This is a genomic window from Streptomyces sp. NPDC025793, assembly GCF_055558375.1.
The window spans coordinates 170,078-394,050 of the sequence record NZ_JBVHMR010000003.1; the positions used below are offsets into that span (position 1 = coordinate 170,078).

Genomic DNA, 223,973 nt, shown 5'->3' on the forward strand with positions numbered 1-223,973 from the left:
ACGATCGTCTTGGACGAGCCGCCGGCGACCTTGATGGTCTCCTCGCGGGTCTGGAAGGGCCGGACCTTGCCGTCGTACAGGTAGCCGTTCGCGGTGACCTTCTCGAGGTAGAGGTCGGTCACGTCGACCCCGGAATTGGTCATGCCCCAGGCGATGTCGGCGTTGTGACCGATTATCACGCCTGGCATGCCGGCGAAGGTGTACCCGCTGACGTCGTACTGGCACTGGGCGGAGACGGTCCGGCAGTGCAGGCCCGTCTGGTACCAGACGGACGGCAGGGACGCCGACAGGTGCGGGTCGTTGGCGAGCAGCGGCTTGCCGGTGATGGTGTACTTCCCGGAGACGACCCAGGAGTTGGAGCCGATGCCCTGGCCGTTCACGCCGACGGCGGTCGGGACGTTGTCCAGGACCTTGTAGAGGCCCCCCAGCTGGCTCGTGAGCGACGATCCCGTCGCGCCCGAGGTGGCGGAGCCGGTCGTACCCGTCGCGCCCGCAGAGGCGCGCGTGGAGCCCGTGCCGGCGCGGGTCGTGCCGGTCGCACCCGTCACGCCTGCGCCCTGGGAGCCGCCCGCGGCGCCGCTCTGCTGGAAGGTCCTGGTCAGCTCGTTGTACTGACCCTCCTGCACGATCGGCTTGTTACGGCTGTAGGGGTACTCGGGGTACAGGTCCTTGATCTGCTGCGGGCCGAGCCGGCTCGCCATCAGCGCGCGGTCGATCTCGTCCTTCATGTTGCCGCGCAGGTCCCAGGCCATCGCCTTGAGCCAGGAGACGGAGTCGACCGGGGTCCACGGCTGCGGCGTGTAGTCGTTGGTGAGGCCCAGCGCCGCGTACTCCAGGGAGATGTCCTTGCCGTCCTTGCCCTGGAGGTAGGCGTTGACACCTTTGGCATACGCGTCGAGGTACTTCTTCGTGGAGGCCGACAGCTTGGTGTCGTACTCCTGCTTGGCGATCCGGTCCCAGCCGAGGGTGCGCAGGAACTCGTCGTTCTTGACCTGGCTCTTGCCGAACATCTCCGACAGGCGCCCGGAGGTCATGTGCCGGCGCACGTCCATCTCGTAGAACCGGTCCTGCGCCTGCACGTAGCCCTGCGCCATGAACAGGTCCGTGTCGGAGGACGCGTAGATCTGCGGGATGCCGTTGCCGTCCCGCTTCACGTCCACCGGCCCGGACAGGCCCTGGAGCGTGAGCGAACCCGTGGTCTGCGGGAAGGAGGCGCGCACGGTGCTGATCGACCAGTACGCCCCGTAGGCGATGCCGCCGATGACGGCCAGGACCAGCACCAGCACGATCAGTCGGGCTCTGCGCCCCTTCTTCCTGCCGGACTTGGCGGGCTTGTCACCCGTTGTGGCGGTGGTATTCGGGGGCATCGCTGTCCTTGCTGTCCTAACGCGAGCGGCAGGTCGGGCTGTGACTTTGAATGAGCGCTGGAGCAACCATAGGCGCAGGGCCCTGTCCCGCTTGACGCGGAGTGGGGAACCAGCGTGTACGAACGTTCGATCTTGCCTCGGTGAGCGTCAAGAAAGCGTCAAGAGTTAGGTAAGGTAACGAAGTACCTGGGTGCGGCGTGCCGCAGCCTCGGATCTTGTGTACGTGTGTCCGCGCGCTTCGCGCGCGGGCCAAGGAAGGGAACCGCCGCTGACTGTCCACCACCTCGACCAGCTCCTGCTCGTCTGCTCCCTGGTCCTGCTCGTCGCCGTCGCGGCCGTCCGGATCTCCTCGCGCAGCGGGCTCCCCAGCCTGCTCGTGTACCTGGGGATCGGCATCCTCATGGGCCAGGACGGCATCGGGCACATCCACTTCAACAGCGCCGCGACGACCCAGGTCATCGGGTACGCGGCCCTGGTCGTGATCCTCGCCGAGGGCGGCCTCGGCACGAAGTGGAAAGAGGTCCGCCCGGTCCTGGCCTCCGCCTCCGTCCTGGCGACCGTCGGCGTGGCCGTCAGCGTGGGCGTCACGGCGGCGGGCGCGCACTATCTGGTCGGGCTGGAGTGGCGCCAGGCGCTCATCATCGGTGCGGTGGTGTCGTCGACGGACGCGGCGGCGGTCTTCTCCGTGCTACGCAGGATTCCTCTCCCCGCGCGCGTGACGGGCACGCTGGAGGCGGAGTCCGGCTTCAACGACGCCCCGGTGGTCATCCTGGTCGTCGCCTTCTCCACGGCGGGACCCGTCGAGCACTGGTACGTCCTGCTGGGCCGGATACTTCTGGAGCTGGCGGTCGGCGCCGCCATAGGGCTCGCGGTGGGCTGGATCGGCTCCTGGGGGCTCAAGCGCGTGGCCCTGCCCGCCTCGGGCCTCTACCCCATCGCCGTGCTGGCCATCGCCGTCACCGCGTACGCCGCCGGCGCCCTGGGGCACGGCAGCGGCTTCCTGGCCGTCTACCTGGCCTCGATGGTGCTCGGCAACGCCAAGCTCCCGCACTGGCCCGCCACGCGCGGCTTCGCCGAGGGGCTCGGCTGGATCGCCCAGATCGGCATGTTCGTCCTGCTCGGCCTGCTGGTCACCCCGCACGAGCTGGGCGACGACGTCTGGCCCGCCCTGGTCATAGGCCTGGCCCTGACCATGGTGGCCCGCCCGCTGAGCGTGATCCTCAGCCTCGCGCCGTTCCGCGTGGCGTGGCAGGAGCAGACGCTCATGTCGTGGGCGGGACTGCGCGGCGCCGTGCCCATCATCCTGGCGACCATCCCGATGGTGAACGGCGTCGCCGGCAGCCGCCGCATCTTCAACATCGTCTTCGTCCTGGTCGTGGTCTACACCCTGGTCCAGGGGCCGACCCTGCCCTGGCTGGCACGCACGCTGCGGCTGGGCGAGAAGGGCGAGGCCGCGGACCTCGGCATCGAGTCCGCGCCTCTGGAGCGGCTGCGCGGACACCTGCTCTCCGTCTCGATCCCCGAGGGCTCCCGGATGCACGGCGTCGAGGTCAACGAACTGCGGCTGCCGGCCGGAGCCGCCGTCACGCTCGTCGTCCGCGATGCAAAATCGTTCGTTCCGCTGCCGACGACCGTGCTGCGCCAGGGCGACGAACTGCTGGTCGTCGCCACCGACCCGGTGCGCGACGCGACGGAACGGCGGCTGCGCGCGGTCGCCCACGGCGGCAAGCTGGCGGGGTGGCTGGGCGTGAGCGGGGCGACCGCCTGGCGGTGAGCGCGGGGTGCACGGGAGCGGGGAAGGCGTGCGTTACGGGTGCGTTTCGTATGATTCACGCCCGCGCCAATCACAGGTGAACAGGCCCGACCGTGCTCGTTTTCACAGGTGCACAAGCCCTTGCTCCCTGTAGTATCAAGGCACCCAGATCGAACCAACTCTGTCTGATGCAGAGCTGGCGCGACCGTATGGCGGCCGGAACGCCCTCCGCAGTGGCACCGGTATCTACCGCAGTTCCGCGCAAGAGGACAGCTCTCGGCGCCCCCGCACGGGCGCGCTACCAGGCGGAAGAAAGGCACGGGCCGTGGAATCCACGGTCACCACCGAGTCGGCGGAGAACCCGCCGGCGTCGTCCCGCCCGGGCTACGGACAGCTGCTGCGCACCCGCGGCGCCTGGACGTTCCTGCTCCCCGGTTTCGCCGCGCGCCAGCCGTTCGCGATGCTCACCCTCTCGATCGTGCTGCTCGTGCAGCACACCACCGGCTCGTACGGTGCGGCGGGCGCCGCAGCGGCCGCGACCGGGGTGTCCATGGCGCTGTTCGCGCCGTACAGCGGCCGTCTCGCCGACCGCTACGGCCAGCGTGCCGTGCTGGTCCCCGGCGTTCTGGTGCACACGCTGTCGGGCCTGACTCTGACGGCGCTCGCGCTGGCGCACGCGCCGCTGTGGGCGCTCTTCCTGGCGGCCGTCCCGACCGGCGCCTCGGTGCCGCAGGTCGGCCCGATGGTGCGGGCGCGCTGGGGCGTGAAGCTCCAGGGTTCGCCCCTGATGACCACCGCGGCGGCGTTCGAGTCGGTCACGGACGAGCTGACCTTCGTCTTCGGTCCGCTGCTGGCGACCGCGCTGTGCACCGCCGTGACGCCCGCGGCGGGCCTGGTCACCGAGGGCGCGCTGACGCTCGTCGGCGGTCTGCTGTTCGCCGCGCAGAGGAGCACGCAGCCGCAGGTCACCGCGGAGACCGGGCACGCGCGCGTGCAGCACGCCTCCGCGCTGCGCGTGCCCGGCGTGCGCGTGCTGGTCGTGACGTTCCTCGGGATCGGTTCCGTCTTCGGCGGCATGCAGGTGTCGCTGGCGGCGTTCACCGAGTCGATCGGCGAGCCCGGCCTGAACGGCGTCCTGTACGGCGTCTTCGCCGCCGGAAACATGCTGTCCGGCATCGTCTGCGGCGCGGTCGCGTGGAAGGTCGCGCCCCGGCACCGCATGGTCGCCGGCTACACGGCGCTCGCGATCACCGCGTGCGCCCTGTGGACGGCACACTCGGTCCTGCTGCTCGCCGGGCTCGGCCTGCTCGTCGGCATGTCCATCGCACCGGCGCTGATCACCGGTTACACGCTGGTCGAGGGCCTGGTGCCGGCCGCTGCCCGCACAGAGGCCTTCACCTGGCTGACCGGCGCGGTCGCGCTCGGGCAGGCGGCCGCCGTCACCGTCGCCGGCCAGCTCGAGGACCGGCTGTGGAACGGTGCCGGATTCCTGGTGCCGGCGGCGGGCACCGTGCTCGCGCTGGTGACCCTGGTGACGCTGCGATCGCGGCTGGTCGCACCCCGGCGGAACGTCACCGTCGCACGTGGCGTCGGTCACCGCGTGCCGGTGACGGTGGACTGATCCCCGGGAATACGTCACTATGGACCGTCGTTAGCACTCATCGAGTGAGAGTGCCAGGAGGAAGACAGTGCCGACCTACCAGTACCAGTGCACCGAGTGCGGCGAGGGCCTCGAGGCGGTGCAGAAGTTCACCGACGACGCCCTGACCGAGTGCCCCAACTGCGGTGGCCGCCTGAAGAAGGTGTTCTCCGCGGTAGGCATCGTCTTCAAGGGCTCCGGCTTCTACCGCAACGACTCCCGCGGCTCCACGTCGAGCAGCAGCCCGGCGTCCAAGCCGTCCGGCTCGTCGTCGAGCACCACGTCGTCGGGCACCACGTCCTCGTCGTCCGACGCGAAGCCGTCCTCCTCCTCGTCGAGCTCCGCCAAGAGCTCCGCCGCCTGACCCGCTCACACCGCACCCTGCCGTCGCGCGACGGCAGGGTTTCCGGCGTTTCCGGGCACCGCCTCCCCCGCTCTTTCACCGACAGCTAGTGTGCTGACCATGGCGAACGCAGAGATCGGTGTAATCGGCGGCTCAGGCTTCTACTCGTTCCTCGAGGACGTGACCGAGGTCCAGGTGGACACCCCCTACGGGCCGCCCAGCGACTCCCTCTTCCTCGGCGAGATCGCCGGCCGGCGGGTCGCCTTCCTGCCCCGGCACGGCCGCGGCCACCACCTTCCGCCGCACCGCATCAACTACCGCGCCAACCTGTGGGCGCTGCGCTCCGTCGGCGCCCGTCAGGTGCTCGGCCCGTGCGCGGTGGGCGGGCTGCGCCCCGAGTACGGCCCCGGCACCCTGCTCGTGCCGGACCAGATGGTGGACCGTACGAAGTCCAGGGCGCAGACGTACTTCGACGGGCTGCCGCTGCCCGACGGCACGGTGCCGAACGTCGTGCACGTCTCCATGGCCGACCCCTACTGCCCCGCCGGACGCGCCGCCGCGCTGAAGGCGGCCCGCGGCCGGAACTGGGAACCGGTGGACGGCGGCACGCTGGTCGTGGTCGAGGGGCCGCGCTTCTCGACGCGTGCCGAATCGTTGTGGCACCAGGCGCAGGGCTGGTCGGTCGTGGGCATGACGGGCCACCCGGAAGCGGCGCTCGCCCGGGAACTGGAGCTGTGCTACACGTCGCTGACCTTGGTCACCGACCTCGACGCGGGCGCCGAGACCGGCGAAGGCGTCTCGCACGAGGAGGTGCTGGAGGTGTTCGCCGCCAACGTGGACCGGTTGCGCGGTGTGCTGTTCGACGCGGTGGCGGCGCTGCCCGGGGCCGGGGAGCGGGACTGCCCGTGCGGGAACGCGCTGGGCGGGATGGACCCGGGCTTCGAACTGCCGTAGGACACCGGCCGATTGCGGGCCGGTTCACGGCCGGACCTGTGGACAAGGCGGCGGAATTCCCCGTTCGGATGGCCGAGTTGTCCACAACCCGTCGGTCTTCCACCGGCTCCGACGGGATTCGGCGTGATGTCCCATCGTGGCATCGCAAGCCGAATTCCTCGTCGCAGGCGGTGGTGTCCCATGCCTTGGTCCTCGTCGTCCCCCTCGTCGCCCCCCGCTCCGTCCTCGCCCCCTCCCGCTCCTCTCCCCTGTCCGCCTCCCATCCGGCTCCCGCGTCCGCTCGGCACGGACGCCCCCGCGACGTGTGAGGTCCCGCAGTTCCCTCCGGTGTGGGTGCGCGGCGGGCGGTATCAGCTGCAACGGCTCGTACGACACCGCAGGCGGGCCATCACGGCCGGCCTCGCGGTGACCGCGGCCGCCCTCGTCGCGGCCGGGCCGCGCACGGCGACCGCACCGCACGGCGCGGAACAGCCCCGCGGTCATCCGGTCACCGCCCCTGTACGGCGGCATGCGCCGGTGGAGGTGGTGACGGCACCCGTGCGGATCGCCGACGCCGCCACGGTCCGGCTGCTACGGCCCGGCGACCGCGTCGACGTGATCGCCGCGGAGGACCCGTCGGCCGGGGGCGTCGCCCGAGTGCTCGCGCGCGGTGTGCGCGTGACCAGGGTTCCGGAGCCTTTGGACGGCGGGGCCGAGAGCGGGGCGCTGGTGGTGCTGTCGGTACCGCGCGCCACGGCGGCCCGGCTCGTCGGCGCGAGCGCCACGGCCCGCCTGGCGGTGACGCTGTGCTGAACCGACTGGGACGATTCTTCGGCGGCTTGCTGTCAAGTCGCTTGATCGAGCGACGGGACTGGACACAATGGCCGCACCGTGCCGTAGGTTGCGGAGCGTTTCGTTCCACAACCTGTGCACGCGAGGAGTGTCCCCGAGGTGAGCGCGAAGAAGGAACCGAGCGTCTGGCAGGGCTTCAAGGCCTTCCTGATGCGCGGCAACGTCGTCGATCTGGCAGTCGCGGTGGTCATCGGCGCGGCCTTCACGAGCATCGTGAACTCGGTCGTGAAGGGAGTCATCAACCCGCTGGTCGGCGCCTTCGGCACCAAGAGCCTGGACAACTACAGCTCCTGCCTGAGCTCCACGTGCGGTGCCGACCACGGCATCCACATCATGTGGGGTTCCGTCCTCGGTGCCACGCTCAACTTCCTGATCACCGCGGCAGTCGTGTACTTCCTGATGGTCCTGCCGATGTCGAAGTACCTGGCCCGGCAGTCGGCGCAGAAGGCCGCGCGGGAGGGCACGAAGGAGGTCATCGAGGTGACCGAGCTGGAGGTGCTCAAGGAGATCCGCGACGCGCTGGTCGCCCAGCGCGGGTCGGGGCACGACGAACGCTAGCGGCGCCGCCGCGCGGGGCTGGGAGGTGGCGGCGGGCTCAGAGGTGGTGGGGCGGCTTCTCGTCGAGGAAGCGCAACAGGTCGGCGGCGCTGTCACCGTCCGTGCGCTCGCCCCATCCGCGGTCGGTGTCGTCCGAGGACTGCTGGTCCAGCGGGTCGTCGAAGACCAGCGCGGGCTTCGGGTCGCGGGGCTCGGATTCGGGGGCGGTGCTCATGCCCCAAGGGTACGGCCCCGCCCCCGGCGGCCAGGGCATTTGTGAATCCGTTCACAAGATTTCGGGGCGGATTTCTGCTGTCCTGGGAGGCATGACGTCGAGTTCCGCTCCGGCGCCCGCCTCCTCGGGCGCACCCCGGCCCCCCGGGCTCCTGCGAAGGCTCACCTCGCGCGGGCGCGACGAAGCGCACCGGGTCGCCTCCCCGCTAGAGCTGTTCTTCGACCTGTGCTTCGTCGTGGCGATCGCGCAGGCGGGCGTACAACTGGTCCACGCCGTCGCCGAAGGGCACGCCGGCGGCGGAATCCTCAACTACGCCATGCAGTTCTTCGCCATCTGGTGGGCCTGGATGAACTTCACCTGGTTCGCCTCGGCGTACGACAACGACGACGCCCTCTACCGGGTCGTCACCCTGGTGCAGATCGCCGGTGTCCTGGTGCTGGCCGCCGGTGTGTCCCAGGCCTTCCAGCGTCACGACTACCTGATGGTCTGGCTCGGCTACCTGATCATGCGGCTGGCGATGGCCGCACAGTGGCTGAGAGCCGCGAGAGCGGCCACCGGCGCGGAGAGAACGATGGCGCTCCGTTACGCGTGCGGTGTGCTGCTGTGCCAGGTCGGCTGGACCGGGCTGGTGGTCCTGCCCGGGCCCGCCCGGCCCTGGGTGTTCCTCGTGATGGCGATCGCGGAGATGTGCGTGCCGCTGTACGCCGAGAAGAGCAGCACGACCTCCTGGCACCCGCATCACATCGCCGAGCGGTACGGCCTGTTCACCATCATCGTGCTCGGCGAGACGATCTCCGCGGCGACGATCGCCGTGAAGTCGGCGGTGAACGAGCACAGCGCGCTGGGCGAGCTGCTGCCGATCGCGGCGGGCGGCCTGCTCATCGTCTTCTCCGCGTGGTGGATCTACTTCGTGGTGCCCATCCACGGTCACCTGCGCTCCAACGGGCAGGCGTTCCTGTGGGGTTACGGCCACTACCTGATCTTCGCGTCGGCCGCGGCGATCGGCGCCGGCCTGGAGGTCGCGGTGGAGCAGGCGGTCGGCAAGACCCACATCTCCACGCTGTCCGCCTCGGCAGCGGTGACCCTGCCCACGGCGCTGTATCTGCTGACCGTCTGGGCGCTGCATTCGCGGCACTTCAAGGTCGGTATCGCCCAGCAGCTGGTGCTGCCGGGCACGGCGCTGCTGGTGATCTGCTGCACCTTCCTGGGCCACTGGGCGGTGCTCGCGGCCGGGCTCGTCTGCGCCGGCGCGGTGGCGACCGGAGTGACGCTGACGGCGCGCATGGCCGGCCGGGAGCGTGCGGCGAGCGCCGGCGCATCGGCCCACTGAGCCCTCGCCGGTGCCCGGGCGGCCACACTTGCCCCCATGACAGTTGACGCATTGACGGACGTCGCCGGGGTGCGGGTGGGACACGCCACCCGCACCGGGGACGGCTGGCTCACCGGCACCACCGTCGTCCTCGCTCCCGAGGGCGGCGCCGTCACCGCCGTGGACGTGCGCGGCGGCGGCCCGGGCACGAAGGAGACCGATGCGCTCGACCCGCGCAACGTGGTGCAGCGGGTCGACGCGATCGTGCTGACCGGGGGCAGTGCCTACGGGCTCGACGCGGCGTCCGGGGTGATGGCCTGGCTGGAGGAGCGCTCGCGCGGAGTGCGGGTGGGGCCGGACCCGGCGCACGTCGTGCCGGTCGTGCCCGCCGCGTGCCTCTTCGACCTGGGGCGCGGGGGAGACTTCCGCGCGCGGCCCGACGCGGCGACGGGCCGCGCGGCGGTGGAGGCCGCGGCGGTGACCGCCCCGGGCTCCCAGGTGCCCGAGGGGTGTGTCGGGGCCGGCGCGGGCGCCGTGGCGGGGCGGCTGAAGGGCGGGGTGGGAACCGCGAGCACGGTGCTCGACTCGGGCGTCACCGTGGCCGCGCTGGCGGTCGTGAACGCCGCGGGTGCCGTGGTGGACACCGGTACGGGGGCGCTGTACGGAGAGTTGTTGCTGCGGGGGCGGGTGGAGTATCCGCAGGAGCACGTGGTGGCGGCCGCGCGCCGACGGCTCGACGAAGCCGCCGCCAGGAACGCGCCGCCCCCGCTCAACACGACGCTGGCGGTGGTCGCGACCGACGCGGACCTCTCCAAGGCGCAGGCGCAGAAGCTGGCGGGGACGGCGCACGACGGCATCGCGCGCGCCGTGCGTCCGGTGCACCTCCTGCACGACGGGGACACGGTGTTCGCGCTGGCGACCGGCGCGCGCCCGCTCGACGGACATCCCCTGGCGCTCAACGACATCCTGGCCGCCGGCGCGGATCTCGTGACGCGCGCGATCGTCCGGGGTGTGCGGGCCGCCGAGTCGGTCGACGGGCCGGGCGGAGTGTGGCCGTCGTACGGGGAGTTGTACGAGGAGCGGTAGGGGCGGTGCGGGGGTCCGGCGGGGCCGGATTGTCGCGGTTCTGTCACGTGATGGCGTTCAGGGGAGCCGGCGGGAACCTACCCGTGTGCCGGAGCACTCTTTCTTCACGCACTGGAACGGATCACGCACATCACATGAACCTGGAGCAGCCCGTGACAACGCCGGACATTGCAGCGCGGCGCGTACTGGGGGCCTGTGCCGCCCTGATGGTCGGCACCCTCACCCTGACCGCCTGTGGTGGCAGCGCCAACGCCACCGACGACAAGGGCGGCAAGGACTCCCCCAAGACGTCCACCGCGAAGATCATGATCTCGGCGAAGGACGGTTCGACCAGCGCGTCCGTCAACGCGACCGGCGTGAAGGTCAGCGACGGCAAGCTGACGGACGTGAAGATGACCGTGTCGGGGACCGGGCAGACCGTGGCCGGGGCGATATCGGCGGACGGCAGCACCTGGAAGCCGAAGGAGCAGCTGGACCGCGGGACGAAGTACCAGATCGCCGCGACCGCGAAGGACGCGAACGGGCGTACCGCGGCGGCCAATTCCATCTTCACCACCGTCACCTCGGCGAACAGCTTCATCGGCACCTACACGCCGGACGACGGCAGCACGGTCGGAGTGGGCATGCCGGTGTCGTTCACCTTCGACAAGGCGATCACCGACAAGAAGGCCGTGCAGTCGCACATCACGGTCAACTCCAGCAGTGGTCAGCAGGTGGTCGGGCACTGGTTCGGGAACCAGCGCCTGGACTTCCGGCCGCAGGAGTACTGGAAGGCCGGCTCCAAGGTCACGATGAAGATCGACCTGGACGGGGTCCAGGGCGCGAACGGTGTCTACGGGGTACAGAAGAAGACCGTCACCTTCACGGTCGGGCGCGCGCAGGTGTCCACGGTCGACGCCGGCTCGCAGACGATGACGGTCGTGCGGGACGGCCGGACGATCAAGTCGGTGCCGATCTCCGCGGGCAGCGCGGAGCACACGACGTACAACGGGCAGATGGTGATCGCCGAGAAGTTCGTGCAGACCCGCATGAACGGCTCGACGGTCGGCTTCGGCGGGGAGTACGACATCCCGGACGTGCCGCACGCGATGCGGCTGACCTCGTCGGGGACGTTCATCCACGGCAACTACTGGTACAACAAGGGCAACCCGCCCTTCGGGCGCTCGGGCACCAGCCACGGCTGTGTCGGGCTCGCGGACGTGCAGGGGGCGCAGGGTGACACTCAGGCCAAGTGGTTCTTCGACAACTCGCTCGTCGGGGACGTCGTGATCGTGAAGAACTCCCCGGACACGACGGTCGCCCCGGACAACGGGCTGAACGGCTGGAACATGTCGTGGAGCGCCTGGACCGCCGGAAGTGCCGTCTGAGCGGCGACTTTTGACGTGATGTGGGGCCGCGCGGGAACTTCTCGCGCGGCCCGCGCGTTTTCCCGGCGTACGTTTTCTCGGTTCCCGGACATGATGTCCGATCGAGGGGCTACGGTATGCACCCACAAGGTGACATGCAGCAACGCCGGGAGATGTCTTGAGCGTTCCGTACGAGACGGCAGCGTACGAACCAGCCGAGTCGCCCGAGTCTCCGGAGGAGCATCTCGCGCGACTCCTCGGCCGTGCCCTGAACTCCTTCGAGCTGCCCGACGACGTGATACGGCAGCTCGACTGTGCGCTGGCGCACGACAGTTCGCTGCACTCCGCGTACCACAGCGCGGGGCTGCACCGGGAGACGTACCGGCACACCTGGCTGCTCGCCGACGGCTCGACGGTCACGCTGTGGGAGCTCGTCCACAACCCCGCGCCGGGCAGCGCACCGGAACACGAGGTGTACGTCGACGACGAGGAGCTGCAGACGGCCACGGCCCGGCTCGGGCTGCCGCCGGACGCGCCGGAGTTCGAGCTGCCCGCGCCGATGCGGCTGTGGGCGATTCCCGAGCCCCGGCATGTGTTCGCCTCCGACGACTCGGCGGACCACGCGCGCCGGCTGCTGCGCCGCGCGGAGAATCCGGACCGGCCCGGCGCGCAGACGGCGGCGCTGCTGGCGACGGCGACGGCTCACGAGATCACGCAGGCGTTCGGGCGCCCGGGGCGGGCCGGACGCGTGGGGTTGAGCTACGCGCTGTACGAGCACGCGTTCCTGCTGCCGGACGAGAGCGAGATCTCCCTGTGGGAGGTCGAGCACACGGCGACGCCCGACGGACGGCACATGTGCGAGGTCTACATGTCGGAGGACGAGGCGCGGGACGCCATGGAGCGGCGGGCGGCGCGGCACGGGTAGCGCACCAGGGGTCGTACGCCGGGGGTAGCGCACGCGGTGCGCGCGCACGGTCGGCGTGGGCGCCTTGTGCCGTCAGCCGTCGGCGAGTTGCCGTGCCAAGCCCGCGAACGCGTCCTGTTCGGCGGGGGTCAGCTCGACGGACTCCAGCTCGGGGCCGACCCGGGTCTGGCGCGGCAGGGCCGGCAGCGGGCTCGTGGTGCGCCGGACGGGGGACCGCAGGTCGGCGCGATCCAGCAGGCGCAGCAGGGTGACGGCCCAGACGACGGCCGCCACGGCGAGGACGGCCACGCCGATCAGCTGGAGAGTCGGGACGTGCTCAGGCATGCGCCCAGTACACACCACGGTCCGGGACTTTGATCCCGGACCGTGACGTATCTCGCAGGTGCCGTGAACAACTCACAGCGAACTAAAGGGACAAGGTGCGGGGCGGGTGGCGCGGCCGGCGGTCAGGCCGCCACCGGCTGCTTGGTGCCCTTCGCGGTCGTGGTGTTCGCGGCGGGGCCGCCTGGCGTGGACTCGGGGGTCTGCTTGCGCATGCCCTTGAGGAGGACGACCAGGGCCGTGGTGGCGCAGACGCCGGCCGCGATGGCGACCAGGTACAGGAACGGGTTGCCGATCAGCGGGACCACGAAGATGCCGCCGTGGGGGGCGCGCAGGGTGGCACCGAAGGCCATCGACAGGGCGCCGGTGAGCGCGCCGCCCACCATCGAGGACGGGATGACCCGCAGCGGGTCGGCCGCGGCGAACGGGATCGCGCCCTCGGAGATGAAGGAGGCGCCCAGGACCCAGGCGGCCTTGCCGTTCTCGCGCTCGGTCTGGGTGAAGAGCCTGCCGCGCACGGTGGTGGCGAGGGCCATCGCGAGCGGCGGGACCATGCCGGCCGCCATCACCGCTGCCATGATCTTCATCGCGGAGTCGCTGGGGTTGGCGACCGCGATGCCGGCGGTGGCGAAGGTGTAGGCGACCTTGTTGACCGGGCCGCCCAGGTCGAAGCACATCATCAGGCCGAGCAGGGCGCCGAGCAGGACGGCGTTGGTGCCGGTGAGGCCGTTCAGCCAGTCGGTGAGGCCCTTCTGGGCGGATGCGATGGGCTTGCCGATCACGACGAACATCAGGAATCCGACGAGCGCCGAGGAGATCAGCGGAATCACCACCACCGGCATGATGCCGCGCAACGCCGCCGGGATCCGCACCTTCTGGATCGCCAGCACCACGCCACCGGCGATCAGACCGGCCGCCAGGCCGCCGAGGAAGCCCGCGTTGATGGTCAGTGAGATCGCGCCGCCGACGAAGCCGGGCACCAGGCCGGGCCGGTCGGCCATGCCGTAGGCGATGTAGCCGGCCAGGACCGGGACCAGGAAGCCGAAGGCCACGGCGCCGATCTGGAAGAGCAGCGCGCCCCAGCTGTCGGCCTGGGTCCACACGAAGTGGTCCATCACCGACGGCGCCTTGTTGATCTTGTAGCCGCCGATCGCGAAGCCCAGGGCGATGAGGAGGCCGCCCGCGGCGACGAACGGGACCATGTAGCTGACGCCGGACATCAGCCACTTGCGGAGCTTGGTGCCGTAGCCCTCGGTGAAGTCGCCCGCGCGCTCGACCGGCGTGCCGCCGGACGCGGACGCCGGGGCGCTCGTCTCGCCGCGCGCCGCCTTCTCGCGCACCTCGCCGATGAGTTCGGCGGGGCGGTTGATGCCGGCCTTCACACCGACGTCGACGGTCGGCTTGCCGGCGAAGCGGTCCTTGTCGCGTACCGGGACGTCGTGCGCGAAGATCACGCCGTCCGCCGCCGCGATCGCCTCGGGGTCGAGCCGGGTGAAGCCGGCCGAGCCCTGCGTCTCGACGACCAGTTCGACGCCCGCCTCGCGACCGGCGTTCTCCAGGGACTCGGCCGCCATGTAGGTGTGGGCGATACCGGTCGGGCAGGAGGTGACGGCGACGATACGGAAGGGCCGCTCGCCCGAGTCCGGGGCGGACGCGCTCTGCGCCCGCGCCGTCGTGGTGACCGCTGCGGCGCCGGCGGAGGCCGCCACCGGCGTCGCAGCGGTGTCCTTGGGGGCGCTCACGGCGCCCTCAGTAGCGCCCGGGGCCACCTTCGCGCCCCCACCAGCGCCTTCGTCGACTCCGGTGCCACCGGCGCCCTCGCCGGCCTCCGCGCCCTCGGCCGCACCCGCGCTCCCGGCGCTCACCGCGCGCTCCGCGCCTGCCGCACCGTCCGCGCCCTGCCCCGAAGTCTCCGCCGTCTGCGCAGCCGACGGCTTCTCGTCCCCGCGGATCAGTGCCGCCGCCGTCTCCGCGTCCGACGCCGCCCGCAGCGCCGAGGTGAACTCGGCGTTCATCAGCTGGCGGGCCAGGGAGGAGAGGATCGTGAGGTGGGCGTCGTCCGCGCCGGCGGGGGCCGCGATCAGGAAGATCAGGTCGGCCGGACCGTCCGGGGCGCCGAAGTCGATACCGGCGGCGCTGCGGCCGAAGGCGAGGGTCGGCTCGGTGACATGGGCGCTGCGACAGTGCGGGATGCCGATGCCGCCGTCGAGGCCGGTCGGCATCTGGGCCTCGCGGGCGGCCACGTCGGCGAGGAAGCCCTCCAGGTCGGTCACCCGGCCCTGGGCCACCATGCGCTCAGCGAGGGCACGGGCCGCCGCTTCCTTGGTGTCGGCGGACAGGTCGAGGTCGACCAGGTCCGCGGTGATCATGTCGCTCATCGCGGGCTCCTATGCACGCGTATCGCCCGGGGGGAGGGGTGGGCGGAAAGGGGGACGGGGGTGCGGTGGGGGCATGGGATCGGGCGGGAGGCGGGGCCGGGGAAACCCCGCCTCCCGGGGGTGGCACCGTGGCTCGGCCGGTGGTGCCGCCCGGTGACCGCGGCGAGTAACGGGGAGTCCCGCCGCTTCGGGGCCGGTGGGATGCGTGCGCCCGGGGGTGTCGGTCGGGGGCGCGCGCCAAGGTGCCGAGTGCCGGGGCGTCCGCCACAGAGCGCGAGCCGGGTCATGACACCGGCTCCGTCAGTTCGCGGTCGAGCGGGATCTCGGCCGTGACGGTCACCGCCGCCGGGTCCAGGTCGGCGGGCGTCGGCATCACGCTGCCGGGGAGCTGGACGGCGGCGGCGCCGTGGGCGACGGCGGAGGCGAGGGCCTCGGGGCCGCTGCCGCCTGCGATCAGGAAGCCGGCGAGGGAGGAGTCGCCGGCGCCGACATTGCTGCGGACCGCGTCCACGCGCGCGTGGGCGAACCACGCGCCCGTGTCCTCCACGAGGAGCTGCCCGTCGGCACCCAGGCTCGCGAGCACGGCGCGCGCGCCCATGCCGCGCAGCTCCTCGGCCGCCTTCAGCGCGTCGCCCACGGTGGCCAGGGGGCGCTCGACGGCTTGCGCGAGCTCCTCGGCGTTCGGCTTCACCACGTCGGGCCGCGCGCGCAGCGCCTCCAGCAGCGCACGCCCCGAGGTGTCCAGGGCGATGCGCGCGCCCCCAGCGTGAGCCCGCGTGACGACATCGGCGTACCACGAGGGCGCCAGCCCCCGGGGCAGGCTGCCGCAGCACGCGATCCAGTCGGCGTCGCGCGACTGGTCCCGCACGGTGTCCAGGAGCAGTTCCTGCTCCGAGGGCGACAGCTCGGGCCCCGGCGCGTTGATCTTGGTGAGCACCCCGTCGGTCTCCGCGAGCGCGATGTTGGAGCGGGTGGCTCCGGCGACCGGGACCGGCGCGACCTCGATGCCCTGCGCGTCGAGCAGATCGGCGACGAGCGCCCCCGGCGCACCACCCAGGGGCAGGACGGCGACCGTGCGCTGTCCGGCGGCCGCCACGGCGCGCGAGACGTTCACGCCCTTGCCGCCCGGGTCCATGCGCTCGCCGGTGGCGCGGATGACCTCGCCGCGCTCCAGGGTGGGGACCTCGTAGGTGCGGTCGAGGGAGGGGTTGGGGGTGACGGTGAGGATCATGCGCGCACTACTTCCGTGCCGCCGCGCTCGATGGCGGCGGTGTCCTCGGGGCTCAGCCCGCTGTCGGTGATCAGCAGGTCCACGTCGCTCAGGTCGGCGAAGCGCGCGAAGTGCTCCTGGCCGTGCTTGGCGGAGTCGGCCAGGAGCACCACGCGGCGGGCGGCGGCGACCGCGGCCCGCTTCACCGCGGCCTCCGCGAGGTCGGGGGTGGTCAGGCCGTGCTCGGCGGAGAAGCCGTTGGCCGCCACGAAGAGCACGTCCGCCCGGATCTCGCCGTACGCGCGCAGCGCCCAGGCGTCCACGGCGGCGCGCGTACGGTGCCGTACGCGCCCCCCGACGAGGTGGAGCTGGATGCCGGGGTGGTCCGCGAGGCGGGCCGCGATCGGCAGGCTGTGCGTGACGACGGTGAGCGAGGACTCCAGCGGGATGGCGGCAGCCAGCCGCGCCACCGTCGTACCGGCGTCGAGGATCATCGTGCCCTCGGTCGGCAGTTCCGTGAGGGCCGCCTTGGCGATGCGGTCCTTCTCGTCGGCGGAGGTACCCTCGCGTTCGGCGAGGTCCGGTTCGAAGTCGAGGCGGCCGGCGGGGATGGCGCCGCCGTGGACGCGGCGGACCAGTCCGGCGCGGTCGAGGGCCTTCAGATCGCGGCGGATCGTCTCCGCCGTGACCTGGAACTCCTCGGCGAGCGACAGCACGTCCACCCGGCCGCCGTCACGGGCGAGCCGGAGGATCTCCTGCTGCCGTTCCGGTGCGTACATCCCGCTCGCCTCCGCCTCGATGTCCGTTCACTTCCGAGTAATGCCCGAACGTGTGGTTTCACTGCGAGGCTACGCGCGGCTTTCCGGAATGTAAACAGGTTCGGACTTCACTCGGGCACGAACGGGCTTCCGGCCCACACGGTGGGGCTCACGCAGGGGCTCGCACAACCGGGCCCGGCGGACACCGCGAGGGCCCGGCACCTGGTCGGTGCCGGGCCCTTCGTCGTACGGGTCAGGACATCTCCCCGCCCGGTCACGACACCAGCTCGGGTTCCTTCTCCGGCGCGGACAGTTCGTCGCCCTCCGCGTCCTGCGCGCCCTCCACGTGCTGCGCCGGCCGTTTCGGCAGGGCGGACATCAGCAGGAAGATCGCGCCCATGATCCCGGCGACCCACCACAGCGCGTACTGGAAGGCGTGTACGAAGGCCGGGCCGACCTGGGCGGGGGCCAGCCGGTCGCCGATCCGTCCGAAGAAGACGACCGACACGAGCCCCAGCCCGAGCGCGTTGCCCATCTGCTGCACGGTGTTGATCAGCCCCGACGCGGAACCGGCGTGCTCACGCGGCACCTCCGAGAGCACCGCGTCCGTCAGCGGGGCGACGATCAGCCCCATGCCGGCGCCCATCACGACCAGCGGCAGGGCCATCTGCCAGGAGTCGATGGCGAGGCCGTACCGGTGGGCCTCCCACAGGTAGAGCAGCACGCCCGCGCCCATCACGAGCGCGCCCGCCTGGAGCACCTTGCGGCCGAAGCGCGGGACCAGCTTCTGCACCGACATCCCGGCGGCCACGGACACCGCGATCGAGAAGGGCACCCCCGTCAGCCCGGCCCGCAGCGGGCTCCAGCCCAGGCCGATCTGCATGTACAGCGTCCAGACCAGGAAGAAGATGCCGAGCGCGACACCGAAGACGGTCTGTACGGCGATGCCCGCGGCGAAGCTCTTCACCCGAAAGAGGGACAGTTCGATGAGCGGGGAACCGTCCCGAACAGCCTTCCGTTTTTCGTACGACAGCAGGGCGGCGAAGACGACGAGGGCGCCGGCCATGCAGAGGTACCCCCACAGCGGCCAGCCCAGCTCCCGGCCGCGGGTGAGCGGGTAGAGCAGCATCAGCAGGCCCAGCGAGACCAGGGTGACACCGACGAGGTCCAGCTTCAGCGCCTTCGGTGCCCTGGACTCGGTGATGAAGCGGCGGCCGAGGAGGAAGGCCGCGATACCGACGGGGAGGTTGATGAGGAAGATGGGCCGCCATGCGAGGCCGAAGAGGTTCCATTCCGTCAGCAGCGCGCCGAGCAGCGGTCCGGAGACCGCGCCCAGGCCGACGACGGCGCCGAACAGACCGAAGACCTTGCCGCGTTCATGGGCCGGGAAGGTGGCGTGCACGATCGACAGCACCTGAGGCACCATCATCGCCGCCATGCTGCCCTGAAGGATGCGGGAGGCGACCAGCATCTCGGGGTTCACGGCGAAACCACACAGCGCGGAGGCGAGCGTGAAGCCTCCGATGCCGATGAGGAACAGCCGCCTGCGGCCGTGGATGTCGCCGAGCCGGCCGCCGGTGATCAGGGCCGCGGCGAAGGCGAGGGCGTAGCCCGCGGTTATCCACTGGATCTGGCTGACGGACGCGTCGGCGTCCCGCTGGATGGACGGGATGGCGATGTTGACGATCGTCACGTCCACCAGGTCCATGAAGGCCGCCGTCATGACGATGGCCAGGGCGAACCAGCGGCGCCGGTCGCCCGGGGCCGGCGCGTCGTCCGGGGACGGCCGAGAGGTGAGGGTCTGTTCCGAGGAGGTCATGTCCGCAAAGTTAGGAGCCCATTAGGTCAGATCGTGTCCTAGTCGTACGGCATTCTCGTCCGTATGACTACCGACACACCGGCTCGGCTGCTGCAGTTGCTCTCACTCCTCCAGACCCCGCGCGAGTGGCCCGGCGGGGAACTGGCCGATCGGCTCCGGGTGTCGCGCCGTACCGTGCGGCGGGACATCGACCGGCTGCGGGAGCTGGGCTATCCGGTGCAGGCGACGAAGGGCGCGGACGGCGGGTACCGGCTGGTCGCGGGCAAGGCGATGCCGCCGCTGGTGCTGGACGACGAGGAGGCGGTGGCGATCGCGGTGGGGCTGCGGGCCGGCGCCGGGCACGCGGTGGCGGGCGTGGACGAGGCGTCGGTGCGGGCCCTGGCCAAGCTGGAGCAGGTGCTGCCCTCCCGGCTGCGTCACCGGGTGTCCACGTTGCAGGCCGCGACCACACCGCTGACCAGCGGGGACGGCGCGAGCATCGCGCCGGAGACGCTGACCGTGATGGCGTCGACGGTCGCGGGACACGAGCGACTGCGGTTCGCCTACCGCGACAAGGAGGGCGGCGAGACACGGCGGCTGACCGAGCCGCACCGGCTGGTGTCGACAGGAAGGAGGTGGTACCTGGTCGCCTATGACCTCGACCGGGCGGACTGGCGCACGTTCCGGGTGGACCGGGTGAGCGAGCCGTTCGCGACCGGAGTGCGGTTCGCACCACGGGAGTTGCCGGCGGGGGACGCGGCCGAGTATCTGCGGCAGTCCATCAACCGACGGCAGGAGACGTACGAGTTCGCGGTGCGCTTCGCCGCGCCCGCCGGGCAGGTCGCCGCGCGGGTGCCGGCCTGGCTCGGGGAGCCGGAGGACGACGGGAACGACGGCTGTGTCCTGCGGGGCACCTCCGGTGATCCCGTGGAGTGGCTGGCGGTACGGCTCGCGATGGCCGGATTCGAGTTCACCGTACGGGGGCCCGGGGAACTGGCCGAGTGCGTACGGGAGTTGGGCGGGCGACTGAGCCGGGCGGGACGGGCAGAGGGTGGGCGGGGGGAGGGGGAGGGCGGGGCCTGAGGAACCTGATCCCGGGTCCCCGCGATCCTGACCGCGCCCACCTCCTGCACTGGCACCCGGGCGCGTCCGGCATCGGTTCTCGGCACCGGTCCCCGGCACCGGCGCCTGATCCCCCTCCCCCGGTTCCCCCCCGGTGCCGGTCACCAGCCCGTTCCCCGTCGGGCGGACTAGGGGGTGTCGTTCGGCTCATCCCTCGGGCGCGGGCCCTGGTCCTGCCCGCCCCAGTCGAATCCCCTCAGTGCTCGGAGGTTGTGCAGTGCCAGGGCCGCCGGGCCCTCGGGGCCGGTCGCCGGGGCGGAGGTGGCGGCCCAGGACTCCACGGCCACGCGGACGGCCGCGCCGGCGACTGCGGCGGTGAAACGGAGGGGAGGGGTGACGGTGGCGGGTCCGCCGGGTGCCGGGCGCGTCGCGAGGATCTCGCCCAGGGTCGTCTCCGAGGCCTGGCACACCTCGGCCCAGACCTTGCGCAGGGCGGGGCTGCTGTCGGCCAGCCGGATCAGGGTGCGGACCCACTCCCAGGAGGCCGCCGAGACCCCGGCACCGGGGGTGAGGGTGTGGCGGACGGCGTGTTCCAGCGCCTGCGGGACGCCGAGGTGGGCCGGAGCCGCGCGGACCGCTTCCGCCCAGCGCTGGGCGCCGGCGGCGTAGAGCGGGGCGACCGCTTCCTCCTTGGTGGCGAAGTAGCGGTAGAAGGTGCGGGGTGCGATGCCCGCGGCCTGCGCGATGTCCTCGGCGCGGGTCGCCCGCAGGCCCTGCCGGACGAACAGCGCGCCCGCCGCCCGGGCGATCTCCATCCGGGTCTCGGCCTTCCGGCGCTCGGTCAACGAGACCGGTGCGGAGGCGGAAAACTGCTGGTGGGAGGGGCTGGGGGTGGTGCTCATTCCGGCAGGCTATGCCCATGTGGCAGAATCTGCCATCCGCGCGGTCCACCCCGGGGTTCAGGTACGGGGTGGGCCGCCGTTCCAACGTGTCGCACCGCCGTCGAGCCCGACTGCGTCTCAGCCACTGCACATCTGCCACCGGCCGTTCCACGGCCCCCGAGTTGCCCGCCGGACCGTCGGAGGAACAGCACGCGGCCTGGCTGGAGTTGGCCGAGTCGGCGCTCTCCTCGCCCTGTGCGAGCCGACCGCCCGGTGCGCACCGACCGCCCGTTGTGAGCCGGCCGCGCAGACCAGGACAGGAATGGCCATGGGGCCGGCCGTCGCGCACACAAGAGAGCCGGGCTCCGGCACCCAGGGGGGATGGGTGCCGGAGCCCGGCTTCGGAAGGTCCCGGCGCCGGGGGGGGATGGTGCGTCGGGACGTGGTTCGCGTGGGGACGGCCGACGGCGCTGGATCGGCTGCCGTGCGGTGCGGCTGTCGGGTGTGTCGGGCGGGCGGTGTGTCAGACGCTCTGGGGAGTGCGGTCCGGGTTTCGGGGGGCTTGCGCTGGGCCCGCTTGGGTTGTTCCCGCGGGCCCGGGCGTTGAAGCGACAGGACTACGCCATGTTTGCGCCGTCTTTCGCCACCGGCGTGCGCGGCCCCGGGCAGCGCACGCCCACAACCACCCACACCCTCCGCAGCGCGCACACCTCGCACTCCGCGCGCAGCGCGCACACGACTCCGCAGTCGCCCCCTCCTGTTCTGTGAACGCCCCCTCCTGTATGCCGCCCCCAGTTCCGTACGCCGCTCCTCACGGGAGCGGCGTAGGGCCGTTACGCGGCCGCGTCGAATCCGGTGTCCCGCGCGAGCTTCTTCAGTTCGAGCAGCGCGTGCTTCTCGATCTGGCGGATGCGCTCGCGGGTCAGGCCGTGCTCCTTGCCGACCTCGGTCAGGGTGCGCTCGCGGCCGTCCTCGATTCCGTAGCGCATCTTGATGATGGAGGCCGTGCGCTGGTCCAGGCGGCCGATCAGGTCGTCCAGTTCCTCGCTGCGCAGCAGGGTCAGGACGGACTGCTCGGGGGAGACCGCGGAGGTGTCCTCCAGCAGGTCGCCGAACTGGGTCTCGCCCTGGTCGTCCACCGCCATGTTCAGCGACACGGGGTCGCGGGCCCAGTCGAGGACGTCCGTGACACGCTCCGGGGTGGACCCCAGCTCGGCGGCGATCTCCGCGGGCTCCGGCTCGCGGCCGTGCTCGCGGTTGAACTCGCGCTGGATGCGGCGGATACGGCCCAGTTCCTCCACCAGGTGGACGGGGAGCCGGATCGTGCGGGACTGGTCGGCGATGGAGCGGGTGATGGCCTGACGGATCCACCAGGTGGCGTACGTCGAGAACTTGAAGCCCTTGCGGTAGTCGAACTTCTCGACCGCGCGCACCAGGCCGGCGTTGCCCTCCTGGATCAGGTCCAGCAGGGGCAGGCCGCTGCGCGGATAGCGCCGGGCCACGGCGACGACCAGGCGGAGGTTGGAGCGGATGAAGACGTCCTTGGCCCGCTCGCCGGCGGCGACCAGCGCCTCCAGTTCCTCACGGGTGGCGTCCGACGCGGACTCCTCCTCGCCGTCGAGGACCTGCCGCGCGAACACACCCGCCTCTATGGTCTGGGACAGCTCGACCTCCTTGGCGGCGTCGAGCAGCGGCGTACGCGCGATCTCGTCGAGGTACATGCCGACCAGGTCACGGTCGGCGATCTCGCCGCCGTGTACGCGAAGCCTGCTTGCCGAGTCGGCCGTCTCGCCGGAGGCGGACTGACGACGGGCGACGGCACGGGTTGCCATGCGTGCTCCCTTGCGATGGTGGGCTGGCAGGTGGTCCTGTGGGCGCTCAGCACTCGGGGGACTATGAAGGGACTCTCCTCGGCTGCCCTGCGTCCGATGGAAACAACGACTGGAATCCGGACAGAATTCCCAACCCGCCCTCCGATTTTTCTGATCATGCAGTACCCTGTCTCGCCGCATGGGGCGAGAGGGGCCGTCGAACCTGCAGAGACGCAGGTCAGGACGGGGGTCGAGGAGGATCTCCGTCGTCCTCGACCGCCCTCCCGACCCGGAAGACGGCGCGCGCCGCCCGATGGTTGCCACGCGAGCGGAATCACAGCAAATCCTGAGCTAGGCCATATCCGGCCCTTACCGGGCGAAGACCGCGCAGGCCACACACCGCGCCGCGGCAGCCGACACGCGGCCCCCGCCATCGCAGGCCCTCGACCCGGACTCCCCCCCGACCCGGCCCCCGACTCGGACTCCGCCCCCGAGCCCCGGCCCCCGCCCCCGCCCCTGCCCCTGCCCCTGCCCCTGCCCCTGCCCCTGCCCCTGCCCAGACTCCGCCTCCCGACCTGGCCCCCGGCCCAGCCCCGCCCCCGCCCCGGCCCCCGACCCGGACTCCGGCCCCGGCCCCGACTCGGACTCCGCCGTCGGCATCCGCCCCGGGCGCAGCCTCAGCCGAATTGCACCGACCGCTTCGCCATGCCCATCCAGAACCCGTCGATCACGGAGGTCACGGACTTCTGCGTGGCCGGCTCGCCGCCCGCCTCGGCGGCGCCCATCGTGACGAAGAGCGGGGCGAAGTGCTCGGTGCGCGGGTGGGCGTAGCGGCCGGCCGGGGCCTTGTCGAGGAAGTCGAGCAGGGCGTCCCAGTCGCGGGCCTCCAGGGCGCGCCGGCCCCAGTCGTCGAACTCGGAGGACCAGCTCGGCACGCCGCCGCCGGTGTACCGCAGGGCGGCGAGGTTGTGGGTGAAGAAGCCGGAGCCGACGATCAGCACGCCCTCGTCGCGCAGGGGGGCGAGCTTGCGGCCGATGTCCATCAGGCGGACCGGGTCGAGGGTCGGCAGGGAGACCTGGAGGACGGGGATGTCGGCGTCCGGGTACATCTCGACGAGCGGGACGTAGGCGCCGTGGTCGAGGCCGCGGTCGGGCATGTCCTGGACCGGGACGCCGGGGGCGCGCAGCAGCTTGCGGACGGACGCGGCCAGTTCGGGTGCGCCGGGGGCGGCGTACCGGACGCGGTAGTAGTGCTCGGGGAAGCCCCAGAAGTCGTAGACGAGCGGGACGGTCTGCACCGCGCCGAGCGCGAGCGGGGCCTCCTCCCAGTGGGCGGAGACCATGAGGATCGCCTTCGGGCGGGGCAGGCCGGCGGACCAGGCGGCGAGCTGGCCGGGCCAGACGGGGTCGTCGGCGAGGGGCGGCGCGCCGTGGCTGAGGTACAGGGCGGGCATGCGCTCCTGCGATGCGGCGGACGTCTGCGACGGCGACGGCGCCGTGGACGTCTCCGGCGACGCCGCAGCGGGCGTCTCCTGCGGCACGGCGGGCATGGCGGACATGGCGGCGGCTCCCAACGGCAGGTCCAACGACAGTTCTCCGCGAGGTCCCCGACGGGCCCCCGCCAGGCTCCCGACAGAATTGCGGGAAGCACCGCGGAAAGGCTCTGGAAGGACTCCGGACGAGGACTCCAGAGTTGCTTTAACTCTAAAGTTCCACCGGAAGCATACGACCGATTTGTTCAAGTTTCAAGGAGATGCCTCGTACAGTGGGACACATGAACACGGCACCCGACCCCGACGCCGCGCGGCACCGCTGGCTCACCGACGAGGAACAGCGCGTCTGGCGTGCGTACATGCACGCCACCACCCTGCTGGAGGACCACCTCGACCGGCAGCTCCAGCGCGACGCCGGGATGCCGCACATCTACTACGGCCTGCTCGTCGGCCTCGCCGAGGCGCCCCGCCGGCGGCTGCGGATGACCGAGCTGGCGATGAAGTCGAAGATCACCCGCTCCCGCCTCTCGCACGCCATCGCGCGGCTGGAGAGGAACGGCTGGGTGCGCCGCGAGGACTGCCCCTCCGACAAGCGCGGCCAGCTCGCGGTGCTCACCGACGAGGGCGCCGAGGTACTCGCGCGGACCGCACCCGGCCATGTGGCCACCGTGCGGCAGACGATGTTCGACCGGCTCAGCCCGGAACAGCAGAAGGCCCTCGGCGAGATCATGGGGATCATCGCCGAGGGCCTCCAGCCCGACGAAGCGGGTGCGGACCTGCCCTGGCTCCGCTAGGGGGTGTGCCGTCCCGTGGACGGGGTCAGTGGGCCACCACCGGCACCGGCAGCTCGTCCTCGACGCCCTCGCCCGAGCCGGAGGTCACCGGGGTGGAGCCCGGGCGGCCGGCGTTGACGAAGGTGAAGGCGATCAGGGAGGCCACGGCCAGGATGCCGACGGCGAACCAGATCGCGCTGCTGTAGCCGTGCACCATGCCCTGGAGCTTGACCAGCTCCTGCTGCGGCTTGGCGGCGGCACCGGCCATGTGGTCCTTGATGTAGGACGTGGTCGCCGAGGCGGCGATGGTGTTCAGCAGGGCGGTGCCGATCGCGCCGCCCACCTGCTGCGAGGTGTTGACCATCGCGGAGGCGACACCGGCGTCCCGGGGCTGCACGCCCTGGGTGGCCAGGGACATCGCCGGCATGAACGCCGTACCCATGCCGAGGCCGAGCAGCAGCATCGCGGGCAGCAGCTGGGTGCCGTACGAGGAGTCGATCTTCAGCTGGGTCAGGATCAGCATGCCGAGCGCGGCGACCAGGAAGCCGGGCCCCATGAGGAAGCGGGCCGGGATCCGGGTCATCAGGCGGGCGCCGATCTGAGTGGAGCCGGTGATCATGCCGGCCACCATCGGCAGGAACGCGAAGCCGGTCTTGACCGGCGTGTAGCCCTTCACGACCTGGAGGTAGTAGGTCAGGAAGAGGAACAGGCCGAACATGCCGATGATCGCGAGGCCGAGGGAGAGGTAGATGCCGCCGCGGTTGCGGTCGGTCACCACGCGCAGCGGCAGCAGCGGGGCCTTGACCCGCGACTCGACGACCGCGAAGGCGAGCAGCAGCACCGCGGACGCGACGAACATCGAGACGGTCACGGTGTCGCCCCAGCCGTCGGACTCGGCGCGGGTGAAGCCGTAGACGAGCGCGATCAGACCGAGCGAGGACAGGACCACGCCGGGGATGTCGAGCGGGGAGCGGTTGCGGCCGCCCTCGGGCTCACGGATGACGAAGACGGCGCCGAGGGCCGCGACGACGGCGAACGGGATGTTCACGAAGAACGTCCAGCGCCAGTTCAGGTACTCGGTGAGGAAACCGCCGACGATCAGGCCGACGGCGCCGCCGCCGCCCGCGATGGCGCCGTAGATGCCGAACGCCTTGGCGCGCTCCTTGGCGTCGGTGAACATCACCGCGAGCAGGGAGAGCGCGGCCGGGGCGAGCAGCGCGCCGAAGACACCCTGGAGGGCGCGGGCGCCGAACATCATCGGGCCGGTGGTGGCGGCGCCGCCGAGCGCGGAGGCGAGGGCGAAGCCGGCCAGGCCGGTGACGAAGGCGCGCTTGCGGCCCCACTTGTCGGCGATACGGCCGCCGAAGAGGAGCAGGCCGCCGAAGGCGAGGGCGTAGGCCGTGACGACCCACTGCCGGTTGCCGTCGGATATGCCGAGGTCCGTCTGGGCGGAGGGGAGCGCGATGTTCACGATGGTGGCGTCGAGGACGACCATCAGCTGGGCGAGCGCGATGAAGACGAGCGCCTTCCAGCGGTTGGGGTCGACGCCGGGGGCGGTGACGCCGAAGGCGCCCTTGCGGTCTGTTTCGGACATGGGGTTACCCACTTCGGGACTTTCGTGACGGAAAAAGCTGAAGTAAAGCGAAAAAACGGAAAGACTGAGGCGTGACTCGTCGGCGGCAGTGGCGACGGACGGGCCGGACGGCCGCGGCGGACGGCCGGGATGTGAGGGTGGACTGCGGTGCGGGACCGAACTCATCGGTCAGGACTGGTCGGTCAGGGCTTGCGCAGCTCCTGGAGGGTCACGGCCTCGCCCGGCAGGGCGGAGCGGACGGGGGCCCGCAGGCCGTCGAGGAGGAGTTGCAGGTGGCGGTGGACGAACCGGTCGCTGTGCAGACAGTCCGTGCCGGCCGGGGGACGGCTCAGCTGCGCCACGGCGATCATCACATCGCCGACACCGACGTCCGGCCGGAGCTGCCCGGCCGCCCTGGCCCGGCCCATGACCTCCTCGATGAGCTGCTCCAGGCGCTCGCGGGAGGCTTCGAGGTCGGGGTGGTGCTGGTCGAAGGTGCTGGAGATCATCGGGCACAGCGCGCTGATCCGCTCGTCGGCACAGGCGTGCACGAAGCGCTCCAGCGCGGCGAAGGCGTCGCCGGTCTCGGCGAGGGCCTGCTCGGCCACCTCGGCCGTACGGTCCACGACGAAGCAGACGACCTCGCGGACGAGGGCCTCGCGGTCGGGGAAGTTGCGGTACAGCGTGGCGTTGCCGACGCCCGCCCGGCGGGCGATCTCGTCCAACGGCACGTGCGGGCCGTCCTCGACGAACATCTCCCGGGCGGCGGTGACGATCCGCTCCCGGTTGCGCACGGCGTCGGCCCGGGGCCGGGGCACCTTGCGCACGGCCGGGGTGGTCGCGGTCGACACGGCGTACTCCTCACGGTCGAAGTGACGGGGCCCGGCGGAGGCTTCGGGAGCTTCGGCGGGCGATGATCGCGATCCGGGGAAGCAGTCCCCGTTTCGCTCGGACGCAGGGTTAAACGGGGAACGGGTCCCCGGATATTTCCCGCCCGCGCCACGAAACCCTGTGACCTGAGCCACACTCATCTCGGGCCGGGATTCACCCTGTTGCGGCCCCGTTTTCCCACGATCGGTCTCCTCCAACGCGCGCCCCGCACCCCCTCGACACAGGGTGAGCGCAAGGGTGCAGCCGGCTACCGGCGGCTGCCGTGGAGCGAGAGGCCCGTGCATGCAGCCGCAGCCGCCCCGCCGCATACGTCTCCCCCACGGACACGTCCCCCACGACCACCCGACCACGGGCCGCATCCCGCACGAGAGCCGGTACGAGCGCCGGTACGGGAGCCGACACGAGTGTCCGCCCGACGGCCTGTACGACGAGGGCGAGGACGACGGCGGCGCCCCCTCCCTGCCCCCGTGCCGCAGGAGATCCCGGGCCGCCGGGGCGCGCAGCCGGCGCCGGATACGCACGCGCCGGGTGGCCGCCCTCGCCGCGGTGACCGCACTGACCCTCGCGGTCAGCACCTCGGCCGGGACCGGACATCTGACGGCGCCCACCACCGCCGGGCCCATCGCCCTGGCCCGCTCCTCCGCCTTCGCGCCCTGCATGATCCACGGCAACCCCGACGTCCAGATGGCCGAGGGCGTCCCCACCCCGCACGGCTACTCCCGCTCCACGGGCACGGTCCACGCCCTGACCCTGATGATCGACTTCTCCGACGCGCCCGGCCAGGGCAGCGCCATGGACCGCTTCCACGAGTTCTTCCCGCAGACCCAGGAGTGGTTCCGCACCGCGTCGTACGGCCGGCTCGACTACGAGCCCGAGACCCCGATCACCGGCTGGCTGCGGATGCCCAAGCCCTTCAAGGCGTACGGCATAGACCGCGGCGCGCCCTTCGACCCCGGCTACCGCCAGCTGGTGCAGGACATGGTGGCCGCGGCCGACCCCGCGGTGGACTTCCGCTCGTACGACCTCCTCAATGTCCTGGTCACCCCGAACGCCGGCCCGTCCGCCCTCGACACCGTGCTGTCCGTGACCTTCGCCGGGAACGGGGACGCTCCGGTCGCCGACGGCGTGCCCGTCGCCAACGCGTCCTTCATCTACTCCCGCCAGGACGACGGCTCCGGCTCCTACGCCCACACCGGCTTCCGCGTCCTGCCCCACGAGAACGGCCACACCTTCGGCCTGCCCGACCTGTACACGCAGGAGGGCGGGGGCGCGGTCGGGCACTGGGACATCATGAGCGAGGACTGGGGGGCCGACAACGATCTGCTCGGCTGGCACAAGTGGAAGCTGGGCTGGCTGGACGCCTCGCAGGTCCGCTGCGCGGTACGGCCGGGCAGCACCGAGTACACGCTGACCCCGCTGTCGCTGGCGGGCGGCGAGAAGCTGGTGTTCGTACCGACGGACTCGCACGGCGGATACGCGCTGGAGCTGCGCACCCAGAGCGGCAACGACGAGTCGGTGTGCCACCCGGGCATCCTGATCTACCGGGTCGACGCGACGGTCGACACCGGCCGCGGCCCGATCACGGTCCGCGACAGCCACCCGAAGAGCGGCGGCTGCACCCGCACCCCCAACGTCCAGGCAGAACTCTCCGACGCCCCCTACTCCCCCGGCGAGACCTTCAAGGACCCCGGCCACGGCATCACGGTCCAGGTACGGGAGAAGGACGAGGACGGGGACTATCGGGTACGGGTGACACGGAGCTGAGGGAACGGCCCGGACGGACGGGGCCGGGCGGGGTTTACCGTAGGCGTGCCCGAACGCCGTACCGGAGAGCCGATGCCCGCTGCTGACCCCGTCCTGGACACCGACGTGCCCGCCGCGGCCGGTCCGCCGGCCGAGGCGGTCGGGCCGCTGGTCCGCGGGGTCGGTGTGCTGCGGCGGCTGACCGAGGCCGGCGGCACGCTCAGCCCGAGCGCGCTGGAGCGGGCCACCGGGCTCGCGCGCTCCACGGTCGACCGGATCACCGCGACCCTGGCCCGCATGGACTACGTCCGCCTCGACGGCCGGGACGTCGTCCTCGCCCCGCGCGTGATGGAGCTGGGCAACTCCTATCTGGCCGCCCTGCGCCTGCCCGCACTGCTCGGCGCCCGCGCCGACGCCCTCGCCGACGAACTGGACGAGTCGGTGTCCCTCGCGGTCGCCGACCTCGACGGCATCCGCTTCATCCACCAGGCCACCCGGCGCCGCGCGCTGTCGGTGAGCTTCCGCATCGGCGACCTGCTCCCGGCCGAACGCACCGGCCCCGGCCCGCTGTTCGCGACCGAGTGGACCGAACCGGACTGGGCACGCTGGCGGGACCGGCGCTCCGCCGTCCCCCACGACACGGCCTTCCCCGCCCTCCCGCCCCGGCAGACGCCCGCCGCCGCCGACACCTCCCTCCCCTCCTTTCCCTCCTTCCCGGCACGGGTGGAGCGGGCGCGCGAGGACGGCTGGGCCCTGGACGACCAGCTGATCGAACCGGGCCTGGTCGCGGTCTCCGTACCGGTGCGGGACCCGGACACCGGCCGCCCGGTGTGCGTGGCGAGCGTGGTCAGCCACACCAGCCGGCACTCGGCGGCCGGCCTGCGCACCAGCCTCCTGCCCCGGCTGCGTACGGCGGTGGCGGCGATGGAGTGCGACCTGCGCACGGCACCCGTGCCCGAGCCCGGCCCGCCGCCCTCGGGCCTGGCGGCCTGGACGACGGCGTCGAAGCACGAACTGGGCCGGGATTTCGTGGAGTCGCTGGCCCGGGGCCTCACCGTCCTGACCGCGTTCGGCGCGGGCCGCTCGGCGCTGCCGCTGACCGAGGTCGCCCGGGCGACGGGCCTGTCGCGGGCCACGGCCAGGCGCGCGCTGCTCACGCACGAACACCTGGGCCTGGTGGCCGCGGGCCCCGACCGCACCTTCGCCCTCACCCCGCGCGTCCTGGACCTCGGCTTCCCCTCGTTCTCCCGCACGACGCTGCCCCGGCTGGCCGAGCCCCGTCTGCGGGCCCTGGCCGACGCCCTGCACGAGCCGACGGCGCTCGCGGTCCTCACCCCCGACGGCACGGAGATCCAGTACACGGCGGGGGCGGGCACGAGCCGTGTCCTCACGGTCCACATCACGGTCGGCGCCCGCCTCCCTGCCGCCGCGACCTCACTCGGCCGCGTCCTGCTGGCGGACGCCTCCCCCGCCTTCCCGGAGGTCCGCGCGCAGGGCTACGCCCTCGCCGACGAGGAACTGGAGTCGGGCCTGCGCTCGGTCGCCGTACCGGTACGGGACCGCACCGGCCGGGCGGTCGCCGCCGTGTGCGTGGCCACGCACACGGCCCGCCGCACCCTGGAGTCCTGCGTCCACGACGTCCTGCCCGCCCTGCGCACCACCGCCGACCGCCTCCAGGCCGACCTGCACACCGCCTCCCGCTTCACCCCCGTCCCCCCGGCGTGACCACGCGCGGGGCGTCGAGGTCTCAGACGGTGACCTGGGGCTGTGCCGGGCCGAGGTGGTGCACGGCGGTCTGCCCGGCGTGGGGGGGGCGAGGAGGCCCTGGAGTTCGTCGGCCGCGGCCTTGAGGAGGCCGCCGTCCCGAGCGGCGTGGACGGTTTCGAGGATGAAGGCGACGTGGGTGGAGTCCTCGGTGACGCGGGTGCGGTGGGCGTCGCGGTGGTTCCAGTGGCGCGTCAGGACGCCCGCGGTGTCGGCGTAGACGATCTCGCCCGGCTTCGGGGTCTCGACGGTGCCGGGTTCGCCGAGCGGGGTGAAGGACTCGGTGCCGTCCGCGTGGCGGATGTCGACGTCGCCTTCGACCCGGTCGAGGTCGAAGGCGCCGGCGGGCAGGCCGTGCCGGACGGAGACGGCGTTGTAGGAGTCGACGGCCGGGTTGATGCGCGGCAGGGTGCCCCGTTTGGCGAGGCGGCGGCCGAGCGCGTCGACGCTGGGGCGGATGCGGCGCGGGTTGGTGCCGAAGGAGCGGTAGGCGGTGTGCCAGGCCTCGATGCGGGGGTCGGTCTCGTCGGCGGGGGCCCAACTGCCGTCCGCGAGCTGCCGCTCCAGTTCCGTCGGTCGCGCCCCCGCGCATCAGGGAGGCGGCGGCCGTGGACACGGCCGAGCACCTGCTCATGACGGTCGACGACGAGGCCGCGCAGATGAAGTACGCCCAGGCTCTCGCCGACTGGGCCGAGGCCCGCGGCTACGAGGCCGAGACGGTATGGGACATGTGCACGATGGCGGCACTCGGCGTGCCGTACGAGAAGGCGCAGTGGCGGCAGGTGCGCACGCTGTCCGGCGGCGAGCAGAAGCGGCTCGTGCTGGAGGCGCTGCTGCGCGGCCCCGACGAGGTGCTGCTGCTGGACGAGCCCGACAACTACCTGGACGTACCCGGCAAGCAGTGGCTGGAGAACCGGCTCGCCGAGACCGACAAGACCGTCCTGTTCGTCTCGCACGACCGGGAGCTGCTGGGGCGGGCCGCCGAACGGATCATCGCCGTGGAACCCAGCCCGGCCGGGTCCGACGTATGGGTGCACGGCGGCGGGTTCGGCACCTTCCACGAAGCCCGGCAGGAACGGTTCGCGCGCTTCGAGGAACTGCGCCGCCGCTGGGACGAGAAGCACGCACAGCTGAAGAAGCTGGTGCAGGACCTGCAGCAGTACGCCGCGCGCAGCGACGACATGGCCTCCCGCTACCAGGCGGCCAGGACCCGGCTGCGCAAGTTCGAGGAGGTCGGCCCGCCGCCGGAGCCGCCGCGCAAGCAGGAGATCCGGATGCGGCTGACCGGCGGGCGCACCGGCGTGCGGGCCGTCACCTGCGAGCAACTGGAGCTGACCGGGCTGATGAAACCGTTCTCGCTGGAGATCTTCTACGGCGAGCGGGTCGCGGTGCTCGGCTCCAACGGCTCGGGCAAGTCGCACTTCCTGCGGCTGCTGGCCGGCGAGGACGTGGCCCACACGGGCACCGCCAGACTGGGCGCACGCGTCGTACCGGGCCATTTCGCCCGGACGCACGCCCACCCCGAGCTGCTCGGGCGGACCCTGGCGGACATCCTGTGGACCGAGCGCGCCCGGAGCGGCGGTGAGGCCATGTCGGCCCTGCGGCGCTACGAACTCGATCGGCAGGCGGACCAGGCCTTCGACCGTTTGTCGGGCGGCCAGCAGGCCCGCTTCCAGATCCTGCTGCTGGAACTGCGGGGCACCACGGCACTGCTGCTCGACGAACCGACCGACAACCTCGACCTGGAGTCGGCGGAGGCTCTGCAGGAGGGGCTGGAGTCGTACGAGGGGACGGTTCTCGCGGTCACCCACGACCGCTGGTTCGCCCGCTCCTTCGACCGGTTCCTGGTCTTCGGCAGCGACGGCCGGGTACGAGAGACACCGGAACCGGTGTGGCACGAACACCGGGTCGAACCCGCTGACCCACCCCGAGGCCTCCCGGCCTCCCGAACACGATGCTCACCCCACCAACCCCACCCCGATCCGCTACCCTGTCAGGGACCGCCACCCAGGTGACGGTCCCACCCTTGCCACAACCGAGCCGAATAGTCACTCAGAGTATTCAGCCATGTTCCACGCAAGGCCCCGCCTTCGTAGCTCAGGGGATAGAGCACCGCTCTCCTAAAGCGGGTGTCGCAGGTTCGAATCCTGCCGGGGGCACAGAGAAACACCAGGTCAGGAGCCCTTCCGTCCAGCGGACGGGAGGGCTCCTGCGCTTGCAGCACACATATGGCACACATGCCGTGCGCGCGGATGGTGGGGAGCTGTGCAGGATGCCCGTCAAGGATGAGCTGGCCCGGCGCCGGTACGAGAAGCTGGTCGAGCGGCTTGAGTCGCTGATGCGGGCCGCGCTCAAGCCCGAGTATCAGGGCTACTACGGGCAGCTGATCCTGAGCGGCGACGATCTTGTGGAGCTCGGCGAACTCAAGGACGTCCGGCATGCCGCTAGGGAGGCGGGGCGTCGTGTCGGCTGGAAGACAGTTACCCGTCTCGTCGGTGACCGGCTCTTCGTGCTGGACGAGCGAGAGGTCCCCGAGGAGATCGAGCGGCTGGCCGGGGATGCGGCGGCTGCTGCGATCGACAGAGCCCGGCAGGAAAGCCACCGACCACGCGGCTGACCTGATCCGAGGGAGACACAAGGGGCCACCCCACCGCATCAGCACGGTGGGGCGGCCCCTTCGGTTGCGGCTCCCCGGCACGCATCTGGCACACATCACGCGGCATCGTCCTCCAGGGCGGCCACCTCCTCGGCGGCCTTGCGAGCCTTCTTCTCCGCCTTCTCCAGCTTGGCCTTCGCCTTGGCCAGTTGCTTGGAACGGCGCTTGTGCATCTTCTTCGAGACCTCGTCCAGACGGTCCGGGAAGAGGTGGCCATACGTGTCCAACGTCAGGGTCGCGGACTTGTGACCCAGCATCGTCTGTACGACGTTGACGTCCGCGCCGCTGGCGATGGCGAGCGAGGCCGCCGTATGCCGCAGCTTGTGCGGAGTGACCTTGAGATGCCCCAGTCCGGCCTTCACGACCGCCGGCGCGAAGAACCGCTGACGGAAGTTCCTTGCCCGGAGAGGCCCGCCCTGGGGGGCGGTGAAGAGCAACTCCTCATCTCCCCGCCCCTGGACGTGAGGCTTCAGCTCCTCGGCCAAAAACCGCGGGATCGGCACGGACCGGCGCTCGTGGTTCTTGGGGGTGTCGAGGTAGAGCTTCCCGTTGTCCTCGGCGTACGCCTCGACGATGTGGGCACGGCAGGCGTCGAGGTCGACGCGGCCCACCTTCAGCGCGGACGCCTCGCCCCAGCGCAGGCCGGTGTAGGCCAGCAGCAGGATGAACACCCGGTAGGCACCAGACGCGTTGGCCAGCGCCTCGACCTGCATGTCGTCGAGGTACACGTGGTCAGCCGGCGCCGCCTTCGGCAGGGGCACTCCGACAGCCGGGTTGACCGCCAGACGACGGGCCTTGACCGCGTAGCCGAGTACGCGGCTGAGGACGACGTACGCCTTGCGGACCGAACGGGGACTGAGCTTTCTGCCGCCGGTCGCCTCGCCGGACAGCAGGTCCGCGAGCCACTCGGCGATGTCCTCGAAGTTGATGCGGTCCAGCGGTGTGGTGCCCCACCGGGGGATCACGTGGACGTCGAGAACGCCGCGATAGCGGCCCCGGGTCGAACGCTTGAGATGGATCTGCGCGGCCAGCCAGGACTCCGCCACCTCTGCGAACTTCACGCGCGCGGCTGCGGGATCACGGTAGGAGCCCTCATTGAGGCGCGACTCCATCCTCGTCCGCTCCGCCTCGGCGTCGACCTTGCGGGCGAAGGTCTTCATCTTCGGCTTCCCGTCAGGGTCGTACCAGCGGACTCGATAGCGCCCGGGTGGCGTACGGCCCGCCCGCTTGGCATCAGCTGCGGCACGCGCGTACGCCGCGTGCCCTATGCGGTCCTCGATCCAGACCCGCGCCAACTAGCACCCCTCCCAGTCACCGCTGGGCACCGACGGGAGCGGCAGGAGTAGCGTCGCGGCGGGGATGCCCAGCGCAGTGGCGATCACGACGAGGTCGTCGATGTCGCAGCGACGGCGGGCGCGTTCGGTTCGGCTGAGAGCGGTGTTGGTCATCGGGCGGCCCAGTGCGGTGCAGCGAGCGGCAAGCTGCTGCTGGGTCAGGCCGCGCACGAGGCGTAGGTGCTCGATGGTGCGGGCGGTATGGAGGCCGGCGGGGCCTATTTCGACAGCTCGGGTTGCCATAACAGTTAGCTGTAACTTGCGGCCGGCCGCTATGGCAAGAGTTGGTTCTTAAACTCTACAGAAGTCACCCCAGGACTGAGTGGCGTTCCTCTCATCGAATTCCGGCACATCACGAGCCGTCCCTTCGGGAATGCCGTGCTACCTTCCCATCGCGCTCTGAGTATGGGCGATTCGAGCAGGTATCAGCCGAACAGTGCACCGGGTTCATCGGATGACACCCGCGCACTCCGCAACACCACCGACCTGCGGAGGTATCGGATTCCGACACCTCTACCGATAACTTCGCCGTAAAAAATTTCGGGTTCCGTGGAAGCGATTTTTGCAACCGCTCATCCACCCTTACTGTTTTCGCCTCCCCAGCCACGCTGAGAGAAGTAGTACAGAGTTTCAGAACCAACTCTGGACTTCTCTCCGTGAGGTGTGGCTGTGTTGTCCAGGCCGTTGTCCAAGACCGAAAAGGAGCCTCGTGCCGACCTCTTCTCCCCGTAGCACCAATGCCCCTGCAACCGCTGCGGCTGCCCGTGGCCCGCTTGCCACCCCTGCGGAGGTCGCCGCCTTTCTCGGGGTGCCGGTGAAGACCCTCTACCAGTGGAAGTACCGGGGCATCGGCCCCAACGTGCACAAGGTCGGTCGCCACCTGCGCTACCGCTGGCCCGAGGTGGACGCCTGGGTGAACGCCCAGTCCGCGTACGTCCTCACGGCCTGAAGCCACCGGGGCAGCGAAACGGCTCTCGGCGAGCCACCGCCGAGAGCCGCAGAGTCCCTGCCTCCATCGCCCTTGAACGATCGAATCGGTGGGCCGGGCCTTGCCCCGTCCGGCCCACCGGGAAGGAACGCCTGTGGACGAATCTACGTCCCCCGCCACCGCATCCTCGATACCCACCTGGCCGCCCGTCGCCGTCCCCGGCCAGGACCCCGCCTTGGGTGCCTCCGCCGCCGAGGACGACGAGCCCAAGCAGGTCCGCGAAGGCGCGCAACTGCTGGACGAGCTGCGGGAAGCCATCGCGCGGTACGTGGTCCTGCCCAGCAGTGAGGCGCTGACTGCCGTCACACTGTGGGTGGCGGCCACACACATCCAGCCCGCCCTGCAGCATGCGCCTCGTCTGGCGGTCGTCGGCCCGGCGAAGCGGTGCGGCAAGTCACGCCTGCTGGATGTGATCACGGAAACCGTGCGCGAGCCGCTGATCACCGTGAACACGAGCCCGGCGGTCGTCTTCCGCGCCATCGGTGACGACCCGCCCACCCTGCTCGTGGACGAGGCCGACACCATCTTCGGCAGCATCAAGGCCGCCGAGAGGAACGAGGAGCTGCGCGGCCTGCTCAACGCCGGCCACCAGCGCAACCGGCCCGCCCTGCGCATCTCCGGCCCCGAGCACAAGCCGCAGGCGTTCCCCACCTTCGCCATGGCCGCGCTCGCCGGTATCGGGGACCTGCCGGACACGGTCATGGACCGGGCCGTGGTAGTCCGCATGCAGCGGCGCAAGCCGGGTGAGCGAGTGGAGCAGTTCCGCTCCCGCCGCGACATCCCCTCCCTGCACGCCCTGCGTGACAAACTGACCGCCTGGTTGCGCCCGCTGATGGACACCGCAGCCGACCTGGTGCCGCCGATGCCGGTGCAGGACCGGGCGGCGGACACCTGGGAACCGCTGGTGGTCGTCGCTGAACTGGCAGGCGGCACCTGGCCGGAGAGAGCACGGGCAGCGTGCGCAGCGATGTGCGCGGCCGAGGTCGGCCAGGACGACGAGTCCAACGTGAAGACGCGCCTGCTGAAGGACATCCGCCGCGTCTTCGCGTGCTACGGCGATCCCGACACCGTGCGCACGCGGGACCTGCTGGAGGAACTGCTCAAGGACCAGGAGGCTCCGTGGGCGGAGTACCGCAACACCGGCCTGACCCCGCGCTACCTGGGGATCCTCCTGAAGGACTTCGGCATCCAGGCGGCCGTCCTCCGCTTCGAGGGCGGACGGCAGGCCCGGGGATTCACCCGCACGCAGTTCACCGACGCCTGGGTCCGCTACTGCCCTGAGGAGCAGCCTCCCGACGGCAGCGGTGAGACCACCCGTCACGAGTCGGCTGTACTCCCGTAAACACCCGTCGCACACGTCGCACCGCAGGTCAGCCCCGTGACGGGTCCGGTGCCTGTGACGGGTCCTCCCGTATCACGCGAGGCTCCCGTACCTGCCCTGACCAGGCATGCGACGGGTGTGATGAGTCCGCCCCCTCCCCACCGGCAGCCCTGCCCTGTGGCTATGGCAGCCGTCTCTTCCTGGAGTACCACGCTTGCCTTCACGCACCACCCAAACTCCCGTGGCGGCTCTGACTGCCGCGATCCGCCTCGGGGTCGCCCTGGTCGGCGCGATCGGCTTCGCCCTGTCCTACGACGCCCTGCGGCAGATGGCCGTCGCCATCCACGTCCGCGGAGTCCTCACATACGCCTTCCCGCTGGTGATCGACGGGTTCATCGCCATCGGTGTCGCAGCCCTGCTCATCCTGCGCACCGCACCCTGGCGCTCACGCCTGTACGTCTGGGCACTCGTCGGGCTCGCCACGGTCACGAGCATCTGGGCCAACGCCCTGCACGCAATCCGCCTCAACCAGCAGGCGCGCACCGCCGGACTGCACCTGGACGACATCACCGTCGGCGCCCTGTCCGCCATCGCCCCTCTCGCGCTCGCCGGCGCGGTCCACCTCGACCTAGTCATCCGCCGCCACCCCACACCCCGCGCGCATGAGGCTGCCGCCACAACGAGCCAAACGGTCGGCCACAGCCACAACGGCAGACACAGTGCCGAGCCGCCTACCCGTTCGGCCGATGAGCCGCCCCTTACGGCTGGGCCAGCCCAACCTCTCGCCCGAAGTCCTGAGCGTGCTCGACGCCCTGAGTTCGGCGGGCTGGGAGACGCGCGCCGGCGAGCATGTACTCACGCTCTCACCGCCCTCCTCGCCGCCGACTGCCCCCGCTGCCTGGACAGTGCCCGGAGACAAGATCGAGGCAGCCACGCTGGCCTGCGCGATCGCCGCGACGCGCGGTACTGCCCGTATCGACGGCGTGCAGGGCAAGGACGTAGGCCCGTTCGCGGCTGCCCTTCATCAGCTCGGCATCCCCGCAGACGCGGAGCCGAATGGCCTTACCGTCCGCGCCCAGGAGACAGCCCCCACTGGTCGTCCCCTGCGGGCCATCGCCTCCCTGAGCCCGGCCGGCCTGGACGCCGACTTCGAACCACCGCTCATGGCACTCGCCCTCGGACTGCCCGGCACGCATCTGTTCGCCGACGCCATCAATCCCGGCCGCCACGGCAACCTGCTGCCGCAGCTGACCCGCCTGGGCGCCGAGATCGAAGAGATCTCCCCCACCGAATGCCGCCTGACGGGGCCACAACTACTCACGGGCGCGGGCGTTGAAGCCACCGACATCCGCACCGGGTCCGCCCTCATGGTCGTGGGCCTCACGGCCCGAGGCGTCACCACCATCGGCGGCCTCGACCAGTTGCGCCGCGGCCACGCCGACCTGTCCGGCAAGCTGCGCGCCCTGGGTGCCGACATCTGCGAGGTCACCCCATGACCACCGACGGCCGGAACTTGCGCCAGATCGTTGCCACGACGGACGTCCACTCCGCCTTCGACAACGCCGCACCGTTTCTGACCCACCTCCACGCGCTGCGCCCGACCTCGCTCATCGTGGACTGCGGCGACTTCTGAAGGCAGCGGGTATTACCGCCTCGCTCGCGGCACGATCGAGCGGGAGATCCTGCTCGGGCTGTACGACGTGCTGGCCCCTGGCAACCACGGCTGGCCTCACCACTTCGAACCCGACCTTCGCCGGCGCACTGTCTGCGCCAACGCCGTCGATGCCAACACCGGCGACGCTCTGTTCCGCCGTCTGTACATCGCCGACATCGGTGGACGGCGCGTCGGCGTAACCGCTGTGATCGGTCGGCAAGCCTTCCACTCGATCCCGGCCGCCCAGCGAGCTGGCCACTGCGTCACCGATCCCCTCCAGGCCCTGCGCGAGGTGATTCTCGCCCACCACCCCGAGGTGGACAGCTGGGTCCTGCTCAGCCACTCCGGCTTCAAAGAGGACCGGGAACTCGCGGCGGCCTGTCCCTTCCTCGACGTGGTCTTCGCAGGGCACTGCCACAGCCATCAGTACGGGCCGGTCCGAATCGACGGCACCCTGCTCGTCAAGGGCCGGGAGCTCGCCGGCGGTTATGCGATCGCCATGCCCGTGGGTACGGGATGGGGCGCGGGCACCACATCCTTCCCCGATCGGGCCCCGAGCGTCGTTCCGACGGAGCTTGCGGATCTGCACTCCCGCATCGAAGACATCAAACAGCAACTGGCCGACGTCCTCGGCCCGATCAGTCCGGCCTACCGCCACCAGGCCCTCGATCGGCGCAGCCTGCTCCTGGACCTCACCGCCCGCCTGCGTACGGGGCTCGGCGCAGACGCGGTCATCCTCAACGAGACGGCACTTCGCGCCGTACCCCTCGGCGGCAACCTCACCCAGGGCGACCTGCTCTCCATCGAGCCGTTCGGGAACCAGCTGGTGCACGCCCACGTGCCGGATCCGGCACGTGGGGACCTCCCCGGCCTGATTTCAGCTCTGACCCCCCAGACCGGTCCGCTCGTCACCGCACCCGATCCCTTGCCGGACGCCGTCACCACCGTGCTGACCACCGACTACCTCGCCGACACCTACCTCGGCGAGCGCACCCACGAGGCCGGCCTGCGTCTGGACCAGGCCGTCCAACACGTCCTCACCGCTCCCGACACCGCGGAAGGAGGCAGGTGATGATCCTCACCGGCCCGGAGATCAGCGCTGCCGCTCACGACGGCCGCCTCCGCATCACCCCGTTCGCTGCAGACCAGGTCAATCCCAACAGCTACAACGTGCGTCTGGGGCCCACCTTGATCACCTACACAGGCCCCGTCTTGGACGCCCACCGGCCCAACCCCACCCGCGAAACCAACATCGGCCCGGACGGGCACATCCTCCAGCCGGGCGAGCTCTACCTCGGCCACACCCTCGAAGAGGTCGGCTCCGACACCTTCGTGCCGCTGCTGTTCGGCCGCTCCTCCGTCGGACGTCTCGGCCTGTTCGTCGAGATCACCGCCCCCATCGGCGACCTCGGCTTCCACGGCCAGTGGACGCTCATGCTCACCCCGATCCGGCCGCTGCGCGTGTACGCCGGCATGAAGGTCGGGCAGATCATGTTCTTCGCCTCCACCGGTGCCGTGGACCTCTACCGCGGCAAGTACCAGGCCGCCGCAGGACCGCAGCCCTCCGCCTACTGGCGAGACCTCGCCCGGCTCCAGGTGGTGGCATCGTGATCCTCACCGGCCCCGCCATCGCCGCCGCCGTCCAAGCCGGCGAGATCACCATCGACCCGTACGAGCCCAGCCGCGTCTCCCCCAACGCCTACGACTGGCGGCTGGGCGCCACCATCCGCGTCTGCGACGGCGACCTCGACGCCGCGACCCCTACCGCCTTCACCGAGCAGTCCATCCCCGACGCCGGCCTCGTTCTGCACCCTGACCTGCTCTACCTCGGCATCACACTGGAGCGGACCGGTTCGGAGACTTACGCGCAGTTGCTGAACGGCGACCGCACCACCGGTTCCCTGGGCATCTGGGTCCACGTGTCGGCTCCGCTCGGACACCAGGGCCATGCGATCCGGTGGACGCTGGAGATCCGTGCCGCCCGACCGGTGCGCGTGTATCCGGGCATGACCTTCGGCAAGCTCGTCTTCCTCACCACCTTCGGCACCCCGGCCAGCTACCAGCAACAGCCAGCCAAGTACGCCTCCACGGAAGGCATCGACATCTCACGCCTCTACGAGGAGATCGACGGAGGAGCGCGGTGAAAGCTCGCTCGGCCGCCGGCCCGATGGCCGCCACCTTCCTGGACCTCCCCGTTGGAAGCCCCGGCGGCAGCGTCGAGCTCTTCCTCGACCTCTACACCGGCCAGCACCCCCTCATCCCGGCCCGCGCCTTCATGCTCGCACCACCTGGTCACGGTCCCCGACCGCCCGTCGGACTCAACCTCCTGCCCGTGGCAGGCAAATGCCTGGAAGGAACGGCCTTCAACCGCTACGTCGCCACCCTTCGCAGAGCGCTCACAGCCGCGCTCGATGCCACACAGATCGACGTCCTCCACTTGCAGCACCTCGCGTTCGGCGCCACTCCTGCTCTCATCCGCGCTCTGCCCGCGCATCCCCGGATCGCCCTCGTCCACGGCACGGACCTGCTCTTCGCCGAGACACACCGAGACCAACTCCGAATGCTGCGCGAAACAGCCAGGGCCGCCGACGCCATCGTGGTCCCGACCAACGCAATGGCCGACCGCCTCCTCAAGCTCGCCCCGCAGATCGAACGCCGAAAGATCACCCACATCCCCTGGGGCATCCCCGACCGCCTACTCACCGCCCCGCCGGCCCGGCCTGCGCGGACCTCCACCAGCCACCTGCGGCTCCTGTACGCAGGACGCCTGACCGCAGAAAAGGGCGCCGAGACCCTGATCAAGAGCCTGGCTCCGGTAACCGGCGCCGAGCTGAGCGTCGCGGCGCCCAGAGCCCAGTTCCACGCACTCGCCCCGCTGCTGCAACGAGCAGGCGTACGAGCGCGCTACCTCGGCTGGCTCCGTCGCCCACAGCTGTGGAAAGCCTTCACCGAACACGATGTGCTGGTCGTGCCGTCCACCACCCTGGAGGCCATGGGACTGGTCGCGCTGGAAGCCCAAGCGTGTGGTCTCCCCGTCCTCTACCAGCCCGTACCCGGCCTCAGCGAAGCGCTCGCCGCTTCCGGCATGGCCACCGACTTCAACCACTCCGCCGCACTCGCGCGCGACCTCGACCGGCTGAGAAAGACACCCGGACTGCTGACCGCCCTGCGACAGGCGGGCTACGCCAATGCGGCACGCTATCCCCTCTCGGCGACCGCACGATCCCTGACCGACCTCGGCCGACAACTCACATGAACCGACCGCCAGACGACCCGACACGTCACTACCCGAACCGCTCCGCGAACGTCACTACGCTGACCGACGGGATACCCCCGGCGAAGAGGGAGACCATGACGTACGACCGCGACCGCATCGAAGCCCTGCTCGACGAGGGAGTCCGCGACAAGGTGTACCCGGGAGCCGTGTGGGCCGTCGGCGACGCCACCGGCATCCTCGCCCAGGGAGCCACCGGCGTCCTCGACCCCGACGAGCCGGACGTGCCGATGCGCGCCGACACCGTCTTCGACGCCGCCAGCCTCACCAAAATCCTGGCCGTCTGGTCCTCGATCGGAGCCCTGTGGGAGGACGGAACCCTCGACCTCGACCAGCCGCTCGGCACGTTCTGGCCCGAGGCCGCCGGCCACCCACTCCGCAACGTCACCACCCAACAATTGCTGACCCACACCGCCGGCGTCCCGCTACGAGCCCAACTGAAGAACCTCTACGGCACCGACCCCGAGGAGATCCGCCGAGGCGTCCTCCGCGAACAGCTCCACCGACCTCCGGGTGAGGCAGTCGAGTACACCGACCGGGCTGCCCTCATCCTCGGCTACCTCGCCGAACACCTCTCCGGCCAGCCTTTGGACCACCTGGCTGCCACCCGTACCTGGCACCCACTGGGCATGAGTTACACCCGCTTCGGCCCCCTGCCCGCCGACCTCGCCGCCCGCTGCGCGCCCACCGAACTCGACCAGGACACCGACACCCACCTCAAGGGAGTCGCCCACGACTTCTCGGCCCGCCTCCTGGGCGGCGTCTGCGGCATCGCCGGCGTCTTCACTGTCCTCGATGACCTCGCCGCCTTCCTCCAGTACATGCTCGCCCCTGCCGCGTCCCAGTTCCGGGCTGGTTTCGGCAGCGAGTGGATCACCAGATCCCTGGCCATCCAGACGGAGCAGCTCCAGCCCGCTCGCGGCCTTTTCTGGCACCCCGCTCCCGGCACCACCGCCGAGGAGGACGCCTGGGTCCACTACGGCTTCACCGGCACAGGCATGTGGATCTCCACCACCAAGAACCGCTGGGCGGCGCTCCTGACCAACAAGCTCTACTACACACGAGACCGCGCGCCGCTGACCGACATCCGCAACACCTTCCGAAAGCTCGTCTTCACGTAGAGAGCCGGATGGCTGTACCGGTGTGTCCAGCACCTCCTGCAACCCCCAATGCCTCGGTTCAAGACCGGCTGCCAGCGTGCCAGCCCGTTCAGCGCAGGCGCGGGATACGCCGTGCACTCTGCAACCCAAGGCCGCACCGTAACGGCGGCCGTTCCGCAGCCCCTGGGGAGGGCGGCGGTGATCTCGGTCAGGCCCAAGACGAAGCCGCGGTCTAGCGCGGTGACGCCCGCGCCGAAGGAGACGTCGTTGTGCCGGCATGAAGAAGGCAGGGAGTTCCGGTGATTGATGTGCGGCCCAGCCAGCGCATGCGAGACCTCGGTCTCGTCCAGCGGGGCGCCTGCATCCTCGCCGAACAAAGCGGCGTCTTCGACCTGCCCGCCGAACGCGACGAGGCGGAACGCATCGTGGACGAACTCTTCGCCACCGTCGAACGCATCAGCCAGGTCCACCCCTTCGCCAGGGGCGTGGGCATCGCCGCCCCCGCAGATCGGGATCTCCCGCGCGCGACTGCAGTCGTCCTGCCTCCCGACAACGCCTCCGCCGTCGTCTTGCTCAGCCCCGCATCACCGGCCGATCCGAGGAGAAGGACGAGCGGTACGAGGGATGCCTCAGCTTCTTCGCCGTCCGCGGCCCCGTACCCCGTCCGCCGAAGATCACGGTGGGGCGACCGCCCTGACCAGCGAGTCCACAACCACCGTCTATGAACGCGGCCTCGTCCGCCTCGTCCGCCCCGTCCTCGCCCACCTCGACGGTCTGCTCTGCACCGCCCGGATGCGAACCGGGGTCGACCACGTCCCGGTGGAGGAATACCGGCAGACCGGCCGGCCTGGGCGTGCGAGTGATCTCGCACCGGAAGGCGCTATGCGATCCACGAGCAGGCAATTCGCATACGCCTCCCGTTGCCAGCGCTGTGCGGTGTGCCGGTACCGCCGCCGAGTTCCCCGGTGACACTCGGCGGGTGCAGCATGTGGCGGGCGTCGAGGCGCGATGAGCGTGCGATGCTGGAACCCTGGAGCCCGCCGGGTCTGTGGAGCCCTCGTTCTCACCGGCCGGGATGGCATGACAGCCCCAGGACGGCGATGCGCATGACCAAGCAGCAGTGCCGGGATCGTGAGACCAGCCGGCACCCCGCACCGAGGAACGGGCCACCCGCCTCCAAATGCTGGGCAGGGTGAGCGTCTCCGCTCCGGCGCAGCCGTCCGTGCTCGCGGCCGGGGTGGTGTCGGCGGCGGCCGTGTCGGGGGACGAAGTCCTTCGTGCGCTCGGTGTCGTCACCGGGGAGGGCCTGGGTAGCGAGGAGGCCGCGCGACGGCATGCGCGGTTCGGCCCCAATGCGGTCGCCACGCATCGTGCCCGGGTGCTCCCCGTGCTGTGGCATCAGCTCCGTTCACCCTTGCTCGGGCTGCTGGTGGCGGCCGCTGTGGCGTCCTTCCTGGTGGGCGAGCGAGGCGATGCGGTGATCATCGGTCTGATCGTGAGCGCGTCCGTGGGACTGGGCTTCGTCAACGAGTATCGCGCCGAGAAAGCCGCCGAGGCGCTGCACTCCCAGATCCACCATCAGACCGTGGCGCTGCGCGACGGCCGGGCGACCCTGGTGGATGTCACGGCGCTGGTCCCCGGTGACGTGGTGGAACTGCGTCTGGGTGACATCGTCCCGGCGGACCTGCGGCTGCTGGAGGTCACCGGTCTGGAGTGCGACGAGTCGGTCCTGACCGGCGAGTCGCTCCCGGTGGACAAGACCGCTGCCGCGGTCCCGGCCGGGACCCCGCTGGCCGAATTGTCCGGGTGCGCTCTCATGGGCACGGTCGTTCGGACAGGCGCTGCCCGCGGCGTAGTGGTGGCCATCGGAGCACACACCGAGTTCGGCAAGATCGCCGCCGGGCTCGACACCCACCCTCTCGACACCGAGTTCCAGGTCGGCCTGCGGCGCTTCTCCCTGCTGCTGGTCTACGTGGCGGGCGCGTTGACCAGCTCGATCTTCGTGATCAACGTAGTGCTTCACAAGCCGATCATCGACGCCTTGCTGTTCTCGCTGGCCATCGCGGTCGGTATCACCCCGCAGCTGCTGCCCGCCGTCGTCTCGACCAGTCTGGCCGCCGGGTCGCGCCGGATGAGCCGGCGCAAGGTGCTGGTCAAGCGGCTGGTCTGCATCGAGGACCTGGGCGATGTCGATGTCCTGTTCACCGACAAGACGGGCACGCTCACCCTGGGCCGTATCGAGTACATGCGTGCCGTTCCCGCCAGTGGCCACGATTCCGAGGCGGTGGTGAAGTGGGGGCTGCTCAGTACCGAGAACGCGGCGCGGGATGCGCGGGATGTCGGCGGGAACCCGTTGGACCAGGCCCTGTGGCGGTCTCCGGCCGCCGCGGGCGAGCGGGCCGCGCTGGACGGGTACACCCAGGTCGCGGTGCTGCCCTTCGATCACGAACGGCGCATGATCTCGGTCCTCGTACGGGACAGGGACGGCCGTTCGAGCCTGGTCACCAAAGGCGCTCCGGAAACTGTCCTGGACCGCTGCGTCGACGTCCCGCCCGGAGCCCGCGACGCGCTGGCGGCCGAGTTCGCGGCAGGAAACCGCGTGATCGCAGTCGCCACCCGGCCCGTCGCCCCCGGAACGCAGGCCGTCGAGCCCGGGGACGAGAGGGAGCTGAGCCTGGCCGGGCTGCTGGTGTTCCTCGACCCGCCCAAACCGGGCGCCGCCACAGCGCTGCGCAGACTCGCCGACCTGGGCATCGCGGTGAAGGTCGTCACCGGCGACAACGCCGCGGTCGCCGCCAAGGTCTGCCATGACCTCGGCCTCACCGACGCGGGCGCGATGACCGGCAGCGAGGTCGATGCCCTGGACGACGCACAACTGGCCGAAGCGATCACCGGGACCACCGTCTTCGCACGCGTGAGTCCCGAGGCCAAGGCCCGTATCGTGCGCGCGCAACGGCGCAGCCGCGGCGGCGTGGCGTTCCTGGGCGACGGAGTCAACGACGCACTGGCTCTGCACGCGGCCGACGTGGGCATCTCCGTCGACTCGGCCACCGACGTCGCCAAGGACGCGGCCGACGTCATCCTGCTGGAGAAGGATCTCGACGTCCTCGCGGACGGTGTGGTCGAGGGCCGCCGGATCTTCGCCAACACCATCAAGTACGTGTTGATGGGCACTTCCAGCAACTTCGGCAACATGGCCTCCGCCGCGGGCGCCTCGCTGTTCCTGTCCTTCCTGCCGATGCTCCCCTCACAGATCCTGCTGAACAACCTTCTCTACGACAGCAGTCAGTTGGCCATCCCGACCGACAACGTGGACGCGGACCAGCTGCGCAAGCCCTCGCACTGGGACATCGCCTTCATCCGCCGGTTCATGATCTCCTTCGGGCCGCTCAGCTCGGTGTTCGACTTCGTCACCTTCGGCGTCATGCTCTGGGTCTTCCACTCCGGCCCGGCCCAGTTCCGCTCCGGCTGGTTCGTCGAGTCGCTGGCCACCCAGACCCTGGTGGTCTTCGCCATCCGCACCCGGCGTATCCCGTTCTTCCGCAGCCACCCCAGCCTGCCGCTGACTCTCGCCGCGCTCGGCGTCGTCACCATCGGCGCGGTGCTGCCGGCCACCCCACTCGCCCACACCCTGGGCTTCCAACCGCTTCCGGGAGGGTTTTTCGCCACGCTGGTCGGCATGATCCTCGCCTACCTGGCCCTCGTCGAAATCGGCAAACGGCTCTTCTACGGGGCTGCAGTCGCGCCACCTCCGGTTCCCAGGCACTACGCGCGCCATCGCCACCTGCGGCGCCGTGCCGGCCGCTTCAGCACTGCCGCGCCCCATCCCACGCCGGTCGACGGCCCGCCGTGATACGGACCGTCAGCCGTGCGGCGAGCGGCGCAGAGGGACACCGGATCACCCCGCAGCAGCCCGGCAGGCGCACGTCCGCCTGCCGGGCTGCTGCGGGGTGGCCACCTACAGGAGCGCTCACGTGGTTTCAGTCCCCCCGTTCGGTGCCGGCACGCGAGCAGAACTGGCCAGGTCGAGGGGCGGTGCGAGCGTGGGGGACGGCGGCGCCGTCGCGCCGGCCGCGTTCGCTTCGCGGGCGAGGAAGGAGCCGAGTTCGCCGATGGTGCTCATCAGCGGTGCCGGGAAGACGACGGTGGTGTTCTTGTCCACACCGATCTCGACCAGACTCTGCAGGTTGCGCAGTTGCAGGGCGAGCGGATGGGCCATCATCGTGTCGGAAGCGTCCCCCAGGGCGGCAGCGGCCAGGGACTCACCCTCGGCGTTGATGATCTTGGACCTCTTCTCCCGCTCGGCCTCGGCCTGCCTGGCCATCGCGCGCTTCATGGACTCGGGCAGCTGGATGTCCTTGAGCTCGACCAGGGTGACCTCCACGCCCCATTCGGCGGTGGTGATGTCGAGGATCTGACGGATGTCCAGGTTGATGCGGTCGGTCTCGGACAGGGTCTCGTCCAGGGTGTGCTGACCGACGACCTTGCGCAGGGTGGTCTGGGCGATCTGGTCGATCGCGGAGTTCACGTTCTCGATCGCGATGACCGACTTGACCGCGTCGACCACGCGGAAGTAGGCCACGGCGGAGACGTCGACGCTGACGTTGTCCTTGGTGATGATGCCCTGGGACTGGATCGGCATGGTGACGACCCGCAGCGACACCCGGTGCAGGGCGTCGACGAACGGGATGATGAACCGCAGCCCGGGGGAGCGTGTTCCGACGAGTCGGCCGAAGCGGAACAGCACTCCGTTCTCGTACTGCTTGACGACCTTCACGGCCATGGCGAGCACCAAGAGGGCCACGAGGCCGACCACGACGATGAGAACGATCAGGAGTTGCATGCTGGGCTCCTCGGGACGAGGACCAGGGCGTTCGCGCGAGGTCCTGGGAATGGGTCGGCGGAGCACGTGACGCCAAGGGGGGGGCGAGCACACCGTGATGTGCTCGTGGCCCGTCGCGAGGGGCGCGATTCACCGGGACCGGCACCTGAGGCCGTGAGAACCTGATGAGGACCGGCCGTATGTCCAGCATCGCTCGTCGGGGACCACACCGCATGGGCCGAACGGTCCCCCACCGTGCGGGCGCAGGGGTCAGCCCTGGTCCGTGGGGAGGGGGGCGGCCCAGTCAAGGGTGGTGCCGGTGGGCCGGTGCGGGGCGATGGTGAGGGTTCCGCCGAGTTCCGTGGCACGGGTGCGGAGGTTGGCCAGTCCGCTGCGACGCGTGCGAGCCGGGTCGATGCCGCGGCCGTTGTCGGAGACCCGCAGCATCAGATGCGTGGCGGTGGCCTCGACCGTGACGTCCACGGCGGTGGCGTGGGCGTGCCGGGCGGCGTTGGCGAGGGCTTCGCGGAGCACGGCGAGCAACTGGTCGGCGATGTCGTCGGCTACGCGGGTGTCCAGCAGGCCGGTCATGCGCAGGGCGGGAGGGAAACCCAGGGTCGCGGCGGCCTCGCCCGTCTCGGCGACCAGGCGCGACCTCAGGCGCGTGTGCCCGGTGCTGTCGCGCTGTCCCAGAGCGTAGATCGTCGACCGGATGATCTTGATGGTGTCGTCGAGGTTGTCCACGACCTGTTGGATTCGCTCCGCGGCCTGCGGGTGGTCGGAGACCTGCGCGAGGACCGATTGCAGGGTCATTCCTCCGGCGAACAGGCGCTGGATGGCCAGGTCGTGCAGGTCGCGGGCGATGCGGTCACGGTCGCCGAGGAGCAGGAGCCGTTCGGCGGCGCGGCGGTGCTCGGCGATCTCCAGGGCGAGTGCGGCGTGGTTCGCGAATCCGGCGATCATGGCGACGGTCGCGGCGGTGAAGGCGGGACGGCCGGGGAGACCGGCGACCAGCAGGACGCCCCGCACGTGCTCGGGGGTGCCGAGCGGGACCAGGAAGACCGGTCCCAGGGGCATGGGGACGGTGTCGTGTTCGGTTCGAGGGTCGGAGTTCCAGTTGTCGGTCGTGATCGTTTCACCGGAGGTATAGACCTTCGCGGCCAGCGTGGTGGCCGGCAGAACCAGCCCGCGTACGCGGTCGGCGTCCGGACCGGAGGTGGCTTCGACGACCAGGCCGCCAGTGCGGGGGGTGGGCACGGCGAGGGCGACCAGATGGGCGTCGGCCATCTCGCGGATGGTGGCGGTGAACGTGGCCAGGACCTCGGCCGGGGCGGTGCCGGACAGCAGGCTGCGGGTCAGTTCGCTGCTGGCCGTCAGCCAGCGTTCGCGGCGCTGTACCGCCTCGTACAGCCGGGCGTTGTCGACCGCCACCCCGGCCGCCGCGGCCAGCGTCGCCAGCACCGCCTCGTCATCGGTGTCGAACTCGGCGCCACCGCGTTTGTCGGTCAGGTACAGATTGCCGAACACCGCCTCACGCACCCGGACAGGAACGCCCAGGAAGGTTCGCATCGACGGATGCCCGGCCAGGAAACCAGCGGCGTCCGGGTGCTCGTCGAGATCGGCCAACCGCAGCGAGTGCGGCTGGCGGATCAACAGCCCGAGGATTCCCCGGCCCTCCGGACGGTGCACGATCGCGGCGAGGGTCTCCTCGTCCATCCCGTCCGTGATGAACTCTTCGAGACCGCCTTCATCGCCCAGTACGCCCAGCGCCCCGCACTCGGCGTCGACCAGGGTGACCGCGGACCGCACGATCTGCCGCAGCACCGCACCCAGGTCCAGCTCGGTCCCGACAGCCAGAACCGCCTCCAGCAGTCCGACCAGCCGCTCCCGGGCGGAACGCACTCGCGTGATCTGGTCCTGTACCTCCTCCAGTTGCTCGTCCAACCGGATGCGGGGCGCCACCCGATCTCCGGTACGCCGTGTAGCGCCCGTGTCCTCGTCCACGCCGACTCCCCTCGGGAGGCCCCCCGATCCCTCCAGCATGCACCCGAGAAGCCTCCATCGACCCGCCACGGAGGAGCACGACGCTTGAACGTTCGAATCGAGCAGGTAGCCGACAACCGACTCGGCCGACGCCCCACGGCCGGCCGCGACAGCGAGCCGCGGGCCTTCCTGTGACCGAACGTGTGCGCCTTCTGCGGCGGGGACAGGCGATGCGCGGAGGGCAGGTCATCAGGGCGCTCTCCGGCTCCGGCTCCGGCTCCGGCTCCGGCTCCGGCTCCGGCTCCGGCAGGGAGTGGCGCTCGCGGAGGTGACGCATGCTTGCTGCACGAACCGGGCTACGGCCTGGGTAATCGCCCGTTCCTCTCTAAGGAAAGCAGCAGATGCGCCGCCCGCCACGGCCGGGAGTAGCCTGACAGCTACCGAGAACTTTCGGGCGCACGACCATGGCGGCGCCGTTCCCGGCGAGTGACAGACACGGGCAGCCGGAAACCGCCCGGAACGGATCGCACGATGAACGCCATCACACAGCCCGCAGAAGGTGCGGCGCCAGGTGACGGGCATTCCTACAGGACGCCCCTGCCCCGGCTGCGCCTCACGCCGGACGTCAGCCATGGCCCGCTGGACGGCGCGTGGTGGCCGCGCTGCGACGCCCTGGAACTGGAGCTGCCCGCGCTGGTCGGCTCCTTGGATCCGAGCATCGGCACCGTCACCCGCGTGACCGTGGGGACCGCCGCCTGGCCCGATGCCCCGCAGGAGGTGATGGCGCCCGGCCATGTGATCGAAGTGGCCCTGAGCGACGACGACGCCGAGATGCACGCCATCACCGTGGACTGCGGCACCGTGGGGCGCTGGGAGCTCCTGGTGGTCCCACCGGACGAACCGGCCGACACGGCGGCCCGGCTGCTGACCGCCGCCTCCGACCCCGCGAACCCACTGTCGGCTCCGCGCCTGCTGGCACTCGCCGAGGACGGCCTCGACGGGCAGGACACATGGGTGTCAGAAGGAGGAGCCGGAGCCTGACCTAGGTAAGCAGCCCGACCCGGCCGGCTCCGCCTGACCGGCGGATCGGGCGTCCACAACCCCGTGATGGAGCCATGGCACCGACAGATCCTTTGCCATCCCGGCCCGCCCCCCGCGCAAAGCGGACCACGGCGGGTGAGGGGATGACGGCAGGACGGCGCGCGGACCGCTCCGAGAGCTTCGGGGAAGCTCTCCTCGGAAAGATCCTCGACAGCGCGCACGAACTCCCGCCCCATCTCATCGGGCCCCTGGTCGCCGACGTGGTGGAGCGGCTCGGTGGCCGCCGACCGCAGGTGCTGTTGCAGGACTACGGCCAGCTGCTGCTCGTACCGCTGCCCGGTGAGGGCCTCACGGGCGGGGAACCGCACGTGATCGACGACTCCGAGGCGGGCCGCTGCTTTCTCGACGCCCAGCCCGTCGAACTGGCCGAGGCCGACGGCGTACGGCTCCATCTGCCGCTGCTGGACGGGGGAGACCAGGTGGGGGTCATGGCGGTGACGCTGGACAGAGTCGACGACCACGACCGCCGCCTGCTGCACAGGATCTCCGGCCTGGTGGCCGACCTTCTGGTGACCAAGCACGGCTACTCCGACCTGTTCTTCGGTGTCCGACGGGGTGAGGCGATGAGCGTCGCCGCGGAGATCCAGTGGTCCCTGCTGCCACCGCTGGCCATGATCATGCCCCGGGTCGCCGTGGCCGGGATCCTGGAACCCGCCTACGACGTGGCCGGCGACAGCTTCGACTACGCGCTGAACGGCGACGTTCTCCACGTGGCGATGATCGACGCGATGGGGCACGGACTGGACGCGGCCACGATGGCCACCGTGGCCATCGGCGCCTACCGCCACGCCCGCCGCGCCGGCATCGGACTGTCGGAGATCTACGAGTTCATGGACCGCGCCGTGGCCGAGCAGTTCGGTCCCGAGCACTTCGTCACCGCGCAGATGATGCAGCTGGACACGACGACGGGACGGGTGCAGTGGGTCAACGCCGGGCACCCGCCGCCGGTCCTCGTCCGCGACCACCGCGTCGCACAGCGTCTGGCCAGCCCGACCACGCTTCCCGTCGGCCTGGGTGGTTCGGTGCCCCGGATCAGCGAACTGGGGCTGGTGCCCGGGGACCGAGTCCTCTGCTTCACCGACGGAGTGGTCGAGGAGCACAAGAGCGGTGGGGAGGAGTTCGGGGAGGACCAGCTGATCGACTGCGTGAACCAGCTGGAGCGGACCGGCCGCGGCATCCGGGCGGTGACGCGGTCCCTGTCCCACACGCTCAAGCAGGCGCGAGGCGGACAGACCAGCGATGACGCGACCCTGCTCATGGTGGAGTGGCGCGGATGACCTCTCGCCCCCGCCGTCCGACAGTGCGGTCACTGCTCCTCGCCGCCGGGAAAACCCGCCGCCGGGAAACGCGGAGTAGTGTGGACAGTACCGAGGGCATCTCGCACACCGGCTTCCACGCCGGGTCGTCCCCGGCGAAGCATGAAACCCGGGCCGCCGCAGAGGTGGCCCGGAGACGGGTCCGCACCATGTCGGCGACCTTGTACCCCACGCTGCCGCACCCCGAGCCCGTCGCAGCCCCGGCCGCACGTCTCGCGTTGAAAACCGACGGCACTCCCCGCGGACTCCTGGACGGAGCCTGGTGGCCCCGCTCCCGGGACCTGCTGAGCGAACTGCCGGCGCTCACCGACGTGTTGGACACCCTGTGGGGCCGCATCACCCGCATCGCCGTCAACCCGGAGCACTGGCCGGTCATCCCCCGCAAGGTTCCCGTGAGCGGGCACATCGTCAAGGTCGGCTGGTTCACTCCGGAGATCGATCCGCACAAGCTGCTGCTGCTCTCCTACGGCACCGGCCGCTGGGATCTGCTGGTCATCCCGCCCGGGACCGGGGCGGAGCCGGCGGCCCGGCTGATGGCTGCCGCGTCCGACCACGACGGCCCGCCACTGACCGCGAGCGCGCTGATCGCCGCGGAGGAGGCCCGGCACGGCGTCCTGGCGGGCGACCAGCCACTGGACCCGGACGAGGCTTGGGAGTATGAGGGCGGCGCCTCCGCGGTGTCCGCTGCCGTTCCCCAACAGACCGGTCCGCCCGGCCGGGCCAGCCGGCTGATCATCGGTATGTGAGGTGGCCACCATGAGCGCCTTCCTGACGGCCACCGCCTTCCTGGTCCTCGTCGCAGTGGCGGCGTACGTGATCCACCGGCTCGGGCTCCAGCACGCCGACAGGATCGCCGCGTACCGGTACAGCACCCCCCGGCCCGGCCGCCGCGGCGGCTGCGCGCCACCGTCGGCTCGGTCCGCGGCGACGCGTGCCCGGGGCGTACACGCGGGCCCCGGACCACGCGAGGAGCGGCCGGGGCCCGTGGACCGAGGCATCTGAGGACCTTGAGCACCTGAGCACCTGAACCGAGGCGTCATGACTCTTCCGCGGCTGAACCTCTACCGGCACGACCGGGGCACGCGGGCCCTGGTCACCCTGGCCGGTGTCATCGATTCCGCCACCGCGCCCCACGTGCGCGCCGCCCTGGAGCGGTGCCTGCGGGACGGCATCACCCTCATCGACGTCGATCTGACCACCGTCGACCGCTGTGACGACAGCGGCCTGAGCGTCTTCCTCGACGTGTCACGGCACGCCGCCGAGAATCACGCGTTCCTGCTGCTGCACCACCCCTCCCCGCAGACCGAACGACTGCTCACGGACACGGGCTACGATCGTCTGCTCTATGCGATGAGGCCGGGAGGGGCCCGGCGTCAGCGGGAGTGGCGCCCATAGGAGCGTCCCCAGCCAGCGGGTCGCCGGGCAGCACAGGCGGGCACTGGTCACCCTGGCCGTTGAGGGAGTCCGGGAGTCCGGCCCCGTGGGTCTCAATCGGCGCGTCGTGCCCGGTGGCGGACTCCGTTGAGCTTGACTCGCGGAGAGGCTGTTCCAGACCGGCCGAGTCGCGTGCGTGCGCGAGCGTCTCCCGCGTCAGTCGCTCCGGGGTCCGTGCCGGAGCGGCGTAAGGCTCCAGCAGCAGCCGTACTCGCGCCACCGGAGCGGTACGCGGCTTGACCGGCCTGGGGTCGAGCACTCGTCAGTGTTCAGCCGGACCGCTCCCAAGGCCCGTCCGTCAGGGCGTGAGGCACCCCCGGTGGGGTACCCGCACGGAGACAGGAGGGCCTGCGCAGCCGCTGACCGACGAAGCAGACGGCCTCCCGACACCATCGACTCCCCGACTCCAGAATCGCGTGATGCGTCCGCACCAGGGACGTCGTAAAGCCCTTCCAGCGGCCCGGTCCCAGCGGGGCAGAGCCGATCGGCCTTGTCCGGAGAGTTCCACCGTCATGAGCAGAAACACCGCGGTCCGCCCCCCGCCCCCGGAGGCGTCCGGAAGTGACTTCGCCCGTCTGTCGAGAAAGATCGCCGCTGCCGGGCTGATGGGGCGCCGTCCCGGCTACTACGCGCTGCGGACCACCGTGGTGGCCGGGCTCTACGTCGGTGGGTGGGCAGCCGTCGCGGTCCTGGGCGACAGTTGGTGGACTCTGGCGGTCGCCGCCTTCCTCGCTGTCGTCTTCGGCCAGGTCGCCCTGCTCGCCCATGACGCAGCGCACCGCCAGGTGTTCCGCCGACGCCGGGCCAGCGAGGTGTCCGGACGGATCGCCGGTGCCGGTATCGGGATGGGATACGGCTGGTGGCAGGACAAGCACACCCGCCACCACGCCAACCCCAACCACGAGGAACTCGACCCCGACCTCGACCCCGACCTGCTGGTCTGGTCCCAGGACCAGGCGCGGGCCGCCAAGGGGCTCCCCCGGCTGATCGGCCGCCGACAGGCGTTCCTGTTCTTCCCGCTCCTCACCCTGGAGGGCTTCAACCTGCACGTGTCGAGCGTGAAGGCATTGGCCAACCGCTCGCTCAAGCACCGCGCGCTGGACGGCGTCCTGCTCTTCGCGCACTTCGTGCTCTACCTGACCGTACTGCTCTGGCTGCTGCCGCCCGGCATGGCGATCGCCTTCCTCGCCTTCCACCAGTGCCTGTTCGGCGTCTACCTCGGTTCCGTCTTCGCGCCCAACCACAAGGGCATGCCCATCCTGAAGGGCACGGACCGCCCGGACTTCCTCCGTCGCCAGGTGCTCACCTCACGCAACGTGCGCGGCGGCTGGTTCACCGACATCGCACTGGGCGGACTGAACCACCAGATCGAGCACCACCTGTTCCCCAGCATGCCCAGCCCCAACCTGCGCAGGGCCCGGACCATCGTGCTGCGCCACTGCCAGGAACTGGGTCTGGACTACGTGGAGACCGGGTTGATCGCCTCCTACCGGCTGGCCCTCGCCAGTCTCCACCGGGCCGGAGCACCACTGCGGCAGGCCCGCGTGCCCACCTGAGACACCTGCCGGAGCCATCGTCGGAGACCGTGCTGCGGTCACCACCGGCACGCCCCCGAGTGGCGGGCCGCCCTCGCCCCCGCCGTCCGAGACCGTCGAGCCGGTGCGCCGGTCGAGCCGTGCGCCGGTCGCGCCCCGCGCCGCCCCGTCAGCCCGACGTTCCGCGCCCGCTCCCGGTGTCGATGAGGATCTGTTCCGCCTGGCTGATGTTGTCCGCCCGGACCGCCTGGGCCATCGCGGCGCGGGCGGCGTCCGGTGCCGCGTCGGGCGGGACCACCAGCAGCGAGAAGATGTCCCGGTCGCCCCGGGTGATCAGTACCGTGTCGTCACCGACCGGGAAGGAATCGATGTGCACCACGCGGTCGTCCACGACGATGCGCGTCGGGAGATCTTCCCAAGCTGCGGTGTCCAGCCCCACGCGGGTCACGGGGCCGAGGTGGGCGACGAGGGCACTCAGCAGCGCGGGCAGCTCGGCACCCATGTCCCGCGAGCGCGGCCACCACGCACCATCGAGGACACCTTCACGTGATGGGATCGTCTCCAGCCGGAGAAGCGCGCAACCCGGCCGCACAGCCTCGTGGACACCGCTGGGAAGACGCCGGGGAACAGGAGATGTATCCGAGCTGGTCATGAGGACCACCCGTCTGTAGGGCAGGTGCGACAACGGGACCGCCTCGCACCTGCCACGCTACTCCAGGTGCCACGCGAGCCGGCGTCTCCGAAATCGCCCTCTATCGACCGGCCCCATCCGGAACGGATCCAGCACACATGAGGCCGGGAAACCCCGTGAACAAACGAGAACTACGGAGGAGTGTTTTCCCAGGCCAGGCGACCTGCAGCGAGCATTTCACCAGGTCGCAGGCCCATTCGGGGAAAACTCCTAAAGCGGGTGTCGCAGGTTCGAATCCTGCCGGGGGCACAGAGAAACACCAGGTCAGGAGCCCTTCCGTCCAGCGGGCGGGAGGGCTCCTGCGCTTGCAGCACACGAAACCGGGCCAGCCCCCTCCCGCTCCCATTCGCTGCACAAGTAACTTCAGTCATCGGTTGCGCGAGGGCGGGGCATCAGGAGACACCCGTGCCGCTGGTAAGGACCTTCGTTCCGTGTCGGGATCTCGTGCCGCCATCAGCGCCGGTTCGGGCGGGCAGCCGCCGATTCCCTCACTCACCGAGTGGCGTCCAGCTCGGCGTACATGCCGGCCGCGTAGTGGCCCGGGACGTTGCACAGCAGCTCATAGCGGCCCGGCCGCAGCGTCACCGTGGTCCAGGCCGCCGCGCCGGAGGCGATCCCATCTCCGGCACCGCTGCCGCAGGTGCGCGACGCCTCGCCGAGACTGCCCGCCTCCGACACCCGGCCGTCGGAGCCGATGGCACGTTCTCCGGCAGCCCGGCCCGCCGACAGCGGCAACACGATCACCTCGTGCGTGAGGGCTCCCGCATTGACCACCCGTACCGTCACCACCCCTGCCGGAACGGTCATGGGTTGGGTCACCAAGCGCATCATGCCCATGCCGTACCAGCCGGGATGGCCGTTGTTCGGCGCGGGCCCGTTCGGGCCCCGCATCATGCGTCCCTTGTCCCACACCGTCACATCGACCGCACTGCCTTTCGCGGCCGGTGCGCTGCATCGTGAGCTCTGCGCTCTCCAGGAGGACGGTGCCGCTCTGTGAAAGGCGCCGGACGCGGCCATCAGACCCGTCGTGGCGACGCCCAGAATCAAGGCCGCGGCGGCGATGGCGAGCGCCGTCCATACCTCTCGGCGGCGATGCGGAGTCATCGGCGCTCCCGAAGCACCGCGAGCCGGCGTTTGTACTCGTCCTCGTCGATCTCCCCGCGTGCGAACCGCTCGGCGAGCAGGTTCTCGGCTCCTCGGTCCTGCCCTCCTCCCCATCCGGAAGGTGGAGGCGAGCCGGGCTGCTGATGGTGACGCGTACCGGCGAGGTAGCGCACGAGTGCGACGAACCCGACGATCAGGACCGCCCAGAACAGGACCATGAACACCGTCATGACGATCCAGCCGCCCCAGCCCCATCCGCCGTCGTACCACATCGTGCCGATCACTTCCCTCGGCTGACTTCAGCGTCGATGCGTCAATGCCAGGATGAATCCGTGAGACCTCACTCGGTCTGGGCCACAGTTCCCGAGCGTAGGGCCGGAGGGCTCAACGCCCCATCCGGCTCCGCCGTCCACAGCTGTGTGGAAAATCTTCGCAGAGCACGAGGCGCCGACCATGCCGGTTACCGCCCTGGCAGGCTGTGCGAGTAAGGCTCGCTGTCGGCTCTTGGCAAGCGCACGACTCTGACCGCCCTCGGCTGTCGGTTCACCTGACCGCCGACATCAAAGCCAACGGAGAAGTGGCGGTGGTCACTCCTTGCCGCGGACCACGGCGACGGAGCAGTGCGCGTGATGCAGCAGGGCCTGGCTGACCGAGCCGAGCAGCAGGCCGGTGAAGCCACCGCGTCCGCGCGCACCGGCCACGACCAGCTGTGCGTCGTGACTCGCTTCGATCAGCGCCGGGCGGGTCCGGGAGCGCACCAGGCGCCGCTCCACCGTGACCTGGGGGTAGCGCGTCTGCCACGGAGACAGGGTGTCGTCCAGGAGCCGTTGCTCCTCCTCGCGGAGTCGGTCGATGTCGACCACCATGTTCAGCGGGTCGCCCGGTCCCTCGTAGGCCCGTTCGCTCCAGGTGTTCCACACGTGCAGGGCCAGCAGGTCCGCACCGCGCATCGACGCTTCGGCAAAGGCGAACTCGACAGCTCGCTCGCCTGCCGGGGAGCCGTCCACCGCCAGCAGTACGGGTCCGGTCGGGTTCGGCCTGCCCCGTACCACCAGCACCGGGCAGCGACCGTGGGCGGCCAGATGTACGGCGGTGGAACCGAGGAGCAGGCTGCCGAACGCGCCCAGCCCGCGGCTGCCCACCACGACGAGCGAGGCGGTGCGCGACTCGATCTCCAGCACCATCAGGGGCTCGCCGACGGTGACCTCCCGTGTGATGTCCACACGCGGCGCGATCGCGCGTGCCCGTTGTTCTGCCTCAGCCAGCGTGCTGTCCAGCAGCTCGCGCACGCCCGCCCTGGCAGGATCCCAGGGCGGCCCACCAGGCGGTGGATGGATCGAGGGCCACCCGAAGGCGTGCACCAGCCGCAGGCCGACCCCGCTCAGCGCCGCCTCGCTTGCCGCCGTCTCGACCGCGTCCAGGCTGGACTGTGAGCCGTCGACTCCAACGACGACTGGTTTGGCCATGCCGCGCCTCCTCGCCAGGCCGGCTCTGGGACCGCCCGCCCGGCTCTCGTCCATCCTCCGCCACTGTGCCGCGCAGCGCATGGGACCCGATGGCCCTCCCGGCAACCCTTCGAGGCAGCGATGCCGCACGTGCCCGTGGGCGTGCTCCCAGGTGCCGCCGTACCACCGCCGTCGCGGTAACTCACCCCGATCCTGATCACGCTCGGTCATCACCCGGAAGGCTCAGCAGACACGGCATGGGTGCACCCGAACGGGTCCTATGAGGAAGGGGCGCTGTCACCCAAGAGGCCCCCGGAGGAGGAAGTCGTGTTCCGCCACTCGATACGTACGCTCCTGGTCGGTCTGTGCGCGCTGACCGCGGCATCGCAGGCGGCCCCCGCCCTGGCCCTCGCCGCCCCGGCCGGCCCCCACCCGCAGCTTCAAGCCGCCCGGGCGCTTCGGGCGCAGATGCTCACGGACCTCGCCACCGCCATGAAGGGCGAGGCGTTCGCCTATGCCTCCTACAGCCTCTTCGGCGCTCAAGCCGACGGCGCGGCCCAGGCTGCCGTCGGACGGCTCTTCCGGACCACGGCGCAGACCGAGCTGAACGAGCACCTGCACGAGGCAGCCACGCTGACCGGAGTGGTCGGCACGAACGCGGCCAACCTGCGCCAGGCCATCAAGGGTGAGACGTACGAGCACCAGGTCATGTACCGCGGCTTCGCGGCGCAGGCCCGGCAGGACGGGGACACAAAGGCCGCCGAACTGTTCACGGAGATCGCCGCCGACGAGGGCCGCCACCGCGACGCCTTCCGCACGGCACTCACAGCCGTTACCTCCGGCCACGGCACCGTCCCGGCCCCGAGCGCCGCCAAGACGGTCGCGGTACCCGCCGGGCTGCCACAGGTGCGGGCCGCCCGTACGAAGACCAACCTGGACACCGCGATGCACGGCGAAGCCCTGGCCTACGCCAAGTACATGCTGTTCGCGGCGCACGCGAAGCAGACCGGGAACCCCGCACTGGCCCGTCTGTGGGAAGGGACGGCCGCCGTCGAGCTGCACGAGCACTTCGCCGGCGAGGCGGTCCTGGCCGGACGGGTGGGCACCACGAAGGCGAACCTGAACAAGGCCATCACCGGGGAGCGCTCGGAGGCGACCACCATCTACCCGGGGTTCGCCAAGCAGGCGACCGCCGTCGGTGACACCGCCGCCGCCTCCTACTTCCGTAACACCGCCGCGGACGAGGCCCGGCACGCCGCCGCCTTCCAGGCAGCGCTGAACCGGCTGCGCTGAGCGCCACGCCCTGGCTGAACCCCATGGCGGCCAGGTGGCCCCAGGAGCCACCTGGCCGCCATGCGTTTGAGCGGCCTGGTGGCCTCGTGACCGGCTTGCGTGCCGGTACGACGGGGTGGTCCTGGCAGCGCGATACAGGGACGAACGGCCCTGCCGTCGCATCCGGCGCGAGGGGCAGGCTGGATGTCGGGTACGGATATCTGATCTCACGGCCGGGGAGGACGGGCAACGGGCATGGGCGCCAGGGGCACGGGCGTGGCCGAGGAGACGCGGGTGCTGGTCGTCGAGGACGACCGGGGCATCGCGGAGTCCCTCGTGCGCGGTCTGCGGCAGGTCGGCTACGCGGTCGAGGGCGTCCGGACCGGGCGTGCGGCGCTGTCGGCGCCCAGCCCCGATGTCGTGCTGCTCGATCTGGGGCTGCCCGACATCGACGGCGTCGAGGTGTGCCGCAGGCTGCGGGCGCGGTCGGACGCCGCGATCATCGCGGTGACCGCGCGAGGCGAGGAGGCGGACCGGGTGGTGGCCCTGGACGAAGGCGCCGACGACTACCTGGTCAAGCCGTTCGGGCTGTCCGAGCTGCTCGCGCGCATCCGGGCCGTGTTGCGCCGCCGGCGCCCGGCGGAGCCGGAGATTCTCGGTCACGGCCCGCTGGCGCTCGATCTGCGCACCCGGCAGGTCTCGGTCGACGGCCGTCCGGTCTCCCTGACGCCGAAGGAGTTCGGCGTCCTGGAGTGCCTGGCGACGGACCCCGGCCGGGTGCTGAGCCGGCAGCAGATCCTTGAGCGGGCCTGGGACGCCGACTGGTACGGCCCCACCAAGGTGGTGGACGTGCATGTCGCAGCGCTGCGCCGCAAGCTCGGCGTGCCGGGGCTGATCGAGACCGTCTACGGGCACGGGTTCCGGCTCGCGGCGGTCCAGTAGTACGGGAAGCGGTCGTGACCCGCCGGATCACCACGTGCTCTGCCCGCCGCGGAAGCGATCCTGCGCGCCGAGCTGGCCGCCATGGACCGCACCTGCAGCCGCTTCCGCACCGACTCCGAACTGACCCGGGTCAACCTCACCGCGGGCACCGCGACGACGGTCAGCGAAGGCTTCGCCGAGGCCCTCTACGTCGCGCTGCGGGCCGCACAGCTCACCGACGGCGCGGTGGACCCGACGGTCGGCCACGCGATCGTCGCGCTCGGCTACGACCGCACCTTCGCCTCCCTACGCCCCGACGACGTCCGCCCCGTGCCACCGCCCAGGCCCGTGCCCGGATGGCGCCGGATCGATTTCGACCCGCACACCCGACGGCTGCTCCTGCCCCCGCACACCCACCTCGACCTGGGCGCGACCGCCAAGGCCCTCGCCGCCGACCGCGCCGCCCGCAACGCCGCCGCGGCCACCGACTGCGGCGTCCTCGTCAGTCTCGGCGGCGACCTGGCGACGGCCGGACCGGCACCCGAAGACGGCTGGCGGATCGCTCTGGCCGATGACCACGCCCGGCCCGCCGCGGACCACGGTCCCGCCGTCGCGATCACCGGCTGCGCACTGGCGACCTCCGGCATCCGCGTGCGCACCTGGCGGCGCGCGGGGCGCACCCTGCACCACATCGTCGACCCGGCCACCGGCCAACCGGCCACCCCCGTCTGGCGCACGGTCACCGTCGCCGCGGCCACGTGCGTGGACGCCAACACCGCCAGTACGGCGGCGATCGTGCTGGGCGAACGGGCCGTCGACTGGCTGTGCGGCACCGGGCTGCCCGCCCGACTGGTCGACCTCGACGGCTACGTCGTACGGCTCTGCGGCTGGCCCCCCGACTCCGACGCTCCCGCTCCAGGAGGTCCGCGATGACGACCCTGGCCCTCACGGGCAGCCCCCTGTGGTACGCCAGCCGCGCGAGCGGCACCCTCGCCCTGGTCCTGCTCACCGCCACCGTGGCACTCGGCATCGCCGCCGGCGGGCGCGCCGCACCCCGCCGCGTCGGCCGGTTCGAGATCGGCCTGCTGCACCGCAACCTGTCCCTGCTCACGCTGGCGTTCCTCACCACGCACGTGGTGACGGCCGTACTCGACCCGTTCGTCCACCTGGGGTGGGCGGTGGCCGTGGTGCCGTTCGGCGCGTCGTACCGACCGCTCTGGCTCGGCCTGGGCACGGCCGCACTCGACCTGCTGCTCGCGGTGCTCGTCACCAGCGCCCTGCGACAGCGCCTGGGCGTGCGTCGCTGGAAGGCCGTGCACTGGCTGGCGTACGCGGCGTGGCCGCTCGCCCTCTTCCACGGCGTCGGCACCGGTACCGACACCCGGCTGTCCCTCCAGCTGTGGCTTCACGCCGGATGCCTCGGCGTGGTGCTGGCAGCTGTGTGGTGGCGGCTGGCCAAGGCCGGCCCGGGCCGTATCACCGGGCGCCTGCTGGCCGCCACGGCTGCGATCGCCGTACCGGTCGTGCTCGGCGCGTTCCTCGCGACCGGCCCGTTGCAGCCGGGCTGGGCCCAGCGCGCGGCCGGCACGACGATCACCCTGGGAGGTGGACGGTGAGCTCCCCGGCCACGGCGCCTTTCACGCGCCTCCACCTGTCAGCGGCTCCCGGCGAGGCCCGGCTGCTGGCGGACTGGTACGCCACCGGGCGACCGGCCACCCTGAACGACCACCTGACGCGCTACGGGCCACCCCCTACTGCCGCGCTCGGCGGCCGTGGGTCGATGCCGCTGGTGGAGGCCGTCGAGGCGGCCCGGCTCACCGGGCGGGGCGGTGCGGGCTTCCCCACCGCCCGCAAGCTGCGCGCCGTGGCAGAACGCCGTGGTCGCGCCGTGGTCGTCGTCAACGCCATGGAGAGCGAACCGGCCAGCCGCAAGGACCAGTTCCTCATCGCCGTCGCACCCCACCTCGTGCTCGACGGTGCCGTACTGGCCGCGGCCGCGGTCGGTGCGGACACCGTTCACGTGTGCCTGCCCCGCGACCGCGCCAGCCAGTACCGGCAATTGAGCGCGGCCCTGGACGAGCGCCGACGCACCCGCCTCGACCGGGTCCGGCTGCGTCTGCACGCCCTTCCGCACACCTACGTCTCCAGCGAGTCGACCTCCTTGGTGCGCTGGCTCAACGGGGGCCCGGCCCGGCCACAGGGCAGCCCGCCGCGCACCCACGAGCGCGGCGTCGACCGGCGCCCCACGCTCGTGAACAACGCCGAGACCCTCGCTCACCTGGCCCTCATCGCCCGCTACGGACCCGGCTGGTACCGGCAGGCGGGCACTCCGGACGAGCCCGGCACCACACTCGTCACCGTCTCCGGTGCCGTCGCCGCCCAGGGTGTCCTGGAGGCGGCGCTCGGCACACCGATCACCACGCTCCTCAAGCGAGCCGGAGGACCCACCGAACCCCTTCGGGCGGTCCTGCTCGGCGGTTTCGCCGGCACCTGGCTCCCGACAGCGCACCTGGACACCCCCCTCGCCCGGCGCGACCTCGCCCCGCTGGGTGCCGCACCCGGCGCCGGGGTCCTCGTCGCGCTGCCCCGAGCGGACTGCGGGCTGAGCGAGACGGCCCGGATGCTCGCCTACCTGGCCGCCCACAGCGCCCGCCAGTGCGGCCCCTGCCGGCTCGGGCTGCCCGCCGTGGCCGAGGACTTCACCGCCCTGGCCGCCGGACGAGCCGACCCCGGACTGCTGGCCCGGCTGCGCCACCGCACCGGTCTGCTCCCCGATCGTGGAGCCTGCCGCCACCCGGACGGGGCCGCCCGTCTCGCGGCCTCGGCCCTGCGCGCCTTCGCCGACGACGTTGACCACCACCTCGTCCACGGCCCCTGCCTCGCCACCGACCAGCCACCCCGCATCCCCATACCACCCGCAACACCCCCGGAGACCTGGCGATGACCAGCAACCGAAGCCTGCGCGTCAACCGCATCGCCTGCACCGGCCAGGGCCTGTGCGCCGAACTCCTGCCCGAGCTGATCGACCTCGACGAATGGGGCTACCCCATTCTGAGAGGACGGGCTGTGCCCGACGAGTTGCGCAGCCACGCCCGTCGAGCCGTCGCCGCCTGCCCCCGCCTGGCCCTCCATACCGACCGGCGCAGGCCATGACCAGCACACGCAAGCACCATCTGCATGGCCCTGAAACAGGGCCGGACGTCCTCTCCCGCCAACACCCGGTGGCGCGATGTGCTGGAGGGGGGACCGGCCCATGATCGCCGCGCAGGACGGACCGAGGTATGTCATGACCCACCGCACGTTCACCGCCCAGCTGCGCCGCCTGACCGCAGCGGTCGTGTCGTCACGGCTCGAACCCGCTCTCCTGGCCGTCACCGCGGCGGCCCTGACGGCCGGCGGCATCGCCTGGCTCACGGGGGCCGCCAACCTCGCCGACCTCCTCTGGGCCCTGGGCACCCTGGCCGCCGTGCTCCCCGCGGTGGGATGGGTGCTTGCCTCATTGCGGCACGGACATGCGGGTGTCGACCTGATCGCCGTCCTCGCGCTGGGCGGCACCCTGGCCGTCCACGAATACCTGGCCGGTGCGCTGATCGCGCTGATGCTCGCCACCGGCCGCACCCTCGAAGCCGCGGCCCAGCGCCGCGCCTCCCACGACCTGCACGCCCTGCTCGAACACGCACCGCGCTCCGCGCGCCGCCGCACCGACGCCGGGGTGACCACGGTGCCGCTGGCCGAGGTCGCCATCGGTGACCTGCTCGTCGTCGGCCCCGGTGAGGTCGTTCCCGTCGACGGCCGGGTGGAGAACGCCGCCGCCGTCCTCGACGAGTCGGTACTCACCGGGGAGTCCCTCCAGGTCGAGCGGGCCCGCGACGAGCTGGTGCGCAGCGGAGTGGTCAACGCCGGAGGCGCCTTCGAACTACGTGCCACCGCCACCGAGCAGAACAGCACCTATGCCGGGATCGTACGGCTGGCCCGACAGGCCGGCGCCGAGTCCGCGCCAGTGGTACGGCTGGCCGACCGGTACGCGGCGTGGTTCCTGCCGCTGTCGCTCGCGGTGGCCGGACTGGCCTGGCTGACCAGCGGTTCCGCCGTGCGCGCGGTCGCCGTGCTGGTGGTCGCCACCCCCTGTCCGCTGCTGCTGGCCGCCCCGGTCGCGATCGTCTCCGGCCTCTCCCGCGCCTCCCGCATCGGCGTGGTCATCCGCGACGGCGGCGCGCTGGAGAACCTCGGCCGCGCCCGAACCCTGCTGCTGGACAAGACCGGCACCCTCACCCGCGGCCGTCCCCGCGTCCTCGACGTGATCGCCGCGCCCGACGTCAAGCCCACCGAAGTCCTCCGCCTGGCGGCCTCGCTCGACCAGTACTCGCCGCACGTCCTCGCCCAGGCCATCGTCGACACCGCCCGGGAACGCGGACTGACGCTCTCGGTCCCGACGGACGTAACCGAGGAGCCGGGCCGGGGCGCCACCGGCGTCGTGGACGGGCACCAGATCTCAATCGGCCGCATGGGGGCCGTGACCGCCCGGCCGGACTGGGCGAAGGCGGTCGACACCCGCGCCCTTCTCGACGGCGCGGCCGTCGCCTGGCTCACCGTCGACGGACATCTGACCGGCGCCGTACTCCTGCGCGACCCCCTGCGCCACGACGCCCCGCGCACCCTGCGCCACCTGCGTGCGGCAGGCATCGAACGGCTGCTGATGCTCACCGGCGACCGCGCCGCACCCGCCCACGAGGTCGCCGCCGTCCTCGGCCTGGACGACGTCCGCGCCGAACTCTCCCCGGCCGACAAGGTCGCCGCCGTACGCGCCGAACGCGAGCACGCCGTCACCGTGATGGTCGGCGACGGCGTCAACGACGCCCCCGCCCTCGCCGCCGCCGACATCGGCGTCGCCATGGGCGCCCGCGGCTCCACCGCCTCCTCCGAAGCCGCCGACATCGTCCTGACCACCGACCGCGTCGACCGCCTCGCCGACGCCGTCACCATCGCCCAACGCGCCCGGCACATCGCCGTACAAAGCGCCCTCGGCGGCATGCTCATGTCCCTGGCCGCCATGGCCGCCGCCGCGGCCGGTCTCCTCCCGCCTGCCGCCGGCGCCCTGCTCCAGGAGGGGATCGACGTCGTCGTCATCCTCAACGCCCTGCGCGCGCTGCGCGTCGACCAAGCCGCGCGACCGGTCCTCACCCCCGCCGCCGAGGCCCTCATCCACCGCTTCGCCGCCGAACACGACGACCTCCAGGACGTCCTCGACTCCGTACGCGACGCAGCCGACCGCCTCTCCGACAGCTCCGGCCCAACGGCACTGGCGGCCGTGGAGGAGACACACCGGCTGCTGAGCGAGCGGCTGCTGCCCCACGAGTACGCCGAGGAACACGAGCTCTACCCAGCCCTCGCGCCGACGCTCGGCGGTCCCGAGGCCACCGCCACCATGAGCCGCGCCCACACCGAGATCGAACGCCTCTCCCGCCGCATCGCCACCCACCTGCAACTGGCCCGCGCCGACGGTGGCCTGGCCCCCGAACAACTCGACGACCTGCGCTCCTGCCTCTACGGCCTCAACACCGTCCTGCGCCTGCACTTCACCCAGGAAGAGGAGAACTACTTCTCCCTCGCTCCGTGAAGAACAGCACCAGAGGGACTACCGACAAGCGAGCGGCCGTCCGGCTCACCACCGCCTGGAATCGCGGCGTACATGACAGATTTTCGGCCTTGCCGCATCAGCCCCCGCCCGGGACGATGTGCCCGCACGCGGCACCGCCTGGACCACAGCGTTCGGTAACCAATCCCCCACGAAGGAAGGACGTCGGCCATGGCGATTCGCACCGAAGTCGACGCGTCCCGGGCCATCGAGCCCAGCCGCCAGGACGAACCCGCGAGACGCGCGGTAACGGCACTCGGCCTCCTGGGCATCGCCCTGATCCACTTGCTCGACCTGCCCGGCAAGCTCAAGGAGACCCCTTACCTTGGAGCCGCGTACATCCTGCTCATCGTCGCGAGCGTGGCGGTGGCGGAGTATCTGATGCGGCGCCATGACCGCCGGGCCTGGCTGGCCGCGACCGTGCTCGCCGCAGCCGTACTCCTCGGTTACGTGGTCAACCGCAGCGTCGGTCTCCCAGGGGCCATGGACGACATCGGCAACTGGCTGGAACCGCTGGGGCTGGCCTCTATGTTCGTCGAGGCAGTCGTGGTGGTCCTGGGGCTGTCGGGTCTCGTGGACTCGATGGCGCGCGGGTCCACCGACGTCTGAACACCTACCTGACGCACTGTCGGTTCGCCGGCGCGGCCGCGCTATCTGCTCCAGCCGGAGACCAGGTGGACTCCGGCGAGCGCGACGACCAGACCCCCGCCCAGCGCCACCACCAACAGCGACCAGCGTCCGGCACGCCACGGGGCGGCGATCCCGTGGCGTGCCGGACGGCGGCGCAGGTCGGCGCCGACCAGGCTCGGCAGGCGCCATACGTAGGCGAGGACGTGCACGGTCATGACGGCGACCCAGCAGACGAAGCTGGCTTTGTGCAGCAGGAGCACCGGAACCGGGCCGGTGCCCGGGCCGAGCAGGGCCAGCGCCACTCCCGTGCCGAGGACGGCGATGCTCGTGGCGACGACCAGCGGGCCGAGCACGCGCAACAGCGGTGCCGGCGGCCCCTTACGGCGGTACGCGGGCGATCCCGTGTAGTAGCGGTAGAACCGGTAGCCGGTCGATCCGATCTTGAGGCAGACCGGGCCGGTCAGCAACAGTCCGACGAAGAAGTGCAGCGTGAGGAGTTGCCCGAGGAAGAGGATGGTGACGCCCTCGACGGCGAACAGGACCAGCAGCACCGCGCCGGTCGCGGCGGTCAGCCGCTCGTTCCCCTCCGGCCCGCCGGGCGTCGTGCTGGTCCGCTCGAACGTGCCGTCCACCGGTGTCCTGCCGCCGATCACAGTCACTCGTCCGTCCTCCTGGTGATCAGGCCCCGCCCGGCCCGGATGGCAGTGCTCTCGCTACTCCCGCGCCGTGCGCTGGAGCGGGCAGAAGTATGACTGACGTGCGGTTAAGAACTGGATCACGCCCCCGGGGGGCGGCTGCCGGTCCGTTGCCCGATCCAGGCACAGCGCCAGCGCCAGCGCCGGGCATGCGCTCACCGCGCGTCGCGCTTGCCCGAGAGCTTCACCTGTAACAGTGGTCGATCGAATGACCGGGTAGCTCCGCTCGTCGAGGTCGATGAGTTCGAGCAGCAGTCCGGCGCACAGGCCCGGCCGGCCTCCGGCCAGAACGCATCCAGCACACATGAGGCCGGGAAACCCCGTGAACTCGCGAGAACCACGGAGGGGTGTTTTAGCAGGCCAGACACGCTGCAGTCGACGTTTCCGCAGGCCACAGCCCCGCCCAGAGAAAACTCCTCAAGCGGGTGTCGCAGGTTCGAATCCTGCCGGGGGCACAAGGGAAAAGGCCACCTACGGATCTCCGCAGGTGGCCTTTGACATCCACTTCCGACATCCACGCGGGCGGGCGCCCACGATCGGGGCGCCTCTTCCTGAGCAGCCGGTCCATGCGGCATGAAGCGGTCGTTCCCGTCCGGATCTGTGCCGAAGGCCACAGCGAACGGGATGGACGTGGGCGCATACTGAGTCATGACAAAGCCTGCTGCGCCGAAGCGTCATCTGCCCACCAGCCCCTTCAAAGCCCCGGTGACACCGGTTCCCAAGCACTTCGCCTTGGGCGACCAGGTCACGCACGACATGTACGGCCTCGGTCGAGTGATCGGCATCGAGGACGGGGTCGCGGCGCTCGTGGATTTCGGCTCGGCGCAAATGCGGATTCTGAGCCCGTACGCCAAGATGACCAAGCTGTAGGACCGCTGTGCCCGGTCACGGCACACCAGGACCCTTCAGGGGCCTGTAACGAAAGAGAGTCCTCTCATCGAACTGACATCGCTGTTCTCCGCCCTGGAAGGGCAACCCCGCTGCTCCACTGCAGCATCGCCGCCTCCGGCGACCAACCCCTTCCAGGCCCCTGATTTCGGGGAAGACGAGACCTTGCCGCTTGAGAACGCGCAGGAGCCCGCCCCGGGCATGCGGGCAGGGCGGCCCAAGGCAGCCTAGCTCCGCCAACGATGGTGGCTCCGGCAACTGGCCGGGGACATCTCCTGTGCCGCGGTGAGAAGTGAGGCGGTCTCAGTTTCCGTCTTGTTCAGCACCCTTCACCGCCGGACAGCGCGCCACATCGCGACAGGGCAAACGTTCCGGACGTCAGACGTCCACCCGCTCCTCCAGGCGGACGGTCACGGTGTCCCCTGCCTCCTTGCCGATCGCCTTGCGCACGTCCGCCTTCACAGGCAGCTTGTGCGTGCCGTCCCCCAGGGCCATGAACGAACTTTGGAACGGATGACCGTCGATCGTGCCCCGGACCTTCACCAGGCCGCGGGTGCCGAAGAACTCTGCCGACCCCGGCCATACGACGTAGGTCCAGCCGCCCTTGTTCGGGCTCTTCTGCAGGGTCGCGGTGAACTGCTTGTCCATCACGGATACCGCCTGTTCAGGAGCTTTCGATGAGGATGAGGCTGTTGCCGTCCGGGTCACGCACGGCGAACATCGGCGGCACCGCGGGCCCCATCCGCAAGACCTGCGCGTCCGCATCGACGCCGCGTGCGCGCAGGTCCGCGTGATCGGCGTCGGCATCCCGGGTCGTAAGACGGATGCCGGTCGGGACCCCTTCGGGAACGAGCGCGACAGTCGTCGTCGCCCCGGGCGGCGCGACCTCGATCCAGCGCCCGTCACCGAAGGGCACGTCCCGGCGTACTTCGAAGCCGAGCTCACCGACGTAGAACTCGGTCGCCTTGCGCTGATCGGTGACGCGGATCCCGACCGTGGCCACCTGTGTGATGTGAGTGGACCTGCTCATCCCATGCCTCCGCTTCCTTGGTCTTCACCAGGTAAGACGGAGGCAGGCGGGGTAACTCATCGCCGGCCGTGAAGAGGGGATGCGGCGACCCTCGGGAGCGGCGTCCGCGGCTGTCACGCGAGGTGTTGAGCGCAGCCACGGGAAGTGGTGGCCGGCTTGCGTCCGAGGCTCACTCGGCGGTGTCGAGACCGGGCAGACCTCACCGCCGCTCGCCGTGGGCTCGAAGCTCGACTTCGTCGCCCGACGCTGTCCGTACCCGGATGACGCCACGCAACCGCGGCGAGCCATCCGGCCTTGCGAAAGTGAGCGCTCCGACGATGGCTGCAGCTGTGCGGCGGGCAAACGTCAAGGACCTGGCCGCGTTGAAAGAACTGCTGGAAGGCTCCGACGCCTCACCACTCCAGCCGACACTCACCGGGCGACTTCTGACCTCCACGGCTGACATCAACGAGCCCGGACGGCAGCACACAGCGGCGCCTCTGGGCGACCGCCGAACCGGCCGACGACGGCGCCTCCCGGGGGTTTCTCCCCGGGGAGGCGTGCTGCCCGGCCTCGGACTCCGCGTCCGGGGCCGTGCTGCGTTCTCCGGCCGGCCTGCTCCGCAACCGGCAGGCCGACGTGTGGCCGAGCCGGCGGTGGCGCCGGCTCCGACCCGGTGGTGCGGGGCCGGGAGGGCCGCGGCACAGTGGCTACGGCCCTCCGTGGTGGCTGCCCGTCCCCCGGGGATGTTCAGCCGGTGAAGGCGGCGGTGCCGTTCGGTGTGCCGAGTCCGGACGGGCCGTCGTAGCCGGTGGTGCCGGTGCAGAGGTAGGAGCCGCCGCAGCTGCCGTTGGAGCCGCTGGTGACGTCGTTCAGGGCGGTGGTGTGGGCGTAGGGGAAGGACGACGGGGAGGAGCCGGAGGACGGGGTGCCGGCCAGCGCGTAGACCGCGGCGATCAGCGGGGAGGCGGCGCTGGTGCCGCCGAAGACCATCCAGCCGCTGCCCTGGCCGTAGGTGTCGTACACCGCGACGCCGGTGTTGGGGTCGGCGACCGCCGAGACGTCCGCGACGGTGCGGTTCGCGCAGCCGGAGTCCTTCTGCCAGCTGGGCTTGGCGTCGTAGGCGGAGCAGCCGGAGCCCGCCCCGCTCCACACCGTGTCGGTCCAGCCGCGGGTGTTGGAGGCCGTCTTGAGGGACGTACCGCCCACTGCCGTCACGTACGTGGAGGCCGCCGGGTACTCGACGCCGTAGCCGCCGTCTCCCGAGGAGACGGTGATGGCGACGCCCGGGTGGTTGAAGTAGGTGGAGTCGTACGACGCGTCGCTGGAGGACTCGGAGCCGCCGTAGCTGTTGGAGACGAACTTGGCGCCCAGCCTGACGGCGGTGTTCACGGCCGTGCCCAGGTTGGTCATGCTCGCCGAACCGGCCTCCACCAGGAGGATCTTGCAGTTGGGGCAGGCCGCGCTGACCATGTCGAGGTCGAGGGAGATCTCCTCGGCCCAGCCGGAGTTGCCGCGCGGGTACTTGGTGCCGCCGCTCTGGTCCACCTTCTTGAAGCAGCCGTTCGCCGTGGTGCAGGCGGACAGGCCGTACTGGGAGCGGTAGACGGCGAGGTCGGACTCGGCGCTGGGGTCGTCGTAGGCGTCGACGATGGCCACTGTCTGGCCCGAACCGCCCGTGGCGGAGGGCAGGTTGTAGGCCGACTGGAGCGAGGCGGGGCCGTAGCCGGAGGGAGCGGCGGCGGCCGTCAGGGCGCTCTCGGCGTGCGCCGAGGCGGGGGTGCCCGCGGTGACCTGAAGGGCGTTGCAGGCCATCTGGTCCTTCGTCGTCGGAGTCGCGCAGGCGCGGGCGACGGAGACGCCGTGGGACGGGGAGGCGGTGGCCTGGGCCGCCTGGCCGACAGGGGCGGCCAGGGCGAGGGCGGCCGTGGCGAGCGTGGCCACGGCGGTGAGGGAAACGGTTCTGCGCAACGTACGTCCTCCACATGGTGGGTGTACCGAGAAGGGCTGTGGGGGGTGCGCGGTGCCACCACGGCGCGGGGTGTCGCGCCGTGGTGGCGCAGAACGTACGGATGGCGGGGCCGCGTCAACAAGACGGATGTTGAACCTGGGACGTTCCTTTGCCTTTTCCGTGACGTGCATGTGCCGTTCATGAATAAGTCATGGGCTGGAGCCGACCTCACCATGGCTTGACCGGCCTGGGGTGGATGGCGACGACCACCGTGCTCAGCACGCCCTCGCGGGGCACAACGCTCAGTACCAGTGGGTGGTGTCGTGGGGCGCGGGCTGCGGAGGGGCGGCGTACGACCAGGGCTGCGGGTGAGCCTCGTACGGTTGCGGCTGCTGGGCGGCCTCGTACGGTTCCGGCCGCGCGGCGCCCGCGGTGGCGACGTCCGGGGAGGGTTCCGCTCCCGCGGGAGCCCGGAGGCTGCCGTAGCGCTCCATGCGCTGCCAGCGCAGGCGTGAGCCGGACACGGCGGTGAAGACGGACTGGATCACCACCAGGTACATGAGCTGCCGGTAGACGAACTGCTGCAACGGCAGGCTCCACAGCGGGCCGGGGCGTTCTCCGTCGAGGCGGAACGCGTACAGGCCCATGCCGAGTTGCAGGAGGAGGAAGCCGAGCCACAGGGCGGTGATCCGGACCGGGTCGAGGAAGACCAGGCCGTACAGGGCGAAGAGGTCGACGACCGGGGCGAGCAGGGGCAGCAGGACCTGGAAGAGGAGGAGGTAGACCAGGCCGCGGCGGCCCAGTTTGCCGGCGGCGCCGCGCTGGAACAGGGCGCCGCGGTGCTTCCACATCGCCTGCAGGGTGCCGTAGCACCAGCGGTACCGCTGCCGCCACAGGGCGTTCAGGGACGCCGGTGCCTCGGTCCAGGCCACCGCGCCCTCCTCGTAGACCACGCGCCAGCCGGCCCGGCACAGCGCCATGGTGAGGTCGGTGTCCTCGGCGAGGGTGACGTCGCTGACGCCGCCGAGATCCAGCAGCGCACCGCGGCGGAACGCGCCCACCGCACCCGGAACGGTCGGCATGCATTCGGCGAGGTCGAACAGCCGGCGGTCGAGGTTGAAGCCGACCACGTACTCGATGTGCTGCCAGCGGCCCAGCAGACCGCCGCGGTTGACGACCTTGGCGTTGCCGGAGACGGCGCCCACGCGGGGGTCGGCGAAGGGCTGCACGAGGGTGCGGACGGTGTCCGGTTCGAAGACGGTGTCGCCGTCGACCATCACCACCAGGTCGCAGGAGGCCGCGGCGAGGCCGGTGTTGAGGGCTGCCGGTTTGCCCGCGTTCTCCTGCCGGATCACCCGCACCCACGGCAGCCGGAGCGACTCCACCAGGTCGGCGGTGCCGTCGGTGGAACCGTCGTCCACCACGATGATCTCCACCGGATGGTCCGAGGCGAGCAGGGAGCGCACGGCCGCCTCGATCCCGGCGCTCTCGTTGTACGCGGGGACGACGACGCTGACGGGTTCGGTCACCGGCGGCCCCCAGGATCCGCCCCGGCGCCCTGCCGCACGCAGCCGCCGGTGCCGGCGGGCCGTGATCACCACGACCGCCGCACGCAGCACGCTGATCGCTCCGGCCGCGTACATCAGCACGCCCAGCAGCCATACGATCCAGTCGCCGGCCTGCAACGCGTTCACCAGGGCCATCCCCTGGAGGTGTTCGCCGAGGCCGGCGGGCTGGACGGGCCCGGCCATGCCGACGGCGGCGCCGACCGTCGCGAACCGGAAACCCTGTGCCTTGAGCCGCGGTATCAGGGTGTTCAGCGCGGTGACGGTCTGGGAGCGGTCACCGCCGGCGTCGTGCATCAGCAGGATCTGTCCGGCGTGGCCGTGCGGGGTCGCGTTGGCGAGGATGCGGTCCACGCCGGGACGCTGCCAGTCCTCGGCGTCCTGGGTGGAGAGCACCGTGACGTAGCCCGCCGTGTCGGCCTGTTTGAGGACGGACCAGTCGGCGTCGGTCAGCGCGTCGTTCTTCGAGGAGTACGGCGGCCTGAGCAGCGCGCTGGTGACCCCGGCCGCGCCGGCCACCGCCAGCTGGGTCTCGTGCAGTTCCAGGGAGCGCTGCCACGGGGCGAGGCGGGACAGGTCGGGGTGGGTGAAGGTGTGGATGCCGATCTGGTGGCCGTCGGCGACGATCCGGCGGACCAGTTCCGGGTGGGCCACGACCTCGGTTCCGACGACGAAGAAGGTCGCGCGCACGTGATGGCGGCGCAGCACGTCGAGGATGCGCGGGGTCCAGACGGGGTCGGGCCCGTCGTCGAAGGTGAGGGCGATGGTGCGGTCCCGGGGCCGGGCGGTGTGCACGGCGCCCGCGGCGTTCGCGATCACCGGACCGCCGTCGGCCACCTGGGCGGGCACCGCCTCGCTGCGACCACGGGCACCGGTCACGTCGTCCGAGGTGATCCCGAACATGTGATGGGTGTACCCCTGGAGCAGCAGGGCCGTCGACAGGGTCACCGCGAGCACGCTCAGCAGCAGCCAGTGGGCGCGGGGGGTGATCCGGCGGGTCCGGCCGCGGCGGCGGACGGGGGCGGTACGGGCGGTACGGCGGCGTCGATCGGTCACGTCGGGGCCTTGGCTCACTTCACGGGCTTGTGGCGCGTCCCGAGGGCACGCCCCCGGGAGGAGGATGTCGGGGTCGGACGGGCGGTGGCCGTCGGGGAAGCGGCCACGGTGGACGTGGTGGCCGCGGGGCCCGTCGAGGCTGTCGGCCGGACGGGCGGGGCGGTCCGCTGCCCCGTGGAACGGGACTCGGGGTGCCCCGCACTTCCCGCGGAGTGGCCGGGCCCGGACGGGGAGTCGGAGGCGGTCACGCGGGGCGTCGCCCGGTGCGCGGCGTCCGGCTGCGGGACGAAGGGGGCGCTGCCGCCAGGGCCGCCCAGCACGGTGCTGATCAGCAGGGCGACATAGCCGCCGGCGGGGATCACCAGCAGCCGTGCGGCGCGCATCACGCGGCGCTGGCGTCGGCCCGAGACATCCACGAAGACCGGCCGCGCCGACTCGCCCTCCGGCGTGTCCGGGACCGGCTCGGATTCCGGTGCCGGCACCGGAACGAAGGGGATGGGCTGTGTGTCGGTCTCCGGGGCGGGCACGGTGAGGACGTCGCCGTGGCCGGCCTCCCATGCCGGACCGCCTGCGCCGTCCCACACCGTCGGGTGCGGCCGCGCCCACTGCGTCGGCCGCGCCGGGTCCCAGGTCAGCGTGGCCGTGTCGCCGCCGTACGCCTCGTAGCCGTACCCCTCGTAGCCGTACGCCTCGTAGCCGTATCCGCTGTGGCCGTACCCCTCGTGGCCGTAGGCATACGCGTACCCGGCGCCGGCGTACGGATCCTCGCCGTACGCTCCGCCGTTTCCGTTCGTCCACTGCACGAGTCGTGTCCCCTGTCCTGGACGACCGGCGCGGTCGTCCGCTTGGACAGAGCGCGGCGGGCCGAAACTGTTACACCTCGCCCACAACTCACGCCTCGAACGTCCACTTCACCACCGCATCCCCGCACCCGGCCGTGCCGACGGGGAGTGCGAGGGGCCGGGGCCCCGGTCAGTGGTCGGGGCCCCGGCCGTCCCGCCCCTCTCCGTGCCGCCCACGGGGGGAGTCACGGACGGTCCGGAGAGAGGTCCGGGGTGGGCTGCGGCACCGGCGGGCGGTCGCCGGGGCCTGCCCGGTACCGAGCCCGGTATCCCCCCAGCGCACGGGCCTCGCGGAACGTCACCCGGTCCGGACGGCACCGGCGACGGCGACACCTTCGGGAACGTGCAGGACACCTGATGCGGGGTGACACTTCCGAGGCGGCGGGCGCTGGACATGAGGGGCCGCCGATGCGACCGGAGCGCGGCGGACGACAGGCACTCGCCATGAACCGGCGTGAACGAGGACGATCTTGGGCCAGGTACGGCAGTCCCCGCGCACACAGGCGCGCGACGGGGAGCTGGGTGCGGCGGTCGCACGGGCCCAGGACGGCGACGAGACCGCCTTCGCGGTCGCCTACCGGATCGTCCAGCCGGGCCTGCTCGGCTACGTGCGCGGCATCGTCGGCGACGACGCGGAGGACGTGGCGTCCGACGCCTGGCTGGAGATAGCCCGCAACTTCGGGCGCTTCAAGGGGGACGGCGCCGGCTTTCGCGGCTGGACCGCGACCATCGCCCGACACCGGGCCCTGGACCATCTGCGCCGCCAGCGCGTACGGCCCCGGGCGGGCGGGACCGAACAGGACGTACTGGACCTGCCCGGTCCGCACAGCACCCACGACCAGGCGCTGGAGTCCCTCTCCACCGAGCGGGCGCTGGAGCTGGTCCGCGGGCTGCCGCGGGACCAGGCCGAGGCCGTGCTGCTGCGGGTCGTCGTCGGCCTGGACGGACCCGCCGCCGCACGGGTCCTCGGCAAGCGGCCGGGAGCGGTGCGCACCGCCGCCCACCGCGGCCTGAAACGCCTCGCCCGCCAGCTCGGGACCGACGGCGAGACGGACGGAACGGTGCCGGAAGTGACAGATGCGGATCCCCGCGCGCTGGGGAAATCGAGATGAACGACGACAGCGGTCCGGCGGACGGTGCATCAGCGCAAGCCACGCCGGACGAATCGAACCTGTCGGACACGAACGGAAGCGGACATGGCTGAACGGCTGGGCGACGGCGGAGTACCGCGCCGTCACCATGCGCAGCCCGGCGGCGCCGCATCCGGCCCTCGGGACGCGCGCGACGCCGGCGCTCTGGAAACGGTCCTGGCCGCCGCCCTGCGCCAAGGCGATCCCGACCCCCGGGCCGAACAGCGGGCGGTGGCCGTCTTCCGCGCCGCCCACGCCGCGGGTCCGCACCGCGCACGCACCCGGCGCCGGGACGACTGGCGCCCTCCCGGGGAGCGACGTGCCCGGCGCCCGCTGAGGATGACGTTCGGCGTGGCGCTCGCCAGCCTCACCCTGGGCGGTGTCGCGGTCGCGGCCGTCGGTTACGTCGGCTCGTCATCACACGGCTCCGGTGGCGGCGGGGAGACGGCGCACCCGTCGGCCCTCGCTCCGGGTCGGCCGGGCGGTACGGCCTCGTCGGCCTCCTCCGGCGGGCCGCAGTCGACGGACCGGCCGGCCCCCGCCCAGGACACCGAAGCCCGCTGCCGCGCCTATGAGCAGGTCCAGGGCCGGGGCAAGGCGCTCGACGCGAAGGTCTGGCAGCAGCTCGTCGCGGCGGCCGGCGGCAAGGCCGAGGTGGCCGACTACTGCTCCGCGCAGCTGAGGCGGGCGACGGCGACGCCGGGCAGGTCGGCCGGCACGGGCAAGTCCGGCAAGGACTCCGCGGGCTCCGGCAACGGCGCGACGGGCAGGACCGGCACCTCCTCCGACAAGGGCACGTCCGGCGGCGGCACGTCCGGCAACAACACCGGCGGCACGGGCAGGACGGGCGGGGACGGCCGGACGAGCGGCCAGGGCGGCGGGAAGCACAAGTAGCCGCGGACCGCCCGGCACGGCTCAGCGCGAGCCGGACCGGGCCCGCTCGGGGTCAGAACGGCTTGGTCGGCAGGTACTTGCCGTCCAGGGTGATGACGGCGCGCTCGCCGCCCTCGGGGTCGGCGACCTTGCGCACGTCCAGCCTGAAGTTGATCGCGGAGATGATGCCGTCCCCGAACTCCTCGTGGACCAGGGCCTTGAGCGTGGTGCCGTAGACCTGGAGCATCTCGTAGAAGCGGTAGACGGTCGGGTCGGTGGGGATGCCGCCGGGGATCGAGCCGCGGGTCGGGATGGTCTGGAGCAGCATCGCCGCGTCCTCGTCCAGGCCGAGCAGTTCGGCGACGGCGCGGGCGGACTCCTCCGGCAGGGCGTGCTGGCCGAGCACCGCGGCGGTGGTGAAGGCGACGGACAGGCCGGCCGCGTCGGCGATCCGCTGCCAGGAGAGGTTCTTGCGGGTCTTGGCGTCCACGGCGGTGTTGGCCAGGGCTTGACGGGCGGTGGGGTCGAACTGGGCGTGCATCATGATCGGTACTTCCTTCTCTTTCGATGGGGGTCGGTCAAAAGGGGTCAGGCGGCCGGGGCCGGGGCGGGGGCCTCGGTGGGCAGGCGCGTCACGCGGCCGGTGCCGATGTCGTACACCCAGCCGTGCAGGGTGGCCTTCCGCTCCGCGAGGGCGCGGGCGACCGACGGGTGGGTGGCCAGGTTCGCCAGCTGCGCGAGCACGTTCTGCCGCACCAGGGACGGCACGTCGCCGGGGGTGGCGGTGCGGGCCCGGGAGGCGTCGGCGTGCCGCAGCCAGGTGGCGACCGCCGGGGCGTCGCTGAGGTCGTGCCCCTCGGCCAGGGCGGTCATCGCCCCGCACGCGGAGTGGCCGCACACGACGATGTCGGTGACACCGAGCGCGCCGACGGCGTACTCGATGCTCGCCGCCACTCCGTCGGCACCGGGGGTGTGCGGAGGGACCAGGTTGCCGGCGGTGCGGATGACGAACAGCTCACCGGGCTCGCACCCGGTGATCAGCTCGGGGACGACGCGGGCGTCGGAGCAGCCGATGAACAGCGTGTGGGGCGTGTGCCGCGTGGCCAGACGGGCGAAGAGCTCCGCCTTGGCCGGGAAGACGTCCCGCTGAAAACGGGCGACACCCTCGGCGAGGTCCTGCATGGGGCACTCCCTTCGGTGGTGACCGGCCCCTGCGGGCTGGCGAAATCCACCATGCACGACCTGTGCCTATAGAGTCCAAGAGCTATTAGGCATGAGAGTTAGTGGTCGTATCTATAGTTGCGGCTACAGTGGTGTTCATGGCCGTCCTGGAGCTGCGTCACCTGCGTTATCTGCTCGCCGTCGCCGAACACGGCAACTTCACCCGTGCCGCGGAGGACCTGCACATCTCCCAGCCCACGCTCTCCCAGCAGGTCAGGCAGCTGGAGCGCTCCCTGGGCGTGCAGCTGCTGGACCGCACCGGCCGCACGGTACGGCTCACCGACGCCGGCGCCGTCTACACCGAGCACGCCCGCCGCGCGCTGCGCGACCTGGCCGCCGCCGAACGGGCCGTCCACGACGTCCAGGACCTCTCCCGCGGCCATCTGCGCCTGGGCGTCACCCCCACCTTCACCGCCTACCTCGTCGGCCCGCTCACCGCCGCGCTCCACGCCCGCCACCCCGGCGTCAGCCTGGCCCTGACCGAGACGACCCAGGACCGCATCGAGGCCGCCCTGCTCGCCGACGACCTCGACCTCGGCATCGCGTTCAGCGGCGCCCACCTGCCCGGCGTCGCCCCGACGCCGCTGTTCACCGAGACCCTCAGCCTCGTCACCGGCACCCACCACCCCCGGGCGCTGCCGGAGCCCCTGCCGGTGCGGGCTCTCAGCGACGTGCAACTCGCACTGCTCAGCGGCGACTTCGCCACCCGCGCCCACATCGACGCCTACTTCGCCCGGCAGCGGGCCGCCCCGCGCATCGCGGTCGAGGCCAACTCCGTGCAGGCCCTCACCGAGATCGTGCGGCGCACCCCGGTGGCGACCGTGCTGCCCGACGCCGTCACCCACGACCACCCCCACCTCACGCCCGTCGCCCTCGACCCGCCGCTGCCCCCGCGCACCGTCACCCTCCTGCACCGCGAAGGCGCCTACCGCAGCGCCGCCGCCCGCGCCTTCGCCGAGCTCACCCACGACCTCGTCCGCACCCGCGGCTACGCCCCGCCCCGGTGACGCGGGGTCACGGCCCGGTCCAGCGGCGCATTTTGACGGAGTCCTGACGCGGGGGTCGCATCCGGCCGGGCGCGGGTGGTGTCCTTGCCGGTGTCCGTACCGGCGTTCGTGCCGGTCGCGAGGAAGGGAGTGCCATGGAGGGCACCGTGGTGGCGGTCGTCGTGGTGGCATTGCTGCTGTTGCTCGTGCTGAAGAGCGGGATGCGGGTCGTCAACCAGGTGGAGCGCGGGGTGGTGTTCCGGTGGGGGAAGGCCCTGCCGAGCCACCGGCAGCCCGGCATCACCTTCCTGATCCCGTTCGCCGACCGGATGCGCAAGGTGAACGTGCAGATCGTGACCATGCCCGTGCCCACCCAGGAGGGCATCACCAAGGACAACGTGTCGGTGAAGGTCGACGCCGTCGTCTACTTCCGGGTGACCGACCCGGTGCGCGCGGCCATCGAGGTGCAGGACTACGTCTTCGCCGTCGGGCAGGTCGCCCAGTCCTCCCTGCGGTCCATCATCGGCAAGAGCGATCTGGACGACCTGCTCAGCGACCGGGAGCGGTTGCACGAGGGGCTGGCGCTGATGATCGACAGCCCGGCCGCGGGCTGGGGGATCCACATCGACCGCGTCGAGATCAAGGACGTCCAGCTGCCGGAGTCGCTGAAGCGGTCCATGTCGCGGCAGGCCGAGGCCGAGCGGGAGCGGCGGGCCCGGGTCATCACCGCCGACGGTGAGTTCCAGGCCGCGCAGCAGCTCGCCAACGCGTCCCGGATCATGTCGGACACGCCCGAGGCCATGCAGCTGCGTCTCCTCCAGACCGTCGTCGAGGTGGCCGCCGAGAAGAACTCCACCCTCGTCATGCCGTTCCCCGTCGAGCTGCTGCGCTACTTCGACCGGACCGTGCAGAAGATCGACGCCGACCTCAACCCCGGCGCGCCCCAGCCGTCCCGGTCGCCCCAGCCGTCCCAGCCGCCGCAGCAGGCCCCGGCTCCTGCTTCAGCCCCGGCCCCGGCCCCGGCCCCGGCCCCGGCCCCGGCCCCGGCTCAGGCTCAGGAGAGCGACGGCCGGCCGTAGCCAGCGCCAGTGTCACCAGGACCGAGCCCGCCGCCATCGTCGTCATCCCCGCGGCGGGCGAGGTGACCTGGGCCACCGTGCCGGCCAGCGCGGCGCTCACGCCCTGCATGGTCAGCATGCCCGCGGAGTGCAACCCCAGGGCCTGGCCGTCGAGTTCGTCCGGTGTCAGCTCCATCAGCCGCTCCTGCTGGACGAGGCTCGCGCCGAAGCCGGCCGACGCGAGCGTCACGCACACCATCGCCACGGGCAGCGGCGGGTGCGCGGCGAACAGCAGGTACGGCGTCGCCAGCAGGAGCAGCAGCGGGGCGGCCAGGCGGCGGCGCACCGCGGGCGGCAGCAGGCGGCCCACCGTCACGTCCCCGGCGAACATGCCGAGCGCCCCGCAGGCGAACAGGGTGCCGGCCGCGTGCGGGGCGTACGACACGTAGAGCGACTCGCAGCCGACCACGAGGCCGTTGGGCAGCCACAGGCCCAGATAGGTCAGGCGGCGCGAACGGGACGACCACAGCGCGGAGTTGGCGCGCCAGGTCGCCCGGGCGGAGGGACGGCCCGTGGCGCGGGGCGGGCGGGCGGTCAGGGCGAGGCGCAGCACCAGCGCGGCCGTCAGGTACAGGGCGGCCGACAGCAGGAGACAGACCCTCGGGGAGAGCGCGGTCAGCAGGGCGCCGCCGGTGGCGAACCCGGCGATCTGCATGAGCCCGCTCATCATGTTGAACAGCGAACGCCCGGGCAGATAGCCCTCCTTGGCCAGGATCTCGTTCAGCAGGCCCCAGCGGACCCCGCCGCCGAGCGAGGCCACGAGGCCGAGGGCGAGGACGACGGCGAGGACCACGCCGACGGGCAGGCCGGGCAGTGCCTGGAACGCCGTACCGGCCGCGAAGGTCAGTGCGATCGCCGACAGGGCCGTACGCGGGGGAAGGCGGTCGGCGCCGGACAGCAGGACCGTCGCGCCCAGCACCTGGGCGAGCGAGGGGCCGAACATGCTCACCGCGGACAGCAGCGGGGAGCCGGTCGCCCGGTACACGAGCGTGGCGAGGGCGAGCCCGCCGACGGTCTGCGCGGCGGTCTGCGCGGCCGTGCCGAGGAAGAGCGGGATGAATTCCGGGGCGCGGAACAAGGAGCGGTAGGTGGGCATGCTCCGGAGTGTCGGGGACACCGCGGGCGGGTCGTTATGGTTTCGCCACCACGCGAAAGGTCGTAGGGGCTGTGAACGTCGTTCCAGGGGGTGGCTGGTGTGGGGTGGTGGCAGCTCAACGCGGACACGCTGGCCGGGAGCCGGTTCGTGATCTCAGAGCTCTCCGAGACCTTCGCGTCGCTGCGGCTGCTGCACGTCGGTGACGTGGCGCATCCCGGCGAGCGGACGTGGCTGGGCCGTCATCTGCCCGGCTACCGCGCGCTGTTGGCGGCGGACCCGGTGGCGGAGCCGCTGGTGCGGGCCGGGCTCGGGAGGGAGTGGATCGCCGACTTCCTGACGCCGGCCCCGCGCGGCGGGGAGGCGTTCGCGGAGGAGGTCGCCCGGGTCCGCTCGACGCCGCCCGCCATGGCCCGCGCGCATCTGCGCACCGCCGTCGCCGGTCCGCTCCCGGCCGGGCTGGAGCGGGACGATCTGCCCGAGCGGGCGGCGGCGCTGCTGGAGTGGGTGTGGGAGGAGACCGTACGGCCGTCCTGGGAGCGGCGCCGGCGGGTGCTGGAGGCGGACGTGGTCGCGCGGACGGCGCAGGTGAGCCGGGGCGGCTGGGTGAGCGTCCTGGACGCCCTGCGGCCCGGGCGGACGCGCTGGCTGGGCGAGAACCGGCTCCAGATCAATCTGCACGAGTACCCGCCACGCGAGATCTCCGGCGCCGAGCTCCTCTTCGTACCGGTGACCGTGCAGCGGGCGGGGTGGGTGGCCTGGGACGACGGGGTACGGTACGCGGCCGTCTACCCGTGCGCCGGTGTCCTCGCCGACACCGGCGCCCGGACCGTCCCGGCGGGCCTCGGCGCGCTGCTCGGCCCGGCCCGGGCCGCCGTCCTGGTCCTCCTCGGCTCCCCTCTGACCACCACCCAGCTGACCGCGCTGACCGGCCAGGGCCTGGGCTCGGTGGGCCGCCATCTGAAGGTCCTCCGGGAGGCCGGCCTGGCGGAGCGGTGGCGGACGGGCCGGTCGGTCCTGTACGGGCGGACACCGGCGGGCGACGTCCTGGTGGAGGCCGCGGGCACGGGCCCCGACGAAGACCCCGGGGGGCAGGGCTAGCCTTCGGGCATGACGACTGCTGACCACAGCCCCCTGAATGTCGAGATCGGCGCGCTCGCCGGTGGCCCCGCCGAGCTGGACCGGTACGCCGGCCAGGCCGTGCTCATCGTGAACGTGGCCTCCAAGTGCGGCCTGACGCCGCAGTACACGGGCCTGGAGAAGCTCCAGGAACGGTACGGCGCACAGGGCTTCACCGTCCTCGGTGTGCCCTGCAACCAGTTCCTCGGGCAGGAGCCCGGCAGCGCCGAGGAGATCGCGGAGTTCTGCTCGGCGACGTACGGCGTGACCTTCCCGCTCACCGAGAAGGTGGAGGTGAACGGCGAGGGCCGGCACCCGCTGTACCAGCGGCTGGTCGACTTCGCGGACGCCGAGGGGCACAGCGGGGACATCCGCTGGAACTTCGAGAAGTTCCTGATCGGCCGGGACGGGCGGGTCGCCGCGCGCTTCTCGCCGCAGACCGAGCCGGAGTCCGCCGAGGTCGTGACGGCCATCGAGGCCCAGCTGGGCTGACCGGTTGACCTTGCCCCTGGGGCAAGGCCGAGCGTCCCTGTCACCGGGCGGACCGCGCCCGGTGACGGAGGATGCTCTCGTGGACGAGGAACTGCTCACGATCGGCGCGTTCGCCGCACGGGCCCGGCTGTCGGCCAAGGCCCTGCGGCTGTACGACCGGCTCGGCCTGCTGACCCCGGCGCATGTCGACGAGGTCAGCGGCTACCGCCGCTACCGCGCCGACCAGGTCGAACGCGCCCGTCTGGTGGCCCTGCTGCGGCAGCTGGACATGCCGCTCGCCCGGATCGCCGAGGTGGTCGGGGCGGAGAGCGGCGCCCAGGCCGCCGAGCGGCTGGCCGGCTGGTGGGCGGGCGTGGAGACCCGGGTGGCCGGGCAGCGGACCCTCGCCGAGTACCTCCGTGGACGACTGTCGGGGAGGAACTCCGAGATGTACGGGAAGTTCGTGGTCGAGACCGTCGACGTACCGGCGCAGCTGGTGATCACCGAGTCGCGGCACACGCTCGCGGACGAGCTGCCGACGTGGATCGGCGGGTCGCTGGAGCGGCTGGTGGGCGCCGCGCGGGAGTGCGGGGGCGTGACCGGGGCGCCGTTCGTGGTCTACCACGCCGAGGTGTCGATGGAGAGCGACGGGCCGGCCGAGTCCTGCGTGCCGGTGGCCGACGAGGCGGCGGCGCGGGTGTGGGCCGAGCGCGCCGGGTGGGCCCGGCGGACGCGGGTGCGGGTGGAGCCGGCCGCGCGGCTGGCCTTCACGCGGATCACCAAGGCGCAGGTCGCGCATCCGCAGATCCTGGCCGCCTTCGAGGCGGTGGAGCAGTGGATCGCGGGGCAGGGGCTGGAGATGGCCGGGCCGTGCCGGGAGGTCTACTTCGCCGACTGGGACACGGCCGGGCCAAAGGACCCGGTGTGTGACGTGGCCTTTCCAGTGACCCGATAGGAGTCGCTGGACAGCACCGAGCCCTCTCGGCAAGGACGGCGACCGGTCGAGAGGGCTCTGTGGGAGGTGCTGCTGTGCAGTTGTGTCGTCTGTGGGCTCTACGTTGCGATCCTCGTCAGCGACGCCGTTGCGATCCTCGCCAGTGACGCCAGGAGTCAGGGAGAGCCCCCTAGGCCTTGACCGTGGCCACGAAGGCGTTCCAGGCGTCGGCGGGGAAGGCCAGGACCGGGCCCGCGACGTCCTTGGAGTCACGGACGGACAGCTCGGCGGCGGTGGCCGACCTGACCTCCACGCAGGCGCCGTTGCCCGCCGAGTAGGAGGACTTCATCCACGTCTCCGAAGCGCCCTGAATCAGTGCCATGTCCACTCCTGTTGTGCGAGTTGCGATGGTGCGGTTCACGCCAACCTTCTTGGCTGATTGGCGTGATCGACGCTACCGGGCAACTGCCCGCGCTGGAGTAGTCGTTCACTCGACCGGATGGCATATTCCAGACGGGCCTTCCAATGGAGTGGACCGGCGGTGTACGATCCGGCGCCTTTCGTGACAGCGGCTCAGTCCGCGTACTCCTTGGCCACCTTCGCGATGAACTGCCGGGATTGCTCCACATTGAGGGACTGCGCCCGCAAGTGCTCGTACATCACGGCGTACTTCTGGACGTCCTGCGCCTTCTCCAGGTACAGGTCGCTGGTGACGCCCTCCAGGTAGACCACGCTGGAGTCGGCCGCGTCGGTGAACTCCAGGATCGCGTACTGGCCGTTGAGCCCCGGATGCGCGCCCACCTCGAACGGCAGGACCTGCACGGTGACATGCGGCAGCTGCGACATCTCGATGAGGTGGTCGAGCTGTTCGCGCATCACCAGCCTGCTGCCGACGACCCGGCGCAGCGCCGCCTCGTCGAGCACCACCCACAGCCGGAGCGGGTTGCCCTCGGCGGTGATACGTTCCTGTCGGCGCAGGCGCACCTGCACCCGCTTCTCGATGTCGGCCGGCGACGTCTCCGGCAGGGCACCCTGGACGAGGGCCTCGGCGTAGGCGTGGGTCTGCAACAGACCGGTCACCAGCTGGGGTTCGTACACCCGCAGTGACTCGGCGTCGGTCTCCAGTCCGATGTACACGCTGTACGGGATGTCTCCGAACGTGTGCCACCAGCCCTGCTGGCGCGAGTCGCGGGCCATCTCCATCAGCGAGTCGACGATCCGCTGGTCCTCGACCTCGTACACCCCGCACAGGTCGCGCACGTCGCGCTGGCTGATGCTTCTGCGGCCGTTCTCCAGCCGGCTGATCTTCGACTGCGAAACGAGCAGCCGCTCCGCAACCTCCTCGGCCGTCATGCCCTTGAGCTCACGGAGCCTGCGCAGCTCCTGGCCGAGCCGGCGCCGCCTGACGGTGGGATTGACATTGGACGCCACGGGACGTGCACCTCCGGCTGCCTGCCTGTTGCTTAACACTTTCCGTATCTGCTGTTGAGCAGACTGCCACCAAGGTGCTTTCTACCGCTGGGAAACGAGGGATATGCGGCGCGTGCACGTCAGTTCGCCACCACCCGCCACACACGCAGTCGAGCGGGACGGTGCGACCCCTCTCGAATCGAGGGTCTCACCGTCCCGCTCTGACCAGCGGCTCCCGAACCGGGTCCGGGGGGACCGGGGTTGCGGCCTAGTGGGCCACGACGCGTGCCATGGACCCGCGGTGCGGCTGCATCGGAACCCCGCGTGCGGGTTCCGGCGCGATCCGGGCGCCGGCCGCGCCCTGCCGCCCGGCGGCGGCGGGAGCGCGGCGCGGCTGTGCGGCCGCACCGTTCTGGACGTCCATCACGGCGTGCGCGACGAGCCCGCCCATCGGGTCGTGCCGGATCAGGTCCCGCAGCCGGGAACGGGACGAGCGGCCCTCGTTCCCCGGATACAGGTGCTTTCCGAGCCCGACGGCGTGCGCCAGGGCGGCGAGCGCCGCGGTCCGCGGGTCCGGCGGTACGCCGGTGCGGATCGCGGAGTCCAGCCGGGCCCTGATCTCCCGGCTGATGGCGGTGTCCGTCGCCTGGTAGCGCGTCGTCGGCAGCACCCCGCACATCTGACCCGGCACGGCGGCGACCATGCCGCACCGCTCCAGATGCGAGAGGTACGTCTGACGGAGCCCCAGCCGGGGCCCGCCGATCCAGTGGACGGCACGCACGGGAGCGCCGCGCCTGCGCAGCAACTCCAACGCGGAGTCCAGTGTTGGATCTCCAGTCGGCCGTGGGGCCACCACGGCGATACGATCCCCGTCTGGGGCTATCCGTCCGGCCAGCGCCAGCTCCACTAGCTGTGCACCGGCCAGACCGAGGTCGAGCGACTGCGGCTGCGCAGTGGTACCCGTGGTCGGGTCCAATGCCAGCAGCAGAAGCTCCTCCGGAATTGTTCTGCGGCTCCTGCCCATCCATGCCTCCCCGCGTGGATGAATGACAGGGTGACCCCTCTCACATTGGTCTGTCGAGGGTGCGTGACCGGTTCGTGAGGGAACCGGTAGGTATGTCGTTCTCGTCTAGCCCAGGGGCCAAGCCCCCACACAGGACACTGGTACATGGTTCGGACAGGGCGCGCGGACAGAGCCGTGCGCCGCACGGAGGAGGCATCGGTGGCGGGCGAGTCCCCCGACAGGTCGAAGCAGCGCGAGTCGTCGGCGGAACCGACGCCGGGGAGCGGGGGTTCGGTTCCCGAGGCCCCCGATCCGCGCCTCGCGGTCTCCCGGGAAAAGGATTCCTCGGGCGGCGGCGTGGACACGGCGACGAAGATCCTGACGGTGCGGGACACCGAGTCCGATGACGACGCGGCCGGCACGACCGACACGGCCGACTCCGGGGAACCCGCCGAGACCGGGACGACGACCGCCTCCGAGGCGGACGCCGCCCTGCGCGACGCGGTGTCCGCCTGGGTGCGCGGGGCCGACGGGGAGACGAAGGACGCGAAGGCCGGGAAGACCGGGGAGACCGTGGAGACCGCGAAGACGGAGGCCGGGGGCGACACGGCCGCCGACACCGACGCGGAAGCGCTTGCAGATGCGAACGAGAGCGCCGACGAGGACGAAGCCGAGGACGCCGGGAAGGCGGACACCGAGGCGGAGCCGAAGGCCGCGAACGCCGTGACGGCCGACGACGAGGCCGCCGCGGAGGACGAGGCGGAGGACGAGGCCGAGAACGAGGACGCCGAGGCCGATGCCGAGGCGGCTGAGAAGGCTGAGACGGACGCGAAGGCCGAGACGGACGCGAAGGCCGAGAAGCCTGAGGCCGATGAGGCCACTGAGGACGGTGACGAACCGGAAGCCGCGGATGCCGCCGACGACGCCGACGGCGAGGACGGCGAGGACGGCGAGGACGGCGAGGACGAGGCGGCGGACGATCCTGCCGAAGCGCCGGAGGCGAAGGCCGTCGACCAGCCGACCGCCGTCTTCAAGACCGTACGCAAGCCGCAGGTCGATCAGCCGACGACCATGCTCAAGCTGGGCGGCGCCGCCAAGTCCGCCAAGGCCCCCGAGGCTCCGCAGGACCCCGCGTCCGACCCCGAGCGCACCAGCAAGTTCGTCGCGCTCAAGCCGGATCTGAAGGAGCCGAAGCCGGAGGCCAAGGCCGACGTCACCACCCCGGTCCCGCAGGTCGGCCCGGAGCGGACCACGCAGCAGCCCCTGCCGCCCAAGCCCCCGCTGGACCTGCTGGCGGAGCTGACGAACACGCCGCCGCCCCCGGAAACCCCGGTCCGCACGTTCGTGCGCCGGGTCAAGATCTGGACCCCGCTCGTCGTGCTGCTGGCGATCGTCTTCGTCGTCGTACAGGCGCTGCGCCCGCTGCCGTCCCCCACCCTCGTGCTGACCGCGAAGGACAGCTACACCTTCGACGGCGGCGCGGTGAGCCTGCCCTGGCCGAGCGAGGGCCAGGGCTGGATGGACGGCGACGGCATCGGCACGATGGGCCGCTTCGGCGAGCAGACGCCCGTGGCCATCGGCTCGGTCGCCAAGACCATGACCTCGTACATCATCCTCCGCGACCACCCGCTGAAGCCCGGCGAGGAGGGCCCGAGGATAAAGGTCGACTCGACGGCCGAGAAGGAGGGCGGCTACGACAAGAGCGGCGAGTCCACCCTCAACACGATCAAGGCCGGTGACTACCTCACCGAGAAGCAGGCCCTGTCGGCCGTCATGATCCCCTCCGCGAACAACATCGCCCGGCTGCTGGCCCGCTGGGACGCGGGCTCGGAGGCGGCGTTCGTCAAGAAGATGAACGCGACCGCCAAGGAGCTGGGGATGACGAACACGACGTACACCGATCCCTCGGGTCTGAAGGAGACCACGGTCTCCACGGCCGAGGACCAGGTGAAGATCGGCCGCGCGGTCGTGAAGATCCCCGCCCTGGTGGCCATCACCAGCGCGGCCAGCTGGACGGACCCCACCGGTCACAACTGGCCCAACTGGAACGCGCTGCCGTACAAGATCGGCGCGATCGGCATCAAGACGGGCAGCACCACCGCGGCCGGCGGCAATCTGCTCTTCGCCTCCCGCAAGACGGTCGGCGGACAGACGGTCACGATCGTCGGCGCGATCCTCGGCCAGCACAAGCCGTCGATCCTCGACACGGTCAACGACGTCAGCAAGACCGCGCTGCTCGGCGCCCAGCAGGCGCTGACCGGCGCGAAGATCCTGCAGAAGGGTGACGTGGTCGGCTACGTGGACGACCAGCTCGGCGGGCAGACCCCGATCGTGGTCACCAAGGACGTCACGGCGGTCGGCTGGTCCGGGCTGAAGGTGAAGCTGTCCTTCGCCTCCGACTCCGTTCCGCACACCGCGAAGGCCGGCACCACGGTGGGCACGCTGACCGTGGGTGACGGTTCGGCCGGAGCCGTGAAGGTGCCGGTGGCTCTCCAGAAGGATCTCGCCGAGCCCGGCTTCGGCGCGAAGCTCACCCGCGTGAGCTGACCCGCCGGGCAGACGCAGCACCCCCGCACCACCCCCGCACCCCGTCGTCGGAGCCCCACCCCGGGAGCCCCGCGGCGGGGTGCGTGCTAGCGTCACGAATCGGGGCAGGTCGTCGGTCACGGGACGGGACGGCCAACAGGACGAGAAGCGGCCGCGAACACCTCGGAACCCACGGCGGACCTCCGAGGGGCGCGGCCGAGAACAGAAGACGGGACACGGGGAGTGCCTTCAGGTGGCCACAGCGGAGCCGACACGCGCCGACGACGCCGATCCGGGCCCGGGAAACCCCCCGGGGTCCGGCCCGCGAATACGCCCGTCCACGGCTGACACGGATCTGTCCGCGGCTGACACGGACGGTCGTACCGACGGCGTACGGCCCGGCAGGCGTGCGCGGCTCCTCGTCGCCGCCGAGCCCCTGCGGCAGCGGATGCTCCGGCATCCCGTGCTGTCGATCACCGCGCTCGCGGGTGTCCTGCACATCATCTGGTTCTTCACGTTCGCGAACAGCGGTGGCGATCTCGCGGCGCAGGACGCCTGGGCGGAGTTCGTCGGCCGGCACCCGGACTCGGCGTACAACCTCGCCTGGTACGGCGGCATGCACCCGGTGTCGTACAGCGTCGTCTCGCCGTATCTGATGGCCGTCCTCGGCGTCCGTACGACGATGATGATCGCCGGGACGGCCTCGGCGGGCCTGCTGACCCTGGTCCTGATCCGCAGCCGAGCGGTGCGCAACCCGCTGTGGGTCTCGCTCGCCGGGGTGTTCGCGCTGCTGGCCAACGCGGTGTCGGGCCGGGTGACCTTCGGGCTCGGCACGATGTTCGGGCTCGGCGCGGTCGCGGCGGTGTTCTGCTGGCCGCACCGGTGGCGGCACAGACGCCGGTCGAAGGCGGCGGCGGCCGCGACGCTGGCCGGGCTGTCGACCATGGCCTCGCCGGTCTCGGGGCTGTTCGTGGGCTTCGTCGCGGTCGCGCTGTTCCTGCAGAAGCGGCGGCCCGGCACCTGGACGCTGGGGCTCGCCCCGGCCGCGGTGGTCGCCGCCTCCTACTTCCTCTTCCCGTTCTCCGGCACCCAGCCGATGACGTTCGGCTCGGTGGTCATGCCGCTGCTGTACGGCCTGCTGTGCCTGTTCCTGGTGCCGAAGAAGTGGGTGACCGTCCGGCTGACGGCCGCCGTCTACAGCCTCAGCGTGGTGCTGGTGTGGCTGATCAGCTCGCAGATCGGGTCGAACATCTCGCGGCTGCCGATGCTGTTCGCGGGCGCGACGCTGGTCGCGGCGCTGCCGTTCACGGTGCCGAGGTCGCGCCAGTGGTACCTGACCGTGCTGGCGTTCCTGGGCTTCGTCGGCTGGGTCGGCTACAAGTCGGTCGACGACATCATCCACACCACCCCGGCCGCGTCGTGGGCGCGCGAGCTGGCGCCGCTGGTGAACCAGCTCCAGAAGGTCGGCGCCGAGAAGGGCCGGGTCGAGGTGGTCCCGGCGCGCTCGCACCGGGAGGCGTCCGCGCTCGCGCCGTACGTCAACCTGGCGCGCGGCTGGAACCGGCAGGCCGACATGGAGCGCAACCCGCTCTTCTACGACGACACGCTCAACTCGGCGAACTACCACGAGTGGCTCCAGCGGTGGGCCGTGCACTTCGTGGTGCTGCCGAAGGACAACCCGGACGGGGACGGCGGCGTGCGCGAGCGGGCGCTGCTGCAGCGCGGGATGCCGTATCTGAAGCAGATCTGGGGCGATGCCAACTGGCAGCTGTTCCAGGTGACCGATCCGGCGTCGCTCGCCGAGCCGAACGCGGTGGTGGACCGGGCCGACCAGGGCGAGATGACGCTGCGGGTGCGCAAGGCCGGGCGGATCCTGATCCGCATCCCGTACTCGCCGTGGCTGAGCATCGTCGACGCGCACGGCAAGAGCGTGAAGCCGCCGCAGGAGACGGAGGCCTCCAGGCACCGGGCGGACGGCACGCCGAAGTCGTACGACAACCTCAACGGATGTCTGACGGAGACGCCGCAGGACGTGAACGGCGACAAGTGGACGATGCTGATCGCTCCGCGGGCCGGAACGTATCGGCTGGCGGCGCCGTACCAGTTGCCTCGTGGCACTCCCTGTCCGGACGAGTTGAAATAGCCTTCCCACCCGCCCGTCCGAAACCGTCAACTGCGTAGCTCGGTGACATATCGGTCCGTACCCGGGATCGTGGGAATGAACGGCGCCACCAGCTCCACCCTGCCCAGCCCCGACTCGCCCACCTGCTCGTCCAGGCCTGTGAAGTGGTCCTGCCAGCACTCGCGCGGGTCCTGCTCCAGGAACCACAACAGGGTCAGGCGGGTGCCCGTGCCCTCGACCTGTTTGACGTAGGTCATGCGGTCGCCGGGCAGCGGGGTGGGCCGGAAGACCGTGACCATGGCGGCCGGGGAGCCGGCGAGGCGACGGGGGAGGTCGCGGGTGCGGAGCCGGTCGAGGAGCTGCGGGCGCTGCTCGGGCCCGTGCGCGTCGATCACCTCCAGGACCAGGCCGGCGTACGGGTGGTCGAGGGCGTGGACGTCGCGGGGGCCGGCGGCGCCGTCGCGGTAGACCGTGGTCTCGTGGTCCTGGAAGGCCGTGAAGACGTGGGTGCGGGCGTGGTGGACGCGGGCGTCGCGGTTCAGGCGTTTGTTGATGGCGACGGTCCACCTCATGTGGTCGTCGTAGCGGCCTGCGGTGATCCAGTACGTGGAGAGGTAGCAGCCGGCGGTGACGGGCTGGGCGACGGCCGACTTCTCCGGATAGCGGAGCAGTTGCAGGTCCCGGGTCGCCACCCAGCGCCGGCCCGCGTACATCCAGGGCATGGCCATGGCGCCGGCGTAGTAGTGGTCGTCCTCGTACCAGCGGTTGTAGGCGTACTCGTGCCCGGGGTGCGGCTCGACCATGGTGATCAGGGCGTGGCCGGGACGCACGCCGTAGGGGCCCAGGGCGGCCAGTTCCCCGTACACCTCGCTGCGGGTGTCCGTCTCCTCGCTCATGCGATTCCCCTCCCGTGCCCTCCCGTGCCCTTCCGTCTTTCCGCGCTCGCCCATAGCCTGACGGCCCGTCAGGTAAAGCGCCATAGCCCGGGAGGTACGGATGTCCCTGCTCACCGGAAAGACCGTCGTCGTCTCGGGGGTCGGCGCCGGGCTCGGCCACCAGGTGGCCGCGGCCGTCGTACGGGACGGCGGGAACGCGGTGCTCGGGGCGCGCACCGGGGCGAACCTCGCCAAGAGCGCGGCGGAGATCGATCCGGCGGGCGGGCGTACGGCGTACCGGGCCACCGACATCACGGACGAGGGGCAGTGCGCGGCGCTGGCGGCACTCGCGCGGGAGCGGTTCGGCGGGATCGACGCGGTGGTGCACGTGGCGGCCTGGGACTCGCACTTCGGCGGGGTGGAGGACGCGGACTTCGCGACCTGGCGGTCGGTCATCGACGTGAACCTGCTGGGCACACTGCGGATGACCCGGGCCTGTCTGCCCGCGCTGCGGGAGGGCGGGGGCGGCTCGGTCGTCTTCATCGGGACGCAGTCGGCCGTCGCCGCGCCCTCACAGGTGAAGCAGGCGGCGTACGCGGCGTCGAAGGGGGCGCTGACGAGCGCGATGTACTCCCTGGCGCACGAGCTGGGCCCGGACCGGATCCGGGTCAACACCGTGCTGCCGGGCTGGATGTGGGGCCCGCCGGTGCGGGCCTACGTCCAGTTCACCGCACTGACGGAGGGGGTGCCGGAGTCCGAGGTGATGGGACGGCTCACGGGGCGGATGGCGCTGCCCGAGCTGGCGACCGACGGGGACGTGGCCGACGCCGTCACCTTCCTCGCCTCCGACCGGGCGCGGGCCATCACCGGGCAGTCGCTGCTGGTCAACGCGGGTGAGGTGATGCGGTGAGTTCAAGGACATGAACAGAGGTCATCAAGTAGAACGATTTTACGGTGACTTGACCTTACAGTTGCTTGTCGTGTTCATGTGACCGCACCCACGATCGAGTCCATGAACAGTCTCGACTGGGCCGTGCTCATCGGCTACTTCGGCGTGATGGTCGCGATCGGCGTCTGGTCGCACAAGCGCGTGGACAACGTCTCCGACTTCTTCACGGCCGGCGGCAAGATGCCCTGGTGGCTGTCCGGCATCTCCCACCACATGTCGGGCTACAGCGCGGTCATGTTCACCGGGTACGCGGGGATCGCCTACACCTACGGCGTCACCTCCTTCGTCACCTGGTCCTTCCCCATCGCGCTGGGCATCGCCATCGGGTCGAAGCTGTTCGCGCCCCGCATCAACCGGCTGCGCTCGCGGCTCCATGTGGCCTCCCCGCTGGAGTACCTGAAGAACCGCTACAACCTCTCCACGCAGCAGGCGCTCGTCTGGTCCGGCATGCTGCTGAAGATCGTGGACGTGGCCGCCAAGTGGGCCGCCATCTCCACGCTGTTGTCGGTGTTCACGGGCATCACGCTGAACCAGGGCATCCTCATCACCGGCGCGATCACGGCCGTGTACTGCACGATCGGCGGCCTGTGGGCGGACGCGCTGACCGAACTCGGCCAGTTCGTCATCCAGTTGCTGGCCGGCGCCTCGATGTTCGTGACGGTCGTGCTGAAGCTGCACGACAAGCACATCGGCTTCTTCGACGCGTGGAACCAGCCCGCCCTGCACGGCCACGGCAAGCCGCTCGTCGGCCCCTACGGCGCCGTCTTCCTGCTGGCCTTCCTCTTCATCAAGCTCTTCGAGTACAACGGCGGCATGCTCAACCAGGCCCAGCGCTACATGGCGACGGGCAGCCCGCGCGAGGCCGAGCGCGGGGCCCGGCTGTCGGCGGTCCTGTGGCTGGTCTGGCCGGTCGTCCTGTTCTTCCCCATGTGGATGTCCCCGCTCCTGGTGCACGCGCAGAAGCCGGACGGCTCCGACTCCTACGGCCTGATGACCGAACAGCTGCTTCCGCACGGCCTGTTGGGCCTGGTCGTCGTCGGCTTCTTCTCCCACACGATGGCGATGTGCTCCTCCGACGCCAACGCGATCGCCGCCGTCTTCACCCGGGACGTCGCGCCGGTGCTGTCACGGCAGGCCCGGTCCTGGAGCGAGCGCTCGGGACTGGTCGCGGCCCGGGTGACGACGGTGGTCTTCCTCGGCCTGTCGATGGCGGTGGCGACCCAGGTCAACTCCCCCACGTTCAAGGACATCATCACCGTCGTCATCAAGTGGGTGGCCGGGCTGATGGGTCCGATCGCGATCCCGATGATGCTGGGCCTGCTCCGGCCGCTGCGCCGCTCCGGCCCCACGGCGGCCCTCGTCAGCTGGGCGGCCGGCCTGCTGGCCTTCTGGCTGGTCAACTACCCCGTCAACTGGGAGATCTCGGGCGGGGTCCCGCTCCAGTACCAGGTGTCCGTCCCGCTGGTCGTCTCGCTCGTCCTCTACGTCCTCATCGGCTACCTGAAGCCGGAGGACACCCCGGAGCGGCTGGAGATCATCGAACGGGTCAACACGGACGGGGACGCGGCGGTGTCCGTGCCCGTGGTGGCGCCGTAGCAGACCGTCCGTCGTCGGCGCGCCGCCCCTCAGCCCCGCGGGGAGCGCGCCGGCCTGCCCGGCGACGATCCCCGGACCCGTGCAGCACCCGGCCCCCGACCAGCACCCGCAACCCCGAACACCCGCCCCCGGCCCCCGAACACCCGGCCCAGAGCCCCACGCCCCGGACGCGGGCGCGCGTCGCCTCCTACCGCGGATAGCGCGCCAGCCAACCGGGCGAGGAGCCCGCGGGCCCGTGCAGCGCGGGGCCCTGGGTCATCTCCATCGCGAAGTCGTCGGCGAGCTCCAGGATCGTGGGGCGGCCCTCCAGCTCCGCCAGCCAGCCCGGTGGCAGCGCCGTCTCGCCGTGCAGGGCGCCCAACAGGCCGCCGGTGAGGGCGCCCGCGGCGGCCGACGGGCCGCTCTGGTTCACCGCCAGGCACAGCCCGTGCCGTACGTCCTCGCCCACCAGCGCGCAGTACACGGACGCGGCCAGCAGCCCGTCCGCCGTCCCGTCCCCGGCCAGCTCCTCCACCCGCGTCGGGCTCGGGATGCCCTGGCGCACCGCGCCCAGCGCATGCTGGAGGGCGTCGGCGACGGGCTGGTGGCCGGGGCGCGCGGAGAGCAGGCCGAGGGCGCGCTGGACGGCCCCGTCGAGGCTCTCGCCGCGGGCCAGCGCGTGCACGATCACGGCGTACGCGCCCGCCGACAGGTAGGCGATCGGATGTCCGTGGCTCTGTGCCGCGCACTCCACGGCGAGCTGGGCGACGAGCTGCGGCTCCCAGCCGACCAGCAGCCCGAACGGCGCCGAGCGGGCGACCGCCTCCGGCCCCGACTCCCCCGGGTTCTTGGGCTTCTCCAGCGTCCCCATGGCCTCGTCACCGAACCCGGTGAGCAGGCCCCGGCTCGGCTCGCGGCGGGCGTACAGCCATTCCTCGCGGGCCAGCCAGCCGTCGTCCTTGCGGCGCTCGTCGGGCCCCCAGTCCCGCTGGGTCGCCGCCCAGCGCAGATACGCCCGGTGCAGGTCGGTCGGCGGATGCCAGGCGCCGGTGTCCCGGCGCACCTGGGCACGTATCAGCCCGTCGACCGTGAAGAGGGTGAGCTGGGTGTGGTGCGTGACCGTCCCGCGCCGGCCCTGCCCGAAGGCGAGGTCGAGCAGCCCCTCCGGGCCGTAGGCGGCCCGGATCTCCTCCAGGGACAGCGGATCGGCGGGCCCGCCCAGCGCGTCGCCCACGGCGGCCCCGAGCAGTGTGCCGCGCACCCTGCTCCGGAAGTCCTGCTGCTCGGCGCGTCCCCAGACGGCGCCGGACGTCGCACCCACTGAGACCTCCTCACGGCACCGTCCGTCCGTACGACGCTCAGCACTGTAATCGACCTGGAACGGTCCGTTCAGTGGGGCAAACCGTCACCAAAGGTTCATTCCCGCCCAGTCGCGAACGCTTCGCCCTGCCACGTGCCGCCCCATTGACGCCGCCAACAACTGTATATAGCGTAAGCACATCCAAACGGATGACGGCATAAACAGTTTAGGGAAAACACCATGCTGCTGACCTACCGCGCCCTCAAGCGCCGCGCGCACGCCAAGAAGCTGGAGATCCGGACACCGAACGGCATCGACGAGGCGTCGTACGTCCGCATCGGCGGCATCGACCAGTGGATCTCGATCCGGGGCGAGGACCTGGCGAACCCGGTGATCCTGGAGGTGCACGGCGGCCCGGGCGCCTCCAACCTCGTCTTCGCCCCGCGCACCCGCGCCTGGGAGCGGCACTTCACGATCGTGCGCTGGGACATGCGCGGCGCCGGTCTGACCTTCGCGGCGGGCGGCCCCGAGGCGCAGGGCGAGATGACCCTCGACCGCGTGTACGCCGACGCCCTGGAGGTGACCCACCACCTCCGCGCCCGCCTCGGCGTCGACAAGGTCCTGCTGGTCGCCAACAGCTTCGGCACGGTCACCGGCCTGCGCCTCGCCCGCGACCACCCCGAGCTGTACTCGGCCTACGTCGGCACCGACCAGAACATCATCGGGGGCGGCCGCGACACCTCCTCCTACGAGGCGCTGCTGGCCCGGCTGGCGAAGGCCGGCAAGAAGAAGGAGCGGGCGAAGGTGGCGGCGATGGGTCCGGACCGCACCGCCTGGAGCCCCGAGCAGTGGTCGGAGTACGCCAAGACCGTGGTCACGACCGACCCCCTCACCTACGACACGATGAAGACGGTCGTGATCCGCTCGCTCTGGTTCTCCCCCTCCCACAACCTGCGTGGCCTGCGCGCCTACCTCAAGGGCATGACCTTCTCCGAACAGCTCGGCCCCCAGGCGATGACGATCGACGAGTACGCCGAGGGCACCGCCTTCCGCCTCCCCTTCTTCCTCTTCCAGGGCGACCACGACGTCCTCACCCCACCGGAACCGGCCCGCCGCCTCTACGACGCGGTCACGGCCCCCGTGAAGGACTTCGCCCTGATCCGCGAGGCGAGCCACTTCGCGTCGTTCCGGCACCCGGAGCAGTTCCTGGACCTGATGCTGACGAAGGTGCGGCCGGTGGTGACGGGGGAGGGGGTCAGCCGTACCACGTGACGGACGCACTCGTGGCGGGGTACGGGGAGAAAGCTGATGAAGCCGCGTCCGCCGAGAATGTCGAACTCGCGGAGTCCGCCTTCGCGATCAAAAGGCCGGCCGACCTTGACGGAGGTGGCCGAGCGCCGCCAGTTCGGCCGCGAGGCGCTCCACCTCCACCACCACTCCCGGCGGCAGCCCTCCCGTGACGTACTCCGCGCTCGGGTTGTAGTCCCAAGCCCAGTCCGTCACAGCCCGGCCTCCGACTCGGCCGCCTGTCGGATCGTTCCGATCTCCGCGATGGCGGCCGTCGGATCCTGCTCCCCCGCATCCACGATCCGCTCCAGCTCCCTCAGCCGGGCAGCGCGCTCAGGGTGTCGTTCAATGGCGACGAACACGGCCCAGGAGTGGACGAACGCACGCAACGGCGCGAGGCTCTGAGTCTGCTGAGCGTTGGTCGTGGCTTCGAAGAGGTGCTGGGTGGGGGCGGGTTTGGTTCTTTCCCCGGTTCTTTGGTCTTTGGCGTCGGGCGCCACCGGGTCACGGCCCACCGCGACCCGGTACGAGTTCCGCCCAGACGATCTTGGCCCCGGCCGGCGCCTCCGCCACGCCCCAGCGTTCCGCGTACGCCGCCACGATCCGTAGACCCCGGCCGCGTTCCGACTCCTCGGCCACCGGGTCGCGAAGCACCGGGACCCGGTCGCCCCGGGCGTCGGTCACCTCGATCCGCAGGGTGCCGTCGTCGTGGAGTGTCAGCCCCAGGCGGAAGTCCCTCCCGCGCACCCGCCCGTGCAGTACGGCGTTGGACGCCAGCTCCGCCACCACCTGCGTCGCCTCCTCGAACCACACTCCCCACTCGGCCAGTTGGCGCTCGGTGAGGAGCCGGGCCAGGCGGGCGCCTCTTCGGGTCGCCGACAGCTGGATCCTGAGGTGGTTTTTCTGATTCATGTCACCCAGCGTGGTCGCGCTTCCCTACTCTGAACAGCGACGACCACGGTACGCAGCATGACTGTCCGGAGGCTGGGTGTGGTCGTACGGCTCGTACGTCGCAAGGGGGCGGCATGGAGGACGAAGAGGCCGAGGCCGTGCTCAGGATGGTCGGACGGCAGATCAAGTTCTGGCGGGAGGCCGCCGGGCTGAAGCAGGGAGAACTGGGGGCGCGGATCAAGTACAGCGAGGAGATGGTCTCGTCCGTGGAGCGCGGGCGACGGTCTCCCAAGCCGGACTTTCTCGACGCGGCCGATGAAGTACTGGGTGCGGACGGGAAGTTGTCCGCGATGAAGGAGGACGTGGAGAAGGCCCGGTATCCCAAGAACGTTCGGGATCTGGCCAAGCTGGAGGGTGAGGCGGCGGAGTTGGGGGCCTACGCCGCCCTCCATGTTCACGGCTTCTTGCAGACAACGGAATACGCACGTGCTTTGTATGCCATGCGGCGGCCCGCGTACACCGAGGAGGAGATCGACCGCCTCGTCGCCGCGCGCATGGCAAGGAAGTCGGTGTTCGAGCGGGTACCCCGGGCGCTCATCACGTTCGTCCAGGAAGAGGCAACGCTGAGGCGGCCCATCGGCGGCAGAGCGGTGCTGCGGCAGCAGTTGGAATACCTGCTGGAGATGAGCAAGTTGCGGCATGTGGAGATCCAGGTGATGCCCACGGACTGTGAGGATCACGCAGGCATGATGGGCTCGATCCAGGTGTTGAAGCTCCCGAACGGCAAGACCCTCGGACACACTGAAGGCCAGCTGTACAGCCGGGTCATCAGCGACCCTCGGGAGGCCCACCTCATGGAGATGCGCTATGGGATGATCCGGGCGCAGGCACTCACGCCCCGAGAGTCACTCGCCTTCATCGAGAAAGTACTGGAGTCGGAGACATGACCGCCCTGGAGTGGTTCAAGAGCAGCTACAGCGGCAACGACGGCCCCGAATGCGTCGAGGTCGCCATATCCCCCGCCACCATCCACATCCGCGACTCCAAGGACAGGCACCGCGCCCAACTCGCCGTCACCGGCGTCGCCTGGACGGAGTTCCTGGCCTTCGCCGCGGACCGCTGAGCGACGCCCAAAGGACACGGAGTAGCTTCTCCGGGCGCCGGCCGATTCTGGCTCAATGCGCATACCCGGAAGTGGTGTTCGTCGGAGAGAATCCAGCCATGACCACCACCCCCACGCGCAACTCCAGCCTCAGGCTTGCCGCCGGTGTCCTCACCGGCATACTCGCCCTCTACATCGCCCTCGTCGCCCTCGGGAACATCACCGACTTCGGTACGAACCAGCAGTTCGTGCGGCATGTGCTGGCGATGGACACGACGTTCAAGGACCACGATCTGATGTGGCGGGCCGTCACCAGTACCGGCCTTCAGGACACGGCCTATGTCCTCATCATCGTGTGGGAGACCGTGGCGGCGCTCGTGCTGATCGGGGGCACCTGGTTCTGGGCGTGGCGCAAAGACGACCTCGCCCGGCGCATCTCCACCTACGGCCTGCTGATGCTGCTGCTGCTCTTCGGGGCCGGGTTCATCGCGATCGGCGGCGAGTGGTTCTCGATGTGGCAGTCGAAGACGTGGAACGGCGAGGACGCCGCCATCCGCGTCTTCACGCTCGCCGGTGTCGCCCTCATCGTCAATCTGCTGACCGGCGGCCGGCAGGAGGACGCTAGCTGACGACCGTCACCGTCGTGCCCTGGTCGCCGAAGGACCACAGGGCGGTTCCGTCGCCCTTGTCCATCCGGATGCCGCCCAGCTTCTTGCCGTCCGCGGGCGGCGGCGAGGCGCCGTCCAGGGCGTTGGAGAAGGCGACGTTCACGCCGTCGGCCTTGGTGAAGTACATGACGTGCTCGATCTCCACGCCGTCCGAGCCCTTGAGGGACTGGATGCGCAGGGTGACCGAGTAGCGGCCGGGCTGCGGGCTCACCGTGCCCGGCCACACCGGGAAGGTGCGGGTGGCCCGGCCGGTCGCGTCGACCAGCCACACCCGCTTCGCACCCACGGAGTAGACGATCCGCCGGCCCTCGCCGGACGAACCCGGCAGGGCGGGCGGGGCGGAGGAGTGCGGCGTGGCGGACGCGTGCACGCCCGCCGAGGCCGACGGGCCCGGCTTCGCCACGGCGGCCGTGGGATGCGGCCCGTGGTTCGCCTGTACGGCGAGGGCGACGACGGCCACGGTCGCCCCAGCCGTCAGACCGGTGACCCAGGCCCAGGAGGGCAGTCGGGCAGCCACGGGTACGCATCTCCTCCGCTACGGGTCCCCGTCCCTACCCGGTCCGGGGTCGGATCATCGTACTCAGTCCAGGACGGGCAGCAGTTCCGGCAGGTGCCCGTCGGAGGCCTCGGCCGCGCGCCGCCGTTCCGCCGGGACGTCGCCGTAGAGCGTGGTGCGCGGCCTCGCCGGACGGCCTGCCGCCTCGGCCACCGCCACCAGGTCGCGGACCGACTTGTACGAGCCGTACGACGAGCCCGCCATCCGGGAGATCGTCTCCTCCATCAGCGTGCCGCCCAGGTCGTTCGCGCCCGAGCGCAGCATCTCCGCCGCACCTTCCGCGCCCAGTTTCACCCAGCTTGTCTGGATGTTGGGGATCCAGGGGTGGAGGAGGAGCCGGGCCATCGCGGTCACCGCCCGGTTGTCCCGCGTCGTCGGGCCGGGCCGGGAGATGCCCGCCAGGTACACCGGCGCGTTCGTGTGGATGAAGGGCAGCGTGACGAACTCCGTGAAACCGCCCGTCCGCTGCTGGATCCCGGCCAGCGTGCGCAGATGGCCGAGCCAGTGGCGGGGCTGGTCGACATGGCCGTACATCATCGTCGAGGACGAGCGGATGCCCAGCTCGTGGGCCGTGGTGATCACCTCGATCCAGGTGGCGGCCGGCAGCTTGCCCTTGGTCAGCACCCAGCGGACCTCGTCGTCCAGGATCTCGGCGGCGGTCCCGGGGATCGAGTCCAGGCCCGCCTCCTTCGCCGCGCTCAGCCACTCCCGGATGCTCATGCCGGTGCGGGTGGCGCCGTTCACGACCTCCATCGGGGAGAAGGCGTGCACGTGCATGCCGGGGACCCGCTCCTTGACCGCCTTCGCGATGTCGAAGTACGCCGTGCCCGGCAGGTCGGGGTGGATGCCGCCCTGCATGCACACCTCGACCGCGCCGACCTCCCAGGCCTGCTGGGCGCGGTCCGCCACCTGATCGAGCGACAGCGTGTACGCGTCCGCGTCCGTCCTGCGCTGGGCGAAGGCGCAGAAGCGGCAGCCGGTGTAGCAGACGTTGGTGAAGTTGATGTTCCGGGTGACGATGTACGTCACGTCGTCCCCCACCGCCGACCTGCGGACGTCGTCGGCCACCTGGCACAGCGCGTCCAGCGCCGGGCCGTCCGCGTGCAGGAGGGCGAGCGCCTCGGCGTCGGTCAGCCTGGTCGGGTCGTCGGCCGCGGTGCGCAGCGCCTGGCGTACGTCCGTGTCGATCCGCTCCGGGGCCATCCCCGGCGCGGCCGCCTCCCGCAGCGCCTCCCAGTCGCCGTAGACCTCGTCGAAGTCGTCGCGCCGGTCGGCGCTGCGGCCCTCGGTGTCGATCGACGCGTGCAGGTCCGTGCGGCCCGACGCGACGAACGCCTCCTCCGGCTCCTGCCACGGGTGGCCCTCGACCACCGCGTCCTCGCGCGCGAGCCCCGTCTCCGGGTCGGCGAGCGCGGCCACGTGCGGGCGCAGGCGCGGATCCAGCCAGGGCTCGCCGCGGCGCACGAACTCCGGGTAGACGCAGAGGCGTTCGCGCAGCTCGAAGCCCGCCGCCGCGGACCTCTCGGCCAGCTCCTCGATCTGCGGCCAGGGCCGCTCGGGGTTGACGTGGTCGATGGTGAGCGGCGAGACGCCGCCCCAGTCGTCGATGCCGGCGCCGATCAGCCGCTCGTACGCGCTGTCCACCAGGTTCGGCGGCGCCTGGAGGCAGGCGCTCGGGCCCATGATGAGCCGGGCGACGGCCACCGTGGCGACCAGGTCGTCCAGTTCGGCGTCCGGCATGCCGCGCATCGCCGTGTCCGGCTTGGCGCGGAAGTTCTGGATGATCAGCTCCTGGACGCCGTGATAGGCCCGGGAGACCTTGCGCAGCGCGAAGACCGACTCGGCGCGCTCCTCGTACGTCTCGCCGATGCCGATCAGCAGACCGGAGGTGAAGGGCACCGACGAGCGGCCCGCGTCCTCCAGCACCCGCAGCCGTACGGCCGGTTCCTTGTCCGGGGAGCCGTAGTGGGGGCCGCCCGGCTCGGACCAGAGACGCCGCGCGGTCGTCTCCAGCATCATGCCCATCGACGCGGCGACCGGCTTGAGGCGCTGGAAGTCCGTCCAGGTCATGACGCCCGGGTTGAGGTGGGGCAGCAGGCCCGTCTCCTCCAGGATGCGGATGGAGACGGCGCGGACGTAGGCGATGGTGTCGTCGTAACCGTGCGCGTCGAGCCACTCGCGCGCCTCGGGCCACCGGTCCTCCGGCTTGTCGCCGAGGGTGATCAGGGCTTCCTTGCAGCCGAGGGCGGCGCCCTTGCGGGCGATGTCCAGCACCTCGTCCGGGGACATGAACATCCCGTGCCCGGCCCGGCGCAGCTTGCCGGGCACGGTGACGAAGGTGCAGTAGTGGCACTTGTCCCGGCACAGCCGGGTGAGGGGGATGAAGACGCTCTTCGAATACGTGATGACACCGGGCCGGCCCGCCTGTTCGAGACCCGCGTCGCGCACCCGGGCGGCGGACGCGGCGAGGTCGGTCAGGGCCTCGCCGCGCGCCTGCAGGAGCACCGCCGCCTCGGCGGCGTCGAGGGCGACGCCGTCCCGGGCGCGTTTGAGGGCGCGACGCATGGAGTTCTCGGTCGGGCCGGTTCCGGAGGTCGCGGAAGTCGTCATCCTTCAACCATACGTTCGGTGTGATCAGCTCCTGCGGCTCCGCCCGGCCTACAGAAAGCTCGCGTACGCGTCCAGCACCCCCAGCACCTCCTTCTCCCCCGCCGGCGGCAGCTGGAGCACGGCCTCCTCGATGCCCAACTCGGCGTAGTGGGCGAGTTTGCCGGGGGTCGGCAGGACCGCGTACGGGACGACCTGGAGGGCGGCCGGGTCGCGGCCCGCGTCCGCCCAGGCCGTGCGCAGCACCGGCAGGGACCCGGCGAGGCCGCGCCCGCCGATCGGGAGCCAGCCGTCGGCGTACTCGGCGATGTGCGCGAACAGCTTCGGCCCGGCCGCCCCGCCGACGAGCGTGCGCGGGCCGGTGACCGGACCGCGCGCCTTCTGCGCCGGCTTGGGGTGGGCGTCGCTGGCCCGGACCGCGCCGAACTCGCCCTCGTAGGCCGTCGGTTCCTCCGCCCACAGCGCCTGCATCAGCCGCGTCCGGTCCCGGACCAGCTCCCGGCGGGTGCGCCAGTCGACGCCGTGGTCGGCGGCCTCCTCGACGTTCCAGCCGAAGCCGAGGCCCAGCGTGCAGCGGCCGCCGGAGAGGTGGTCCAGGGTGGCGATCTGCTTGGCGAGGGCGATCGGGTCGTGCTGGGCGACCAGGGTGATGCCGGTGCCGAGGCCGAGGCGTTCGGTCACGGCGGCGGCCTGCCCGAGGGCGACGAAGGGGTCGAGGGTGCGGCCGTACTCGCGCGGCAGATCGCCGCCGGCCGGGTACGGGGTGGTCCGCTCGACGGGGATGTGGGTGTGTTCGGGCAGGTACAGCCCGGCGTAGCCGCGGGCCTCCAGCTCGCGGGCGAGCCGGACGGGAGCGATGGTCTCGTCGGTGAGGAAGATCGTGACGGCGATGCGCATGACCCATCTGTACCGGGGATGGCGCGAAGTGTCCATACCGACTGGTCGGCATCCCATGACATCCCGTGTCCCGCCTTCCATGCCGCCGCGCACAGGGATACGGATGCCTGTGGATTCCCTTTTCTTCCGGGGACGTTCACGTCGAGAGGGGACAGTGAGCACCATGTGTGACGACACGCACGATCACGCCCATGGCATCGGCAGACGCGCGCTGTTCGTGACGGGCGCCGCGGCTGCCCTTACGTTGGGAAGCGTGAGCTTCGCAGCGGCGGACGGGCAGGACCACGAGACGCGGACGGTACGCGGAACGCTGCCGCCCGGCTCCCCCGATTTCGTGTACGTCCCGGTCGAAGTCCCGGCCGGCGTACGGGAGATCGAGGTCTCCTACACCTACGACAGGCCCTCGGTCCCGGCCGGCACCCAGGGCAACGCGCTCGACATCGGCCTCTTCGACGAGCGCGGCACCGAGCTGGGCGGCCGGGGCTTTCGCGGCTGGTCCGGCGGGGCGCGCACGGAGTTCTTCGTCCGGGCCGACGACGCGACCCCGGGCTACATCCCCGGCCCGGTGCGGGAGGGCACCTGGTACGTCGCGCTGGGCCCCTACACGGTGGCGCCGCAGGGCCTCGCGTACGAGCTGACGATCACGCTCACGTACGGCACGGCGGGCGAGACCCCGAGGCCGGTCTATCCGCCGTCCCGGGCGAAGGGGCGCGGCCGGGCCTGGTACCGGGGCGACTGCCATCTGCACTCCTGGTACTCCGACGGCCGCCGCACCCCGGCCGAGATCGCGGCCCTCGCACGGGCGGCGGGCCTGGACTTCATCAACTCCTCGGACCACAACACCCACTCCGCCCACCCGCACTGGGCGGACCAGGCCGGCGACGACCTGCTGATCATGCTCGGCGAGGAGATCACCACCCGCAACGGCCACGTGGTCGCGCTCGGCACCGAGCCCGGCACCTTCGTGGACTGGCGCTACCGCGCCCGGGACAACCGCTGGGCCCGCTTCGCCCGGGACATCCGCCGCGCCGGCGGCCTGGTCGTCCCCGCCCACCCGCACGCCACCTGCGTCGGCTGCGGCTGGAAGTTCGGCTTCGCCGAGGCGGACGCCGTGGAGGTGTGGAACGGCCCGTACACCCCGGACGACGAGATCACCCTGGCCGACTGGGACAACCAGCTGGTCGCCTCCGTACGGCAGGGGCGGGCCTGGCTCCCGGCGATGGGCAACAGCGACGCCCACCGCGACCCGGACGCCGTCGGCTCGCCCCAGACGGTCGTCCTCGCCGACGACCTGACCCGGGAGGCCGTCCAGGAGGGCATCCGCGCGGGCCGCTCCTACGTGGCCGAGTCGAAGAACGTGACCCTCGGCTTCACGGTGTCGGGCGGGCGCGGGCAGCAGGCGGGCATCGGGGAGCGGCTGGACGTGGCCGCCGACACCCCGGTGACCGTACGGCTGGAGGTCTCCGGCGCTCCGCGCTGCTCGGTACGGTTCGTCACCGACCAGGGCGTGCTGTTCACCAGCGATCCGCTGCCGGTGGCGGGCACGGGCACGGTCGAGTGGCGCACGACGCCCTCGTACGCGGCCTACGTGCGCGCCGAGGTACGGCACGAGACGGCGGCGGGACCGGTGCCGGGGGCACTGGCCGCGTTCACGAACCCGGTGTTCCTCGGGACGCGCGGCGGGTCATGACGGTCAGCTGCGTGCGGTCCTCGTCAGCTGCCGCAGTTCGATGAGCGTCGCGACGGCGCGCAGCCAGCGGGCGGCGGTGTCGTCGGCGGTGACACCGGCCGCGAGTTCGGTGCCGACGGCCAGCCAGTCGCGGACGACGGCGCTCGCCTCCGGGCTCGGCAGCGGCTCGGGGAGCCCCGCGGCGTAGGCGAGGCCGCCGGCGCGGACGGTGTCGGCGAGGAAGGCCACCGAACGCGGCTGGGTGCCGAGGCGGTCGAGCAGCACGGCCGCGCCCGCGACGCCGTCGCCGAACAGGGCGGTGCGCCGGGGGCCGGGCGGCGCGGTCAGGCCGTAGCGGAGCAGCACGCCCAGGTCGAGCCGGGCCAGTTCGTCGTCCGTGCGGTCGGGGTTCATGGTGGTCTCGGAATCGCTCTCGACGGGGCCGGCTCAGCGGACGGTGACGGTGTAGACGACGCTCTCGGGCGCGGTCTGCCGGTACGGACCGGTCGATGCCGGAGCCGGCGTGCCGTCGCCGTCGCCGCAGGTGGTGGCGAACGTGCAGTGGGTCAGCACGATCCGGGTGCTGCCCCTGCCGGTCGCCTCGAAGGTGAACGTGAGGCTGCCGCCGCCGCCCACCAGGTGCTTGTCGCCGGAGTCCGACACGCTGTGCTGCCCGCGGTCGCGGACCACCGCGGTGTCGGGCCGGGGGTCGGACAGGTACCAGTGCTCACGGGTGGACGCGTTCTCGTGGACGGTGAGTGTGAAGCGCTCCCCGACCTTCGCGGTGATGCGGGATTCGCCGGTGGGGTGCGCGACGGGGGCGGGTTCGTCGGTGCCCGACCCGCAGCCCGCGACGAGCGTGAGCAGCGCGACCGCCGCGACGGCGCCGCCCGCCGTCCTGCCCCGACGCCGAAGGCTCCGCCTACTTCGCCGTCGGGAGGTACACGCTGTACGCGTCGTTGAGTCCACTGTCCGCTGCCTTGCTCATGTGTCCGTTGATGAAGTCGTTCTCGCTGACCCAGGTCGTCGTGCCCCAGGGGTTGTAGATCTGCAGCTTGTCGCCCTCCTGCGCGATGACGGTCATCGCGTGGGCGCCGTCCTTGCCCTTGACGTCGACGGGGACCGGGCGGCCGTCCGCGACCGCCTTCTCGACATCGCTCAGCACCGCCCTGCGGTCGGCGGCGCCCGCCAGGTCGTGGCGCTGGTAGTCGTCACCGGTGGCGGCACCGATGGTGGAGTCGTCGATGTGCTCCTGCCCGTCGGGGCCCATGCCCTCCCATTGGTCACCGCCGTGGCCCTCCGTGTGCAGCCGGTGCTGCTCGGCCACCAGGCGCTGCTTGAAGGCCCCGGGGTCGTCCTCCTGCCCGCTGGTGCCGCCGGTGAGTCCGAGGGCGTAGAGGGGGTCGACCATGGCGCGGGCGGTGACGGTGGACGAGGCCACGCAGGTGCCCTCCGAGCCGTCGCCGCCCTGGATCCACCGCTGCCCGTCGAAGGTGACGTAGTCCTTGTTGTTGTTGGAGCCGTCGGAAGCCAGACCCTCGTCGTCCATGCTGTCCACCTGGGTGACGACGGGCGTGAGATGCCTGCGCAGCCACTCCGGGTCGTGGCCCTGGATCTTGCCCTGGAACTGCTCGATCTCCGCCACGCTGTGCCCGGCGGCCAGGGCCTTCATCAGATAGGCCCGCTCCTGCGGGCTCTGCGACCCGGCCAGCATCTGGTCCACGGCGGCCCGGTCGGCGGCGCTCAGCTGGTCCATGCGCCGCCCGGCGCGCTCCAGGTCGTGCGCGGTGAGGATCTCGTTCAGCACGGGGTCGCCGTCGACGGCGCTGGTCTCGGCCAGCATCAGCTTGTCGACGGCGGTCAGGTTGCCCGTGCCCAGCTTGCGCACGCGTGCCTCGGAGGCCCACTTGTTCAGGTCCCTGGCGGCGGCGTGGGCGGCGTCGTCGGCGGCGATCGCGGCCTTGTGCATGTCCTCGGCGCCCAGGGAGGCGAGGGAACGGGCGTTCAGCCGGACGGCCTCTTCGTCGTCGGACTCGAAGAGGTCGTCGAACCAGTCGTCCTTGCCGCCGAGCATCCCGAGCGCCTCGCGCAGCGAGTCCCGCCCGTCGCCGTCCTGGCTCTTGGCGTCCTTGAGGGCGTCGGCGAACGTGAGCAGCGCCAGTCCGCCGCCGTAGAAGGCCCGGCCCACCGCCCCGGCGGCCCGCCCGGCAGCGGCCACCGCGTCCGAGGCGAGGACACTCGTGTTCCCGGCCCAGACGTCCGGCAGGCCCTTCTTGGCCACCCTGTCGATGCGCTTGTAGAGGTCGTCGAGGTCCTGCTTCTGGTACAGCTTGCCGAGGGACTCCAGCGTCGCCGTGTCGCCGACCGGGGCGCAGACGGCGAGCGCGTCGTTGATGGCGTCGATCAGGTCGTTCTTGCTGTCGGCGGAGGCGATGGTCCTGCACAGCTCGCCCAGCCGCGTGCGGCGGTCGCCCGTGGACTCCGTCATCGCCCGCCCCGTCAGTAGTCGGCCAGCGCCGAGGGGCGCCTGGCGTGGGCGGGCATGGTGGTGAGGTAGCCGTCACCGGCGGGAGCGGGCATGGTGCTGAAGGAGCTGTCGCCGACCCGCACACTGCGGACACTCGTGTCGACGAGGCTGTCGCTGCCGTGGTACGCCCCCTTCGACAGCCGTACCTTGTCGGCCAGTTCGTGCAGCGCCGATTCCAGGGCCTTGACTTCCGCCTCCCAGGCGGCGGCGTACGCGTTGAACGCCGCGGCGGCGTCGGGACCGCCGAGCGCGTCGTCCATGTAGCACATGGCGGGCTGGATCGCCTCGCCGATCTTGCCCGCGTCGCCGCCCGCGGCGTCCAGGTCCTTCGCCTGTCCGGACATCCCGGACTTGACGGTGTAACCGTCCGAAGACGCGCCCATCAGGCTCCCCCGTTGAAATGATCACGACCGCGGGGGACGCTAACACGCGACACCCGGCGGAAAGTCCGGGTGTCACGCGCCCCGCACCGAGTCGACACACCATCCCCGCCGCGACGCCGTGCCGTCAGACCAGGAGAGCAACCGGCATGCCATCCCCCGCAGACCGCAAGCACCGCATGGTGACCGCCTTCCAGCGGCGCATCGCCAACCCCCTCAACCGGCGCCTGCCGTTCCAGACCCTCCTGGAGACCACCGGCCGCACCTCCGGCCTGCCCCGGCGGACCCCGGTGGGCGGGCGCCGGGTCGGTGGCTCCTTCTGGCTGGTCTCCGAGTTCGGCCACAAGTCGCAGTACGTCCGCAACATCCAGGCCGACCCGAGGGTCCGCGTCCGCCTGGCCGGCCGCTGGCACCAGGGCACCGCCCACCTCCTCCCCGACGACGACCCCGTCGCCCGCCTGCGCGCCCTCCCCTTCTTCAACAGCGCGGCGGTACGGGCCTTCGGCACGGATCTGCTGACGGTGCGGGTGGATCTGGAGGACTGAGCGGGAGCGGAGCGGCGCTCACCCCGGCCACACGATCGCCTGCACCTCGCTGTACGCATGCAGCGCGTACGAGCCCACGTCCCGCCCCACCCCGCTCCTCTTGAACCCGCCGAACGGGGCCTCCATGTTGCGGCCGACGGTGTTGACGCCGACCCCGCCGGCCCGCAGGCGCCGGGCCACCCGGAAGGCGCGGGCGACGTCGCCCGACCAGACGTAGTCGATGAGGCCGTAGTCGGAGTCGTTCGCGAGGGCGACCGCCTCGTCCTCGTCGTCGAAGGGGATGACGCAGACCACCGGCCCGAAGATCTCCTCGCGGGCCACCCGCATGTCGTTGGCGCAGTCGGCGAGCAGCGTCGGCGCGACGTAGAACCCGCGTTCCAGCGGCGGCCGTTCGCCGCCCGCGGCCACGGTCGCGCCCTCCTTGCGGCCGAGTTCGACGTACGACTCGACGCGCGCCCGGTGCTCCGCCGAGATCACCGGCCCGACGACCGTGTCCGGCTCCGACGGATCCCCCACCTTCAACCGGCGTGCGTATCCGGCGAGTTGCTCCACGAGCCGCTCGTACACACCCCGCTGCGCCAGCACCCGCGTCGGCGCGGTGCAGATCTGCCCGCTGTAGAAGGAGAAGGTGGTGCCGATGCCGGCCACGGCCGAGCCGAGGTCGGCGTCGTCGAACACGAGGGCCGCACCCTTGCCGCCCAGCTCCATCAGCTGGCGTTTCATGTCCCGCCCGCACACCTCGGCGATGCGCCGGCCGACGGCCGTGGAGCCGGTGAAACTGACCATGTCGACGTCCTCGGACGCCACCACCGCCTCGCCCACGGCCACGTCCCGCCCGGAGACCACGTTCACCACGCCCGGCGGTGCGCCGGCCGCCTGAAGCGCCTCGGCCATCCGGTAGACGGACAGCGGGTCCTGCGGGGCGGGCTTCACCACCACCGTGTTGCCCATGGCGAGCGCCGGGGCGACCTTCCCGGCCGGGTTGGCCCAGGGGTTGTTGTACGAGGTGACGCAGGTGACGACGCCGACGGGCTGCCGCAGCGCCAGCGCGCCCATCACCCCGGCCCTCCCCATCGGCCCGGCCTCGTTGATCTGCGGGGCGACCGGCCACTCGGCGCTCTCCACGCTCGCGTACCGGCGGAACCGGGCGGCGGCCACCCCGACCTGCATGGCCCGGGCGGTCGCGGTGGTCGCCCCGGTCTCGGCGCGGGCGAGTTCGGCGTACGGCAGCAACTGGCCGCGGATGATCTCCGCCGCCCGCGCCAGCACCGCCGCCCGTTCCTCCGGCCGGGTCCGCGACCACGGCCCGAACGCCTCCCGGGCCGCCGCGCAGGCCGCCCGGGCCTGCTCCGGCGAGGCCTCCGGCGCCCGGCCGACGGTCTCCTCGGTGGCCGGGTCGGTCACCGGGTAGTACCCGCCGTCCGGCTCGGCCCACCGGCCGCCGACGAACAGCCGCTGCCCGTCGCTCACCGCGTCCCCACCGTCCGTGTGTCGGTCCCCGAGCGCAGCACCCTGCCCGGTACGGCGCCGCTCACCACGTCGTCGCGGATCGCCTCGACCCCGTTGACCCACACGGCCCGCACCCCGATCGCCGCCGAGTCCAGCCGGGGGCTGTCGCCCGGCAGGTCGTGCACGAGCCGCGCCTGCCCGGCGTCGATCCGCTCCGGGTCGAACAGGACCAGGTCGGCGTGGAAGCCCTCGCGGATCCGGCCCCGCTCCCGCAGCCCGAACAGCCGCGCCGGGTCATCGGTCAGCATCCGCACCGCCCGCTCCAGACCGACCAGCTTCCGCCCGCGCAGACAGTCCCCGAGGAACCGGGTCGTGTACGGCGCCCCGCACATCCGGTCCAGGTGCGCCCCGGCGTCGGAGCCGCCCAGCAGGACGTCCTCGTGCTGCCAGGTCTCGGCGCGCAGCGCCCAGGAGGCGGGGTCGTTGTCGGTCGGCATCGGCCACAGCACCGTGCGCAGTTCGTCGGCCGCGCAGATCTCCACCAGGCAGGCGAAGGGGTCAAGGCCGCGCTCCTCGGCGATGTCCCGCACCACCCGGCCGCTCAGGCCCCGGTTGGCCTCGCTGTAGGTGTCCCCGATGACGTACCGGCCGAAGTTCGCGAGCCGCCGGAACACCCCCGCCTCCTTGGAGCGGGCCCGGCGCAGCATCTCCGCCCGCACCTGCGGGTCCTTCAGCCTGGCGATCCGCTCGGGTACCGGCAGTCCGAGGATCGGCCCCCACCCGGGGATCAGGTTGAGGGCGCAGAAGGTGCCCAGGGACATGTTCATCGGGGTCAGGATGGGCATGGTGAGCGCCACGATCCGCCCGCCGGCCTTCCGCGCCCGCTCGCTCGCGCTCAGCTGCCGGGGCACCCGCTCCGGTACGGCCGCGTCGACGGTGAGCACGTTCCAGTTGAGCGGCCGCCCGGCGACCGCGCTCATCTCCACGAGCAGATCGATCTCGTCGTCGTCGAACTGGTCCAGGCACCCGGCGACGATCGCCTCGATCTGCGTGCCCTCGTGCTCCCCGACCGCCCGGGCCAGGGCGAGCAGTTCGGCGGGCCTCGCGTGCCGGGAGGCGACCGGCCTGCCGTCGCCGTCGGAGTGGGTGCTGGACTGGGTGGTGGAGAATCCCCAGGCGCCCGCGTCCATCGCCTCGTGCAAGAGCCTTACGATCTCGGCCAGTTGCTCCTCGCTCGGCTGTCCGCCGACCGCGTCCGGCCCCATCACGTGCCGGCGCAGCGCGCAGTGCCCGACCATGAAGCCCGCGTTGACGGCGATCCGGCCGTCGAGCGCGTCCAAGTACTCCCCGAAGGAGTTCCAGTTCCAGGGCGCCCCCTCCTCCAGCGCCACCAGGGACATCCCCTCCACCTTGGACATCATCCGGCGCGTGTAGTCGGCGTCCTCGGGGCGGGCGGGGTTCAGCGGGGCGAGGGTGAACCCGCAGTTCCCGGCCGCGACCGTGGTCACCCCGTGGTTCAGCGAGGGTGTGGCGTACGGGTCCCAGAAGAGCTGGGCGTCGTAGTGGGTGTGGGGGTCCACGAAACCGGGGGCGAGGACGAGCCCCGCGGCGTCCTCGGCGGTGCGGGCCTCCTCGGTGACCTCGCCGACGGCGGCGATACGGCCGTCCCGGATGCCGACGTCGGCGGTGAAGGCGGGGGCGCCGGTGCCGTCGACGACGGTGGCGCCCTTGATCACATGGTCCAGCATTCCCGCGAACCCCCTCAGACCGCTTGCCGGAACCGGCTCGTCCGGTGCACGGGATCCGTGTCGATCTTCGGGATCACATGCTCCCCGATCAGCCGTATCGTCTGGAGCGTCTCCTCCTTCGGCACCCCCACCGGCAGCCCGAAGCTCAGCTGGTCCGCGCCCGCCTGCTCCCAGCGCTTGCACTGGCGCAGCACCTCGTCCGGGTCGCCGCAGATCAGCAGCTCCTCCTCGATGAGCAGTTCCACGAACTCCGGTGTGTACGGGGGCAGCGTCTCCGGCCAGACGGGGAAGCCCTCCGGCCGGGGGAAGGTGTCGTGGTACCGGAAGACCAGCGACGGCAGGTAGTGCAGCCCGCCGCCGACCGCGATCCGGATCGCCTCGTCGTGCGTCGGCGCGCAGATCGCGGTCGTCGTCACCATCACGTTGTCGTTGACGAAGTCCCCGACCGGCTCGGCGTTCACGACCGCCGTCTTGTACTGCTCCAGCACCCACTCCATGTCGGAGACCTTCTGGATGCTGAAGCCGAGCACGCCGAGCCCCTTCCTCGCGGCCATGGCGTACGACGCCGGTGACCCGGCCGCGTACCACATCGCCGGGTGGGACTTCCCGTACGGCTTCGGCAGGACCTTCCTCGGCGGCAGCTGCCAGTGCTTGCCCTGGAAGCCGGCGTACTCGTCCTGGAGCCACATCTTCGGGAACTCGGCGATGGTCTCCTCCCAGATCTCCTTCGTGTGATTCATGTCGGTCACACCCGGTATGAACCCGAGGATCTCGTGGGACCCGGCGCCCCGCCCGCTGCCGAACTCGAAGCGGCCCTCGCTGAGGTGGTCGAGCATGGCGACCTTCTCGGCGACCTTCACGGGGTGGTTGACCTGGGCGAGGGGGTTGAAGATCCCGGAGCCCAGGTGGATCCGGTCGGTCGCGTGCGCCAGGTAGCCCAGGAACACGTCGTTGGCGGACAGGTGCGAGTACTCCTCCAGGAAGTGGTGCTCGGAGGCCCAGGCGTACTTGAAGCCGGATCGGTCCGCCTGGATGACGTACTCGGTCTCCTCCATCAGCGCCTTGTGCTCGGCGAGCGGGTCGGTCTCGGCACGCTTGCCCACGTATCCCTGTACAAAGAGCCCGAATTCCACGGCGGTTCACCATCCCGGTCCAGGTGGTCCTGCGAGTCCTGTGCGTCCTACGAACTTTCTGACGTACCGTCAGATTCGTCAATAGCTGACACCTCGTCAGCCCACTGAGCGGATGTCCGTCAGATGACGCTGACCCCGGCCAGCCACCCGCCGTCGATCACGAACGGCTGCCCGGTGATGTACGAGGAGTCCGCCGACGTGAGGAAGAGCGCCAGCCGGGCCACCTCCTCCGGCTGCCCGACCCGCCCGAGCGGCACGAGCCCCCGGTACAGCTCGTCCAGCGCCCGGCTCATCTCCTCCGGGTCGGCGTCCGGGTCCAGGCGGGCCGGGTTGGACATGGGGGTGTCGATGGCGCCCGGGCAGATCGCGTTGACCCGGATCCCCCGGCCGGCCAGCTCCAGCGCCGCGACCCGGGTCAGCCCCAGCACGGCGTGCTTGGTGGCGGCGTACGTGCCGACGGCCGCCATGCCGGTGAGCGCCGTGTAGGAGGCGGTGTTGACGATCGTGCCGCCTTCCGGCAGCTCCGGCGCGACCGCCTTCATACCCAGGAAACAGCCGACCTGATTGACCCTGACGACCTGCATGAACTCGTCCAGCGGGGTGTCCGCGAGGGCGTTGAAGCGCAGGATGCCCGCGTTGTTGACGAGCCCGTCGATGCGCCCGTAGGCCTCCTTCACCGCCCCGACGGCCGAGCGCCAGCCGTCCTCCTCGCCCACGTCGAGGTGGACGTACAGCGCCCCGATCTCCTTCGCCAGGGCCTCGCCCCGCTCGTCCAGCACATCGGCGACGGCCACCCGCGCGCCCTCCGCCCGAAAGAGCCGCGCCTCCTGCTCGCCCTGCCCGCGGGCCGCCCCGGTGATGACGACGACCCGCCCGTCCAGCTTGCCCATGGAATCCTCCTCGACCGGACCGGGGTCCGAACCCGGCTCCGAAGCCACATCTGAATCCGTCCGCACTCCCAGGCCCTGTCGCCGAGCTCCCGCCCGTCCAGCCGGGCCTCCTTCTCAGCCCAGCCGGGGTGCGACCTCGGCGCCGAACACGGCTATCTGTTCGGTGAGTTCGGCCCGGCTCCGGCTGCGGAACCGCACCTGGATCTGGTCCACGCCCATCGCCCGGTACGCCCGCAGCGACGCGGCGACCTCCTCCGGCGCCCCGCTGAGGGTCCGCCGCCCGACCTCCCAGCCGGCCCGCCCGACGTACAGCGGCTCGGTGATGGCCCCGACGGTGAACGCCCCCTCGACGCCCGCCTCTTCGCGCAGCCGCCGGATACGGGCGATCTGCGCGGGCAGCCGGTCCCGGGGATCCCCCTGCGGCAGCCAGCCGTCGCCCTTCAGGGCGGCCCGGCGCACGGCGGGGGGCGAGGAGCCCCCGACCCACAGGGGAACGACCGGCTGGGCCGGCCGAGGAAGCTGGCCGAGCCCGGCGAAGTCGTAGAACTTGCCGTGGTGTTCCGGGAACTCCGCCGGCCCGAGAGCCGCCCGCAACGCGTCGATCGTCTCGTCCAGCACAGCCCCCCGCCGCTCGAAGTCGGCCCCGACCGCCTCGAACTCCTCCCGCACGTGCCCGGCGCCCACCCCGAGGACCAGCCGGCCACCGGAGAGGTGGTCGAGGGTGGCGTACTGCTTGGCGGTCAGGAGCGGGTGCCGCAGCCCGACGACGGCGACATGGCTGAGCAGGCGCACCCGCTCGGTGACGGCGGCGAGGTGGGCGAGGGTGGCGACGGGGTCGTACCAGACCGTGCTCATGGCCCCGGCGAGGCGGCGCGGGATCGCCACGTGGTCGCAGACGGCGAGATAGCCGAACCCGGCCCGGTCCGCCGCCCGCGCGATCTCCACCAGATCCGCGGGCCCGGCCCCGGCCTCCCACTCCTCGGCGTAGATCGTGCTCTGCGACTGGACGGGCAACTGCATGCCGTACGTCAGGGATGCCGGGGCGCTCACCTGGGCCCCCGCCACAGCCCGTCCCGCGTCAGCCCCAGCAGCTCGATGGCGTTGCCGCGCACGATCCGCTCGACCACGTCGTCCGCCAGGTGCCCCATCTGCGTCTCGGCGACCTCGCGGGACTTGGGCCAGGTGGAGTCGGAGTGCGGGTAGTCGGTCTCGTACAGGACGTTGCCGACGCCGATGGAGTCGAGGCTCCGGAGCCCGAAGGCGTCGTCGAAGAAGCAGCCGTAGACGTGCTCGGCGAAGGTCTCCGACGGCGGCCGGGTGACCTTGTCGGCGACCCCGCCCCACCCCCGGTTCTCCTCCCACACCACGTCGGCGCGCTCAAGGATGTACGGAATCCACCCGATCTGCCCCTCCGCGTACATCACCTTGAGATTCGGGAAGCGCTCGAACTTCCCGCTCATCAGCCAGTCCACCATCGAGAAGCAGCAGTTGGCGAAGGTGATGGTGGAGCCCACGGCGGGCGGGGCGTCGGCGGAGGTGGAGGGCATGCGGCTGCTGGAGCCGATGTGCATGGCGACGACCGTGCCGGTCTCGTCGCACGCCGCGAGGAACGGATCCCAGTCGTCGGTGTGCACGGACGGCAGGCCCAGGTGCGGCGGTATCTCGGAGAACGCGACGGCCCGCACCCCCCGCGCCGCGTTGCGCCGCACTTCCTCGGCGGCCAGCTCGGCGTCCCACAGGGGTATGAGGGTGAGCGGTATCAGCCGGCCGCGCGCCTTCGGCCCGCACCACTCCTCCACCATCCAGTCGTTGTAGGCGCGCACGCACAGCAGGCCGAGCTCCTTGTCGGCGACCTCCGTGAAGGTCTGTCCGCAAAAGCGCGGGAAGGTCGGGAAACAGACGGCCGACTGGACGTGGTTGACGTCCATGTCGGCGAGCCGGGCGGGGACGTCGTACGACCCGGCCCGCATCTGCTCGTAGGTGATGACTTCGAGCCTGACCTGGTCGCGGTCGACGCCGACGGCGGTGTCGAGCCGGGTGAGCGGCCGCCGTAGGTCTTCGTAGACCCACCAGTCGCCGACGGGTCCGTCCGTGCTGCCGGGATCACCCATGACCGGCTTGAACCGTCCGCCGAGGAAGGTCATCTCCTTCAGCGGCGCGCGCACGATCCGGGGTCCGACGTCCAGGTACTTCTTCGGCAGCCGGTCCTGCCAGACGGTGGCGGGCTCCACGGTGTGGTCGTCGACGGAGATGATCAGCGGGAACTGTGGTGTCTCCATGGGCCTCACGGTAGCGCCGATCTGACGACCCGTCAGCTAGTGAGTCGCGGTCCGCCGTGTGCGAAGACCGTGTGAGGGCTTTGTGCACCCCGCCGCGCCGACCTGTGATCGCCGTCTCCCACGGCTGACGCAACCGCCCGGAACAAGGCAAACTGACGGGGTTGTTCGTGGACCCGAGGGGGACCAACGCATGGACGATGGGCCACGAGTGCCTGAGCAGCGGCGTCCCGGCTCCGTGACCGTCACGGAACCGGAGGCGTTGCGGTTCGGCGTGCTCGGTCCGGTACGGGCCTGGCGCGGCACCGAGCCGCTCAACACGGGCTCCCCGCAGCAGCGCGCCCTGCTGGCCGCCCTGCTGCTGCGCGAGGGCCGTACGGCGACCGCGGCGGAGCTCATCGACGCCCTGTGGGGAGCCGAGCCCCCGTCGCAGGCGCTGGCGGCCCTGCGCACCTACGCCTCCCGGCTGCGCAAGGTGCTGGACCCCGGCGTGCTGGTCAGCGAGTCCGGCGGCTATGCCGTCCGGGGCCTGCGCGAGGGCGCCCTGGACCTGGCGCAGGCGCAGGAGCTGGCGGCGCAGGCGGAGAAGGCGCGGACGGCCGGCGATCTGTGCCGCGCCCGCGAGCTCCTGAACGAGGCCCTGGGCAGGTGGGACGGCGAACCGCTGGCCGGCGTCCCCGGCCCCTACGCCGAGACCCAGCGCGTCCGCCTGGAGGAATGGCGCCTGGGCCTCATCGAATCCCGCCTGGACATGGACCTGGAGCAGGGCTGCCACGCGGAGGCCGTCTCGGAACTGACCGCGCTGACCGCCGCCCACCCCCTGCGGGAGCGCCTGCGCGAGCTGCTGATGCTGGCGCTGTACCGCAGCGGGAGACAGGCCGAGGCCCTCGCCGTCTACGCCGACACCCGGCGCCTCCTCTCGGAGGAGCTCGGCGTGGACCCGCGCGCGGGCCTCAGCGAGCTGCAGCAGCGCATCCTCCAGGCCGATCCGGCCCTGGCGGAGCCCTCGTCGCCGTCGGCGGAACCGGCCGTCGGCGCGGTCCGCCCGGCCCAACTGCCCGCCTCGGTACCCGACTTCACCGGCCGGGCGTCCTTCGTCGCGGAACTGAGCGACGTACTCGCCTCGGCGTCGGAGTCGGCGGACGCCGGCAACCGGGTGATGGCGGTCTCGGCGCTGGCAGGCATCGGGGGCGTGGGCAAGACGACACTGGCGGTGCACGTGGCCCACCGGGCCCGCACGGCCTTCCCGGACGGCCAGCTGTACGTGGACCTCCAGGGCGCGGGCCCGCTTCCGGCGGAACCCGAGACGGTGCTCGGCTCGTTCCTGCGCGCACTGGGCACGGCGGACTCGGCGATCCCGGACAGCATGGAGGAACGGGCGGCCCTGTACCGCTCGGTCCTGGACGGCCGGCGGGTACTGGTCCTGCTGGACAACGCCAAGGACGCGGCCCAGGTACGCCCGCTCCTGCCGGGCACGGAGGGCTGCGCGGCCCTGGTGACGTCCCGCGTCCGCATGGTCGACCTGGCGGGCGCCCACCTGGTCGACCTGGACGTGATGTCCCCGGAGGAGGCGCTGGCCCTCTTCACGAAGATCGTGGGCGAGGAACGGGTGGCGGCGGAGCGGGAGGCCGCCCTGGACGTGGTCGCGGCCTGCGGCTTCCTGCCACTCGCGATCCGCATCGCGGCGTCCCGCCTGGCGGCCCGCCGCACCTGGACGGTCTCCGTCCTGGCGGCCAAGCTGGCGGACGAACGCCGCCGCCTGGACGAGCTCCAGGCGGGCGACCTGGCGGTGAAGGCGACGTTCGAGTTGGGGTACGGGCAGTTGGAGCCCGCCCAGGCACGGGCGTTCAGGTTGCTGGGGCTCGCGGACGGCCCGGATATTTCGCTCGCGGCTGCTGCGGCGGTCCTCGACCTTCCGGCGGAGGAGACGGAGGACCTGCTGGAGTCCCTCGTGGACACATCGCTGCTGGAGTCGGCGGCGCCTGGGCGGTATCGCTTCCACGACCTGGTCCGGCTCTACGCGCGTGCGTGCGCGGAGAGGGACGAGCAGCCGCCGAGCGAACGCGAGGCGGCGATGTCCCGCCTGCTGGACTTCTACCTGGCCACGGCAGCACAGGTGTATGCGATGGAGCGGCCGGGGGACCGGTTGGTGGATCATCTGGAGCGCACGGAGTATCCGGGGCTGCGGTTCGAGGACCGGAAGCGAGCGCAGGACTGGCTGTACGCGGAGGCCACCTGCCTGCTCGCCTGCGTGCGGCAGTCCGCCGACGGAAGCGCGCTGCGGCGCGCCATCGATCTCCTGTGGGCGTCCGTCGACCTTGCGGAGTCAGGCGCCAACTCCAAGGAGTACGAGACCGCCGCCATCGCCCTGAGAGCGGCTGCGCAGGCAGTCGGCGACGTGCGCGCCGAAGGCAGGGCCTCTGTCGTTCTGGGCAACGCGCGACTGTTCTCCGGAGTGTTCGACCAGGCGCACCGCGAGGCACGGGAGGCGTTCCAGCTCGCTGAGGCGGCCGACGACGCACTGCCCTCGTGCTGGGCAGCGAACGTGCTGGGCAGCACGGCGTTCTACCAGAACCGGCACGAGGACGCCGAAGGCTACTTCAGCCAGGCCATCGAGAAGTTCCGCAGCTGCGGCGACTTGGCGGGCACGGCGGCCGCCCTGTGCAACCTGTCGCGCCTGCACCTGGCGACGAACCGCGCCGACACCGCCGTCGTCCTGGCACGCCAGGGCACGGACATCTACCAGGAACTCGGCCACACGCTCAGAGGAGCGAACGGGCGCTACGCGTACGGCATGGCCCTGGCCAAGACCGGCCAGCACGGCAGCGCCGCTGACCAGTTGAAAGAGGCCCTGGGCGTCTTCCGTGACAGTCGTCAGCGTCTGTGGGAGGGGATGACGCTCTGTCGGCTCGCGGAGGTCGACCTGGATGCCCGCAAGCCGGGGCAGGCCGCGAGCAACGCCGAGATGGCGCTCACCGTCCTGCGGGGCATCGGAGGCGAATGGCGTCGCGGCCATGTCCTGACCGTGCTGGGCAGAGCCCTGAACGGCATCGGCCACTCGGGGCGGGCCCAGGTCTGCTGGCAGGAGGCCCTGGAGATCTACGAGAGCCTGAATTCCGCCGAGGCCACCGAGGTCCGCAAACTCCTCACTCCGGTGGCGGCCGCCTGAGGGCCGCCGGGACGTTCATCGTTCGTTTATCGCGGCCCGGCACTCTCGTGGTTGTCGATCCGTCGCGTCGGGGGGCAGACGGGTCGCGGGGAGGTCCCCACACCCGCGGATTAGGGTTGGGCGACCTGAGTGAGCCCGCTCGGCCATCCACGGGGGAATGACCGGGCGGGCCCTCACGTTCCACACCGATCCACCCAGGGGAGGCACCATGAGCAACACCGAGAACAACACGATCGTCCAGCCGGACAACACCCACGTCACCGACGCTCCGGCGGGCGGGGGAGTCAAACCGCTCAACACGCACGTCACCGACGCGCCCGCGAACGGAGAAGTCAAGCCGCTCAACACGCACGTCACGGACGTCGAGGCGGTGGCCGCCGACGGCACGGTGAGCCCGGACAACACGCACGTAACGTCCGACCCCAGCTGAGCCACCTCCCGCACGGGGGAACCGGCCGCGACGGCACCGAGGGGGAGCCGTCGCGGCCGACGTGTGTCCGGAATCAGCACCCTCACCATCGACTCTCCGATCTCCGAGGAAACCGCCATGACCCGTATCGCGAAGATCGTCGCCACCACCGCCCTGATACTCGGCACGACCGCGACCGCCGTAAGCCCGGCCCTGGCCGACAACCACCAGCCGGTGAGCCCGGACAACGCCCACGCCACGCTGGTGGCCCCCCACAACACCCACATCACGGACAGCGACAGCTGAGTCAACCGGCACCACCCAGCTCGCACCACACCGTCTTGCCCTCCACCCCCCGCTCCACGCCCCAGCGCAGAGCCACCGCCTCCAGCAGGGCGAGACCGCGTCCCTCCTCGTCGTCGAGCGCGGCGGACCGGGACAGGGGGAGGGCCTGCCCGGCCGGGTCCGTCACCTCGACGCGGATGCGATCACCGTCCGTCCGGACCACCCGTACACGGACCGAAGTCCCCTCCCCCACATGCCGGATCACGTTGGTGACGAGTTCGGTGACGCAGAGTTCGGCGTCCGGGCAGGGTGCGCTCAGGTAGCGGCGAACGGTACGCCGAAGCCCTCGCAGCGCCTCTGGTACGGCGGGAAGCTCGACGTCCAGCGGCGGCCGGCCCGGTGTCGCATCGGCCCCCCTCAGCGCCGCCGCCAGCCTGCGCGCCACGGCGGCGTTGCAGTTGCCGAGCGCGACCAGGCCTGCCGGCGGCCGGTATGCGCCCGCGAAACTCGGCAGGTCCACCCGGAGGGACGGCAGGGTGATGCCGTGGCTGGACAGGGCGGCGCGCAGGTCATCCACGCAGAGGGTGATGTCGTAGACGGAGTTGCCGGGGCTGGCGGGGGCTGGAGTGGGGGACGACATGGTTGCGGGACGCCTTCCTGTGCTCTCTGTGAGGAAACAGTCACACCTTGGCGTCCGCATCGGTACCGTTTGAAGAGCTTTCGGTTACGCAGAGCAACAGGCAAACGGCGGTGATGAGTTGTGCCCCCACGCAAGGACCCCGACGCAGCGGCCAACGTCCCCTCCTTCTACGGCGCCGAGTTGCGCTACCGACGGGAACTGGCGGGCCTCACGCTGGAACAACTGGCCGAGGGAAGCTTCCGCGGCGTTCCCTTCCTGAGCCAGATCGAGCGCGCCGAGCGGCGCATGCCGGTGGATCTGGCCCGGCATGTCGACAAGGTCCTGAAGACGGACGGGTTTTTCGAGCGGCGTTGTGAAGATGCGCGCAGGGCACGGCAGTCGGGGCATGCGGAGTACTTCGCGGATGTGGCGGAGATGGAGCAGCATGCGGAGACGATCGAGGAGTGGGCGCCGATGCTGGTGCCGGGGCTGCTGCAAACGCAGGCCTATGCCGAGGCCGTCGTACACACGTCGCTGCCGTGGCTGCCGTCCGAGCGGGTCGACAAGCAGGTTCAGGCCCGGTTGAAGCGTGCGGAGATCTGGAAACGCGAGGAGCGGCCGTCGTTCTGGGCTGTCCTGCACGAGTCCCTCATTCGCAAGCCCCTCCTTCCAGCGGCGGAGATGGCGGTGCAACTGGAGCACATCGCTGACGTGATCCGCTCCACGCAGGGCGTTCTGCAGATCCTCCCGGAAACGGCGCACGCCCACCCGTTCATGATGGGCATGGTGAAGGTCATGACCTTCCCCGACGCCCCGCCGGTCGCCTACACCGAGGGTCTCCACAATGGCCAACTCATCGATTTTCCAGCGCTCGTGAAGGACTACCGTAGGTCGTACGATCTGCTCAGGGCCGCGGCACTACCGCCAGAGGCGTCCCTGGCCATGGTCGAACGAGCGGCGGAGGACTACCGAGATGGCAAGCACCGGGTTTGACCTGAGCACGGCTGTTTGGCGGAAGAGCAGCTACAGCAACGGCAGTGGCGGGGATTGCCTCGAAGTAGCCCACCTCCCGTGGCGCAAGAGCAGCTACAGCAACGGGAGCGGCGGCGAGTGCGTCGAAGTCAGTGACGCTTACCCCAGTGTGATCCCTGTCCGCGACTCGAAGAAGGCACAGGACGGCCCCGTACTCCTCTTCCGGCCCCTTGCATGGGATGCCTTCGTCGGCTCGCTCAAGGGCTGACCAGGGTTATCCACAGGGCAAGCGGCACGGCGTGGTTTCTGCGATCTTGCTCTGGTGGAGTGCAGGGACTTGAGGGCGCTGGCGGACGGGGGCGTCCTGCTCACCTCACGTGCCGTCGAGGCCGGCTGGCCCCGGCGCGATCTCACACGCGCGCTGAGAGCAGAGGGCTGGACCCAACTTCGGCGCGGCGCCTGGGCGGAGCCGGGCCGGGACCCCGACCTCCTCACCCGGCTCCGGGCGGTGCTGTTCCGTGAACCCCGGCTGATCGTGAGCCATGGTTCAGCGGCCGCCCTCTGGCGCATCGAGTTGCTCGGCGGCAGTCGTGGCAGCCGTAAGGCACCGTTGGAGTTCATCGATCCCCAGCTCAGCCTCCGCCGCCTGAGCGGTGACGTACACGTACACCGCCTGCCGCTCGACCCGGCCGACGTAGTGGAACGGCAGGGGTTTCGCCTCACCAACCCCACCCGCACGGTCATGGATCTGCTCCGGCGGGGTCCGAGGGACGAGGCGGTCGTCGCGGTGGACTCGGCGCTGACCTACCGGAGGGTCGGGCACGTCCGCCGGGCACCGCTCACCCGGTGGGACGACGTCGTGGCCGCGCTGGAGTCGGCGGGGCAGGCTCAGGGCTCGGTACGGGCCCGGCGCTGGCTGCGTCTGTGCGACCCGCTCGCCGGTTCCCCGGCGGAGACGGTTGCCCGACTCCGTATGTACGACGCCGCTCTTCACCCCGAGAGCCAGGCCGAGCTGCGCACACCGGACGGACGCCGCCGCACCCTCGACTTCCTCTTCCGGGCGACGGGGTTGGGCGTGGAGATCGAGGGCTACGCCTACCACGGCACCCGTGACGCCCACCGTCAGGACATCACCCGCTTCAACCAGCTCTTACGGTGCCCGGAGATCCGCAGCCTCCTGCGCTTCAGCGCCGAGGACGTTTTCCACCGCCCTGCGTACATGGTCGAGGAGATCAGGGCCACCTTGGCTGACCTGACCGGTGCTTCCAAGTGACCGTGGGGCCGCCCGCTTCTCTCTCAGTGTCGTGCTTCCGCGAGGTGTGTAAAGGGCGCTCCCGTTCCGCTGCGCTCCACTCCCGCGTCGGCTGCGCCGATGGCCCTGCGGGCCACCCTTGACACACCTCGCTCCAGCACGCGGAAGAAGCGAGCGGGCAGCCCGGGGAAAGTGGGCGCCTCACCGGGGTTGGCCCTACCGCCAGTTACCTCGCGGGCCGGGGCAGGGGGGCTCACCCGCGCCTCGCCTGCACGCCGGGCAGGCGAGGCGCGGGTGCGGCTGGGTGGGTGGGGGCGCATCAGCAGGCGGGGAACCGGATGAGTTCGGCGACTGCGGCTGGGTGGGTGGGGGCGCATCAGCAGGCGGGGAACCGGATGAGTTCGGCGACTGCGGCTGGGTGGAGGGGAGACGCATCAGCAGACGGGAATCGCCAGGCAGGCTCAGCGACTGCGGCCGAGTGGGGGGAGACGCATCAGCGGACGGGAGTCGCCGGGCAGGCTCAGCGACTGCGGCCGAGTGGAGGGGGAGACGCATCAGCAGACGGGAGTTGCCGGGCAGGTTCGGCGGCTGCGGCCGAGTGGGGGTGGGGGGAGTCGGGGGCTCGGGCGGGTTGGGAAGCGGAGGGGGTGGGGGGATGTGGGGAGGAGAGGCAGCGGGGGCTGAGGTGGCGGTGATCGGGGAGTAATTGGACGGTTTGGGCCATCCTCATGGCCAGGGCCCCGCCACTCCCTGCACCAACCGCCCCTATCCATCCCCCCTCCCATTCCCGGCGCGCCCAAATCATCCAATTGCCCTCTCTCTCGTGGCTGGTGGGAGTGGTGTGGCAGAGGAGGCTGAGGGGATGGCCCCCACCCCCGGCGCTCCCCACCCACCACCCGCAAGCCGCCGCACCCACCCGGCGTGCATGCGAGGCGCGGCCGCGCCCCCGCGGCCAAGGCCGCCGACGCAGCCGGCCCAAGGGACCGGTACCGGTAAGGCGCCCACTCTCCCCGGGCTGCCCGCTCGCTTCTCCCCCGTGCTGGAGCGAGGTGTGTCAAGGGTGGCCCGCAGGGCCATCGGCGCAGCCGACGCGGGAGTGGAGCGCAGCGGAACGGGAGCGCCCTTTACACACCTCGCGGAAGCACGACACTGAGAGAGAAGCGGGCGGCCCCAGGGCAACCTTCCGACCCCGGATCAGTACAACCCCCTGCCTTCACCCCCTCACTCCCTCCCCTTCCCCCCTCACCCCCTCCCCCGCAGTTCCCCCTTCAGCACCTTGCCGCTCGCGTTCCTCGGCAGTTCGGGGACGAATTCGACTGCCCTCGGCACCTTGTAGTTCGCCATCTCGCGGCGGGACCAGGCGATCAGGTCGTCGGCGGTGAGGGGGGAGCCCGGGTGGCGGACGACGTAGGCCTTGCCGACCTCTCCCAGCCGTGCGTCCGGTACGCCGATCACGGCCGCCTCCCGCACCTCGGGGTGGAGGGCGAGGAGTTGCTCTATCTCCGCCGGGTACGCGTTGAAGCCGCCGACGATGAACATGTCCTTGATCCGGTCGGTGATGCGGAGGTTGCCCGAGGCGTCCAGGACGCCCACGTCGCCCGTGCGCAGCCAGCCGTCCGGTGAGATCGTCTCCGCCGTCGCCTCGGTGTCGCCGTAGTAGCCCTGCATGACGTTGAAGCCCCGGATCTGGACCTCGCCCGTCTCGCCGGTCGGCGCCGGTGCGCCCGATGCGTCCACCACCCTCACCTCCGTTCCCGGGATAGCCCGGCCGGACGTCGAGGCGATCAGCAGCGGGTCGTCGCCCCGGCGGCACATCGTGACGACGCCGCTCGCCTCGGACAGGCCGTACGCCGTGAGGACCGTCTCCACGCCCAGTTCTCCGCGCAGGCGCTCCACCAGGAGCAGCGGGACGACCGCCGCGCCGGTCACCACCAGGCGCAGGGCGGAGAGGTCGTGGGCGTCCCGGGAAGGGTGGTCCAGCAACGACTGATGGAGGGTCGGCGGGCCGGGCAGTACCGACACCCGTTCCGCCGCGATGTTCGCCAGCGCCGTCTCCACGTTGAAGACCGGCTGCGGGATCATCGTCGCCCCGCGCGTCAGGCAGGCGATCACCCCGGCCTTGTAGCCGAAGGTGTGGAAGAAGGGGTTGACGATGAGGTAGCGGTCCGTGGCGCGCAGGCCGGCCAGGTCGGCCCAGATGCCGTACGCCCGCAGTGTCTGCCCGTGCGTGATCATCGCGCCCTTGGGGCGGCCCGTCGTACCCGACGTGTAGATGATGTCCGATAGGGAGTCGGCGGACAACTCTGCTTCCCTCGCCCGCACTTCGGACTCCGACACCCCCTCCCCGGCCGCCAGGAAGTCCTTCCACGTCCGGAACTCCGGTGGTGCGTCCTCGGACAGGACCACCGCGTCCGTCAGATCGGGCAGGCCCGGCAGTGGGCCCCGAGTGGCGGTACCGGTGCCGGTGTCGGGTGCCGCCGTGACCTCTCCGGCCGCCCGGCGCAGGGAGGCCACGTACGACGTGCCCAGGAAGGTGCCCGTCACGAAGAGCAGCCGGGCTCCGCTGCGGCGCAGTACGTCCGCCGCCTCCGCGCCCTTGAAGCGGGTGTTGAGGGGGACGAGGACCGCGCCCGCGCTCACCGCGCCCAGCGCGGCGACGATCCAGTCGAGGGAGTTGGGGGCCCAGACGGCGACACGGTCGCCGGTCCGTACGCCGCTCGCGATGCAGGCGGCCGCCGAGCGGTCCACGCGCGCGCCGAGTTCAGCGTACGTGATCCTCGTCCGGCCGTCCACCACGGCCTCGCCGTCCGCGTACCGCTCGGCCGACCACCGCACCAGTTCCGGGACAGTCCCCCAGTCGCCCATGACAGGCTCCCTTCACCACCTCGCACCTGACTGACCGTCAGATTAGCTGTAATCTGACATGCAGTCAGGTGTGACGACGCGATGAGGGGGACACCATGGCAGCCGCCGGACTGAAGGACGCCACCGCCGTCGTCGGGATCGGGCAGACCTCGTTCGCCAAGCACCTGCCGGACGACGAGAAGACGCTCGCCTGCCGGGCCGTGCTCGCCGCGCTCGACGACGCCGGGATCGCGCCCGGCGAGGTCGACGCGCTCGCCTCCTACACCATGGAGGAGACCGACGAGGTCGAGCTGGCCAAGGCGGTCGGGTTCGGGGATCTGACCTTCTTCAGCAAGGTCGGGTACGGCGGGGGCGGTTCCTGTGCGACCGTCGCGCACCTCGCCGCCGCCATCGCCTCCGGGCAGGCTTCCGTGGGCGTGGCATGGCGGTCCCGGAAGCGGGGCAGCGGGCCCCGGCCGTGGACGAACACCACCGTCCAACTCCCCACCCCCGCGCAGTGGACCCGGCCCTTCGGGCTGCTGCGGCCCGCCGACGAGATCGCGATGCTCACCCGCCGCTACATGCACGAGTACGGCGCCACCCGCGACCATCTCTTCAATGTCGCCCTCGCCTGCCGCAACCGTGCCAACCAGAACCCGGCCGCCGTGATGTACGAACGGCCGCTGACCCGCGAGATGTACATGACCGCCCGTTGGATCAGCGAGCCGCTCTGCCTCTTCGACAACTGCCTGGAGACGGACGGGGCGCTCGCCTGTGTCGTCGTCGGCAGGGAGCGGGCGCGGGACTGCCGGCAGCGGCCCGTCTACGTCCATTCCGTCGCCCAGGGGCTGCCCGCCCAGCACCACGGGATGGTCAACTACTGGAACGACGACCCGCTCACCGGACCCGCCTGGAGCACCGCCCGGCAGCTGTGGAAGCACGCCGACCTCACCCCGGACGACGTCGACGTGGCGCAGATCTACGACGCCTTCACCGCCCTCGTCCCGCTCTCGTTGGAGGGGTACGGCTTCTGCGGGCGGGGGGAAGGGGGCGCGTTCACGGAGGGGGGCGCGATCGAGACCGGGGGCCGGCTGCCGCTCAACACCTCCGGGGGCGGGCTCTCCGAGGCCTATGTGCACGGCTTCAACCTCATCACCGAAGGGGTGAAGCAGCTGCGCGGCACCAGCACCGCCCAGGTGCCCGGCGCCGCCACCTGTCTGGTCACCGCCGGCGAGGGCGTGCCCACCTCCGCCCTCCTCCTCAGGAACTGAAGGAGCCGACCATGCTGACCCCGGTCACCGACGCCGACGGCGCCCCTTTCTGGGAGTACGCCGCCCGGGGCGAACTGCGCGTCCAGGCCTGCGCCGACTGCGACGAGCTCCGCTTCCCGCCCCGCCCCTGCTGCCCGCACTGCCAGTCGTTCGCGAGCGAGTGGCGGGCGGTGTCCGGGAGGGGGCGGATCTGGTCGTACGTGGTGCCGCATCCGCCGCTGCTGCCCGCGTACGCGGAGCAGGCGCCGTACAACGTCGTCGTGGTGGAGCTGGAGGACGCCCCGCGCATCCGGCTCGTGGGCAATGTGGTCAGCCGGGCCGGGGCGCCTCTCGGTTCCCTCGATCCGGGGCGGCTGCGGATCGGGGCGCGGGTGCATGCCGTGTTCGCGGGCGGCCTTCCGCAGTGGGTCCTGTCGTGAACACCGTCCGGGTCGACGTCGACAAGGACACCGGCGTCGCCGTCGTCACGCTGGACCGGCCCGTGCGTCTCAACGCCGTCGACCTGGAGATGATGCGCGAACTGACCGCCGTGTGGCGGGAGTTCAGGGTCGACGACGCGGTGCGGGCGGTCGTGCTCACCGGGGGCGGGGAGCGGGCCTTCTGCACCGGGATCGACCGGGACGTCGTCGTGCCGCAGCCGTCGTCGCCGTACATGCAGGACGATCCGCTGCTGCGGCTCGGGCCCAAGGCGAACGACCTGTGGAAGCCGGTCGTGGCCGCCGTGCGCGGGATGGCCTGCGGGGGTGCCTTCTATCTGCTCGGCGAGTGCGACTTCGTCATCGCCGACCCCAGCGCCGTCTTCTTCGATCCGCACACCTCGTACGGCATGGTCAGCGCGTACGAGTCCATGCTGCTGGCCGCGCGGATGCCGTACGGAGAGGTGGCCCGGATGATGCTCATGGGCACCGCCGAACGGGTCTGCGCCCGGCGGGCCCATGAGATCGGGCTCGTGTCGGAAGTCACCGAGGAGGGCGGGGCGTTGGCCGCCGCGGTGCGCTGTGCGGGGGTGATCGCCGGGTATCCGGCTCAGGGCGTGCAGGGAACCGTGCGGGCGCTGTGGGCGGCGCGGGAGGCGGCGCTGGCGCAGGCGTTCGCGCAGGCGCCGCACCTCATCGCCCTCGGCAACGTGCCGGCCGAGCGGCAGGCGGAGCTGTTCGCGGGGCGGCGGACGGGCGGGTTCCGGGTGCGGTGACCGTCCGCCGTCACCGGCGGCACCGCATGGCGGGTGTCCGGGGCCGGGGGTAGCGTCAGCCCTGGGACGGCCGCCGTCCGGAGCCCTTTCCGTGACAACCGGTACGACGGCCGTCACGCACGCCACCGGGCGAGGCCGCGCTACGCCGTCCGCGCCGTGCCCGTGCCCTTCTCCGCGTCCAGCGCGTACACGCACCGGTCCTTGCTGCACGCGTACACCACGCCGTCCCTGACCACCGGGGAGCCGGTGATCTCGCCGCCCGTCGCCAGCTTCCAGCGCAGCCGGCCGTCGTCGGCCTTGAGGGTGTAGAGGAGGTGATCGGTGGAGCCGAAGTGGATGCGGCCCTCGGCCACCGCGGGCGCGCCCACGACGTCGCCGCCCGCCTGGAAGCGCCACTTGGGCGTGCCGGTGACCGCGTCCAGGGTGTAGAGGGCCTTGCCGCTGCCCACGTGGACGTGGCCGGCGGCGACGAGGACCGGCTCGATCGAGGAGCGGGCCTCGGTCGCGATGCGCCAGCGGTCGCGGCCGTCGGTGGCGTCGAGGGCGTAGACCGTGCCGAGGTAGTCGGCGAGGTAGACGCCGCCGCCCGTGACCGCCGGGCCGGGCGCGAAGGTCGGCGGGCTCAGGAAGACCGCCGGGGACTCGAAGTGCCAGCGGACCATGCCGTTCGCCGCCTCGACGGCGATCACCCGGGTGCCCGCGGAGACGTAGACGTAGCCGTCGGCGGCCGGGGTGAGGCGCACGGGCACACCGCCGCAGGAGGCCGCGTCGCCGACCGGGTACGACCAGCGCTCCTCGCCGGTGCGGGCCTCCAGGGCGCGCAGCCGGGCGTTCTGCCACACGTAGACCGTGCCGTCGTGGACGAGCGGGCCGGCCTCGGGGGACTCGAAGTCGGTCTGGCAGCCGCTGATCTCCCACAGCTTCTGACCCGTGGCGGCCTCCCAGGCCTGGACGCCGCCGCCGCGGGTGCCGGTGACGACCGTGCCGTGGTCGGCCTTGAGGGAGTACACCCAGGCGTCCGTCGACAGCCGCCACAGGTCGCCGCCCTCGCGGGCGTCCAGGGCGAACAGGGTCGGGCCGTCGGAGGCGTGGATACGGCCGTCCGCCACCGCCATGGACCAGGCGACGTCCCGCGTCTTGAAGCGCCGGCGGCCGGTGGCCACGTCCAGGGCGTGCACCTCGAAGGAGGTGACGTAGACCAGGTCGCCGCCCACGGTGGGGGTGCCCCAGACGTCGTTGGACATGCGGAACCGCCAGGGGCGCCAGCCGCTCGCCGTCTCCGGGGGCACGGGCGGCGCGGCCGGCAGGGCGGGGTCGGCGCCGGCGACGCCGGGGCGCGGGCGGGACCAGGTGGCCACCAGGCCCGCCTCCGGCGGGGGTGCCTTGACGGCGGCGGCGCGGGCGTCGGCGACGCGCGGCCCGGGGCCGATGGGCACCTGGGCGCCGGCGAGGCGGACCGGGCCGGCGTCCGGGACGCCGGCGGGTGCCTGGGCGGGGACGGGCGGGTCGTACGAGGGCAGCGGGGGGACCGCCGAACGGCCGCCGCCGCCGCTGCGCCCGCCGCCGGTGCCGACCGGGGTGGCGGGCCTGGGGGCCGGGCGGCCGCCGCCGCGACGGGACTCGATGAGGGCGACGGCCTTCTCGGGCAGCCAGGCCGAGGCGGTGCCGCTGTCGTCGGAGCCGGAGCCGAAGAGATGAGGCGCGAGCTGGGCCTGGAGGTCGGCCGGGGAGGGGCGGCCCGTGGCCTCCATCTGCATGCAGACCTCGATGAGCGGGCGCAGCTCGTCGGGCAGGCCGGTCAGGTCGGGGCCCTCGCGCAGCAGCATGAAGACCGTCTCGACCGGGTTGGCGCCGTGGAAGGGCGGGTGGCCGGTCGCCGCGAAGACCAGCATGGAGCCGAGCGAGAAGACGTCGCTGGCGCCGGTGACGCTGCGGGAGTCCTTGGCCTGCTCCGGGGACATGTAGGCGGGGGTGCCGACGGCGACGTTGGTCATGGTCAGGCGGGTGTTCGAGACGCCGGACGCGATGCCGAAGTCGATCACCCGGGGGCCGTCCTCGACCACGAGCACGTTGGACGGCTTCAGGTCCCGGTGCACGAGTCCCGCGCCGTGGATGGACTGGAGGGCCTCGGCGACGCCCGCCGCGAGCCAGCGCACGGCCTGGGCCGGGAGGGGCCCGCAGTCGTTCACTATCTCTTCGAGGGAGGGCGCGGGCACGTAGGCCGTGGCCAGCCAGGGCACGGCGGCGCGCGGGTCGGCGTCGACCACGGCGGCCGTGTAGAACCCGGAGACCGCGCGGGCCGCCTCCACCTCACGGGTGAAGCGGACGCGGAAGAGCTGGTCCTCGGCCAGTTCGGTGCGCACTGTCTTGATCGCCACGCGCCGGCCGGACGCCGAGCGCGCGAGATAGACCAGCCCCATGCCGCCGGCGCCCAGCCGCCCCAGCACCTCGAACGGCCCGATCCGCCGCGGATCGTGCTGCGTCAGCTGATCCACCACTTGCCTGCCACCTCCCCGTACTGGCCGCGCCACACCATATGTACGCGACCGACGTGCAGCGTCTCACCACCGCACCGCCGTGGCGGCACGCACCCTGATTCTTCCTGGCCGGGCGGCTCGTTGCGAACCCGGCGAAATATCGGGGTGTCTGGTACTTAATCCGACCAAAGCGGATGGATCGCCGCCGCGTCGGCCGGATCACCGCTGCAATAGTGCGAACGACGCCCCCTGATTGTCGGTGACGACCGCCACAGCTCCGTACGACGTCTCGAAGGGTGGCGCCTGCACCCGGCCGCCGAGCCGCTGGACGGCCCCGAGGGCGTCACCCAGACCGGCGACCCGGAAGTGGGCGAGGACGTGCGGGGGCATCTCGGCCGGGAACACCTCGGTGACCTCGGCCCGCCCGAAGTCGGGCTCGGCGCCCGCGCCGAAGAGGGCGTCGTGGAAGAGGGTGCCGTAGAAGGTGTTGGCGGCGGAGATGTCGCGTGTGTACAGCTGGGCCCAGACGAAGCTGCCGGGCTCGCGGCGGACCCCGAAGCCCCGGTGCCGGCCCGGCTGCCACAGGCCGAACACCGCGCCCTCGGAGTCGGCGGCGAGGGCGGCGGTGCCCAGGTCGCCCAGCGGGGTGGGCGCCGTCACCACCTGTCCGCCGGCCGCGAGGATCCGCCGGGTGAACGCAGCGGCGTCGGGGGTGGCGAAGTACACCGTCCAGACGGTGGGCATCCTGCCGTCGGTCTTGGGCACGAGCGCGGCGACCGGCCGTCCGTCCAGCCGGGCCCACACCGAGGAGCCGTACGCGTCCTCGAAGGACCACCCGAACAGCTCGCCGTAGAAGCGCTTGCCCGCCTCGACGTCGGGCAGCTGGGCGTCCACCCAGCAGGGCACGCCCTCCCCGTACGGCTCATCCGCACCTGCCGCCTCGACCACTTCCCCCTCGACCACCTCTTCCGTCTCATCCGTCGCTTCGTTCGCGGATGCCCTGTTTTCGGCCATGCCGCCAAAGTAACCGGGCCACCCGCACCCCGCAGACCAGGCACACCACCCTCAGAGCCCCCGTGCACCCCATTTGCAGTCGGCCGAATCGCGCTCCGATCACCCCTCGGTAAGCTGACGGCATGACAGGACAAGTGCGTACCGTCGACGGCCGCGTGGCCGGCCGGCGTGGGCAGGCGACCCGGCAGAAGCTGCTCGACTGCCTCAGCGAGATGCTCAGCTCCTCCCCGTACCGGGACGTCAAGGTCATCGATGTCGCCCGGAAAGCGGGCACTTCGCCCGCGACCTTCTATCAGTACTTCCCGGACGTCGAAGGTGCCGTCCTGGAGATCGCCGAGCAAATGGCCACCGAGGGCGCCGGGTTGACCGAGCTGCTCGAAGGGCGGTCGTGGGCCGGCAAGTCCGGGTGGCAGACCGCGCAGGAACTCGTGGACGGATTCCTGGAGTTCTGGCGGAAGAACGACGCCATCCTGCGGGTGGTCGACCTTGGCGCGGCCGAAGGGGACAAACGGTTCTACAAGCTCCGGATGAAGATCCTCAACTCGGTGAACAACTCCCTCGCGGACTCCATCGCCGAACTCCAGGCCAAGGGCAGGGTCGACAAGGACGTGAACCCGGCGGCGGTGGCCGGCTCGCTGGTCGCGATGCTCGCGGCGGTGGCGGCCCACCAGAAGGGCTTCTCGTCCTGGGGCGTGAAACAGGCCGAACTGAAGCCGAACCTGGCGCTGTTGGTCCACCTGGGCGTGACGGGAAAGAAGCCGACGAAGTAGCCTCCTCCTCCTCCTTTCCCGTTCCCAAGTCCTGTCTGGCAGGCGGTAGTTCATCGAGATGAGCTGCCGCCTGCCGTGCTACGCCGGCAGCGGCCGGTCCCGTACGACGTGCTTCATCACCAGGGTCGACGTCAGCCGCTGCACGCCCGGCAGGGTCGCGAGCCGGTCGTCGTACAGCCGCTGGAAGGCGGCGAGGTCGGCGGTGGCGATGCGGAGCAGATAGTCGGGCTCGCCGAAGAGCCGCTGGGCGTCGAGCACGTGCTCCAGCTCGCTGACCGCCCGCTCGAAGTCGGCCACCGTGTCCCGGTCCTCCTGCCGCATGGACACGAAGACCAGCGCCTCGAAGTTCAGCCCGAGCGCGGCCGGGTCCACCACCGCGCGGTAGCCCTCGATGGCGCCGGAGCGCTCCAGCTCGCGCAGCCGCCGGTGACAGGGCGAGACACTCAGCCGCACCCGCGCGGCCAGCTCGGTCACGGTCAGCCGCCCGTCCTGCTGGAGCTCGGCAAGGATTTTCCGGTCCACGTCGTCCATGAGGCAGATCTTCCCCTGAAGTGCCCGATCACGGGAAAACATCGGGAGCACTTTTGGGCTATTCCCACCTAATGTCACCGGCATGGATTCGGGACTGCTCTTCTCCTTTCTCGCCGTGGACCTGCTGCTGGTGTGCGTACCGGGTGCCGACTGGGCGTACGTCATCGCGACCGCCCTGCGCGGCCGGTCGGTGCCGCGCGCGGTGGCGGGCCTGGTCTCGGGGTACGCCCTGCACACGGCCCTCGCGACGGCGGGCCTGGCGGTCCTGGTGGCGGGCTCGCCGAAGCTGCTGACCGCGCTGACGGTCGCGGGCGCCGGGTATCTGCTGTGGCTGGGGTGGGGGGTCCTGCGGCGCCCGGCCGTACCCGCCGCGTCCGGGGCCCCGGACGCGGCCGGGGGGCGGCTCTTCCTCCGGGGCGCCACGATCAGCGGCCTGAACCCGAAGGGCCTGCTGCTCTACCTCTCCGTCCTCCCCCAGTTCCTCACCCTGCGCGGCACCCGTCTGCCGGTCCCGGCCCAGACGGCGGCCCTCGGCCTGCTGCACATGGCGTGCTGCGCGGCCGTCTATCTCACCGTGGGCGTCCTGGCCCGCGCCCTGCTGTCCGCCCGGCCGGCGGCGGCCCGGGCGGTGACGCGGACGTCGGGGGCGGCGATGCTGGGCATCGGGGCGATCCTGCTGGCGGAGCGCCTGGCTACCTTGTGACCAGCCGGAACAGTCGGATCTCCCGCGTCACCCGCTCCTGGTAGGCGACGTACGGCGGCCAGAACGCGACGGCCGACCGCCAGGCCGCCGCCCTCTCCTCCCCCTTGAGCAGCCGGGCCGCCACCGGGATGTCCCGCCCCTGCCAGCTGATCGAGGCATCCGGATGGGCGAGGAGGTTGTGCGTCCACGCCGGATGGCCCGGACGGCCGAAGTTGGAGCCGACGAGCAGCCAGCTCCGTCCGTCCTCCTCCGGCATGCAGGCCAGGGGAGTCCTGCGGGGCAGCCCGCTGCGGGCGCCCGTGGACGTGAGGATCACGCCGGGCAGCATCTGGGCGCTGAGCAGCACCCTGCCCCGGGTGAGCCGGTGCACGGCGCGGTCGAGGGCCGGGATCACATGCGGGGCGACCTTCGCGAACCCCCGCGTCGAGGACACCTTCTGCACCATCCGGACGCCGATCACACCGCCACCTCCCCGCGCCCGAACAGCCCGGCGGCCTCGGCGGCCCGCTCCCGCAGCCGGTGCGGCGGGCCGAACAGCAGCTCGTCCCCGGCCGCCCGCTTGAAGTACAGGTGGGCGTCGTGCTCCCAGGTGAAGCCGATCCCGCCGTGCAGCTGGATGCCCTCGGCGGCGGCCAGCCGCAGCGCCTCCAGGGCCTGGGCGAGGGCCAGCCCACCGGCCGTCCCACCCGCCTCCCGCCGCCGCCCTTCCAACGAGGCGCTTCGCGCCGCACCTTCTGATTCCTGTGCGGTCGCCCAGGCCGCGTAGTACGCGGCCGAGCGGGCCGCCTGCACCGCCACGTACACCTCGGCGAGCCGGTGTTTCACCGCCTGGAAGGAGCCGATCGGGCGGCCGAACTGCTCGCGCTGCCCGACGTACTCCACGGTCCGCTCCAGCACCCGGTCGGCCGCCCCGACGGCCTCGCAGGCGAGCACGGCGGCGGCCCCGTCCCCGAGGCCGGCGAGGGCGGACAGCACCTCCGCGTCCTCCTCCCCCAGCAACTCGGCCGGTACGTCGCGCAGTTGGACGCGCGCCTGGGGGCGGGTGGCGTCGAGGGCGGTCTGCCGGGCGCGGACGAGGCCCGGCGCGTCGCCGGGTACCAGGAACAGCCGGGTCCGGGCGCGGGCGAAGCCGCCGGTGTGCGCGCCGACGAGCAGCAGCCCGGCGCTGTGCCCGTCGAGCACCTGGTCGGCCTGCCCGTACAGCAGCCAGCCGTCCGCCGCGCGCCGGGCCTGGACACCGCCGGCCCGGCCGCCGCCGGCCGAGAAGCCGCCGTTGTCGCCGGTCAGGGCGAGCGCGGTGGCGAGGCCGGTGCCCGGTACGGCGAGGGCGGCGGTGAGGGTGCCGGCGGCGAGGCGGGGCAGCAGCCCTGCACGCTGGGCCTCCGTACCGAGGGCGAGCACGAGGGGCGCCACGAGCACGGCGGTGGCGAGCAGCGGGGAGGGGGCGAGCGCGCGGCCGGTCTCCTCGCAGGCGAGGGCCAGTTCGGTGACCGGGCAGCCGATCCCGCCGTACCGCTCGGGCAGGGCGAGCCCCGGCAGGCCGAGCCGGTCGGCGAGGGCGGTCCAGAGGGCGGGGTCGTGTCCGGCGGGGGCGGCGAGTGCGGCGCGCAGTTCCTCGGGGCCGCAGCGCTTGTGGAGGAGTTCACGCAGGGTGCGGCGGATCTCGTGCTGTTCGGCGGTGAGACGCGTGTCCATGGCTTTCCCCTGCCTCTTCGCTGCCTCTTCCCGGCCTCTTCCACCGGATCTGACGGTCCGTCATATTAGGAGCGCCGAAGCGAGATGCACAGGGGACGGAGGACCGTATGACCGCCGGGAGCCGGAAAGTCGCCGTGGTCGGGGTGGCGCTGTCGGACTGCGGACGGGTGGCCGACGCGACGCCGTACACCCTGCACGCGCAGGCGGCCCGCCGCGCCCTCGCGGACGCCGGACTGGACCGCGCGGTGGTCGACGGCCTCGCCTCCGCCGGCCTCGGCACGCTGGCGCCGGTCGAGGTCGCCGAGTATCTGGGCCTGCGCCCGACCTGGGTGGACTCCACCTCGGTCGGCGGTTCGACCTGGGAGGTGATGGCGGCGCACGCGGCGGACGCGATCGCGGCGGGCCATGCGAACGCCGTCCTCCTCGTCTACGGCTCCACGGCCCGCGCCGACATCAAGGCGGGCCGCCGGACGGGCGACCTGTCCTTCGGCGCGCGCGGCCCCCTCCAGTTCGAGGTCCCCTACGGCCACACGCTGATCGCCAAGTACGCGATGGCCGCCCGCCGCCACATGGTCGAACACGGCACGACCGTCGGGCAGTTGGCCGAGGTGGCGGTGCAGGCGAGGGCGAACGCCGCCCTGAACCCGGAGGCGATGTTCCGCACCCCGATCACGGTGGACGACGTTGTCGGCGGCCCGATGATCGCCGACCCGTTCACCAAGCTGCACTGCTGCATCCGCTCGGACGGCGGCGCGGCGGTGCTGCTGGCGGCCGAGGAGTACGTACGGGACTGCCGTACGGCCCCCGTCTGGATCCTCGGCACCGGCGAGCACACCTCGCACGCGGCGATGTCCGAGTGGGCGGACTTCACGGTCTCCCCGGCGGCGGTGAGCGGCCGGCTCGCCTTCGAGCGGGCGGGCGTGCGCCCCGCCGAGATCGACTTCGCGGAGATCTACGACGCCTTCACCTACATGACCCTGGTGACCCTGGAGGACCTGGGCTTCTGCGGGAAGGGCGAGGGCGGGGCGTTCGTGGAGAAGGGGCGGCTGCTGGTGCGGGGCGGGGAGCTGCCGGTGAACACGGACGGCGGCGGCCTGTCGGCCCAACATCCCGGGATGCGGGGGCTGTTCCTGCTGGTGGAGGCGGTACGGCAACTGCGCGGGGAGGCGGGCGAGCGGCAGGTGCGGGGCCGGGACGGGCAGCCGCCCCGGCTCGGGGTCGCCTCGGGGACGGGGGGATGGTTCTGTTCGTCCGGGACGGTGGTGCTCGGCCGGAACTGATCGGCCGGGCGGCGGTGCGGGAAGACGGTCCGTACCGGCCGCCGTCGCCGCGGCCCCACACCGGACAGCTGGAGGAGACCGACATGGCGTTGAGCCGCGCAGAGCGCGAGGCGTTCCTGGCCGAGCCGCACGTCGCCGCGCTGGCGGTGGACGCGGGCCCGGGGCGGGCGCCGCTGACCGTGCCGATCTGGTACTGGTACGAGCCCGGCGGGGACGTCTGGATCATGACGGGGCGGGAGTCCCGCAAGTACGGCCTGATCGGCGAGGCGGGCCGGTTCACTCTGTTGGTCGACCGGCTGGAGCCGACGATCCGGTACGTGTCGGTGGAGGGCCCGGTGGTGAGGACGGACCCGGCGACGATCGAGGGGCTCCGGGAGATCTCCGCACGCTATCTGCCGGCCGAGAAGGTGCCCGGCTACGTCGACTTCGCCTGGAAGAACCACGGGGAGCAGGTGGTGGTCCACATGCGCCCCGAGCGGTGGGTGTCGTCGGACCTCGGCCAGGTGTGAGCAGGGGCCCCGGCCTGCGGGTGTGACCATGGAGGGCATGGCAACCGATCTCCCGGCGCTGCTGAGGTCGCTGCGGGTGTGGGACGCGGGCACCACGACACTGCCCGCCTTCGACCCCGGCACCGCCCCGCCGACGCCCCTGCTCCTGTTCACCGACTGGTTCGCGGACGCGGTGGCGGCCGGGCAGCCGGAGCCGCACACGATGTCGCTGGCGACCGTGGACGAGGAGGGGCGGCCGGACGTACGGATCGTGATGCTGCACGGCGCCGACGCGGACGGCTGGGCCTTCGCCACACACCGCACCAGCCGCAAGGGCCGCGCCCTCGCCGCCCGCCCGCACGCCGCCCTGGCCTTCTACTGGCCGGTGTTGGGCCGCCAGGTGCGGGTGCGCGGGCCGGTGACGGCGGCCCCCTCGACCGAGAGCCAGGCGGACCTGCACGCCCGCTCGACGGGCGCGCTGGCGGCGGCGCTCACGGGCCGCCAGAGCGAGGAGCTGACCTCGGTCGCCGAACTGCGCCGGGCCTCGGAGGCTGCCTGGGACCGCGCCCGCGCCAACCCCGCCGAGCCGTCCCCGACCTGGACCCTGTACCGGCTGCACCCCGAAACGGTGGAGTTCTTCCAGGGCGACCCGGAGCGCCGGCACGTGCGGCTGGAGTACCGGAGCACGGAGTTCGGGTGGAGCAAGGGGCTGCTCTGGCCGTGAGGGCTCAGTCCCCGAACCCCCACACCGCGAAGTCCGCCACCGGCCGGTACCCGATCCGCTGGTACAGGCCGTTGCTCGTCGGATTGGCGAGGTCCGTGAAGAGGACGACCTCCGCGGCCCCGGCCTCCCGCGCGGCCCGGCTCGCCGCCGCCGTGGCCGCGCCCGCGTAGCCCCGGCCGCGCAGTTCGGCCGGGGTGTAGACGGGGGCGACGCGGACCTGGCCGGCGATCCGCGCGGTGGTCCCGACGAGGGAGACGGGTGTGCCGTCGGCCGTCTCCCAGAGGGTCACGCCGTCGTGGGAGAGGCGGGCGTCGGCCCACTCGCCCGGGTCCTGCCCGCGTGACGTTCCGACGTCCTCGTGGAATGCGCCGTACCAGCGGGCGAGCAACGCGCGATCCCTCTCCTCGGCGATCCGCGCCCGCCCCTCGGGCCTCGGTTCCGGGACCGTCAACTCCTGCAGCCGGTACAGCCGTTGCCGCTGACGGACGCTGCCCGCCGCCCCCGTCCGCCGCTGCCAGGCCGCCGCGAAGGCCTCCGCCGTCTCGCATGCGGCGGAGATTCCGGAGACCCGGTGGTCCAGGTCCGCGAGACGGGCCGCCAGGGCGTCCGCCTCGTCCGGGGTGAGCGGGGTGACGTGCACCGGGAAGGGCGGGGTGTGGAGCAGGACCGCGCGGAGCGGACCGCCCCCCTCTTCGGACAGGATGCCGAAGACAGGGTCCTCGGGGCCGTAGACGTGCGGGCCGCGGCGGCGCAGCCCGTCCGTCACGGTCAGCGGGACCGTGTGCAGGGCCGGGCGGGAGTGCAGGAAGTCTCCCGCGCGGGCGAGGAACTCGTCGAGATCTTCGGTGAGATACCAGTTCTCAGGGCTCATGCACCCCAATGATCGGGTTCAGCCGCCCGGCTCGAACACCGGTTTTCCGTCCCGGTACGCCACCCGCAGCGCCATCCCGGCGGCCGGCGTCCCCTCCGGGCAGTTCACGAGCTCCGTCATCATCCGCGGCCCCTCGGCCAGGTCGACGACGGCGGCGACGTACGGCGTGCGCTCGCCGAAGGGCGGCAGGTCGTTGCGGTGGACGGTGGACCAGGTGTAGAGCACGGCCCGGCCGCTCGCCTCCTCCCAGGTCACGTCCTCGCTCCAGCAGTGCGGGCAGAACTCGCGGGGGTAGTGGTGGGCCCGGCCGCAGGCCCCGCAGCGGCGGATCAGCAGCCGGCCCGCGGCGGCCGCCTCCCAGTACGGGCGGGTGAAGGCGTCGGGCTCGGGGATGTCGTAGCGCGCCGTGCTCATCGCGGCCACCTCTGCCGTCCGCCCATCAGAACCACCCCAGCCAGGCGTCGATCGACCAGCTCTGCCAGGCCATCGCGAAGAGGCCGACCAGCGAGATCAGCGCCATCATCGAGTTCTGCCCCTGCTCGGCCCAGTCATGGATCATCAGCACGAAGTAGATGCCGTTCAGCAGCAGGCCGCCGATCAGTGCCACCGGGGTCAGGAAGCCGAGGATGAGGCCGAGGCCGAGGGAGAGTTCGGCGTAGGCGACGACGTAGGCCATCAGCTTCGGGTGCGGCTTCACCGTCGCCGCGAAGCCGCCGCGCACCACCGCCCAGCGGTGCTTCTCCGCGATCTCGGCCGCCCACGCGATGCCGCTGCCCCGCTCGAACCAGGCCTTCTTGTCCTTGTGCCGCCAGCTCTCCAGCCACCACAGCCCGAGGCCGATCCGCAGCACCGCCAGCCACTGGGCGCCGTCCAGCCATATGGAGTCCATGGATCTGACGGTACGTCAGATGTGCCGTAAAGCCCACCGTTGGAGCCCGGCCGCGACACCGAGGGACGGTGACCGACGGACGGTGAGCAACAGGTGGTAACCGGCCATGAGTTGGGGCGTTTCTTCACCGGTCGCGAACCCTTCCCGTACACCCGTGATCAATCCGCAACCAATTCCGGTCTTGACCGAGACCCATCAAGCAGGTGGGTGATTACGCTCCGGGTATGGCCGACTCACATTCCGCTTCCACCCCCGCCTCCCCGCGGCCCGCCCCGGCCTCCGCCGGCCACCCGGTGTACGTCATCGGCGCCGGGCCGGGCGGCCTGGCGGCCGCGTACGCGCTGCGGGCGCGGGGCGTGCGGGCAGTGGTCCTGGAGAAGGCGGACCGGGTGGGCGCCTCCTGGCGCGGACACTACGACCGCCTCCGGCTGCACACCACACGGCGCCTGTCCGCCCTGCCCGGCCTCGCCATCCCCCGGAGGTTCGGGCGCTGGGTCGCCCGGGACGACGTGGTGCGCTACCTGGAGAAGTACGCCGACCACCACGAGCTGGAGATCGTCACCGGCGTGGAGGTCTTCCGCGTCGACCGGACGCCGGACGGCACCGGCTGGCTGCTGCACGCCTCCGGCGGCCGCGAGCTGACCGGCAGCGCGGTCGTCGTCGCCACCGGCCACAACCACACCCCGCGGCTGCCCGACTGGCCGGGCCTCGACGACTACACCGGGGAGCTGCTGCACGCCGGCGCGTACCGGAACGCCGAGCCGTACGCGGGCCGGGACGTGCTGGTCGTCGGGGCCGGCAACACCGGCGCGGAGATCGCCGTGGACCTGGTCGAGGGCGGAGCGGCGCGGGTGCGGCTGGCGGTGCGGACCGCCCCGCACATCCTGCGCCGCTCGACGCTCGGCTGGGCCGCGCAGTACACGGGCGTACTGGTACGGCGGCTGCCGGTGGGCCTCGTGGACCGGCTGGCCGGGCCGTTCGCGAAGGCGACCCTGCCGGACCTCACGGCGCACGGGCTGCCGCGCCCGGACACCGGGCTGTACAGCAGGGTGCGCCAGGGCGCGATCCCGGTGCAGGACGTCGGCCTGATCGACGCCGTGCGCGCGGGCACGGTGGAGATCGTGGCCGCCGTCGACTCCTTCGAGGGCGGGAACCCCGGAAAGGTGGTCCTCGCCGACGGCAGCCGGGTCGAGACGGACGCGGTGATCGCGGCGACGGGCTACGCGCGGGCGTTGGAGGAGCTGGTGGGCCATCTCGACGTCCTCGACGGGCGCGGCATGCCGGTCGTGCGCGGCGGCCGCACCCCCGCGCAGGCGCCCGGCCTGTACTTCACCGGGTTCACCAACCCGATCAGCGGGATGCTCCGCGAACTGGCGCTGGACGCCGGGAAGATCGCGAAGGCGGTGGCCAGGAGCAATCGGTGACGCGGCCGATGACGGGTCCGGGGGCGGGGTCGACGACGGGGCCGGTGACGTGGCGGCGCACCCGCCGGTAACTTTGAATGTCCGACCAGTTCCTGACAATGCGTCAGTTCAGTAATCTGACACTGCGTCAGTTTACTTCTGCTGTCTCACAGGAGCGGGGCGGACCGATGCTTGGATCAACCCACGGCACCCTCACCACCGACTCCCGCCGGGCCCGGGTCATCGCCTGCGGCGAGCAGCGGCCCGGGCCCGCGGTCCACGACCGGGTCGACGACCTCGACGTCGGCGGGCGCCCGCTGTACGCGGACGTACCGGATCTGACCCGCTTCTTCCGCCCCGAGTCCGTCGCCGTGATCGGCGCCTCGGACACCGAGGGGCGGCCCAACACGGGGATCACCCGGCAACTGCTGGCCTGGGCCGAGCGGGTCGGCGCGCGGGTGCACCCGGTGCACCCGACCCGCCCTGCCGTCTTCGGCGTCCCGTGCGTCGCCTCCGTCGCCGGTCTGCCCCCCGGCCAGATCGACCTGGCCGTCCTCCTCGTCGCCGATCCGCTCCCGCTGATCGAGCAACTGGCCGACGTGAAGGTGAAGTTCGCGGTGGCCTTCGCCTCGGGCTTCGCCGAGACCGGCGAGGCGGGCGCCGAGGCGCAGCAGCGGCTCGCGGAGGCCGTACGCCGCTCGGGCCTGCGCCTGCTCGGCCCGAACACCAACCTGAACGCCTTCGAGCGGTTCCGGGAGGACCTCACCGGCCCGGCGATCGCCCTGATCACCCAGTCCGGCCACCAGGGCCGCCCGGTGTTCTCGCTGCAGCAGCTGGGCGTCCGTCTGTCGCACTGGGCGCCGACCGGCAACGAGGCCGATCTGGAGACCGCCGACTTCATCTCGTACTTCGCCGAACAGCCCGAGGTCGGCGCCATCGCCGCCTACGTGGAGGGCCTCAAGGACGGCCGCGCCTTCCTGCTGGCCGCCGACCGTGCCGCCCGCCGCGGGGTGCCGGTGGTCGCGGTGAAGGTGGGCCGCACCGAGGCCGGGGCGCGTACGGCCGCCTCGCACACCGGCAAGCTGACCGGAGCCGACGACGTGGTGGACGCGGCGATGCGCCAGTACGGCGTCGTACGCGTCGACGGACTCGACGAACTCCAGGACACCGCGACCCTGTTGGCGCGGGCGCGGGCCCCGCTGGCGGACGGGGTGGCCGTCTACTCGATCTCGGGCGGCACCGGTGCGCACGTCGCCGACCTGGCGGCCGGGATGGGGCTGAGGCTGCCGAGGCTGTCCGAGGACCGGCAGGCCGAGCTGCACCAGTGGATCCCGGAGTACCTGAGCGTGGCCAACCCGGTGGACAACGGCGGCCACCCGGTGGGCGACCACCGCGGCCGCAAGATCATCGACGCACTCCTCGCGGACCCCTCGATCGGCGTCCTGATCTGCCCGGTCACCGGCCCCTTCCCGCCGCTGAGCGACAGGCTGGTCGCGGACCTGGTGGCGGCGGCCGAGGAGACGGACAAGCTGATCTGCGTGGTGTGGGGCTCCCCGGTCGGCACGGAGCCCGCGTACCGCGAGGTGCTGCTCGGCTCCTCCCGGGTGGCGACCTTCCGTACGGTCGGCAACTGCCTGACGGCGGTCCGGGCCTGGCTGGGCCACCACGCCTTCGTCAGCGAGTACCGCTCCCCCTTCGACGAGGCCCCGCGCACCCCCTCCCCCTCCTACCGCAAGGCGGAGGCCCTGATGAGCCCGGGCCGCCGGCTCAGCGAGCACGCGGCCAAGCAGCTGCTGCGCGCCTACGGCATCCGGGTGCCGCGCGAACAGCTGGTGACCAGCGCGGCGGCGGCCGTACGGGCGGCCGCCCAGGTCGGCTACCCGGTGGTGATGAAGGCCTCCGGCGCGCAGATCGCCCACAAGACCGAACTGGGCCTGGTGAAGGTCGGCCTGACATCGGCCAGCCAGGTCCGGGAGGCCTACCGCGAGCTGACGGACATCGCGCGCTACGAGGGGGTCTCGCTGGACGGGATCCTGGTGTGCCAGATGGTCGAGCAGGGCGTGGAGATGGTCGTCGGGGTCACGCACGACGACCTGTTCGGCCCGACTGTGACGGTGGGCCTCGGCGGGGTCCTGGTGGAGGTCCTGCACGACGCGGCGGTCCGCGTCCCGCCGTTCGGCGAGGACCAGGCCCACGCCATGCTCGCCGAACTGCGCGGCCGGGCCCTGCTGGACGGCGTCCGCGGCCGCCCGCCGGCCGACCGGGACGCCCTGGTGGAGGTGGTCCTGCGGGTCCAGCGCATGGCACTCGAACTCGGCGACCACATCGCCGAGTTGGACATCAACCCGCTGATGGTGCTGGAGCGGGGGCAGGGCGCGGTGGCGCTGGACGCGCTGGTGGTGTGCCGATGACGCCACGGGCGCCGGGCCCCGGGATCGAGCACGAGGTCAGGGACCAGGTCTCGTACGTCACCCTGTCCCGCCCGGAGTCGCTGAACGCCCTCACGCCGGACATGCGGGACCGCCTGGTCGAGCTGTTCACGGCGGCCTCGGCGGACCCGGGGGTACGGGCCCTCGTGCTGACCGGCACCGGGCGGGGCTTCTGCGCGGGGGCGGACCTGCGCGGCGGCGGGAGCGGGGAACGGCTTCCCGGAGACGTGGCCCGCGTCCTCCGCCTGGGCGCCCAGCGCCTGATCGCGGCTGTGCTGGACTGCGAGAAGCCGGTGCTCGCGGCCGTGAACGGCACGGCGGCGGGCCTCGGCGCGCATCTGGCGCTGGCCTGTGACCTGGTCGTGGCGGCCGAGTCGGCCCGCTTCATCGAGGTCTTCGTGCGCCGGGGCCTGGTGCCGGACGCGGGCGGCGCCTATCTGCTCCCCCGCCTCCTGGGCCCCCACCGGGCCAAGGAGCTGATGTTCTTCGGGGACGCGCTCCCGGCGCCGGAGGCGGAGCGGCTGGGGCTGGTCAACCGGGTCGTGCCGGACGGCGACCTGGAGAAGACGGCCCGCGCCTGGGCGGCCCGCCTGGCGGCCGGTCCCACCCGCGCGCTGGCCCTGACCAAGCACCTGGTGAACACCTCCCTCGACACGGACCGCGCGACCGCCTTCGCCGCGGAGGCCTGGGCCCAGGAGATCAACATGACGACCGAGGACGCCCAGGACGGGGTGCGGGCGTTCGTGGAGCGCAGAAGTCCTGAGTTCCGCGGGCGATGAGGCGTCCGAGGCGCTTCTCATCTGACGTACCGTCAGCTTCAATGGACGGTGTGATGGGACACGCAGGGGCGGCAGCGGCAGCCGTCCGATACCTCAGGTCGGCCCCGGCGCCGAGGCCGGTCGAGCCGTTGCCGCGGCCGCAGTTGCGGTGCGTCCGGGAGGATGAGCGGGCGCCGGTGGAGGCCGGGGAGTTCCGGCGGGTGCTGGGGCACTTCGCGACCGGGGTCACGGTCGTCACCGCCCCGGCCGCCGAGGGCGAACCGGGCCCCGCCGGCTTCGCCTGCCAGTCCTTCTCCTCCCTCTCCCTCGAACCGCCCCTGGTCTGCTTCCTGGTGGGCCGTACGTCGACCACCTGGCCGCGCATCGCCCGGGCCGGCGTCTTCTGCGTCAACGTCCTCGCCGCCGGTCAGGGCGAGCTGTGCCGGGCCTTCGCGGCGAGCGGCGCCGACAAGTTCGCGGGGGTCGCGTACGCCCCGGCTCCCGTCTCCGGCTCGCCCCGCCTGACCGGTGCGGCCGCCTGGATCGACTGCACGATCCAGGCCGTGCACCCCGGGGGCGACCATCTGATCGTCGTGGGCCGGGTGAACGCGCTGAGCACGGAGGGCGACGGGGACCCGCTGCTGTTCCACCGGGGGCGGTTCGCCCGGCTTGCTCCCCGGACATGAGGATGTCGTCATTGCGGGCGACGCCTACGCGAACTGCCGGAGGAAGGCCTGCCGGCTGTCGCGGGAGACGATGAGGAGGGGGCCGTGCCGGTGCTTGCTGTCGCGGGTGATCGACATAATCCGGCCGCAGGTGTGACGCATGATCGAGCCACCAGCCACGTTTCTCGGGGTGCTTGACCAACTCCTCCAGCCTGACGCGCACTTCCGCGTCCGTGACGCCGTACGCGTCCAGCAGCGGCCGCACCTCGATGACGCGCGGAGCGGCGTGTCCGCTCTCAATGCGGCCGACCCTGGCCTGACGTGACGCGATCGCCTCGGCGGCCTGCGGCTGATCGAGCTTGGCGGCCGGCCACCGTCTGCCGTCTCCGCACGACGAGGAGCCCGGTTCGCATCCGCGGCACAGCGCCACGGCAGACACCTGGCCGCGCTCGTCACCTCCGCCTGTGAGCGGTTGCCGTCAGGAGGTGACGGCTCGCTCGGTTTCCACCTCGAACGTCCCCCGTATCTCTCCTTGGCCCTGGTGACGTGTTCCCCGAACCGCGAGCGCCACGACCTCTCGTGCCCTGTGGCCCGGGGATGAGTCATCGCCCTTCAGGCCGCCGCCGGCACAGGAACCGCCGGCCGGCGCCTGATCACCAGGGACATCAGCGCCGCCGCCGCGCACAGGGCGCCCGAGGCGTACCAGACGAGGTCGTAGGAGCCGAAGACGTCGCGGGCGACGCCGCCGAGGTAAGCGACCAGGGCCGCGCCGATCTGGTGGGAGGCGAGCACCCAGCCGAAGACGATGGCGCTGTCCTCGCCGAACTGCTCCCGGCACAGGGCCAGCGTGGGCGGGACGGTGGCCACCCAGTCGAGGCCGTAGAAGACGATGAAGAAGAGCATCGGGGGGTGGACGGCCGGGCCCAGCAGCATCGGGAGGAAGAGGAGGGAGAGGCCGCGCAGGGCGTAGTACACCGCCAGCAGGCGGCGGGGTTCGAAGCGGTCGGTGAACCAGCCGGAGGCGATCGTGCCGGCCACGTCGAACACCCCGACGACCGCGAGCAGCGAGGCCGCCGTGGTGACCGGCATGCCGTGGTCGTGCTCGGCGGGCACGAAGTGGGTCTGGATCAGGCCGTTGGTGGAGGCGCCGCAGATCGCGAAGGTGCCGGCCAGCAGCCAGAAGGTGCCCGTGCGGACGGAGGTGGACAGCACGGTGAGCGTGCGGCGCGCGGCGCCCGTCACCGGTGCGGGCTTGGGTATGAACTCCCGTGCGCCGTACGGCTTCACGCCGATGTCCGCCGGGTGGTCCCGCAGCAGGAGCCAGACGAAGGGGACGACGGCGAGGGCGGCCAGGGCGACCGTCACGGCCGCGGGGCGCCAGCTGTGGTGCTCGACGATCCAGGACAGCACCGGCAGGAAGATGAGCTGGCCGGAGGCGGACGCGGCGGTGAGGATGCCGCTGACCAGTCCGCGCCGCTCGGTGAACCAGCGGTTGGTGACCGTCGCCGCGAAGGCGAGCGCCATCGAGCCGGAGCCGAGGCCCACCAGCAGGCCCCAGCACAGCCACAGCTGCCAGGCCGCCGTCATCCACACGGTCAGGCCCGACCCGGCCGCGATCACGACCAGCGCGACGGCGACCACCTTGCGGATGCCGAAGCGGTCCATGAGGGCGGCGGCGAACGGGGCCGTGAGGCCGTAGAGCGCGAGGTTGAGGGAGACGGCCGCGCCGATCGTGCCGCGGGACCAGCCGAACTCCTGGTGCAGCGGATCGATCAGCAGGCCGGGCAGCGAACGGAACGCGGCCGCGCCGATGATCGTGACGAACGTGACGGCCGCGACGAACCAGGCGCGGTGCACGCGCGGGCGCCGGGCGGGCGGGACCGGGGTCGCCCGGTCGGAGGCTGCGGCTGGGCTTGTCTGAGTCACGTCATAGAGCGTCCAGGTTTCAGTCCCGCGCATCGAGTGGCCCGCAGGACAGCATTCGCTAGGATCAGGCCATGGACGTTCTCGCCGGGGCATTCCGGCCGCACCGTGTCGTCGTCCTCGCCCTCGACGGCCTGCTCCCCTTCGAGCTGGGCATCCCGCACCGCATCTTCGGCCGCCCGATGGACGACCGGGGCCGGCCCCTGTACGAGGTCGTGACCTGTTCCGTACGGCCGCCCGGCCCGGTCGAGACGGACGCCGACTTCACGATCCACGTCGCCCATGGGCCCGAGGCCCTCGCCGAGGCCGACACGGTGATCGTCCCCGCGTCGTACGAACTCGGCCCGGTCTTCGACGAGGGCCGCCTCACCGGCGAACTGGCCGCCGCCCTCGCCCGCATCCGCCCCGGCACCCGCCTCGCCTCCATCTGCACCGGCGTCTACGTCCTCGCCGCCGCCGGCTACCTCGACGGCCGCCCGGCGACCACGCACTGGGCCGACGCCGAGCGCTTCCAGCGGCTGTTCCCGAAGATCGAGGTCGACGCCGACGTGCTGTTCATCGACGACGGCGACGTGCTGACGTCGGCCGGGGTGGCCGCCGGGATCGACCTGTGCCTGCACATGGTGCGCCGCGACTTCGGCACGGCCGTCGCCAACGACGTGGCCCGGCGCACGGTCGTCCCGCCGCACCGCGACGGTGGCCAGGCCCAGTACATCCAGCGCCCGGTCCCCGACCCGCAGGTGGCGACCACGACCGCCGCGCGGGCCTGGGCGCTCGGCCGGCTGCACGAGCCGATCCAGCTGCGGGACATGGCCGAGCAGGAGGCCATGTCGGTACGGACCTTCACCCGCCGCTTCCGCGAGGAGGTCGGGGTCAGCCCCGGCCAGTGGCTCACCCAGCAGCGCGTGGAACGCGCCCGCCAGCTGCTGGAGACCACGGAGCTGTCCATCGACCAGGTGGCCCGCGAGACGGGGTTCGGCACGGCCCAGTCGATGCGTCAGCATCTCCAGCAGGCGCTCGGGGTGACACCGACCGCCTATCGCCGGACGTTCCGGACCGGCGTCAGAACGTGAGCACCGCCCGCGCCACCCGCCCCGACTCCGCGTCGGCCCGCGCCTTCTCGAAGTCCTCCACGGGGTACACCGCCGTCACCAACTCGTCGAGCAGCAGCCGTCCTTGGCGGTACAGCTCGGCGTACAGGGGGATGTCCCGCTGGGGGCGCGAGGAGCCGTAGCGGCAGCCCAGGACGGACTTGTCCAGGAAGAGGGAGGAGACGAGGAAGGACGCCTCGGCCGTGGCCGGCGGGACCCCGAGCAGGACGGCCTGTCCATGCCGGTCGAGGAGGTCGATCGCCTGCCGGATCAGCTCGACGCGTCCGACGCACTCGAAGACGTGGTCGGCGCCCGTGGGCAGGATGCCCTTCACGCCGTCCGCCGAGGTCAGGAAGTCGGTCGCGCCGAACTGCCGGGCCGCCTCCGCCTTGGCCGGATTGGCGTCCACGGCGACGATCCGCAGCGCCCCCGCGATGCGCGCGCCCTGGATGACGTTCAGCCCGATCCCGCCGGTGCCGATGACGACGACGCTGTCCCCGCGGTCCACCCGGGCCCGGTTCAGCACCGCGCCGACCCCCGTGAGCACCCCGCACCCGATGAGCGCGGCGGACGGGAGGGGGACGTCCTCGGGGATCGGCACCGCCTGGACGGCCTTGACGACCGTGCGTTCCGCGAAGGCCGAGTTGGCGGCGAACTGGTGCACCGGCCCCGTGCCCCGTGTGAAGGGCCTGCCGGGGCGGCCGATCGCCTGCCGGCACATGGTCGGCCGGCCCCGGTCGCACTCCGCGCAGGTGCCGCAGTTGGCGAGCGTGGACAGCGCCACATGGTCGCCGGGCGCGACGTGCGCGACCCCGGGGCCGACCGCCTCCACCACGCCCGCCCCCTCGTGTCCCAGCACCACCGGCACCGGGAAGGGGATCGTCCCGTCCACCACGGACAGGTCGCTGTGGCACAGCCCCGCCGCCGCGACGGCCACCAGCACCTCGCCGGGGCCCGGCTCCCGCACCGCGAGATCGTCGACCACCCGGACCTGTGCGCCGTCGAACACCACTCCACGCATCACACGGCCCCCTTGGGCTCTCTGGGCAGACCGAGCACGCGCTCGGCGATGATCGTGCGCTGGACCTGGTCGGAGCCGCCGTAGATCGTGTCGGCCCGGGAGAAGAGGAACAGGTGCTGGTCCGCGTCGAGTTCGTACGGCGCCGTGGGCGACCAGTCGGCCGGGCCCGCCGAGGCCGCCGCGCCCCGGACCCGCACCGCCAGCTCGCCGAGGCGCTGGTGCCAGCCGGCCCAGAGCAGCTTGGCCACGCTGGGCGCGCCGGGATCGCCCGAGCCGCCGAGGGTGCGCAGGGCGTTCCAGCGCATGGCCCGCAGCTCGGCCCACTGCCGCACGAGCTGCGACCGTACGACGGGGTCGGCCGCGGCCCCGCTGTCCACGGCGCTGCGCACCACCCGCCCCAGCTCCTCGGCGAACCCGATCTGCTGGGCGAGGGTGGACACTCCGCGCTCGAAGCCGAGCAGGCTCATGGCGACCCGCCAGCCTTGCCCCGCGCCCCCGACGACGTGCTCCACGCGCGCGTGTGCCCCGTCGAAGAAGACCTCGTTGAAGTCGCTGGTGCCGGTCAGCTGCCGGATGGGCCGGACCTCGATGCGGCCGGGCTGGTCCATGGGCACGAGCAGGAAGCTCAGCCCGTGATGGCGGCGGGAGCCGGGCTCGGTGCGGGCCAGTACGAAGCACCAGTCGGCCTCGTGGGCGAGCGAGGTCCAGATCTTCTGCCCGCTGATGCGGTACCGCTCCCCGTCCCGCACGGCCGTCGTGCGGATCCCGGCGAGGTCGGAGCCGGCCCCGGGCTCGCTGTAGCCCTGGCACCACAGCTCCGCCCCGGCGGCGATCGGGGGCAGGAACCTCCGCTTCTGCGCGTCGCTGCCGTGCGCGACGAGGGTGGGCGCGAGCAGGTTCTCGCCGATGTGCCCGGACCGCCCCGGCGCCCCCGAGCGCGCGTACTCCTCGGCCCAGGCGACCTGCTGGGTGAGCGTGGCGGTGCGGTTGCCGTATCCCGCCTCGGGCCAGCCGAGCCCGATCCAGCCGGCCGCGCCGAGGGTGCGCTCCCAGCCGCGCCTGTCGCACGACGCGTCGGCGTGGGCGGCCAGCCAGGAGCGGACCTCGGCACGGAACGCGTCGTCCTCTTCGCTGAACCCGAAATCCATGGGAACCGCCTCAGGCCGTCCGGGCGTCGGGCTGAGCGTCTGGCCGGGCGTTGGGCCGGGAACCCGCTCGCGCCGCCTGCTCCATCGCCACCAGCCGGTCCAGCATCGGCATCGGGTCCGCGCCCACCGACCCCGGCAGCACCTCGGCTATCCGCTCCGGCGTCCAGGAGGAGCCCTCGGCGTAGACGGAGCGCAGCTCACGCGGCTGGGCCCACACCGCGATCTTCGGGCCCGCGACGGTGTACACCTGCCCGGTGATCCCCTGGTGCGCGGCCGCGTCGGACAGCAGGTACACCACCAGCGCGGCCACGTCCTCCGGTTCGCCGATCTCGGCCAGCTCCATGGGGACGTTCGCCGACATCCGCGTGCGGGCCACGGGGGCGACGGCGTTCGCGCTCACCCCGTACTTGTGCAGCCCGAGCGCGGCGCTGCGCACCAGCGAGATGATCCCGCCCTTCGCGGCGCTGTAGTTGGCCTGGGAGACCGAACCCTGGTGATTGCCGCTGGTGAAGCCGATCAGTGTGCCCGCGCGCTGCTGCCGCATCACCGCGGAGGCGGCACGGAAGACGGTGAACGTGCCCTTGAGGTGGGTGGCGAGCACGGGGTCCCACTCCTCCTCGGTCATGTTGAACAGCATCCGCTCGCGCAGGATGCCCGCCACGCACACGACCCCGTCGAGCCGGCCGTACGCCGCGACCGCCGTGTCCACGACGCGCTGTCCGCCCGCCATCGTGGAGATGTCGTCGGCGACGGCGACGGCCTCGCCGCCCGCCGCCTCGATCTCCTTGACGACGGCCTCGGCGACCTCGCTCGTCGGCGCGGTGCCGTCGGCGGCGACCCCGTAGTCGTTGACGACGACCTTCGCGCCCTCGGCCGCCGCCGCGAGCGCGACCGCGCGGCCGATGCCGCGCCCGGCCCCCGTCACGGCGACCACCTTGCCTGCCAAGAAGTTCCCCACGCCCGGCCCCTTCCCGCGGTTTCTGACGGTCCGTTAGATTCTATGGCCCGGCGGACGCACGGACACAAGCCCCGGGGAGGCACCGGATGACACTGCCGCAGGAGTTCCACGAGATCGCGGGGCGCGTGAACAACTGGGGGCGCTGGGGGGCGGACGACGAGATCGGGACCCTGAACCTCATCACCGACGCGGTCGTGCGCGAGGCCGCCGCCTGCGTCCGCACCGGCCGCCGCGTCCCGCTCGCCCTGCCCCTGCGGGAGGACGGCGTCCAGACCGGGACGATCCCGGGCCGGGTCAACCCGCTGCACGCCATGGTGCAGGTCAACCAGGAGCTGTTCGGCCCCGGCACGGTCGCGTGCAGCGACGACGTGGTGACCATGGGACTCCAGGCGGGCACCCACTGGGACGCGCTCACCCATGTCTCGCACTCCGGGAAGCTCTACAACGGCCGCCCGGCGCGCACGGTCACGGCGCACGGCGGCGCCGAGTTCAGCGGGATCGCCACGGCGCGGCACATCGTCTCGCGCGGGGTGCTGCTGGACGTGGCACGCGCGCGGGGCACGGACCGGCTGGCGGGGGGCCACGCGGTCACGCCGGAGGACCTGGAGGCGGCCGAGGAACTCGCCGGCACGCGCGTGCGCGCCGGCGACATCGTGCTCGTGCGGACCGGCCAGGTGCAGGTCTACCTGGCCGGGGACAAGCACGGGTACGGCTATCCGTCGCCGGGGCTGTCCGTGCGCACACCGGAGTGGTTCCACGCGCGCGACGTGGCGGCCGTCGCCAACGACACGCTCACGTTTGAGATATTTCCGCCCGAGATCGACGATCTGTGGCTGCCCGTGCACGCGCTGGACCTGGTGGAGATGGGGATGCTCCAGGGCCAGAACTGGAATCTGGAAGAGTTGTCCACAGCCTGTGGAGAAGAGCGGCGGTACGCCTTCCTGCTGTCGGCGATGCCCGAGCCGTTCGTCGGCGCGACGGGCACACCGGTGGCGCCGGTGGCGATCCTGTGAGGCGGCGGGAGCGCGAAGGGACCGATGTGACCGGATGGCGGCGCGCCCCCCGACGGCGCGTCTCCCCCACGGCCGTGCACGCGCGCCGCCATCCGATGCGACCCACACTCGGCGAGGGCCGCCGTAGCGCGGACCCTTGCCGTCCCCTCGCGGCGAATCGACGCCCACCAGCGTGTTCAGCCGGTCACGTCACGTCAACGCCGGTACGGGGATTTGTTACGTACGCCCACTTCACAGCCCGGGCGCACGGATGCACCCCCGGCGCACCACCGCGCCCGGACCTACACCGCCTCGAAGGCCAGCCCCTCGTACGCGGACAGTGCGCCCCCGTACGCCAGTGCCGCACCCTCCCGGGGCTGCGAACAGCGGTCCAGCTCGCACCAGATGCTCTTGCCGGCGCCCTCCGGGCTCCAGCCCCAGCGATCGGCGAGGCAGTCCACGAGGGCGAGACCCCGGCCGCCGGTGGCGTCACCGCGGGCGCAGCGCGGCACAGGGGCGCGCGAGCTGGTGTCGGCCACCTCCACCCGCACCGTGGCCGACGGGGCGGCCTGCTCCGGCACTTCGGCCGGTCCGCCCGGCAGGGAGAGTCTCAGCACGGCCGGACGCCCCGTGTGCACCACGGCGTTGGTCACCAGCTCGGAGACGAGCAGGACCAGGGTCTCGACCAGCGGCTCGTCGGCCGCTATACCGAACCCGGCGAGCCGCGAGAGCGCCCACCGCCTCGCCCGCCCCACCTCCGCGGGGTCGGGCCGGATCTCCAGCTGCACTTGAAGCACCTGCACCGCTCACACCATCCGAACCGGCGGACACATGACCCCGCACCGCCCGGCCGCCACGGCGCAGGCCGCGGCGGCGATCACGACGAGGGCCACGATCGTAGCCATTTTCTGCATGGCCAGAACAACGGCCAGAGCGGGGATCACGGACCGTGATTCCCTGATGAGACAGCATGGTTGACGTACAGTCACCCCAACAAGCGCTTCGGGCATATTCCAGCGCGAAGGAGTATGTGTGAGGCATACTGTGCGACGCTCGTGCCGGGGAGTCGAACAGAGGGCACACGACGCGGCGTACGACGCCGGGACCGCCCCGCGAGCAGCGGTGCGCACCGCTTCGTCCGGCATCGCCCCAGGGGGATCGCCGGCCCGGCTCGCGCTCACAGCCACTCGCATCTCACACAAGGTACCGGAGCGGACGCCCGACTCCAGGCTGTTACGAGTCACGCGATGGACACAACCGCGTATCAACGCTCTGTGACGCCATCTGGCCACGATCCGCGACATCTTGGGCCACGACTTCCCGGCGCCGCAGCCCACGGCGGTGCCGGCCGCTCAGCCGGCCAGTCGCACGGCGAGCAGTTCCTCACTCTGCGTGCACCCGCCGCCACGCTCGGATCGCACCCAAGCCCGCTTGAGATGCAGGTGGACGTCGGCTTCCCAGGTGAAACCCATGCCGCCGTGCACCTGGAGACAGTCGCGGGCACCGCGTACGGCGGCCTCGTCGGCCAGCAGCCGGGCGGCGGCGATGTCGGCCGGGTCGGCGGTGACGGCCGCCGCGTACACCGCCACACGGGCGATTTCGCTGCGCACCAACAGGTCGGCGCACAGATGCTGAACCGCCTGGAACGCCCCGATCGGCCGCCCGAACTGCTCGCGGGTCCGGGCGTGTTGCACGGCCAGCTCGCACACCCGCGCGGCTGTGCCCAGTTGTTCGGCCGCGGTCAGGAGAACGGCCACGGGATCGACGGGAGCGGGGTCGACGTGTGCGGGATCGGCGGGCGCGGTGCCGGTGACCCGGTGCAGCGGCGTCAGCGGGTCGACCGACCGCACCGGTGCGGCCCCCGCCGCCTCCCCGAGCACCCGGTCCGCCGCCCCCAGCCACTCCACCAACTCCCCGTCCACGGCCGCCACCACCGTCTCGCCGGTGGCCGCGCCCGGTACGTCGGCGGCCGCGAGGTGCGTGGCGATCAGCGGGCCCGGCACCAGCGCCCGCCCCGCCTCCTCGAAGGCCAGCACCGCCTCCGGCAGGCCCAGCCCGACCCCGCCGGCCGCCTCGGGCAGCCGCAGGGCGAAGAACCCCGCCCCGCCGAGCGCCCGCCACAGCGTCCGGTCGAGCCGCCCCGGCTCCTCCACGGCCGCCCGCAGCGCCTCCCGCCCGAAGCACCGGCCCAGCAGCTCCCGTACTCCTGCCTGCAACGCCCGTTGATCATCGGTGAGTTGGAACCGCACGCTCATCTCTCCTTCGGGCGGGCCGCGGACGCGCCGGGCCCGGACATGGTTGCGCCGAGCCGGCGAGCCACCGGAGCCGGCCTTCCCGCCCTGCCCCGCACCCGCCCCACCCCGTCCCGCGAGGCCGGCGCACGGCTCATCTCCCCCTCGGCAGACCGAGGATCCGCTCGGCCACGATGGTGCGCTGGATCTGCGAGGTGCCGGCGGCGATCGTGTACGACAGGGCCGACAGGCGGTCGAGGACCCACGGCCGGTCCAGGTCGAGGCGGTCGGGGCCGAGGACGTCCGCCGCCGCGTCGTACAGTTCCTGGCGGGCGTGCGAGTAGCGGAGTTTGAAGACCGAGGCGCCCGTGCCCGGCACCCCGCCGCTCGCCTCCGCCGCGCTCACGTTCCACTGGGTCAGCCGCCACAGCGCCCGGAACTCCGCCTCCAGCCGGCCGAGACGGCGGCGCAGCACGGGGTCGTCCCAGCGGCCGTTCTCCTGTGCCGTGCGGGCGAGTTCGCCGAGCACCCGGCGGCAGGCCACCACCTCGCCGACGAAGGCCGTGCCGCGCTCGAAGGACAGGGTCACCATGGTCACGCGCCAGCCGTCGTTCTCCGCGCCGACGCGGTTGGCGGCCGGCACCCGCACCTCGTCCAGGAACACCTCGGCGAACTCCGCCGACCCGGCGAGGGTGCGCAGCGGCCGTACGGTGATCCCGTCGGCGTCCATGGGCATGGCCAGCCAGGTGATGCCCCGGTGCCGGGGCGCGTCCGGGTCGGTGCGCACGAGCAGCTCGCACCAGTCGGCGACCTCGGCGTGCGAGGTCCAGATCTTGGACCCGCTCACCACGTAGTCGTCGCCGTCCCTCCGCGCGCGCGTGCGCAGCGCGGCGAGGTCGGAACCCGCGTCCGGTTCGCTGAACCCCTGGCACCACACCTCCTCGCCGCGCAGGATCGGCGGCAGCCAGCGCGCGCGCTGCCCGGCCGTGCCCTCGGCGGCGATGGTCGGCCCGGCGTGCAGCAGGCCGACGAAGTTCGCCCCCACATACGGCGCCCCCGCGCGCTCGGTCTCCTCCAGGAAGATCAGCCGGGTGGTCGGGGAGGCGTCCCAGTGGACCTCGGCGTACCCGGCGTCGTGGAGCATCCGCTGCCAGCCGAGGTCGTACGCCCTGCGCGCGGGCCAGTCGTCGGAAGACGGCTTGGCCGGCAGCGTGGGCAGCGTCTTGGCGAGCCACTCGCGCAGCCGGGCCCGGAACTCCTCCTCCTCGGGTGTGCAGGTGAGGTCCATCACCCGTCCCCCTACTTGTCGAGGTCCAGTCCCAGCATGCGGATGGCGTTGCCCCGCATCAGCTTGTGGACGGTCTCGTCGTCCAGACCCTTCACATGGTCGAGGGCGACCTCCTTGGTGTGCGGGAAGGTCGAGTCGACGTGCGGGTAGTCGGTCTCGAAGGTGGCGTTGTCGCGGCCGACGACGTCGATCGAGGCGACGCCGTGCTTGTCGCGGAAGAAGCAGCAGAAGATCTGCCGGTAGTAGTACGTCGACGGCGGCTCGGGGATCAGGTCCCGGACCCCGCCCCAGGCCCGGTGCTCCTCCCACACGTCGTCGGCGCGCTCCAGGGCGTACGGCACCCAGCCCATCTGGCCTTCGGAGTAGGCGAGTTTGAGCTGCGGGAACTTCACCAGGACCCCGCTGAAGAGGTAGTCCATCATCGAGGCCATCGCGTTGTTGAAGCTGAGCGAGGCCTGTACGGCGGGCGGGGCGTCGGGGGAGGCGGCGGGCATCTGCGAGCTGCTGCCGATGTGCATGTTGACGACCGTGCCGGTCTCCTGGCAGGCGGCGAAGAACGGGTCCCAGTGGCCGGAGTGGATGGACGGCAGCCCGAGGTGGCTGGGGATCTCGGAGAAGGTGACCGCCCGCACCCCGCGCTCGGCGTTGCGCCGGATCTCGGCGACGGCCAGCCCGACGTCCCACAGCGGGATGAGGCACAGCGGAATCAACCGCCCCCCGCTGTCCCCGCACCACTCCTCCACCATCCAGTCGTTGTAGGCGCGCACGCAGGCGAGGGCGACCTCCTTGTCGTGCGCCTCGGCGAAGGTCTGGCCGCAAAAACGCGGGAAGGTCGGGAAGCAGAGGCTGGCCTCGACGTGGTTGAGGTCCATGTCCTTCAGGCGCTCGACGGGGTCCCAGCACCCGCGCCGCATCTGCTCGCGCGTGATCCCCTCCAGCGTCATCTCGTCGCGGTCGAATCCGACGGCGGCGATGTTGCGCTTGTACGGGAACTTCAGGTCCTCGTAGATCCACCAGTCCGTCGGCTGCCCCGCCGGGTCCATGGTGATCTGGTACTTCCCGGCGACGTAGGCCAGCTCCCCGATCCCGGCGGTCAGCGGCTTGGGACCCCGGTCCCGGTACTTGGCCGGGAGCCAGGTCTCGAAGAGGTGGGCGGGCTCGATCACGTGGTCGTCGACGCTGATGATGCGGGGCAGTTCGGTCATGGTTCCCCTCCGCCGGACGATACTTATCTGACGACTCGTCAGATAACATGCTACCTGACGCGTCGTCAGCCAAGGAGGGGGCCGACGTGAACGACACCCCGCACTCCCTGAGTTCCTCCCGCACGCTGTGGGAGCTGGTCGTCCGCCGCGCGGCCCTCACCCCCGACCGCCCGGTGCTGCTCCAGCGGGACCGCACGCTCGCCTTCGGCGAGCTGCGCTCGCGCGCCGAGCGGGTGGCGGCCGGGCTGTACGGCATGGGAGTCCGCCCCGGCACGGTGGTCGCCTGGCAGCTGCCCACCCGCGTCGAGACCGTCCTGCTGTCCCTCGCACTGGCCCGCCTGGGCGCCGTACAGTCCCCGGTCATCCCCTTCTACCGGGACCGCGAGGTCGGCTTCGCGCTGCGCGAGTCGAGGGCGGAGTTCTTCGCGGTCCCGGGCGTGTGGCGCGGCCACGACCACACGGAGATGGCACGACGCCTCGGCGCGAAGGGAATCTTCGAGGCGTACGACACCCTGCCGGACGGCGCCCCCTCGACGCTCCCCGCCCCGCCCGCCGGGGGCACCTCGGTGCGCTGGATCTACTGGACCTCGGGCACCACCTCCGACCCCAAGGGCGTGCTGCACACCGACCGCTCACTGCTCGCGGGCGGCTCCTGCCTGGCGCACGCGCTGCGGCTGACGGCCGACGACGTGGGCTCGATCGCCTTCCCCTACGCCCACATAGGCGGCCCCGACTACCTGGTGATGCTCCTGCTGTACGGCTTCCCGGCGCTGCTGTTCGAGCACTTCGCGCTGCCGGACGCGCTCGCGGAGTACCGGCGGCACGGGGTGACCGTGGCCGGCGGCTCGACGGCCTTCTACTCGCTCTTCCTCGCCGAGCAGCGCACCCAGCCGCCGGGGACGAAGCTGATCCCCTCCCTGCGCCTGCTCGCGGGCGGCGGCGCCCCGAAGCCGCCGGAGGTCTACCACGCCGTCGTGCGCGAGATGGACGTCCAGCTCACGCACGGGTACGGCATGACCGAGGTCCCGATGATCACGATGGGCGACCCGTGGGACACCGCCGAGAACCTGGCGACGACCGAGGGCCGCCCCCCGCGGGGCATGGAGATCCGCATCACCGACGGCGAGGTGCGGCTGCGCGGCGAGGCCGTCTGCCAGGGCTATCTGGACCCCGCCCAGACCGCCGCCGCCTTCGACGCCGAGGGCTTCCTGCGCACCGGCGACCTGGGCCACGTCACGCCCTCCGGCCATCTGGTCCTCACCGGACGCCTGAAGGACGTGATCATCCGCAAGGGCGAGAACATCTCGGCCAAGGAGATCGAGGACTTGCTGGCCGCCCACCCGCTGGTCGCGGACGCCGCCGTGATCGGCCTGCCGGACGCGGGCCGGGGAGAGCTGGTGTGCGCGGTGGTGGAACAGCCGTCGGGAGCCCGTGAGTTGACCCTTCCGGACATGGTCTCCTACCTGCGCACGGCCGGCCTCTCCGTGCACAAGCTGCCGGAGCGGCTGGAGGTGGTGGACGCGCTGCCGAGGAACGAGACGTTGCGGAAGGTACTGAAGTACAAGCTGCGGGAGCGGTTCTCGGGACCGCTGCCGTAGGCGGCCCGGGCAACCGGCTTCGTTCGCGTTCACGCGGGACGGAGCTCGTGGAGGACACGGTCACATCCGGCTCAACCCCGCCGTAGCGAACAGCACGTCTCTGATCGCCTGGCGGTCGCCGTCCTGGCCTGCGGCCGCTTCCTCCGGTGGGATGTGGCCGGACGCCAGGCGGCAGAACTCCACGCCGTCCAGGGCGACATGGGCCACCTCGAACTCCGCCGAGCCCACCGCTGCCGGGGAGTCCAGCGGGATCAGCCACTCGCCGCCCGCCGCGCCCTCGATCTCCAGCCGCAGGCTGCGGCCGGGGGCGCCCGCCGCGACCAGGTGCGGGGTGCCGCCCGGGGCGGAGCGGCCCGCGCGGCGCCGCTCGGCCAGCGCGGCCGGGAGCATGCGGGCCGTGAGGTCGATCATCTTGTTCAGATGCCGGGGCGCGGGCGGGTCGTAGGGGTAGTCGACCGCCTCCGCGATGTCCTCGGCGTGCACCCAGCACTCGAAGGCGCGGTCCAGCATCGCGTCGTGCAGCGGGAGGGAGAAGTCGCCGTACGACACCGGGAGTCCGCCCGCGTGGCTGCCCGTGAAGGCCACCGTGCGCACCAGGCTGTGGCTCTGCTCCCGCCAGGGTCCGCGCACCGAGCGGGTCGGCGGGAAGCGAGAGGTCCGCCAGAAGGCTTCCGTGCGTCCGGCCGGGTCCGTCGCACCGGTGCCGTCCGCGTCGGTGGCATCGCTCAGCGGGTCCTCCAGGCCGAGGGCGAGTGCGATCATGCCGTCCACGGAGAGAAGGTGCGCGATCACCCCGGCCACGGTCGTACGCCGGCTCGCCGCGGCGTCGCCCTCGAACCAGCGCAGCCGGACCGGCGCATGCCACTCGGCGTCCCCGAAGTCCTGGAGGAGGGCGTCGAGTCGGGCGGTCTCGGCGTCGTAGGGCGCCGCCCACCGCGGCAGCGGGATGCGGGGCGGGCGGCGGTCCAGGCAGGTCTCCAGGACGCGGGTGCGCAGGCCCGGGTCCAGGTCGAGACTCTCCGGCTGGTGCAGCAGGCCGACCGCCTCGCGCAGCCGGCGGGCCTCGTCGGCGCAGCTTCCGCAGGAGCCCAGATGGTCCTCGACGGCCGCCGTCTCCGCCGCCGAGCAGGCGGCCAGCGCCCAGGCGCCGAGGAGCGACTTCAGGACGTCGTGCGGCAGGTCGAGCGGCACGGGGGCGGGATCTCCCAGGTCGGCGAGGTCGGGCAGCGGCTGTCCGCCGTCCTCCACGGAGGCGCGGGGCGTCGGTATGCGGGGACGGTCCGGCACGGGCGCGCCGGAGCCGGGCGTCAGCTGCCCCGGGCCGTCACCGGCACCGTCGCCGTCGCCGTCGCGCCGCCCGGGGTGGTCGCGCTCAGCGGGACCGGCGGCGCCGTCGCCCCGGTGACTCCCGTGCTCCGCGCGCCTCCCGTGCTCCTCCTCGGGGCCCTCGTGCTCGTCGTGTGCCTCGAACCGGCCCGCGCCGCTCACACCGCACCCCCGTGTCCCGGAGGCGCCCCGGTGTCGTGGGCGGTGGAGAGCAGTTGCAGGCCGAGGCGGAGCCGGCGGCGGGCCTCGTCCTCCGTGACGCCGAGGTCGACGGCGGTCTGGCGGTAGTCCCTGCGCTGGAAGTAGGCCAGTTCGAGCGCGGCGCGCAGCGGGGCAGGCATGGAGTGGACGATGAAGTCGGCGCGGGCGGCGACCGAGGCGCGGCGGACCTTGCGCTCCAGCTCCTCGGCGGCACCGGCCTCCCGGGGCAGCGCGGCGGTCTCGCAGTCGCGCAGCCGCTGCACCGCGAGCCGGTGGGCCACGCCGGCCACCCAGGAGCGCAGCGGGCCCTGCCGGGGGTCATAGCTCTCGGGGTGCTCCCAGACGTGGGCGAAGACCTCGCGGGTGACGATGTCGGCGGCCTTCTCGTCGCCGAGGACACGGTGGGCGAGGTTGTGCACCAGCGAGGCGAACCTGTCGTACAGCTCGCCCAGGGCGGCCGCCTCGCCGCGGGCGAGGCGCTGCTGCATCTTGCGGTCCCAGCGGGGCGGTACGTCCTTCGCGGCCATGCGGTCCCCTCCCCTCGCCCGTGCTCCGGCCCTACAGCGTGTCTGCACCGTCTTCTCGAATGTAGTCGGCACCTCTGACAGCGCACGCCCCTTTGTGTCAATGCGCGCCCCGGGAGGCACCGCAGGTGATAGTGCCCTCTTCACATAAGCTTCACACGATGCGCGAGCATCCCCACGACACATCTGATCGAACACGATCGATAGTGACCGAAACAAGCCCCTTGTCGATCACGTCCGGTTTCCTACCCGACGTTTCAGGGAACGGCCGCTGGGCAGCCGCGCGAAAGCAAGCGTAGGAACTGCTTCCGTTTTCTGGCGGCTCAGGCGGTTCCGGGAGTTCCGGCGAGCGGAGGGGCATAGCCGTGGCATTCAACGTGACCGGCGTCGAACAGGGCGAGTGGGCCGTCCTGCGGGTGTCCGGGGAACTGGACCTGATGACCTCGCCAGTGCTGCGCCAGCGGGTGCACGACGTCGTCGCCGACGGGCACCACAGCCTCGTCGTCGACCTCTCCGACGTGTTCTTCTGCGACTCCAGCGGGGTCGGCGTCCTCATCGCCGCCCGCCGGCTGATCCGCTCCTGTCAGGGCCGGCTGCGGCTGATCCTGCCGGACCGGGGCGCGGTCGACGGCTCCCACGTCAACCGGGTCCTCGGCGCGCTCGGCGTCCGCCGCCTCTTCGACGTCCGCCCCGACCTCGACTCCGCCACGTCCGACGAGGCGGACCCGCTGTCCGCCTGACGCGCCGCAGCGCCCCGCGCCGCAGCGTGCCCCGGTCTTCGCGACAAGTCCACACATGTGTCGCAGGATTCCCCCGGTCTTGGCACAACCGCCGGTTTCCCGCCATCTTCCGGCCGACCGCGTCGTACGCTCCGAGCGAGATCGACCGACGCACACGTGAGGCGGCCCGAACAGACATGGTCAGCACCGAGTACGAGCGCAGGATCGCCGCCCGGTTCGCCACCCTCGACCAGGACGGCAACGGCTGGATCGACCGCGAGGACTTCAGCGCGGCGGCCAAGGCGCTCCTCGCCGAGTTCACCGTGCCCGCCCGCTCCGCCGAGGGGCAGGCGCTCTACGCGGGCGCGGAGGCGTTCTGGCAGGGCATGGCCGGCATCGCGGACCGGGACGGCGACCAGCGCATCACCCGCGAGGAGTTCGTCACCGGCGCGGTCAAGCGCCTGCGCGACACCCCCGCCCGTTTCGCCGAGATCGCCCGCCCCTTCCTGCACGCGGCGCTGGCGGTGGCGGACACGGACTCCGACGGCCGGATCACGGTCGCGGACACGGCGCGGGGGCTGCGGGCCCTGCGCGTACCGGACGCCGTGGCCAGGGCGGCAGCCGCCGCCCTCGACACGGACGGCGACGGCGTGCTCGGCGAGGCGGAGCTCGTGCCGGCGTTCGCGGGGTACTTCACGATCTCCGAGTGACCCCGCCGTGGTGCCGACACGGTGCCGCGGCGGCTAGGCGAAGACGACCGTCCGTCGCCCGTTGGGCAGGATCCGGCGCTCGGCATGCCACTTGACCGCCCGCGCCAGCGCCTGGCACTCCACGTCCCGCCCGATGGCCACCAGCTGGTCCGGGGTGACGTCGTGTCCCACCCGCTCGACCTCCTGCTCGATGATCGGCCCCTCGTCGAGGTCGGCCGTCACGTAGTGGGCCGTGGCGCCGATCAGCTTCACACCGCGCGCGTGGGCCTGGTGGTACGGCTTGGCGCCCTTGAAGCTCGGCAGGAAGGAGTGGTGGATGTTGATGATCCGGCCGCTGAGCTGCTTGCACAGGTCGTCCGAGATGACCTGCATGTAGCGGGCGAGGACGACCAGTTCGACGTCCTCCTCGCGGACGATCTCCAGCAGCCGTGCCTCGGCGTCCTGCTTCGTGTCCTTCGTCACCGGGATGTGGTGGAAGGGGATGTTGTACGAACCCACCAGTTCCTGGAAGTCCGTGTGATTGGACACCACGCCCACGATCTCCACGGGCAGCGCGCCGATCCGGGCCCGGAAGAGCAGGTCGTTCAGGCAGTGCCCGAACTTGCTGACCATGAGCAGGATGCGCATCTTCGCGTCGGCCTCGTTGATCTGCCAGTCCATGTGGAAGGAGTCGCCGATCGCAGCGAAGCTCGCCCGCAGCTTGTCCACCGTCACCGGCTCCTCGGCCGAGAAGTGGACGCGCATGAAGAACAGACCGGTGTCGTGGTCACCGAACTGCTGGCTGTCCTCGATGTTGCAGCCGGTCATGAAGAGATAGCTGGACACCGCGTGCACGATGCCCTTCTTGTCCGGGCAGGAGAGGGTGAGGACGTACTGGGCCGACGGCGCGGCGGCGGGCGCGGACTGCTCATTCATGCACCACAGGGTCTCACGCCGACCACCCGCCGTGGGCGATTGTCCCGCAGGACGGGACACCGGCCCCCGGTCCCGGAAGGTCCCGGGCAGGTCCGGTCCCGGGCAGGCTCCAGGCGGTCCTAGGCGGTCCGCGTCAGGATGCGCAGCACTTCCAGCGTCTTCGGCGGCGTCTCGGGGTCCTCGCCGTCGCTCACCGACATGCGCACGTGCGCGTCCCGCGCCGCCCGCACCGCCTCCGGCCAGCCCTGGTGGTCGACATACGCGGAGACCGGTGCGTCCGGGCCGACCTGGTGCATGATGCGCAGCACCCGCAGCACGGCGGTGTCCACGAGCGCCGCCTCCTGCGAGTCCCGGAATATCGTGCCGACGTATTTCTCCGCGGACCAGTTGTCCAGCCAGGTGTCCTCCACCAGCCGGTACACGGCGTCGGTGACGTCGCCGTACCCGTCCACGCCGGCCAGCCAGACGTCGCGCTGGAACACGGGGTCGGAGAGCATGTGCAGGGCCGAACGCACGTTGCTGCGCCAGCGCCACCACGGCATGTCGCTTAGAGGCATGCCGCCCATGGTGGAGGAGCGACGGCCGCGACGGGAAGAGTTCTCCGAACCTTGCACGGTCATCGATCGTACGTTTCCTCGCCTCACACGCCTCACCGCCCCCGTATTTCACCTCGCCGTCACCTTTCGTTGACCGAGGGTCACTCCCGGGTTAGTGATGTGAGGGAAGCGTGGGCACACATGACCGGCAGGCCGCGCAACCGCACCATTCTCCCCCGCTCCTTCCCCCGGCCCGTCAGAGCCGCCGCCCTGTCCGCGGGCGCCGTGGCGCTCTGTGCGTCGCTCACTGCCGGATGCGGGGTCATCCCCGGTGCCACGGGGGGCGGGGATGACCCGATCAAGGTCATGACCTGGGCGCCGGAGAACACCGACGCCACCAACAAGCCCGGCATGCCCGCGATGGCCCGCGCCTACGGCAAGTGGATCAACGCCCACGGCGGGGTCAACGGTCGCAAGCTGGAGATCCTGACCTGCAACGACCACAACGACAGCGTGGGCGCCGCCCAGTGCGCCCGGCAGGCCTCCCAGGAGAACGTGGTCGCGGTCGTCGGCTCCTACAGCCAGTTCGGCGACTCCTTCCTCTCCCCGCTGGAGAGCGCCGGCATCCCGTACATAGGCGGCTACGGCGTCACCAGCGACGAGTTCACCGGCCAGATGTCGTACCCGGTCAACGGCGGCCAGCCCGCCCTGCTCGCCGGTCTCGGCCGCGCCCTCGCGGCCGGCTGCGGGAACGTCGCCCTGGTCCGCCCCGACAGCATCGCCGGCGACGAGCTGCCCCCGCTGCTGAACTCGGGCCTGAAGGCGGGCGGGCATGCGAACGCGGACGACGAGATGGCCGAGGAGAACGTCACCGAGTACAGCGCCCAGTCCGACCGGGCCCTGCGCGAGGCCACCAAGGACGCGCCGCGCAAGGGCTGCGTGGTGCCCGCGCTCGGGGACCGCACGGACACCTTCATGGACTCCTTCCGCCGGACCCGCGAGATCTATCCCGACGTGCGCATGGCGACCGTCCTCGGCAGCGTCGACCAGACCTTGATCAACTCCACGGGCGGGGCCGAGGGGCCGTACGAGGGGTCGTACATCACCAGCTGGTACCCGCCGGCGACCGACGCGCGCTGGGACCTGATGAAGAAGGTGATCAACGAGGAGGCCTTCGGCGACAACCGCATCGACCCCGCGGACGCCGGAGTGCAGACCACCTGGATCGCCTACACCGTGCTGAAGGCCGCGCTGGAGAAGATCGGCTCCGGTGACGTCACCGCCGACGCCGTGCGCCGCACCCTCAACAACGGTCTGCACGTCTCCACGGGCGGCCTCACCCCGACGCTGAGCTGGCCCTACGAGGGCAAGCTCTCCTCCGTCGGCTTCCCGCGGCTGGTCAACGCGAACGTCACCCTGGAGGTCGTGCAGAACGGCGAGCTGGTCGCGGCCCGCAAGGGCATCGGCGGGACCGCCGACATGACGCAGACGCTGGAGAACGCCCAGGTGCAGTGAGCGCCGTCGGCCCCGGCGGGAATGCGGGTGCCGACGGCGGTACGGCTCAGCGCCCGCGGCTCAGCGGCCGCGGCTCAGCGGCCGCGGCTCAGCGGCCGCGGCTCAGCGGCCGCGGCTCACAGCTGGGTGGGCTGGCGCTGGGTCAGGCCGTACTTCTGCGCGATCGCGTTCCACAGCCCGGCCGCCTTCGCCTTCTGCTCGCTGGCGGTACCGCTGGCCCGGTTGCCCGCCTGGGCCTCCCCGGTGACCTTGGCATGGCCCTTGCGGCAGCCCTTGTGCTGGCCCTTGACCTGGTCGGCCCAGGCCGCGTAGTGGCTGTCGGCCGAGGCGGAGGCCTGCCAGGCCTGGGTCAGCGCGCCGGTCAGGGCGGCGTTGTCCGGCAGCTTGTCGACGGACAGCTTGCCCAGCCGGGTGACCAGCTCGGTGCGCTGCTTGGCCGCGTCGCGCAGGTCGGTGGCGGAGCCGTCGAGGTTGTCGCACCCCTTGACGGCGGCCACCGCGTTGATCACCGAGGCGCGGCTGCTGCCGCTGTCGGCGAGCAGCTTGTCCAGCTCGACCGCCTGCTGCCGGGCCGGGTCGGTGCCGGGCGCGGCGTTGCCCTGGCCGGTGGCCGGGGACGTGGCGGCGACCGTCTTGCTGTCGGTGCCCTTGCCGCCGCCGTCGCTGAGGAGCGCGCCGGCGCCCACGCCGATGACGACGATGCCGACGCCGATGCCCGCGATCAGCGGCACCCGCGACCTCCGCCGGGGCCGGTCGTCGTCGTGCGCCGGTTCGTACGCCGGCTGCTGCGCTCCGTACGGCGCCTGCGACTGGCCGTACGCCGGTTGCGCCGGGGCGTGCGCCTGCGCGGGGCCCGGGTAGGCGCCCGGCGGTTCGACGCGCGGCAACTGCTGGGTGGATCCGGCCGCGCCGTCGGCGCCCGCCGGGCCGCTGCGGAAGAGGTTGTCGAACTCGGCCGGCGGCTGCCGGTCCCCGCCCTGGGCCTGGGCCGCGAACGGCGGGATGTACTGGGTGGCCTCCGCGTCGGACGACGCGGGCGCCGGCTGCTGCGGCGTGATGCCGAGGTAACGGGTCTGCTCACCGTTCGCCTCGGGCGGCAGTGCGCCGGGGGCCACCGGCGGGATGTACTGCGTCGCGCCGTCGGCCGGGGCGGCCTGCACGGGCGGTATGTACTGCGTGGCGCCCTCGTCGGCGGGGCCGGGCGCGGCCGGGACCGGCGGTATGTACTGGGTGGCGCCGTCGGCCGCCGGGGGCAGCGCGCCGGGCGCGGCGGTCTGCGGGTACTCCGGCTGGTGCTGTTGCGGCCGCTGGTACCCCGGCTGGTGCTCCGGCTGGTGCGGGTACGGCGCGGGCGTGCCGTAGCCGCCGCCCTGGCCGTCGTACGACGGGGCCGGGGCGCCCTCGGGCGGCAGGGCGCCGGGGCTCGCCCGGGGCCCGTCCCACTGCTGGGCGGCCGCCGGGGGCCAGCCCTGGCCGGGCTGGGACGGCTGCTGTCCGGGCCCCCAGGATCCGCTCCAGGCCTGCCCGCCGGAGGGGGCGGCAGGAGCGGGCGCGCCGGTCATGCCGGGCAGCACGGGCTCGCCTCCGTCGGAGGGCAGCACGATGCCCTCGCGCGCGTTCTGCGCCGAGGGCTCCTCGCGTTGTCCACTCTGCGTCACCGGGACTCCTACTAATGGGGGACCTTGTGAATCGTCGGGTCACGCTACCGGGTCCCCCGAGCCGGGTGCCACGCAGCTCAGGACACGACCTCGATCCCTGTGAGAGTGGTAACAAAACCGCCCCGCAATGCGCAGTACAAGGGCACATGTCACACCCGGGCGTTCCGTTTCCCGTGTGTTCACCGCATCGCGGGGCCGGTGTTCAGGCGGCCTGCTGGAGATCGAGACGCGCCCCGAACTCCCTTACCACCGCCTCCTCCCCGAACGGCTCCAGCCGCTGCTGGAGATCCTCCAGGTACTCGGCGCCCCGGTTGGAGCGCAGCGACTGGAGCAGCTCGACCGCCTTCAGTCCGGTGGTGCAGGCCTGTTCGATCTCGCGCTGCTGCACCTGGGCCGTGGCGAGCAGCACATAGCCGATGGCGCGCCGGCGGGCCCGGTGCTCGGGATGCCCGGCCAGCGACTGCTCGGCGTACCGGGCCGCCTGCTCGGCCTGGCCGAGGTCGCGGTGGCAGTGCGCCAACTCGTCGGCCAGATAGGCCTCGTCGAAGTGCCGGATCCAGGCCGGGTCGTCCCCGGAGGCGTCGTCGGCCTGCTCCATCGCCGTGACCGCGCGCCCGGTGGCCGTCTGCGCCGCGCGCGCGTCGCCGAGCAGGGCGTGCCCGCGCGCCTCGGCCGCGTGGAACATCGCCTCCACCCGCGGCGTCACCTGCCCGCGCGTACCCTCCTGCGCCGCCCGCGCCAACTGGGAGATCTCGCGCGGGTTTCCGAGCTGCGCGGCGAGGTGGCTCATGGACGCGGCGAGCACGTAGCCGCCGTAGCCGCGGTCCCCTGCGGCCTGGGCGAGCCGCAGCGACTGGATGTAGTACCGCTGGGCCAGGCCTGGTTGGCCGGTGTCCACCGCCATGTAGCCGGCCAGCTCGGTCAACCGGGCGACGGCGGCGAAGAGTTCTCGCCCGACCGCCTCCCGGTAGGAGCCCGCCAGCAGCCCGGAGACGACGCTGTTGAGGTAGTGCACGACGACCGGCCGGACGTGCCCGCTGCCGAACTGGTGGTCCAGGTCGGTCAGCGCCTGCGTCATGGACCGTACGGCGGCGACGTCGGCCTGGCCGACTCTCGGGCCCGCCTGCCGGGCCACCTGGGAGTCCGGCGCCGAGATCAGCCAGTCGCGGCTGGGCTCGACCAGCGCGGAGGCGGCGACGGAGGACCCGGACAGGAAGTCCCGGCGCCCCACGTCGCTGCGCCACAGCTCGCAGACCTGCTCGATGGCCCCCAGTACCGTCGGCGAGAACTGGAGACCGACTCCCGAGGCGAGGTTCTTGCCGTTGGCCATGCCGATCTCGTCGATCGTGACCGTACGGCCGAGCTTGCGCCCGAGCGCCTCCGCGATGACGGCCGGGGCCCGGCCCCGCGGCTGCTGGCCGCGCAGCCAGCGGGCCACGGACGTCTTGTCGTAGCGCAGGTCGAGTCCGTGCTCCGCCCCGCACATGTTGACCCGCCGGGCCAGCCCGGCGTTCGAGCACCCCGCTTCCTGGATGAGTGCCTGCAGCCGTTCGTTCGGCTGCCTCGCCACGAGAGGCCTTGCGGCCATGTACAACCCCCTGTGATGCGTTGCGATCCCCTGGAGCAAAGATCCGGCCGAGTCGATCCGTTCGGAAAGATCACTGCCCAGCTGACATACCGTCAATGCGCGACATGTGCGGTTTGCCGGGGTAAAGACGGTTGCCAACCCCCTCCCTGGCTACCCACCCCACGCCCCGCTTCCCCCCACGCGCCCCCGGACGTGCACCCATGCGCCCCGGCTGCGGAATCGATGCTCCTCCCCGGCGCGCGGTACGGCCGTAACTCCAGGTGGGCGCGGGAGTTGAGAGGAGCGTGGAAGAGACGATCGCGGGCGCCCCGAACAGTCAGATGACCGGTCAGATTCCGCAGCAGCGCGGGGAAACGCTGCTGGAGACCGCCGTACGGTACGCCGAGGAGCGGCACTGGGACGTGTTCCCCGGCACCTGGCTGGAAGCCGCCGACGGGCGGCAGCACTGCTCGTGCGGCGACGTCTCCTGCTCTGCGCCGGGTGCGCACCCCGCGCGCCCCGACTGGGCGACCCAGGCGACCGGCAGTGCGACCGTCGCGCGCCGGATGTGGCAGAAGCAGCCGACCGCGTCGATCCTGCTGCCGACGGGACGGACCTTCGACGCGCTGTCCGTCCCGGAGAGCGCGGGGTTCCTGGCGCTGGCCCGGATGGAGCGGATGCAACTGACGCTGGGGCCGGTGGCGTTGGCGCCGGACCGGCGGATGCAGTTCTTCGTGCTGCCGGGCGGCTGCGCGAAGGTGCCGGAGCTGGTGCGCAAGCTGGGCTGGTCGCTGTCGTCCCTCGACCTCGTGGCCCTGGGCGAGGGCTCCTACGTCGCCGCCCCGCCGACCCGCTTCGGCTCCCGCGGCGCCGTCCAGTGGGCCTGCCGCCCGACCCCGGCGAACCGATGGCTCCCGGACGCGGAGGAACTGATCTCTCCGCTGGCGTACGCGTGCGGCAGGGACCGATAGCCGTTCACCCACGCGTCTGCCGGGTTTCCGTTTCGCCGGCGGGTGCGGGTGGTTCGTGGCTTGTCGCGCAGTTCCCCGCGTCCCTTGGGCACGTTGATGCGCGCCGGCCCAAGGGACGCGGGGAACTGCGCGAGAACCCACCACCCACGCGCACGTGCCGACGAAGCACCGGCCCGGCAGACGCGTGGCAACTCAGTCTCCCAGCAAGCCGTCGAGAAACGGCAGCACAGCCGCCCGCCAAGCCACCGGCCGGTCGTAGTGGGCCAGATGCCCCGCGTCCGTCACCTCCGCGTACTCCCCTCGGGGCAGCACCCGCACCATCTCCTGCGCCTCCGCCCGGCCCAGCTCGCCGTCCAGGCCGCGGACGACCAGCGTGGGGCACCGGACCTGGGCCAGTTCCTCCCAGTGGGCGTCGTGCACCCACGTCTCGCGGGAGTCGAGCATCTGCTCCGGCTCGAAGACGGGGCGCCAGCCGTCGGCCGACTCGTGCATGACCTCGGCGTAGAACGCGCCGCGCGCGGGGTTCGGGCGCTCCACCCAGGGGTCGTCCTCGCCGAACCACTTGCGGACGTCGGCGAGCGTGGCGAAGGGGACGGGCCAGGAGCGGAACCACTCGGCCCACTCGCGCTGCGAGGCCGCGCCGAGCGCGGAGGCCCGCATGTCGCAGATGATCAGGCCCCGCACGAGGTCGGGGCGTTTCGCGGCGAGCTGCCAGGCGGTCAGCGCGCCCATGGCGTGGCCGACGAGGACGGCAGGGGCGAGGCCGAGTTGTTCGAGGGCGGCCTCGGCGTCCTCGACGTAGGCCTCGCGGGTGTACGCGGCCTGCGCGGGCTTGTCGCTCTGGCCGTGGCCGCGCTGGTCGAGGGCGACCGCGTGGTGCCGGGCGGCGAGCCAGCGGGCGGTCGAGGCCCAGTGCGAGGCGCGGCCCATCAGCCCGTGGAGCAGGAGCACGCCCGGAGCGCCGGGATCCGCAGCCGGGCGGTCAGCGGCGGCCGCGTCCGTCTTGGGAGGGTCGGCGAACTCCCAGGCGGCCAGGCGCACCCCGCCCGCTCCCGTCACGTCGATACGTCGCGCCATGGGCTTGGCACCCCCCAGCTCCGCCTGCCTCGTACCGGTGTACTGCCGTACTCGCTCGTACTCGCCGCTGTCGCTGTCGTGCTCGTCGTCGCGTCGTACCGTCCCAGATTATCGAATGCCTATTCGAAAGATCTGTTTCCGCGGACAACACCCCTCATTCGAGTGACACCCCTCCAGGAATGATCGCCGCCGCCCAGGGGATCTTTCTGGCGGGAGGCGGACCGCTCGGGGAAAAACGGTCCGAAGGGGATGACCCTGAGAGCTCGGGGCTCCGGGTCAGCACAGGGGAGGACAGGCCCCGGCGCCGCAAGGCGCCGGGGCCCTTCGCTTGTCAGCGCTTGGCGACGAACACATGAGAGGCGACGTCCGCCTCCAGCTCGGCCGCCTCACCGCCGCTGCCCACCAGCACACCGCCGGCCGACTCGGTCACGCTCACCACGGAGCCGGGCTGCACGCCCGCGCGCCGCAGCGTGTACATCAGCTGGGCGTCCGTCTGGATCGGCTCGCCGATCCGGCGGACGACGACCGTCTTGCCGTCCGCGCCCGCGTCGAGGTCGGCCAGCGAGACCATGCTCTCGTCCAGGAACGGGTCGGCGCCGTCCTTCTCGCCCAGCTCCTCCAGGCCCGGGATCGGGTTGCCGTACGGCGACTCGGTCGGGTGCCGCAGCAGCTCCAGGACGCGGCGCTCCACGGCCTCGCTCATCACGTGCTCCCAGCGGCACGCCTCGGCGTGGACCTGCTCCCACTCCAGGCCGATCACGTCGACGAGGAGGCACTCGGCCAGCCGGTGCTTGCGCATCACGCGCGTGGCGAGCCGTCTGCCCTCGTCCGTGAGCTCCAGGTGGCGGTCGCTGGCGACGGACACCAGGCCGTCGCGCTCCATGCGTGCCACCGTCTGGCTCACCGTCGGCCCGCTCTGGTCGAGCCGCTCCGCGATGCGGGCTCGCATGGGCACGACGCCTTCCTCTTCGAGTTCGAGGATGGTGCGGAGATACATCTCCGTGGTGTCGATCAGTCCGGACATACGTGCCCCTCGATTACCTCTGCCGGAAACCTCTGCCCGAAGCCCGGCGCGTGCGCTGGCCCCGGCACCAATTCTGCCGGATCCCACTGACAAGCGGGGGGCACCGGGAAAACGAGGGGCCTCACCCCTGCGGGCGCTCCCTTCCGGCCGTATTGACACCGCACTGGTCCAGACCGCACGGTGATCCGCGACACAGACGCTGCGAAGGGGCACCGCATGAGCGACGGCACGCCTGCCGACCTGTTCTTCGACGCCGCCATCAACCTGCTGCAACGGGTCCGCGAGGAGGAGGCCGAGCCGATCAGGGCGGCCGGCACCCTGCTCGCCGACACCGTCGCGGCCGGCGGCCGCCTGTTCGCCTTCGGCGCCGGGCACTCCTCGCTGGCAGCCCAGGACGTCGTCTACCGCGCCGGCGGTCTCGCCCTGATGAACCTGCTGGCCGTGCCCGGTGTCGTGGGTGTCGACGTCACCCCGGCCACCCTCGGCTCCGCCCTCGAACGCGTCGACGGCCTCGCGAGCGCCGTGCTCGACACCTCGCCGGTCCGGGCCGGCGACGCCCTGGTGATCATCTCCCTGTCCGGCCGCAACGCGCTGCCCGTCGAGATGGCGCTGAACGCCCGCGCGCTCGGCGTGAAGGTCATCGGCGTGACGTCGGTCGCGTACGCCGCCCAGACGACGTCCCGGCACGTCTCGGGCACCTTCCTGAAGGACCACTGCGACCTCGTCCTCGACTCGAAGATCGCCGTCGGCGACGCCGAACTCACCCTCGACACCATCCCGGCGCCCTTCGCGCCCGCCTCCACGGTGGTCACCACCGCGCTGATGCAGGCCGTCATGGCGACCGCCGCCGCCGCTCTCGCCGAGCGCGGCATCGAGCCGCCGCTGCTGCGCTCGGGCAACGTCGACGGCGGGCACGAGTGGAACGGCCGGGTGATGCGGGAGTACGGCGACCGGATCTTCTACCGGCGCTGAGCCGGAAGACCGCGGCGGAAGACAGAGGCGAAGAGCCGGGAGACCGGGCCGGGGGACCGAACGGAAGGGATCGCCTACGCGCCGTGCTCCGCGTCCGCCAGGTCCAGCGCGGCCGCCACGCGTACGGCCACGTCCTCGGCATAGGCCGTGTCGGACCGCTCGAAGGGGGCGCGGCCGCAGCCGCGCAGGAAGGTCACGACGCCGAGGGTGCGGCCCCGGCTGCGCAGCACCGCGCACAGGGCGTGCACCGCGTCGTCGGGCCACTGCCGGGCCAGCGCCCACTGCCGCGCCAGCTCCGCCGGGACCGACCCGGCGTCCGCGCGCACGGAGCCGGCCCGCTCCACGCACTGCACGGCCGGGTGCCCGGCGGCGTAGCGCACGGGCAGCCCGGCCGCGCCGGTGAGCATGCTCGGTCCCGGCGCCCCCGCGGGCGTCGCGGCCAGCCGCACCAGCCGTACGGCGCCCTCCTGCCCGCCTTCGGCCGCGGCGCGCGAGGGGTGGGCCACGCGGTCGATCAGGGCGTGGTCGGCGAAGCCGGCGAGCGCGAAGTCCAGGTGGACGGTGACCGCCTCGGCCGGGTCCTCGCACTCGGCGGCGGCGTGGCCCGCGCGGTGCAGCTGGTTGGCGCGGAACCGCAGCAGGGAAGCCTCCTGCTCGCCCTGCTTGGCCTCGGTGACGTCCTGGAACAGCCAGCCGACGCCGAGCGGCACCGGCTCCTCCGCGAGCGGCGAGGCCAGCCGTACGAAGCCGCTGCGCCAGCACCGCCGCCGCTCGCCCTCCGCGGTGCGCAGGGCCACCCACATGTCGGCGGGCGCGGGCGGCGCGCCCTCGGACAGGACATGGGTGAGCGCGGCCTCCAGCTCCTCGGCGCCCTGGGCGAGCAGTTCGCCGAGGGGCCTGCCGAGCGCGGACGTACGGCCGACGCCGAGCGCGCGGGCCGCGTGCGCGTTGACGACGGCGGGCCGCAGATCGGCGTCGATGAGGACGACGCCCCATGCCGCGTTCTCGAACAGGGCCTCACTGAGCGCGATCGACCGCTCCAGATCGATCTGCGCGTGCACCTCGCTGAACGCGCAGTACAGACCGGCGGGCTTGCCGTCGGGGCCGCGTACGGCGGCGGACTGCGTGCGCACCAGCACCCGCCCGCCGTCCTTGGTCACCAGGGCGAACTCGTGCACCTGCCGGCCCGCCGCGTGCATGGCCGACATCAGCCGGGACTGGACCTCCTCGGCATCGGCGCTGCGCACCGCCCAGCCGGCGAAGCCGTGCCGCCCGACCGCCTCGGCGGCCGTCCAGCCGAGGATCCGCTCGGCCTCCCGGTTCCAGTGCGTGACGACCCCGTCGGCGTCGAAGGCGCACAGCGCCGCGTCCATGCCGTCGAGCAGCGCGGCGAGCAGATCGGAACCCCCGAACTCACCGGACTCACCTGACTCACCGGGCTCACCGGAGGGGCCCGGCCCGCCCGGTTCATCCGGCTCGTCCGGTCCCAGCTCGTCGGTGGTCCCACTCCGCCGGGAAGCACTCACCTGGACCCCCTGGAGGCTTGCGTCGGCGCCCGTACGGCGCGCGGTTCGCTCACTCGCCCTCATTCAACTGGAACGTGACACAGCCCACATCCTGTTCCCGCAAACTCCCCGAGTTTCAACCCACGCTCCACCGCAGGTCCACCCACTCGTCGCGCTGCCCGTCGAGCACATAGCGCTCGGTCTCCACGAACCCCCGCCGCGCGGCGAAGCGCAGTCCGTCCTCGTTCACCGCCAGCACGCACGTCTCGATCACGCTCGCGCCGAGCACGCGCGCGTGGGCCAGCCCGTCCTCGTACAGGGCCGTCCCGAACCCCCGCCGCCGGAAACCGGGCAGCACGCGCGCGATGACGGTCGCGGCCCCCGCCTCCCCGCCCGGCGGGCGCACGGTGGAGCAGCCGACGAGCACGTCTCCCAGGTAGGCGTTCCGCAGCCGGTACCGCTCCTGCCGGTCCCGCGCGTCCGCCGGGGACATCGCGGCGGGCGGGACGATCACGTTGTGGACGTGCCGCCACTGTTCGAGCATGGCGTCGCCGGTGACGGGGACGATGCTCAGGCCGATGCCGGGTGTTGTCATGCGCCGGACGGTAACGAAAAAAAGGGGTTGAACGGCTTCCGAGGGCTTCTTATGGTGTGGAGCACACGAGAAGGGAGGTGGTTCGGCAGATGTATGAATACCGGACGCGTGAGGTGGCTGCGGGCTAGCGGCCCGTCACCACGCTCTGTGCGGTGCCGGACCGGCGTGCGATACGAGCACGCAGCCGGCCTATCCCAAGCAGTCACCCGACCCGCGGGCTGCCGGTACGTCCGGCCGGCTCCTCCTCGGAGGAACCCAGCCCGCGGGTCGTCTGCGTGCGCGGGGCGTCCGCGTGCGCGGGACGTCCCGTTCCTCAGGGGCCGAGGCGTTCCACCGCCCACGTGCCGTCCGGCCGGGAGACGTAGCGCAGGCGGTCGTGGAGTCGGTTCTCGCGGCCCTGCCAGAACTCGACCGTCTCGGGGACGACGCGGAATCCGCCCCAGTGCGGGGGGACCGGGACCTGTTCGCCCTCGGGGTAGCGGGCCTGGAGGTCGGCGTAGGCCGTGACCAGTTCGGCGCGGGAGGCGATCACCGCGGACTGGGTGCTGGCCCAGGCGCCCAGCTGGGAGCCGTGCGGGCGGGTGCGGAAGTAGGCGGCGGTCTCGTCGCGGCCGGTGCGGCGGGCGGTGCCCGTGACGATGACCTGGCGGGCGATCGGATGCCAGGGGAAGAGCAGCGAGACGTGCGGGTTCTCCGCGAGGTCACGGCTCTTGCGGGAGTCGTAGTTGGTGTAGAAGACGAAACCGTCGCTGTCGTACTGCTTCATCAGGACCGTGCGTGAGCTGGGGCGGCCCGTCGCGTCCGCCGTGGAGACGACCATGGCGTTGGGTTCGTAGAGCGTGCCGTGCAGGGCCGTGCGCGCGGCGTCCTCGAACCAGCGCGTGAACTGGTCCATGGGATGCGAGGCGAGGTCCTGTTCGGCGAGGCCGTCGACCCGGTACTGCTTGCGCATGGCGGCGGGATCGAGGGCGGGGTCGAGGGGCTCCAGGCGGAATTCGCGGTCGGTCACGCGGTCATCTTGCCGTACCCGCCGCCGAAGACGTCTCGAACAGACGTGGCACTCAGTGTCGTTCGGTATCCCGATATCTGGCACTGAGGGATATCGTGCTGGTTCCCCGCCGATGGGCCCTGCGTACGGGTGACCACCGGGTGACCACCGGCCGATCGGGGCATCACCGGGGTGACCACCCCGACACATCACGAGGAGCCGCCTGATGTCCGATTTCGTACCCGGACTCGAGGGAGTCGTCGCGTTCGAGACGGAGATCGCCGAACCGGACAAGGAGGGCGGCGCCCTGCGCTACCGGGGCGTCGACATCGAGGAGCTGGTCGGGCACGTCTCGTTCGGGAACGTGTGGGGGCTGCTGGTCGACGGCGCCTTCACCCCCGGTCTGCCGCCCGCCGAGCCGTTCCCGGTCCCGGTGCACTCCGGTGACATCCGGGTGGACGTGCAGGCGGCGCTCGCCATGCTCGCCCCGGTGTGGGGGCTGAGGCCGCTGCTCGACATCGACGAGCCCCAGGCCCGCGACGACCTCGCGCGGGCCGCCGTGATGGCGTTGTCGTACGTCGCCCAGTCCGCGCGCGGGCAAGGGCTGCCGATGGTGCCGCAGCGGGAGATCGACAAGGCGCAGTCGGTGGTCGAGCGGTTCATGATCCGCTGGCGGGGCGAGCCCGACCCGAAGCACGTCGCGGCCGTGGACGCGTACTGGACCTCCGCCGCCGAGCACGGCATGAACGCGTCGACCTTCACGGCGCGGGTGATCGCGTCGACCGGCGCGGACGTGGCCGCCGCACTGTCGGGGGCGGTCGGCGCGATGTCCGGTCCGCTGCACGGGGGCGCGCCGTCCCGGGTGCTCGGCATGATCGAGGAGATCGAGCGCACCGGGGACGCGGAGGGGTACGTGAAGCGGGCCCTGGACCGGGGTGAGCGGCTGATGGGCTTCGGGCACCGGGTGTACCGGGCCGAGGACCCACGCGCGCGCGTACTGCGGCGTACGGCACGGGAGTTGGGGGCACCGCGGTTCGAGGTCGCGGAGGCCCTGGAGAAGGCCGCGCTGGACGAGCTGCACAGCCGGCGCCCGGATCGTGTGCTGGCGACCAACGTGGAGTTCTGGGCGGCGATCATGCTGGACTTCGCCGAGGTGCCGGCCCACATGTTCACGTCGATGTTCACGTGTGCCCGCACCGCCGGCTGGTCGGCGCACATCCTGGAGCAGAAGCGCACCGGTCGCCTGGTGCGGCCTTCCGCGCGGTACGTGGGGCCGGGGGTGCGCAGTCCGCAGGACGTCGAGGGGTACGCGGACATCGCCCACTGAGGGGCGTACCTCATACCTGAGGGGTACGCCCCCCGTGCCCCTGAGGGCCTTCACGCCGCCGGTGTCAGCAGCTTCCCGTGATGCCGCTCCGCCACCAGCGGGTGTGCCCTCAGCTTGCCCTTGAGCTCGTTGTAGCCGTACTCGGCGTACAGCGGGTTCGAGGGGTCGGTCGTGATGCCGGGAGCCGTTGCCGCGTGCGGGAAGGGCAGCGGCTGGATCCTCGCGTCCAGGCGGGGGTTGTAGAAGAACGGGACCGAGAAGCGTTCCGTCGCTCCGGGCGGGCTGACCACGCGGTGGTTGGTGGCCACCAGGTAGCCGTTGGTGGCCACTTCCAGCAGTTCGCCGAGGTTGACCACGAAGGCGCCCTCGACGGGCGGGACGTCGTGGAAGAGGCCGTCCTCGCGCTGGACCTGGAGGCCGCCGACCGTGTCCTGGAGGAGCAGGGTCAGGAAGCCGTAGTCCTTGTGGGCGCCGACGCCCTGGTCGGTGCCGTCGCCCGCGCTGCCGGGGTAGCGGACGAGCTTGAGGTGCGGGTGGGCGTGCTCGCCGAAGGCCGGGGCGTAGAAGTCGGCCGGGGCGCCGATCGCCGTCAGCAGTTCGGCGAGGAGGCGCTCCGCGACCGCGCTCAGCCTGTCGATCCAGGTCAGGGCGGCGCTGCGCAGCTCGGGCAGGGCGGCGGGCCACTGGTTGGGGCCCTGGAGCCACCAGTACGGCGGCTCGCCCGCACCCGGGACGCGGGTGGGGCGTTCGGCGCCGATGTCGAGCTGGTCGCGCCAGTCGCGGGCGCCTGCGGTGCGCTCGTCGCCGGTGCGGGTGTAGCCGCGGAAATGCGGGGAGTTGACGTTGTCGAGGGCGAGCCGGTCGGCCTCGGGGAGGGCGAAGAAGGCGCGCATGGCGGTGAGCAGCGCGTCGGTCTCGGCCCGGGTCACGCCGTGTCCGACGAGTTGGAAGAAGCCGACGTCGTGCGCGGCGCTGTGCAGTTGGGCGTGGAGCAGGGCCCGGGCCTGGGAGCCGCGGTCGGCGGCCGACAGGTCGATGATCGGGAGCTGTTCGTACGACGGGTTCGTCGCGGTGTGCGAAGTCATGGGTGCGTCCACAAGGGTGTGTGGGCCACGGGCAGGCCGCCGAGGGTAGGGCGGCGCCCAGGATGCCGTAAGAAGAGGGAGAAGAAAGGGGCTGAATCAGGCCGAAAGGCGACAGCCCATGCTCGTGACGCGCACGAAGTCCACGTGGCGACGGCGAACGAGCATCGGAAGCATGCGGCAAGAGTACTGCGCCGCACGGGATACGGATGTGGCCCGCTTCACGCTTCACCGGCTCAGGCGAGCGCGCGCTCCAGCAGGTCGGCCCACTGGGCGACGACGCGGTCGCGGCGGGCGGTGTCGTCGGTCAGGAGGTTGGCGAGGCCGAGGCCGCGGGCCATGTCCAGGAAGCCCTGGACGGTCTCCCGGACGCCGGGGCGCCTCTCGTCGGCGCCGAGCAGTTCGACGGCGATGCGGTGGGTCTCGCGGCCGACGCGGGCCTCCAGCTCGGTCACGCGCGCGCGGAGCTGGTCCTCGTTGGAGGCGGCGACCCACAGGTGCAGGGCGGCGCGGAAGAGGGGGCCGGTGTAGAGGCCGACGAGCGCCGCGACGACGGCCCGGCGGTCGTCGGCCGCGCCGCCCGGGAAGAGTTCCCGCAGCGCGGTGGAGCGCTCCTCGGCGACGTACTCGACGGCCGCCGTGAACAGGTCCTCCCGGGTCGGGAAGTGGTGCTGGGCGGCGCCCCGGGAGACACCGGCGCGTTCGGCGACGACGGACACGGTGGAGCCCGCCCAGCCGTGCTCGGCCAGGCAGGCCACGGCGGCCTCCAGCAGCCGCTGCCGGGTGGCCCGGCTGCGGTCCTGTTTGGGCGCGCGGTCGCGTTCCGCCGTCGTGCTCATCCGGTCACACCACCCATGCCGCGTCCCGCTTCTGAAGGAAGGCCGTCATCCCCTCCCGGGCCGGGCCGGAGGCGAACAGCCGGGCCGAGAGCGCGGTCAGCTCCGCCGCGTCCCGGTCGAATGTCTCCAGCACCCTAGCCGTGAGCAGCCGTTTCGTCTCGGCCAGGGCCTGGGGGGAGGAGCGGCGCAGGCCGTCGAGGATCGGGGCCAGGGCCGCGTCCACGTCCTCGCCCGCCGTGGTGAGCAGGCCCAGGCGGACGGCCTCGGCCGGGCCGAAACGCTCGCCGGTCAGGTAGTAGCGGGCCAGGGCGCGGGGGTCGGTGCGCGGGATCACCGGCAGGGAGATCACCGCGGGGGCGACCCCGATGCGGACCTCGGTGAAGGCGAAGGTGGCCGTGGCGGACGCGGCGGCCAGGTCGCAGGCGGCGAGCAGGCCGAGGCCGCCCGCGCGGACGTGCCCGGTGACCCGGGCGACGACCGGTTTGGGCAGCTCCACGATCTGCCGGAGCAGGCCGACGAGGGCGTCCGGTTCGGGAGGGTCGCGCAGGTCGGCGCCCGCGCTGAAGGTGTTGCCGCTGTGGGTGAGGACGACGGCGCGCACGTCCTCGTCCGCGGCGCAGTCGGTCAGCGCGTCCGCCAGGCCGGAGACGAGGGCCGCGGAGAGCGCGTTGCGGGTGCCGGTGGCGTCGAGGCTGAGGGTCTCGACGCCACGCGTGCGCGTGCGGCCGATCGGTGTGCTCACGGGTGCTCCCTAAAGGGCCCGCAGTTCGCGGCGCAGGATCTTGCCGGAGGCCGCGCGCGGGACGGTGTCGAGGAAGGTGATCCGGCGGACGCGTTTGTAGGGCGCGACCCGTTCGGCGACGTACAGCATGATCTCGTTCTCGGTGAGGTCTTCGGCGGCGTCGGCCCGGCGGACGACGAAGGCGTGCGGGACCTCGTTGCCGTCCTCGTTGTAGGAGCCGACGACGGCGGCGTCGGCGATGCCGGGGTGGGTGAGGAGCAGTGCCTCCAGCTCGGCGGGGGCCACCTGGAAGCCCTTGTACTTGATGAGCTCCTTGACCCGGTCCACGACGTACAGCCAGCCGTCCGCGTCGACGTGCCCGACGTCTCCGGTGTGCAGCCAGCCGTCGGCGTCGATCATGGCGGTGGTGGCGTCGGGGCGGCCGAGGTAGCCCTTCATCACCTGCGGGCCGCGGATCAGGATCTCGCCCGGCTCGCCGGCGGCGAGGTCCTTGCCGGGGTCGTCCAGGGACACGATCCGCATCTCGGTGCCGGCGACGAGGCGGCCGACGGTGCCGGCGGGGGCGTCGTGCAGGCGGGCGAGGGGTACGACGTGCGTGCCCGGGGACAGTTCCGTCATGCCGTAGGCCTGGCCGATCGGGGGCAGGCCGAGCCGCTCGGCGCACGCGCGCGCGAGGTGGGCGTCCAGCGGGGCGGCGGCGCTGATGACGTACTGCAGCGAGGACAGGTCGTAGTCGGCGACCGCCGGGTGCTTGGCGAGGGCGAGGACGATCGGCGGGGCCACGTACAGGCCGGTGATGCGGTGGTTCTGGATGGCCGCGAGGAAGGTCTCCAGCTCGAAGCGGGGCAGTACGACGACCGTGGCGCCCTTGCGCAGCGGCGCGTTCATCAGGGCGGTGAGGCCGTAGATGTGGAAGAACGGCAGGACGGCGAGGATGCGGTCGCCGGGGGCGGCCGGGACGGCGGGCTCCAGCTGGGCGAGGTTGGTGGCGATCTGCCGGTGGGTGAGCATGACGCCCTTGGGGACGCCGGTGGTGCCGGAGGAGTACGGCAGGGCCGCGATGTCCTCGGCCGGGTCCAGGACGGGCTGCGGCTCGGGGGCGGTGGTCGCGAGCATGTCGGTCAGGGAGCGGTGCCCGCTCGCGCGGTCGCAGACGAATATCTCCCGTACGCCGCCCGCGAGTTCGGCGGCGCGGCGGGCGGTGCCGAGCAGCGGCGAGACGGTGACGATCCAGCGGGCGGCGCTGTCGCGGAGCTGTTTGGCGAACTCCTCGGGCGTGGCGAGCGGGTGCACCGTGGTGACGGAGGCACCCGCGCGCGTGGCCGCGTAGAAGGCGGTCGGGAAGGCGATCGTGTTGGGGCTGTGCAGGGCGAGGACGTCGCCCTTGCGCACGCCGGCGTCGGCGAGCCCGGCGGCGACGCGCCGGTGGAACCGGTCCACCTGCTCGTACGTGAGCGTGGTGCCGTCCGTGCCGTCGATCAGCGCGGGCAGGTCGCCGAACTCGGCCGCCCGGCCCAGAACGGCCTCGTGGATGGGGAGTTCTACGGGCGGAACGTCTGCGTACTCGCTGCGGAACACGGTTCCTCCAGGCGGAAGCGGCGGCTCGGTCGGCCCGGCTCAGTACGACTTGGGCAGGCCGAGCGTCTGGTGGGAGACGTAGTTGAGAATCATCTCCCGGCTCACCGGCGCGATACGAGCCACGCGCGCGGCCGTTATCAGCGAGGCGAGGCCGAACTCGCGCGTGAGGCCGTTGCCGCCGAGGGTGTGCACGGCCTGGTCGACGGCCTTCACACAGGCCTCACCGGCCGCGTACTTCGCCATGTTGGCGGCCTCGCCCGCGCCCATGTCGTCGCCGGCGTCGTAGAGGTGGGCCGCCTTCTGCATCATCAGCCGGGCCAGCTCCAGGTCGATGTGCGCCTGCGCCAGGGGGTGCGCGATGGCCTGGTGGGCGCCGATGGGGGCCTTCCAGACGGTACGGTCGCGGGCGTACTCGATCGCCTTGGCGAGCGCGTACCGGCCCATCCCGATGGCGAACGCGGCGGTCATGATCCGCTCGGGGTTGAGTCCGGCGAACAGTTGCAGCAGACCGGCGTCCTCGTCGCCGACGAGCGCGTCGGCGGGCAGCCGTACGTCCTCCAGGACCAGCTCGAACTGCTTCTCGGCCGCGCTCAGTTCCATGTCGAGGGGGCGCTTGTCGAAGCCCTCGGCGTCCGTCGGGACGATGAACAGGCAGGGCTTGAGGCGTCCGGTGCGGGCGTCCTCGGTGCGGCCGACGACGAGGACGGCGTCGGCGATGTCGACACCGGAGATGAAGACCTTGCGGCCGGTGAGCAGCCAGTCGGTGCCGTCCTTGCGCGCGGTCGTGGTGATGCGGTGGGAGTTGGAGCCGGCGTCGGGTTCGGTGATGCCGAAGGCCATGAGCCGGGTGCCGTCGGCGAGACCGGGGAGCCAGGTCTGCTTCTGGGCCTCGGTGCCGAAGCGGGAGATGACCGTTCCGCAGATGGCCGGGGACACGATGAGCATGAGCAGGGGCGATCCTGCGGCGCCCAGCTCTTCGAGGACGATGGAGAGTCCGGTGATGCCACCGCCTCCGCCGCCGTACGCCTCCGGCAGGTTGACGCCGAGGTAGCCGAGTTTTCCGGCCTCGGACCAGAGTTCGGTGGGGGGCTTTCCGGCGGCGACCGCCTGGACGAGGTAGTCGCGTCCGTAGCGCCTGCCGAGGGCGGCTACCGCTGAGCGGAGGGCTTTGTGCTCTTCGGTTTCGATGACGGGAGACATGAGGCTCCTAAGAAGAGGTTTCCTGCACTACGGCGAGCAACATTCCGGGTTCCACCTGCTGGCCGGTCCTGGCGTGCAGCGCGGTCAGGGTTCCGGTGACCGGCGCCGAGATCTGGTGCTGCATCTTCATCGCCTCCAGCCAGATGAGGCCTTGGCCGGCCCGAACCGCCGCCCCCTCCGCCAGGCCCTCGGCGACGCGGACGACCGTGCCCGGCATCGGCGCGAGCAGGGAACCGGGGGCGAGCTGGGCGGTGGGGGCGGGGAAACGGGGCAGGGCGGTGAGGCGGGTGGTGCCCACGTACACCTCGTCGCCGTAGCGAGCGATCACGAACTTCCGTTCCACACCGTCCACTTCGAGTACGACCGCGCGCTCGTCGGCGTGCACGACGCGTACCGCGTCCGCCGCCAGGCCTTCCCTCGTGTGCCAGTAGCGGACCTCCTGCTCCTCCCCCGCCACCGCGTACCGCTTCACCTGCGGCTGTGAGGGCAGGTTGCGCCAGCCGCCGAAGCGGGAGCGGCCGTGGGCGTCGGCGAGGGCTGCGGCGAGGGGGGCGTACGGGTCGGGGGCGGGCTCGGTCAGTGCGGTGAGGTGGCGGTCGTAGAAGCCGGTGTCCATGCGGCCGCTGGTGAACTCCTCGTGGCGCAGGGAGCGGATCAGCAGCGCGCGGTTGGTGGCCGGGCCGTGGATCTCCGCGCGCTCCAGTGCTCCGGCGAGCCTGCGGATCGCCTCCGCGCGGGTGGCTGCGTGGGCGACGAGCTTCGCGAGCATCGGGTCGTAGTGGACGCCGATGGTGTCGCCGTCGGTGTAGCCGGTGTCCAGGCGGACGCCGGCCGGTAGGGCGAGGCGGTGCAGGGTGCCGGTCTGCGGGGCCCAGTCGTGGGCGGGGTCCTCGGCGTACAGGCGGGCCTCGATCGCGTGGCCACGCGCGCGTGGCGGGTCCTTTTCGAGGGCCCCGCCCTCCGCGATCCGGATCTGTTCGGCGACCAGGTCGATGCCGAACACCTCCTCGGTCACGGGGTGTTCGACCTGGAGGCGGGTGTTCATCTCCAGGAAGTGCGCGCGGCCGTCGGCGACGAGGAACTCGACGGTGCCCGCGCCCACGTAGGCGACGGCGCTCGCGGCCTGCACGGCCAGCGCGTACAGGTCCTGCGTGAGCCCCTCGGACAGGCCGGGCGCCGGGGCCTCCTCGATCACCTTCTGGTGGCGGCGCTGGAGGGAGCAGTCGCGGGTGCCGAGGGGCCAGACCGTGCCGTGGGTGTCGGCGAGGATCTGCACCTCGACGTGGCGACCGTGCTCCAGGTAGGGCTCGATGAAGACCTCGCCGTCGCCGAAGGCGCTCGCGGCCTCGGCACGCGCGGCCTCCAGTGCGGCGCTCAGCTCCTCCAGACGGCGCACTATCCGCATACCGCGCCCCCCACCCCCGGCGGCCGCCTTCACCAGCACCGGCAGCTCGGCCTCCGTGACCTGCGCCGCGTCGAGGGGCGCGAGACCCATCAGCTCCTTCGCGCGGGTCTTGGACGCCATCGCCTCGATGGCCTCCGGGGGCGGGCCGATCCAGGTCAGGCCGGCGTCGAGCACGGCGCGGGCGAAGTCGGGGTTCTCGGAGAGGAAGCCGTAGCCGGGGTGCACGGCGTCCGCGCCGGCGGCGAGGGCCGCCTTCACGATCAGGTCGCCGCGCAGATACGTCTCGGCGGGCGCCGCGCCCGGCAGCCGTACCGCCGTGTCGGCCACGCGCGCGTGGAGCGCGTGCTCGTCCGCGTCCGAGTGCACGGCCACCGTCCGGATTCCCAACTCACGGCAGGTGCGGAAGATACGGCAGGCGATCTCGCCCCGGTTGGCGACGAGCAGTGTCGAAATCGCAGAGATCACGGAATCCCTCACATCCGGAAGACGCCGAAGCCGCCACGCGCGCCCTCGTAGGGCGCGGTGTGGATCGCGGACAGGCACAGGCCGAGGACGGTGCGGGTGTCGCGCGGGTCGATGACGCCGTCGTCGTACAGCCGCCCGGACAGGAACATCGGCAGCGACTCGGACTCGATCTGCTGCTCCACCATGGCGCGCAGGGCGGCGTCCGCGTCCTCGTCGTACGGCTGCCCCTTCGCCGCCGCCGACTGGCGGGCGACGATCGACAGCACGCCCGCGAGCTGCTGCGGCCCCATCACGGCGGACTTGGCGCTCGGCCAGGCGAACAGGAACCGGGGGTCGTAGGCGCGCCCGCACATGCCGTAGTGCCCGGCGCCGTACGACGCCCCCATGAGCACGGACAGGTGCGGAACCCTGCTGTTGCTGACCGCGTTGATCATCATCGAGCCGTGTTTGACGATCCCGCCCTGCTCGTACTCCTTGCCCACCATGTAGCCGGTGGTGTTGTGCAGGAAGAGCAGCGGGATGTCGCGCTGGTTGGCGAGCTGGATGAACTGGGCGGCCTTCTGCGACTCCGCGCTGAACAGGACCCCCTGGGCGTTGGCGAGGATGCCGACCGGATAGCCGTGCAGGGCGGCCCAGCCGGTCACCAGACTGGTCCCGTACAGCGGCTTGAACTCGTCGAAGTCGGAGGCGTCCACGATCCGGGCGATGACCTCGCGCGGGTCGAAGGGGATCTTCAGATCACCGGGGACGATGCCCAGCAGTTCTTCCTGGTCGTACTTGGGCGGCTCGGCGGGCGCCGGATCCGGGTACGCCTTGCGGTGGTTGAGGCGGGCGACGACCCGCCGCGCCTGCCGCAGCGCGTCCGGCTCGTCGACGGCGAAGTAGTCGGCGAGACCCGACACGCGCGCGTGCATCTCCGCGCCGCCCAGGGACTCGTCGTCGCTCTCCTCGCCGGTGGCCATCTTCACCAGCGGCGGACCGCCGAGGAAGACCTTCGCCCGCTCCTTGACCATGATCACGTGGTCGGACATGCCGGGAATGTAGGCACCACCGGCGGTGGAGTTGCCGAAGACGACGGCGACGGTCGGGATGCCGGCGGCGGACAGGCGAGTGAGGTCGCGGAAGATGGCGCCGCCCGGGATGAAGATCTCCTTCTGGGACGGCAGATCGGCACCGCCGGACTCCACCAGGCTGATGCAGGGCAGCCGGTTGGCGAGCGCGATGTCGTTGGCGCGCAGGGCCTTCTTCAGGCTCCACGGGTTGCTCGCGCCGCCGCGCACGGTCGGGTCGTTCGCGGTGATCAGGCACTCCACGCCCGCGACCACGCCGATGCCGGTGACGATCGAGGCGCCGACCGTGTAGTCACTGCCCCAGGCGGCGAGCGGGGACAGCTCCAGGAAGGGCGTGTCCGGGTCGAGGAGCAGCTCGATCCGCTCCCGTGCGAGCAACTTGCCGCGTTGGCGGTGTCTTTGGACGTACTTCTCGCCGCCGCCCGCGAGCGCCTTGGCGTGCTCGGCGTCGAGTTCGGCGAGCTTTGCGAGCATGGCCTCGCGATGCGCGCGGTGGTCGGGGCCGGCCGGGTCGAGGGCCGAGGTCAGGGTGGTCAAAGCAGGGCCTCCGGGATGTCCAGGTGGCGGGAGCGCAGCCATTCGCCGAGGGCCTTGGCCTGCGGGTCGAAGCGGTGCCGGGCGGCGACGCCGGCGCCGAGGATGCCCTCGACAACGAAGTTGACCGCGCGGAGGTTCGGCAGCACATGCCGGGTGACGGGCAGCTCCGCGCTCTCGGGGATCAGCTGCCGGAACCTTTCGGCGGTCAGCTCGTGCGCGAGCCACCGCCAGGCCTCGTCGCTGCGGGCCCAGACGCCGACGTTGGCGTTCCCGCCCTTGTCCCCGCTGCGCGCCCCGGCGACCAGCCCGAGGGGTGCACGGCGGGTCGGTCCGGCGGGGAGCGAGTCCGGGAGGGACGGTTCCGGTACGGGGGCCAGGGGCTGGGTGTCCTGGGGCGGCGCCACAGGGATACGCCGTCCGTCGTAGAGGACCGCCATGTGGTCTACGGCGTCATGGTGGACGTACACATCCTCGAAGACCCCATAGGTCGCGGCCTTTTCCGGTGGCGAGAGCACATGGAACCCGGGGTAGCTGGCCAGCGCCAGTTCCACGGCGGCCCCGCTCAGCGCCCGCCCGACGACCCGCTCGTCCGCGTCCCGTACGACGAGCCGCAGCAGGGCGCTGGCGGTCTCCTCGGTGTCCGCGTCGCCCCGGTCGGTCCGCACCAGCTCCCAACGGACCTCGGCGGGCGGCGACGTGGCGAGCGCGTCGCCGAGCTGCTCCCGCACCAGCGCGGCCTTGGCCTCGATGTCGAGCCCGGTGAGGACGAAGGCGAGCTCGTTGCGGAAGCCGCCGAGCCGGTTGAGCCCGACTTTGAGGTCCGGCGGCGGTGCCTCGCCGCGCACGCCCTCGATCCTCACCCGGTCCGCCCCGTCCTGGCTCAGCCGTACGGTGTCCAGCCGGGCGGTGACGTCGGGCCCGGCGTACCGCCCGCCGCCGGTCTCGTACAGCAGCTGCGCGGTGACGGTGCCGACGTCGACCAGACCGCCGGTGCCGGGGTGCTTGGTGATCACGCTGCTGCCGTCGGCGTGGATCTCGGCGAGCGGGAACCCGGGCCGGCGGACGTCGCCCTCTCGGAAGAACGCGTAGTTCCCGCCGGTGGCCTGCGTCCCGCACTCCAGCACGTGCCCGGCGACGACGGCGCCCGCGAGCCGGTCGTGGTCCGTCCGCGCCCACCCGAAGTGGGCCGCGGCGGGCCCGGTGACCAGGGCCGCGTCGGTCACGCGCCCGGTGACGACGATGTCCGCACCGGCCCGCAGACACTCGGCGATCCCGAAGCCGCCGAGGTAGGCGTGGGCGGCCAGGGTGCCGGGGTGGGCGGCGGTGAGGTCGTCGCCCTCGACGTGCGCGACGGTGACCGGGATGCCGAGCCGGTCGGCCAACTCCCTTATGGCACTGGCCAGTCCGGCCGGATTGAGCCCTCCGGCGTTGGTGACGATCTTCACCTCGCGCTCATGGGCGAGGCCGAGGCAGTCCTCCAGCTGGCGCGGGAAGGTACGGGCGTAACCGGCGCCGGGGTCCTTGAGCCGGTCGCGGGCGAGGATCAGCATGGTGAGTTCGGCGAGGTAGTCGCCGGTGAGGACGTCGAGTTCGCCGCCGGTGAGCATGTCGCGCAGGGCGCTCGCGCGGTCGCCGTAGAAGCCGGAGAAGTTGCCGATACGCAGGGGGTTCACCGCTCGCCCTCCTTCGGCGGACGGCCGGCGCCGGGCGGCCCCGCGAAGGCCTGCGCGATGTCCAGCCAGCGGTCGGCGTCCGGGCCCACGGCGGTCAGGCCGAGGTCGGCGCGGTGGGCGCGCCGGGTGACGAGGAGGCAGAAGTCGAGGGCGGGGCCGGTGACGCGCTGCGGGGCGTTCTCGGGGCCGTATGCCCACGTCTCCCCCGTCGGCGCGGTGAGTTCGACGCGGAACTCCTCGGCGGGAGGGGTCAGCTGATGGACGGTGTAGGCGAAGTCGCGTGTCCGCACCCCGAGTCGGGCCACATGCCTGAGCCGGTCGGTGGGTGGGCGCACCACACCCAGGGCGTCGGCGATGTCCAGGCCGTGGGCCCAGGTCTCCATGAGGCGGGCGGTGGCCATGGAGGCGGCCGACATCGGCGGGCCGTACCAGGGGAGACGGGCGCCGGGCGGCGCGGCGCGCAGGGCCTGGTCGAGCGCGGTGCGGCCGGCCCGCCAGGTCCGCAGCAGTTCGGTGGGGTCGAGCCGGGTTCCCTCCTCCGCGCCCTCGTCCACGAAGGAGTCGGGGGCGGCGAGCGCCTTCTCGACCAGCGCCCGGAAGGCGTCCGCGTCGGTGACGGCGAGCAGGGCCGAGCGGTCGGTCCAGGCGAGGTGGGCGATCTGGTGGGCGAGGGTCCAGCCGGGGGCGGGGGTGGGCAGTGCCCACTGCTCCGGGCTCAACTCGGCCACGAGCAGGTCGAGTTCCTCGCTCTCGGCACGCAGGTCATCGATGACGGGCGTCGGGTCGGCCATGGGGGGAGCATGGCAGTGAGGGCAGAAACAATCAAGCACGCTTGCATGAATTGGTTTCCACAGGGCGACTCCTGTGCGCACGCAGATCGCTACCCTCGGTGAACGGAGGTGGTGACGGTGAACATCCGCAAACTCGATCCCAGTGCGTCACCGTTGGACTACTACGGCTATGAGCTGCGCAGGGCCCGGGAAGCGGCCGGCCTGACGCTGGCCCAACTGGGGTCGATCGTGTTCTGCACGGGGTCGTTCATCGGCATGATCGAGACGGCCGCGCGGGTGCCGCAGCGGGAGTTCTCCGAGCGGGTGGATGCGGCGCTGGGGACGGACGGCTTGTTCTCGCGTCTGGTCGGGCTGGTGTTACGGAGCCAGTTGCCCAGTTGGTTTCAGCCGTATGCGGAGATGGAGGCGACAGCGACATACATCTCCGCCTACCAGTGCCAGCTGGTATACGGGCTTCTCCAGACGGAGTCCTACGCACGTGCAGTACTCGGCGTCGAACAGACCGAGCGGCTTGACGAGATGGTGGCCGCACGGATGGAGCGCCAGCGGATTCTTGCGCGGGAGCAGCCGCCGGTGCTGTGGGTGGTTCTGGACGAGTCGGTGCTGTACCGGCAAGTGGGAAGCCGGGAGGTGATGCGTGGACAACTGGCTCGCCTTCTGGGGCACTTCGGCAAGCCCTGGATGGAGCTACAGGTGCTGCCGTTCGCTGCGGGCCAGCACACAGGACTGATGGGCTCTTTCAACGTCTTGCGCTTCGACGGCCACCCCGACCTGTACTACAGCGAGAACTACGACTCGGGCCACCTGACGGCCAACCCGCAGGTCATCAAGGAGCGTTCGGTCGGATACGCTCGCCTGCAGGCCGACGCCCTCTCCCCGAGAGAGTCGGCGGCCGTGATCGCTCGGGTGATGGAGGAACGCTATGGAGACGAGCCGGACCCTGACAGGAACGATATGGCGGAAGTCGTCCTACAGCGGCAGCAACGGCGGTGACTGCGTCGAGGTCGCCGATCTCACCCCCGCCATAGCCGTCCGTGACTCCAAGCACCAGCAGGGGCCCGCCCTCCTCTTCCCCACCCGCGCCTGGTCGGCCTTCGTTCAGTCGGTCAAGGGCTGAAGCGACTGATCAGCCCCGGCCGGAAGCGGCCGGGGCCGGGATGCGCTGCGTGGACGATCGCCGCCGTCGGCGAGATTCACTCCGCGCCGACCATCCGCCACCCGCGCACCAGGTCCCAGCCAGCCGTCGTAACGACCGATACAGGCGCTGATCCCCGGCAGTTGGTCCTGAGCGAGGAGTTCCGCGTCTGGGCGATTGTGCTCCATGTCTCCGTACGCCTTCTCTGCCTGGGGGAGTGCGGCGCGGGGCAGTAGAACGTGAGACCTCCGATGCCCCTGCCGTCACGCCTCCGGTGCCGGCTCCACCCGGGCCTTTCCGCGGCCCACCTGGGTGCGGACCGCGCCGATGCTGGCGGTGATGACCAGGGCGATGGCGGCCGCCTCGGTCCAGGACAGGGACTGGCCCAGGATGAGGAAGCCCGCCGTGGCCGCGATGGCCGGTTCCAGGCTCATCAGGATGGCGAACGTGGAGGCGGGGAGGCGGCGCAGGGCCAGGAGTTCGAGGGTGTAGGGGAGGACCGAGGAGAGCAGGGCCACGGCCGAGCCGAGGGCGACGGTGGTGGGCTCCAGCAGACGGGTGCCCGCCGAGGTGACGCCCAGGGGGAGGAAGAGGAGCGCCGCCACCGCCATGGCCAGGGCCAGGCCGTCCGCCTGGGGGAAGCGGCGGCCCGTGCGGGCGCTGAAGAGTATGTAGACCGCCCACATGGCGCCTGCGCCCAGGGCGAATCCGACACCTGTGGGATCCAGGTCGCTGAAGCCTCCGCCGCCCAGCAGGAACACGCCGAGCAGGGCCAGACCTGCCCACACCGCGTTGATCGCGCGGCGGGAGGCCAGGACGGACAGGGTGAGCGGGCCGAGGACTTCGAGGGTGACCGCCGGGCCCAGCGGGATGCGGGCGACCGCCTCGTAGAAGAGCCCGTTCATCGCGGCCATGGCGATACCGAACGCGACCACCGTGCCCCAGTCGGCGCGCGAGTGGCCGCGCAGCCCGGGGCGGCAGACCACGAGGAGGACGATCGCCGCCGCGAGGAGGCGCAGGGTGACGACGCCCAGCGCGCCGGCGCGGGGCATCAGGGTCACCGCGAGCGCGCCGCCGAACTGGACCGAGATGCCGCCGGCCAGCACCAGCCCGACCGGGCCGAGTGAGCGGGGCGAGCCGAAGCGGCGCGGTGCGCCGGACGGGGCGGCCGGGGTCGCGGCCGGCGTGGCGGTGCGGGAGGCGTTGGTGCTGGAGGCGGCGGTCACGGGCTGTCCTGGACTTGATCGAGTATGTCTATCCCGATGTACTAACAAGTTCAGGGTAATGGACTTCGACAGGAGCGTGAACCCCTTTAGTAGCTGTCCCGCATCGTGGGATCCGGCCTCCTGTTCGCTCCCTCCTCGTCCCGGAAGAGCGGGCGGCCGTCGGCCAGGGACATCGGTGCGTGGTGTCCGTACGCGTACGGTCCCTGGCCCGGCGGTGCCGGGGGCCGGCCGCCCTGGGGGCCTGCCAGGTCTGGGGGTCCTGCCGGGCCTGGGGGTCCTGCCATGACTCTTATGAACCCGAGCGCTCCCTTATGAACAACCGGAACCGGCCTCCAGCGCCTCCGCCAGTACCTCCGCCAGGTGTCTGCCGCGGACCCCGGCCAGTTGCGCCAGCTGGGTGCGGCAGGAGAAGCCGTCGGCCAGGACGAGCGCCTCCTCGGGCGCGGCGCGCAGCGAGGGCAGGAGCTGGTCCTCGGCGCAGGCCTTCGACACTTCGAAGTGGCCTTTCTCGAATCCGAAGTTGCCCGCGAGGCCGCAGCAGCCGCCGCTCAGTTCACCGGTGAGGCCCGCGGCCTCGCGCAGCCGGCGGTCGGGACTGTCGCCGAGGACCGCGTGCTGGTGGCAGTGGGTCTGGCCGGCGACCGGGCGGTCCACGGCCGGCGGCGTCCAGTGCGGGGCGTGCCGCTCCAGGGCCTCGGCGAAGGTGAGGACCGCCGCGGACAGCTCGGCCGCCCGCGGGTCGTCGGGCAGCAGTTCGGGCAGGTCCGTGCGCAGCGCCGCCGCGCAGCTCGGCTCCAGGACGACGACCGGGACGCGCGCCCGCAGCACCGGCTCCATCAGGTCCAGCGTGCGGCGCAACACCGCCCGGGCGCGGTCCAGTTGGCCGGTGGAGACGTACGTCAGGCCGCAGCAGACCCGGGCCCGGCGGGCGGTGAGGAATGCGAGGGCCGATCTGCTGCGCCCCGTGCCGAGCGCCGCCGCGCGCGGCAGCAGCGTCGGCGGCAGGGCCACCCGCAGTCCGGCGGCCTCCAGCACCCGGACGGCGGCCCGGCCCACGGACGGGGACAGGTGCTCGGTGAAGGTGTCCGGCCACAGCACGACCAGCTTCCCCGCGGGCGCCGACTCGGGCACGGACCGGGGCGCGGGTGCCGCCCGCCGCGTGCGCCACCAGCCGGTGAACGTCCGCGTCGCCAGCCTGGGGATGTCCCGCTCCGCCGCGATCCCGCCCAGGCGTTTGCCGACGGCGGCGAACGGCCGCAGCGAGGCCAGCGCGTTGAGCAGGGGGGCCGTGCGCGTGCGGGCCACCCGGCGCAGCCACTCGGGCAGCCGGCCCATGCTGTGGTGAGCCGCGGGGCGGCGCCGGCCGGCGTAGTGGTGGTGCAGGAACTCGGCCTTGTAGGTGGCCATGTCGACGCCGACCGGGCAGTCCGAGCGGCAGCCCTTGCAGGACAGGCACAGGTCGAGGGCGTCGCGGACCTCGGTGGACTGCCAGCCGTCGGTGACCAGTTCGCCCGCCAGCATCTCGTGCAGCAGCCGGGCCCGGCCGCGCGTGGAATGCTCCTCCTCGCCGGTCGCCCGGAAGGACGGGCACATCACGGCCGGGCCGGACGCCGTGGCCGTACGGCACTTGGCCACGCCCACGCAGCGGCGGACCGCCGCGCGGAAGTCGCCGCCGTCGGCCGGATAGCCGAACTCCACGTCGACGGGGCGTCCCGGCAGCACCGAGAAGCGGAGGTTGCTGTCCAGCGGGGCGGGGCGGACCAGCATGCCGGGGTTGAGCAGGTCGTCGGGGTCCCAGAGCGCCTTGGCCCGCTCGAAGAGCCGGACCGTCTCGGCGCCGTACATGCGCGGCAGCAGCTCCGCGCGGGCCTGTCCGTCGCCGTGCTCCCCGGACAGCGAGCCGCCGTGCTCCACCACCAGGTCGGCCAGCTCCTCGGAGAAGCGGCGGAAGCGGGCGACGCCGGCCTCGGTGAGCAGGTCGAAGTCGATGCGGATGTGGATGCAGCCGTCGCCGAAGTGGCCGTACGGCGTGCCGCGCAGGCCGTGCGCGGACAGCAGCGCGCGGAAGTCGCGCAGGTAGGCGCCGAGCCGGGCGGGCGGCACCGCGCAGTCCTCCCAGCCGGGCCAGGCCTCGGAGCCGTCGGGCAGGCGGGTCGCCGTGCCGCTCGCGTCCTCGCGGATGCGCCACAGGGCCCGCTGGGCACCCGCGTCCGTCACCACCAGGGCGTCGACCACGTCGGCCGCGCGGACGATCTGCTCCGCACGCGCGCGTGCCTCGCCCGCCGACTCCCCGCCGGTCTCCACGAACAGCCAGGCGCCGCCCTTCGGCAGCCCGGCCGCCGAACGGACCAGATCGGCCGCCATGCCCTCCACCGTCAGCGGGCCGAGCGGCAGGAGTCCGGCCGCGGCCTCGGCCGCCGCGCTCTCGTCGCCGTATCCCAGCACGGCGAGCGCACGCGCGCGCGGCGCCTGCACCAGCCGTACGACCGCCTCGGTCAGGATGCCGAGCGTGCCTTCCGAGCCGCAGAAGGAGCGGGCCACGTCGGCGCCCTTCTCGGGCAGCAGGGCGTCCAGCGCGTACCCCGAGATGCGGCGGGGCAGGTCGGGGAAGCCGGTGCGCAGCCGGGCCGGCTCGCCCGCCGCCAGCTCCCGCAGCCCGTCCGGCGCCCCGGCCCAGTCCCGCCCCGGCCGCAGGAACTGCCCGCGCGCGGTGACGACGGACAGCTCGCGCACGCTGTCCGCGGTGGTTCCCCAGGCGACGGAGTGGGAACCGCACGAGTTGTTGCCGATCATTCCGCCGAGCGTGCATCTGCTGTGTGTGGACGGGTCCGGGCCGAAGCGCAGGCCGTGCGGGGCGGCGGCCTCCTGGAGCCGGTCGAGGACGAGGCCGGGCTGGACGACGGCCGTGCGCTCGCCCGGATCCAGCTCCAGCAGGCGGTTCATGTGCCGCGTGAAGTCCAGCACCACGCCCGTGCCCGTCGCCTGCCCGGCGATCGACGTACCCCCGCCGCGCGCCACCACCGGCACACCGCGCGCCCGGCACACCGCCAGCACGGCGGCCACGTCGTCGGCGTCTCTCGGGGCCACGACACCGAGCGGGACGCGTCGGTAGTTGGACGCGTCCATCGTGACCAGCGCCCGGGAGGTGACGTCGAAGCCCACCTCTCCCCGGACGGCCCTGCGCAGCGCCTCGGCGAGATCTGTCATGCGTCCAGCATGCATCCGATCACGCACCGTCACCGAAAGTTTTCCACAGCCTCGCCCATATCGTCGTACTAATTTACGCGTCCTGCCGCCGGACGATCTCGTCTCATCGGACGGACACGGTTCCGCCCGGTTTCGCCCACCGGATACCCTCCGACTCGTGGCCGACATCCAGATTCCCGCTGACATCAAGCCCGCCGACGGACGATTCGGCGCGGGCCCCTCCAAGGTGCGCACCGAGGCGCTGGACGCCCTCGCCGCGACCGGTTCGTCCCTGCTGGGCACCTCCCACCGCCAGGCGCCCGTCAAGAACCTGGTCGGCAAGGTCCGCGAAGGCATCTCCGAGCTGTTCTCCCTGCCCGAGGGCTACGAGGTGGTTCTCGGCAACGGCGGCTCGACCGCCTTCTGGGACATCGCCACCCACGGTCTGATCGAGAACAAGTCGCAGCACCTGAACTTCGGTGAGTTCTCCTCCAAGTTCGCCAAGGCCGCCAAGCTGGCGCCCTGGCTGGCCGAGCCCACCGTCATCGCCACCGACCCCGGCACCCACCCCGAGCCTCGGGCCGAGGCGGGCGTCGACGTCTACGCCTTCACCCACAACGAGACCTCCACCGGTGTCGCCATGCCGATCAAGCGCGTGGCCGGCGCCGACGAGGGCGCGCTCGTCCTCGTGGACGCCACGTCCGGCGCGGGCGGCCTGCCGGTCGACGTGTCCGAGACGGACGTCTACTACTTCGCCCCGCAGAAGTCCTTCGCCTCCGACGGCGGCCTGTGGATCGGCGTCTTCTCCCCGGCCGCGATCGAGCGCGCGGAGCGCGTCCACGCGTCCGGCCGCCACGTCCCCGAGTTCTTCAGCCTCCCCACGGCGATCGACAACTCCCGCAAGAACCAGACGTACAACACCCCGGCCCTCGCCACCCTCTTCCTCCTGAACGAGCAGTTGGAGTGGCTCAACGGCCAGGGCGGCCTCGCCTTCTCCACGGGCCGCACGAAGGACTCCTCCACCCGCCTCTACACCTGGGCCGAGGAATCCAAGTACGCCACCCCGTTCGTCACCGACCCGGCCAAGCGCTCGCAGGTCATCGGCACGATCGACTTCGCCGACGAGATCGACGCCGCCGCCGTCGCCAAGGTCCTGCGCGCCAACGGCATCGTGGACACCGAGCCCTATCGCAAGCTCGGCCGCAACCAGCTCCGCATCGCGATGTTCCCGGCGATCGACCCGGCGGACGTCGAGGCCCTGACGAAGTGCATCGACTTCGTGATCGAGAAGCTCTGACCTCACGGCGGACAGCACGCTGAAGGGCGCCCGGTGGGACATCACCGGGCGCCCTTCGCTCGGGCGGCGACCGACCGAGTACGCGCCCCGGTTCGCCGCCGCGGCCCAGCGGGGTCCGCTCGGCGCATGACGGAGGACGGACGGAGCGCGGGCGACGGAGCACGGGCCGGCGTACCGCCGCGCATGCCCGTCGACGTGGCGGGTACGACACCTCCCGTACGGGGGCGTTGCGGAAGCGGCTGAAGAACGAGGGGTGTCGGAAGTGATTCGAAAGTTGCAGGCGGTCGCGCTGGACTGTGCCGATCCGGTGCGGCTCGCCGAGTTCTGGGCGGAACTGCTCGGCGGGCGCGTGGTCGCGCATCCCGAGGATCCCGACTGGGTCGAGGTGCACGGGTTCGAGGGGACGCCGCTGGCCTGCCAGCGGGTGGACGGCTACCGGGCGCCCGAATGGCCCGGCCAGGAGCGCCCGCAGCAGCTCCACCTGGATTTCGACGTGGACGACCTCGACGGCGAGGAGAAGCGGGCGCTCTCCCTCGGCGCGACCGTGCTGGAGCGGACGGACCAGGTCCGCGCGGGGGCCAACTGGCGGGTCTACGCGGACCCGGCCGGCCATCCCTTCTGCCTCTGCCTCCACTGAGGCGGCCTTTTGTCGGTTTGCCGCCGGTCAGCCCGGCCAGAGCCTTGAGATCGGCGATCCAGGTCGACGTGCGATCCGCACCGGCCGCCCTGCCGCGTCCAGACCCGTGGGAGCGCTCCCAGTCATCGGCGGTGACGCGCCCCGCACTTGAGAAGCCGGGCGTCCGGTGTCTCCATGGAGACATGGCAAGTGTGCGTACGAGCCCCGCGCTCGCACCGTTCGTCAAGCAGTACGCCGCCCTGCTCACGACCCACAAGCGGGACGGCACCGGCGTCGGCACCCCGGTGAACATCGCCGTAGAGGGGGACCACGCCTACTTCCGTACGCCGGGCACCACCTGGAAGGTCAAGCGGCTGCGCGGCAACCCCGAGGTGGAGCTGGCTCCCGCCACCGTGCGCGGGGCCCCCACCGGACCGGAGATCCACGCGCGGGCCCGGCTGCTGGAGCACGGCAGCGCGGAGGACAGGCACGCGGCGCGGCTGCTGCGGCACAAGTACCCGTTCGTACAAGGGGTGTTGGTGCCGCTCTCGCACAAGGTGATGCGGGCGACGACGCTGCACTACGAGGTACGGCCGGTGGAGGAGGCGCCCCCGCAGTCGCCACCGCAGTCGCCCCCGGGGGCGCCCCCGCAGACACCGCCGGGAAAGTGGGCGGAGCCCGGCGACCGGTGACCGTTCAGGCCCTGCGCCGCAGCCACCGCACCCCGAAGAGCGCGGCCACCACGGCGGCGACGATCGCGGCGCCCGTCTTGTAGTCGCCGCTGCCGCCGGCCGGTCCGGCCGTCGAACCCGCGCCGCCGGAAGGTGACGTGGTGCCCGTGGACCGGCCGGGGGCGTCCTCCGCCTCGACCTGGGTGCCTGCCCCCTCGGAGCTGTAGAGCAGCTTGGTCCCGTCGGCGGAGTACGTGATGCCCTCACCCTGCCCCTGCAGAGGCACGTCGAGCCGGCCCGCGCGCTTGATGCGGCCGCCGTTCCAGTCGTAGTAGATCCCGCCGAAGTACCCGCGCACGGCGAGCTGCCGGCCGTCCGGCGAGAAGGCGGCGTCCGTGGCCCACAGGTCGACGGCGGCGACGGGCCGGAAGACGTTCGCGCCGGAGGTGGAGAGGGCGGCCGGGCCCTCGTAGAGGTGCCCGCCGTCCTCCTTCTTGTCGATGATGTAGACGCGCCCGGTCTTCGGGTGGACCACCAGCGACTCGGCGTTGCGGGGTCCGTTCGCGTACTTCACGACGTACTGCGTGGCGGTGACCGTCCGGTCCTTCAGCACCTTCGGCTCGGGCAGCTTGTAGATCCACACGTACGGCCATGAGCCGTCGAGGTTGTCGCCGATGTCGCCGGCGTAGATCTGGTCGTCCGGGCCGATGGAGATGGCCTCGACGTCGCGCGGGGAGCCGATGCCGCGCAGGGTGATCCGGGCGACGGTCTTCCCGGTCCGGCTGTCCACGGCGTAGAGGTACGGGCCGTCGCCGCTGTCGTTGTGCGTCCAGTAGACGCCGGGGTGCCGCCGGGAGGCGGCCAGACCGCTGGACTCCGTGATCCGGGGGTCCTTGAGGGTGAACCCCCGGTCGCCGGCGCCGTTTTCAGCGGCGGAGGCGGGCAGCGCGCAGACACCCACGAGCAGCGCTGGGGCGAGGACGGCGAACGATCGGCGCATCCGCCAAGCCTGCCATCCCCACCTGGGCCTGCTCGGACGTGGTGGGCCTCACACCCCACCGGTGTGCGTGATCGTCCATCATGAGCGGATGCTCAGATTCATGCCCGTAGGTGACTCCATGACGATCGGGAGCGCGGGCGAGCACACCTGGCGCTACCGGTTGTGGAAGCACCTGTGCGAGACGCACGGCGGCCCGTTCACGTTCGTCGGCCCGCGCGAGGAGCTGTACGACACGTCGTCCGACGCGCCGACGTCGTACGCCTACGCCGAGCCGGACTTCCCGCGCCGCCACCTGGCGGGCTGGGGCGAGGGCTGGCTGCACATGGCCCCGCTGATCGGCGAGACGGTGCGCGCCCACCGCCCGGACGTGCTCCTGGTCTCCCTCGGCCTGATCGACCTGGGCTTCTACACGAACGCGGAGCAGACCGCGGAGAACGTACGGGCGTTCGTCGCCGGCGCCCGGGAGGCCGCCCCGCGCATACGCATGGTCGTCCTCCCGGTGATCCCGAACATCCGGGCCACGGCCGACGAGCCGTTCGCGGCCCAGGTGGACCTCTTCAACACCCTGCTCGCGAAGACGGTCGCCGACCTGGACGAGCCCCGCTCCCCGCTGCTGCTGGCCTCGCCGCCCAAGGCGTACGACATCCACGCCGACACCTACGACGGCACGCACCCCAACGCGAGCGGGGAGCACCGGATCGCGGGCGCGTTCGCGGGGGCGATGTGGCAGGCGTGGGGGGTCGGACAGACGTACGCGGGCGGGCTGAACTGACGTGACGACGGCCGCCGTTGCTCACCGCGCGGGGCAGGACGGACGCGCTGTGCGCTGCCGGAGCAGCGTCTTCGCCAGCACGGCGGCGTGCGGGTGCGGGTCGGTGCGCGGATAGACGCAGTGCAGGGTGGCCGGGGGCGCTCCGGTCAGCGGCAGATAGAGCACGTCCGGATCGGGGTGCTGCGCGGCCACGGAGGCGGGGAGGACGCCCACGCCGCGCCGGACGGCCACCGCGTGCAGGTACTCGTCGATGTTCGTGGTCTCGGCACCGATCTCGGGGGTGGCGGAGCGGGGCCAGTCGTCCGGGGTGAGGGTGCCGCTGACGGTGTTCAGCACCAGACAACGGCGGCCGAGATCACGCCAGGTGACGGTGGACCGGACGGCGAGGGTGGAGCGCCTCGACACCGCGGCGACCCGCTCCTCGCGCAGGATCTCCACGGAGGTCAGCCGCGGGTCGTCGACGCCGCCCCACAACAGGGCGGCGTCGACGAGGCCCCCCTGGAGCCCGGCGGTGCGGTCGTCGGCGCGCACCGGCTGGATCAGGAACTGGTGCTCCCGCTCCATCTGCTCCATGGCCGCTCGCCCCAGCGCCACCGGGAACCCCCAGGCGTAGCCGAGGCGGAAGGCCGCCTCGGGTCTCGGCGGGCGCAGCGCCGCTTCGAGCCGCGGCAGCAGCGCGTGCAGTTCGCCCTGCAGCCGCCGCCCCTCGGCGGTGAGCCGGGGGTGGCGGGTGCTGCGGTCGAGCAGGGAGCGGCCCAGCGTCTCCTCCAGGCGCCTGATCTGCCGGCTCAGGGTGGGCTGGGACACCCCGAGCCGGTCGGCCGCCCAGGTGAAGTGCTGCTCTTCGGCGAGGGTGAGGAAGCACCGCAGGTGGTGTATGCCGATGTCCATGTTCGCCAGGTTAGTCACCGTACCGTCGGGGCCGTGACCGAGGGTGCGGGCGGTGCGGGCCGCCGCTGGGCGCGCCGGGTGAAGTGCCGTACGGCACTCAGGTGCAGGACGAGCGCGAGCAGGGCGAGTCCCGCCGTGCAGTACGGCAGGGCGCGGGGGGCCACGCCCGCCGCGATGACGGTGCCGCCGAGTGCCGAGCCGATCGCGCTGCCGAGGTAGACGGCGGAGCTGTTCAGCGCCACCGCCACCGGGGCCTGCTCCGGCTGCGCGGCGATCAGCTGGTGCTGCTGCGGCACCTGGAGAGCCCAGCCCGCCGCTCCCCAGACGACGAGCGGGACCGCCAGCGCCCAGGAGAACCGGGCGGCCGCCGGCATCACGAGGTGGGCCGCGGTCAGCAGGGTGAGCACGCACGCGACGACGGCGAAGGGCCGCTTCGTACGGTCCACGACCCGGCCGATGAGCAGGCTGCCGAGCACGCCTCCCGCACCCCAGGCCCACATCGGGCCGACCGTCTCGTGCAGACCTGCCGCGTCGGAGAGGAAGGGCGCCAGATACGTGTAGAGGCCGAGGCTGGCGACGCCGCCGAGGAGCGAGACGACGGCGACGGAGGCGACCCGGCCGTCGGTCAGGATCCGTACCCGGTCGCGCAGCGCGGGCGGTGGCCCGGCCTCGGTGCGCGGGAGCAGCGCGATGCCGCCCAGCGCGACCACGCCGAGTGCCGTGATCAGCCACAGGGTGCCGCGCCAGCCCACGTGTTCGGCCAGCAGCACGCCGATGGGCACGCCGATGACGGTGCCGATGCTCATCCCGCCCATGACCAGGGCGAGGCTGCGCCCGCGGCGCTCCGCCCCGCCGAGGCCCGCCGCCGTCGCCGCGGCCATCGGCGAGTACAGGCCCGCGCCGATGCCGGCCAGGGCGCGCGCCACGAGCAGGACGGGCAGCCCGGGGGCCAGCGCGGTGAGCGCGTTGCCCACCGTGAAGACGGCGAGCGCGCAGGCGAGCACCACCTTGGCGGGGCGCCCGGCCAGCGCGGTGGCGAAGACGGGCGCGGCCAGCGCGTAGCAGAGCGTGAACACGGTGACCATCTGGCCGGCCGAGGCCTCCGACACCGCCAGGTCGTCCGCGACGCGGGGCAGCAGCCCGGCCATGACGTAGGCGTCGAGGCCGAGGGCGAAGGCGCCCAGGGCGAGAAGGAGGATGAAGCTGCTGCCGTACCGCGGCGGCGCGGTCGTGGTGCCGGTCATCCCAGCCGCTCCCAGTCCACCTCGGTGGCGACGGTCCGCCCGTGGGGGAAGTACCGGGCGGGGCCGGCGACTCGTGCCATGTCCTCGATGCGGTTGAGGAGGCGCTGCAGGGCGATCGACTCGTCGAGGCCGGCGAAGCCGACGAGCGGGTCCGTGCCGTGCACCACGAAACGCAGGGCGTCGGTGACCAGCCGGCGCAGCTTCACGATGCCGCGCAGCTCCTGGGGGACCGGATCCTCCCGGGTGTCCACGACGCTCAGCGTCTGTTCGCCCGCGTCCGTGCGGCGCCAGATCCGCAGCCGGTCGGCGTCCCACACGGGCGTGTCGTAGACGGCCGTGGCGTGCACGAGGGAGTCGTCGGGGGCGCGGAACGTGCAGTCCACGGTGCGCTGCCGGGTGATGTTGGTGAAGCTGCTGTAGACCGTGACCGGCGCCCCGCCCAGGGTCGCGGTGAGGGCCACGCTGTCCAGCACCTCCGGTCCGCTGACCGAGAAGTCGGACGCCACGCCGATGACGTCGACCGGCTCGACGGCGTGGTCCTGCGGGCCGATCAGGCGCAGCAGATCGAGCGAGTGGATGACCTCGCTCGTGACACCGACCGTCGGGCGGTGGTCGTTGATGCGGTCCTTGCCCCAGGTCGCGTGGGCGCGGACCAGGCGCAGTTCATGGCGGCCGGCGTAGTCGCGCAGCGCCATGGTGACGTCGGAGTGGCGCTCGACCAGATCCATCGCGAACCCGGAGGTGTGCCGCAGTGCCGAGGCCACGGCGGCGAGGTCGTCCTGACGCGAGGTCAGCGGCTTCTCGGCGAGGACGAAGCCGCGGTAGCCGTCCAGCGCCGTCAGGATCTCGGCGTGGGCCGAGTCCGTGACCGCGACGATGACGAGGTCGGGCGCGAAGTCGCGCAGCGCCTGCGGGAGCGAGCCGAAGTAGGGGATGTCCTCGCGGGTGCGGTGGCGCGCGTGGTAGGCGAACTCCAGCCTGGCCCCGACCCCGTCCGGCCCGTCGAGCGAACGCAGCGCGCTCAGGAAACGCGACCCGGCGTATCCCATGCCCGCGATCAGTACACGTGCCGTCTTCATGCGGCAGCGGCCTCCTTCGTGGTGTGCAGCGGCTTGTACAGCAGGTCCTCGCCGGTGGGCAGGAAGCCCGAGCGGAGGTAGAAGTCCCGTGCGCGGGCGGTGGTCTGCAGGACGATCTCGTCGGCGCCGCGCGAGCGCAGCCAGTCGGCGAGGTGGTCCAGCACGGCGGCGCCCAGGCCCTGCTCCCGGTCGCGGGGGTCGGTCACCACGGACTGGATCCACCCGGCCCGGCCGCTCGGGCACACGGGCGACGGGGCCCGCTGGTCGACGACGGCGATCGCGCAGGCGCGCAGCCGGCCGGGTCCGTCCACGACGGCCGCACGCAGGTCGGGGTCGCGGGGCAGGCGCTCGGCGAGCCAGGTGCGACAGCTGCTGCGCCACGCCGCGCTCGCGGTGGCGGACGTGGCCGCGTAGGGGGCCCCGGACGAGCCGGCGTCCTCCAGCAGATAGGCGCGCAGGCGCACCAGTTCGTCGATGTCGCCGACGCCGGCGGGCCGCACCGGTACGTCCGCCGCTCGCGTCGTGGCGCTCATGCCGCCCGCTCCTCGGACGCGCCGGCCACGCCGAAGTACGCGAAGACCTCGCTCAGCGCCTGCACCAGATGGGCGATGTCCTCGTCACTGTGGTTCGGCGTGACATTGACGCGGAAGCGCTCGGTGCCGACCGGGACGGTCGGGGAGTTGATGGGCTGCAGGTACACGCCGTACTCGTCCAGCAGCCGGGCGGCCGACTTCTTGCACAGCGCGGCGTCCCCGACCAGGACCGGCAGGACGTGCGTGGTGCTGCACGGCATCACCTGGATGCCGGCGCGGTGGAGTGCGTCGCGCAGGAGCGCGGTCTTGCGGTGCAGTGCGTCGCGCTCGGCACCCGACGACTTGAGGTGTTCGATGCTCGCGTGGCAGGCGGCGACGACGGCCGGCGGCAGCGCGGTGGTGAAGATGAAGCCGGAGGCGAAGCTGCGCACGGCGTCGATCAGGGTGGCCGAGCCGGTGATGTAGCCGCCGATCACCCCGATCGCCTTGGCCATCGTGCCCTGGATGATGTCGATGTGGTGGTCGACGTTGAGCTGCGCGGCCAGGCCGGCCCCCCGGGGCCCGTACATGCCGATGGCGTGCACTTCGTCCAGGTACGTCAGCGCGTTGTGGTGATGGGCGACCTTGATGATCTCCTCGATCGGGGCGACGTCCCCGTCCATCGAGTACACCGACTCGAACGCGACGATCTTCGGCCGGTCCAACGGCTGCGCGGCGAGTATCTCCTCCAGGTGGCCGACGTCGTTGTGCCGGAAGACGGCGCGTTCGGCCCGGGTGCTGCGGATGCCGTTGATGATCGACGCGTGGTTCAGCTCGTCCGAGACGACGAGCGGGTCGGGCAGCACCCGCAGCAGGCACTGCAGGGTCGCGTCGTTCGAGCCGTACCCGGTCGGGAAGACGAGCGCGGCCTCCTTGCCGTGCCACTCGGCGAGTGCCGTCTCCAGCCGCGCGTAATGGGCGTGCGTGCCACCGATGTTGCGCGAGCCGCCGGAGCCGGCGCCGTACTCGTCGACGGCCCGGTGCATCGCCTCCAGCACCTTCGGGTGCTGCGACATGCCCAGGTAGTCGTTGCTGCACCAGACCGTCACCTGCTGCGTGCGGCCGTCGGCGGTCCGGCGGTCCGCCTTCGGATAGGCGCCGGCGCGCCGGTTGATGTCCACGAACTCCCGGTACTGTCCGCTGCTGCGCAGCTCGTCCAGCCTCTGCGCCAGGAAGTCTTCGTAGATGGCCTCGTGCATGGCCGTACCCCCGTACTGTCGTGCTGCGGTGCCGGTGGGCACCGTCGTGCTGATTGCGGTACGGGAAGTAGATCCAGATGCTTGGACATTGCACCAATGTCCGGCGCGCATCAGAGATGCGGAAAACGCATCAGTGCAGGTCCGGCACCTGGCGGGCTGGGGCGATGCGGGGGACAGGTGTACGTGACTGGAACAGGTTGACCTAAATCCGGCGAGTCCTGGTCACCGTGCGTATCGTTGTACCGCGCGGCCGCACCTGTCCGTGGGACGGCCGGGGAGGAGCGCCACGATGACCGTCCTTGAAGACAGGATCGAGATGGCCGACGCCGACGCCAACACCAAGCACTTGGACGAGTGGTTCGAGCGGCTTGAGCGTATGCCCGTCCCCGAAGGATTCAGGGTCGAGATCGTCGGGGGCAACGTCCACATGACGCCACAGCGGGACACTCACTGGGGAATCATTCGCCGAATCGTGCGGGCACTGGAGGACAAATTCGGGATGGACGTCCAAGCATTCTCGGACGTCCGCATCGACTTCCCGGGCTACCAGAACGGCTTCTGCCCGGACGTCGCCATGCTCAAGGAATCGGCGAAGACAGACGACAACGGCCGCTGGCGGTACCAGGATGTCGAGTTCGTCGCTGAGGTCATCTCCCGGGGCACTGCCGCCAACGACTACGGCCCGAAGAAGACTGCCTACGCGATCGCCGAAGTCCCCCTCTACATCGTCGCCGACCCGTACCAGGGCCGCTGCTTCGTCTACACCGACCCCAAGGACGGCGACTACGAGAACAGGACGCCGGTGGACTTCGGCACCGACATCGACCTCACCGGCACAGTGGTCGACCTCATCCTCAAGACCGACAGGTTCCCCCGCGACTAGCCCAACCCCACTTGCTTCGAGCGCACTTCAAGCCGTTGGCTTGGGGACCATGAAGTACACGCAGCTAGGACGCACGGGACTCAAGGTCGGCCGGCTCGTTCTCGGGACGATGAACTTCGGGCCGCAGACGGACGAGGGCGACAGCCACGCGATCATGGACGCGGCGCTGGACGCGGGCATCAATCTCTTCGACACCGCCAACGTGTACGGGTGGGGCGAGAACAAGGGCCGCACCGAGAGCATCATCGGCAACTGGTTCGCCAAGGGCGGCGCGCGGCGCGACAAGGTCGTCCTCGCCACCAAGGTCTACGCGAACATGGCCGCCGACGGACAGCCGGCCTGGCCGAACCACGACAAGCTCTCCGCGCTGAACATCCGGCGGGCCGTGGACGCCAGCCTGAAGCGGCTCCAGACCGATCACATCGATCTGTACCAGTTCCACCACATCGACCGGGACACCCCCTTCGACGAGATCTGGCAGGCGATCGACACCCTGGTCCAGCAGGGCAAGATCCTCTACGTCGGCTCCTCCAACTTCCCCGGTTACAAGATCGCCCAGGCCAACGAGGCCGCCGCCCGGCGCGGCGGCACCATCGGGCTGGTCAGCGAGCAGTGCCTGTACAACCTCCACGAGCGGCGCGCCGAGATGGAGGTCATCCCGGCCGCGCAGGAGTACGGCCTCGGGGTCATCCCCTGGTCCCCGCTGCACGGCGGTCTGCTCGGCGGGGTCATCAAGAAGGAGGTGCAGGGCGGTCGCCGTGCCTCGGGCCGCGCCGCCGACACCCTGGCCGACCCGGCCGCCCGCGCCCGGATCCAGGCGTACGAGGACCTGGTCGACAAGCACGGCCTGGAGCCCGGCGAGGTGGCCCTGGCCTGGCTGCTGACCCGGCCGGGGGTGACCGGGCCCATCGTCGGTCCGCGCACGGCCGAGCAGCTCGACTCCGCGCTGCGCGCCGTCGAGCTGGAGCTGAGCGAGGAACTGGTGGCGGGGCTGAACGAGGTCTTCCCGGGCCCGGGTCCGTCGCCGGAGGCGTTCGCCTGGTAGCACCGCAGGGGCGCGAGGGACTCCCCCGCGCCCCTGACTCCTTCATGTGACTACTTCATGGCCGAGGCCAAGGCCACCACCACGAACATCAGCACAAGCACACCGGCCATGATCCGGTTCCGGGTTTTCGGGTCCACGGCATCGAGCCTAACGGGCCCCGCCGAGTGCCCAGCGGGCGACCGCCTCGTACCGCGGCTGCTCCCCCGGCACCCCGGAGCTCGGCAGGTTGCTGCGGACCAGCACCACCTCGCTCACCGTCCAGGTCGTGCTGGTGAAGCCGCGCAGCAGATCCACGTACGGTCGCACGTCGACCGAGTCCCGGCTCCGCGCCACCGTCAGGTGCGCCCGGTAGCGGCGGTGCTCCTCCATCGGCAGCCCCGCCTTCCGTGCCGCCGCCTCCGCCCGCTCGGCCAGCAGCCGCAGCGACTCCACCTCGCCGTAGGCACCCGTCCACAGGGCCTTGCCGTGCCCGAACTGGCCGCCGCCGGACAGGGCCAGGTCGAAGGGGGCCGTGCGGCGGGCCACGACGGCCAGGCGGTCCGACAGGGCCGGTACGACGTCGTCGGCGACCTCCCCGTAGAAGGCGAGGGTGAAGTGCCAGCCCGGCCGGTTGGTCCAGCGCAGCCCCTGCGAGCCGGGCAGCCTCTTCAACTCGGCCACCTCGGCGGCGAGTTCGTGGACGACGCGCTCCGGCGGGAGCACCGCGGCGAAGAGTCTCATGCCCTCACCTTCGCAGACCCCCGCAGGCACGGGCGCGGGCAACCCACCGCGGCCCGCCCCCCGGCCGGCGGGCCTACGCCGCCGTGGCCAGTTCCTCCCGCTCGCGCGGGACGAAACGGACTCTCGGGTGGCCGTGGTGCCAGCCCAGCGACAGGCGCAGGCCGCCGATGCGGGTCAGGACCAGGCCGATGGCCGCGGCGGCCGCGGCCGAGACGACGCCGCCGAGGACGAAGCCGACACGAGGGCCGTAGGTGTCGGTGACCCAGCCGACGACCGGGGCGCCCAGCGGCGAGCCGCCCATGAAGACCATCATGAACAGGGCCATCACCCGGCCGCGCATGGCCGGGTCGGTGGCCATCTGGACCGAGGTGTTCGCCGTGACGTTCACCGTCAGGCCGCAGACCCCGATCGGGACCATGAGCAGCGCGAACAGCCAGTACGACGGGGCCAGCGCGGCCACGGTCTCCAGCGTGCCGAAGGCCACCGCGGCGGCGATCAGGACGCGCAGCCGTGCCGTGCCGCGGCGGGCGGCCAGCAGGGCGCCGACCAGGGAGCCGACGGCCATCAGGGTGTTGAAGAGGCTGTAGCCGCCGGCGCCGGCGTGGAAGACGTGCTCGGCGTAGGCGGAGAGCCAGACCGGGAAGTTGAAGCCGAAGGTGCCGATGAAGCCGACCAGCACGATCGGCCAGATCAGGTCCGGGCGCCCGGCCACGTACCGCAGGCCTTCGCGCAGCTGGCCCTTGCCGCGCGGGGTGCGCGTGACGACGTGCAGCTCGCGGGCGCGCATCAGGAGCAGGCCGGCGATGGGGGCCGCGAACGACAGGCCGTTGGCGAGGAACGCCCAGCCCGTGCCCACACCGGTGATCATGAGGCCGGCGGCGGCCGGGCCGATCAGGCGGGCGGACTGGAAGTTCGCCGAGTTCAGGCTGACCGCGTTCTGCAGCTGTTCGGGGCCGACCATCTCCGAGACGAAGGACTGCCGGGCCGGGTTGTCCACCACCGTGGCGAGGCCGACGGCGAAGGCGGCCAGGTAGACGTGCCAGACCTGGACGTGTCCGGACAGGGTCAGCGCGGCGAGCGCCAGGCCGGACAGGGCCATCGAGGACTGGGTGACCAGCAGCGTGGGCCGCTTGGGGAGACGGTCGACCAGGACACCGCCGTAGAGGCCGAAGAGCAGCATCGGCAGGAACTGGAGGGCCGTCGTGATGCCCACGGCCGCGGAGGAGCCGGTGAGGCTGAGGACGAGCCAGTCCTGGGCGATGCGCTGCATCCAGGTGCCCGTGTTGGAGACGACCTGGCCCAGGAAGAAGAGGCGGTAGTTCCTGATCCTCAGCGAGCTGAACATCGAGGAGGTCTTGCGGGAATCAGGGGTGGTAGTAGCGGTCGGTGCGGGGGCGGAAGGTGTTCCGGATCCCGTACTCAAACGAGTTCGCCTCCTCCATACAGCGGCTTACAGGTGTGCGAGTTTCTCCAGCACGGGGGCGGCGGCGCGCAAGGACGCCCACTCGTCCTCGTCCAGGCCCTCGACCAGTCCGGCCAGGAACGCGTTGCGCTTGCGGCGGCTCTCTTCGAGCATCGCCTCGGCCTGTTCGGTCTGGGTGACGACCTTCTGGCGCCGGTCCTCGGGGTGCGGCTCCAGCCGGACCAGCCCCTTGGCTTCGAGCAGCGCGACGATGCGGGTCATCGACGGCGGCTGGACGTGCTCCTTGCGGGCGAGTTCGCCCGGCGTGGCCGAGCCGCAGCGGGAGAGCGTGCCGAGCACCGACATCTCGGTGGGGCTTAGCGACTCGTCCACCCGCTGGTGCTTGAGCCGACGGCTCAGCCGCATCACGGCGGAGCGGAGGGAGTTCACGGCGGCTGCGTCGTCGCCATGGGTGAGATCCAGGTCCGGCATGTCCTTAGAGTAACTCATTACTCTCTCTAAAGACCACCGCGACACCGACAGGCTGCCCGTGACCCTGGCCACTGAACCTCTCCATCACCCGTACGAGTGAGTCGATTCCGGAAAGTGACGCACGGGGCGGCCGGATGTGGCGACCCTCGTAGGCATGGGGACCAGTGTGCTCAGCCTGCGGATAGACGGGGAGCTGCTCGAACGGCTCCGGCACCACGCGGCGAAAAGAGGAATGAGCGTCCAGGACTATGTCATCCGGACGCTCATTCGCGACGACTTCGACGTGCGGTTCCAGGCCGCCGTCGAGGAGACGGAGAAGTTCTACGGGGTCTCCGAGCCCCGGCCGATCACGTGAGACCCAGGGCCGGCATCAGGTAGTAGAAGGCGAAGACCGCCGAGACGACGTACATCGCCACCGGGATCTCCCGGAACCGGCCCGCGGCCAGGCGCAGCACCGTGAAGGTGATGAAGCCCATGCCGATGCCGTTGGTGATCGAGTAGGTGAACGGCATCATCAGCATCGTCACGAAGGCCGGGATGGCGATCGTGTAGTCCGCCCAGTCGATCTCCTTGATCGAGTTCGACAGGATCAGGAAGCCGACCGCGATCAGCGCCGGGGTGGCCGCCTGGGACGGGACCATCGTGGCGACCGGGGTGAGGAACAGCGCGACGGCGAAGAGGCCGCCCGTGACGACGTTCGCGAGGCCCGTCCGGGCGCCCTCGCCGACACCGGCCGTGGACTCCACGAACGCGGTCGTGGCCGAGGAGGAGCTGGCGCCGCCCGCCGCGACGGAGAGTCCGTCGATGAACAGGACCTTGTTGATGCCCGGCATGTAGCCCTGGGCGTCGGTCAGCTTGGCCTCGTCGCTGACGCCCATGATCGTGCCCATCGCGTCGAAGAAGCACGACAGCAGGACCGTGAAGACGAACAGGATGCCGGTCAGCAGGCCGACCCGGGAGAAGCCGCCGAACAGGCTGACCTGGCCGACCAGGCCGAAGTCGGGGGTGGAGACCGGGTTGCCCGGCCACTTCGGGACGGTCAGGCCCCAGGAGGAGACCGTGGTGACGGCGTTGATGATCACGGCGAGGACGGTCATGCCGACGATCGAGATCAGGATCGCGCCCGGGGTCTTCCGGACGAGCAGCGCGAAGGTGAGCAGCACGCCGAGGATGAAGACCAGCACGGGCCAGCCGTGCAGATGGCCGCCGACGCCGAGCTGGAGCGGGACGGTGGTCTGGGCGGCGTCGGGCATGCGCGTGACGAAGCCGGAGTCGACCAGGCCGATCAGCATGATGAACAGGCCGATACCGATGGAGATCGCCTTGCGCAGGCCGAACGGCACGGCGTTCATCACGCGCTCGCGCAGGCCGGTGGCGACCAGCAGCATGACCACGAAACCGGCGAGCACGACCATGCCCATGGCGTCCGGCCAGGTCATACGGGGCGCGAGCTGGAGGGCGACGACGGAGTTCACACCGAGGCCGGCGGCGAGCGCGATCGGCACGTTGCCGAAGACGCCCATGAGGAGGGTGGTGAAGGCGGCCGTCAGCGCGGTCGCGGTCACCAGCTGGCCGTTGTCCAGGTGATGCCCGTACATGTCCTTCGCGCTGCTGAGGATGATCGGGTTCAGCACGATGATGTACGCCATGGCGAAGAAGGTGGCGAGACCGCCGCGGATCTCGCGGGCGACGGTGCTGCCGCGCTCGGAGATCTTGAAGTAGCGGTCGAGCGCGCCGTTCGGCGCGCCCTTCTCGGGCGTGGGGGCCTTGGCGGGAGCCGAGGTGGACATGCGGGACCTCATCTCCGACGGGGTTCCCCCGAGCCGCGTTGGAGTTTCATACGAGCAGAAGTGGACAAAGACAAACGGTTTCAGTATGAACGTATGAGTGCTAGATCGCTATCTCCGCGCGTAGACACCGGCGGCGCTTAAGCTGTGCGCATGGCCAAATGGACCCCGAAGCACGAGGCACCGGAGCCCCTGGAGGGCCCCGTGGTCGCCACCATCACCGGCGGCACGATCGTGTGGTTCGTGCTCTTCCTGGTCCAGCTGCCGTTCTACGGCTGGTTCCACGACCACGGTCACCTGTGGTGGCTGTGGACCTGCCTGGCCGGAGGCGGACTGGGGCTGATCGGGATCTGGTACGTCAGGAAGCGCGACGCCGCGATCAAACGGGCGGCGGCGCTGAAGGCGACGACGCCGAAGTAGCCGTACCGTCGATGACATGACCCACATAGACGCGGGCGCCGAACTCGACCCCGTGCATCCGGTGGCCCTGCCGATGACCAGGTCGGCCGGGCTGACCGGTGCCGAGGTGGCGGACCGCGTCAGACGCGAGCAGGTCAACGACGTTCCCGTGCGCAGCAGCCGGTCGCTCGGCGAGATCGTGCGGGCCAACGTCTTCACCCGGTTCAACGCGATCATCGGCGTGCTCTGGGTGATCATGCTGTGCGTCGCGCCGATCCAGGACAGCCTGTTCGGCTTCGTGATCCTCGCCAACACCGGCATCGGCATCGTCCAGGAGTGGCGGGCCAAGCAGACCCTCGACTCGCTCGCGGTGATCGGCGAGGCCAGACCGACCGTGCGCAGGGACGGGGCGGCCGTCGAGATCGCGACCGACGAGATCGTGCTCGGCGATCTGATCGAGATCGGCCCCGGGGACAAGATCGTCGTGGACGGGGTGTGCGCCGAGGCCGACGGGCTGGAGATCGACGAGTCGCTGCTCACCGGCGAGGCCGACCCCGTCGTCAAACGCTCCGGCGACCCGGTCATGTCCGGCAGCTTCGTGGTCGCGGGCGGCGGCGCCTTCCAGGCCGCCAAGGTCGGCCGCGAGGCCTACGCCGCCCAGCTCGCCGAGGAGGCCTCCCGCTTCACACTGGTCCACTCCGAGCTGCGCACCGGCATCTCCACGATCCTCAAGTACGTCACCTGGATGATGGTCCCGGCGGCCGTCGGGCTCGTCATCACCCAGCTCGTCGTCAAGAGCAACGACCTGAAGGACGCGGTGGCCCGCACCGTCGGCGGCATCGTCCCGATGGTCCCCGAGGGACTGGTGCTGCTCACCTCCGTCGCCTTCGCGATCGGCGTGATCCGGCTGGGCCGCAAGCAGTGCCTGGTGCAGGAGCTCCCGGCCATCGAGGGGCTGGCCCGCGTCGACACCGTCTGCCTGGACAAGACCGGCACCCTCACCGAGGGCGGCATGGACGTCACCCGGCTCAGGATCCTCGACGGCTACGACGAGACGTACGTGCGCAATGTCCTCGGCGCGCTCGGCGAGTCCGACCCGCGCCCCAACGCCTCCCTCCAGGCGATCATCGACGCCTACCCCGACAGCGAGGAGTGGCGCTGTGTGGAGTCGCTGCCGTTCTCCTCGGCCCGCAAGTACAGCGGGGCCGCGTTCAGCGAGGGCGACGGCGAGACCAGCACCTGGCTGCTGGGCGCCCCCGACGTCCTCCTCGCCGACGGCGACCCGGCCCTGGCCGACACCGAGCGGCTCAACGAGCAGGGGCTGCGGGTGCTGCTGCTGGCCCGCGCCGTGCGCGACCTGGACGACACCGAGCCGGCCCGCGGCGCCCGCGCCGCCGCCCTCGTCGTACTCGAACAGCGGCTGCGGCCGGACGCGGCCGACACCCTGCGCTACTTCGCCGAGCAGGACGTCCGCGCCAAGGTCATCTCCGGGGACAACGCGGTCTCGGTCGGCGCGGTCGCGGCCAAGCTGGGCCTGGAGGGTACGGCGGTGGACGCGCGACGGCTGCCCGGCGACGCGGCGGGGATGGCGCGGGCGCTGGACTCCGGGACGGTCTTCGGGCGGGTCACCCCGCAGCAGAAGCGGGACATGGTGGGCGCGCTCCAGTCCGACGGGCACACGGTCGCGATGACCGGCGACGGCGTGAACGACGTGCTCGCGCTGAAGGACGCGGACATCGGGGTCGCCATGGGCTCCGGTTCGGAGGCGACGCGCGCGGTGGCGCAGATCGTGCTGCTGGACAACAGCTTCGCGAGCCTGCCGTCGGTCGTCGCCGAGGGGCGCCGGGTGATCGGCAACATCACGCGCGTCGCGACGCTGTTCCTGGTGAAGACCGTGTATTCCGTGCTGCTGGCGGTGCTCGTGGTCTGCTGGCAGGTCGAATACCCCTTCCTCCCACGCCACTTGACCATGCTCTCCACCCTCACCATCGGCGTCCCCGCCTTCTTCCTGGCCCTCGCCCCCAACAAGGAGCGCGCGAAACCCCATTTCGTCCGGCGGGTGATGCGGTACTCGATCCCGGGTGGTCTGATGTGCGGCGTGGCGACCTTCGTGACCTATCTGATCGCCCGTCACCACTACGGCGGCAGCGGCGAGTTGGGTGCCGAGACCAGCGCGGCCACGCTGACGCTGTTCCTGATCTCCATGTGGATCCTGGCGATCGTCGCCCGGCCCTACACCTGGTGGCGGGTGACCCTGGTGGCCGCGATGGGCGTGGCGTTCCTGGTGGTCCTGGTCGTCCCGGCCCTGCAGAGCTTCTTCGCGCTGAAGCTGGTGGGCGTGGCCATGCCGTGGACCGCCGTCGGCATCGCGGTGGTGGCGGCGGCCGCCCTGGAGTGGATCTGGAAGTGGGTCGACCGCCGCTTTCCCGACTGAGGGTTACTTGGCCGCCACGTAGACGCCCGTGGCGCTGACGCCGGGCGTGGTGGAGACACCGGTGTAGCTGTAGCGCCAGTAGCCGGAGGCCGAGACGGTCGCCGTCGTCCTCAGGTTGCCGGAGGAGTCCGTCGTCACCGTCTTGACCGTGGTGTACGTGCTCGTGCCGGCCTTGCGGAACTGGAGCTTGACCGGCACGCCGGAGAAGCCGTGGTAGAGGCCGTCCTGCCAGTTGGCGCGGGACAGCTTGCCCGTCGCCGTGAAGCTCTTGCCCTTGGAGACGGACGTCGAGCTCACGCTGGTCGTCAGCTTGGAGTTGCGCTGGACCAGGGTGGTACCGAGGCCGCTCTGGTCCTTGTAGCCGACCTTGCTCATGTCGGGGTTGGTCTGGCTCTGGCCGTTGAAGGCGATGGCCACGGCGCCCACACCCCAGCCGCCGGCCCAGGCGTTCTGCAGGTCGCCGTCGGCCGGGTGGATGTTGACGGAACCCTTGCAGGTGGCCGTCGTCGACGTGGTGGCGGTGCAGGTCGCCGGGTTGTCGCCGTACAGCCGGGGGGCCGTGGCGCTGTAGGTGCCGTGGTAGAGGAAGGCGCCGGTGTAGAAGTCCTTCGCGGCGATGTTCACGGTGGAGCCGTGCGTCAGCGTGTACGCGTACGAGACGCTGACCTGGCTGGTCGTTCCGACCTTGACCGCCTTGGCGATCGAGACGTTCGAGAAGCTGACGTTCAGCGTGTACGGGGCGCCCGAGTTCGGCGCGGCCTGCGCGGCCGGAACTGCGAGGGCGGTGAGGGCCAGGGCGCCGGAGACGGCGGCCACGGTGGCGCGAATGCGCATGCGTTCCCCTGAGGGAGAAGTGATCGTGGAGTCGGTTGACTCGTGCGATCAGATCCGCGACCCCAGGGGCTGGTTGTACTACAGGAACGATTTCCGGCCAGATTTGGGGCGGGGATTGCCTGATCATGGCATAGGCAATGCCTGCCGGGGTGCTCAGCTGCTCGTCGAACCGACAGGCCGACGTACGGCGGGCAAGTGGGTCGGGTTCGGCAAAGACTTCGATGTGAGCACGGGCCCGTGGGAGCTGTGCCTACTCGACCGATCGACGGGCCGCGCGAGCATCGAGCGGTACTCGACTGCACCGCATTGAGGATCGGATCGGGGCGCTCCCCTGCCAGGAAACAGTGGGAGCCGCCCCGTGCGGGCACCTGGCCGCCGTCAGTCGAACCAGCGGTCCCTGGCCAGTTCCTCCGTTCTGGACGGGTCTTCCAGGAGGGCGGCCACCTCGAAGCGTCGGGGCCACTGGCCCGCCGCCCAGGCCAGGCCGGCCGCGACGCCCTCCAGGGTGGCCGCGTGCAGCACCCCGTCATCGGTGAGCCGCCAGTCGATCTCCACGGCGTCCACGACGAGTTCCTCGTGCTCGACGTACGTCTGAGGCGTGCGCGGTCCGAGCAGCACCCGCACCGGCTCCGGTACGTCGTGCTCGGTGCCCTCCGAGTGCACCTCGCCGGTGACGGACTCGCTCAGCCGCCGTACCTGGAACAGCTCCGCCAGCTCGGCGGCCCGGGCGGGCCGGACCGGCAGCAGCGGCACGCCGGAGGTGAAGGGCAGCAGGTCGGGTGAGTCGACCACGACGGCCTCGGTGGCGTCCACGACCGTCACCCGCCCGTCGACCACGGCCCGCAGCTCGTCCGGCAGGGTCACCTGCTCGGGGTCCAGGTCCGCCAACGCGCCGTACAGACCGTGCAGTTGGGCCGAGGAGACGGGACGCGACGGGTCGGCCAGGCGGTCCAGCAGTTCGGCGGCGCCGCCGGGCTCGTCCAGCAGGGCCGCGACCGAGGTGCGTACCCCGAGGGCGCGCAGCACCTGCTCGTCCTCGAACCCGGTCGCATCGGCCTCGTCGTACAGGCCGTGCAGGAGGGGGTCGCCGCCGGCGGCGAGCAGGCCCGCCGGGCGGCGGCCGTCGAGGACCGGGTGGCCGCGCAGCCACCAGGCGGTGTACGGCCGTACGACCTCGTGGGTGCCGTCGGGAAGCAGGACGCGGACCGGCTGGGTGAGGGCGTCCCGCAGCGGCCGCTGGGCGAGCAGGGCGAGCGCCTCGGGCCAGTGGTCGTCGTCCACCAGGTCCAGGTCGCGTACGGCGACCAGTTCGGTGGCGACCGGCGGTACGGGGCTGTCCGGGAAGCGGTCGAGGATGTCCTCGCACCACACGTCGACGGCGTCCAGCAGCCCGGCGTCGTCGGGCTCGGCGAAGTCGCCCTCCCGGGGCTCCAGTTCGTCGGGGTCGAGGACCACGTCGGTGGCCCGGACCAACGCGAAGCCGGCGAGCACCCCGCAGGCGGTGAGCGGCTGTTCGCCCCACTTGTCGGCCAGGTCCTGGTCCACGGCGGCCAGTTCGCCGTCGCGGATGACGCGGGCGAAGGGGCTGCCGGGGAACACCAGCTCACCGGCGGGCGCGAGTTCGCCGTCCTCGTCGGGCAGCGCGAGGGCGCCCAGCCAGGGCTCGTCACCGGGCTCCAGCCCCGCGTCGCGCACCAAGGCCAGGACGGTGTCGGCCAGTTCCTCGGCGTCGGGCGCGTCCTGCTCCCAGCCGATGCCCTCGTCCTCCAGCGAGGCGGCGACGGCGGCCCGCACCTGCGGGGTGGTGAGCACCGCGCGCGGGGTGGCGGGCAGGGCGCCCAGCTTCTCCAGCAGCGGGTGCGCTGCGTCCTCGTGGGCGACCTTCAGCCCGAGCCGGCCGAGGACGTCCGGGTGGATCAGGGCCGCGTCGGGGGTGGGGAGGAGGACCTGGCGGGGGCCGATGGTGGTCCGGCCGTCGGCCAGTGGCACGGGCAGCCCGGACAGGCGGTCCGGATCGACCCCGGCGAGGCTGTCGTAGAGCCGCCACCACCAGTCGGGGTCCTTCTCCAGTCCGGCGAGGCGGTCGACGGCGTCGGCGAGGGACAGCCGGGCGACGCCCAGGCTGCGCAGCTCGGAACGTCGTTCCAGGCCCGCGGGCAGCAGGGTGGGCAGCACCTCGGCGAGCACCCGGACGGTGTCCGCCCCGGCGCCCTCCACGATCTCCGCGTCCCGGGGCCGCAGCACCTCGGGCAGCTCGTCCTCGCCGCTCGGCGCGAGCGCCGGGGGCAGGAAGGCGGTGCGCGGCAGCCGCTCCAGCACGGCCTGCCGCAGGGCACCGTCCAGCGCGCCCTTGCCCAGCGGGCCGGGCACGAGGTCGATGATCCCGTCCGTCACCGGCCGCCAGGCGGCGAGGAGTTCGGTGTACGCGTCGGCCGCGCGCTGCACCAGGAAGTCGGTGAGCGGGCCGGGGGCCGCGTGCCGGCGGGTGGTGTCGAGCGGGAAGGAGGCGATGAGCAGGGCCGGGACGCCGAGCGGCTCGTCGCTCGGGGTGGGCGCGTGCACGACGGGCGCGGTGCGCGGCCGCACGGGCCGCCCGGCCTCGTCCTCGGGCACCGCCCAGGTGACGGACCAGTGCGGCCGCAGCCGCTCCTCCACGGGCCGGTCGGCGAGCAGGTCGGCGGCGAGCGCGCCGTGAGCGGAGACGCTGCGCCACCGCGTCGTGCCCTCCCGCGAGTCCTCCACGACGGTGACGGCGCCGTCGGCGGCGCTGGTACGGCGGCGCAGGACGCGCGGCTCCCGGCCGTCGACCTCGATGACGACCTCCGCCAGGCCCGGCAGGGCGAGGAGCAGCGCGTCGTCCACGGCGTCGAGGAGCCGCTCGGCGAGGTCGGCGGCGGCCGTGTCCCGCAGCGGCAGGATGACGGCGGTGTCGTACGACTCCGGCGCGGTGCCCTCGGCGGCGAACGGCAGCCGGAGCAGCGGCACATGGCCGTCCCGGCGCCGGACCTCGTCGCCCAGCCCCGGGCTGTGCCGGGCGGTCTCGGCGGCCAGCTCCCGCGCCTCGGCGAGCGACCAGCGCACCCCGCCGTGGCGTCCCACGATCGCGGGCTCGTCCGTCACCGCGATGACGGCGGCGAACCCGACGCCGAACCGGCCCACGGCGCTGCGGGCGCCCTCGGCGTCCCGCTTGGCGGAGGCCCGCAGCGTGGACAGCGACTCGACACCGGCGGCGTCCAGCGGGGCACCGGTGTTGGCGGCGACGAGGACGCCGCCCTGGAGGGTGAGCCGCAGCCGGCCCGGGGCGTGCGCACGTGCGGCGGCGTCGGCGGCGTTCTGCGCCAGCTCCACGACCAGCCGGTCCCGGTAGCCGCCCAGGACCAGGTCCTCCTCGGCGTTGGCGTCCTCCCGGAACCGGGCGGGGCTGGTGGCCCAGGCGTCGAGCACACCGCGCCGCAGCCGGGCGGTGCCGAAGGGGTCGGCGCCCTCGGCCGCCGGCCGCACGTACTTGCTGCTCACGTTCACTCTCCACCTCGTCGCTGTGAGGACGAAGGTACAGCGCGCACGGGGTGGCCGGGGCCCGGGTGGCGGGCGGCAGGGCGGCGGGCCCGGGCCGGTCGCCTCAGCCGCCGAGCACGGGCAGGGAGAGGTGGCAGTCGACGGGCTGCGCGTGGGCGGGGTCGAGGGCGTCGCGCACGAGTTGGGCGGCGTTGGCGTCGTACGCGAGCGAGACGTGCTCGGAGAGGTCCTGCGGGCAGACCTCCTGGATCAGGATGTTCTTGACGGTCGCGCCCGGTCCCGCGGTCAGGAACTGGTGGGTGTACGGGGTGACGACCTCGTCGAGCCGGGTGGCGATGACGGTGTAGGCGACGCCGGGCTGGGTGTCCCCGCCCCGGTCCAGGGCCGTGTTCACGTCGGAGCCGACCATCTGGTCCGCGTAGGCCTGGCCGAGGAGGAGCGAGACGGGCTGGTTGAGGCCCAGCTCGGTGGTGAGGGTGCCGAGTCCGGAGGCGGTCGTGCCGTGGTTGGACGGCGCCAGCCCGATGAGGCTGTGCACCTTGTTCCGCCGCGGATGCGCGGGATCCGTGCCGCCCGCGAACCGCAGGTACCAGCGGGGCGTCAGACCGCCGCCCTGGGAGTGCCCGACGAGGTCGACCTGGTCGGCACCGGTGGCTTTGAGCACGCGGTCGACATAGGCGGCGATCTGCCCGGCGGACACCGGGACGTGCGCTGTGGCCTTGACCGGACTGCCGGGTGCCCCGCCGTAGTTGACGGCGAAGACGCAGTAGCCCAGCCCCTTCAGGTACGGGGCCATGAGGCCCCAGTCGTCATGGGCGTTCGCCCAGGTCCCGTGGACCAGGACGACCGGGCGCGGATGCGTGCGCGTCGGCTTGCAGCTCCAGTCGTCGGCGCCGGCCGGCGGCGACTCCGGCCGGACGAGCCCCTCGATCGCCGCCAGCGGGAAGGCGAGGAGCCGCCCGTGCGGTGCCGGGGGCGGGGGCCCGGCGGCCGCGGCCGCCGCCCCCTGAAGACCCAGGGCCAGCGAAAGGGCCGCGAGCCCCGCACCGACCGCCGACCACCTGATGCGCCGCATGGCACCACTCCTCGCCTCAAGGCCGGCCGAGTGCCGACGCGGCGATGATCGAAGAGCGGGGCGCCCCGCGGAGGGCCGGAGCGGGCACGTCACCCCTTATGGAGCAGCGCGTTTCATCCGGTCAGCGCCCGGAAAAGAGCGACCGTAAACGATCGATTCGTCACTTTTCGCCTCCGGGAACAACTGCGCCCCCGGAGGCCGCCGTTGGGCAGGGCCCGGATCAGGAGCGGCCCGGATCAGGAGTGGCCCAGCTCCGCCGTCTCCTCGTCGGACGTCTCCGGGACCGAGCCCGAGTCGCGGGCGGGGCGCAGCGGGAAGGCGTCGACCTTCGTCTCGTCGATGACCGGCGGGGCCACCTGCGGGGGCTTCGGCATGACCGCGGCCTCGGAGTGGGCGCCGCAGCCGTAGGCGAGGGAGACCACGCGGCCGTCGGCCGGGGCGAACTCGTTGGCGCACACGCCGAAGGCCTGGCCCAGCGAGCCGCCGATCGGGGCGAGGAAGCCGCAGGTCATGCACGTGGCCGGGGCCGCCTGGGCCATCGGGGTCCGCGCGCCGAAGGCCTCGTCCCAGCGGTCGGCCGCGGTGTGCAGGCCGTAGCGGGACAGGACGCGGGCGCGGCGCATGCCCAGTTCCTCGGCGACCGAGGCGATCGAGCCGCGGGTGGGGACCGTGAGCTGGACGGCCGGGGCACCGGGGGTGACCTCGGCGTCCTCCGCGTCCGCCAGCTCCTCCATCTCGTGGGAGACCAGCGCGTTCGGCGGGGGCTCCTCCTCGGCCGTGTAGCCGGGCTCCAGGCGCAGGTCCTCCTGGTCCGTGGGCAGCAGGTCGCCCGGGCCGAGGTCGCCGGGGCGCAGCCGCTCGCTCCAGGGCACCCATTCGGGGGCGAGGAGGGCGTCGGGGCCGGGGAGCAGGACGGCCTCGTCGAGTGTGACGATCTTGGCACGGGAGGCGCGGGCCACGGTCACCGCCCAGCGCCAGCCGCGGTAGCCCAGCTCCTTGCACTCGAAGAAGTGGGTGACAACGCGGTCGCCCTCGGACACCAGGCCGGTGTGTTCACCGACCACACCGGGTGCGGCGGCCTCCTCGGCGGCGGCGCGGGCGAGGTCGACCGCCTCCGCGCACAGACGGTCGGGGGTGCGGCTTCGCGTTGTCGCTGCGCTCACAGGTATCGCTTCTCTCCTACGCCGTCTCACGTGTGGGCCTGCCTCCGGCGGGCCTGCCGACGGAGCGGACCGTAGGACCGCATCGACGTCTGCATCCGCGCGCTGGGCGCACCTCTGCCATCCATTCTGCGTTATGGCTGAGATACGCACGCTACACCGAACGGGATTCGTGGGTTTTTCCCACCCGCCCACACACCCGGCCCCCGTCCACACACCCGACTCGCCCGACCTCGCACTATCGGCCCGCTTCTCGGGGCACTATGAACGTCGTGGCAGCCGCGGACAAGGCGAGTGGTCGTGGCGGCGGTGCGGCCCGCGTCGGCGGGGCCGCCCGCTCCGTCGGGCGTGCCCTGCACTTCCCCGTCACCGGTGCCGCCCGCGGCATCCGCCGGGCCACGCACGCCCAGGGCGCGGGCGAGTCCGGGCTGGGCAAGCTGATCGAGCTGCACGCCGTGAACGGCGCGGGCGACGTGATGGTCACCGTGGCGCTCGCCTCCACCGTGTTCTTCTCCGTGCCCACCGACGAGGCGCGCGGGCGTGTCGCGCTGTACCTCGCCATCACCATGGCGCCCTTCACCGTTCTCGCCCCGGTCATCGGCCCGCTCCTGGACCGGCTGCCGCACGGGCGGCGCGCCGCGATGGCCGCGGCCATGCTGGCCCGCGCCCTGCTCGCGCTGATCATCTCGGGCGCGGTGGCGAGCGGCGGCCTGGAGCTGTACCCGGCCGCGCTGGGCGTGCTGGTCGCGTCCAAGGCGTACGGCGTGGTCCGCAGCGCCGTCGTACCGCGGCTGCTGCCGCCCCGCTTCTCGCTCGTGAAGGCCAACTCCCGGGTCACCCTCGCCGGCCTGCTGGCCACCGGCGCAGCAGCGCCGGTCGCGGCCGGGCTGCACAGGATCGGGGATCCCTGGCCGCTCTACGGCGCCTTCGTGATCTTCGTCGCGGGAACGTTCCTGTCGTTCACCCTGCCGCCCAAGGTGGACTCGGCCAAGGGCGAGGACCGGGCGCTGCTCGCGGCCGACGAGGAGCATCTGCGGGGGCCGCTCAGGAACCAGCGGGCGAAGCGGCCGGGGCTGCGGACCGTGGGCCCCGCCGTCACGCACGCGCTCGGCGCCAACGCGGCCCTGCGCTGTCTGTCCGGCTTTCTGATCTTCTTCCTCGCGTTCCTGCTCCGCGAGCACCCGCTGACCGGGGAGAGCGCGGCGGTCTCGCTGGGCATCGTCGGCGTCGCCGCCGGCGTGGGCAACGCCCTCGGGACGGCGGTCGGGAACTGGCTGAGATCGCGCGCCCCGGAGATCATCATCGTGACCGTCGTCGCCGTGGTGCTCGGCACCGCGGTCGTGGCCGCCGTGTTCTTCGGCGCGTTCCTCGTGGCCTGCCTCGCCGCGGTCGCCGGGTTCGCCCAGGCCCTCGCCAAGCTGGCCCTGGACGCGCTGATCCAGCGGGACGTGCCCGAGCAGGTGCGCACCTCGGCCTTCGCCCGCTCCGAGACCCTGCTCCAGATGGCCTGGGTGTTCGGCGGCGCGGTCGGCATCGTGCTGCCGCTCGACGGCACCGTCGGCCTGCTGATCGGCGCCGCGTTCGTCGCCGTCGGCTGGCTCACCACGCTGCGCGGACTGCTCGCCTCCGCCCGCCACGGGGGCCGTCCCAGGGCCCGCGTGGCGTAACGAACCGGGCACGCCGTACCCCACGTGGCCGGACGGCTCCGGGCGCCCGATAGCCTTCGGCCATGACCACGCTGCAATCCGCTGTGCGACGCCGCCGCGCCGTCGCCGCCGCCGGCGCCGTTTCCGCCGGACTGCTTCTGCTGACGGCCTGCGAGAAGCCGACGCCCGTCGCGACGATCACCGTCGGACGAAGCTCGGTCAACTCCGAGGCACTCTGCTACAACGACGGCGACACGCTGGACAACAAGTCGCTCGCGAAGTGCGCCAAGAAGATCAACGACGTCAAGTCGATCACGGTCGACACGGACGACACCGTCCGCTTCGGCGTCGACCCGAAGATCGCCGACGCGGGCTGGGTCATCCTGGTGAACGGCCGCCAGTTCACCGACTCCAGCAAGAAGACGTACCGCACGATCCCGGGCAGCGCGTTCTTCAACGCCCAGTACGGCACCCAGGGCGACACCAACACGGTCTCCATCCAGATGGGCGCCACCAGCCCGGGCAAGGGCCTGTGGGCCTTCAAGCTGAAGAAGGCCTCCTGACCACGTCTTCCACGCCTGCCGCGCGCATCCTCGTCGCCACCGCCGTCCCCGCCGAACGGGACGCGGTGGCACGGGCGTTCCGCCCGCCGGACTCCCCCGTCGAACACGTCGGCCTGCCCGGCGCGGAGCTGACGCGTACGGCGCATTCGGCGCGTACGGCCGGAGTCTGGGACCTGCTCGCCGCCGGGGTCGGACCGGCGCGCGCCGCCGCCTCCGTCGCCGCCGCGCTCACCGCGGCCCGGCTCGCCGGCACCCCCTACGACCTGGTCGTCTCGGCCGGGATCGGCGGCGGCTTCCCGCCCGGCGCCCCCGTCGGCTCGCTCGTCGTCGCCGACCGGATCACCGTCGCCGACCTGGGCGCCCAGACCGCCGACGGCTTCCTCCCGGTCACCGAACTCGGCTTCGGCACCATCCACCACGACCCGCCGAGATCACTCGTACGGGTTGCCTGCCAGGCCACCGGCGCCCCCGCCGGCACGATCCTCACCGTCTCCACCGTCACCGGCTCCGCCGCCCGCACGGCCGAACTGCGCACCCGGCACCCCCGCGCGCTCGCCGAGGGCATGGAGGGCTTCGGGGTGGCGGAGGCGGCCGACGCGCACGGGACGGCCGTCCTGGAGATCCGCGCGGTCTCCAACCCGGTCGGCCCGCGCGACCGCGCCGCGTGGCGCATCGGCGACGCCCTCGCCGCCCTCACCGAGGCGTTCGGGAAGCTCGCCCCCGCATTGGAGAGTTGGAACCGACATGACGACCAGTGAGCGCCAGCAGACGCTGAAGATCGCGTACTCCCCCTGCCCGAACGACACCTTCGTCTTCGACGCCCTCGCCCACGGCCGCGTCCCCGGCGCCCCCGCGCTGGACGTGACGTTCGCCGACATCGACATCACCAACGGCATGGCCGAGCGCGGCGAGTTCGACGTGCTGAAGGTGTCGTACGCCGTCCTGCCCTACGTCCTCGGCGAGTACGCCCTGCTGCCGTGCGGCGGCGCGCTGGGCCGGGGCTGCGGGCCGCTCGTGCTCACGCGCGAGGCGGACGCGGACCTGACGGGCCGCACCGTCGCGGTCCCGAGCGAGAGGTCGACGGCGTACCTGCTCTTCCGCCTCTGGGCAGCCGACACCCTCCCGGGAGGGGTCGGCGAGATCGTGGTCATGCCGTTCCACGAGATCATGCCGGCCGTGCGGGACGGCAAGGTGGACGCCGGGCTGGTCATCCACGAGGCCCGCTTCACCTACCAGAACTACGGGCTGCACAAGCTCGCCGACATGGGCGAGCACTGGGAGCACACCACCGGGCTGCCCATCCCGCTGGGCGCGATCATCGCCAAGCGCTCGCTGGGCGCGGACACGCTGACGCGGCTCGCCGAGTCCGTGCGCACCTCCGTGCGGGCCGCCTGGGACGACCCCGAGGCCTCCCGGCCGTACGTCATGGCCCACGCCCAGGAGATGGACCCGGCCGTCGCCGACCAGCACATCGGCCTCTACGTCAACGAGTTCACCGCCGCCCTCGGCGAGGACGGCTACGCCGCGATCCGCGGCCTGCTCACACGCGCGGCGGCCGAGGGGCTGCTGCCCGCACTCCCGCCCGAGGCGCTCTCGTTCCCCTGACGCGCAGCACAGCCGCGACGGAGTCCGGCACAGCCGTCCGCGGCCCGCGCAGCGGCGACGGACAAAAGCGCCGCCGCGATCCGCGGCCTGCTCACACGCGCGGCGGCCGAGGGGCTTGTTCCGCCCCTCGGCCCGGATGCGCTCGCTTTTCCCCGAGGTTTCCCCGAGGTCTCACACGTCCAGCTGGTCGGCGACCGCGCGGAGCAGGCCGGCGATCTTCTTGCCGGAGACCTTGTCCGGGTAACGGCCCTTCTCCAGCATCGGCGTGATGTTCTCCAGAAGGGTCGTCAGGTCCTGCACGATCGAGGCCAGTTCGTCCGGCTTCTTGCGCTGGGCCGCCGCGACCGACGGGGTCGGGTCGAGAACCGTCACCGAGAGCGCCTGGTCACCGCGCTGACCGGCGACGACGCCGAACTCCACGCGCTGTCCCGGCTTGAGTACGTCGACTCCGTCGGGGAGAACCGAGGAATGGACGAAGACGTCACCGCCGTCGTCGCGGGAGAGAAAGCCGAAGCCCTTCTCGCTGTTGAACCACTTGACCTTGCCGGTAGGCACGTCTGTCCTCGTCCTCGTATCTCGTCGGGAAAACTACTTCGGAAACGGCTCTCGATAGCACGCGAGCGGGTCGCCCGTGACCCGCTGCTACCTAGCGATACCAAGTGCTACCAAGGCTAATGCTCTTCAGGCGGGTGACAAGACGTCCCCCGGTTGTTCACCGTGGCTGGGAACTACCCTGGTCCGGTGCGTGACAAAACCCAAACGAATTCCGCCGGGCCCGGCGACCGACTGATCCGGGCCGGTGCCGTCGTGTTCTTCATCGGCGCGCTGGCCACCCTCGTCACGGTGACCCCGCTGTTCCTCGGCGCGACGCCCTTCCCGACCTACATGTACCTGCTGAGCATGCTCATGGGCGTCGGATTCCTGCTCGCCGGCGCCGGCCTGGTGCGGTCGGTGGCGGTCGGCCGGCGTCAGGCGCGGGCCGCGGCCGCCGAGCGGTAGCCGTCGAACCACTCCGGGAACGCGGACAGGTCGTCCAGGACGACGTCCGCGCCCGCGGCGCGCAGTTCCTCCGCCGAGCAGGGCCCGGTGGCCACGGCGAGGGACAGCGCGTCCGCCGTGCGCGCCCCGCGCACGTCCCCGACATGATCACCGACGTACACATGCGCGCCGTACTCGCGCAGCGCCTCCGCCTTCCGCTCGGCCCACAGGTCGCCCACGACCACGTCGGGCTCGATGCCGAGGTGCGCGAGGTGCAGCTTGGCGTTCGGCTCGTACTTCGCCGTGACGACCATGGTCCGCCCGCCGGCCGCCCGAACGGTCTCCATCGCTTCCCTCGCACCTGCCATGGCGGGGGTCGCGGCGATGGCGATCGTCGGGTACATCGACCGGTACAGGTCCGCCATCGCCGGGATCCGCTCCTCGGGGAACCAGTTGACCAGCTCCTCCGCGAGCGGCGGCCCGAGCCGCGTCACCGCCAGGTCGGCGTCGATGTACGTCCCGGTCCGCTCCGCCAG

Annotated in this window: 205 protein-coding genes, 1 tRNA gene and 8 pseudogenes (2 of these 214 running past the window's edge); 105 read left to right on the forward strand and 109 right to left on the reverse strand. The window is 71.9% G+C overall.

Annotation, left to right across the window (positions count from 1 at the left end; translation table 11 throughout):
• On the reverse strand, window positions 1–1,367 hold the start of the coding sequence (locus ACZ4MF_RS08195) for a penicillin acylase family protein (RefSeq protein ID WP_467490946.1). Its footprint begins 1,459 nt before the window's first position; only the first 1,367 of its 2,826 coding nucleotides appear in the window; its start codon is at window positions 1,365–1,367; its stop codon lies off the left edge, out of view.
• A 223-nt stretch (window positions 1,368–1,590) separates the two neighbouring features.
• On the opposite strand from ACZ4MF_RS08195, the gene ACZ4MF_RS08200 reads away from it, so the two are divergent.
• From ACZ4MF_RS08200 to mscL, 6 genes are all read left to right on the forward strand, one after another.
• Complete coding sequence (locus ACZ4MF_RS08200) at window positions 1,591–3,141, forward strand: potassium/proton antiporter (protein WP_467490948.1); 1,551 nt, start codon at window positions 1,591–1,593, stop codon at window positions 3,139–3,141.
• A gap of 304 nt (window positions 3,142–3,445) precedes the next feature.
• Window positions 3,446–4,741, forward strand: coding sequence for an MFS transporter (locus ACZ4MF_RS08205; RefSeq protein WP_467490950.1), 1,296 nt, complete (start codon window positions 3,446–3,448; stop codon window positions 4,739–4,741).
• Between the two features lie 67 nt (window positions 4,742–4,808).
• Window positions 4,809–5,123 carry an FmdB family zinc ribbon protein gene (locus tag ACZ4MF_RS08210; protein WP_356036925.1) on the forward strand — a complete coding sequence of 105 codons (315 nt, stop codon included), beginning with the start codon at window positions 4,809–4,811 and terminating at the stop codon, window positions 5,121–5,123.
• Between the two features lie 99 nt (window positions 5,124–5,222).
• Window positions 5,223–6,056: an S-methyl-5'-thioadenosine phosphorylase gene (locus tag ACZ4MF_RS08215; RefSeq protein WP_467490952.1), complete on the forward strand. Its 834-nt coding sequence runs from the start codon at window positions 5,223–5,225 to the stop codon at window positions 6,054–6,056.
• Window positions 6,057–6,236: 180 nt separating this feature from the next.
• Complete coding sequence (locus tag ACZ4MF_RS08220; RefSeq protein WP_467490954.1) at window positions 6,237–6,848, forward strand: hypothetical protein; 612 nt, start codon at window positions 6,237–6,239, stop codon at window positions 6,846–6,848.
• 138 nt (window positions 6,849–6,986) lie between these two features.
• Window positions 6,987–7,445, forward strand: a complete 459-nt coding sequence (mscL, locus tag ACZ4MF_RS08225) for a large conductance mechanosensitive channel protein MscL (protein WP_467490956.1) — start codon at window positions 6,987–6,989, stop codon at window positions 7,443–7,445.
• A gap of 37 nt (window positions 7,446–7,482) precedes the next feature.
• Here the strand turns inward: mscL and ACZ4MF_RS08230 are convergent, their stop codons facing one another.
• Window positions 7,483–7,659, reverse strand: coding sequence for a hypothetical protein (locus ACZ4MF_RS08230; RefSeq protein ID WP_376287371.1), 177 nt, complete (start codon window positions 7,657–7,659; stop codon window positions 7,483–7,485).
• A gap of 91 nt (window positions 7,660–7,750) precedes the next feature.
• Between ACZ4MF_RS08230 and ACZ4MF_RS08235 the strand changes: the two genes are divergently transcribed.
• From ACZ4MF_RS08235 to ACZ4MF_RS08250, 4 genes are all read left to right on the forward strand, one after another.
• Window positions 7,751–8,989, forward strand: coding sequence for a low temperature requirement protein A (locus ACZ4MF_RS08235; protein ID WP_467490959.1), 1,239 nt, complete (start codon window positions 7,751–7,753; stop codon window positions 8,987–8,989).
• A 36-nt stretch (window positions 8,990–9,025) separates the two neighbouring features.
• Complete coding sequence (locus tag ACZ4MF_RS08240) at window positions 9,026–10,054, forward strand: P1 family peptidase (RefSeq protein ID WP_467490961.1); 1,029 nt, start codon at window positions 9,026–9,028, stop codon at window positions 10,052–10,054.
• Window positions 10,055–10,206: 152 nt separating this feature from the next.
• Window positions 10,207–11,421, forward strand: coding sequence for a L,D-transpeptidase (locus tag ACZ4MF_RS08245; protein WP_467491563.1), 1,215 nt, complete (start codon window positions 10,207–10,209; stop codon window positions 11,419–11,421).
• A 157-nt stretch (window positions 11,422–11,578) separates the two neighbouring features.
• A complete protein-coding gene (locus ACZ4MF_RS08250) occupies window positions 11,579–12,325 on the forward strand; it encodes a DUF6227 family protein (protein ID WP_467490963.1) in 747 nt (248 codons plus the stop codon).
• Between the two features lie 72 nt (window positions 12,326–12,397).
• On the opposite strand, the gene ACZ4MF_RS08255 is transcribed toward ACZ4MF_RS08250, so the two are convergent.
• The 5 genes from ACZ4MF_RS08255 to ACZ4MF_RS08275 all read right to left on the reverse strand — a co-directional run bounded on the left by ACZ4MF_RS08255 (window position 12,398) and on the right by ACZ4MF_RS08275 (window position 18,811).
• Window positions 12,398–12,649 carry a hypothetical protein gene (locus ACZ4MF_RS08255; RefSeq protein WP_467490965.1) on the reverse strand — a complete coding sequence of 84 codons (252 nt, stop codon included), beginning with the start codon at window positions 12,647–12,649 and terminating at the stop codon, window positions 12,398–12,400.
• Window positions 12,650–12,771: 122 nt separating this feature from the next.
• The gene (locus ACZ4MF_RS08260) at window positions 12,772–15,024 is read right to left on the reverse strand and encodes a PTS fructose transporter subunit IIABC (RefSeq protein ID WP_467490967.1); all 2,253 of its coding nucleotides are present in this window, start codon (window positions 15,022–15,024) and stop codon (window positions 12,772–12,774) included.
• 283 nt (window positions 15,025–15,307) lie between these two features.
• Window positions 15,308–16,255, reverse strand: coding sequence for a 1-phosphofructokinase (gene pfkB / locus ACZ4MF_RS08265; RefSeq protein ID WP_467490969.1), 948 nt, complete (start codon window positions 16,253–16,255; stop codon window positions 15,308–15,310).
• Window positions 16,252–17,013: a DeoR/GlpR family DNA-binding transcription regulator gene (locus ACZ4MF_RS08270; protein ID WP_071377144.1), complete on the reverse strand. Its 762-nt coding sequence runs from the start codon at window positions 17,011–17,013 to the stop codon at window positions 16,252–16,254. Before ACZ4MF_RS08270 ends, pfkB begins: the two co-directional genes overlap by 4 nt.
• A 253-nt stretch (window positions 17,014–17,266) precedes the next feature.
• Entirely contained in the window at window positions 17,267–18,811 is a 1,545-nt protein-coding gene (locus tag ACZ4MF_RS08275; protein WP_467490971.1) for an MFS transporter, read from the reverse strand.
• Window positions 18,812–18,874: 63 nt separating this feature from the next.
• On the opposite strand from ACZ4MF_RS08275, the gene ACZ4MF_RS08280 reads away from it, so the two are divergent.
• Window positions 18,875–19,873, forward strand: a complete 999-nt coding sequence (locus tag ACZ4MF_RS08280) for a helix-turn-helix transcriptional regulator (RefSeq protein WP_467490973.1) — start codon at window positions 18,875–18,877, stop codon at window positions 19,871–19,873.
• Window positions 19,874–20,040: 167 nt separating this feature from the next.
• Here the strand turns inward: ACZ4MF_RS08280 and ACZ4MF_RS08285 are convergent, their stop codons facing one another.
• The 3 genes from ACZ4MF_RS08285 to ACZ4MF_RS08295 form a co-directional block, all read right to left on the reverse strand.
• Window positions 20,041–20,667, reverse strand: coding sequence for a TetR/AcrR family transcriptional regulator (locus ACZ4MF_RS08285; RefSeq protein ID WP_467491564.1), 627 nt, complete (start codon window positions 20,665–20,667; stop codon window positions 20,041–20,043).
• A gap of 899 nt (window positions 20,668–21,566) precedes the next feature.
• On the reverse strand, window positions 21,567–22,565 hold the full coding sequence (locus tag ACZ4MF_RS08290) for a sigma-70 family RNA polymerase sigma factor (RefSeq protein WP_467490975.1): 999 nt from the start codon (window positions 22,563–22,565) through the stop codon (window positions 21,567–21,569).
• Between the two features lie 656 nt (window positions 22,566–23,221).
• Entirely contained in the window at window positions 23,222–23,998 is a 777-nt protein-coding gene (locus ACZ4MF_RS08295; protein ID WP_362816560.1) for a dioxygenase family protein, read from the reverse strand.
• Between the two features lie 320 nt (window positions 23,999–24,318).
• Here ACZ4MF_RS08295 and ACZ4MF_RS08300 point away from each other — a divergent pair, with 320 nt between their 5' ends.
• Window positions 24,319–24,831: a MarR family winged helix-turn-helix transcriptional regulator gene (locus tag ACZ4MF_RS08300; RefSeq protein ID WP_467490977.1), complete on the forward strand. Its 513-nt coding sequence runs from the start codon at window positions 24,319–24,321 to the stop codon at window positions 24,829–24,831.
• Between the two features lie 25 nt (window positions 24,832–24,856).
• On the opposite strand, the gene ACZ4MF_RS08305 is transcribed toward ACZ4MF_RS08300, so the two are convergent.
• Together ACZ4MF_RS08305 and ACZ4MF_RS08310 are read right to left on the reverse strand one after the other, a co-directional pair.
• Window positions 24,857–26,404 carry an MFS transporter gene (locus tag ACZ4MF_RS08305; RefSeq protein ID WP_467490979.1) on the reverse strand — a complete coding sequence of 516 codons (1,548 nt, stop codon included), beginning with the start codon at window positions 26,402–26,404 and terminating at the stop codon, window positions 24,857–24,859.
• 182 nt (window positions 26,405–26,586) lie between these two features.
• Window positions 26,587–27,234, reverse strand: coding sequence for a TetR/AcrR family transcriptional regulator (locus ACZ4MF_RS08310; RefSeq protein WP_467490981.1), 648 nt, complete (start codon window positions 27,232–27,234; stop codon window positions 26,587–26,589).
• Window positions 27,235–27,802: 568 nt separating this feature from the next.
• Between ACZ4MF_RS08310 and ACZ4MF_RS08315 the strand changes: the two genes are divergently transcribed.
• Together ACZ4MF_RS08315 and ACZ4MF_RS08320 are read left to right on the forward strand one after the other, a co-directional pair.
• Window positions 27,803–29,038 carry a M6 family metalloprotease domain-containing protein gene (locus ACZ4MF_RS08315; RefSeq protein WP_467491565.1) on the forward strand — a complete coding sequence of 412 codons (1,236 nt, stop codon included), beginning with the start codon at window positions 27,803–27,805 and terminating at the stop codon, window positions 29,036–29,038.
• Between the two features lie 72 nt (window positions 29,039–29,110).
• Window positions 29,111–30,742, forward strand: a complete 1,632-nt coding sequence (locus tag ACZ4MF_RS08320; protein WP_467490983.1) for an IclR family transcriptional regulator domain-containing protein — start codon at window positions 29,111–29,113, stop codon at window positions 30,740–30,742.
• 22 nt (window positions 30,743–30,764) lie between these two features.
• Here ACZ4MF_RS08320 and ACZ4MF_RS08325 read toward each other — a convergent pair.
• Window positions 30,765–31,351 (reverse strand): annotated as a pseudogene (locus ACZ4MF_RS08325) (B3/B4 domain-containing protein); the annotation flags it as partial.
• Between the two features lie 2 nt (window positions 31,352–31,353).
• Between ACZ4MF_RS08325 and ACZ4MF_RS08330 the strand changes: the two are divergent.
• The 3 genes and pseudogenes from ACZ4MF_RS08330 to ACZ4MF_RS08340 all read left to right on the forward strand — a co-directional run.
• A pseudogene (locus tag ACZ4MF_RS08330) lies at window positions 31,354–32,700 on the forward strand (ATP-binding cassette domain-containing protein); the annotation flags it as partial.
• 167 nt (window positions 32,701–32,867) lie between these two features.
• A tRNA-Arg gene (locus tag ACZ4MF_RS08335) sits at window positions 32,868–32,940 on the forward strand.
• Window positions 32,941–33,053: 113 nt separating this feature from the next.
• Window positions 33,054–33,398, forward strand: a complete 345-nt coding sequence (locus ACZ4MF_RS08340) for a hypothetical protein (protein ID WP_467490984.1) — start codon at window positions 33,054–33,056, stop codon at window positions 33,396–33,398.
• 95 nt (window positions 33,399–33,493) lie between these two features.
• Here ACZ4MF_RS08340 and ACZ4MF_RS08345 read toward each other — a convergent pair whose 3' ends face one another.
• Window positions 33,494–34,732, reverse strand: a complete 1,239-nt coding sequence (locus ACZ4MF_RS08345; RefSeq protein ID WP_467490986.1) for a tyrosine-type recombinase/integrase — start codon at window positions 34,730–34,732, stop codon at window positions 33,494–33,496.
• Entirely contained in the window at window positions 34,733–35,014 is a 282-nt protein-coding gene (locus ACZ4MF_RS08350) for a helix-turn-helix domain-containing protein (RefSeq protein WP_467490988.1), read from the reverse strand.
• 466 nt (window positions 35,015–35,480) lie between these two features.
• Here ACZ4MF_RS08350 and ACZ4MF_RS08355 point away from each other — a divergent pair, with 466 nt between their 5' ends.
• The 9 genes and pseudogenes from ACZ4MF_RS08355 (at window position 35,481) to ACZ4MF_RS08395 (ending at window position 43,129) form a co-directional block, all read left to right on the forward strand.
• A complete protein-coding gene (locus ACZ4MF_RS08355; protein WP_467490990.1) occupies window positions 35,481–35,720 on the forward strand; it encodes a helix-turn-helix transcriptional regulator in 240 nt (79 codons plus the stop codon).
• Between the two features lie 133 nt (window positions 35,721–35,853).
• Complete coding sequence (locus ACZ4MF_RS08360) at window positions 35,854–37,101, forward strand: DUF3631 domain-containing protein (protein ID WP_467490992.1); 1,248 nt, start codon at window positions 35,854–35,856, stop codon at window positions 37,099–37,101.
• A 220-nt stretch (window positions 37,102–37,321) separates the two neighbouring features.
• A pseudogene (locus ACZ4MF_RS08365) lies at window positions 37,322–37,733 on the forward strand (DUF2637 domain-containing protein); the annotation flags it as partial.
• Between the two features lie 99 nt (window positions 37,734–37,832).
• Window positions 37,833–38,576 (forward strand): annotated as a pseudogene (locus ACZ4MF_RS08370) (UDP-N-acetylglucosamine 1-carboxyvinyltransferase); the annotation flags it as partial.
• Window positions 38,573–39,806: pseudogene (locus ACZ4MF_RS08375) on the forward strand (bifunctional UDP-sugar hydrolase/5'-nucleotidase). The pseudogenes ACZ4MF_RS08370 and ACZ4MF_RS08375, both read left to right, overlap by 4 nt.
• Window positions 39,806–40,345, forward strand: coding sequence for a dCTP deaminase (gene dcd / locus ACZ4MF_RS08380; RefSeq protein WP_467490994.1), 540 nt, complete (start codon window positions 39,806–39,808; stop codon window positions 40,343–40,345). Before ACZ4MF_RS08375 ends, dcd begins: the two are co-directional and overlap by 1 nt.
• On the forward strand, window positions 40,342–40,878 hold the full coding sequence (locus ACZ4MF_RS08385; RefSeq protein WP_467490996.1) for a dCTP deaminase: 537 nt from the start codon (window positions 40,342–40,344) through the stop codon (window positions 40,876–40,878). The genes dcd and ACZ4MF_RS08385 overlap by 4 nt, the downstream gene beginning before the upstream one ends.
• Window positions 40,879–40,901: 23 nt before the next feature.
• Entirely contained in the window at window positions 40,902–41,990 is a 1,089-nt protein-coding gene (locus ACZ4MF_RS08390) for a glycosyltransferase family 4 protein (RefSeq protein WP_467491566.1), read from the forward strand.
• 95 nt (window positions 41,991–42,085) lie between these two features.
• Window positions 42,086–43,129 carry a serine hydrolase domain-containing protein gene (locus tag ACZ4MF_RS08395; protein WP_467490998.1) on the forward strand — a complete coding sequence of 348 codons (1,044 nt, stop codon included), beginning with the start codon at window positions 42,086–42,088 and terminating at the stop codon, window positions 43,127–43,129.
• Here ACZ4MF_RS08395 and ACZ4MF_RS08400 read toward each other — a convergent pair.
• Window positions 43,063–43,578, reverse strand: a complete 516-nt coding sequence (locus ACZ4MF_RS08400; protein WP_467490999.1) for a hypothetical protein — start codon at window positions 43,576–43,578, stop codon at window positions 43,063–43,065. The two genes, ACZ4MF_RS08395 and ACZ4MF_RS08400, sit on opposite strands and share 67 nt — an antisense overlap.
• A 113-nt stretch (window positions 43,579–43,691) precedes the next feature.
• Here ACZ4MF_RS08400 and ACZ4MF_RS08405 point away from each other — a divergent pair, with 113 nt between their 5' ends.
• Both ACZ4MF_RS08405 and mgtA read left to right on the forward strand, forming a co-directional pair.
• Window positions 43,692–43,805, forward strand: a complete 114-nt coding sequence (locus tag ACZ4MF_RS08405; RefSeq protein ID WP_467491567.1) for a peptide deformylase — start codon at window positions 43,692–43,694, stop codon at window positions 43,803–43,805.
• 495 nt (window positions 43,806–44,300) lie between these two features.
• Window positions 44,301–46,961: a magnesium-translocating P-type ATPase gene (gene mgtA / locus ACZ4MF_RS08410; RefSeq protein ID WP_467491000.1), complete on the forward strand. Its 2,661-nt coding sequence runs from the start codon at window positions 44,301–44,303 to the stop codon at window positions 46,959–46,961.
• A 117-nt stretch (window positions 46,962–47,078) separates the two neighbouring features.
• Here mgtA and ACZ4MF_RS08415 read toward each other — a convergent pair whose 3' ends face one another.
• A complete protein-coding gene (locus tag ACZ4MF_RS08415; protein WP_467491001.1) occupies window positions 47,079–47,951 on the reverse strand; it encodes a slipin family protein in 873 nt (290 codons plus the stop codon).
• 249 nt (window positions 47,952–48,200) lie between these two features.
• Window positions 48,201–49,973 carry a sensor histidine kinase gene (locus ACZ4MF_RS08420; protein ID WP_467491003.1) on the reverse strand — a complete coding sequence of 591 codons (1,773 nt, stop codon included), beginning with the start codon at window positions 49,971–49,973 and terminating at the stop codon, window positions 48,201–48,203.
• Window positions 49,974–50,444: 471 nt separating this feature from the next.
• On the opposite strand from ACZ4MF_RS08420, the gene ACZ4MF_RS08425 reads away from it, so the two are divergent.
• From ACZ4MF_RS08425 to ACZ4MF_RS08450, 6 genes are all read left to right on the forward strand, one after another.
• Window positions 50,445–50,954 carry a DUF5994 family protein gene (locus tag ACZ4MF_RS08425; protein ID WP_467491005.1) on the forward strand — a complete coding sequence of 170 codons (510 nt, stop codon included), beginning with the start codon at window positions 50,445–50,447 and terminating at the stop codon, window positions 50,952–50,954.
• A 143-nt stretch (window positions 50,955–51,097) separates the two neighbouring features.
• On the forward strand, window positions 51,098–52,291 hold the full coding sequence (locus ACZ4MF_RS08430) for a PP2C family protein-serine/threonine phosphatase (RefSeq protein WP_467491007.1): 1,194 nt from the start codon (window positions 51,098–51,100) through the stop codon (window positions 52,289–52,291).
• Window positions 52,292–52,371: 80 nt separating this feature from the next.
• Entirely contained in the window at window positions 52,372–53,076 is a 705-nt protein-coding gene (locus tag ACZ4MF_RS08435; RefSeq protein ID WP_397658924.1) for a DUF5994 family protein, read from the forward strand.
• Between the two features lie 10 nt (window positions 53,077–53,086).
• Complete coding sequence (locus ACZ4MF_RS08440; RefSeq protein ID WP_467491010.1) at window positions 53,087–53,332, forward strand: hypothetical protein; 246 nt, start codon at window positions 53,087–53,089, stop codon at window positions 53,330–53,332.
• Window positions 53,333–53,368: 36 nt separating this feature from the next.
• Complete coding sequence (locus tag ACZ4MF_RS08445) at window positions 53,369–53,725, forward strand: STAS domain-containing protein (RefSeq protein ID WP_397658922.1); 357 nt, start codon at window positions 53,369–53,371, stop codon at window positions 53,723–53,725.
• Between the two features lie 551 nt (window positions 53,726–54,276).
• Window positions 54,277–55,320, forward strand: a complete 1,044-nt coding sequence (locus ACZ4MF_RS08450; protein WP_397658921.1) for a fatty acid desaturase family protein — start codon at window positions 54,277–54,279, stop codon at window positions 55,318–55,320.
• 148 nt (window positions 55,321–55,468) lie between these two features.
• Here the strand turns inward: ACZ4MF_RS08450 and ACZ4MF_RS08455 are convergent, their stop codons facing one another.
• The 4 genes from ACZ4MF_RS08455 to ACZ4MF_RS08470 all read right to left on the reverse strand — a co-directional run bounded on the left by ACZ4MF_RS08455 (window position 55,469) and on the right by ACZ4MF_RS08470 (window position 58,560).
• Complete coding sequence (locus tag ACZ4MF_RS08455; protein ID WP_397658919.1) at window positions 55,469–55,951, reverse strand: DUF5994 family protein; 483 nt, start codon at window positions 55,949–55,951, stop codon at window positions 55,469–55,471.
• Window positions 55,952–56,482: 531 nt separating this feature from the next.
• Complete coding sequence (locus tag ACZ4MF_RS08460; RefSeq protein WP_467491012.1) at window positions 56,483–57,094, reverse strand: sulfocyanin-like copper-binding protein; 612 nt, start codon at window positions 57,092–57,094, stop codon at window positions 56,483–56,485.
• Window positions 57,091–57,378, reverse strand: a complete 288-nt coding sequence (locus tag ACZ4MF_RS08465; RefSeq protein WP_467491014.1) for an SHOCT domain-containing protein — start codon at window positions 57,376–57,378, stop codon at window positions 57,091–57,093. Before ACZ4MF_RS08465 ends, ACZ4MF_RS08460 begins: the two co-directional genes overlap by 4 nt.
• Before the next feature lie 303 nt (window positions 57,379–57,681).
• Window positions 57,682–58,560 (reverse strand): universal stress protein, encoded by an 879-nt coding sequence (locus tag ACZ4MF_RS08470; protein WP_467491016.1) that lies wholly within the window; start codon window positions 58,558–58,560, stop codon window positions 57,682–57,684.
• 306 nt (window positions 58,561–58,866) lie between these two features.
• Here ACZ4MF_RS08470 and ACZ4MF_RS08475 point away from each other — a divergent pair, with 306 nt between their 5' ends.
• The 8 genes from ACZ4MF_RS08475 (at window position 58,867) to ACZ4MF_RS08510 (ending at window position 66,976) form a co-directional block, all read left to right on the forward strand.
• Window positions 58,867–59,832, forward strand: coding sequence for a ferritin family protein (locus ACZ4MF_RS08475; protein ID WP_467491018.1), 966 nt, complete (start codon window positions 58,867–58,869; stop codon window positions 59,830–59,832).
• Between the two features lie 234 nt (window positions 59,833–60,066).
• Window positions 60,067–60,753, forward strand: a complete 687-nt coding sequence (locus ACZ4MF_RS08480; protein WP_467491020.1) for a response regulator transcription factor — start codon at window positions 60,067–60,069, stop codon at window positions 60,751–60,753.
• Window positions 60,754–60,813: 60 nt separating this feature from the next.
• Window positions 60,814–61,665 carry an FAD:protein FMN transferase gene (locus ACZ4MF_RS08485; protein WP_467491568.1) on the forward strand — a complete coding sequence of 284 codons (852 nt, stop codon included), beginning with the start codon at window positions 60,814–60,816 and terminating at the stop codon, window positions 61,663–61,665.
• Entirely contained in the window at window positions 61,662–62,348 is a 687-nt protein-coding gene (locus ACZ4MF_RS08490) for a ferric reductase-like transmembrane domain-containing protein (protein WP_467491022.1), read from the forward strand. The genes ACZ4MF_RS08485 and ACZ4MF_RS08490 overlap by 4 nt, the downstream gene beginning before the upstream one ends.
• Window positions 62,345–63,676: an NADH-ubiquinone oxidoreductase-F iron-sulfur binding region domain-containing protein gene (locus tag ACZ4MF_RS08495; protein WP_467491024.1), complete on the forward strand. Its 1,332-nt coding sequence runs from the start codon at window positions 62,345–62,347 to the stop codon at window positions 63,674–63,676. Before ACZ4MF_RS08490 ends, ACZ4MF_RS08495 begins: the two co-directional genes overlap by 4 nt.
• Complete coding sequence (locus tag ACZ4MF_RS08500) at window positions 63,673–63,885, forward strand: ferredoxin (RefSeq protein WP_467491026.1); 213 nt, start codon at window positions 63,673–63,675, stop codon at window positions 63,883–63,885. The genes ACZ4MF_RS08495 and ACZ4MF_RS08500 overlap by 4 nt, the downstream gene beginning before the upstream one ends.
• Window positions 63,886–64,018: 133 nt before the next feature.
• Window positions 64,019–66,349, forward strand: coding sequence for a heavy metal translocating P-type ATPase (locus tag ACZ4MF_RS08505; protein WP_467491028.1), 2,331 nt, complete (start codon window positions 64,019–64,021; stop codon window positions 66,347–66,349).
• Window positions 66,350–66,538: 189 nt separating this feature from the next.
• The gene (locus ACZ4MF_RS08510) at window positions 66,539–66,976 is read left to right on the forward strand and encodes a hypothetical protein (protein ID WP_467491030.1); all 438 of its coding nucleotides are present in this window, start codon (window positions 66,539–66,541) and stop codon (window positions 66,974–66,976) included.
• A 41-nt stretch (window positions 66,977–67,017) separates the two neighbouring features.
• On the opposite strand, the gene ACZ4MF_RS08515 is transcribed toward ACZ4MF_RS08510, so the two are convergent.
• Window positions 67,018–67,656, reverse strand: coding sequence for a hypothetical protein (locus ACZ4MF_RS08515; protein WP_467491032.1), 639 nt, complete (start codon window positions 67,654–67,656; stop codon window positions 67,018–67,020).
• Between the two features lie 684 nt (window positions 67,657–68,340).
• On the opposite strand from ACZ4MF_RS08515, the gene ACZ4MF_RS08520 reads away from it, so the two are divergent.
• Window positions 68,341–68,562 (forward strand): hypothetical protein, encoded by a 222-nt coding sequence (locus ACZ4MF_RS08520; RefSeq protein WP_467491034.1) that lies wholly within the window; start codon window positions 68,341–68,343, stop codon window positions 68,560–68,562.
• A 396-nt stretch (window positions 68,563–68,958) separates the two neighbouring features.
• Here ACZ4MF_RS08520 and ACZ4MF_RS08525 read toward each other — a convergent pair whose 3' ends face one another.
• The 5 genes from ACZ4MF_RS08525 to ACZ4MF_RS08545 all read right to left on the reverse strand — a co-directional run bounded on the left by ACZ4MF_RS08525 (window position 68,959) and on the right by ACZ4MF_RS08545 (window position 74,964).
• Entirely contained in the window at window positions 68,959–69,228 is a 270-nt protein-coding gene (locus tag ACZ4MF_RS08525; RefSeq protein ID WP_467491036.1) for a DUF1905 domain-containing protein, read from the reverse strand.
• A gap of 16 nt (window positions 69,229–69,244) precedes the next feature.
• A complete protein-coding gene (locus ACZ4MF_RS08530) occupies window positions 69,245–69,610 on the reverse strand; it encodes a VOC family protein (RefSeq protein WP_467491038.1) in 366 nt (121 codons plus the stop codon).
• 729 nt (window positions 69,611–70,339) lie between these two features.
• The gene (locus ACZ4MF_RS08535; RefSeq protein WP_467491040.1) at window positions 70,340–71,560 is read right to left on the reverse strand and encodes a S53 family peptidase; all 1,221 of its coding nucleotides are present in this window, start codon (window positions 71,558–71,560) and stop codon (window positions 70,340–70,342) included.
• A 282-nt stretch (window positions 71,561–71,842) separates the two neighbouring features.
• Window positions 71,843–74,161 carry a bifunctional polysaccharide deacetylase/glycosyltransferase family 2 protein gene (locus ACZ4MF_RS08540; protein ID WP_467491042.1) on the reverse strand — a complete coding sequence of 773 codons (2,319 nt, stop codon included), beginning with the start codon at window positions 74,159–74,161 and terminating at the stop codon, window positions 71,843–71,845.
• A gap of 14 nt (window positions 74,162–74,175) precedes the next feature.
• Complete coding sequence (locus ACZ4MF_RS08545; protein WP_467491044.1) at window positions 74,176–74,964, reverse strand: hypothetical protein; 789 nt, start codon at window positions 74,962–74,964, stop codon at window positions 74,176–74,178.
• 509 nt (window positions 74,965–75,473) lie between these two features.
• Here ACZ4MF_RS08545 and ACZ4MF_RS08550 point away from each other — a divergent pair.
• Both ACZ4MF_RS08550 and ACZ4MF_RS08555 read left to right on the forward strand, forming a co-directional pair.
• Complete coding sequence (locus tag ACZ4MF_RS08550) at window positions 75,474–76,115, forward strand: RNA polymerase sigma factor (protein WP_467491046.1); 642 nt, start codon at window positions 75,474–75,476, stop codon at window positions 76,113–76,115.
• A gap of 84 nt (window positions 76,116–76,199) precedes the next feature.
• Entirely contained in the window at window positions 76,200–77,027 is an 828-nt protein-coding gene (locus tag ACZ4MF_RS08555; protein ID WP_467491048.1) for a hypothetical protein, read from the forward strand.
• A gap of 52 nt (window positions 77,028–77,079) precedes the next feature.
• Here ACZ4MF_RS08555 and cynS read toward each other — a convergent pair whose 3' ends face one another.
• Together cynS and ACZ4MF_RS08565 are read right to left on the reverse strand one after the other, a co-directional pair.
• Entirely contained in the window at window positions 77,080–77,550 is a 471-nt protein-coding gene (gene cynS / locus ACZ4MF_RS08560; protein WP_467491050.1) for a cyanase, read from the reverse strand.
• A gap of 44 nt (window positions 77,551–77,594) precedes the next feature.
• Window positions 77,595–78,188, reverse strand: coding sequence for a carbonic anhydrase (locus ACZ4MF_RS08565; RefSeq protein ID WP_467491052.1), 594 nt, complete (start codon window positions 78,186–78,188; stop codon window positions 77,595–77,597).
• A 137-nt stretch (window positions 78,189–78,325) separates the two neighbouring features.
• Here ACZ4MF_RS08565 and cynR point away from each other — a divergent pair, with 137 nt between their 5' ends.
• Both cynR and ACZ4MF_RS08575 read left to right on the forward strand, forming a co-directional pair.
• Window positions 78,326–79,234, forward strand: coding sequence for a transcriptional regulator CynR (cynR, locus tag ACZ4MF_RS08570; RefSeq protein WP_467491054.1), 909 nt, complete (start codon window positions 78,326–78,328; stop codon window positions 79,232–79,234).
• Window positions 79,235–79,434: 200 nt separating this feature from the next.
• Window positions 79,435–79,893: pseudogene (locus ACZ4MF_RS08575) on the forward strand (SPFH domain-containing protein); the annotation flags it as partial.
• A gap of 247 nt (window positions 79,894–80,140) precedes the next feature.
• Here the strand turns inward: ACZ4MF_RS08575 and ACZ4MF_RS08580 are convergent.
• Window positions 80,141–81,427, reverse strand: a complete 1,287-nt coding sequence (locus tag ACZ4MF_RS08580) for an MFS transporter (protein WP_467491056.1) — start codon at window positions 81,425–81,427, stop codon at window positions 80,141–80,143.
• Between the two features lie 99 nt (window positions 81,428–81,526).
• Between ACZ4MF_RS08580 and ACZ4MF_RS08585 the strand changes: the two genes are divergently transcribed.
• The 3 genes from ACZ4MF_RS08585 to ACZ4MF_RS08595 all read left to right on the forward strand — a co-directional run bounded on the left by ACZ4MF_RS08585 (window position 81,527) and on the right by ACZ4MF_RS08595 (window position 83,969).
• The gene (locus tag ACZ4MF_RS08585) at window positions 81,527–82,525 is read left to right on the forward strand and encodes an ArsR family transcriptional regulator (protein WP_467491058.1); all 999 of its coding nucleotides are present in this window, start codon (window positions 81,527–81,529) and stop codon (window positions 82,523–82,525) included.
• A gap of 9 nt (window positions 82,526–82,534) precedes the next feature.
• The gene (locus tag ACZ4MF_RS08590) at window positions 82,535–83,035 is read left to right on the forward strand and encodes a glutathione peroxidase (protein ID WP_467491060.1); all 501 of its coding nucleotides are present in this window, start codon (window positions 82,535–82,537) and stop codon (window positions 83,033–83,035) included.
• A 61-nt stretch (window positions 83,036–83,096) separates the two neighbouring features.
• Window positions 83,097–83,969: a MerR family transcriptional regulator gene (locus ACZ4MF_RS08595; RefSeq protein ID WP_467491062.1), complete on the forward strand. Its 873-nt coding sequence runs from the start codon at window positions 83,097–83,099 to the stop codon at window positions 83,967–83,969.
• 169 nt (window positions 83,970–84,138) lie between these two features.
• Here the strand turns inward: ACZ4MF_RS08595 and ACZ4MF_RS08600 are convergent, their stop codons facing one another.
• The 3 genes from ACZ4MF_RS08600 to ACZ4MF_RS08610 form a co-directional block, all read right to left on the reverse strand.
• The gene (locus ACZ4MF_RS08600) at window positions 84,139–84,330 is read right to left on the reverse strand and encodes a DUF397 domain-containing protein (RefSeq protein WP_071379290.1); all 192 of its coding nucleotides are present in this window, start codon (window positions 84,328–84,330) and stop codon (window positions 84,139–84,141) included.
• Window positions 84,331–84,521: 191 nt separating this feature from the next.
• Window positions 84,522–85,379 carry a helix-turn-helix domain-containing protein gene (locus tag ACZ4MF_RS08605; protein WP_071377081.1) on the reverse strand — a complete coding sequence of 286 codons (858 nt, stop codon included), beginning with the start codon at window positions 85,377–85,379 and terminating at the stop codon, window positions 84,522–84,524.
• A gap of 247 nt (window positions 85,380–85,626) precedes the next feature.
• The gene (locus tag ACZ4MF_RS08610) at window positions 85,627–86,382 is read right to left on the reverse strand and encodes a GOLPH3/VPS74 family protein (protein ID WP_467491065.1); all 756 of its coding nucleotides are present in this window, start codon (window positions 86,380–86,382) and stop codon (window positions 85,627–85,629) included.
• A gap of 174 nt (window positions 86,383–86,556) precedes the next feature.
• On the opposite strand from ACZ4MF_RS08610, the gene ACZ4MF_RS08615 reads away from it, so the two are divergent.
• Entirely contained in the window at window positions 86,557–88,908 is a 2,352-nt protein-coding gene (locus ACZ4MF_RS08615; protein WP_467491066.1) for a D-alanyl-D-alanine carboxypeptidase, read from the forward strand.
• Between the two features lie 232 nt (window positions 88,909–89,140).
• A complete protein-coding gene (locus ACZ4MF_RS08620; RefSeq protein ID WP_467491068.1) occupies window positions 89,141–91,030 on the forward strand; it encodes an MFS transporter in 1,890 nt (629 codons plus the stop codon).
• A gap of 26 nt (window positions 91,031–91,056) precedes the next feature.
• Here ACZ4MF_RS08620 and ACZ4MF_RS08625 read toward each other — a convergent pair whose 3' ends face one another.
• Window positions 91,057–91,905: a hypothetical protein gene (locus ACZ4MF_RS08625; protein WP_467491070.1), complete on the reverse strand. Its 849-nt coding sequence runs from the start codon at window positions 91,903–91,905 to the stop codon at window positions 91,057–91,059.
• 100 nt (window positions 91,906–92,005) lie between these two features.
• Between ACZ4MF_RS08625 and ACZ4MF_RS08630 the strand changes: the two genes are divergently transcribed.
• A complete protein-coding gene (locus tag ACZ4MF_RS08630; protein WP_467491072.1) occupies window positions 92,006–92,794 on the forward strand; it encodes an SDR family oxidoreductase in 789 nt (262 codons plus the stop codon).
• Between the two features lie 102 nt (window positions 92,795–92,896).
• Window positions 92,897–94,429 carry a sodium:solute symporter family protein gene (locus ACZ4MF_RS08635; RefSeq protein WP_467491074.1) on the forward strand — a complete coding sequence of 511 codons (1,533 nt, stop codon included), beginning with the start codon at window positions 92,897–92,899 and terminating at the stop codon, window positions 94,427–94,429.
• Window positions 94,430–94,616: 187 nt separating this feature from the next.
• On the opposite strand, the gene ACZ4MF_RS08640 is transcribed toward ACZ4MF_RS08635, so the two are convergent.
• Window positions 94,617–95,729: an ADP-ribosylglycohydrolase family protein gene (locus ACZ4MF_RS08640; protein ID WP_467491076.1), complete on the reverse strand. Its 1,113-nt coding sequence runs from the start codon at window positions 95,727–95,729 to the stop codon at window positions 94,617–94,619.
• A 219-nt stretch (window positions 95,730–95,948) separates the two neighbouring features.
• On the opposite strand from ACZ4MF_RS08640, the gene ACZ4MF_RS08645 reads away from it, so the two are divergent.
• Window positions 95,949–96,980, forward strand: coding sequence for an alpha/beta fold hydrolase (locus tag ACZ4MF_RS08645; RefSeq protein WP_467491078.1), 1,032 nt, complete (start codon window positions 95,949–95,951; stop codon window positions 96,978–96,980).
• An 87-nt stretch (window positions 96,981–97,067) separates the two neighbouring features.
• Here ACZ4MF_RS08645 and ACZ4MF_RS08650 read toward each other — a convergent pair whose 3' ends face one another.
• Genes ACZ4MF_RS08650 through ACZ4MF_RS08660 form a run of 3 tightly spaced genes read right to left on the reverse strand, consistent with a single transcriptional unit; the run spans window position 97,068 to window position 97,907 of the window.
• The gene (locus ACZ4MF_RS08650) at window positions 97,068–97,211 is read right to left on the reverse strand and encodes a hypothetical protein (RefSeq protein WP_467491080.1); all 144 of its coding nucleotides are present in this window, start codon (window positions 97,209–97,211) and stop codon (window positions 97,068–97,070) included.
• Entirely contained in the window at window positions 97,208–97,510 is a 303-nt protein-coding gene (locus ACZ4MF_RS08655; RefSeq protein WP_467491082.1) for a hypothetical protein, read from the reverse strand. Before ACZ4MF_RS08655 ends, ACZ4MF_RS08650 begins: the two co-directional genes overlap by 4 nt.
• Entirely contained in the window at window positions 97,500–97,907 is a 408-nt protein-coding gene (locus tag ACZ4MF_RS08660; RefSeq protein ID WP_467491083.1) for an ATP-binding protein, read from the reverse strand. Before ACZ4MF_RS08660 ends, ACZ4MF_RS08655 begins: the two co-directional genes overlap by 11 nt.
• A gap of 113 nt (window positions 97,908–98,020) precedes the next feature.
• Here ACZ4MF_RS08660 and ACZ4MF_RS08665 point away from each other — a divergent pair, with 113 nt between their 5' ends.
• The 3 genes from ACZ4MF_RS08665 (at window position 98,021) to ACZ4MF_RS08675 (ending at window position 99,617) form a co-directional block, all read left to right on the forward strand.
• Window positions 98,021–98,833, forward strand: coding sequence for a helix-turn-helix domain-containing protein (locus ACZ4MF_RS08665; RefSeq protein WP_467491085.1), 813 nt, complete (start codon window positions 98,021–98,023; stop codon window positions 98,831–98,833).
• Complete coding sequence (locus ACZ4MF_RS08670) at window positions 98,830–99,009, forward strand: DUF397 domain-containing protein (protein WP_467491087.1); 180 nt, start codon at window positions 98,830–98,832, stop codon at window positions 99,007–99,009. The genes ACZ4MF_RS08665 and ACZ4MF_RS08670 overlap by 4 nt, the downstream gene beginning before the upstream one ends.
• 98 nt (window positions 99,010–99,107) lie before the next feature.
• Window positions 99,108–99,617: a DUF2165 domain-containing protein gene (locus ACZ4MF_RS08675; RefSeq protein WP_467491089.1), complete on the forward strand. Its 510-nt coding sequence runs from the start codon at window positions 99,108–99,110 to the stop codon at window positions 99,615–99,617.
• On the opposite strand, the gene ACZ4MF_RS08680 is transcribed toward ACZ4MF_RS08675, so the two are convergent.
• The 3 genes from ACZ4MF_RS08680 to ACZ4MF_RS08690 all read right to left on the reverse strand — a co-directional run bounded on the left by ACZ4MF_RS08680 (window position 99,610) and on the right by ACZ4MF_RS08690 (window position 103,716).
• Window positions 99,610–100,173, reverse strand: a complete 564-nt coding sequence (locus ACZ4MF_RS08680; protein ID WP_467491091.1) for a hypothetical protein — start codon at window positions 100,171–100,173, stop codon at window positions 99,610–99,612. The two genes, ACZ4MF_RS08675 and ACZ4MF_RS08680, sit on opposite strands and share 8 nt — an antisense overlap.
• A gap of 63 nt (window positions 100,174–100,236) precedes the next feature.
• Entirely contained in the window at window positions 100,237–102,822 is a 2,586-nt protein-coding gene (locus tag ACZ4MF_RS08685; RefSeq protein WP_467491093.1) for a bifunctional FO biosynthesis protein CofGH, read from the reverse strand.
• Window positions 102,823–102,870: 48 nt separating this feature from the next.
• Entirely contained in the window at window positions 102,871–103,716 is an 846-nt protein-coding gene (locus ACZ4MF_RS08690) for a TIGR03619 family F420-dependent LLM class oxidoreductase (protein WP_467491095.1), read from the reverse strand.
• A gap of 163 nt (window positions 103,717–103,879) precedes the next feature.
• Between ACZ4MF_RS08690 and ACZ4MF_RS08695 the strand changes: the two genes are divergently transcribed.
• Window positions 103,880–105,406 carry a CehA/McbA family metallohydrolase gene (locus ACZ4MF_RS08695; protein WP_467491097.1) on the forward strand — a complete coding sequence of 509 codons (1,527 nt, stop codon included), beginning with the start codon at window positions 103,880–103,882 and terminating at the stop codon, window positions 105,404–105,406.
• A gap of 3 nt (window positions 105,407–105,409) precedes the next feature.
• On the opposite strand, the gene ACZ4MF_RS08700 is transcribed toward ACZ4MF_RS08695, so the two are convergent.
• Genes ACZ4MF_RS08700 through ACZ4MF_RS08715 form a run of 4 tightly spaced genes read right to left on the reverse strand, consistent with a single transcriptional unit; the run spans window position 105,410 to window position 108,295 of the window.
• Window positions 105,410–105,799, reverse strand: coding sequence for a hypothetical protein (locus ACZ4MF_RS08700; RefSeq protein WP_467491099.1), 390 nt, complete (start codon window positions 105,797–105,799; stop codon window positions 105,410–105,412).
• Between the two features lie 33 nt (window positions 105,800–105,832).
• Window positions 105,833–106,354 (reverse strand): protease inhibitor I42 family protein, encoded by a 522-nt coding sequence (locus ACZ4MF_RS08705; protein ID WP_376287523.1) that lies wholly within the window; start codon window positions 106,352–106,354, stop codon window positions 105,833–105,835.
• On the reverse strand, window positions 106,308–107,873 hold the full coding sequence (locus ACZ4MF_RS08710) for a peptidoglycan-binding protein (protein WP_467491101.1): 1,566 nt from the start codon (window positions 107,871–107,873) through the stop codon (window positions 106,308–106,310). The genes ACZ4MF_RS08705 and ACZ4MF_RS08710 overlap by 47 nt, the downstream gene beginning before the upstream one ends.
• An 11-nt stretch (window positions 107,874–107,884) precedes the next feature.
• Window positions 107,885–108,295: a hypothetical protein gene (locus ACZ4MF_RS08715; RefSeq protein WP_467491103.1), complete on the reverse strand. Its 411-nt coding sequence runs from the start codon at window positions 108,293–108,295 to the stop codon at window positions 107,885–107,887.
• A 146-nt stretch (window positions 108,296–108,441) separates the two neighbouring features.
• On the opposite strand from ACZ4MF_RS08715, the gene ACZ4MF_RS08720 reads away from it, so the two are divergent.
• Window positions 108,442–108,837 (forward strand): nitroreductase/quinone reductase family protein, encoded by a 396-nt coding sequence (locus ACZ4MF_RS08720; protein ID WP_467491104.1) that lies wholly within the window; start codon window positions 108,442–108,444, stop codon window positions 108,835–108,837.
• Between the two features lie 18 nt (window positions 108,838–108,855).
• Here ACZ4MF_RS08720 and ACZ4MF_RS08725 read toward each other — a convergent pair whose 3' ends face one another.
• The 6 genes from ACZ4MF_RS08725 to ACZ4MF_RS08750 all read right to left on the reverse strand — a co-directional run bounded on the left by ACZ4MF_RS08725 (window position 108,856) and on the right by ACZ4MF_RS08750 (window position 116,336).
• Entirely contained in the window at window positions 108,856–110,307 is a 1,452-nt protein-coding gene (locus ACZ4MF_RS08725) for an aldehyde dehydrogenase family protein (protein WP_467491105.1), read from the reverse strand.
• Window positions 110,304–112,034, reverse strand: a complete 1,731-nt coding sequence (locus ACZ4MF_RS08730) for an N-acyl-D-amino-acid deacylase family protein (protein ID WP_467491107.1) — start codon at window positions 112,032–112,034, stop codon at window positions 110,304–110,306. Before ACZ4MF_RS08730 ends, ACZ4MF_RS08725 begins: the two co-directional genes overlap by 4 nt.
• A 14-nt stretch (window positions 112,035–112,048) precedes the next feature.
• A complete protein-coding gene (locus ACZ4MF_RS08735; protein WP_467491109.1) occupies window positions 112,049–113,167 on the reverse strand; it encodes an LLM class flavin-dependent oxidoreductase in 1,119 nt (372 codons plus the stop codon).
• 119 nt (window positions 113,168–113,286) lie between these two features.
• Window positions 113,287–114,057 (reverse strand): SDR family NAD(P)-dependent oxidoreductase, encoded by a 771-nt coding sequence (locus tag ACZ4MF_RS08740; protein ID WP_467491111.1) that lies wholly within the window; start codon window positions 114,055–114,057, stop codon window positions 113,287–113,289.
• 114 nt (window positions 114,058–114,171) lie between these two features.
• The gene (locus tag ACZ4MF_RS08745; RefSeq protein ID WP_467491569.1) at window positions 114,172–115,077 is read right to left on the reverse strand and encodes an LLM class F420-dependent oxidoreductase; all 906 of its coding nucleotides are present in this window, start codon (window positions 115,075–115,077) and stop codon (window positions 114,172–114,174) included.
• Window positions 115,078–115,103: 26 nt separating this feature from the next.
• Window positions 115,104–116,336: an amidohydrolase family protein gene (locus ACZ4MF_RS08750; RefSeq protein ID WP_467491113.1), complete on the reverse strand. Its 1,233-nt coding sequence runs from the start codon at window positions 116,334–116,336 to the stop codon at window positions 115,104–115,106.
• A 190-nt stretch (window positions 116,337–116,526) separates the two neighbouring features.
• Between ACZ4MF_RS08750 and afsR the strand changes: the two genes are divergently transcribed.
• The 3 genes from afsR to ACZ4MF_RS08765 all read left to right on the forward strand — a co-directional run bounded on the left by afsR (window position 116,527) and on the right by ACZ4MF_RS08765 (window position 120,217).
• Window positions 116,527–119,502: an SARP-family global regulator AfsR gene (gene afsR, locus ACZ4MF_RS08755; RefSeq protein WP_467491115.1), complete on the forward strand. Its 2,976-nt coding sequence runs from the start codon at window positions 116,527–116,529 to the stop codon at window positions 119,500–119,502.
• 208 nt (window positions 119,503–119,710) lie between these two features.
• Window positions 119,711–119,932 carry a hypothetical protein gene (locus ACZ4MF_RS08760; protein WP_358657547.1) on the forward strand — a complete coding sequence of 74 codons (222 nt, stop codon included), beginning with the start codon at window positions 119,711–119,713 and terminating at the stop codon, window positions 119,930–119,932.
• Between the two features lie 117 nt (window positions 119,933–120,049).
• A complete protein-coding gene (locus ACZ4MF_RS08765) occupies window positions 120,050–120,217 on the forward strand; it encodes a hypothetical protein (RefSeq protein WP_467491118.1) in 168 nt (55 codons plus the stop codon).
• A 1-nt stretch (window position 120,218) separates the two neighbouring features.
• On the opposite strand, the gene ACZ4MF_RS08770 is transcribed toward ACZ4MF_RS08765, so the two are convergent.
• Window positions 120,219–120,836 carry an ATP-binding protein gene (locus ACZ4MF_RS08770; RefSeq protein ID WP_467491120.1) on the reverse strand — a complete coding sequence of 206 codons (618 nt, stop codon included), beginning with the start codon at window positions 120,834–120,836 and terminating at the stop codon, window positions 120,219–120,221.
• Between the two features lie 120 nt (window positions 120,837–120,956).
• On the opposite strand from ACZ4MF_RS08770, the gene ACZ4MF_RS08775 reads away from it, so the two are divergent.
• From ACZ4MF_RS08775 to ACZ4MF_RS08785, 3 genes are all read left to right on the forward strand, one after another.
• Complete coding sequence (locus ACZ4MF_RS08775) at window positions 120,957–121,808, forward strand: helix-turn-helix domain-containing protein (RefSeq protein WP_467491122.1); 852 nt, start codon at window positions 120,957–120,959, stop codon at window positions 121,806–121,808.
• Window positions 121,789–122,055 (forward strand): DUF397 domain-containing protein, encoded by a 267-nt coding sequence (locus tag ACZ4MF_RS08780; RefSeq protein WP_467491124.1) that lies wholly within the window; start codon window positions 121,789–121,791, stop codon window positions 122,053–122,055. The genes ACZ4MF_RS08775 and ACZ4MF_RS08780 overlap by 20 nt, the downstream gene beginning before the upstream one ends.
• 69 nt (window positions 122,056–122,124) lie before the next feature.
• Window positions 122,125–123,060 carry a hypothetical protein gene (locus ACZ4MF_RS08785; RefSeq protein WP_467491126.1) on the forward strand — a complete coding sequence of 312 codons (936 nt, stop codon included), beginning with the start codon at window positions 122,125–122,127 and terminating at the stop codon, window positions 123,058–123,060.
• A 1,221-nt stretch (window positions 123,061–124,281) separates the two neighbouring features.
• On the opposite strand, the gene ACZ4MF_RS08790 is transcribed toward ACZ4MF_RS08785, so the two are convergent.
• Window positions 124,282–125,904, reverse strand: coding sequence for a FadD3 family acyl-CoA ligase (locus tag ACZ4MF_RS08790; protein WP_467491128.1), 1,623 nt, complete (start codon window positions 125,902–125,904; stop codon window positions 124,282–124,284).
• A 95-nt stretch (window positions 125,905–125,999) separates the two neighbouring features.
• Between ACZ4MF_RS08790 and ACZ4MF_RS08795 the strand changes: the two genes are divergently transcribed.
• The 3 genes from ACZ4MF_RS08795 to ACZ4MF_RS08805 are packed head-to-tail and all read left to right on the forward strand — an operon-like array spanning window position 126,000 to window position 128,346.
• Window positions 126,000–127,154 carry a lipid-transfer protein gene (locus tag ACZ4MF_RS08795; RefSeq protein WP_467491130.1) on the forward strand — a complete coding sequence of 385 codons (1,155 nt, stop codon included), beginning with the start codon at window positions 126,000–126,002 and terminating at the stop codon, window positions 127,152–127,154.
• 11 nt (window positions 127,155–127,165) lie between these two features.
• A complete protein-coding gene (locus ACZ4MF_RS08800; protein WP_467491132.1) occupies window positions 127,166–127,573 on the forward strand; it encodes a Zn-ribbon domain-containing OB-fold protein in 408 nt (135 codons plus the stop codon).
• Entirely contained in the window at window positions 127,570–128,346 is a 777-nt protein-coding gene (locus ACZ4MF_RS08805; protein WP_467491134.1) for an enoyl-CoA hydratase/isomerase family protein, read from the forward strand. Before ACZ4MF_RS08800 ends, ACZ4MF_RS08805 begins: the two co-directional genes overlap by 4 nt.
• Window positions 128,347–128,486: 140 nt before the next feature.
• Here ACZ4MF_RS08805 and afsK read toward each other — a convergent pair whose 3' ends face one another.
• Both afsK and kbpA read right to left on the reverse strand, forming a co-directional pair.
• Window positions 128,487–130,844: a protein serine/threonine kinase AfsK gene (afsK, locus tag ACZ4MF_RS08810; protein ID WP_467491136.1), complete on the reverse strand. Its 2,358-nt coding sequence runs from the start codon at window positions 130,842–130,844 to the stop codon at window positions 128,487–128,489.
• Between the two features lie 198 nt (window positions 130,845–131,042).
• A complete protein-coding gene (gene kbpA, locus ACZ4MF_RS08815) occupies window positions 131,043–131,837 on the reverse strand; it encodes an AfsK-binding protein KbpA (RefSeq protein ID WP_467491138.1) in 795 nt (264 codons plus the stop codon).
• 122 nt (window positions 131,838–131,959) lie between these two features.
• Between kbpA and ACZ4MF_RS08820 the strand changes: the two genes are divergently transcribed.
• The gene (locus ACZ4MF_RS08820; RefSeq protein ID WP_356020058.1) at window positions 131,960–132,607 is read left to right on the forward strand and encodes a TetR family transcriptional regulator; all 648 of its coding nucleotides are present in this window, start codon (window positions 131,960–131,962) and stop codon (window positions 132,605–132,607) included.
• A 78-nt stretch (window positions 132,608–132,685) separates the two neighbouring features.
• On the opposite strand, the gene ACZ4MF_RS08825 is transcribed toward ACZ4MF_RS08820, so the two are convergent.
• A complete protein-coding gene (locus ACZ4MF_RS08825; RefSeq protein ID WP_356020060.1) occupies window positions 132,686–133,138 on the reverse strand; it encodes an Lrp/AsnC family transcriptional regulator in 453 nt (150 codons plus the stop codon).
• Window positions 133,139–133,220: 82 nt separating this feature from the next.
• Between ACZ4MF_RS08825 and ACZ4MF_RS08830 the strand changes: the two genes are divergently transcribed.
• Complete coding sequence (locus ACZ4MF_RS08830; protein WP_467491141.1) at window positions 133,221–133,841, forward strand: LysE family translocator; 621 nt, start codon at window positions 133,221–133,223, stop codon at window positions 133,839–133,841.
• Here ACZ4MF_RS08830 and ACZ4MF_RS08835 read toward each other — a convergent pair.
• Window positions 133,831–134,301, reverse strand: coding sequence for a nitroreductase/quinone reductase family protein (locus ACZ4MF_RS08835; protein WP_467491143.1), 471 nt, complete (start codon window positions 134,299–134,301; stop codon window positions 133,831–133,833). The two genes, ACZ4MF_RS08830 and ACZ4MF_RS08835, sit on opposite strands and share 11 nt — an antisense overlap.
• Window positions 134,298–135,536 carry an acyl-CoA dehydrogenase family protein gene (locus ACZ4MF_RS08840; protein ID WP_467491145.1) on the reverse strand — a complete coding sequence of 413 codons (1,239 nt, stop codon included), beginning with the start codon at window positions 135,534–135,536 and terminating at the stop codon, window positions 134,298–134,300. Before ACZ4MF_RS08840 ends, ACZ4MF_RS08835 begins: the two co-directional genes overlap by 4 nt.
• 107 nt (window positions 135,537–135,643) lie before the next feature.
• On the opposite strand from ACZ4MF_RS08840, the gene ACZ4MF_RS08845 reads away from it, so the two are divergent.
• The 3 genes from ACZ4MF_RS08845 to ACZ4MF_RS08855 all read left to right on the forward strand — a co-directional run bounded on the left by ACZ4MF_RS08845 (window position 135,644) and on the right by ACZ4MF_RS08855 (window position 138,028).
• Window positions 135,644–136,816 (forward strand): thiolase C-terminal domain-containing protein, encoded by a 1,173-nt coding sequence (locus ACZ4MF_RS08845; RefSeq protein ID WP_467491147.1) that lies wholly within the window; start codon window positions 135,644–135,646, stop codon window positions 136,814–136,816.
• 83 nt (window positions 136,817–136,899) lie between these two features.
• Window positions 136,900–137,325 (forward strand): pyridoxamine 5'-phosphate oxidase family protein, encoded by a 426-nt coding sequence (locus ACZ4MF_RS08850; RefSeq protein ID WP_356020070.1) that lies wholly within the window; start codon window positions 136,900–136,902, stop codon window positions 137,323–137,325.
• A gap of 37 nt (window positions 137,326–137,362) precedes the next feature.
• The gene (locus ACZ4MF_RS08855) at window positions 137,363–138,028 is read left to right on the forward strand and encodes a pyridoxine/pyridoxamine 5'-phosphate oxidase (protein WP_467491149.1); all 666 of its coding nucleotides are present in this window, start codon (window positions 137,363–137,365) and stop codon (window positions 138,026–138,028) included.
• 4 nt (window positions 138,029–138,032) lie between these two features.
• Here ACZ4MF_RS08855 and ACZ4MF_RS08860 read toward each other — a convergent pair whose 3' ends face one another.
• The 3 genes from ACZ4MF_RS08860 to ACZ4MF_RS08870 are packed head-to-tail and all read right to left on the reverse strand — an operon-like array spanning window position 138,033 to window position 139,788.
• Window positions 138,033–138,899, reverse strand: a complete 867-nt coding sequence (locus ACZ4MF_RS08860; protein WP_467491151.1) for a GNAT family N-acetyltransferase — start codon at window positions 138,897–138,899, stop codon at window positions 138,033–138,035.
• 18 nt (window positions 138,900–138,917) lie between these two features.
• Entirely contained in the window at window positions 138,918–139,313 is a 396-nt protein-coding gene (locus ACZ4MF_RS08865) for a Zn-ribbon domain-containing OB-fold protein (protein ID WP_467491153.1), read from the reverse strand.
• Window positions 139,314–139,338: 25 nt separating this feature from the next.
• A complete protein-coding gene (locus ACZ4MF_RS08870; RefSeq protein ID WP_467491155.1) occupies window positions 139,339–139,788 on the reverse strand; it encodes a DoxX family membrane protein in 450 nt (149 codons plus the stop codon).
• Between the two features lie 224 nt (window positions 139,789–140,012).
• On the opposite strand from ACZ4MF_RS08870, the gene ACZ4MF_RS08875 reads away from it, so the two are divergent.
• From ACZ4MF_RS08875 to ACZ4MF_RS08890, 4 genes are all read left to right on the forward strand, one after another.
• Window positions 140,013–141,212: a flavin-containing monooxygenase gene (locus ACZ4MF_RS08875; RefSeq protein ID WP_467491157.1), complete on the forward strand. Its 1,200-nt coding sequence runs from the start codon at window positions 140,013–140,015 to the stop codon at window positions 141,210–141,212.
• Between the two features lie 167 nt (window positions 141,213–141,379).
• Window positions 141,380–143,602, forward strand: coding sequence for an acetate--CoA ligase family protein (locus ACZ4MF_RS08880; RefSeq protein WP_467491159.1), 2,223 nt, complete (start codon window positions 141,380–141,382; stop codon window positions 143,600–143,602).
• The gene (locus ACZ4MF_RS08885; RefSeq protein ID WP_467491161.1) at window positions 143,599–144,399 is read left to right on the forward strand and encodes an enoyl-CoA hydratase/isomerase family protein; all 801 of its coding nucleotides are present in this window, start codon (window positions 143,599–143,601) and stop codon (window positions 144,397–144,399) included. Before ACZ4MF_RS08880 ends, ACZ4MF_RS08885 begins: the two co-directional genes overlap by 4 nt.
• Before the next feature lie 53 nt (window positions 144,400–144,452).
• Window positions 144,453–145,064, forward strand: coding sequence for a flavin reductase family protein (locus ACZ4MF_RS08890; RefSeq protein WP_467491163.1), 612 nt, complete (start codon window positions 144,453–144,455; stop codon window positions 145,062–145,064).
• Between the two features lie 24 nt (window positions 145,065–145,088).
• On the opposite strand, the gene ACZ4MF_RS08895 is transcribed toward ACZ4MF_RS08890, so the two are convergent.
• On the reverse strand, window positions 145,089–145,205 hold the full coding sequence (locus ACZ4MF_RS08895) for a DUF397 domain-containing protein (protein WP_467491165.1): 117 nt from the start codon (window positions 145,203–145,205) through the stop codon (window positions 145,089–145,091).
• Here ACZ4MF_RS08895 and ACZ4MF_RS08900 point away from each other — a divergent pair.
• Window positions 145,204–145,368 carry a hypothetical protein gene (locus ACZ4MF_RS08900; RefSeq protein ID WP_467491167.1) on the forward strand — a complete coding sequence of 55 codons (165 nt, stop codon included), beginning with the start codon at window positions 145,204–145,206 and terminating at the stop codon, window positions 145,366–145,368. The two genes, ACZ4MF_RS08895 and ACZ4MF_RS08900, sit on opposite strands and share 2 nt — an antisense overlap.
• 287 nt (window positions 145,369–145,655) lie before the next feature.
• Here ACZ4MF_RS08900 and ACZ4MF_RS08905 read toward each other — a convergent pair whose 3' ends face one another.
• Window positions 145,656–146,969, reverse strand: coding sequence for an MFS transporter (locus ACZ4MF_RS08905; RefSeq protein ID WP_467491169.1), 1,314 nt, complete (start codon window positions 146,967–146,969; stop codon window positions 145,656–145,658).
• Between the two features lie 71 nt (window positions 146,970–147,040).
• Here ACZ4MF_RS08905 and ACZ4MF_RS08910 point away from each other — a divergent pair, with 71 nt between their 5' ends.
• On the forward strand, window positions 147,041–148,039 hold the full coding sequence (locus ACZ4MF_RS08910) for a GlxA family transcriptional regulator (protein ID WP_467491171.1): 999 nt from the start codon (window positions 147,041–147,043) through the stop codon (window positions 148,037–148,039).
• Here the strand turns inward: ACZ4MF_RS08910 and ACZ4MF_RS08915 are convergent.
• Genes ACZ4MF_RS08915 through ACZ4MF_RS08925 form a run of 3 tightly spaced genes read right to left on the reverse strand, consistent with a single transcriptional unit; the run spans window position 148,029 to window position 151,184 of the window.
• On the reverse strand, window positions 148,029–149,078 hold the full coding sequence (locus tag ACZ4MF_RS08915) for a Zn-dependent alcohol dehydrogenase (protein WP_467491173.1): 1,050 nt from the start codon (window positions 149,076–149,078) through the stop codon (window positions 148,029–148,031). The genes ACZ4MF_RS08910 and ACZ4MF_RS08915 overlap by 11 nt on opposite strands.
• Window positions 149,078–150,226, reverse strand: a complete 1,149-nt coding sequence (locus ACZ4MF_RS08920; protein ID WP_467491174.1) for an acyl-CoA dehydrogenase family protein — start codon at window positions 150,224–150,226, stop codon at window positions 149,078–149,080. Before ACZ4MF_RS08920 ends, ACZ4MF_RS08915 begins: the two co-directional genes overlap by 1 nt.
• Before the next feature lie 10 nt (window positions 150,227–150,236).
• Window positions 150,237–151,184, reverse strand: coding sequence for an SDR family NAD(P)-dependent oxidoreductase (locus tag ACZ4MF_RS08925; RefSeq protein WP_467491176.1), 948 nt, complete (start codon window positions 151,182–151,184; stop codon window positions 150,237–150,239).
• 86 nt (window positions 151,185–151,270) lie between these two features.
• Between ACZ4MF_RS08925 and ACZ4MF_RS08930 the strand changes: the two genes are divergently transcribed.
• A complete protein-coding gene (locus ACZ4MF_RS08930) occupies window positions 151,271–152,197 on the forward strand; it encodes a cyclase family protein (RefSeq protein ID WP_467491178.1) in 927 nt (308 codons plus the stop codon).
• Window positions 152,198–152,478: 281 nt separating this feature from the next.
• Here ACZ4MF_RS08930 and ACZ4MF_RS08935 read toward each other — a convergent pair whose 3' ends face one another.
• From ACZ4MF_RS08935 to ACZ4MF_RS08950, 4 genes are all read right to left on the reverse strand, one after another.
• Window positions 152,479–152,964, reverse strand: coding sequence for an ATP-binding protein (locus ACZ4MF_RS08935; RefSeq protein ID WP_467491570.1), 486 nt, complete (start codon window positions 152,962–152,964; stop codon window positions 152,479–152,481).
• A 564-nt stretch (window positions 152,965–153,528) separates the two neighbouring features.
• Window positions 153,529–154,425, reverse strand: a complete 897-nt coding sequence (locus ACZ4MF_RS08940; RefSeq protein ID WP_467491571.1) for an acyl-CoA dehydrogenase family protein — start codon at window positions 154,423–154,425, stop codon at window positions 153,529–153,531.
• A gap of 136 nt (window positions 154,426–154,561) precedes the next feature.
• Window positions 154,562–155,695 (reverse strand): acyl-CoA dehydrogenase family protein, encoded by a 1,134-nt coding sequence (locus ACZ4MF_RS08945; protein ID WP_467491180.1) that lies wholly within the window; start codon window positions 155,693–155,695, stop codon window positions 154,562–154,564.
• 11 nt (window positions 155,696–155,706) lie between these two features.
• Window positions 155,707–156,900 carry an amidohydrolase family protein gene (locus ACZ4MF_RS08950; protein ID WP_467491182.1) on the reverse strand — a complete coding sequence of 398 codons (1,194 nt, stop codon included), beginning with the start codon at window positions 156,898–156,900 and terminating at the stop codon, window positions 155,707–155,709.
• An 86-nt stretch (window positions 156,901–156,986) separates the two neighbouring features.
• Between ACZ4MF_RS08950 and ACZ4MF_RS08955 the strand changes: the two genes are divergently transcribed.
• The gene (locus ACZ4MF_RS08955; RefSeq protein WP_467491184.1) at window positions 156,987–158,498 is read left to right on the forward strand and encodes a class I adenylate-forming enzyme family protein; all 1,512 of its coding nucleotides are present in this window, start codon (window positions 156,987–156,989) and stop codon (window positions 158,496–158,498) included.
• Window positions 158,499–158,558: 60 nt separating this feature from the next.
• Here ACZ4MF_RS08955 and ACZ4MF_RS08960 read toward each other — a convergent pair whose 3' ends face one another.
• A complete protein-coding gene (locus tag ACZ4MF_RS08960) occupies window positions 158,559–159,986 on the reverse strand; it encodes a maleylpyruvate isomerase N-terminal domain-containing protein (RefSeq protein ID WP_467491186.1) in 1,428 nt (475 codons plus the stop codon).
• Window positions 159,983–160,552, reverse strand: coding sequence for an RNA polymerase sigma factor (locus ACZ4MF_RS08965; RefSeq protein ID WP_467491188.1), 570 nt, complete (start codon window positions 160,550–160,552; stop codon window positions 159,983–159,985). The genes ACZ4MF_RS08960 and ACZ4MF_RS08965 overlap by 4 nt, the downstream gene beginning before the upstream one ends.
• Window positions 160,553–160,908: 356 nt before the next feature.
• On the opposite strand from ACZ4MF_RS08965, the gene ACZ4MF_RS08970 reads away from it, so the two are divergent.
• Complete coding sequence (locus tag ACZ4MF_RS08970) at window positions 160,909–161,289, forward strand: STAS domain-containing protein (RefSeq protein ID WP_071372601.1); 381 nt, start codon at window positions 160,909–160,911, stop codon at window positions 161,287–161,289.
• A 176-nt stretch (window positions 161,290–161,465) separates the two neighbouring features.
• Window positions 161,466–161,978 (forward strand): EF-hand domain-containing protein, encoded by a 513-nt coding sequence (locus tag ACZ4MF_RS08975; RefSeq protein WP_467491190.1) that lies wholly within the window; start codon window positions 161,466–161,468, stop codon window positions 161,976–161,978.
• 33 nt (window positions 161,979–162,011) lie between these two features.
• Here the strand turns inward: ACZ4MF_RS08975 and purU are convergent, their stop codons facing one another.
• Window positions 162,012–162,893 (reverse strand): formyltetrahydrofolate deformylase, encoded by an 882-nt coding sequence (purU, locus tag ACZ4MF_RS08980; RefSeq protein ID WP_356020115.1) that lies wholly within the window; start codon window positions 162,891–162,893, stop codon window positions 162,012–162,014.
• A gap of 119 nt (window positions 162,894–163,012) precedes the next feature.
• A complete protein-coding gene (locus ACZ4MF_RS08985) occupies window positions 163,013–163,513 on the reverse strand; it encodes an SCO4402 family protein (RefSeq protein ID WP_362816735.1) in 501 nt (166 codons plus the stop codon).
• Between the two features lie 117 nt (window positions 163,514–163,630).
• Here ACZ4MF_RS08985 and ACZ4MF_RS08990 point away from each other — a divergent pair, with 117 nt between their 5' ends.
• Window positions 163,631–164,944 carry an ABC transporter substrate-binding protein gene (locus ACZ4MF_RS08990; RefSeq protein ID WP_467491192.1) on the forward strand — a complete coding sequence of 438 codons (1,314 nt, stop codon included), beginning with the start codon at window positions 163,631–163,633 and terminating at the stop codon, window positions 164,942–164,944.
• 116 nt (window positions 164,945–165,060) lie between these two features.
• Here ACZ4MF_RS08990 and ACZ4MF_RS08995 read toward each other — a convergent pair whose 3' ends face one another.
• A complete protein-coding gene (locus ACZ4MF_RS08995) occupies window positions 165,061–166,602 on the reverse strand; it encodes a hypothetical protein (RefSeq protein WP_467491194.1) in 1,542 nt (513 codons plus the stop codon).
• Between the two features lie 202 nt (window positions 166,603–166,804).
• Complete coding sequence (locus ACZ4MF_RS09000; protein ID WP_467491196.1) at window positions 166,805–168,190, reverse strand: transcriptional regulator; 1,386 nt, start codon at window positions 168,188–168,190, stop codon at window positions 166,805–166,807.
• 284 nt (window positions 168,191–168,474) lie between these two features.
• Here ACZ4MF_RS09000 and ACZ4MF_RS09005 point away from each other — a divergent pair, with 284 nt between their 5' ends.
• A complete protein-coding gene (locus tag ACZ4MF_RS09005; RefSeq protein WP_467491198.1) occupies window positions 168,475–169,140 on the forward strand; it encodes a bifunctional DNA primase/polymerase in 666 nt (221 codons plus the stop codon).
• A gap of 192 nt (window positions 169,141–169,332) precedes the next feature.
• Here the strand turns inward: ACZ4MF_RS09005 and ACZ4MF_RS09010 are convergent, their stop codons facing one another.
• Together ACZ4MF_RS09010 and ACZ4MF_RS09015 are read right to left on the reverse strand one after the other, a co-directional pair.
• Window positions 169,333–170,217, reverse strand: coding sequence for an alpha/beta fold hydrolase (locus ACZ4MF_RS09010; RefSeq protein WP_467491199.1), 885 nt, complete (start codon window positions 170,215–170,217; stop codon window positions 169,333–169,335).
• Between the two features lie 331 nt (window positions 170,218–170,548).
• Window positions 170,549–171,241 (reverse strand): metal-dependent transcriptional regulator, encoded by a 693-nt coding sequence (locus ACZ4MF_RS09015; protein ID WP_055710351.1) that lies wholly within the window; start codon window positions 171,239–171,241, stop codon window positions 170,549–170,551.
• A 216-nt stretch (window positions 171,242–171,457) separates the two neighbouring features.
• Between ACZ4MF_RS09015 and ACZ4MF_RS09020 the strand changes: the two genes are divergently transcribed.
• Complete coding sequence (locus ACZ4MF_RS09020; RefSeq protein WP_467491202.1) at window positions 171,458–172,213, forward strand: SIS domain-containing protein; 756 nt, start codon at window positions 171,458–171,460, stop codon at window positions 172,211–172,213.
• A 74-nt stretch (window positions 172,214–172,287) separates the two neighbouring features.
• Here ACZ4MF_RS09020 and ACZ4MF_RS09025 read toward each other — a convergent pair whose 3' ends face one another.
• The 3 genes from ACZ4MF_RS09025 to pdxH form a co-directional block, all read right to left on the reverse strand.
• Window positions 172,288–173,739, reverse strand: coding sequence for a PAS domain-containing protein (locus tag ACZ4MF_RS09025; protein ID WP_467491203.1), 1,452 nt, complete (start codon window positions 173,737–173,739; stop codon window positions 172,288–172,290).
• Window positions 173,740–173,854: 115 nt separating this feature from the next.
• Complete coding sequence (locus ACZ4MF_RS09030) at window positions 173,855–174,313, reverse strand: GNAT family N-acetyltransferase (RefSeq protein ID WP_467491205.1); 459 nt, start codon at window positions 174,311–174,313, stop codon at window positions 173,855–173,857.
• 313 nt (window positions 174,314–174,626) lie between these two features.
• Window positions 174,627–175,265: a pyridoxamine 5'-phosphate oxidase gene (pdxH, locus tag ACZ4MF_RS09035; protein WP_467491572.1), complete on the reverse strand. Its 639-nt coding sequence runs from the start codon at window positions 175,263–175,265 to the stop codon at window positions 174,627–174,629.
• Between the two features lie 262 nt (window positions 175,266–175,527).
• On the opposite strand from pdxH, the gene ACZ4MF_RS09040 reads away from it, so the two are divergent.
• Complete coding sequence (locus ACZ4MF_RS09040; RefSeq protein WP_467491207.1) at window positions 175,528–176,628, forward strand: citrate synthase 2; 1,101 nt, start codon at window positions 175,528–175,530, stop codon at window positions 176,626–176,628.
• 50 nt (window positions 176,629–176,678) lie between these two features.
• On the opposite strand, the gene ACZ4MF_RS09045 is transcribed toward ACZ4MF_RS09040, so the two are convergent.
• The 9 genes from ACZ4MF_RS09045 to ACZ4MF_RS09085 form a co-directional block, all read right to left on the reverse strand.
• Window positions 176,679–177,713: an isopenicillin N synthase family dioxygenase gene (locus tag ACZ4MF_RS09045; RefSeq protein ID WP_467491209.1), complete on the reverse strand. Its 1,035-nt coding sequence runs from the start codon at window positions 177,711–177,713 to the stop codon at window positions 176,679–176,681.
• A 233-nt stretch (window positions 177,714–177,946) separates the two neighbouring features.
• Window positions 177,947–178,549 carry a TetR/AcrR family transcriptional regulator gene (locus ACZ4MF_RS09050; protein WP_467491211.1) on the reverse strand — a complete coding sequence of 201 codons (603 nt, stop codon included), beginning with the start codon at window positions 178,547–178,549 and terminating at the stop codon, window positions 177,947–177,949.
• 4 nt (window positions 178,550–178,553) lie between these two features.
• Window positions 178,554–179,291: an enoyl-CoA hydratase family protein gene (locus ACZ4MF_RS09055; protein WP_467491213.1), complete on the reverse strand. Its 738-nt coding sequence runs from the start codon at window positions 179,289–179,291 to the stop codon at window positions 178,554–178,556.
• A gap of 9 nt (window positions 179,292–179,300) precedes the next feature.
• A complete protein-coding gene (locus ACZ4MF_RS09060; protein WP_467491215.1) occupies window positions 179,301–180,869 on the reverse strand; it encodes a 4-coumarate--CoA ligase family protein in 1,569 nt (522 codons plus the stop codon).
• 39 nt (window positions 180,870–180,908) lie between these two features.
• Complete coding sequence (locus ACZ4MF_RS09065; protein WP_467491217.1) at window positions 180,909–182,069, reverse strand: acyl-CoA dehydrogenase family protein; 1,161 nt, start codon at window positions 182,067–182,069, stop codon at window positions 180,909–180,911.
• Between the two features lie 7 nt (window positions 182,070–182,076).
• On the reverse strand, window positions 182,077–183,939 hold the full coding sequence (locus ACZ4MF_RS09070; protein WP_467491219.1) for an acetyl/propionyl/methylcrotonyl-CoA carboxylase subunit alpha: 1,863 nt from the start codon (window positions 183,937–183,939) through the stop codon (window positions 182,077–182,079).
• A gap of 8 nt (window positions 183,940–183,947) precedes the next feature.
• On the reverse strand, window positions 183,948–185,546 hold the full coding sequence (locus ACZ4MF_RS09075) for an acyl-CoA carboxylase subunit beta (protein ID WP_467491221.1): 1,599 nt from the start codon (window positions 185,544–185,546) through the stop codon (window positions 183,948–183,950).
• On the reverse strand, window positions 185,543–187,219 hold the full coding sequence (locus ACZ4MF_RS09080) for an acyclic terpene utilization AtuA family protein (RefSeq protein WP_467491223.1): 1,677 nt from the start codon (window positions 187,217–187,219) through the stop codon (window positions 185,543–185,545). Before ACZ4MF_RS09080 ends, ACZ4MF_RS09075 begins: the two co-directional genes overlap by 4 nt.
• Complete coding sequence (locus tag ACZ4MF_RS09085; protein WP_467491225.1) at window positions 187,216–188,010, reverse strand: TIGR03084 family metal-binding protein; 795 nt, start codon at window positions 188,008–188,010, stop codon at window positions 187,216–187,218. The genes ACZ4MF_RS09080 and ACZ4MF_RS09085 overlap by 4 nt, the downstream gene beginning before the upstream one ends.
• Window positions 188,011–188,127: 117 nt before the next feature.
• Here ACZ4MF_RS09085 and ACZ4MF_RS09090 point away from each other — a divergent pair, with 117 nt between their 5' ends.
• Together ACZ4MF_RS09090 and ACZ4MF_RS09095 are read left to right on the forward strand one after the other, a co-directional pair.
• Complete coding sequence (locus ACZ4MF_RS09090) at window positions 188,128–189,003, forward strand: helix-turn-helix domain-containing protein (RefSeq protein ID WP_467491227.1); 876 nt, start codon at window positions 188,128–188,130, stop codon at window positions 189,001–189,003.
• Entirely contained in the window at window positions 188,933–189,127 is a 195-nt protein-coding gene (locus ACZ4MF_RS09095; RefSeq protein WP_467491229.1) for a DUF397 domain-containing protein, read from the forward strand. The genes ACZ4MF_RS09090 and ACZ4MF_RS09095 overlap by 71 nt, the downstream gene beginning before the upstream one ends.
• A gap of 281 nt (window positions 189,128–189,408) precedes the next feature.
• Here the strand turns inward: ACZ4MF_RS09095 and ACZ4MF_RS09100 are convergent, their stop codons facing one another.
• Together ACZ4MF_RS09100 and ACZ4MF_RS09105 are read right to left on the reverse strand one after the other, a co-directional pair.
• Entirely contained in the window at window positions 189,409–190,371 is a 963-nt protein-coding gene (locus ACZ4MF_RS09100) for an EamA family transporter (RefSeq protein ID WP_467491231.1), read from the reverse strand.
• Between the two features lie 309 nt (window positions 190,372–190,680).
• Entirely contained in the window at window positions 190,681–193,578 is a 2,898-nt protein-coding gene (locus ACZ4MF_RS09105; RefSeq protein ID WP_467491233.1) for an FAD-binding and (Fe-S)-binding domain-containing protein, read from the reverse strand.
• A gap of 157 nt (window positions 193,579–193,735) precedes the next feature.
• Here ACZ4MF_RS09105 and serC point away from each other — a divergent pair, with 157 nt between their 5' ends.
• From serC to ACZ4MF_RS09120, 3 genes and pseudogenes are all read left to right on the forward strand, one after another.
• Window positions 193,736–194,854 (forward strand): phosphoserine transaminase, encoded by a 1,119-nt coding sequence (serC, locus tag ACZ4MF_RS09110; protein WP_356020172.1) that lies wholly within the window; start codon window positions 193,736–193,738, stop codon window positions 194,852–194,854.
• A 262-nt stretch (window positions 194,855–195,116) separates the two neighbouring features.
• Window positions 195,117–195,491: a VOC family protein gene (locus ACZ4MF_RS09115; protein WP_467491235.1), complete on the forward strand. Its 375-nt coding sequence runs from the start codon at window positions 195,117–195,119 to the stop codon at window positions 195,489–195,491.
• A 182-nt stretch (window positions 195,492–195,673) separates the two neighbouring features.
• Window positions 195,674–196,075, forward strand: a pseudogene (locus tag ACZ4MF_RS09120) (PPOX class F420-dependent oxidoreductase); the annotation flags it as partial.
• A 91-nt stretch (window positions 196,076–196,166) separates the two neighbouring features.
• Here ACZ4MF_RS09120 and ACZ4MF_RS09125 read toward each other — a convergent pair.
• Window positions 196,167–197,141 (reverse strand): WD40 repeat domain-containing protein, encoded by a 975-nt coding sequence (locus ACZ4MF_RS09125; protein WP_467491237.1) that lies wholly within the window; start codon window positions 197,139–197,141, stop codon window positions 196,167–196,169.
• A gap of 88 nt (window positions 197,142–197,229) precedes the next feature.
• On the opposite strand from ACZ4MF_RS09125, the gene ACZ4MF_RS09130 reads away from it, so the two are divergent.
• Window positions 197,230–197,913 carry an SGNH/GDSL hydrolase family protein gene (locus ACZ4MF_RS09130; RefSeq protein WP_467491239.1) on the forward strand — a complete coding sequence of 228 codons (684 nt, stop codon included), beginning with the start codon at window positions 197,230–197,232 and terminating at the stop codon, window positions 197,911–197,913.
• Window positions 197,914–197,934: 21 nt separating this feature from the next.
• Here ACZ4MF_RS09130 and ACZ4MF_RS09135 read toward each other — a convergent pair whose 3' ends face one another.
• The 5 genes from ACZ4MF_RS09135 to hemA are packed head-to-tail and all read right to left on the reverse strand — an operon-like array spanning window position 197,935 to window position 202,898.
• Window positions 197,935–198,804 carry a LysR family transcriptional regulator gene (locus tag ACZ4MF_RS09135; protein ID WP_467491241.1) on the reverse strand — a complete coding sequence of 290 codons (870 nt, stop codon included), beginning with the start codon at window positions 198,802–198,804 and terminating at the stop codon, window positions 197,935–197,937.
• A gap of 14 nt (window positions 198,805–198,818) precedes the next feature.
• Complete coding sequence (locus ACZ4MF_RS09140) at window positions 198,819–200,048, reverse strand: MFS transporter (RefSeq protein ID WP_467491243.1); 1,230 nt, start codon at window positions 200,046–200,048, stop codon at window positions 198,819–198,821.
• A complete protein-coding gene (locus tag ACZ4MF_RS09145) occupies window positions 200,045–201,127 on the reverse strand; it encodes a Gfo/Idh/MocA family protein (RefSeq protein WP_467491245.1) in 1,083 nt (360 codons plus the stop codon). The genes ACZ4MF_RS09140 and ACZ4MF_RS09145 overlap by 4 nt, the downstream gene beginning before the upstream one ends.
• The gene (locus ACZ4MF_RS09150; protein ID WP_467491247.1) at window positions 201,124–201,660 is read right to left on the reverse strand and encodes a GNAT family N-acetyltransferase; all 537 of its coding nucleotides are present in this window, start codon (window positions 201,658–201,660) and stop codon (window positions 201,124–201,126) included. The genes ACZ4MF_RS09145 and ACZ4MF_RS09150 overlap by 4 nt, the downstream gene beginning before the upstream one ends.
• On the reverse strand, window positions 201,657–202,898 hold the full coding sequence (hemA, locus tag ACZ4MF_RS09155; RefSeq protein ID WP_467491249.1) for a 5-aminolevulinate synthase: 1,242 nt from the start codon (window positions 202,896–202,898) through the stop codon (window positions 201,657–201,659). Before hemA ends, ACZ4MF_RS09150 begins: the two co-directional genes overlap by 4 nt.
• Before the next feature lie 289 nt (window positions 202,899–203,187).
• Here hemA and ACZ4MF_RS09160 point away from each other — a divergent pair, with 289 nt between their 5' ends.
• Together ACZ4MF_RS09160 and ACZ4MF_RS09165 are read left to right on the forward strand one after the other, a co-directional pair.
• Complete coding sequence (locus tag ACZ4MF_RS09160) at window positions 203,188–203,781, forward strand: Uma2 family endonuclease (RefSeq protein WP_467491251.1); 594 nt, start codon at window positions 203,188–203,190, stop codon at window positions 203,779–203,781.
• Between the two features lie 49 nt (window positions 203,782–203,830).
• Complete coding sequence (locus tag ACZ4MF_RS09165; protein ID WP_356020196.1) at window positions 203,831–204,826, forward strand: aldo/keto reductase; 996 nt, start codon at window positions 203,831–203,833, stop codon at window positions 204,824–204,826.
• A gap of 147 nt (window positions 204,827–204,973) precedes the next feature.
• Here ACZ4MF_RS09165 and thpR read toward each other — a convergent pair whose 3' ends face one another.
• The 3 genes from thpR to ACZ4MF_RS09180 all read right to left on the reverse strand — a co-directional run bounded on the left by thpR (window position 204,974) and on the right by ACZ4MF_RS09180 (window position 207,440).
• On the reverse strand, window positions 204,974–205,546 hold the full coding sequence (thpR, locus tag ACZ4MF_RS09170; protein WP_467491253.1) for an RNA 2',3'-cyclic phosphodiesterase: 573 nt from the start codon (window positions 205,544–205,546) through the stop codon (window positions 204,974–204,976).
• A gap of 73 nt (window positions 205,547–205,619) precedes the next feature.
• Entirely contained in the window at window positions 205,620–206,969 is a 1,350-nt protein-coding gene (locus tag ACZ4MF_RS09175; RefSeq protein ID WP_467491255.1) for an MFS transporter, read from the reverse strand.
• A 27-nt stretch (window positions 206,970–206,996) separates the two neighbouring features.
• A complete protein-coding gene (locus ACZ4MF_RS09180; RefSeq protein ID WP_071372570.1) occupies window positions 206,997–207,440 on the reverse strand; it encodes a MarR family winged helix-turn-helix transcriptional regulator in 444 nt (147 codons plus the stop codon).
• 154 nt (window positions 207,441–207,594) lie between these two features.
• Between ACZ4MF_RS09180 and ACZ4MF_RS09185 the strand changes: the two genes are divergently transcribed.
• Window positions 207,595–207,795: a ribbon-helix-helix protein, CopG family gene (locus tag ACZ4MF_RS09185; protein ID WP_467491258.1), complete on the forward strand. Its 201-nt coding sequence runs from the start codon at window positions 207,595–207,597 to the stop codon at window positions 207,793–207,795.
• On the opposite strand, the gene ACZ4MF_RS09190 is transcribed toward ACZ4MF_RS09185, so the two are convergent.
• Window positions 207,788–209,230 (reverse strand): NCS2 family permease, encoded by a 1,443-nt coding sequence (locus ACZ4MF_RS09190; protein ID WP_071382144.1) that lies wholly within the window; start codon window positions 209,228–209,230, stop codon window positions 207,788–207,790. The genes ACZ4MF_RS09185 and ACZ4MF_RS09190 overlap by 8 nt on opposite strands.
• A gap of 150 nt (window positions 209,231–209,380) precedes the next feature.
• Here ACZ4MF_RS09190 and ACZ4MF_RS09195 point away from each other — a divergent pair, with 150 nt between their 5' ends.
• Together ACZ4MF_RS09195 and ACZ4MF_RS09200 are read left to right on the forward strand one after the other, a co-directional pair.
• On the forward strand, window positions 209,381–209,647 hold the full coding sequence (locus ACZ4MF_RS09195; protein ID WP_071382145.1) for a DUF2530 domain-containing protein: 267 nt from the start codon (window positions 209,381–209,383) through the stop codon (window positions 209,645–209,647).
• A gap of 16 nt (window positions 209,648–209,663) precedes the next feature.
• Window positions 209,664–212,060, forward strand: a complete 2,397-nt coding sequence (locus tag ACZ4MF_RS09200; protein WP_467491260.1) for an HAD-IC family P-type ATPase — start codon at window positions 209,664–209,666, stop codon at window positions 212,058–212,060.
• Between the two features lie 3 nt (window positions 212,061–212,063).
• Here the strand turns inward: ACZ4MF_RS09200 and ACZ4MF_RS09205 are convergent, their stop codons facing one another.
• Entirely contained in the window at window positions 212,064–212,894 is an 831-nt protein-coding gene (locus tag ACZ4MF_RS09205) for a hypothetical protein (protein WP_467491262.1), read from the reverse strand.
• 154 nt (window positions 212,895–213,048) lie between these two features.
• Between ACZ4MF_RS09205 and ACZ4MF_RS09210 the strand changes: the two are divergent.
• Window positions 213,049–213,204: pseudogene (locus ACZ4MF_RS09210) on the forward strand (XRE family transcriptional regulator); the annotation flags it as partial.
• A gap of 68 nt (window positions 213,205–213,272) precedes the next feature.
• On the opposite strand, the gene ACZ4MF_RS09215 reads toward ACZ4MF_RS09210, so the two are convergent.
• The 3 genes from ACZ4MF_RS09215 to ACZ4MF_RS09225 form a co-directional block, all read right to left on the reverse strand.
• Window positions 213,273–216,410 (reverse strand): sacsin N-terminal ATP-binding-like domain-containing protein, encoded by a 3,138-nt coding sequence (locus ACZ4MF_RS09215; protein WP_467491263.1) that lies wholly within the window; start codon window positions 216,408–216,410, stop codon window positions 213,273–213,275.
• Between the two features lie 103 nt (window positions 216,411–216,513).
• A complete protein-coding gene (locus ACZ4MF_RS09220; RefSeq protein WP_467491265.1) occupies window positions 216,514–217,485 on the reverse strand; it encodes an esterase/lipase family protein in 972 nt (323 codons plus the stop codon).
• A gap of 236 nt (window positions 217,486–217,721) precedes the next feature.
• Window positions 217,722–218,648, reverse strand: a complete 927-nt coding sequence (locus ACZ4MF_RS09225; RefSeq protein ID WP_467491267.1) for a DUF3027 domain-containing protein — start codon at window positions 218,646–218,648, stop codon at window positions 217,722–217,724.
• 260 nt (window positions 218,649–218,908) lie between these two features.
• Here ACZ4MF_RS09225 and ACZ4MF_RS09230 point away from each other — a divergent pair, with 260 nt between their 5' ends.
• From ACZ4MF_RS09230 to ACZ4MF_RS09245, 4 genes are all read left to right on the forward strand, one after another.
• The gene (locus tag ACZ4MF_RS09230; RefSeq protein ID WP_467491269.1) at window positions 218,909–220,312 is read left to right on the forward strand and encodes an MFS transporter; all 1,404 of its coding nucleotides are present in this window, start codon (window positions 218,909–218,911) and stop codon (window positions 220,310–220,312) included.
• A 62-nt stretch (window positions 220,313–220,374) separates the two neighbouring features.
• Complete coding sequence (locus ACZ4MF_RS09235; protein ID WP_467491271.1) at window positions 220,375–220,854, forward strand: DUF2771 domain-containing protein; 480 nt, start codon at window positions 220,375–220,377, stop codon at window positions 220,852–220,854.
• Window positions 220,824–221,612 (forward strand): futalosine hydrolase, encoded by a 789-nt coding sequence (locus ACZ4MF_RS09240; RefSeq protein ID WP_467491273.1) that lies wholly within the window; start codon window positions 220,824–220,826, stop codon window positions 221,610–221,612. The genes ACZ4MF_RS09235 and ACZ4MF_RS09240 overlap by 31 nt, the downstream gene beginning before the upstream one ends.
• Complete coding sequence (locus ACZ4MF_RS09245) at window positions 221,599–222,459, forward strand: 1,4-dihydroxy-6-naphthoate synthase (protein ID WP_467491275.1); 861 nt, start codon at window positions 221,599–221,601, stop codon at window positions 222,457–222,459. The genes ACZ4MF_RS09240 and ACZ4MF_RS09245 overlap by 14 nt, the downstream gene beginning before the upstream one ends.
• Window positions 222,460–222,630: 171 nt before the next feature.
• Here ACZ4MF_RS09245 and ACZ4MF_RS09250 read toward each other — a convergent pair whose 3' ends face one another.
• Window positions 222,631–223,014, reverse strand: a complete 384-nt coding sequence (locus ACZ4MF_RS09250; RefSeq protein ID WP_071372560.1) for a cold-shock protein — start codon at window positions 223,012–223,014, stop codon at window positions 222,631–222,633.
• A gap of 186 nt (window positions 223,015–223,200) precedes the next feature.
• Between ACZ4MF_RS09250 and ACZ4MF_RS09255 the strand changes: the two genes are divergently transcribed.
• Window positions 223,201–223,458, forward strand: coding sequence for a hypothetical protein (locus ACZ4MF_RS09255; protein WP_071372559.1), 258 nt, complete (start codon window positions 223,201–223,203; stop codon window positions 223,456–223,458).
• On the opposite strand, the gene ACZ4MF_RS09260 is transcribed toward ACZ4MF_RS09255, so the two are convergent.
• Window positions 223,428–223,973, reverse strand: the 3' portion of a protein-coding gene (locus ACZ4MF_RS09260; protein WP_356020231.1) for an HAD family hydrolase. 78 nt of this gene lie beyond the right edge of the window; the window shows 546 of its 624 coding nt (coding positions 79–624); its start codon lies beyond the right edge, outside the window; it ends in the stop codon at window positions 223,428–223,430. The two genes, ACZ4MF_RS09255 and ACZ4MF_RS09260, sit on opposite strands and share 31 nt — an antisense overlap.

Excerpts from the sequence above, each read along its gene's own strand:
- ACZ4MF_RS08215 (WP_467490952.1), top strand. The coding sequence starts at position 5,223 with ATGGCGAACGCAGAGATCGGTGTAATCGGCGGCTCAGGCTTCTACTCG.
- ACZ4MF_RS08220 (WP_467490954.1), top strand. The coding sequence starts at position 6,237 with ATGCCTTGGTCCTCGTCGTCCCCCTCGTCGCCCCCCGCTCCGTCCTCG.
- ACZ4MF_RS08230 (WP_376287371.1), bottom strand. The coding sequence starts at position 7,659 with ATGAGCACCGCCCCCGAATCCGAGCCCCGCGACCCGAAGCCCGCGCTG.
- ACZ4MF_RS08235 (WP_467490959.1), top strand. The coding sequence starts at position 7,751 with ATGACGTCGAGTTCCGCTCCGGCGCCCGCCTCCTCGGGCGCACCCCGG.
- ACZ4MF_RS08240 (WP_467490961.1), top strand. The coding sequence starts at position 9,026 with ATGACAGTTGACGCATTGACGGACGTCGCCGGGGTGCGGGTGGGACAC.
- ACZ4MF_RS08255 (WP_467490965.1), bottom strand. The coding sequence starts at position 12,649 with ATGCCTGAGCACGTCCCGACTCTCCAGCTGATCGGCGTGGCCGTCCTC.
- ACZ4MF_RS08260 (WP_467490967.1), bottom strand. The coding sequence starts at position 15,024 with ATGAGCGACATGATCACCGCGGACCTGGTCGACCTCGACCTGTCCGCC.
- pfkB (WP_467490969.1), bottom strand. The coding sequence starts at position 16,255 with ATGATCCTCACCGTCACCCCCAACCCCTCCCTCGACCGCACCTACGAG.
- ACZ4MF_RS08270 (WP_071377144.1), bottom strand. The coding sequence starts at position 17,013 with ATGTACGCACCGGAACGGCAGCAGGAGATCCTCCGGCTCGCCCGTGAC.
- ACZ4MF_RS08275 (WP_467490971.1), bottom strand. The coding sequence starts at position 18,811 with ATGACCTCCTCGGAACAGACCCTCACCTCTCGGCCGTCCCCGGACGAC.
- ACZ4MF_RS08280 (WP_467490973.1), top strand. The coding sequence starts at position 18,875 with ATGACTACCGACACACCGGCTCGGCTGCTGCAGTTGCTCTCACTCCTC.
- ACZ4MF_RS08285 (WP_467491564.1), bottom strand. The coding sequence starts at position 20,667 with ATGGAGATCGCCCGGGCGGCGGGCGCGCTGTTCGTCCGGCAGGGCCTG.
- ACZ4MF_RS08290 (WP_467490975.1), bottom strand. The coding sequence starts at position 22,565 with ATGGCAACCCGTGCCGTCGCCCGTCGTCAGTCCGCCTCCGGCGAGACG.
- ACZ4MF_RS08295 (WP_362816560.1), bottom strand. The coding sequence starts at position 23,998 with ATGCCCGCCCTGTACCTCAGCCACGGCGCGCCGCCCCTCGCCGACGAC.
- ACZ4MF_RS08300 (WP_467490977.1), top strand. The coding sequence starts at position 24,319 with ATGAACACGGCACCCGACCCCGACGCCGCGCGGCACCGCTGGCTCACC.
- ACZ4MF_RS08305 (WP_467490979.1), bottom strand. The coding sequence starts at position 26,404 with ATGTCCGAAACAGACCGCAAGGGCGCCTTCGGCGTCACCGCCCCCGGC.
- ACZ4MF_RS08320 (WP_467490983.1), top strand. The coding sequence starts at position 29,111 with ATGCCCGCTGCTGACCCCGTCCTGGACACCGACGTGCCCGCCGCGGCC.
- ACZ4MF_RS08340 (WP_467490984.1), top strand. The coding sequence starts at position 33,054 with ATGCCCGTCAAGGATGAGCTGGCCCGGCGCCGGTACGAGAAGCTGGTC.
- ACZ4MF_RS08350 (WP_467490988.1), bottom strand. The coding sequence starts at position 35,014 with ATGGCAACCCGAGCTGTCGAAATAGGCCCCGCCGGCCTCCATACCGCC.
- dcd (WP_467490994.1), top strand. The coding sequence starts at position 39,806 with ATGATCCTCACCGGCCCGGAGATCAGCGCTGCCGCTCACGACGGCCGC.
- ACZ4MF_RS08390 (WP_467491566.1), top strand. The coding sequence starts at position 40,902 with ATGGCCGCCACCTTCCTGGACCTCCCCGTTGGAAGCCCCGGCGGCAGC.
- ACZ4MF_RS08395 (WP_467490998.1), top strand. The coding sequence starts at position 42,086 with ATGACGTACGACCGCGACCGCATCGAAGCCCTGCTCGACGAGGGAGTC.
- ACZ4MF_RS08415 (WP_467491001.1), bottom strand. The coding sequence starts at position 47,951 with ATGCAACTCCTGATCGTTCTCATCGTCGTGGTCGGCCTCGTGGCCCTC.
- ACZ4MF_RS08420 (WP_467491003.1), bottom strand. The coding sequence starts at position 49,973 with ATGCTGGAGGGATCGGGGGGCCTCCCGAGGGGAGTCGGCGTGGACGAG.
- ACZ4MF_RS08425 (WP_467491005.1), top strand. The coding sequence starts at position 50,445 with ATGAACGCCATCACACAGCCCGCAGAAGGTGCGGCGCCAGGTGACGGG.
- ACZ4MF_RS08430 (WP_467491007.1), top strand. The coding sequence starts at position 51,098 with ATGACGGCAGGACGGCGCGCGGACCGCTCCGAGAGCTTCGGGGAAGCT.
- ACZ4MF_RS08440 (WP_467491010.1), top strand. The coding sequence starts at position 53,087 with ATGAGCGCCTTCCTGACGGCCACCGCCTTCCTGGTCCTCGTCGCAGTG.
- ACZ4MF_RS08445 (WP_397658922.1), top strand. The coding sequence starts at position 53,369 with ATGACTCTTCCGCGGCTGAACCTCTACCGGCACGACCGGGGCACGCGG.
- ACZ4MF_RS08450 (WP_397658921.1), top strand. The coding sequence starts at position 54,277 with ATGAGCAGAAACACCGCGGTCCGCCCCCCGCCCCCGGAGGCGTCCGGA.
- ACZ4MF_RS08455 (WP_397658919.1), bottom strand. The coding sequence starts at position 55,951 with ATGACCAGCTCGGATACATCTCCTGTTCCCCGGCGTCTTCCCAGCGGT.
- ACZ4MF_RS08460 (WP_467491012.1), bottom strand. The coding sequence starts at position 57,094 with ATGACTCCGCATCGCCGCCGAGAGGTATGGACGGCGCTCGCCATCGCC.
- ACZ4MF_RS08470 (WP_467491016.1), bottom strand. The coding sequence starts at position 58,560 with ATGGCCAAACCAGTCGTCGTTGGAGTCGACGGCTCACAGTCCAGCCTG.
- ACZ4MF_RS08480 (WP_467491020.1), top strand. The coding sequence starts at position 60,067 with ATGGGCGCCAGGGGCACGGGCGTGGCCGAGGAGACGCGGGTGCTGGTC.
- ACZ4MF_RS08490 (WP_467491022.1), top strand. The coding sequence starts at position 61,662 with ATGACGACCCTGGCCCTCACGGGCAGCCCCCTGTGGTACGCCAGCCGC.
- ACZ4MF_RS08500 (WP_467491026.1), top strand. The coding sequence starts at position 63,673 with ATGACCAGCAACCGAAGCCTGCGCGTCAACCGCATCGCCTGCACCGGC.
- ACZ4MF_RS08505 (WP_467491028.1), top strand. The coding sequence starts at position 64,019 with ATGACCCACCGCACGTTCACCGCCCAGCTGCGCCGCCTGACCGCAGCG.
- ACZ4MF_RS08510 (WP_467491030.1), top strand. The coding sequence starts at position 66,539 with ATGGCGATTCGCACCGAAGTCGACGCGTCCCGGGCCATCGAGCCCAGC.
- ACZ4MF_RS08520 (WP_467491034.1), top strand. The coding sequence starts at position 68,341 with ATGACAAAGCCTGCTGCGCCGAAGCGTCATCTGCCCACCAGCCCCTTC.
- ACZ4MF_RS08525 (WP_467491036.1), bottom strand. The coding sequence starts at position 69,228 with ATGGACAAGCAGTTCACCGCGACCCTGCAGAAGAGCCCGAACAAGGGC.
- ACZ4MF_RS08530 (WP_467491038.1), bottom strand. The coding sequence starts at position 69,610 with ATGAGCAGGTCCACTCACATCACACAGGTGGCCACGGTCGGGATCCGC.
- ACZ4MF_RS08555 (WP_467491048.1), top strand. The coding sequence starts at position 76,200 with ATGGCTGAACGGCTGGGCGACGGCGGAGTACCGCGCCGTCACCATGCG.
- cynS (WP_467491050.1), bottom strand. The coding sequence starts at position 77,550 with ATGATGCACGCCCAGTTCGACCCCACCGCCCGTCAAGCCCTGGCCAAC.
- ACZ4MF_RS08565 (WP_467491052.1), bottom strand. The coding sequence starts at position 78,188 with ATGCAGGACCTCGCCGAGGGTGTCGCCCGTTTTCAGCGGGACGTCTTC.
- cynR (WP_467491054.1), top strand. The coding sequence starts at position 78,326 with ATGGCCGTCCTGGAGCTGCGTCACCTGCGTTATCTGCTCGCCGTCGCC.
- ACZ4MF_RS08580 (WP_467491056.1), bottom strand. The coding sequence starts at position 81,427 with ATGCCCACCTACCGCTCCTTGTTCCGCGCCCCGGAATTCATCCCGCTC.
- ACZ4MF_RS08590 (WP_467491060.1), top strand. The coding sequence starts at position 82,535 with ATGACGACTGCTGACCACAGCCCCCTGAATGTCGAGATCGGCGCGCTC.
- ACZ4MF_RS08600 (WP_071379290.1), bottom strand. The coding sequence starts at position 84,330 with ATGGCACTGATTCAGGGCGCTTCGGAGACGTGGATGAAGTCCTCCTAC.
- ACZ4MF_RS08610 (WP_467491065.1), bottom strand. The coding sequence starts at position 86,382 with ATGGGCAGGAGCCGCAGAACAATTCCGGAGGAGCTTCTGCTGCTGGCA.
- ACZ4MF_RS08625 (WP_467491070.1), bottom strand. The coding sequence starts at position 91,905 with ATGAGCGAGGAGACGGACACCCGCAGCGAGGTGTACGGGGAACTGGCC.
- ACZ4MF_RS08630 (WP_467491072.1), top strand. The coding sequence starts at position 92,006 with ATGTCCCTGCTCACCGGAAAGACCGTCGTCGTCTCGGGGGTCGGCGCC.
- ACZ4MF_RS08635 (WP_467491074.1), top strand. The coding sequence starts at position 92,897 with ATGAACAGTCTCGACTGGGCCGTGCTCATCGGCTACTTCGGCGTGATG.
- ACZ4MF_RS08645 (WP_467491078.1), top strand. The coding sequence starts at position 95,949 with ATGCTGCTGACCTACCGCGCCCTCAAGCGCCGCGCGCACGCCAAGAAG.
- ACZ4MF_RS08660 (WP_467491083.1), bottom strand. The coding sequence starts at position 97,907 with ATGAATCAGAAAAACCACCTCAGGATCCAGCTGTCGGCGACCCGAAGA.
- ACZ4MF_RS08665 (WP_467491085.1), top strand. The coding sequence starts at position 98,021 with ATGGAGGACGAAGAGGCCGAGGCCGTGCTCAGGATGGTCGGACGGCAG.
- ACZ4MF_RS08670 (WP_467491087.1), top strand. The coding sequence starts at position 98,830 with ATGACCGCCCTGGAGTGGTTCAAGAGCAGCTACAGCGGCAACGACGGC.
- ACZ4MF_RS08675 (WP_467491089.1), top strand. The coding sequence starts at position 99,108 with ATGACCACCACCCCCACGCGCAACTCCAGCCTCAGGCTTGCCGCCGGT.
- ACZ4MF_RS08685 (WP_467491093.1), bottom strand. The coding sequence starts at position 102,822 with ATGACGACTTCCGCGACCTCCGGAACCGGCCCGACCGAGAACTCCATG.
- ACZ4MF_RS08690 (WP_467491095.1), bottom strand. The coding sequence starts at position 103,716 with ATGCGCATCGCCGTCACGATCTTCCTCACCGACGAGACCATCGCTCCC.
- ACZ4MF_RS08695 (WP_467491097.1), top strand. The coding sequence starts at position 103,880 with ATGTGTGACGACACGCACGATCACGCCCATGGCATCGGCAGACGCGCG.
- ACZ4MF_RS08700 (WP_467491099.1), bottom strand. The coding sequence starts at position 105,799 with ATGAACCCCGACCGCACGGACGACGAACTGGCCCGGCTCGACCTGGGC.
- ACZ4MF_RS08710 (WP_467491101.1), bottom strand. The coding sequence starts at position 107,873 with ATGACGGAGTCCACGGGCGACCGCCGCACGCGGCTGGGCGAGCTGTGC.
- ACZ4MF_RS08715 (WP_467491103.1), bottom strand. The coding sequence starts at position 108,295 with ATGGGCGCGTCTTCGGACGGTTACACCGTCAAGTCCGGGATGTCCGGA.
- ACZ4MF_RS08720 (WP_467491104.1), top strand. The coding sequence starts at position 108,442 with ATGCCATCCCCCGCAGACCGCAAGCACCGCATGGTGACCGCCTTCCAG.
- ACZ4MF_RS08730 (WP_467491107.1), bottom strand. The coding sequence starts at position 112,034 with ATGCTGGACCATGTGATCAAGGGCGCCACCGTCGTCGACGGCACCGGC.
- ACZ4MF_RS08740 (WP_467491111.1), bottom strand. The coding sequence starts at position 114,057 with ATGGGCAAGCTGGACGGGCGGGTCGTCGTCATCACCGGGGCGGCCCGC.
- ACZ4MF_RS08745 (WP_467491569.1), bottom strand. The coding sequence starts at position 115,077 with ATGCAGTTGCCCGTCCAGTCGCAGAGCACGATCTACGCCGAGGAGTGG.
- ACZ4MF_RS08750 (WP_467491113.1), bottom strand. The coding sequence starts at position 116,336 with ATGGAGACACCACAGTTCCCGCTGATCATCTCCGTCGACGACCACACC.
- afsR (WP_467491115.1), top strand. The coding sequence starts at position 116,527 with ATGGACGATGGGCCACGAGTGCCTGAGCAGCGGCGTCCCGGCTCCGTG.
- ACZ4MF_RS08760 (WP_358657547.1), top strand. The coding sequence starts at position 119,711 with ATGAGCAACACCGAGAACAACACGATCGTCCAGCCGGACAACACCCAC.
- ACZ4MF_RS08765 (WP_467491118.1), top strand. The coding sequence starts at position 120,050 with ATGACCCGTATCGCGAAGATCGTCGCCACCACCGCCCTGATACTCGGC.
- ACZ4MF_RS08770 (WP_467491120.1), bottom strand. The coding sequence starts at position 120,836 with ATGTCGTCCCCCACTCCAGCCCCCGCCAGCCCCGGCAACTCCGTCTAC.
- ACZ4MF_RS08780 (WP_467491124.1), top strand. The coding sequence starts at position 121,789 with ATGGCAAGCACCGGGTTTGACCTGAGCACGGCTGTTTGGCGGAAGAGC.
- ACZ4MF_RS08790 (WP_467491128.1), bottom strand. The coding sequence starts at position 125,904 with ATGGGCGACTGGGGGACTGTCCCGGAACTGGTGCGGTGGTCGGCCGAG.
- ACZ4MF_RS08795 (WP_467491130.1), top strand. The coding sequence starts at position 126,000 with ATGGCAGCCGCCGGACTGAAGGACGCCACCGCCGTCGTCGGGATCGGG.
- ACZ4MF_RS08800 (WP_467491132.1), top strand. The coding sequence starts at position 127,166 with ATGCTGACCCCGGTCACCGACGCCGACGGCGCCCCTTTCTGGGAGTAC.
- kbpA (WP_467491138.1), bottom strand. The coding sequence starts at position 131,837 with ATGGCCGAAAACAGGGCATCCGCGAACGAAGCGACGGATGAGACGGAA.
- ACZ4MF_RS08820 (WP_356020058.1), top strand. The coding sequence starts at position 131,960 with ATGACAGGACAAGTGCGTACCGTCGACGGCCGCGTGGCCGGCCGGCGT.
- ACZ4MF_RS08825 (WP_356020060.1), bottom strand. The coding sequence starts at position 133,138 with ATGGACGACGTGGACCGGAAAATCCTTGCCGAGCTCCAGCAGGACGGG.
- ACZ4MF_RS08830 (WP_467491141.1), top strand. The coding sequence starts at position 133,221 with ATGGATTCGGGACTGCTCTTCTCCTTTCTCGCCGTGGACCTGCTGCTG.
- ACZ4MF_RS08840 (WP_467491145.1), bottom strand. The coding sequence starts at position 135,536 with ATGGACACGCGTCTCACCGCCGAACAGCACGAGATCCGCCGCACCCTG.
- ACZ4MF_RS08845 (WP_467491147.1), top strand. The coding sequence starts at position 135,644 with ATGACCGCCGGGAGCCGGAAAGTCGCCGTGGTCGGGGTGGCGCTGTCG.
- ACZ4MF_RS08850 (WP_356020070.1), top strand. The coding sequence starts at position 136,900 with ATGGCGTTGAGCCGCGCAGAGCGCGAGGCGTTCCTGGCCGAGCCGCAC.
- ACZ4MF_RS08855 (WP_467491149.1), top strand. The coding sequence starts at position 137,363 with ATGGCAACCGATCTCCCGGCGCTGCTGAGGTCGCTGCGGGTGTGGGAC.
- ACZ4MF_RS08860 (WP_467491151.1), bottom strand. The coding sequence starts at position 138,899 with ATGAGCCCTGAGAACTGGTATCTCACCGAAGATCTCGACGAGTTCCTC.
- ACZ4MF_RS08865 (WP_467491153.1), bottom strand. The coding sequence starts at position 139,313 with ATGAGCACGGCGCGCTACGACATCCCCGAGCCCGACGCCTTCACCCGC.
- ACZ4MF_RS08870 (WP_467491155.1), bottom strand. The coding sequence starts at position 139,788 with ATGGACTCCATATGGCTGGACGGCGCCCAGTGGCTGGCGGTGCTGCGG.
- ACZ4MF_RS08875 (WP_467491157.1), top strand. The coding sequence starts at position 140,013 with ATGGCCGACTCACATTCCGCTTCCACCCCCGCCTCCCCGCGGCCCGCC.
- ACZ4MF_RS08880 (WP_467491159.1), top strand. The coding sequence starts at position 141,380 with ATGCTTGGATCAACCCACGGCACCCTCACCACCGACTCCCGCCGGGCC.
- ACZ4MF_RS08885 (WP_467491161.1), top strand. The coding sequence starts at position 143,599 with ATGACGCCACGGGCGCCGGGCCCCGGGATCGAGCACGAGGTCAGGGAC.
- ACZ4MF_RS08890 (WP_467491163.1), top strand. The coding sequence starts at position 144,453 with ATGGGACACGCAGGGGCGGCAGCGGCAGCCGTCCGATACCTCAGGTCG.
- ACZ4MF_RS08900 (WP_467491167.1), top strand. The coding sequence starts at position 145,204 with ATGATCGAGCCACCAGCCACGTTTCTCGGGGTGCTTGACCAACTCCTC.
- ACZ4MF_RS08895 (WP_467491165.1), bottom strand. The coding sequence starts at position 145,205 with ATGCGTCACACCTGCGGCCGGATTATGTCGATCACCCGCGACAGCAAG.
- ACZ4MF_RS08910 (WP_467491171.1), top strand. The coding sequence starts at position 147,041 with ATGGACGTTCTCGCCGGGGCATTCCGGCCGCACCGTGTCGTCGTCCTC.
- ACZ4MF_RS08915 (WP_467491173.1), bottom strand. The coding sequence starts at position 149,078 with ATGCGTGGAGTGGTGTTCGACGGCGCACAGGTCCGGGTGGTCGACGAT.
- ACZ4MF_RS08920 (WP_467491174.1), bottom strand. The coding sequence starts at position 150,226 with ATGGATTTCGGGTTCAGCGAAGAGGACGACGCGTTCCGTGCCGAGGTC.
- ACZ4MF_RS08930 (WP_467491178.1), top strand. The coding sequence starts at position 151,271 with ATGACACTGCCGCAGGAGTTCCACGAGATCGCGGGGCGCGTGAACAAC.
- ACZ4MF_RS08945 (WP_467491180.1), bottom strand. The coding sequence starts at position 155,695 with ATGGACCTCACCTGCACACCCGAGGAGGAGGAGTTCCGGGCCCGGCTG.
- ACZ4MF_RS08950 (WP_467491182.1), bottom strand. The coding sequence starts at position 156,900 with ATGACCGAACTGCCCCGCATCATCAGCGTCGACGACCACGTGATCGAG.
- ACZ4MF_RS08965 (WP_467491188.1), bottom strand. The coding sequence starts at position 160,552 with ATGGCCGCGAAGGACGTACCGCCCCGCTGGGACCGCAAGATGCAGCAG.
- ACZ4MF_RS08975 (WP_467491190.1), top strand. The coding sequence starts at position 161,466 with ATGGTCAGCACCGAGTACGAGCGCAGGATCGCCGCCCGGTTCGCCACC.
- purU (WP_356020115.1), bottom strand. The coding sequence starts at position 162,893 with ATGAATGAGCAGTCCGCGCCCGCCGCCGCGCCGTCGGCCCAGTACGTC.
- ACZ4MF_RS08985 (WP_362816735.1), bottom strand. The coding sequence starts at position 163,513 with ATGACCGTGCAAGGTTCGGAGAACTCTTCCCGTCGCGGCCGTCGCTCC.
- ACZ4MF_RS08990 (WP_467491192.1), top strand. The coding sequence starts at position 163,631 with ATGACCGGCAGGCCGCGCAACCGCACCATTCTCCCCCGCTCCTTCCCC.
- ACZ4MF_RS09000 (WP_467491196.1), bottom strand. The coding sequence starts at position 168,190 with ATGGCCGCAAGGCCTCTCGTGGCGAGGCAGCCGAACGAACGGCTGCAG.
- ACZ4MF_RS09010 (WP_467491199.1), bottom strand. The coding sequence starts at position 170,217 with ATGGCGCGACGTATCGACGTGACGGGAGCGGGCGGGGTGCGCCTGGCC.
- ACZ4MF_RS09015 (WP_055710351.1), bottom strand. The coding sequence starts at position 171,241 with ATGTCCGGACTGATCGACACCACGGAGATGTATCTCCGCACCATCCTC.
- ACZ4MF_RS09020 (WP_467491202.1), top strand. The coding sequence starts at position 171,458 with ATGAGCGACGGCACGCCTGCCGACCTGTTCTTCGACGCCGCCATCAAC.
- ACZ4MF_RS09030 (WP_467491205.1), bottom strand. The coding sequence starts at position 174,313 with ATGACAACACCCGGCATCGGCCTGAGCATCGTCCCCGTCACCGGCGAC.
- pdxH (WP_467491572.1), bottom strand. The coding sequence starts at position 175,265 with ATGCGCAAGCAGTACCGGGTCGACGGCCTCGCCGAACAGGACCTCGCC.
- ACZ4MF_RS09040 (WP_467491207.1), top strand. The coding sequence starts at position 175,528 with ATGTCCGATTTCGTACCCGGACTCGAGGGAGTCGTCGCGTTCGAGACG.
- ACZ4MF_RS09045 (WP_467491209.1), bottom strand. The coding sequence starts at position 177,713 with ATGACTTCGCACACCGCGACGAACCCGTCGTACGAACAGCTCCCGATC.
- ACZ4MF_RS09050 (WP_467491211.1), bottom strand. The coding sequence starts at position 178,549 with ATGAGCACGACGGCGGAACGCGACCGCGCGCCCAAACAGGACCGCAGC.
- ACZ4MF_RS09065 (WP_467491217.1), bottom strand. The coding sequence starts at position 182,069 with ATGTCTCCCGTCATCGAAACCGAAGAGCACAAAGCCCTCCGCTCAGCG.
- ACZ4MF_RS09085 (WP_467491225.1), bottom strand. The coding sequence starts at position 188,010 with ATGGCCGACCCGACGCCCGTCATCGATGACCTGCGTGCCGAGAGCGAG.
- ACZ4MF_RS09095 (WP_467491229.1), top strand. The coding sequence starts at position 188,933 with ATGGAGACGAGCCGGACCCTGACAGGAACGATATGGCGGAAGTCGTCC.
- ACZ4MF_RS09105 (WP_467491233.1), bottom strand. The coding sequence starts at position 193,578 with ATGACAGATCTCGCCGAGGCGCTGCGCAGGGCCGTCCGGGGAGAGGTG.
- ACZ4MF_RS09125 (WP_467491237.1), bottom strand. The coding sequence starts at position 197,141 with ATGCGCCGATCGTTCGCCGTCCTCGCCCCAGCGCTGCTCGTGGGTGTC.
- ACZ4MF_RS09130 (WP_467491239.1), top strand. The coding sequence starts at position 197,230 with ATGCTCAGATTCATGCCCGTAGGTGACTCCATGACGATCGGGAGCGCG.
- ACZ4MF_RS09135 (WP_467491241.1), bottom strand. The coding sequence starts at position 198,804 with ATGGACATCGGCATACACCACCTGCGGTGCTTCCTCACCCTCGCCGAA.
- ACZ4MF_RS09140 (WP_467491243.1), bottom strand. The coding sequence starts at position 200,048 with ATGACCGGCACCACGACCGCGCCGCCGCGGTACGGCAGCAGCTTCATC.
- ACZ4MF_RS09145 (WP_467491245.1), bottom strand. The coding sequence starts at position 201,127 with ATGAAGACGGCACGTGTACTGATCGCGGGCATGGGATACGCCGGGTCG.
- ACZ4MF_RS09150 (WP_467491247.1), bottom strand. The coding sequence starts at position 201,660 with ATGAGCGCCACGACGCGAGCGGCGGACGTACCGGTGCGGCCCGCCGGC.
- hemA (WP_467491249.1), bottom strand. The coding sequence starts at position 202,898 with ATGCACGAGGCCATCTACGAAGACTTCCTGGCGCAGAGGCTGGACGAG.
- ACZ4MF_RS09160 (WP_467491251.1), top strand. The coding sequence starts at position 203,188 with ATGACCGTCCTTGAAGACAGGATCGAGATGGCCGACGCCGACGCCAAC.
- ACZ4MF_RS09165 (WP_356020196.1), top strand. The coding sequence starts at position 203,831 with ATGAAGTACACGCAGCTAGGACGCACGGGACTCAAGGTCGGCCGGCTC.
- thpR (WP_467491253.1), bottom strand. The coding sequence starts at position 205,546 with ATGAGACTCTTCGCCGCGGTGCTCCCGCCGGAGCGCGTCGTCCACGAA.
- ACZ4MF_RS09180 (WP_071372570.1), bottom strand. The coding sequence starts at position 207,440 with ATGCCGGACCTGGATCTCACCCATGGCGACGACGCAGCCGCCGTGAAC.
- ACZ4MF_RS09185 (WP_467491258.1), top strand. The coding sequence starts at position 207,595 with ATGGGGACCAGTGTGCTCAGCCTGCGGATAGACGGGGAGCTGCTCGAA.
- ACZ4MF_RS09190 (WP_071382144.1), bottom strand. The coding sequence starts at position 209,230 with ATGTCCACCTCGGCTCCCGCCAAGGCCCCCACGCCCGAGAAGGGCGCG.
- ACZ4MF_RS09195 (WP_071382145.1), top strand. The coding sequence starts at position 209,381 with ATGGCCAAATGGACCCCGAAGCACGAGGCACCGGAGCCCCTGGAGGGC.
- ACZ4MF_RS09200 (WP_467491260.1), top strand. The coding sequence starts at position 209,664 with ATGACCCACATAGACGCGGGCGCCGAACTCGACCCCGTGCATCCGGTG.
- ACZ4MF_RS09205 (WP_467491262.1), bottom strand. The coding sequence starts at position 212,894 with ATGCGCATTCGCGCCACCGTGGCCGCCGTCTCCGGCGCCCTGGCCCTC.
- ACZ4MF_RS09220 (WP_467491265.1), bottom strand. The coding sequence starts at position 217,485 with ATGCGGCGCATCAGGTGGTCGGCGGTCGGTGCGGGGCTCGCGGCCCTT.
- ACZ4MF_RS09230 (WP_467491269.1), top strand. The coding sequence starts at position 218,909 with ATGAACGTCGTGGCAGCCGCGGACAAGGCGAGTGGTCGTGGCGGCGGT.
- ACZ4MF_RS09235 (WP_467491271.1), top strand. The coding sequence starts at position 220,375 with ATGACCACGCTGCAATCCGCTGTGCGACGCCGCCGCGCCGTCGCCGCC.
- ACZ4MF_RS09245 (WP_467491275.1), top strand. The coding sequence starts at position 221,599 with ATGACGACCAGTGAGCGCCAGCAGACGCTGAAGATCGCGTACTCCCCC.